Source organism: Pseudomonas syringae group sp. 247E2, from assembly GCF_032587795.1.
Lineage (GTDB): Bacteria > Pseudomonadota > Gammaproteobacteria > Pseudomonadales > Pseudomonadaceae > Aquipseudomonas > Aquipseudomonas amygdali.
The window spans coordinates 115344-346029 of the sequence record NZ_JAWHPK010000015.1; the positions used below are offsets into that span (position 1 = coordinate 115344).

Annotated in this window: 206 protein-coding genes, 1 tRNA gene and 2 pseudogenes (2 of these 209 only partly in view); 144 read left to right on the plus strand and 65 right to left on the minus strand. The window is 57.8% G+C overall.

Annotation, left to right across the window (positions count from 1 at the left end):
* The 3 genes from atzF to RYC18_RS15715 all read right to left on the minus strand — a co-directional run.
* Window positions 1-625, minus strand: the 5' portion of a protein-coding gene (gene atzF / locus RYC18_RS15705) for an allophanate hydrolase (protein ID WP_005778213.1). The gene continues 1181 nt to the left of window position 1, outside the view; only the first 625 of its 1806 coding nucleotides appear in the window; the start codon lies at window positions 623-625; the stop codon falls past the left edge of the window.
* A 249-nt stretch (window positions 626-874) separates the two neighbouring features.
* Window positions 875-1255, minus strand: a complete 381-nt coding sequence (locus tag RYC18_RS15710; protein WP_005778215.1) for a glyoxalase superfamily protein — start codon at window positions 1253-1255, stop codon at window positions 875-877.
* A 98-nt stretch (window positions 1256-1353) separates the two neighbouring features.
* Window positions 1354-1833 carry an Lrp/AsnC family transcriptional regulator gene (locus tag RYC18_RS15715; protein ID WP_005745878.1) on the minus strand — a complete coding sequence of 160 codons (480 nt, stop codon included), beginning with the start codon at window positions 1831-1833 and terminating at the stop codon, window positions 1354-1356.
* A 233-nt stretch (window positions 1834-2066) separates the two neighbouring features.
* Here RYC18_RS15715 and RYC18_RS15720 point away from each other — a divergent pair, with 233 nt between their 5' ends.
* The 8 genes from RYC18_RS15720 to RYC18_RS15755 all read left to right on the plus strand — a co-directional run bounded on the left by RYC18_RS15720 (window position 2067) and on the right by RYC18_RS15755 (window position 8198).
* On the plus strand, window positions 2067-2447 hold the full coding sequence (locus tag RYC18_RS15720; protein ID WP_005743264.1) for a Dabb family protein: 381 nt from the start codon (window positions 2067-2069) through the stop codon (window positions 2445-2447).
* Between the two features lie 14 nt (window positions 2448-2461).
* Window positions 2462-2884, plus strand: a complete 423-nt coding sequence (locus RYC18_RS15725; protein WP_005743265.1) for a DUF2000 domain-containing protein — start codon at window positions 2462-2464, stop codon at window positions 2882-2884.
* Between the two features lie 25 nt (window positions 2885-2909).
* Window positions 2910-4307, plus strand: coding sequence for a phenylacetate--CoA ligase family protein (locus tag RYC18_RS15730; protein WP_316886462.1), 1398 nt, complete (start codon window positions 2910-2912; stop codon window positions 4305-4307).
* 2 nt (window positions 4308-4309) lie between these two features.
* On the plus strand, window positions 4310-5293 hold the full coding sequence (locus RYC18_RS15735) for a branched-chain amino acid transaminase (RefSeq protein ID WP_005743267.1): 984 nt from the start codon (window positions 4310-4312) through the stop codon (window positions 5291-5293).
* A gap of 2 nt (window positions 5294-5295) precedes the next feature.
* Complete coding sequence (locus RYC18_RS15740) at window positions 5296-5916, plus strand: bacilysin biosynthesis protein BacA (RefSeq protein WP_046835320.1); 621 nt, start codon at window positions 5296-5298, stop codon at window positions 5914-5916.
* A gap of 51 nt (window positions 5917-5967) precedes the next feature.
* Window positions 5968-6552: a carboxymuconolactone decarboxylase family protein gene (locus tag RYC18_RS15745; protein WP_227024861.1), complete on the plus strand. Its 585-nt coding sequence runs from the start codon at window positions 5968-5970 to the stop codon at window positions 6550-6552.
* A gap of 3 nt (window positions 6553-6555) precedes the next feature.
* Complete coding sequence (locus tag RYC18_RS15750) at window positions 6556-7515, plus strand: ornithine cyclodeaminase family protein (protein WP_005743271.1); 960 nt, start codon at window positions 6556-6558, stop codon at window positions 7513-7515.
* Window positions 7516-7577: 62 nt separating this feature from the next.
* Window positions 7578-8198 carry a LysE family translocator gene (locus tag RYC18_RS15755; protein WP_005743272.1) on the plus strand — a complete coding sequence of 207 codons (621 nt, stop codon included), beginning with the start codon at window positions 7578-7580 and terminating at the stop codon, window positions 8196-8198.
* Between the two features lie 49 nt (window positions 8199-8247).
* Here RYC18_RS15755 and RYC18_RS15760 read toward each other — a convergent pair whose 3' ends face one another.
* Window positions 8248-9669, minus strand: a complete 1422-nt coding sequence (locus RYC18_RS15760; RefSeq protein ID WP_002552378.1) for a sugar porter family MFS transporter — start codon at window positions 9667-9669, stop codon at window positions 8248-8250.
* Between the two features lie 309 nt (window positions 9670-9978).
* Between RYC18_RS15760 and hmpA the strand changes: the two genes are divergently transcribed.
* The 3 genes from hmpA to RYC18_RS15775 all read left to right on the plus strand — a co-directional run bounded on the left by hmpA (window position 9979) and on the right by RYC18_RS15775 (window position 12425).
* Complete coding sequence (gene hmpA, locus RYC18_RS15765) at window positions 9979-11166, plus strand: NO-inducible flavohemoprotein (RefSeq protein WP_316886463.1); 1188 nt, start codon at window positions 9979-9981, stop codon at window positions 11164-11166.
* An 88-nt stretch (window positions 11167-11254) separates the two neighbouring features.
* On the plus strand, window positions 11255-11671 hold the full coding sequence (locus RYC18_RS15770) for an ester cyclase (RefSeq protein WP_005743275.1): 417 nt from the start codon (window positions 11255-11257) through the stop codon (window positions 11669-11671).
* Between the two features lie 127 nt (window positions 11672-11798).
* Window positions 11799-12425 carry a glutathione S-transferase family protein gene (locus RYC18_RS15775; protein WP_005743276.1) on the plus strand — a complete coding sequence of 209 codons (627 nt, stop codon included), beginning with the start codon at window positions 11799-11801 and terminating at the stop codon, window positions 12423-12425.
* Between the two features lie 216 nt (window positions 12426-12641).
* On the opposite strand, the gene RYC18_RS15780 is transcribed toward RYC18_RS15775, so the two are convergent.
* The 8 genes from RYC18_RS15780 to RYC18_RS15815 form a co-directional block, all read right to left on the minus strand.
* Window positions 12642-12818: a DUF2986 domain-containing protein gene (locus tag RYC18_RS15780; protein WP_316886464.1), complete on the minus strand. Its 177-nt coding sequence runs from the start codon at window positions 12816-12818 to the stop codon at window positions 12642-12644.
* 66 nt (window positions 12819-12884) lie between these two features.
* Entirely contained in the window at window positions 12885-14630 is a 1746-nt protein-coding gene (locus RYC18_RS15785) for an OPT family oligopeptide transporter (protein ID WP_057405395.1), read from the minus strand.
* Window positions 14631-14834: 204 nt separating this feature from the next.
* On the minus strand, window positions 14835-15320 hold the full coding sequence (locus tag RYC18_RS15790; protein WP_316886465.1) for an ATP-binding protein: 486 nt from the start codon (window positions 15318-15320) through the stop codon (window positions 14835-14837).
* A 143-nt stretch (window positions 15321-15463) separates the two neighbouring features.
* Window positions 15464-16417, minus strand: coding sequence for an alpha/beta hydrolase (locus RYC18_RS15795; RefSeq protein WP_117140298.1), 954 nt, complete (start codon window positions 16415-16417; stop codon window positions 15464-15466).
* A 48-nt stretch (window positions 16418-16465) separates the two neighbouring features.
* Complete coding sequence (locus RYC18_RS15800; protein ID WP_011167980.1) at window positions 16466-17485, minus strand: transketolase family protein; 1020 nt, start codon at window positions 17483-17485, stop codon at window positions 16466-16468.
* Window positions 17482-18330, minus strand: coding sequence for a transketolase (locus tag RYC18_RS15805; protein ID WP_005743283.1), 849 nt, complete (start codon window positions 18328-18330; stop codon window positions 17482-17484). Before RYC18_RS15805 ends, RYC18_RS15800 begins: the two co-directional genes overlap by 4 nt.
* An 18-nt stretch (window positions 18331-18348) precedes the next feature.
* A complete protein-coding gene (locus tag RYC18_RS15810) occupies window positions 18349-19650 on the minus strand; it encodes an MFS transporter (RefSeq protein ID WP_054076863.1) in 1302 nt (433 codons plus the stop codon).
* A 100-nt stretch (window positions 19651-19750) separates the two neighbouring features.
* Entirely contained in the window at window positions 19751-20500 is a 750-nt protein-coding gene (locus RYC18_RS15815) for an SDR family NAD(P)-dependent oxidoreductase (RefSeq protein WP_004656170.1), read from the minus strand.
* Window positions 20501-20688: 188 nt separating this feature from the next.
* Between RYC18_RS15815 and RYC18_RS15820 the strand changes: the two genes are divergently transcribed.
* From RYC18_RS15820 to RYC18_RS15830, 3 genes are all read left to right on the plus strand, one after another.
* A complete protein-coding gene (locus RYC18_RS15820) occupies window positions 20689-21606 on the plus strand; it encodes a LysR substrate-binding domain-containing protein (RefSeq protein WP_316886466.1) in 918 nt (305 codons plus the stop codon).
* 108 nt (window positions 21607-21714) lie between these two features.
* Window positions 21715-21876 carry a hypothetical protein gene (locus tag RYC18_RS15825; protein WP_316886467.1) on the plus strand — a complete coding sequence of 54 codons (162 nt, stop codon included), beginning with the start codon at window positions 21715-21717 and terminating at the stop codon, window positions 21874-21876.
* A gap of 336 nt (window positions 21877-22212) precedes the next feature.
* Entirely contained in the window at window positions 22213-24732 is a 2520-nt protein-coding gene (locus RYC18_RS15830) for an ATP-binding protein (protein WP_410478376.1), read from the plus strand.
* 186 nt (window positions 24733-24918) lie between these two features.
* On the opposite strand, the gene RYC18_RS15835 is transcribed toward RYC18_RS15830, so the two are convergent.
* The gene (locus tag RYC18_RS15835) at window positions 24919-25863 is read right to left on the minus strand and encodes a bestrophin family protein (RefSeq protein ID WP_316886468.1); all 945 of its coding nucleotides are present in this window, start codon (window positions 25861-25863) and stop codon (window positions 24919-24921) included.
* 460 nt (window positions 25864-26323) lie between these two features.
* Between RYC18_RS15835 and RYC18_RS15840 the strand changes: the two genes are divergently transcribed.
* Window positions 26324-27694, plus strand: a complete 1371-nt coding sequence (locus tag RYC18_RS15840) for a type III effector (RefSeq protein WP_316886469.1) — start codon at window positions 26324-26326, stop codon at window positions 27692-27694.
* Window positions 27695-27780: 86 nt separating this feature from the next.
* Here the strand turns inward: RYC18_RS15840 and RYC18_RS15845 are convergent, their stop codons facing one another.
* A complete protein-coding gene (locus RYC18_RS15845; protein ID WP_117140305.1) occupies window positions 27781-29061 on the minus strand; it encodes a pectate lyase in 1281 nt (426 codons plus the stop codon).
* Window positions 29062-29364: 303 nt separating this feature from the next.
* On the opposite strand from RYC18_RS15845, the gene RYC18_RS15850 reads away from it, so the two are divergent.
* From RYC18_RS15850 to RYC18_RS15860, 3 genes are all read left to right on the plus strand, one after another.
* A complete protein-coding gene (locus RYC18_RS15850; RefSeq protein WP_117140306.1) occupies window positions 29365-29859 on the plus strand; it encodes a CesT family type III secretion system chaperone in 495 nt (164 codons plus the stop codon).
* A complete protein-coding gene (locus RYC18_RS15855; RefSeq protein ID WP_316886470.1) occupies window positions 29856-32090 on the plus strand; it encodes a restriction endonuclease in 2235 nt (744 codons plus the stop codon). Before RYC18_RS15850 ends, RYC18_RS15855 begins: the two co-directional genes overlap by 4 nt.
* A 77-nt stretch (window positions 32091-32167) precedes the next feature.
* A complete protein-coding gene (locus tag RYC18_RS15860; RefSeq protein WP_016980449.1) occupies window positions 32168-32557 on the plus strand; it encodes a type III secretion system chaperone in 390 nt (129 codons plus the stop codon).
* 49 nt (window positions 32558-32606) lie between these two features.
* Here RYC18_RS15860 and RYC18_RS15865 read toward each other — a convergent pair whose 3' ends face one another.
* The gene (locus RYC18_RS15865; RefSeq protein WP_046832680.1) at window positions 32607-37751 is read right to left on the minus strand and encodes an AvrE-family type 3 secretion system effector; all 5145 of its coding nucleotides are present in this window, start codon (window positions 37749-37751) and stop codon (window positions 32607-32609) included.
* Window positions 37752-37970: 219 nt separating this feature from the next.
* Here RYC18_RS15865 and RYC18_RS15870 point away from each other — a divergent pair, with 219 nt between their 5' ends.
* The 14 genes from RYC18_RS15870 to RYC18_RS15935 all read left to right on the plus strand — a co-directional run bounded on the left by RYC18_RS15870 (window position 37971) and on the right by RYC18_RS15935 (window position 49622).
* Window positions 37971-39434: a transglycosylase SLT domain-containing protein gene (locus RYC18_RS15870; RefSeq protein WP_016980448.1), complete on the plus strand. Its 1464-nt coding sequence runs from the start codon at window positions 37971-37973 to the stop codon at window positions 39432-39434.
* Between the two features lie 1082 nt (window positions 39435-40516).
* On the plus strand, window positions 40517-41437 hold the full coding sequence (locus RYC18_RS15875) for a sigma-54-dependent Fis family transcriptional regulator (RefSeq protein WP_046832674.1): 921 nt from the start codon (window positions 40517-40519) through the stop codon (window positions 41435-41437).
* A 50-nt stretch (window positions 41438-41487) separates the two neighbouring features.
* On the plus strand, window positions 41488-42396 hold the full coding sequence (locus tag RYC18_RS15880) for a sigma 54-interacting transcriptional regulator (RefSeq protein ID WP_005743301.1): 909 nt from the start codon (window positions 41488-41490) through the stop codon (window positions 42394-42396).
* 93 nt (window positions 42397-42489) lie between these two features.
* Window positions 42490-42804 carry an ATP-dependent helicase HrpA gene (locus RYC18_RS15885; RefSeq protein WP_057405401.1) on the plus strand — a complete coding sequence of 105 codons (315 nt, stop codon included), beginning with the start codon at window positions 42490-42492 and terminating at the stop codon, window positions 42802-42804.
* A 53-nt stretch (window positions 42805-42857) separates the two neighbouring features.
* Window positions 42858-43868, plus strand: a complete 1011-nt coding sequence (gene hrpZ, locus RYC18_RS15890) for a type III secretion system effector HrpZ (RefSeq protein ID WP_057405402.1) — start codon at window positions 42858-42860, stop codon at window positions 43866-43868.
* A gap of 27 nt (window positions 43869-43895) precedes the next feature.
* Window positions 43896-44270, plus strand: coding sequence for a type III secretion system inner rod subunit SctI (gene sctI, locus RYC18_RS15895; protein ID WP_005743305.1), 375 nt, complete (start codon window positions 43896-43898; stop codon window positions 44268-44270).
* Between the two features lie 8 nt (window positions 44271-44278).
* Complete coding sequence (sctJ, locus tag RYC18_RS15900; RefSeq protein WP_057405403.1) at window positions 44279-45088, plus strand: type III secretion system inner membrane ring lipoprotein SctJ; 810 nt, start codon at window positions 44279-44281, stop codon at window positions 45086-45088.
* Window positions 45088-45615, plus strand: coding sequence for a hypothetical protein (locus RYC18_RS15905; RefSeq protein WP_057405404.1), 528 nt, complete (start codon window positions 45088-45090; stop codon window positions 45613-45615). The genes sctJ and RYC18_RS15905 overlap by 1 nt, the downstream gene beginning before the upstream one ends.
* Before the next feature lie 36 nt (window positions 45616-45651).
* Window positions 45652-46233 carry a type III secretion system stator protein SctL gene (sctL, locus tag RYC18_RS15910; protein WP_316886471.1) on the plus strand — a complete coding sequence of 194 codons (582 nt, stop codon included), beginning with the start codon at window positions 45652-45654 and terminating at the stop codon, window positions 46231-46233.
* An 83-nt stretch (window positions 46234-46316) separates the two neighbouring features.
* Window positions 46317-46541 (plus strand): type III secretion protein, encoded by a 225-nt coding sequence (locus tag RYC18_RS15915; protein WP_005743309.1) that lies wholly within the window; start codon window positions 46317-46319, stop codon window positions 46539-46541.
* Entirely contained in the window at window positions 46528-46959 is a 432-nt protein-coding gene (locus RYC18_RS15920) for a type III secretion system protein HrpG (RefSeq protein ID WP_057405406.1), read from the plus strand. Before RYC18_RS15915 ends, RYC18_RS15920 begins: the two co-directional genes overlap by 14 nt.
* Before the next feature lies 1 nt (window position 46960).
* Window positions 46961-49072, plus strand: coding sequence for a type III secretion system outer membrane ring subunit SctC (sctC, locus tag RYC18_RS15925; protein ID WP_057403512.1), 2112 nt, complete (start codon window positions 46961-46963; stop codon window positions 49070-49072).
* Window positions 49069-49272, plus strand: a complete 204-nt coding sequence (gene hrpT, locus RYC18_RS15930; RefSeq protein ID WP_002552409.1) for an HrpT family type III secretion system protein — start codon at window positions 49069-49071, stop codon at window positions 49270-49272. The genes sctC and hrpT overlap by 4 nt, the downstream gene beginning before the upstream one ends.
* Before the next feature lie 2 nt (window positions 49273-49274).
* Window positions 49275-49622 carry a hypothetical protein gene (locus RYC18_RS15935; RefSeq protein ID WP_002552410.1) on the plus strand — a complete coding sequence of 116 codons (348 nt, stop codon included), beginning with the start codon at window positions 49275-49277 and terminating at the stop codon, window positions 49620-49622.
* Window positions 49623-49841: 219 nt separating this feature from the next.
* On the opposite strand, the gene sctU is transcribed toward RYC18_RS15935, so the two are convergent.
* Genes sctU through sctW form a run of 12 tightly spaced genes read right to left on the minus strand, consistent with a single transcriptional unit; the run spans window position 49842 to window position 60301 of the window.
* Window positions 49842-50921, minus strand: a complete 1080-nt coding sequence (gene sctU, locus RYC18_RS15940; protein WP_004666089.1) for a type III secretion system export apparatus subunit SctU — start codon at window positions 50919-50921, stop codon at window positions 49842-49844.
* Window positions 50918-51712 carry a type III secretion system export apparatus subunit SctT gene (sctT, locus tag RYC18_RS15945; protein WP_316886472.1) on the minus strand — a complete coding sequence of 265 codons (795 nt, stop codon included), beginning with the start codon at window positions 51710-51712 and terminating at the stop codon, window positions 50918-50920. Before sctT ends, sctU begins: the two co-directional genes overlap by 4 nt.
* On the minus strand, window positions 51713-51979 hold the full coding sequence (gene sctS, locus RYC18_RS15950; RefSeq protein WP_002552413.1) for a type III secretion system export apparatus subunit SctS: 267 nt from the start codon (window positions 51977-51979) through the stop codon (window positions 51713-51715).
* Window positions 51980-51986: 7 nt separating this feature from the next.
* Entirely contained in the window at window positions 51987-52640 is a 654-nt protein-coding gene (gene sctR / locus RYC18_RS15955) for a type III secretion system export apparatus subunit SctR (protein WP_005743314.1), read from the minus strand.
* Entirely contained in the window at window positions 52637-53026 is a 390-nt protein-coding gene (locus tag RYC18_RS15960; RefSeq protein ID WP_117139817.1) for a FliM/FliN family flagellar motor switch protein, read from the minus strand. The genes sctR and RYC18_RS15960 overlap by 4 nt, the downstream gene beginning before the upstream one ends.
* Entirely contained in the window at window positions 53016-53732 is a 717-nt protein-coding gene (locus RYC18_RS15965) for a type III secretion system protein (RefSeq protein ID WP_117139816.1), read from the minus strand. Before RYC18_RS15965 ends, RYC18_RS15960 begins: the two co-directional genes overlap by 11 nt.
* On the minus strand, window positions 53729-54301 hold the full coding sequence (locus tag RYC18_RS15970; protein ID WP_054076886.1) for a type III secretion system HrpP C-terminal domain-containing protein: 573 nt from the start codon (window positions 54299-54301) through the stop codon (window positions 53729-53731). The genes RYC18_RS15965 and RYC18_RS15970 overlap by 4 nt, the downstream gene beginning before the upstream one ends.
* A 6-nt stretch (window positions 54302-54307) precedes the next feature.
* Entirely contained in the window at window positions 54308-54754 is a 447-nt protein-coding gene (locus tag RYC18_RS15975) for a YscO family type III secretion system apparatus protein (RefSeq protein ID WP_117139814.1), read from the minus strand.
* A 2-nt stretch (window positions 54755-54756) separates the two neighbouring features.
* Window positions 54757-56106: a FliI/YscN family ATPase gene (locus RYC18_RS15980; RefSeq protein WP_005778282.1), complete on the minus strand. Its 1350-nt coding sequence runs from the start codon at window positions 56104-56106 to the stop codon at window positions 54757-54759.
* Window positions 56103-57077, minus strand: coding sequence for a type III secretion system inner membrane ring subunit SctD (gene sctD / locus RYC18_RS15985; RefSeq protein WP_057405413.1), 975 nt, complete (start codon window positions 57075-57077; stop codon window positions 56103-56105). The genes RYC18_RS15980 and sctD overlap by 4 nt, the downstream gene beginning before the upstream one ends.
* A 33-nt stretch (window positions 57078-57110) precedes the next feature.
* Entirely contained in the window at window positions 57111-59198 is a 2088-nt protein-coding gene (gene sctV / locus RYC18_RS15990; protein ID WP_005778286.1) for a type III secretion system export apparatus subunit SctV, read from the minus strand.
* A complete protein-coding gene (gene sctW / locus RYC18_RS15995; RefSeq protein WP_004666084.1) occupies window positions 59195-60301 on the minus strand; it encodes a type III secretion system gatekeeper subunit SctW in 1107 nt (368 codons plus the stop codon). Before sctW ends, sctV begins: the two co-directional genes overlap by 4 nt.
* Before the next feature lie 243 nt (window positions 60302-60544).
* Here sctW and RYC18_RS16000 point away from each other — a divergent pair, with 243 nt between their 5' ends.
* The 4 genes from RYC18_RS16000 (at window position 60545) to RYC18_RS16015 (ending at window position 65266) form a co-directional block, all read left to right on the plus strand.
* Window positions 60545-61099 (plus strand): RNA polymerase sigma factor, encoded by a 555-nt coding sequence (locus RYC18_RS16000; RefSeq protein WP_005735147.1) that lies wholly within the window; start codon window positions 60545-60547, stop codon window positions 61097-61099.
* Window positions 61100-61172: 73 nt separating this feature from the next.
* Window positions 61173-63482 carry a type III effector HrpK domain-containing protein gene (locus RYC18_RS16005; RefSeq protein ID WP_005778291.1) on the plus strand — a complete coding sequence of 770 codons (2310 nt, stop codon included), beginning with the start codon at window positions 61173-61175 and terminating at the stop codon, window positions 63480-63482.
* Between the two features lie 143 nt (window positions 63483-63625).
* On the plus strand, window positions 63626-64720 hold the full coding sequence (locus RYC18_RS16010) for a type III effector (RefSeq protein WP_316886473.1): 1095 nt from the start codon (window positions 63626-63628) through the stop codon (window positions 64718-64720).
* Window positions 64721-65050: 330 nt separating this feature from the next.
* The gene (locus RYC18_RS16015) at window positions 65051-65266 is read left to right on the plus strand and encodes a hypothetical protein (protein WP_410478373.1); all 216 of its coding nucleotides are present in this window, start codon (window positions 65051-65053) and stop codon (window positions 65264-65266) included.
* Window positions 65267-65398: 132 nt separating this feature from the next.
* Here the strand turns inward: RYC18_RS16015 and RYC18_RS16020 are convergent.
* Window positions 65399-65483 (minus strand) — tRNA-Leu (locus RYC18_RS16020).
* Window positions 65484-65600: 117 nt separating this feature from the next.
* On the opposite strand from RYC18_RS16020, the gene queA reads away from it, so the two are divergent.
* The 6 genes from queA to RYC18_RS16050 all read left to right on the plus strand — a co-directional run bounded on the left by queA (window position 65601) and on the right by RYC18_RS16050 (window position 71686).
* Window positions 65601-66665, plus strand: a complete 1065-nt coding sequence (queA, locus tag RYC18_RS16025; RefSeq protein ID WP_004418793.1) for a tRNA preQ1(34) S-adenosylmethionine ribosyltransferase-isomerase QueA — start codon at window positions 65601-65603, stop codon at window positions 66663-66665.
* 14 nt (window positions 66666-66679) lie between these two features.
* Window positions 66680-67795 (plus strand): tRNA guanosine(34) transglycosylase Tgt, encoded by a 1116-nt coding sequence (gene tgt / locus RYC18_RS16030; RefSeq protein WP_316886548.1) that lies wholly within the window; start codon window positions 66680-66682, stop codon window positions 67793-67795.
* Between the two features lie 54 nt (window positions 67796-67849).
* On the plus strand, window positions 67850-68185 hold the full coding sequence (gene yajC, locus RYC18_RS16035) for a preprotein translocase subunit YajC (RefSeq protein ID WP_002552468.1): 336 nt from the start codon (window positions 67850-67852) through the stop codon (window positions 68183-68185).
* A gap of 63 nt (window positions 68186-68248) precedes the next feature.
* Window positions 68249-70117, plus strand: coding sequence for a protein translocase subunit SecD (gene secD / locus RYC18_RS16040; protein WP_004666080.1), 1869 nt, complete (start codon window positions 68249-68251; stop codon window positions 70115-70117).
* A gap of 9 nt (window positions 70118-70126) precedes the next feature.
* Window positions 70127-71038 carry a protein translocase subunit SecF gene (gene secF, locus RYC18_RS16045; protein ID WP_004666079.1) on the plus strand — a complete coding sequence of 304 codons (912 nt, stop codon included), beginning with the start codon at window positions 70127-70129 and terminating at the stop codon, window positions 71036-71038.
* Between the two features lie 108 nt (window positions 71039-71146).
* The gene (locus RYC18_RS16050; RefSeq protein WP_002552471.1) at window positions 71147-71686 is read left to right on the plus strand and encodes a glycine zipper 2TM domain-containing protein; all 540 of its coding nucleotides are present in this window, start codon (window positions 71147-71149) and stop codon (window positions 71684-71686) included.
* Between the two features lie 66 nt (window positions 71687-71752).
* Here RYC18_RS16050 and suhB read toward each other — a convergent pair whose 3' ends face one another.
* On the minus strand, window positions 71753-72568 hold the full coding sequence (gene suhB, locus RYC18_RS16055) for an inositol-phosphate phosphatase (protein ID WP_316886475.1): 816 nt from the start codon (window positions 72566-72568) through the stop codon (window positions 71753-71755).
* Window positions 72569-72783: 215 nt separating this feature from the next.
* On the opposite strand from suhB, the gene trmJ reads away from it, so the two are divergent.
* The 22 genes from trmJ (at window position 72784) to RYC18_RS16165 (ending at window position 91980) form a co-directional block, all read left to right on the plus strand.
* Window positions 72784-73548: a tRNA (cytosine(32)/uridine(32)-2'-O)-methyltransferase TrmJ gene (gene trmJ, locus RYC18_RS16060; protein WP_099266915.1), complete on the plus strand. Its 765-nt coding sequence runs from the start codon at window positions 72784-72786 to the stop codon at window positions 73546-73548.
* Complete coding sequence (cysE, locus tag RYC18_RS16065; protein WP_003365098.1) at window positions 73548-74324, plus strand: serine O-acetyltransferase; 777 nt, start codon at window positions 73548-73550, stop codon at window positions 74322-74324. The genes trmJ and cysE overlap by 1 nt, the downstream gene beginning before the upstream one ends.
* Before the next feature lie 159 nt (window positions 74325-74483).
* Entirely contained in the window at window positions 74484-74975 is a 492-nt protein-coding gene (iscR, locus tag RYC18_RS16070) for a Fe-S cluster assembly transcriptional regulator IscR (RefSeq protein ID WP_002552474.1), read from the plus strand.
* Window positions 74976-75019: 44 nt separating this feature from the next.
* Entirely contained in the window at window positions 75020-76234 is a 1215-nt protein-coding gene (locus RYC18_RS16075) for an IscS subfamily cysteine desulfurase (protein ID WP_003365095.1), read from the plus strand.
* 82 nt (window positions 76235-76316) lie between these two features.
* On the plus strand, window positions 76317-76703 hold the full coding sequence (gene iscU, locus RYC18_RS16080; protein ID WP_002552476.1) for a Fe-S cluster assembly scaffold IscU: 387 nt from the start codon (window positions 76317-76319) through the stop codon (window positions 76701-76703).
* Between the two features lie 71 nt (window positions 76704-76774).
* A complete protein-coding gene (iscA, locus tag RYC18_RS16085) occupies window positions 76775-77098 on the plus strand; it encodes an iron-sulfur cluster assembly protein IscA (protein ID WP_003365093.1) in 324 nt (107 codons plus the stop codon).
* An 11-nt stretch (window positions 77099-77109) separates the two neighbouring features.
* The gene (hscB, locus tag RYC18_RS16090; protein ID WP_002552478.1) at window positions 77110-77631 is read left to right on the plus strand and encodes a co-chaperone HscB; all 522 of its coding nucleotides are present in this window, start codon (window positions 77110-77112) and stop codon (window positions 77629-77631) included.
* A 44-nt stretch (window positions 77632-77675) separates the two neighbouring features.
* The gene (gene hscA / locus RYC18_RS16095) at window positions 77676-79538 is read left to right on the plus strand and encodes a Fe-S protein assembly chaperone HscA (RefSeq protein ID WP_316886476.1); all 1863 of its coding nucleotides are present in this window, start codon (window positions 77676-77678) and stop codon (window positions 79536-79538) included.
* Between the two features lie 3 nt (window positions 79539-79541).
* The gene (gene fdx, locus RYC18_RS16100; protein WP_003433456.1) at window positions 79542-79883 is read left to right on the plus strand and encodes an ISC system 2Fe-2S type ferredoxin; all 342 of its coding nucleotides are present in this window, start codon (window positions 79542-79544) and stop codon (window positions 79881-79883) included.
* Between the two features lie 14 nt (window positions 79884-79897).
* Complete coding sequence (gene iscX / locus RYC18_RS16105) at window positions 79898-80098, plus strand: Fe-S cluster assembly protein IscX (RefSeq protein WP_002552481.1); 201 nt, start codon at window positions 79898-79900, stop codon at window positions 80096-80098.
* Between the two features lie 96 nt (window positions 80099-80194).
* On the plus strand, window positions 80195-80620 hold the full coding sequence (ndk, locus tag RYC18_RS16110) for a nucleoside-diphosphate kinase (RefSeq protein WP_002552482.1): 426 nt from the start codon (window positions 80195-80197) through the stop codon (window positions 80618-80620).
* Window positions 80621-80653: 33 nt separating this feature from the next.
* A complete protein-coding gene (gene rlmN, locus RYC18_RS16115) occupies window positions 80654-81802 on the plus strand; it encodes a 23S rRNA (adenine(2503)-C(2))-methyltransferase RlmN (RefSeq protein WP_002552483.1) in 1149 nt (382 codons plus the stop codon).
* A gap of 26 nt (window positions 81803-81828) precedes the next feature.
* On the plus strand, window positions 81829-82587 hold the full coding sequence (gene pilW, locus RYC18_RS16120; protein ID WP_005743357.1) for a type IV pilus biogenesis/stability protein PilW: 759 nt from the start codon (window positions 81829-81831) through the stop codon (window positions 82585-82587).
* Window positions 82587-83585, plus strand: a complete 999-nt coding sequence (locus RYC18_RS16125; RefSeq protein WP_316886477.1) for a RodZ family helix-turn-helix domain-containing protein — start codon at window positions 82587-82589, stop codon at window positions 83583-83585. The genes pilW and RYC18_RS16125 overlap by 1 nt, the downstream gene beginning before the upstream one ends.
* A 3-nt stretch (window positions 83586-83588) precedes the next feature.
* The gene (gene ispG / locus RYC18_RS16130) at window positions 83589-84698 is read left to right on the plus strand and encodes a flavodoxin-dependent (E)-4-hydroxy-3-methylbut-2-enyl-diphosphate synthase (RefSeq protein ID WP_004656273.1); all 1110 of its coding nucleotides are present in this window, start codon (window positions 83589-83591) and stop codon (window positions 84696-84698) included.
* A gap of 22 nt (window positions 84699-84720) precedes the next feature.
* Complete coding sequence (gene hisS / locus RYC18_RS16135; RefSeq protein WP_002552487.1) at window positions 84721-86010, plus strand: histidine--tRNA ligase; 1290 nt, start codon at window positions 84721-84723, stop codon at window positions 86008-86010.
* A 39-nt stretch (window positions 86011-86049) separates the two neighbouring features.
* Window positions 86050-86691: a YfgM family protein gene (locus RYC18_RS16140; RefSeq protein ID WP_002552488.1), complete on the plus strand. Its 642-nt coding sequence runs from the start codon at window positions 86050-86052 to the stop codon at window positions 86689-86691.
* Complete coding sequence (gene bamB / locus RYC18_RS16145; protein WP_316886478.1) at window positions 86684-87838, plus strand: outer membrane protein assembly factor BamB; 1155 nt, start codon at window positions 86684-86686, stop codon at window positions 87836-87838. Before RYC18_RS16140 ends, bamB begins: the two co-directional genes overlap by 8 nt.
* A gap of 138 nt (window positions 87839-87976) precedes the next feature.
* Window positions 87977-89449: a ribosome biogenesis GTPase Der gene (gene der / locus RYC18_RS16150; RefSeq protein WP_004666071.1), complete on the plus strand. Its 1473-nt coding sequence runs from the start codon at window positions 87977-87979 to the stop codon at window positions 89447-89449.
* Between the two features lie 109 nt (window positions 89450-89558).
* Window positions 89559-90707, plus strand: a complete 1149-nt coding sequence (locus tag RYC18_RS16155; protein ID WP_316886479.1) for a pyridoxal phosphate-dependent aminotransferase — start codon at window positions 89559-89561, stop codon at window positions 90705-90707.
* Window positions 90695-91486, plus strand: coding sequence for an amidohydrolase (locus RYC18_RS16160; protein ID WP_316886480.1), 792 nt, complete (start codon window positions 90695-90697; stop codon window positions 91484-91486). The genes RYC18_RS16155 and RYC18_RS16160 overlap by 13 nt, the downstream gene beginning before the upstream one ends.
* 59 nt (window positions 91487-91545) lie before the next feature.
* Window positions 91546-91980, plus strand: coding sequence for a hypothetical protein (locus RYC18_RS16165; RefSeq protein ID WP_002552493.1), 435 nt, complete (start codon window positions 91546-91548; stop codon window positions 91978-91980).
* A gap of 239 nt (window positions 91981-92219) precedes the next feature.
* Here RYC18_RS16165 and RYC18_RS16170 read toward each other — a convergent pair whose 3' ends face one another.
* The 4 genes from RYC18_RS16170 to xseA form a co-directional block, all read right to left on the minus strand.
* A complete protein-coding gene (locus RYC18_RS16170) occupies window positions 92220-93089 on the minus strand; it encodes an oxaloacetate decarboxylase (protein WP_002552494.1) in 870 nt (289 codons plus the stop codon).
* A gap of 356 nt (window positions 93090-93445) precedes the next feature.
* Window positions 93446-95116: a 2-isopropylmalate synthase gene (gene leuA, locus RYC18_RS16175; RefSeq protein ID WP_004667426.1), complete on the minus strand. Its 1671-nt coding sequence runs from the start codon at window positions 95114-95116 to the stop codon at window positions 93446-93448.
* Between the two features lie 369 nt (window positions 95117-95485).
* Window positions 95486-96310, minus strand: coding sequence for a M23 family metallopeptidase (locus RYC18_RS16180; RefSeq protein WP_122259234.1), 825 nt, complete (start codon window positions 96308-96310; stop codon window positions 95486-95488).
* Between the two features lie 7 nt (window positions 96311-96317).
* Entirely contained in the window at window positions 96318-97697 is a 1380-nt protein-coding gene (gene xseA, locus RYC18_RS16185; protein ID WP_005743365.1) for an exodeoxyribonuclease VII large subunit, read from the minus strand.
* A 131-nt stretch (window positions 97698-97828) separates the two neighbouring features.
* On the opposite strand from xseA, the gene RYC18_RS16190 reads away from it, so the two are divergent.
* From RYC18_RS16190 to RYC18_RS16205, 4 genes and pseudogenes are all read left to right on the plus strand, one after another.
* The gene (locus RYC18_RS16190) at window positions 97829-98377 is read left to right on the plus strand and encodes a hypothetical protein (protein WP_005778322.1); all 549 of its coding nucleotides are present in this window, start codon (window positions 97829-97831) and stop codon (window positions 98375-98377) included.
* Window positions 98378-98471: 94 nt separating this feature from the next.
* A complete protein-coding gene (gene guaB / locus RYC18_RS16195) occupies window positions 98472-99941 on the plus strand; it encodes an IMP dehydrogenase (protein WP_004666065.1) in 1470 nt (489 codons plus the stop codon).
* Between the two features lie 105 nt (window positions 99942-100046).
* Complete coding sequence (guaA, locus tag RYC18_RS16200; RefSeq protein WP_004656303.1) at window positions 100047-101624, plus strand: glutamine-hydrolyzing GMP synthase; 1578 nt, start codon at window positions 100047-100049, stop codon at window positions 101622-101624.
* Between the two features lie 309 nt (window positions 101625-101933).
* Window positions 101934-102266 (plus strand): annotated as a pseudogene (locus RYC18_RS16205) (Arm DNA-binding domain-containing protein); the annotation flags it as partial.
* Window positions 102267-102771: 505 nt separating this feature from the next.
* Here the strand turns inward: RYC18_RS16205 and RYC18_RS16210 are convergent.
* Genes RYC18_RS16210 through RYC18_RS16220 form a run of 3 tightly spaced genes read right to left on the minus strand, consistent with a single transcriptional unit; the run spans window position 102772 to window position 107929 of the window.
* On the minus strand, window positions 102772-103989 hold the full coding sequence (locus RYC18_RS16210) for a hypothetical protein (RefSeq protein ID WP_316886481.1): 1218 nt from the start codon (window positions 103987-103989) through the stop codon (window positions 102772-102774).
* Window positions 103989-104450, minus strand: a complete 462-nt coding sequence (locus RYC18_RS16215; RefSeq protein WP_316886482.1) for a hypothetical protein — start codon at window positions 104448-104450, stop codon at window positions 103989-103991. Before RYC18_RS16215 ends, RYC18_RS16210 begins: the two co-directional genes overlap by 1 nt.
* Before the next feature lie 2 nt (window positions 104451-104452).
* Window positions 104453-107929, minus strand: a complete 3477-nt coding sequence (locus RYC18_RS16220) for a hypothetical protein (RefSeq protein ID WP_316886483.1) — start codon at window positions 107927-107929, stop codon at window positions 104453-104455.
* A gap of 388 nt (window positions 107930-108317) precedes the next feature.
* Here RYC18_RS16220 and RYC18_RS16225 point away from each other — a divergent pair, with 388 nt between their 5' ends.
* The gene (locus RYC18_RS16225) at window positions 108318-108518 is read left to right on the plus strand and encodes a transcriptional regulator (RefSeq protein ID WP_316886484.1); all 201 of its coding nucleotides are present in this window, start codon (window positions 108318-108320) and stop codon (window positions 108516-108518) included.
* 260 nt (window positions 108519-108778) lie between these two features.
* Here the strand turns inward: RYC18_RS16225 and RYC18_RS16230 are convergent, their stop codons facing one another.
* A complete protein-coding gene (locus RYC18_RS16230; protein ID WP_316886485.1) occupies window positions 108779-109009 on the minus strand; it encodes a hypothetical protein in 231 nt (76 codons plus the stop codon).
* Window positions 109010-109597: 588 nt separating this feature from the next.
* On the opposite strand from RYC18_RS16230, the gene RYC18_RS16235 reads away from it, so the two are divergent.
* The 4 genes from RYC18_RS16235 to tadA all read left to right on the plus strand — a co-directional run bounded on the left by RYC18_RS16235 (window position 109598) and on the right by tadA (window position 114565).
* On the plus strand, window positions 109598-110083 hold the full coding sequence (locus RYC18_RS16235) for a hypothetical protein (protein WP_316886486.1): 486 nt from the start codon (window positions 109598-109600) through the stop codon (window positions 110081-110083).
* Between the two features lie 444 nt (window positions 110084-110527).
* Window positions 110528-112504 carry a tetratricopeptide repeat protein gene (locus tag RYC18_RS16240; RefSeq protein WP_316886487.1) on the plus strand — a complete coding sequence of 659 codons (1977 nt, stop codon included), beginning with the start codon at window positions 110528-110530 and terminating at the stop codon, window positions 112502-112504.
* 178 nt (window positions 112505-112682) lie between these two features.
* Window positions 112683-114056: a multicopper oxidase family protein gene (locus RYC18_RS16245; RefSeq protein WP_316886488.1), complete on the plus strand. Its 1374-nt coding sequence runs from the start codon at window positions 112683-112685 to the stop codon at window positions 114054-114056.
* Window positions 114056-114565: a tRNA adenosine(34) deaminase TadA gene (tadA, locus tag RYC18_RS16250; RefSeq protein WP_316886489.1), complete on the plus strand. Its 510-nt coding sequence runs from the start codon at window positions 114056-114058 to the stop codon at window positions 114563-114565. Before RYC18_RS16245 ends, tadA begins: the two co-directional genes overlap by 1 nt.
* On the opposite strand, the gene mltF is transcribed toward tadA, so the two are convergent.
* Window positions 114562-116052, minus strand: coding sequence for a membrane-bound lytic murein transglycosylase MltF (gene mltF / locus RYC18_RS16255; protein WP_002552508.1), 1491 nt, complete (start codon window positions 116050-116052; stop codon window positions 114562-114564). The two genes, tadA and mltF, sit on opposite strands and share 4 nt — an antisense overlap.
* 213 nt (window positions 116053-116265) lie before the next feature.
* Between mltF and purL the strand changes: the two genes are divergently transcribed.
* Both purL and RYC18_RS16265 read left to right on the plus strand, forming a co-directional pair.
* Window positions 116266-120162: a phosphoribosylformylglycinamidine synthase gene (gene purL, locus RYC18_RS16260; protein ID WP_316886490.1), complete on the plus strand. Its 3897-nt coding sequence runs from the start codon at window positions 116266-116268 to the stop codon at window positions 120160-120162.
* 5 nt (window positions 120163-120167) lie between these two features.
* Entirely contained in the window at window positions 120168-120479 is a 312-nt protein-coding gene (locus RYC18_RS16265; protein WP_004656323.1) for a YqfO family protein, read from the plus strand.
* Between the two features lie 148 nt (window positions 120480-120627).
* Here the strand turns inward: RYC18_RS16265 and RYC18_RS16270 are convergent.
* Window positions 120628-121050, minus strand: a pseudogene (locus tag RYC18_RS16270) (L,D-transpeptidase family protein); the annotation flags it as partial.
* Window positions 121051-121254: 204 nt separating this feature from the next.
* Window positions 121255-121806: an NUDIX hydrolase gene (locus RYC18_RS16275; RefSeq protein ID WP_002552512.1), complete on the minus strand. Its 552-nt coding sequence runs from the start codon at window positions 121804-121806 to the stop codon at window positions 121255-121257.
* Window positions 121807-121956: 150 nt separating this feature from the next.
* Between RYC18_RS16275 and RYC18_RS16280 the strand changes: the two genes are divergently transcribed.
* The 5 genes from RYC18_RS16280 to purT all read left to right on the plus strand — a co-directional run bounded on the left by RYC18_RS16280 (window position 121957) and on the right by purT (window position 125405).
* Window positions 121957-122553: a CoA pyrophosphatase gene (locus tag RYC18_RS16280; protein ID WP_005732461.1), complete on the plus strand. Its 597-nt coding sequence runs from the start codon at window positions 121957-121959 to the stop codon at window positions 122551-122553.
* Between the two features lie 91 nt (window positions 122554-122644).
* Window positions 122645-123169, plus strand: a complete 525-nt coding sequence (locus RYC18_RS16285) for a gamma carbonic anhydrase family protein (RefSeq protein WP_004656329.1) — start codon at window positions 122645-122647, stop codon at window positions 123167-123169.
* A complete protein-coding gene (locus RYC18_RS16290) occupies window positions 123169-123387 on the plus strand; it encodes a DUF1289 domain-containing protein (RefSeq protein WP_004656331.1) in 219 nt (72 codons plus the stop codon). Before RYC18_RS16285 ends, RYC18_RS16290 begins: the two co-directional genes overlap by 1 nt.
* Window positions 123388-123652: 265 nt before the next feature.
* Entirely contained in the window at window positions 123653-124120 is a 468-nt protein-coding gene (locus RYC18_RS16295) for a preQ0 transporter (protein WP_316886491.1), read from the plus strand.
* A 103-nt stretch (window positions 124121-124223) separates the two neighbouring features.
* Window positions 124224-125405: a formate-dependent phosphoribosylglycinamide formyltransferase gene (gene purT / locus RYC18_RS16300; protein WP_002552516.1), complete on the plus strand. Its 1182-nt coding sequence runs from the start codon at window positions 124224-124226 to the stop codon at window positions 125403-125405.
* A gap of 56 nt (window positions 125406-125461) precedes the next feature.
* Here the strand turns inward: purT and RYC18_RS16305 are convergent, their stop codons facing one another.
* The 3 genes from RYC18_RS16305 to RYC18_RS16315 form a co-directional block, all read right to left on the minus strand.
* On the minus strand, window positions 125462-126772 hold the full coding sequence (locus RYC18_RS16305) for an MFS transporter (RefSeq protein ID WP_316886492.1): 1311 nt from the start codon (window positions 126770-126772) through the stop codon (window positions 125462-125464).
* A 149-nt stretch (window positions 126773-126921) separates the two neighbouring features.
* A complete protein-coding gene (locus RYC18_RS16310) occupies window positions 126922-128169 on the minus strand; it encodes a CNNM domain-containing protein (protein WP_316886493.1) in 1248 nt (415 codons plus the stop codon).
* Window positions 128170-128181: 12 nt separating this feature from the next.
* The gene (locus tag RYC18_RS16315; protein WP_002552519.1) at window positions 128182-128994 is read right to left on the minus strand and encodes an inner membrane protein YpjD; all 813 of its coding nucleotides are present in this window, start codon (window positions 128992-128994) and stop codon (window positions 128182-128184) included.
* 213 nt (window positions 128995-129207) lie between these two features.
* On the opposite strand from RYC18_RS16315, the gene ffh reads away from it, so the two are divergent.
* The 12 genes from ffh to RYC18_RS16375 all read left to right on the plus strand — a co-directional run bounded on the left by ffh (window position 129208) and on the right by RYC18_RS16375 (window position 143684).
* Window positions 129208-130584, plus strand: a complete 1377-nt coding sequence (ffh, locus tag RYC18_RS16320) for a signal recognition particle protein (RefSeq protein WP_005732467.1) — start codon at window positions 129208-129210, stop codon at window positions 130582-130584.
* A gap of 247 nt (window positions 130585-130831) precedes the next feature.
* The gene (rpsP, locus tag RYC18_RS16325; protein ID WP_002552521.1) at window positions 130832-131089 is read left to right on the plus strand and encodes a 30S ribosomal protein S16; all 258 of its coding nucleotides are present in this window, start codon (window positions 130832-130834) and stop codon (window positions 131087-131089) included.
* A 5-nt stretch (window positions 131090-131094) separates the two neighbouring features.
* Complete coding sequence (gene rimM / locus RYC18_RS16330; protein WP_002552522.1) at window positions 131095-131634, plus strand: ribosome maturation factor RimM; 540 nt, start codon at window positions 131095-131097, stop codon at window positions 131632-131634.
* A gap of 5 nt (window positions 131635-131639) precedes the next feature.
* Window positions 131640-132392, plus strand: a complete 753-nt coding sequence (trmD, locus tag RYC18_RS16335; protein ID WP_002552523.1) for a tRNA (guanosine(37)-N1)-methyltransferase TrmD — start codon at window positions 131640-131642, stop codon at window positions 132390-132392.
* Window positions 132393-132436: 44 nt separating this feature from the next.
* The gene (gene rplS, locus RYC18_RS16340) at window positions 132437-132787 is read left to right on the plus strand and encodes a 50S ribosomal protein L19 (protein WP_002552524.1); all 351 of its coding nucleotides are present in this window, start codon (window positions 132437-132439) and stop codon (window positions 132785-132787) included.
* A gap of 103 nt (window positions 132788-132890) precedes the next feature.
* A complete protein-coding gene (xerD, locus tag RYC18_RS16345; RefSeq protein WP_316886494.1) occupies window positions 132891-133787 on the plus strand; it encodes a site-specific tyrosine recombinase XerD in 897 nt (298 codons plus the stop codon).
* A gap of 147 nt (window positions 133788-133934) precedes the next feature.
* Entirely contained in the window at window positions 133935-134621 is a 687-nt protein-coding gene (locus tag RYC18_RS16350) for a hypothetical protein (protein ID WP_316886495.1), read from the plus strand.
* 215 nt (window positions 134622-134836) lie between these two features.
* The gene (dsbC, locus tag RYC18_RS16355) at window positions 134837-135577 is read left to right on the plus strand and encodes a bifunctional protein-disulfide isomerase/oxidoreductase DsbC (RefSeq protein ID WP_002552526.1); all 741 of its coding nucleotides are present in this window, start codon (window positions 134837-134839) and stop codon (window positions 135575-135577) included.
* Window positions 135578-135722: 145 nt separating this feature from the next.
* Complete coding sequence (locus tag RYC18_RS16360; protein ID WP_002552527.1) at window positions 135723-137027, plus strand: homoserine dehydrogenase; 1305 nt, start codon at window positions 135723-135725, stop codon at window positions 137025-137027.
* 105 nt (window positions 137028-137132) lie between these two features.
* On the plus strand, window positions 137133-138542 hold the full coding sequence (thrC, locus tag RYC18_RS16365; protein ID WP_316886496.1) for a threonine synthase: 1410 nt from the start codon (window positions 137133-137135) through the stop codon (window positions 138540-138542).
* Window positions 138543-138724: 182 nt separating this feature from the next.
* Window positions 138725-142282 (plus strand): ATP-binding protein, encoded by a 3558-nt coding sequence (locus RYC18_RS16370; protein WP_316886549.1) that lies wholly within the window; start codon window positions 138725-138727, stop codon window positions 142280-142282.
* A 172-nt stretch (window positions 142283-142454) separates the two neighbouring features.
* Complete coding sequence (locus tag RYC18_RS16375; protein WP_230848561.1) at window positions 142455-143684, plus strand: EAL domain-containing protein; 1230 nt, start codon at window positions 142455-142457, stop codon at window positions 143682-143684.
* Here RYC18_RS16375 and RYC18_RS16380 read toward each other — a convergent pair.
* Complete coding sequence (locus tag RYC18_RS16380; RefSeq protein ID WP_005743385.1) at window positions 143657-144319, minus strand: response regulator transcription factor; 663 nt, start codon at window positions 144317-144319, stop codon at window positions 143657-143659. The genes RYC18_RS16375 and RYC18_RS16380 overlap by 28 nt on opposite strands.
* Before the next feature lie 287 nt (window positions 144320-144606).
* On the opposite strand from RYC18_RS16380, the gene RYC18_RS16385 reads away from it, so the two are divergent.
* A complete protein-coding gene (locus RYC18_RS16385; RefSeq protein ID WP_004656356.1) occupies window positions 144607-144903 on the plus strand; it encodes a DUF3509 domain-containing protein in 297 nt (98 codons plus the stop codon).
* Window positions 144904-145085: 182 nt separating this feature from the next.
* Here RYC18_RS16385 and RYC18_RS16390 read toward each other — a convergent pair whose 3' ends face one another.
* Window positions 145086-145925 (minus strand): TIGR02285 family protein, encoded by an 840-nt coding sequence (locus RYC18_RS16390; RefSeq protein WP_316886550.1) that lies wholly within the window; start codon window positions 145923-145925, stop codon window positions 145086-145088.
* A gap of 333 nt (window positions 145926-146258) precedes the next feature.
* Between RYC18_RS16390 and RYC18_RS16395 the strand changes: the two genes are divergently transcribed.
* From RYC18_RS16395 to RYC18_RS16405, 3 genes are all read left to right on the plus strand, one after another.
* Window positions 146259-146801: a YaeQ family protein gene (locus RYC18_RS16395; protein ID WP_002554774.1), complete on the plus strand. Its 543-nt coding sequence runs from the start codon at window positions 146259-146261 to the stop codon at window positions 146799-146801.
* 62 nt (window positions 146802-146863) lie between these two features.
* Window positions 146864-148579, plus strand: a complete 1716-nt coding sequence (gene recJ / locus RYC18_RS16400; RefSeq protein WP_316886497.1) for a single-stranded-DNA-specific exonuclease RecJ — start codon at window positions 146864-146866, stop codon at window positions 148577-148579.
* Window positions 148580-148692: 113 nt separating this feature from the next.
* Entirely contained in the window at window positions 148693-149799 is a 1107-nt protein-coding gene (locus RYC18_RS16405) for an NADH:flavin oxidoreductase/NADH oxidase (RefSeq protein ID WP_004656368.1), read from the plus strand.
* A gap of 59 nt (window positions 149800-149858) precedes the next feature.
* On the opposite strand, the gene RYC18_RS16410 is transcribed toward RYC18_RS16405, so the two are convergent.
* A complete protein-coding gene (locus tag RYC18_RS16410) occupies window positions 149859-151946 on the minus strand; it encodes a PAS domain-containing sensor histidine kinase (RefSeq protein WP_316886498.1) in 2088 nt (695 codons plus the stop codon).
* A 288-nt stretch (window positions 151947-152234) separates the two neighbouring features.
* Between RYC18_RS16410 and RYC18_RS16415 the strand changes: the two genes are divergently transcribed.
* Entirely contained in the window at window positions 152235-152981 is a 747-nt protein-coding gene (locus RYC18_RS16415) for a tellurite resistance TerB family protein (RefSeq protein ID WP_005743394.1), read from the plus strand.
* 57 nt (window positions 152982-153038) lie between these two features.
* Here RYC18_RS16415 and RYC18_RS16420 read toward each other — a convergent pair whose 3' ends face one another.
* Window positions 153039-159008 (minus strand): NEL-type E3 ubiquitin ligase domain-containing protein, encoded by a 5970-nt coding sequence (locus RYC18_RS16420; RefSeq protein WP_316886499.1) that lies wholly within the window; start codon window positions 159006-159008, stop codon window positions 153039-153041.
* Window positions 159009-159298: 290 nt separating this feature from the next.
* On the opposite strand from RYC18_RS16420, the gene RYC18_RS16425 reads away from it, so the two are divergent.
* The 13 genes from RYC18_RS16425 (at window position 159299) to RYC18_RS16485 (ending at window position 174305) form a co-directional block, all read left to right on the plus strand.
* A complete protein-coding gene (locus RYC18_RS16425) occupies window positions 159299-160921 on the plus strand; it encodes a methyl-accepting chemotaxis protein (protein WP_004657990.1) in 1623 nt (540 codons plus the stop codon).
* Between the two features lie 8 nt (window positions 160922-160929).
* Window positions 160930-161466 carry a chemotaxis protein CheW gene (locus RYC18_RS16430; RefSeq protein ID WP_005743398.1) on the plus strand — a complete coding sequence of 179 codons (537 nt, stop codon included), beginning with the start codon at window positions 160930-160932 and terminating at the stop codon, window positions 161464-161466.
* On the plus strand, window positions 161463-162749 hold the full coding sequence (locus RYC18_RS16435; RefSeq protein WP_004666044.1) for a CheR family methyltransferase: 1287 nt from the start codon (window positions 161463-161465) through the stop codon (window positions 162747-162749). The genes RYC18_RS16430 and RYC18_RS16435 overlap by 4 nt, the downstream gene beginning before the upstream one ends.
* On the plus strand, window positions 162749-163438 hold the full coding sequence (locus RYC18_RS16440) for a chemotaxis protein CheW (protein ID WP_005743400.1): 690 nt from the start codon (window positions 162749-162751) through the stop codon (window positions 163436-163438). Before RYC18_RS16435 ends, RYC18_RS16440 begins: the two co-directional genes overlap by 1 nt.
* Entirely contained in the window at window positions 163435-165816 is a 2382-nt protein-coding gene (locus RYC18_RS16445; RefSeq protein ID WP_316886500.1) for a hybrid sensor histidine kinase/response regulator, read from the plus strand. The genes RYC18_RS16440 and RYC18_RS16445 overlap by 4 nt, the downstream gene beginning before the upstream one ends.
* Window positions 165813-166823, plus strand: coding sequence for a chemotaxis response regulator protein-glutamate methylesterase (locus RYC18_RS16450; RefSeq protein WP_004666042.1), 1011 nt, complete (start codon window positions 165813-165815; stop codon window positions 166821-166823). Before RYC18_RS16445 ends, RYC18_RS16450 begins: the two co-directional genes overlap by 4 nt.
* Before the next feature lie 45 nt (window positions 166824-166868).
* Complete coding sequence (locus RYC18_RS16455; RefSeq protein WP_002554762.1) at window positions 166869-167873, plus strand: PleD family two-component system response regulator; 1005 nt, start codon at window positions 166869-166871, stop codon at window positions 167871-167873.
* Between the two features lie 117 nt (window positions 167874-167990).
* Window positions 167991-169086, plus strand: a protein-coding gene (gene prfB, locus RYC18_RS16460) for a peptide chain release factor 2 (RefSeq protein ID WP_099259081.1) whose coding sequence is annotated in 2 segments (ribosomal slippage) — window positions 167991-168062 and window positions 168064-169086 — 1095 coding nt in all. Because the reading frame shifts where the segments join, the coding sequence is not laid out codon by codon here.
* A gap of 69 nt (window positions 169087-169155) precedes the next feature.
* On the plus strand, window positions 169156-170658 hold the full coding sequence (lysS, locus tag RYC18_RS16465; RefSeq protein ID WP_005732488.1) for a lysine--tRNA ligase: 1503 nt from the start codon (window positions 169156-169158) through the stop codon (window positions 170656-170658).
* A gap of 77 nt (window positions 170659-170735) precedes the next feature.
* On the plus strand, window positions 170736-171461 hold the full coding sequence (locus RYC18_RS16470; protein WP_054077580.1) for a TetR/AcrR family transcriptional regulator: 726 nt from the start codon (window positions 170736-170738) through the stop codon (window positions 171459-171461).
* 90 nt (window positions 171462-171551) lie between these two features.
* Window positions 171552-172871 carry a flavohemoglobin expression-modulating QEGLA motif protein gene (locus RYC18_RS16475; protein ID WP_316886501.1) on the plus strand — a complete coding sequence of 440 codons (1320 nt, stop codon included), beginning with the start codon at window positions 171552-171554 and terminating at the stop codon, window positions 172869-172871.
* 220 nt (window positions 172872-173091) lie between these two features.
* Complete coding sequence (locus RYC18_RS16480) at window positions 173092-173988, plus strand: alpha/beta hydrolase (protein WP_316886502.1); 897 nt, start codon at window positions 173092-173094, stop codon at window positions 173986-173988.
* Window positions 173985-174305, plus strand: coding sequence for a hypothetical protein (locus tag RYC18_RS16485; RefSeq protein WP_002554756.1), 321 nt, complete (start codon window positions 173985-173987; stop codon window positions 174303-174305). Before RYC18_RS16480 ends, RYC18_RS16485 begins: the two co-directional genes overlap by 4 nt.
* Before the next feature lie 77 nt (window positions 174306-174382).
* On the opposite strand, the gene RYC18_RS16490 is transcribed toward RYC18_RS16485, so the two are convergent.
* Together RYC18_RS16490 and RYC18_RS16495 are read right to left on the minus strand one after the other, a co-directional pair.
* Window positions 174383-175165, minus strand: coding sequence for an OmpA family protein (locus RYC18_RS16490; protein ID WP_002554755.1), 783 nt, complete (start codon window positions 175163-175165; stop codon window positions 174383-174385).
* Between the two features lie 58 nt (window positions 175166-175223).
* Window positions 175224-175637 (minus strand): DUF4398 domain-containing protein, encoded by a 414-nt coding sequence (locus RYC18_RS16495; protein ID WP_004657980.1) that lies wholly within the window; start codon window positions 175635-175637, stop codon window positions 175224-175226.
* Between the two features lie 380 nt (window positions 175638-176017).
* On the opposite strand from RYC18_RS16495, the gene ppc reads away from it, so the two are divergent.
* The 6 genes from ppc (at window position 176018) to RYC18_RS16525 (ending at window position 182600) form a co-directional block, all read left to right on the plus strand.
* A complete protein-coding gene (gene ppc / locus RYC18_RS16500) occupies window positions 176018-178654 on the plus strand; it encodes a phosphoenolpyruvate carboxylase (protein WP_316886503.1) in 2637 nt (878 codons plus the stop codon).
* A 279-nt stretch (window positions 178655-178933) separates the two neighbouring features.
* Window positions 178934-179596 (plus strand): adenylate kinase, encoded by a 663-nt coding sequence (gene adk, locus RYC18_RS16505; RefSeq protein ID WP_316886504.1) that lies wholly within the window; start codon window positions 178934-178936, stop codon window positions 179594-179596.
* A 92-nt stretch (window positions 179597-179688) separates the two neighbouring features.
* Entirely contained in the window at window positions 179689-180363 is a 675-nt protein-coding gene (gene tsaB, locus RYC18_RS16510; RefSeq protein WP_005778403.1) for a tRNA (adenosine(37)-N6)-threonylcarbamoyltransferase complex dimerization subunit type 1 TsaB, read from the plus strand.
* A 237-nt stretch (window positions 180364-180600) separates the two neighbouring features.
* A complete protein-coding gene (locus RYC18_RS16515; protein ID WP_002554750.1) occupies window positions 180601-180912 on the plus strand; it encodes a hypothetical protein in 312 nt (103 codons plus the stop codon).
* A gap of 2 nt (window positions 180913-180914) precedes the next feature.
* The gene (locus tag RYC18_RS16520; protein WP_004657977.1) at window positions 180915-181778 is read left to right on the plus strand and encodes a DUF72 domain-containing protein; all 864 of its coding nucleotides are present in this window, start codon (window positions 180915-180917) and stop codon (window positions 181776-181778) included.
* 132 nt (window positions 181779-181910) lie between these two features.
* On the plus strand, window positions 181911-182600 hold the full coding sequence (locus RYC18_RS16525) for an extensin family protein (RefSeq protein WP_057405435.1): 690 nt from the start codon (window positions 181911-181913) through the stop codon (window positions 182598-182600).
* A gap of 34 nt (window positions 182601-182634) precedes the next feature.
* Here RYC18_RS16525 and RYC18_RS16530 read toward each other — a convergent pair whose 3' ends face one another.
* Window positions 182635-183258 carry a hypothetical protein gene (locus RYC18_RS16530; protein WP_002554747.1) on the minus strand — a complete coding sequence of 208 codons (624 nt, stop codon included), beginning with the start codon at window positions 183256-183258 and terminating at the stop codon, window positions 182635-182637.
* Between the two features lie 96 nt (window positions 183259-183354).
* Here RYC18_RS16530 and RYC18_RS16535 point away from each other — a divergent pair, with 96 nt between their 5' ends.
* Window positions 183355-184164: a class I SAM-dependent methyltransferase gene (locus RYC18_RS16535; RefSeq protein WP_057405436.1), complete on the plus strand. Its 810-nt coding sequence runs from the start codon at window positions 183355-183357 to the stop codon at window positions 184162-184164.
* A 73-nt stretch (window positions 184165-184237) separates the two neighbouring features.
* Here the strand turns inward: RYC18_RS16535 and RYC18_RS16540 are convergent, their stop codons facing one another.
* The 6 genes from RYC18_RS16540 to dapE form a co-directional block, all read right to left on the minus strand.
* Window positions 184238-184927, minus strand: coding sequence for a DUF4197 domain-containing protein (locus RYC18_RS16540; protein ID WP_002554745.1), 690 nt, complete (start codon window positions 184925-184927; stop codon window positions 184238-184240).
* Between the two features lie 40 nt (window positions 184928-184967).
* Complete coding sequence (locus tag RYC18_RS16545; RefSeq protein ID WP_057405437.1) at window positions 184968-185351, minus strand: YbaY family lipoprotein; 384 nt, start codon at window positions 185349-185351, stop codon at window positions 184968-184970.
* Window positions 185352-185467: 116 nt separating this feature from the next.
* Window positions 185468-187969 (minus strand): glycerol-3-phosphate 1-O-acyltransferase PlsB, encoded by a 2502-nt coding sequence (gene plsB / locus RYC18_RS16550; protein ID WP_057405438.1) that lies wholly within the window; start codon window positions 187967-187969, stop codon window positions 185468-185470.
* Window positions 187970-188133: 164 nt separating this feature from the next.
* Window positions 188134-188511: a hypothetical protein gene (locus RYC18_RS16555; RefSeq protein WP_005743422.1), complete on the minus strand. Its 378-nt coding sequence runs from the start codon at window positions 188509-188511 to the stop codon at window positions 188134-188136.
* A 19-nt stretch (window positions 188512-188530) separates the two neighbouring features.
* Complete coding sequence (locus RYC18_RS16560; RefSeq protein WP_002554741.1) at window positions 188531-189340, minus strand: putative RNA methyltransferase; 810 nt, start codon at window positions 189338-189340, stop codon at window positions 188531-188533.
* Window positions 189340-190491 carry a succinyl-diaminopimelate desuccinylase gene (gene dapE / locus RYC18_RS16565; RefSeq protein ID WP_002554740.1) on the minus strand — a complete coding sequence of 384 codons (1152 nt, stop codon included), beginning with the start codon at window positions 190489-190491 and terminating at the stop codon, window positions 189340-189342. The genes RYC18_RS16560 and dapE overlap by 1 nt, the downstream gene beginning before the upstream one ends.
* A gap of 413 nt (window positions 190492-190904) precedes the next feature.
* On the opposite strand from dapE, the gene tcdA reads away from it, so the two are divergent.
* Window positions 190905-191735 (plus strand): tRNA cyclic N6-threonylcarbamoyladenosine(37) synthase TcdA, encoded by an 831-nt coding sequence (gene tcdA / locus RYC18_RS16570; RefSeq protein WP_005743424.1) that lies wholly within the window; start codon window positions 190905-190907, stop codon window positions 191733-191735.
* Here tcdA and RYC18_RS16575 read toward each other — a convergent pair.
* Genes RYC18_RS16575 through RYC18_RS16590 form a run of 4 tightly spaced genes read right to left on the minus strand, consistent with a single transcriptional unit; the run spans window position 191726 to window position 194823 of the window.
* Window positions 191726-192133 carry a SufE family protein gene (locus tag RYC18_RS16575; protein ID WP_005743425.1) on the minus strand — a complete coding sequence of 136 codons (408 nt, stop codon included), beginning with the start codon at window positions 192131-192133 and terminating at the stop codon, window positions 191726-191728. The genes tcdA and RYC18_RS16575 overlap by 10 nt on opposite strands.
* Window positions 192130-193335: an aminotransferase class V-fold PLP-dependent enzyme gene (locus tag RYC18_RS16580; protein WP_005743426.1), complete on the minus strand. Its 1206-nt coding sequence runs from the start codon at window positions 193333-193335 to the stop codon at window positions 192130-192132. The genes RYC18_RS16575 and RYC18_RS16580 overlap by 4 nt, the downstream gene beginning before the upstream one ends.
* Before the next feature lie 58 nt (window positions 193336-193393).
* Entirely contained in the window at window positions 193394-194428 is a 1035-nt protein-coding gene (dapD, locus tag RYC18_RS16585) for a 2,3,4,5-tetrahydropyridine-2,6-dicarboxylate N-succinyltransferase (protein WP_002554736.1), read from the minus strand.
* 47 nt (window positions 194429-194475) lie between these two features.
* Window positions 194476-194823: an ArsC family reductase gene (locus tag RYC18_RS16590; RefSeq protein WP_002554735.1), complete on the minus strand. Its 348-nt coding sequence runs from the start codon at window positions 194821-194823 to the stop codon at window positions 194476-194478.
* Window positions 194824-195056: 233 nt separating this feature from the next.
* Between RYC18_RS16590 and RYC18_RS16595 the strand changes: the two genes are divergently transcribed.
* Window positions 195057-195287: a hypothetical protein gene (locus RYC18_RS16595; protein ID WP_004657963.1), complete on the plus strand. Its 231-nt coding sequence runs from the start codon at window positions 195057-195059 to the stop codon at window positions 195285-195287.
* Window positions 195288-195445: 158 nt separating this feature from the next.
* Here RYC18_RS16595 and RYC18_RS16600 read toward each other — a convergent pair whose 3' ends face one another.
* From RYC18_RS16600 to map, 4 genes are all read right to left on the minus strand, one after another.
* Window positions 195446-196291, minus strand: coding sequence for a matrixin family metalloprotease (locus RYC18_RS16600; protein WP_005778413.1), 846 nt, complete (start codon window positions 196289-196291; stop codon window positions 195446-195448).
* 134 nt (window positions 196292-196425) lie between these two features.
* Window positions 196426-197619: a succinyldiaminopimelate transaminase gene (dapC, locus tag RYC18_RS16605; protein WP_004666029.1), complete on the minus strand. Its 1194-nt coding sequence runs from the start codon at window positions 197617-197619 to the stop codon at window positions 196426-196428.
* 51 nt (window positions 197620-197670) lie between these two features.
* On the minus strand, window positions 197671-200367 hold the full coding sequence (locus tag RYC18_RS16610) for a [protein-PII] uridylyltransferase (protein ID WP_002554732.1): 2697 nt from the start codon (window positions 200365-200367) through the stop codon (window positions 197671-197673).
* Window positions 200368-200417: 50 nt separating this feature from the next.
* Window positions 200418-201200 (minus strand): type I methionyl aminopeptidase, encoded by a 783-nt coding sequence (gene map, locus RYC18_RS16615; RefSeq protein WP_002554731.1) that lies wholly within the window; start codon window positions 201198-201200, stop codon window positions 200418-200420.
* Between the two features lie 312 nt (window positions 201201-201512).
* On the opposite strand from map, the gene rpsB reads away from it, so the two are divergent.
* The 23 genes from rpsB (at window position 201513) to ispD (ending at window position 227778) form a co-directional block, all read left to right on the plus strand.
* Window positions 201513-202256 (plus strand): 30S ribosomal protein S2, encoded by a 744-nt coding sequence (rpsB, locus tag RYC18_RS16620; protein ID WP_002554730.1) that lies wholly within the window; start codon window positions 201513-201515, stop codon window positions 202254-202256.
* Window positions 202257-202446: 190 nt separating this feature from the next.
* On the plus strand, window positions 202447-203310 hold the full coding sequence (gene tsf, locus RYC18_RS16625; RefSeq protein ID WP_005743432.1) for a translation elongation factor Ts: 864 nt from the start codon (window positions 202447-202449) through the stop codon (window positions 203308-203310).
* 205 nt (window positions 203311-203515) lie between these two features.
* Window positions 203516-204259 carry a UMP kinase gene (gene pyrH, locus RYC18_RS16630; RefSeq protein WP_002554728.1) on the plus strand — a complete coding sequence of 248 codons (744 nt, stop codon included), beginning with the start codon at window positions 203516-203518 and terminating at the stop codon, window positions 204257-204259.
* Complete coding sequence (frr, locus tag RYC18_RS16635; RefSeq protein ID WP_004657953.1) at window positions 204256-204813, plus strand: ribosome recycling factor; 558 nt, start codon at window positions 204256-204258, stop codon at window positions 204811-204813. Before pyrH ends, frr begins: the two co-directional genes overlap by 4 nt.
* Before the next feature lie 16 nt (window positions 204814-204829).
* Window positions 204830-205585, plus strand: a complete 756-nt coding sequence (uppS, locus tag RYC18_RS16640) for a polyprenyl diphosphate synthase (protein ID WP_057405442.1) — start codon at window positions 204830-204832, stop codon at window positions 205583-205585.
* Window positions 205585-206400, plus strand: a complete 816-nt coding sequence (locus RYC18_RS16645; protein ID WP_004657951.1) for a phosphatidate cytidylyltransferase — start codon at window positions 205585-205587, stop codon at window positions 206398-206400. Before uppS ends, RYC18_RS16645 begins: the two co-directional genes overlap by 1 nt.
* The gene (ispC, locus tag RYC18_RS16650) at window positions 206397-207587 is read left to right on the plus strand and encodes a 1-deoxy-D-xylulose-5-phosphate reductoisomerase (RefSeq protein WP_004666026.1); all 1191 of its coding nucleotides are present in this window, start codon (window positions 206397-206399) and stop codon (window positions 207585-207587) included. The genes RYC18_RS16645 and ispC overlap by 4 nt, the downstream gene beginning before the upstream one ends.
* Before the next feature lie 117 nt (window positions 207588-207704).
* Window positions 207705-209057, plus strand: coding sequence for a sigma E protease regulator RseP (gene rseP / locus RYC18_RS16655; protein ID WP_316886505.1), 1353 nt, complete (start codon window positions 207705-207707; stop codon window positions 209055-209057).
* A gap of 74 nt (window positions 209058-209131) precedes the next feature.
* The gene (gene bamA / locus RYC18_RS16660) at window positions 209132-211507 is read left to right on the plus strand and encodes an outer membrane protein assembly factor BamA (RefSeq protein WP_002554722.1); all 2376 of its coding nucleotides are present in this window, start codon (window positions 209132-209134) and stop codon (window positions 211505-211507) included.
* A gap of 45 nt (window positions 211508-211552) precedes the next feature.
* Window positions 211553-212056 carry an OmpH family outer membrane protein gene (locus tag RYC18_RS16665; protein WP_002554721.1) on the plus strand — a complete coding sequence of 168 codons (504 nt, stop codon included), beginning with the start codon at window positions 211553-211555 and terminating at the stop codon, window positions 212054-212056.
* Between the two features lie 2 nt (window positions 212057-212058).
* Entirely contained in the window at window positions 212059-213114 is a 1056-nt protein-coding gene (gene lpxD / locus RYC18_RS16670) for a UDP-3-O-(3-hydroxymyristoyl)glucosamine N-acyltransferase (RefSeq protein ID WP_005778425.1), read from the plus strand.
* A gap of 109 nt (window positions 213115-213223) precedes the next feature.
* A complete protein-coding gene (gene fabZ, locus RYC18_RS16675) occupies window positions 213224-213664 on the plus strand; it encodes a 3-hydroxyacyl-ACP dehydratase FabZ (RefSeq protein ID WP_002554719.1) in 441 nt (146 codons plus the stop codon).
* Entirely contained in the window at window positions 213661-214437 is a 777-nt protein-coding gene (gene lpxA / locus RYC18_RS16680; RefSeq protein ID WP_002554718.1) for an acyl-ACP--UDP-N-acetylglucosamine O-acyltransferase, read from the plus strand. Before fabZ ends, lpxA begins: the two co-directional genes overlap by 4 nt.
* Window positions 214438-214439: 2 nt before the next feature.
* On the plus strand, window positions 214440-215582 hold the full coding sequence (lpxB, locus tag RYC18_RS16685; protein ID WP_219171096.1) for a lipid-A-disaccharide synthase: 1143 nt from the start codon (window positions 214440-214442) through the stop codon (window positions 215580-215582).
* Between the two features lie 11 nt (window positions 215583-215593).
* Window positions 215594-216247: a ribonuclease HII gene (gene rnhB, locus RYC18_RS16690; RefSeq protein ID WP_002554716.1), complete on the plus strand. Its 654-nt coding sequence runs from the start codon at window positions 215594-215596 to the stop codon at window positions 216245-216247.
* 69 nt (window positions 216248-216316) lie between these two features.
* On the plus strand, window positions 216317-219838 hold the full coding sequence (dnaE, locus tag RYC18_RS16695) for a DNA polymerase III subunit alpha (RefSeq protein ID WP_004666023.1): 3522 nt from the start codon (window positions 216317-216319) through the stop codon (window positions 219836-219838).
* Window positions 219839-219966: 128 nt separating this feature from the next.
* Window positions 219967-220914, plus strand: coding sequence for an acetyl-CoA carboxylase carboxyl transferase subunit alpha (gene accA, locus RYC18_RS16700; protein WP_002554714.1), 948 nt, complete (start codon window positions 219967-219969; stop codon window positions 220912-220914).
* Between the two features lie 152 nt (window positions 220915-221066).
* Window positions 221067-222404 carry a tRNA lysidine(34) synthetase TilS gene (gene tilS, locus RYC18_RS16705; RefSeq protein ID WP_316886506.1) on the plus strand — a complete coding sequence of 446 codons (1338 nt, stop codon included), beginning with the start codon at window positions 221067-221069 and terminating at the stop codon, window positions 222402-222404.
* A 263-nt stretch (window positions 222405-222667) separates the two neighbouring features.
* The gene (locus RYC18_RS16710) at window positions 222668-224299 is read left to right on the plus strand and encodes a CTP synthase (RefSeq protein ID WP_002554712.1); all 1632 of its coding nucleotides are present in this window, start codon (window positions 222668-222670) and stop codon (window positions 224297-224299) included.
* A gap of 14 nt (window positions 224300-224313) precedes the next feature.
* Window positions 224314-225159, plus strand: coding sequence for a 3-deoxy-8-phosphooctulonate synthase (gene kdsA / locus RYC18_RS16715; RefSeq protein ID WP_316886507.1), 846 nt, complete (start codon window positions 224314-224316; stop codon window positions 225157-225159).
* A 139-nt stretch (window positions 225160-225298) separates the two neighbouring features.
* Window positions 225299-226585: a phosphopyruvate hydratase gene (eno, locus tag RYC18_RS16720; protein WP_316886508.1), complete on the plus strand. Its 1287-nt coding sequence runs from the start codon at window positions 225299-225301 to the stop codon at window positions 226583-226585.
* A 190-nt stretch (window positions 226586-226775) separates the two neighbouring features.
* A complete protein-coding gene (gene ftsB / locus RYC18_RS16725) occupies window positions 226776-227054 on the plus strand; it encodes a cell division protein FtsB (RefSeq protein ID WP_002554710.1) in 279 nt (92 codons plus the stop codon).
* A gap of 13 nt (window positions 227055-227067) precedes the next feature.
* Window positions 227068-227778 carry a 2-C-methyl-D-erythritol 4-phosphate cytidylyltransferase gene (ispD, locus tag RYC18_RS16730; RefSeq protein WP_004657939.1) on the plus strand — a complete coding sequence of 237 codons (711 nt, stop codon included), beginning with the start codon at window positions 227068-227070 and terminating at the stop codon, window positions 227776-227778.
* Here the strand turns inward: ispD and RYC18_RS16735 are convergent, their stop codons facing one another.
* A complete protein-coding gene (locus tag RYC18_RS16735) occupies window positions 227779-228669 on the minus strand; it encodes a LysR family transcriptional regulator (protein WP_183132721.1) in 891 nt (296 codons plus the stop codon).
* A gap of 110 nt (window positions 228670-228779) precedes the next feature.
* Between RYC18_RS16735 and RYC18_RS16740 the strand changes: the two genes are divergently transcribed.
* Complete coding sequence (locus tag RYC18_RS16740) at window positions 228780-229892, plus strand: S-(hydroxymethyl)glutathione dehydrogenase/class III alcohol dehydrogenase (RefSeq protein ID WP_004666019.1); 1113 nt, start codon at window positions 228780-228782, stop codon at window positions 229890-229892.
* Window positions 229893-229967: 75 nt separating this feature from the next.
* A protein-coding gene (fghA, locus tag RYC18_RS16745; RefSeq protein ID WP_005733317.1) for an S-formylglutathione hydrolase crosses the window boundary here: on the plus strand, window positions 229968-230686 show its 5' portion. Its footprint extends 127 nt past the window's final position; the window shows 719 of its 846 coding nt (coding positions 1-719); the start codon lies at window positions 229968-229970; the stop codon falls past the right edge of the window.

The following is a 230686-nucleotide window of genomic DNA, read 5'->3' on the forward strand; positions in this document are numbered from 1 at the left end:
GGCAGGCAGGCACGACGCCTCGGCTGCTGAACAGGCCAAGGCTGGGCTTGAGCCCCACGATACCGTTGAAACCGGCGGGTACTCTGCCTGATCCTGCCGTGTCCGTGCCCAGTGCAAAACTCACGTAGCCACGCGCGACGGCCACCGCCGAGCCGGAGCTTGAACCGCCGCTGACGTAGGCCGGGTCGTGGGCATTGCGCACGGCCCCATAGGGCGAGCGGACACCCACCAGACCGGTGGCGAATTGATCGAGATTGGTCTTGCCCATCAGTATCGCGCCACTGTCGAGCAGTAGCTGGACGACGTGAGCATTTTCCTTGGGCGTGTAGGCGAAAGCCGGGCACGCAGCCGTGGTCGGCATTCCGGCCACGTCAAAATTGTCCTTGACCGCAAACGGCACGCCGAACAGCGGCAGTTGCTCATACACCGAATCGCCCGCTTCTGCGGCAATGCTTTCCAGCGTCTTCGCCCTTTCAAGAAGCTGCGTCACGGGCACGCGATGAATCCAGACTTCCGCCCGGTCATCCGCATCAATGTGCGCCGTCAGGGTTTGCACAAGTGCCGTCAGGGTTGTTTGACCTGAACGTAACGCCGACTGAAGTTGGAAAATATCGAGTGCGGTCATAGTGGTGTTCATTCATGTATACAAGATGAACTGGCACGTTTGCACGTTATGGGCCAAGGTTGACCGAAGGCGGATTGGCAGGGGATTAAAGGCTGTTAGCGAAGTTTTTTGACGCAGTCATGCGTCATCTTTGCGCTTGAACGCGGCAATGTGCACAACGATGGATCACGGCATATCCATTGTGCAGGCAGTGGTGGCGTCAGCCGGACAACCGGTTTATCGGTCTCCGCTGACGTTAATGCGTTTGCCTCAACTCTGGCAGAACCTGATGCGGTTGCCGAACGGATCGCAGACTTCAAGTACCTGGCCCCAGCCCTGCTGAACAATGCCGGGTCGTGCATAACCGTACTGCTTGCCAAGCAGCTCATCGCGCAATTGCTCGATGTTTTGAGTGGGAATAAACACCGCAGCCCCCGGACAGGCGTCGCCGTGATGTTCAGAAAGGTGCAAATGCAGCCCGTTGCGGCTGATCCCCAGATACAACGGCAGATCGGCCTCGAAACGATGCTCGAATTCGACGCTGAAACCGAGAAAGTCGAGGTAGAACTCACGCGCTTTGCGTTCGTCGAACATCCGCAGGATCGGGATGGCACTGTCGAAAGTCACAGTGGCTTGCTCGGTCGTGGACATGACTATTCCTTTATTGAAAACGATCGATTGTTTGATGTTTGCAGGCGATGCATGTTTGCTGACCCGGACTTGCCATCCAGAGCCTCAGCCTGATGCGGTCAGGCCGCAGGTTTGACCGGGAATGAGACGAAAGGCTTTATCTCCTTCAAGACGAACATGCTCTGCATCTCTTTAATCCCAGGGAGCCTTCTGACCACCGTCATGGCGAAGTCGGCAAACGAATCCAGGTCGCGTGCCACCACCTGAAGCAGAAAGTCGGCATCTCCGCCGATGCTGTAGCACGCCACGACGTTCTCCAGTTGCATGACTTCCTGCTCGAATTTTCTTGCCTCGGCTTCACTGTGAGAGTCGATGCTGACCCGAATGAACACCATGACACCCAGCCCGATCTTGCGACGGTCCAGCACCGCTCTGTAACCCAGCACATAGCGATGTTCTTCAAGTTGTTTGACCCGTCGCCAGCAGGGCGAGGCAGACATGCCGATCTGATCGGCCAGGGTCTGATTGGTGATCCGGCCGTCCTGTTGCAGGGCCGTGAGGATCCTTACATCAGTAGGGTTCAACGTCTGATAGGTCATAAATTCCGCAACTCCCTGTGGATGGGGGGAATTCTACCTAATTCGGTGATGCTGACAATCAGAATAGATCATTTCTTCCTGTTTAAAGCGTGTAGTATTTTTTCAGGCAAGGCTTGGTAAACGTCTCATCCATACACTGTTTGCATACAGCTGGGTTGTTTAAAAATTGCATAGGGGCAGGCCCGCTTATCAATAACTCTGTAAACGTTGTGGGCTATAAACAAGGACGATGCATGATTCTCCACTTGGTTTTTTTCAAGTTTCACGAGCCTTTTCAGTGGTGTGACAATGAAGTCATTGAGGCAGAGGCTGCCACCCGTCGACACCCGCACCATATTAACGAGATTGCAGGCTGGGCCTGTGGAAGAAATATAAGCGTTCGTAAAAGAGCCATGGATTTTGTGGCTATGGGCTTATTTGAAAGTCAGGAAGAACTTTCAAGTTTTCTTATTCATCCTGATCATCAGGACGGTGTGCTCAAGTGGCAAAAGATCGCCAGTTGGCAGGTCGTGGACATTGATATTACTAGTGAAACAACGCATTGGTCAGGGCTGCTCGAGGGCTGGGCTGACGTTGTCAGGTCACCGCTCGATGCCTTGAGCGTTTCTCGATAGTTTGAGGGGGGACCATGAATTTTGATGCGACACTTCATAAGTGTGTAATCGTTGTTGATAAGTCGCTGGGTCTGGGGCATGCCGCGAACGCAGTTAGCGTCATCGGCGTCAGCATGGGGCGTTCCGTAGACGGGCTGGTAGGCCCGGACATGCAGAGCCGCGACAGTGTCAACTATCCCGGCGTTATCTACGCGCCTTTGCCGATCCTGTTGTCTAGCAATGAAAGCCTGCGCGAGCTTCAGGAAAAAGCCTTGGCCGACGATGAAATTTTCAGCATTCCTTTCAGCGCACTGGCGCAGTCCTGCAAAACCTATCAGGAGTATGAGTCACGAATCTCCGAGGCGGACAGTTCGTCCATCGAGTTGGTCGCGATCGGGCTGATAGGGCCGAAGAAAAAGATAAGCAAACTGTCAGGAAACTTTCCGCTGTTCAAGTAAATATCTTAATGACAAGGAGGTTGGCGTGTACGCTTTATTCAAACCGGATCTTCTAGAGTTGGCGCGTGCCACGTACCAGCAGCATGCGTTGTTTGAAAACGATGGTATCTCCCTTGAGGAGTTAAGGTCTATCCAACTCGACCGCCTCAGGCAAACACTTCGTTACGTCAAAGCCCATTCTCCGTTTTATCGCGACCTGTTGTCCCCTTCGGACGCTGCATTGGGCACTCTGGACTGGCACGCTTTCCGTCAACTGCCATTTACGACGAAAGATGACTTGCGCACGGCAGGTCACTTCATGCTCTCTGCTCCGCTGCCCGATGCCTGGATCTATTACGAAACCACCGGTACAACAGGAGCGGCCACGCCCTGTCCGCGTAACGAGCGGGATTCGATATTCAACAACACCCCATTGATACTTCGTTACGAGGCGCTTTTCAAGGCTCACGGCGAACGACACATAGTCGGTGTCATGGGGCCTACGGAGCTTCACTCCACCGGAGATACATTCGAGGACGTCTGTCGAAGTCTGGGGCACACGGTAGTGAAAATGTGGCCGCGATCACCTGTCGTCGGGATGGAACGTGCCATTACGTTGATCAGGGAACTGAAAATCTCCGCACTGGTGTGTACTCCCGCAGTTGCAATCAGCCTGGCAAGGCATTTGATCAACAAAGGGCAGACCCCCTCATCGCTGGGTGTGAAGTTGATATTCACGTTGGGTGAACTCACCACCCCTGGCTTGTTGCGCAACATTGGCGATGTATGGAACAGCGCGGTTTACAACTGTATGTACGCATCCCAGGAGTCTTCCATTCTCGCCGCGTGTGACAAGCAGGGGCATTTGTGCACCGTGCCCTTGAATGTTGTCTATGAAGTGGTCAATCCGATCACCGGCGAAGTCCTGGAACCGAAAGACGGCCAGATGACCGGTGAACTGGTTATCACGCACCTCTATCAGGGCCAAAAGCCCCTTATTCGGTATCGCACCGGAGACACGGTCAGAGCCCGGGTTCTGAATCAGGGCAAGTGGCAGATCATCCCGATCGGACGGCTCAGAGACACGCTGGTTATAAACGGACGCAACCATTGCGCCTACGACGTCGAAGCAGCGCTGTTCGAGCATCTCACAGGCTGTCTGGATTATCACATCCAGGTCGAGACCGTGTCGGGTGTCGATAAATTAAGCGTTACTATCGAGTTGCAGCCCAATAGCGAAGCCCGAAATGACCTGAACGCTGTAGCCGGCTTTATGGAGACTGCACTCGGTGTTCCCGTAAGTATTACTGTCGGCCCTACCGACGCTGTGACTGGCACGGCAGCGATGGTCAGCTGGAAAGCTGCCCGACTCCATGACAAACGTACGGGCGGCGATAATCTGGAGCGTGATACCGCCTTGAAGATCGCTGCACGGAGGGCCTGACCATGGTCGACGTGCCGCTCAACACTAAAAGTAGTCCGCGCAAACCTCACCCATGGGTGTACCTGGATGATCGTTTTGTCGCCGCTGCAGAAGCTCTGGTTCCAATCACGACCCAGGCATTTAATTACGGCACTGCGGTGTTCGAGGGTATACGCGCTTACGTTGCTGATAACGGCGAGCTGAATGTCTTCAGGCTCGACGATCACCTTAAACGTATGGAGAACTCAGCCAGGTTGCTGCAGTTGGACAGCCTGCCTGGCCGCACTGAACTGAAGGAAATAATTCTTGATTTACTGCGTCGCAATGAGGCGCTGACCGACTGCTATATCAGGCCCATGGCCTATAAAAAAGCGCTGCTGCCCGGCGTTGGTTTTGGTGTAAAGCTGACCGGCGTCAGCTCAGGGCTGGTGATCAATACTCTGGCAATGGGCGCCTACATGCCCGCTGCCGGCATCCGCTGCGCCGTTTCGAGCTGGCGACGCATCCCGGATGTATCTCTTCCTTCGCGAGCGAAAATCACCGGTAGCTATGCCAATTCGGCGTTGGCCATGGAGTCGGCGCAACGCAACGGTTTTGACGATGCGTTGATGTTGAATATTCACGGCAATCTGGCCGAGTCAACCACCTCCAATGTGTTCGTGGTCAAGGATGGATGCCTTATCACACCGCCTCTCAGTGCACACATTCTAGAGGGCATTACCCGTGATTCGATCATGACCCTGGCCAGAGAAACATTAGGATTAAGCGTGGTGGAACGAGACATTTCGTTTTCCGAATTGTATTCGGTCGACGAGTGCTTTCTTGCTGGCACAGGGGTCGAGATCGTACCCGTGACACAGATTGATCACTACGTATTGCAGGACCACAAAGTGGGCAAAGTAACCGGCGCGCTGAGAAGCCTCTACCTGCAAACGGTAAAAGGTTCGCATAGCCGATATGCCCACTGGCTGAGCCCCTTGCACAATCGAACATCCGGAGATTTATGACAATGGACAGTAAATTCCTGAATTTGAGTGTAGGCGACTGGCGCGAGGTGATGATTCATACATTGGGGCCGAGTGGAACCAGTAGTGAAGCAGCTGCTGGTTTTTTTACCGAATGGCTTGGCCAGCGCTTTCCTGAATCACAGGTGCAGATCAACCTCAGTGACTCTTATGAGCATGCCTGCTCAGCGATGGACGAGCGCATCCCCGGGGTACTGATCGTGGCCAACGCCTATCCGCAGATTCATAACTTTTATATGAACCCGCGGTTAAGCCTTGTAGCCACTTTCGTCTTCGATACCCCAGAGTATGGCCTGGTGAGCAAGGGGCAGTTGAATACCAGAAAACTGACGATAGCGACTCATCCCGCTCCGCTGATGCTGATTCAGGAGTTGCTGCCTGACGGTTTTGAAGTCGACTCGGTGATCTTTTCGCTGTCTACCAGCGCCGCTGCGGCTGCGGTAGCCAGGGGTGAAGTTGACGTTGCGTTGACCACCGAGGTGGCAGCCCATATCCATGGGCTTCAGTTCATATCGAAGACTCGCCCCATCCGCATGCTCTGGTCCGTCTTCGCGCCGATCCGGTGGAGCACTCAACCCGTTGAAGTCAGCGCACGCTACCGCTGATTCCCCAAACATAAGGCCACCTGGTCAAGCCGGGTAGCCCCCGAATCACTTTTGATCGAGGTCATCATGACTGTCTTGAAGCTCCACACGATCGATTCTGCCCCCCTGAAAAGTAAAGCGTTGCTTCAGAGTTCAATCGACAACTTTGGCTGGATCCCCAATCAAAGTGCCTATATGGCCGAGTCGCCTTCATTATTGGGCGCTTACCAGCGGGCGCATGACCTAGTTATCGAAAGCTCGTTGAGCGAAGAGGAAAAGGCTGTGGTCTGGATAACCACAGGGGTGGAAAACACGTGTTCCTATACCATTCAGGCGCATGCCTTCATTGCCTTGTCCAAGGGCGTCGATCAGTCCGTGGTCGATGCATTGGCTCATCAGCCTGCGCACCTGAATGTCCGTTTGCGGGCATTGCGCGAGTTTACCCAGCAAGTGATCAACTGCCGTGGCCGCTTGAGCGGGGCAGCCGTAGAGGCCTTACTCAAAGCGGGCTTCAGTAAACAAAACATGCTGGACGTTATTCTCGCTGTCGCACAGAAAAACATGTCAACGATCCTGAACAGTATTGCCGGTACTGAAATCGATGAGCGGTTCAAATGGGAAGCCTTTCAAGGGCTCAACACAGTGTCCGAGGCTTGAACGATGCTTCATTTGGACGGTAATACGGTCAAGTCGCTCATGAATATTCAGCTCAGCCTCCAACTTAGCGAGGCCGCGTTCCTGCTGCATTCTTCAGGGCAGGTAGAGCAGCCGTTGCGTACCGTTATCAAGGGCGGTGATAACGCACTGATGGGCGTCATGCCTGCCTACATCAAGAGCGGTCCTTACCAGGGGTTCGGTCTGAAGTCAGTGGTCGTCAGGTTCGGAGACGCTGCCAGCGGTCCTTCTCACATGGGCACGATACTGATTTATGACGAGGCGCAGGTTGCCCCTGTCGTAGGGGTGGACGCAGGTGCAGTTACGGAAATCCGTACAGCGGCTGCATCTGCTCATGCAACACGGTTGCTGGCCGTCCCCGACGCCAGTCGCCTTGCCATCCTGGGCACGGGCTTGCAGGCGAGAGCTCATCTGCAGGCAATGCAAGCGGTAAGGCCGATCAGATACGTTTCAGTATGGGGGCGTAGCAACGAGGCCTGTCGCGAATTTGCGGCCTGGAGCGCGCAGCACTGCGATCTGCCCATTTCGATTTGCAATACCGCTGCCGAGGCTGTTAGCGAAGCCGATATCATCTGTACCACCACTGCTGCACGTTCGCCTATCTTGTTTCATGCGGATCTTCCGGTGCGCTGTCACATCAACGCAATCGGCGCTTCAGCCCCCGGTTTTCAGGAACTGCACGAGGATATCTATCAGGACGTTACGTTATTCACTGACTGCAACCGTTCGGTGCTGGCCGCATCCGACTGCGTGATCAAGGCCGTTGAGAAAGGTCTGCTTGCGCAGCCGGGTGGCGGAACAGAGATCGGCACACTGTGCAAAGATGAAACGCCGCAAACAACTCGAGGCATAACAGTTTTCAAGTCGGTTGGGCTGGCTGTGCAGGATCTGGTGTTCTCTCGGGAAATAATCCGCCAGTGGATAGCGTCCCGTTTAAACGGTTAGCGGTCTTACTTGGTTTACGGCGCTGCTCGCCGGGCACTTATAATTATTTCAAGGAGTGCAACATGCTTGATCTTACTCAGGTTCTTACATATTCGGCTGCGCTGGGCATTGCCGCAGCCATTCCCGGCCCCGGTATGGCTGCGCTGGTAGCACGGAGCGTCAGTGGCGGCGCGGTGTCAGGTTTCTGCCTGCTGTCCGGGCTGATTCTCGGTGACTTGACCTATCTTTCATTTGCAGTATTTGGCCTTGCCATGATTGCCGAACACTTCAATGCGTTGTTTCAGGTCGTGCGTTGGGGGGCCGCGATTTATCTGTGCTACCTGGCCTGGCAGTTCTGGTTCGCAGACCATCAAGCCATAGAAATCGGAAAATCAGCAAAGAAAAAAGAGTTGCTGTCTGCGGCCGCTTCAGGATTGACCATCACCTTGGGCAACCCCAAGACCATTGCCTTTTATCTGGCGCTTTTACCGTTGGTCATCAATCTCGAAACGGTTTCTTTGCAGACGTGGGGGCTGGTTCTGGTGCCGTTGACCGTGCTGGTGTTGCTTGGCGTCGGTGCAGTATTCATATTTGCCGCATTGCGCATTCGACATTTATTGTCGAGCGAGCGCGCCCAGAGAAAACTGTTTCGCGGTGCGGCAGCAATCATGGTAGCGGCGGCAGCGTCGATGCTGGTGCGCTGATCTGCCTGGAGGGTAGATGAGGCCGTTGATGGCCTCATCCGGTCAGCCGTTACAGCTCCTTCTTCAGATGCTTCTCGATCTGCTCAAGCGATTTGCCTTTGGTTTCCGGAAGGCACAGGAAGACAAATATCAACGAGCCGACGTTGATGGCCGCAAAGATGAAGAACGTCGGGTTGCCGATGGTATCGACTGCAATCGGGAAGGTGAATGCCACCGATGCGTTGAACAGCCATTGCATCGATACCGCTGTGCCGGTCAGCAATCCGCGCACCTGCATCGGGAACAATTCCGACATCAGCAGCCAGTAGACCGGCGAGATGCACATCTGCATGAACAGCAGGAACACCAGAATGCAGGCGAGGGCGGTGTAGCTCTGGGTCAGGTTCTGCGGCATGAATTGCAACACGCAACCCAGCGCTGCCTGCATCAGGATGACCATCACCAGTCCGGTCATCAACAAGTGCCGACGGCCATAACGGCCAATCGCCCAAATGCCGAGCAGGGTCGCGATAACCGATACCACGCCGTTGCCGATGGTGGCGGTCAGCGCGGCGTTGGTGCCCATGCCGGTATTCTTGAGAATGATCGGGGTGTAGTACATAAAGGCGTTAACGCCTGTGAGCTGCGCGGTAAAGCCCAGGCCAATGCCGATCAGCAACAACTTGATGACCCAGCCCTGACGCAGCAACTCCCTGGCTTTCGGGCGATGACGAGCCTCCTCGTCCTGCGCTTTCATCTCGTCCACTTCGCGCTGCGCATCCTGCTTGTTGGTGCGCAGTTGCTCCAGCACATCCTGCGCTTCATCGAAGCGGCCTTTGGACGCCAGCCAGCGCGGCGACGGCGGTACGAAGAATGTACCGACCAGCAGCAACACTCCCGGCACCATGGCGATGGCCAGCATGTAGCGCCAGATGCCAGGTGTGTGCAGCAGAGCGGCCATGACCGCGCTTAGAACGTAGGCGAGCAACTGGCCGCTGACGATCATCAGTTCGTTACGGCTGACCAGTCGCGCACGCCGCGACGGTCCGGCGATTTCGGCAATGAACACCGGCACCGTAGCCGAGCCGCCACCCACCGCGATACCCAGCAGGAAGCGCGCAGCGACCATGAACGGAATGGAAGGCGCAATGGCCGTGCCCAGTGCGCCAGCAATGAACAGCACCGACAACAGGCGCAAGGTCAGACGGCGTCCGAAACGGTCGGAGATGTAGCCGCTGGCAAGCGAGCCAAACGCAGCGCCGACGATCAGTGAGGCGGTGATCATTCCTTCGCTGTAGGCATCCAGGCCCAGCCCGCCCTGATCGGTGGGTAGCGTCATGAAAGGCAATGCACCGGCGATGATGCCGGTGTCATAGCCGAACGCCAGCGCACCCATGGTGGCCACGAGCACGGATATAAAAATGAGTCGATTCGGTGAAGCGCTTTGCCGACCTTGCGGATCGGCCGCTGCTGAGGTGCTACTTGAAGACATGAATCTGAAGTCCTTCGTTTGAAACCAGCGTCGCGCCAGTACGTAGATGTCAGGCTTAGGGCGATGTGTTGCGCGCTAGTTCCCTACAAACCCGGTCGGGATTGAATTCTTAAAGGCGTTCTGCGTGCGAGGATGGCTGAAACGATTAACTTGATCTGGTCATAATGACCAAAATTTTCTTGATATTGGTTAATAAGACTAGGTCTTTTTGACTTAAAAATCTGCTATTCATTGATTCCAAAGCAGTTTTTATCTGGCACGCGCGTTGCTCTGACTCCAGTAACGAAACTGCTCACTCTGGAATTGATTATGCTCAGCACTGCCCATAGCGACATCATTAAAGCCACCGTACCGATCCTTGAAACAGGCGGGGAGGCACTGACCACTCATTTCTATCGCATCATGCTCAATGACTATCCTCAGGTTCGTCCGCTGTTCAATCAGGCCAACCAGGCAAATGGCGCACAGCCACGGGCGCTGGCCAATGCGGTGTTGATGTACGCGCGCAATATTGATCGCCTCGAAAACCTCGGGCCGCTGGCGGCGCAGATCGTCAATAAACATGTCGCGCTACAGATACTGCCGGAGCATTATCCGATTGTCGGTGCCTGCCTGCTGCGCGCCATTCGCGAGGTGCTGGGCGCAGAGATCGCAACGGATGCAGTGATCGATGCATGGGCTGCGGCGTATCAGCAACTGGCTGACATGCTGATCAATGCCGAGCGCGATGTGTATGAAAGCATCGCCGCAGCACCGGGTGGCTGGCGTGGCGGACGGCTGTTCAAGGTTGTTCGCAAGGTGCCGGAAAGCAGCGAGATCATGTCGTTCTACCTGCAGCCTGTTGATGGTAAACCGGTCATCGCGCACAAGCCCGGTCAGTACATCGGTATCTGGTTGAACACCGAAGGCGGAGAAATTCGTAGAAATTACTCGCTCTCTGCGCCTGCCAACGGTGTGAGCTATCGCATCAGCGTCAAGCGAGAGCAGGGCGGCGTTGCGTCCGGCTACCTGCACGATCAGGTCGCAGTGGACGACACCGTAGAATTGTTCCCGCCCTCTGGCGAGTTCGTGCTTATCGAAGGCAGCAAACCGCTGGTACTGATCAGCGGCGGTGTCGGCATCACCCCGACGCTGGCCATGGCGGAAGCGGCGTTGCAGGCAGGTGGCCGACACGTCGTGTTTATCCACTACGCGCGTAATGCCAGCGTGCAGGCGTTCCAGGCGGTCATTGATGATTGGCGCGAGCGATATGCGCAGTTTGCGGCGCACGTGGTTTACAGCGAAGCTACGGCCGGTGACGCACCGGCAAATACCGTGACGGGGCTTGCTTCGACGGAGCATCTGCAGCAATGGTTGCCGGAGGACACGGATGTCGAGGCCTACTTTCTTGGTCCGAAGCCGTTCATGGTGTTCATCAAGCGCGCGCTGCACGAGCTGGGTGTTCCGGACCGGCAGAGCCATTATGAGTTTTTTGGTCCGGCCGAGGCGTTGGCCTGAGCGCATTCAGATGCGCAGAAGCGCATATCTTTTGAAGCATCCCCTTAAAAAGGCTGCTTCAAGTATTTTTTGAACAGGAGGGCGCACCATGAATCTGGCCGAGCAATATCGAGCTTACATCGCCTGTCTTAACGAACGCCGCTGGCAGGATCTCGGCGATTTCGTCGACGACGATGTGCAATACAACGGCGAGCGGATCAGCGTGGCCGGCTACCGGGCGATGCTGGAAAACGACGTCAGGATTATCCCTGACCTGCGTTTCAACATTGACTTGCTGGTGGTTGAGGCGTCACAGGTTGCTGCCCGCCTGATATTCAACTGCTCGCCGCAGGGGCGATTTCTGGGGCTGGATGCGCATGGCCAGCGCATTACCTTTTCTGAAAACGTGTTCTACACATTCAGCGACGGCAAGATTGTCAGCGTCTGGTCGGTCATTGATAAAGCCGCAGTGGAGCGAGAACTTCGTGGCGAGCCAGCGGCCGGCTCCAGTGACAGAGGCGCCTGAGATTTTCATCGGTGTGCAGCTCATCAACGCAGCTTTTCCGGCACGCTCGTCGAAGTAACAGCATTTCAGGGCACTCCCCGGTGGCAGCGCAGTCTTTTCTAGACACTTTCACCCCGCGGAGCCCGACATGATCACTGTCCACCACCTGAACAACTCACGTTCGCAGCGCATTTTGTGGCTGCTTGAAGAGCTCGACCTGCCCTACGAGATCAAGCGTTATCAGCGCGACCCGAAAAGCAATCTTGCGCCGCCTGAACTCAAGGCTGTCCATCCGCTGGGCAAATCACCGGTTATTGAAGATGGCCCTCATGTTGTCATCGAGTCAGGTGCCATTGTCGACTACCTGATTCGCCGTCATGGCGATGGCCGACTACAACCGGACCCTGCCAGCGCTACCTACGATGAGTACGTGCAATGGCTGCATTTCGCGGAAGGCTCGGCCATTCTCCCGCTGATGCTCAACCTGTACGTAGGACGTCTGGGTGACGCTGGCGCACCGCTGCATCCGCGAATTCAGTCAGAGCTGGCCAATTATCTGGGTTACCTGAACGACTCTCTGGGGTTGACGCCTTATCTGTTGGGAGAAGATCTGAGTGGCGCGGATATTCAGATGAGCTTCATTGGCGAGTTCGCCAAGGCTCAGGGAATGCTGCAGCCGTACCCGAATGTGACGGTGTGGGTTGAAAGACTGCAGGGCAGGCCTGCGTACCGCAAGGCTTTGGAGCAGGGTGGGGAATATTCTTTCGCCAAGTAACCGCCGTGCCTGAGGCGCTTGCGCCGCGCATAGTCACGAGAAGTGTTCTCCCGGACACCTCTCGTTCCCATGCTCCAGCGTGGTAACGCAGTTCTCGACGCTCTGCGTCGCAAGAGGACGCAGAGCGTCCAGAAAGGCATGCGACGCAGAGCGCCGCACGATAGTTGCGGTTATCGTTCCGCACGCTCTGCGTCGCCAAGGCGCGTACGTTGCTGGTCAGCCTTCGGACAGGCTTACCGAATCCTGATCCGCTTCGGCCGCCAGCTTCAAGCGGTCGGCCTTGCTGATGTATTTGGCCTTGCTCTGCGGGGCCAGTTTTGCGCTGGCCTTTTTTGCGCTGGCCTTTTTTGCGTGGGCTTTCAGTAGCTGCTGTATTTTTTTACGACGATTCATGCTCTTCAACTCGCTTGCAGATGCGTGGATGATACCAGCTGGAATATCTGCTCATACACGCGTCGATTACCCTACGTTTCCAACCATCTGCCACAGCGACGCCCCGACACCGGTGATGCTCTCTCCGGCAATCAGGCCTGCCGCTGCGGTAATGGCGAAGCGTTCTGTAAGGGACGGCCAGCGACAGTTCACCAGCCAGGTAAGCACCGCGCCAAGGGCCATCATCAGAGATACTGAGGCTGGCAGGACAAAAGCCAGGCCCAGGGCGGCGGCGCTCGGCATGTACCGGGTGCGATGGGCGGGTAACGTGCTGTCGAGGATGCCCAGCAACAACCCCGCCAGCCCGCCGATGAAAATTGCCCAGCGGATACTCGCTGACAATGAATCCAGGCCGTGGGTCAGCGTTTGCGCGACGGCTTTCCAGGTGGCCACCGCCGGGGCGGGCCATTCCTCGGTAAGCAGCATCGATTGCGGGTCCGGGATCAGCGCCATGTAAGCCAGGACGCCGACGATGCTGCCGACGAAAATCCCCAGTGTCTGGGCGATCAACTGTTTACGCGGCGTGGCACCAATCGCCCGGCCGACCTTGAAGTCGTTCATCAGGTCCGTGCATTGCCCGGCAGAACCTCCGGCCGTGTTGGCGCTCATCAAGTTGATCGGCACCTGCCCGGGCGCGACGATGCCGAAGCTCAGTTGGGATAACTGCCCGATTGCCCCAATGGGAGGAATGCCGGTGGCACCGACCACTCGAGCCGCCACGGCCGCCAGGCAGATTGCCAGGGGAATGGTCAGCAACGCCATCCACAGGTTAATGCCGAACAACAGCGCCTGCAGGCTAACGACCAATATGATCGCCAGTACGAAACCGGCGGCAGGCCCTGCCTTTGGCATTGACCACGTCGTCCCGCCACTGGCTCTGGTGGATTTGTGCAGTGCCCACAAACGAATCGCCAGTGAAGCCAGGGTCGAGCAGACCATCAGGCTTACACCCGGCCACAGCAACCATTCCACCAGTGCTGCGAACTGCGGGCCGCTGCTGTCGGCCGGTAATATCACCAGCCCCTGTTCCAGCAGCCACGGCCCCACGCCGCCCCAGGCCAGCAGAGCACCGAGCAGCAGGGTAATGCCGACGCGAATGCCGATAATTGCGCCAAACCCCACCAGCAGCAGCGAAGGGTCGGCGGTAAAGGTCAGACGCTCCAGGTGAGCGCTCGGCGACCAGCGCGGGAAGGCCCATATGAACGTGTCGACCCACTTGGCCAGCGCAGACAGCAACGCGGTGCTGAGCAGCACCTTCAAGCGTATTGCGGCTTCGCGCCCATGGTTGTAGATGTGTAGCAGGGTTTCCAGAGTGGCCATGCCTTCGGGAAACTTCAGCGACTTGTCGTTGAGCAGTGATGGGCGCAAGTACCAGGCAATCCAGATCCCCAGAAAGCTCACCGAAAAGACCCAAGCGATCATCGGGATGGCGTCCAATTGCTGGCCTGTCAGCAAGGTATAAGCCGGAATCGGCGCGACCAGCCCGCCGGAAATGATCGACGCAGCGGCCGAGGCGACCGTCTGATTGATGTTGCTCTCATGCAGCGTCCACGGCAGCTGCCCGGAGGCGCGCTTCGACAGCCCTTGCCAGATCGCATAACCGATCAACAGCGCAATGATCGACATGTTGAACGACCAGCCGATCTTCAACCCGGCGTACACATTGGAAGGTGTCAACAGGATACCGAGCACGACCCCGGTAATGACCGCGCGCAGACTAAGTTCACGCTCGACAGGACTGGCAAGAGGGATCGATGGCGAGGTTGAAAGCATGCGAGTTCCTTTCGGCAATGAGACAAGGCAACCTATAAAGTGAGCGTCATATCGGCCGAAGGTTCATATGGCAGGCTTCGTTGTGGAGTGGCGTTAAGGCATCCGTTTGTCCCGATCTTTGCCGACCGGCTACGCAGGGTGCCTGTTGCGGGAGCATCAGAAATCAGACTCTTGGAAGGACATCGCCACGCGCCCTCTGATGAATTACAGGCGGTGAACCAGAATATCCAGCCCCTCGTCAGTGTGTGGAGTCTGGAAGTAGCGCGTGATCAGCCTGAACTCCGCATCTGTAGCCGCAAATTCATGCTCTGCTGTTTCGTTACGAGCATGCAGTCTGGCAAGGCAAATATCATCTTCCACATCGAGATAGTGCAGTCGATGCTTAACCTGAGCGTCTTCAGCCAGGCTGAGAAGCCACTCACGGTCTGCAAGCGTGTTTGCAGGAAAATCCAGAACCAAGCAAATGTCTGACTTCAGCATGTCTATGACCAGAGGGCCGATGATGTCGCGAATTCGATGGGCCAGACGCACGTAGTCCGCCACTGATTTGATCTCGTCAGGGTAGAGCCGAGAGAGCCATTGATCTTCACTGAGCAGGATCGCTGAATGCTCGGTCGCGATTGATTTTGCCAGTGTCGATTTACCGGATGCGATCTTGCCGCACAGCAGGTGAAGTTTCGTGGCGAGCATCAAGGCGTGTCCCTTTTCCAGTCGTAAGGTGTGCATTCCTGAGCAGAGGCGAGGCCGTGACCCTGCGGGAGCCTCTCAGCCAAGCACATTCAGCGCATCATTGAAATGGCACTCGCGATCATCACCGCAACGTGTGCGTCATTCTAGTCGCATAACCCTGCGGCGATCATCCTGCGCACGGCGCGGGCAATATCTTGCGTCGCCTGCCCGGTCTGCTCGCCTGGCAACTGATCGAACATATGCGGCACGCCTGGGTAGACATGCAATTCCATCGGCACCCCCGAGCGCGACAGGGTCAGCGCGAATGCCAGGTCCTCTTCCAGAAACAGGTCCAGTGCGCCAACGCAGATGAAGGTGGGCGGCAGATCGCTCAGGTCGGTGGCCAGTGCGGGGGAGAACAGGGTCTTGCGATCATCGTCCAGTGCGTAGGCACCGCGCAGGCTTTCCCAGCAAAAATGATTGGCCTGGCGCGACCAGCTGAAAGTGCCGGTAGTCGGGTTGGCTGGCGGAGCGTCAGGCGCGCCAGTGCGGTGATCGAGCATGGGGTAGATCAGCACCAGACCGGCGAGTGTCCGCAGCCCTTTGTTTCTTGCCAGCAGAGCGAGCGCGGCAGCAAGCCCGCCGCCGGCGCTGTGGCCCATGATCACCAGGTTACCGGTGTTCATGCTCAGCGTCGGCCCGTGGCTGAATATCCACTCCAGCGCTGCGTAACAGTCTTCCAGCGGGATCGGGAATGGATGCTCGGGGGCGAGCCGATAATCGACAGCGACGATGATTGCCTTGAGCTCGACGGCTAGCTCTGCGAGGTAATCATCGGCCATCTCCGGGCTGCCCAGAACAAAGCCGCCACCGTGGATATACAGGATGACGGGGAGTCCAGAGTGAGAGAGCGAAAGGTCCGGACGATAAAGACATAACCTGACGCCGTTGTCCGAATCGGAGGAGGTCCAGTGTTGCTCGCCGCGCTTGGTGGCGGCGGTTGCCCATGAGGCGCTGACGCGAGCCCTGATGTCGGCAAGGGTGTGCAGCGTCCAGTTGCTCGACGGCTCGTCCATGAACCAACGATAGGCCGGGTCCAGTAATTCATCGGCGTTCAATACGTGCTCCCGAGGCGCAGGGAAATAAGCCCCTGCGCCTGTCAGTGCTTAAAGCCACGCCTTGATTTGCGTACAGACGGCGGGCGTGGAAATGCCATAACGATCATGCAGTGTAGGCAGCGCTCCAGCGTCGAGAAAAGCGTCCGGCAGGGCGATCTGCCTGAAGGTCGGTGTAACGCCATTGCGCAGCAACACCGTCGCCACTGCTTCGCCCAGCCCGCCGATAATCGAGTGGTTTTCGGCGGTCACCACCAGACGGCCTGGTTTTCTGGCTTCCGCCAGAATGGTCTGCTCGTCCAGCGGCTTGATGGTCGGCACGTGCAGCACCGCAACATCGACACCGTCGGCCTGGAGTGCCTTGGCCGCTTCCAGGGCACGCATGGTCATCAGGCCGGTGGAGATGATCAGCACGTCGTTGCCGGTGCGCAGGGTCTTGGCTTTGCCGATCTCGAATGTGTAACCGTATTCGTCCAGCACCAAGGGCACGTTACCGCGCAGCAGGCGCATGTACACCGGGCCCTGATGCGCTGCGATCGCAGGGACCGCCTGTTCTATTTCCAGTGCATCACAGGGGTCGACGATCATCAGGTTGGGCATGGCGCGAAAGATCGCCAGGTCATCGGTGGCCTGATGGCTGGGGCCGTAGCCGGTGGTCAGGCCCGGCAGGCCGCAGACGATTTTGACGTTGAGGTTGTCCTCGGCAATCGCCATACAGATGAAGTCGTAGGCGCGACGTGAGGCGAACACCGCATAAGTGGTCGCAAACGGTACGAAGCCTTCCCGAGCCATGCCCGCAGCCGCGCTCATCAGCAACTGTTCGGCCATGCCCATTTGGTAGAAACGTTCAGGGTGCGCTTTGGCGAAGATATGCAGGTCGGTGTATTTCGACAGGTCAGCCGACAGCCCGACGATATCCTGACGTTGCTCCGCGAGCGCCGCCAATGCATGACCGAACGGAGCCGGGCGGGTGGCCTGACCCTCGGAGGCGATGGACGCGATCATCGCCGAGGTAGTGAGTTTTTTCTTCGGGGCAACGGACGGAGCCGAGGTGTTATTGGCAGAGCTCATACGGTTTTCCCCTCGTCGAGGTTGTTCAGTGCGACGTCCCATTCGTGCTCATCCACGCGGATGAAGTGGGTCTTTTCACGGGTTTCCAGAAACGCCACGCCCTTGCCCATTTTCGTGTCGCAGATGATGACCCTGGGCTGAGCGCCGACGTGTTGGCGGGCCGCGTCGAAGGCTGCGACCAGTGCGTTCAAGTCGTTGCCGTCGACGCGCTGGGTAAACCAGCCAAACGCCTGCCAGCGATCCACGATGGGTTCGAAAGCCAGCACTTCACTGGAGTGGCCATCGGCCTGCTGGTTATTCACATCGACGATCGCGATCAGGTTGTCCAGTTTCCAGTGCGAGGCGGACATGGCCGCTTCCCAGGTCGAGCCTTCGTTCAGCTCGCCGTCCGACAGCAGGTTGTAAACGAAAGATCTTGAGGCCTTGCGCTTCAGCCCCAGGCAGGCACCTACCGCAATGCCCAGACCATGACCTAGCGAACCGCCGGTTATTTCCATTCCGGGGGTGTAAGTCGCCATCCCGGACATGGGCAAACGGCTGTCATCCGAGCCGTAGGTTTCCAGTTCATCGAGCGGGACGATTTCCGCCTCTATCAATGCCGCGTACAGCGCAATGGCATAGTGGCCGATCGACAGATAAAAGCGGTCGCGCTGCTCCCATTCAGGGTCTTCAGGCCGATAGTTCAGCGCGTGAAAATAGGACACGGCGAGCAGGTCCGCAGCGCCCAGTGCCTGTCCGACATAACCCTGGCCCTGAACCTGGCCCATGCGTAATGCGTGCCGGCGAATGTTATGAGCACGCTGCGCCAGCGAGGTTGAAGGCGCAGATAAAGTAGTGGCTGTCATGGTGATTACTCCGTTGACTCAACGATTGACCGAGGCGGCGGGGATGCGCAGCACCAGATAGGCGCCGATGAACAGCACGCCGGTAATCAGGTACATGCCGATGGCGCTTGAGCCGGTCGTGGTGGTGATCCAGCCGATCAGGTAGGGCGAACAGAAGCCCGCGAGATTGGCGAAACTGTTGATTCCGGCGATCCCGGCGGCCGCCGATACCCCGCCCAGCAGCGTGGTAGGCAGCATCCAGAACATGGAGGACGCCGAAAGAATGCCCGCAGCGGCGAGGCACAGGCTGAGCACCGACAGCAGCAGATTGCCGCCGAACAGCGCTGCCAGGCTTAACCCCAGAGCGCCTGCGATCATCGGACCTACCAGGTGCCAGCGGCGTTCTCGATGCTTGTCGCCGCTGCGCCCCATCAGCAGCATCACGACGATTGCGCACAGGTAGGGAAGGCTGGTCATCAGGCCGATGTGCAGCGGGTCGGAAACGCCTGCGTTGCGAATCAGCGTCGGCAGCCAGAAGGTGATCGCGTACTGGCCCATCACCACGCAAAAGTAGATGCACGCCAGCAGCCACAGACGCTTGTCGCGAATGAAGGCGCCTACCGACGCGTGTACCACTTTCTGGCTGTTGTCCTCTTGCAGTTCCTTGTTGACCAATTCCTTTTCTTCAGCGGACAGCCATGTCGCCTGGTGCACGCCATCCTTCAGATAGCTCAGTACCAACAAGCCGACGATCACCGTCGGGATCGCTTCAAGGACGAACATCCATTGCCAGCCGGCCCAGCCATGAACGCCTGCGAAGCGGGTCATGATGTAGCCCGACAGCGGACCGCCGATCATGCCGGACAGCGGGATGGCGATGAACCAGAGCACGGTCATGCGCGCGCGGCGATAAGAGGGGAACCAGTACGTCAGGTACAGCAGCAGGCCCGGCGCCAGACCGGCTTCCGCCACGCCGAGCAGAAAGCGCAGGGCATAGAACTGCCAGGCGGTTTCGACAAAGGCGAAGAGGGCGGAAATGATGCCCCAGGAGATCATGATGCGGGCGATCCAGCGTCTTGCCCCGACGCGATGAAGGATCAGGTTGCTGGGCACTTCGCAGAGGAAATAGCCGATGAAGAACATGCCGGCACCGAGGCCGTAGACGGTCTCGCTGAACGACAGGTCGTTCATCATCTGCAGCTTGGCGAAGCCGACATTGACACGGTCCAGGTACGCGCACAGGTAGCACAGCATCAGGAACGGCATCAGTCGCCAGGCGGTCTTGCGGTAGGCATTGGCGCGCGTGGTCGACACCGCGTCGAGGGTCATGGTGGTTATCATGATGGTCTGATCTCTTGTTTTTATAGACCGCCAGGCATTCGCCCGGCGTATCGTCGATCCAGAACAAACACGGGCTGTTTGCCAGCCCGTCCACACGCGGTCAGTGAATCAGCATGCCGCCGTTCACATCCAGCGTGATACCGGTGAGATAGGACGACAGGTCGCTGGCCAGAAACAGCGCGGCATTGGCCACGTCCTGCGCTGCGCCCAGGCGGCCTAGCGGAATGCCGTCGATGATCGCGTGGCGTCGCTCATCCTGCATCAGACCGCCGGTGATATCGGTATGAATCAGACCGGGGGCGATGGAATTGACACGCACCTGATCAGGCCCGAATTCACGTGCCATCGCCTTGCCCAGCCCCAGCACGCCGGCTTTCGCTGCGCTGTAGTGAGGGCCACCGAAAATGCCTCCGCCACGCTGGGCGGAAACCGAAGACATGCAGACGATGCTGCCCGAGGATTGGGCGCGCATGGTCGGGATCACCGCTTGCGACATGAGCAGAGTGCCGCGCAGGCTGACGTCGAGCACCTTGTCGTAATCGCCAGGGCGGATGTCCAGAGTCTTGATGGGCTGTGTGATACCCGCGTTATTCACCAGAATGTCAATGCGACCGTAGTGCGCGATGATTTTGCTGACGGCTTCGTGAACCTGTTTTTCATCGGCGACGTTGGCTGCCAGGCCCAAGTGGCCTTCACCCAACGCGGCAGCGGCATCGCGTGCAGCGGATTCGTCCAGATCGATAATGACCACGCGTGCACCATGGCGGGCGAACGTGACCGCGGTTGCGCGACCGATACCGCGCTCCGACGCCGCGCCGGTGATGACTGCGATTTTGCCTTGAAGAAGCATGAGGGATACCTCTGATTATTGTTGTTGGGTTCGATTCGGGTGATCGATGACTTCAGAGTGTTCCCGGTGCCGGTTCTGAGCAATGCCGCAAAAATCACTGGGTGCTGAAAAAAATTCACCTCTCGTCAATCCGCAATACCAGTGGTTGAATGCATGAAACTCGAATAATCGGACACATCGGAGTGTTCATGCAGCCTGATGACGATGCACCTCTGAGCCTGCCACCGCTGAAAGCGCTTCAGGCCTTCGAACAGACTGCCCGCTTCGGCAATCTGGCCAGAGCAGCCGAGGTCCTGGACCTGACACCCTCGGCAGTTAGTCACCAACTGGCCAGACTGGAGGCTTTGATCGGACGGCAATTGTTCGTCCGGGCCGCGCGCGGTGTCACGCTCACGCCGGTCGGCGAGCAGTATCTGAAAGATGTCTCGGGGGTGTTGCACAGCCTTGCCGTCGCGACCGAACGTGCGGCAAGCGATGTCAGTCTCGATTGCTTGCGCCTGCATTCAGCGCCCAGTTTCGGGCTGCTCTGGCTAATGCCGAGGCTGGAGGCGTTTCGGGTAAGCCACCCGCATATCCAGATCAACCTGTCGTGCTCTTATGAGTCACTGCATTTCAGCCGGGACAAGATCGATGTCGATATCCGTCATGGCAGGCCAAACTGGCCGAGCTACGAAGTGCGCACCCTGCGTGACGAGAAATTCGCTGTGCTGGCGTCTCCGCAACTGCTGGCGCGTCGCCCGGTGCACAGCGCAGCGGATTTGCTCGACCGCGAATTGATTCTCTCCGAAGCCACGTTGCTCAAATGGCCCGAATGGTTTGCCCGGCATGGACTGGCTCGCCCGGAAAAGCCTTATGCGCTGAGTTTCGACCGCTCGTACATGACGCTGGAAGCCGCCAGTCACGGCTTGGGTTTTTCGCTGGAAAGCACCTTGCTGGCGCAAAAGTATCTGGGCACTGGCGAACTGATCGAAGTTGCGCCTCAAGAATTGACTGCACCGGTTGCAGCGCATCATCTGGTCTTTCCCAAGGCCCATTCCGGCTTCCCCAGAGTCAGAAGATTTCTTGAATGGATGGAGAATGAGTTAGGGCAGGGGTTTGTGTTTTGAGCCGCCCCGCTTATGTTTTAGCCTCTTTGCCAAGCGTGAGCATGGCATAGGGCATGGCCTCATTCTCATGCGGTCTGAATAAGCCTCACCATGGAGATGTCATCATTTATGGAAAATAAACTGGTTTCCAGGACCGCAGTCGTTACCGGCGCGGCTCAAGGCATCGGTGCCGCCATTGCAAGACTCTTTGTGCAACAAGATCGCGCCTGCGAAAGACAGTTTTTACCGATTCTGTTGAATAAGTCGTCGACCAATGATCAGCCCGTTTGAGAAAACCAGTTTTTTCAACACAGCCGGCCCAAAGCTGCCCTTCGCGGGGAAAAAAATCATGGCTAAGTGCTACCGGTCGCAAAATACCGCAGCGGTGATGCTTGATAATCGTTTTTCTGAGAGACTGAAATTCGACAATTGTGAAAAGAGAGGCGCGCTTCAGTCTCTCTTTTACTCCTTCAATTTGAACCACGCCGCGGAACAGGATTCTGCGGCCGTTGGGAGATCCGTTTGCTTAATGTCCCCAAGGATCTGATCGGTGATGACCGCCTGTCTCATATGCTGAGTGCCAGCGAGAGACTGACCTGTGCGGCCTCGGTGGAGGAGGTCGTCGCTGTGTTGAGGGACACGGCGCGCGCTGCGGTAGGCGCGGAGGGCATTGCGGTCGTCATTGAAAATGAAGGCCGCTGTTCTTATGTAGCCGAAGATGCGGTCTCTCCCCTTTGGCAAGGACAGAGCTTCCTGATTGACCATTGTGTATCTGGTTGGACGATGCGTCATGGTGAGACGGTTGCGATCCGTGACGTTTGGCTCGATCCACGCATCCCGCAGGACGCTTACGCGCCGACCTTTGTCCGAAGCCTCGTGATGGTGCCCATCGGTAGACCTGTTCCGTTCTCGGCGCTTGGCGCTTACTGGTCCGATGTTCGCGATCATGATCCCGATACGATCAAACTGTTGGAAAGTCTGGCGCGACTGGCAACCATCGCAATCGAGAATGCGCGCCTGACCCAGGCACGCAATCGCGGGGCGGCACTAAGGACCACTCAGAATCGAATCCTGGAGCTGGCTGTAGAAGTAACAACCCTGAACGTTACCCTGGATGCAATCGTCCGCGAAGTGGAAGCGCTGTCAACGTCGGGATTCGTGGGGAGCATCGTGCTCCTGGATGAAGACATGGAGCACGTGGAGCATTGTGCCGGCCCGAGTCTGCCTGACGCTTACACTGACGCTCTCAAAGCCATTGCTGTCGCCCCGTTCCTGTGCTATCAGAGCGCATTAATGGCAGTGGCCGACATCATGATCGACCCACGCTGGAGCGAGTTTCGTGATCTGGCCGTCGGACATGGGCTGCTCGTCTGCTGGTCGGTTCCTATCCGTTCGGCGCAGGGCGCACTGCTCGGTGCGTTCGTCCTGTACCACCGTGAGCTGCGTGAGCCATTGCCAGCGGATATTGAGATCATCAACTTCGTGGCTCATACGGTCGGACTGATTGTTCACCGTGCACGAACGGATTCCGCGATCCGTATCAGCGAGTCGAGATTGCGTCTTGCCGTCGACCACGCCGATGTGGGTTTCTGGGACGTGGATTTGGTTCATGACACGCTGGTTTGGCCTTCACAAACCAAGGCGATGTTCGGCATCTCGGCTAACGTGAAAGTCACGTTGCAAGATTTTTATGATGGTTTGCACCCTGAGGATCGTGATGCGACGATCGACGCCTTCCTGGCGGCCGCAGATCCAGAGCGTCGCGCGCTCTACGAGGTCGACTACCGCACGGTTGGCCGAGAGGACGGCGTCGTTCGCTGGATCGCGGCAAAGGGGCGCGGGGTGTTCAATGCAGCCGGTGTCTGTTTGCGCGTCACCGGCACCGCAATCGAAATCACTGCTCGCAAGGCCGCCGAGGAGGAGTTGAGGGAGCTTAACGACACCCTTGAAAGGCGAATTGTCCAGGCCATCGCCGAGCGCGAGGAGGTCCAGCAGACGCTGCGCCAGAGCCAGAAGATGGAAGCGATGGGGCAGCTTACCGGCGGCGTTGCGCATGACTTCAATAACCTGCTCACGCCCATTGTGGGCACGCTCGATCTGCTTCTGCGACGTGGCGTGGGTGGCGATCGAGAGCAACGTCTCATCTCGGGCGCAATGCAATCGGCGGAGCGTGCCAAGACGCTGGTACAGAGACTGCTGGCCTTCGCGCGCCGTCAGCCGTTGCAGACGGTTCCGGTCGATGTGGCCAAATTGCTGAGCGATATGGGCGATCTGGTGGCCAGAACGGCCGGGCCGAAGATCAAAGTGGTCGTCGACGCTCCAGAGAATCTGCCCGCTGCCATTGCCGATCAAAACCAGCTGGAGATGGCTGTTCTCAACCTTTCCGTGAACGCGCGTGACGCGATGATCGGGGGCGGCACGCTGTGCATATCTGCCGGCACGGTGCTGGTCGGCGATGGGCATCGTTCGAAGCTGCCGAAAGGCGAATACCTCTGTTTAACCGTCGCAGATACGGGCACTGGCATGGACGCTGCCACGCTTGGCCGAGCGGTGGAGCCATTCTTCTCCACAAAGGGTGTCGGCAAAGGGACTGGTCTGGGTCTTTCGATGGTGCATGGGCTGGCATCACAATTGAACGGTGCTCTCACGATTCAGAGTTCGCCAGGTTTCGGGACGAAAGTGGAGCTGTGGTTGCCGCGCAGCATGGCCGTGCCAGCAGCGGCTTTGCACATTGTCGAGGCGTCAGAGCCGCTATTGACGCGCGGGATCGCGCTGCTGGTCGACGATGAGGAACTGGTACGGGCAAGCACCTGTTACATGCTGGCCGAGCTGGGTTACCGCGTGATCGAGGCCGGGTCAGGTGAAGAGGCCATGCAACTGATAGCCAACGGGCAGGCATTTGATCTGCTGATCACTGACCACCTCATGCCGGGTATCAACGGGACCGATCTGGCCCGGGTGGTCCGCTCCTCAAGGCCTGGAACCGCGGTCCTTCTGGTCTCCGGGTATGCCGAACGTGAGGGCCTTGATCCGGATCTTCCGCGGCTCACAAAGCCGTTTCGCAAAAGCGAACTTGCAGCATGCCTTGCCCCGCTTCACGGCAAGGGCGGCGGCCCCGCGTCAGAAGCTTATGGCTTGGCACCCTGACCTTCGCCAGAGTACGGGGTGAAGGCCGTCGTTCCTGTCAGCTCGGCTTTGGCAGTCAATGATGTGCCGCTCATCCCAGGCTACGGCCTCACACCTGCCGACGGGATGATCATCGACGCTATGCCTCTAAACCTCCTTGGGCTGTGAAAATTTGCAGGGTTGGCCGCTAGCGCTTATATCCGCCCCTCAAACGGCCAGCCGATGCGCTTTCCAAGCATCACCGTCCTCGCTTTGCGAGCCTGTCCACAGCAGCTGCTTTTCCGGCGCACTAAACATCGAACGCAGGTTTTTTTCGATGGTGTTGCACAAGTCTTCCATGCGAATCCGGTGCTGACTGCTGCCGAAGGGCGCTTGCAGGTCGGTGCCGATACGGTCCATTGCCAGTAGGAGGCAGCCGACTACTGTGGATATCGCCGGGGTGAACCAGCCCAGGGTGGTTACCATGCTCAGTGGCATGATGACGCAGAACAAGGTGCTGAACAGCCTCGGAAAATAGACGTACGGGTAGGGCAGAGGTGTGTTGGCGATGCGTTCCATGCCGCCCTGGCAGTTGGACAGTTCGACCATGGTCGACTCCAGTCGCGCCAGACGAATGCTGTCGATGCGTCCCGCTGCAAACTCTTCGGAGATGATGGCCGCCGAGCCGTTCAGAATGTCATTGGGAAAGTTATTGCTATCAGAGGCCCGACGAATTTCGGCGTCCGACAACAGTCCGTCGAGTTTTGCGGTGCCGACATCGCCTTTGAGATGGGCCCGCAGTGCCCGCAGGTAGGCCACGTGGCGATGAAACAGCACTTCTTTCACCGGGTTGTTGCGATCATCGGTATTACCTTCAATCAAGGTAATCACCTGGCGGCCATAGCTGCGTGAGCTATTGACCATCGCGCCCCACAACGTACGCGCTTCCCACCAGCGGTTGTAGGCACTTGTGTTGCGAAAGCTGATCAGCACGATCAATGCCGAGCAAAGCAGAGTGAGAGGCATCAGCGGGAAATCGATGCCCTTGCCTTCGATCAGCATGACATCCATGGTCACGGCCAGGTCCCAGAGCAGAAGCCAGAACAGCGACCAGCCAACATAGGTCACTGTTCTGCTGATGCACCGCCATTTTTTTTCGAAAAGACCCGTCATTACGGCACTCCCTTGCTGGGTTGGAAAAAGGCTGTGCATGTTCATTGAACACGCTATGCCGCGAACTTACGCCGCTTGCCTTAAAGCCCGCTTAATTTCCAGGTGCGTAATCTTCAACACGGTTTGCTGTGCTGTTTCGGCTGGAGCCTTTGAGTTCGGCATGCACAGGTCATGCACTGGAACCGTCAACGGATCCGGGACCACACAGCCTTTGTCGATCCTGTTCAATTGGCGGGTAGCCGGACGTTTCGCTGTTTCTGGCGTTGTTTGATCGACACTTCGCTGCATTGCTTTCGCGCAACTACTCGTTCCGGACAAGCCCGCCTCAGCGTTTTGCTGTTCAAACTCCGTAGACCGAGAGGGAATTTCCATGCACATCAACCGATCCGCCCCACAACCGCCTGGTATTGAGATGGAGAGCTTTCGAACCGCGTCTGACGCGTCTCTTGCTTCCAGTTCTGTGCGGTCCGTCAGCTCCGGTGCGCAGGACAATCTGCATGCGATTACTGATTACCTGAAGGATCATGTGTTCGCTGCACACAAATTGCCGTTGACCGACTCATTGGAGGACCACGCTGCCATTCATGCTCATAACGAGCAGATCGATGCGCTGATCGATGCACGCGCCAGGCGTTTGAGCGAGCAGGGCGAAACCCGTGCAAGCATCGGAGAAACATTTGCCAAGGCGGAAAAGTTCGACCGATTGGCGACTACCGCATCAAGCGCGTTACGGGCCACGCCATTTGCCGCGGCTTCGGTGCTTCAGTACATGCAACCGGCGATTAACAAGGGCGATTGGCTACCTGCTCCACTCAAGCCGCTAACCCCGTTTATTTCCGGGGCGCTGTCGGGAGCGATGGACCAGGTGGGCACCAAGATGATGGATCGCGCGACGGGTGATCTGCATTATCTGAGCACCTCGCCGGACAGGCTCCATGATGCGATGGCTACTTCCGTGAAACGCCACTCGCCAGGGCTTGGCAGGCAGGTTGTGGACATGGGGATTGCGGTGCAAACGTACTCGGCGCGCAACGCAGTACGCACGGTATTGGCGCCGGCACTGGCGTCCAGACCGGCAGTCCAGAGTGCTGTTGACATCAGCGTGTCGACGGCGGGTGGTCTGGCTGCCAACGCAGGCTTTGGCAACCGCATGCTCAGTGTGCAGTCGCGCGATCACCTGCGTGGTGGTGCATTCGTGCTCGGCCTGAAGGATAAAGAGCCCAAGGCTGATCTGAATGAAGAAACCGACTGGCTCGATGCTTACAACGCGATCAAGTCGGCCAGCTACTCAGGTGCGGCGCTTAACGCTGGCAAGCGGATGGCCGGCCTGCCACTGGACATCGCGACTGACGGGCTCAAGGCGGTGAGAAGTCTGGTCTCGGCAACCAGTCTGGTACAAAACGGTGTTGCCTTGGCGGGCGGTTTCGCAGGGGTAGGCAAGTTGCAGGAGATGGCGACGAAAAACATTACCCATCCGGCGACCAGTGCTGCGGTCAGTCAGTTGACCAACCTGGCGGGTTCGGCAGGCGTTTTCGCAGGCTGGACCACCGCTGCACTGGCGACTGACCCTGCGGTTAAAAAAGCCGAGTCGTTCATACAGGACACGGTGAAGTCGACTGCGTCCAGTACGACAGGCTATGTCGCCGACCAGAGCGTAAAACTGGCGAAAACCGTCAAAGACAAAGGCGGGGAAGCGCTCGTCAATACCGGTGCCAGCTTGCGCAACACGGTCAATAACCTGCGTCATCGTCCCGCTCGTGAAGCGGATATCGAAGAGGGTGGTATTGCGGCGTCTCCAAGTGAAACACCGTTTCAGCCTGGGCGGTCGTAAGCAAACTGTAAGTTGCAATTAGACGGTAAAAAGGGGTGGGTTCAACGAGTGAGGCCACCCCTTTTTTCCAGCTGTCCGGTTGGGATTCAAAGCTCTGTGTGTTGGGTCGAGGCCTTGGTTTTATCATAGGCATGTTTGACATCGGTCATGGCGATGTTGCTGGTCTCCAGCTGCAGGTCTTCGCTGTCGCTTTTTACCAGTGCGAACTTGCCGTGATTAGCGTCTACACCGTCCAGCTTGATATTCATGTCATCAAACTGCTTTTCACCATTGGTGCGAACCAGCGTTCCGAAATTGTTGGCTTCGAAACCAGCGATGTTCAAATGAGTGTTCGCGTTAAGTTGGACAACCTTATCGTCTGCGTTTTCAGCACTGCTGTTTTTGATTTGCAGATTGGTCACCTTTGCGCCTCCCTCGCCCTTGACGGTGATCATGTCCTCCCCGACGTTTTCGGCGTGCACGTTATCGATGGTGACTTGCTGGGCGTCCTTGGCTTTCACGTGTATGCCATCCACTTCGTTCTCACCCAGGTTAGCGTTTTTCAAGGTGGCGCCTTCTGCCAGTTCGAACAAAGGCTTCTGGTTTTCGCTCTGGTCTCCGTTACCCATCGACTTGTCGGCGGTGAAGGTTGCGCCGTGTGCGTCATAGACTGTGTTGGCAGCGACTTTGATGGTGTCTTTCACCACAATGACCTTGCCTGCCTGGTCGTTGGCGCCCGCTGTATCCGAAACCGGACCCGTGCCTGAGGTATGGTTGGGGTTGGCCAGTTGCGGTGTGATTTGCGGTGTTACGCCATCATCGTTCTCGCTGCTGCCTTCGACAGAAGGCGTGTTGCCACCTGTTGCAGTGGGTGCAGGGCTGTCGCCGCCGTCACCGCCTGTTGCAGTCGGCGTATCGCCACCGCCATCACCTGTTGCAGTGGGTGTATCGCCGCCGCCATCGCCCGTTGCGGCTAGCGTACTGCCGTCACCGCTGTCCCCGCTATCGGTTGAAGGCGTACCGAGCCCGCCATTGTTCTGAAAAGGGTCCTGCCACTCGCTCGAGTCCTGATCTGTGTCCTGTTTTTTATTAAGGTTCATGAGCATCTGCAGCAGTGAAACAATCAATGCACTGAACAGCTTGATGAGGTTGGACTCGGGGTTTGCTGTGTTGTTGGCATCCTGCGGGCTCTGCACGCTGTTGTCAGGTTGCCCGAAACTGACGTTTTTCGGTGCGGCGCTGTTGAACAGCATGGCACCAGCGTCTACGGCCTGTGGGGCGTTCTCATCGTGGAAGGTGTTTGTCTGCGGGCTTTTTTCACTCAGCGCCGAGAAGTCCAGCGCGGCTGACGTGGGTTGGTAGGGTGTGGGGGTGATACCGATGCTCATGATGTTTTACCTCGATGGGGTGGACATATGAACCAGCGTCGTCTTCCGGATTTACCAGCGTCGGTCGCCGCGTCCCTGTCAGTTCTATAGGTCGACGAGGAATTCGCCAGATGTTGCTCGAAGTGAGTGGCAAAGCGAGGTGAGCGGTTCCCGTTTCGCCGCTATTGATGGCGATGTTTTCAATACGCCATCCCTGGTGCGCTTGACGAGCACACGGAACCAAAACGCCTTTACCTTCGACTCAGTGCGGAACACACCGACAGAAAAACGGTGTGGTCTCATATCGCACTCAGAGGCCGTGAAATGACCAATAATGACCCGTACCACACCCTGATAAATGAAATCTGCGCGCTCAGCCTTATTTCCACGCCTGAACGTTTTTACGAGTCTGCCAATTTCAAAATCAGCGAAGTGGACTTCACACTTCAGTATCAGGATCGCGATGAGGGCCGTGCTGTTTTGATTTACGGCGACATGGGAGCGTTGCCGACACGCAATCGTGACGCTGCATTGCTGGCGTTGATGGACATTAATTTTCATATGTTCTCGGGTGCCCATAGCCCGGTTTTCTCCTGGAATGCTCAGACCAGTCGGGTATTGCTCATGGGTTCCGTGAGCCTGGAGCGAGCCTCTGCCGAAGGCGTGCTGCTGTTGATGAAGTCGTTCGCTGATTTGGCGAACGAGTGGCGCGAGCATGGGTTCATCGGGCAGGTCAAAACAGCAGGTGCCCCGGTTGAGCAGCCTGTTGCCACGGCAGCCAAACGCGAGAGCCTATCGGCCTCAGGGAGGTTTCAATGAACACTCCGCGAATCGGTGGATCGGGCGGCATCGAGCTCGCCCGGATAAACCAGCAGCCCGATGCGATTCCCGCCCAGACCGCTCACCCGAATGCAGTGACGCCAGGCATGAATCCGCCGCTGACTCCCAATCAGGCAGGGCCGCACGCAGCCGAAAGCTCGGCTACCGGTGCCGCGCGGCTGAATGTTGCGGCGCGACACACGCAGCTTTTGCAGGCCTTCAAGGCTGAGCAGGCGACAGCTCCGGTCAGCGGCGCGCCGATGATCAGCTCGCGTGCCGCGTTATTGATTGGCAGCTTGCTACAAGCTGAAAAGCTGCCTTTTGAAGTCATGGCCGAGCGTCTCTCCCCTGAGCGCTATCAACTGAAGCAGTTTCATGGTTCGGACTTGCAACAACTGCTGGACAAGTTTACCCAGCCGGGTCAGGCCCCCGACAAAGCCGAAGTCGGTCAACTGATCAAGGGCTTCGCGCAATCGGTCGCCGATCAACTGGAGCACTTTCAGTTGATGCATGACGCTACGCCCACCAAGACAGGCCCGCATGCCAACGAGGATCGGGCGACTCTTGCCGTCAGTCAGACAGCCCTTGGCGAGTACGCCGGTCGTGCGAGCAAGGCAATCGGCGAAGGGCTCAGCAAAGGCATCGTGTCGCTGGATGATCACATCGCTGCACTGGATGTGAGCCTGCAAAGTGCCGAAGAGGGCGCCAAGGACGCTTTGCACGCTAACAGACAGGCGCTGGTTGATGCGAAAACCACTCTGGTCGGCCTGCACGCCGATTTCGTCAAATCGCCAGAGGCCAAACGCCTTGCTTCGGTCGCCGCACACACACAACTGGACACCGTCGTCAGTGATCTTGTCACTGCCCGCAACTCGGTTGGCGGCTGGAAAGGTGCCGGGCCGATTGTCGCGGCTGCGGTTCCACAGTTCCTGTCGTCAATGACGCACCTGGGTTATGTGCGTTTGTCCACCAGTGACAAGCTGCGAGAGGAGGTGCCTGAGACCAGCAGCGACGCCAGCATGCTCAAGGCGGCGATAACCGGAATGGTCGCGGGCATTGCCCACGAGACAGTCAACAGCGTAGTGAAACCGGTGTTTCAGGCTACTTTGCAGAAGACTGGCCTGAACGAACGGCTGAACATGGTGCCACTCAAGGCTATCGATACCAATTCGGTGATTCCTGACCCCTTCGAACTGAAAAGCGAGCACGGTGAGCTGATCAGAAAAACGCCCGAGGAAATCGCTCAGGACAAGGCGTTCGTCAAGGGCGAACGCGCAGTGCTGAATCAGAAGAAGGTCCAGGGTTCGTCCACCCATCCAGTGGGTGAAATGATGGCTTACAGTGCCTTTGGTGGTTCACAGGCCGTGCGCCAGATGCTCAACGATTTACACCAGATCAATGGTCAGACGCTGAGTGCAAGAGCCTTGGCATCCGGCTTTGGCGGGGCGGTGTCTGCCAGTTCGCAAACGCTTTTGCAGTTGAAGTCGACGTATGTCGATCCCGCAGGGCGCAAAATTCCGGTATTCACGCCAGACCGAGCCGAGACAGAGCTGAAAAAGGATCTGGCCAAAGGTATGGACCTGCGCGAAGCCTCGGTACGTACCACGTTCTATAGCAAGGCAATATCGGGTATTCAGAGCTCGGCGCTGACCTCGGCACTGCCGCCTGTGACAGCCCAGCCGGAAGGCGCGCGCGGTACGCTCAGTGCGGGGAATATCCTGCGCAATATGGCTCTGGCCGCAACGGGCTCGATTTCCTACCTGTCCACGCTGTACGCCAACCAGTCTGTCACCGCCGAAGCCAAGGCGTTGAAGGATGCGGGGATGGGGGGCGCAACGCCGATGCTGGATCGTACCGAAACAGCCTTGAACAACATCCGCCATCCGAACAGGGCATCGCTGCCACATACCTTCCAGCCGAGCACGTTGAGCGGTATTCCAAGGGCTATGGAAAGCGCTTATCACATGGGACGAGGCGCGTTGCAGCTGCCAACCCAGATGGCCGTGGACACGGTTCGAGTGTTGGCAGACGGTGCGCTGAACGGCGTGTCGTCAGCACGCGCTGCGCTTACGCCAGCAAAACCGCCTGAAGCTCGCGGGTCCGCCGACGAGCTCCGGAACACGGCCCCAACGCCGCCATCCAGCCCCACAGTGCAGAGGCCGGCACCCTCCGTTCCGCTTGACGACGAGCAGTTGCGGGCGCTCGAAGAAGGCTTGCTCGCTCCGCGTTGATTCCAACGCCGGGCACAGTCCGTACCTGTCTGCTGTCCGGCTGATTCATACTGCTTTAACGTTAAAGGACTATAACGATGAGAAACCCGACACCCGATTTTGCACGCTTCATCAACGCTCTGGGCGTCCAACTCGGTACATCACTGGCCTTGCAGAATGGCGTATGCGCCCTTTACGACGGCCAGAACAACGAAGCGGCGGTCATCGAATTGCCCGAGCACAGCGAAATGGTCGTCTTTCATTGCCGAGTAGGCCGTTGTCCGGAGCGTTCCACTGATCTACAGCGCCTGTTGAGCCTGAACTTCGACGTCGCCCGTTTGCACGGTTGCTGGTTTGCTGTCGATCAGGGCGATGTACGTCTATGCGCCCAGCGTGAACTGGCATTGCTCGATGAGCCGGCGTTCTGCGACGTGACTCGCGGCTTCATTTCCCAGGCTCGTGAGGCACGCGCATTTCTACAGGCTTGAATAAAAAAGCGCCGCGTAAAAGCGGCGCTTTTTTCCACTGTTTGCGTTTTCAGCTTTTCAGTTCAAACCCTTCTTGCTTCAACTTGCTCGCCGCTTCCTTGAGCGACGCCGATGGCCGCGACAACTCGCCGTCAAAGGTGTAACCAATCGGTTTGTCCTGGTCTGCGCCATAAATGAAGTTGACGCGCCCCAGCGTTTTAGTGACGCTCATATTCGCTCCGCTGTTATAGCTGACCAAGGGGGTGGGTGAGGTGAAGTTTTCAGCCTGAGTCGCGGTGTGGAATACCACCAGGCGCTTGATGCGCATCTGGTTGCGGTCTCCCAGAAGGGCGGAGAGGTCGCTTTGGGTCATGGTGCCGTCCAGGCTACCTTCGTCGATTTTATCGACCAGCGAGTCCTTCGGTTCCAGCCTTACGCGCGCCAGCGTCCCGATGCTGCCCTCCATATCCTTGAGCATGGCGCGGAGCTTCGGATCCTGGCGCATGAACTCGGCAACCCTGGCCGCATTGCCGGGGGCGCTCGCTTCACGCACTGAGCCCATGATTTTGGTGAGTATGCTTTCACTGCTCAGGCCGGAGAGGTTGGTTTTGCTGGTCTCAAAACGTGCGTTATCCATCACGCTGTGCTTATTGACTGATGCCCGATGCTCGACCGCCCCGCGTTTCAGACCACGAAGCGCTTTGTACTGCTTGTCGTTCTGCCATTGAGTGTCGGCAAACAGTTCTTCAAGGCCGTCGAGGTGCGCCTGAATAACCTCATCCGGTTTCTTGCCTGCGTAACGCGCATTCAGCGGGTCGGCCAGTTCGGCCAGTTTTGCTTTGGTCGTGCTGTCCTTGAATGCCTCGCCGAGGCTTTTAGACAGCTTGCCCAAACCTTCGGTGGTTATCGGCTTGGCGACGTTATAGCGAAACTTGACCCGTTTGACAGTCCTGTCCTCTACGCTGAAATTGACCGCTACTCCCAGATTGTTGGCGGCTGTCTGTGACGCGGGCGTCGGTCCCGGGGCGGAGGCCGGTGTGCCTGTGGGGGCCGTGTGGGTGCCGCCGATCTGACCTCGAAGCTGCCCGCCAAGCGTTGCGTTGTTGAGAAAACGCGGGCGGTTCTTGCCGCCTTCGCGCAACTCGGTCTTGTCGTTTTTCTGGGTCAACGAGTAATCGGTGTAGGTCATCAGGTTAACGGTGATGTTCGCCGCAAATCCGCCGCGTACCACCGCAGAGAACGAATCGCTATTGGGATCGGCATCCGGGTCTCTGTTTTCGGTCAGATTTATCCCTGCGCGTAGATCGGCAGTTCCGCCCGCCGTGAGGTCGAAGTTGAATCGCCGAGCCTCGTAGGTCTCATGGTCTACTGCCTTCTTAAGCACCTGCAATGGATTCAGCTTGCCTTCAAACAGGTCGTCGACGAATGCGTCGATGTCTTCATCCGGAACGTTGAAGACCACGCCGGCACGTTGGCTGGCGGCGACGGTGGCTGTCACGTCCACGCCCAGGCGAAAGTTGGGGGTCAACGTGCGGTTGTTACCGACGTCGACACTACGAGCAGGATGGTTTTCGTCAAAAAAGCCCGGCCAGTAGTCTTTGCCGGCACCGAAGCCACCGCTTACGTTTCCCGCACCTTCGCTGATCAGATACAGGGTAACGCCGCCCTCGCAACGCTCGGCATTGAGTATGTAGTTACGGTTGCCGGTGGTGCCTGCCGTTGGCCATAGTCCTGTGGACTTGTCGGCAAGAATGATGAACGGGGTGGTAAGGTTCAGTCCGTAACTGCGTTGCAGCCCGATTTCGTCGTCGCCATGCTCCAGTTGCTTGAGCATGCTTTTGAATTTCCCGGCCAGCTCCGCCTGGTCCTTGCTGCCTGTGGCTGCGCGCATGTTGACGCTCACGGCATGGTCAGCTTTTTTGAACGATTTGAGGAATGTCTTGACCGCTTCATAACCGCTTTCCAGCGCTTTGTTATCGGTAAAGCCCATGTCTGTAACCACCTTGACCGGGTTTTCGCCGTAAGTCACATCACGTAGCGTCGCCAGTTTGTTTTGTAACGGATCTATGTCGGCTTGCGGCGGTAGCTGTTCGACCTCGTCGAGCAGCGCGCCGAGGCTTTTCAGCGTGACCAGATCCAGCGCCAGACGCGCTTTACTCAGGCCATGCTCCTCACTGGCATCGCGGCGCTGCCCCAAGGGTACATCGGCTTTCTGGTGGCTGAGTTTCAGCCCTTGATACTTCAGCGTGCCGAGTAACTTTTTGGTGGGGTTTTCAGCAGACGGAGCAACTTGAGTCAAGGCGTCCTGAAGCTCCTTGACCAGGTCATGTCCAGAGCTTTTGAAGTTGAGCTTTGTGCCCAGCTCAGCGAGTTTCTTGCCGAACTGAGTGCGCACCGACGGCTTGGCCAACTCACCGTGCTGGTTGAGAATGCCATCTTGTTGCCTGAGGTTTTTCACCTTGCCATAGCTTTGGCCGATAGACATCAGCGCCGTATAGCTGTGATTTTCCAGCTCTTCGCGCAGGGTTTCCAGTTCCTTGACCAGCGTAGCGCCTTGAGGCCCCAGTTTTGATTCCAGTGCGGCAATGCGCGCTTTCAAATCCTTGCCCGGGGCTGGTGGCCTGCCGCCGGACTCATTGATCAGCTCCAACTGCTTGAACAGCATGGACTCGGTTTCATAAACCTCATTCAGACCCAGACGACCGTGGTGGCGATGTTGAATACTGTTGCCAACGTTCTTCATCCAGCGGGGCACTTCTGCGGTGTTTTTGTAGACGTTGGCGCGTATGAATTCGCGGGTGCTGGCTTTTTTGGATTTCTCCACACCGCTGCGCCCGAATGCATTGATGTCCATTCTGAGCGTCAGCCCGGTTTTTGGAATTCGCCAGGTCTTGTTCGATCCCGTGATTCGCGAGTGCACGTCATTCAAACCGTTTTCTTCTACCGGGCGCTGCTCGAAAGCTTGCCATTTGCCTGCACTGAGCCGCATCAGACCCTGGCCCTCGGCGTCTTCGATCTGGGCGCTGAGCACGTTGTCGTCATTGGCGAAAAGTGCCTTGACCGGCTGACCCCCAGGTAGGGCAACCGGCGTCCAGCGGGCGCGCATCTGATCCCCCAGCTTTGTCGATTGCCAAGCTTCCTTGGGCAGGCAATAAAGCCCGCCGGTACTGGTGAGCGCATGAAGGTTCTGTTTTTCATCCAGAGCAAGGCTCTTGATATCGCCCTCCAGGCCGGGGATATCGAGAGTGAAGGGTTTGTGATCCTTGCTGTGGGCGGTCAGCTTGTTCTGGTCATCAAGGGCGACGAAGCATTTGTTGCTGACCATTGCAAAGGCTGTGATCACTCGGTCGTCGAGGCCTTCGATTTCCTTGCCCATCTCGACTGTTGTCGAGCGCGCGGTCTGGGCCAGCGCTGTGTTGTGGTCAAAGGCCATGTTGGGGTGTTCAGGAGTCACCTTGAGCGCGTGCAGTTTGCCGCCCTTGAGCACATAGGCGTTGCTGTCGGCACCGCGTTGCAGGCGCTCAATATCTTTTATACCGGCGTCTTTCCAGCATTCGGGCGTCGCGTCCCAGCGCTGAATGCGTCCTTCGCTCAGGCCAACCAGACCCGCACGATCAAGGTTGAGCCGGTCAGCGGCGGTGGGTGCCGGGGGCATGCTCAGCCCGCGATTGTTGCTCAGTACCAGAGCATTGGTCAGGTTCCAGCCGCTTTCCAGTTTTGAATCCTGCTCATTGAGCGCGTGGGAGTGAATCTCGCCCTGGCGGTTTTTGATCAATGCATGCACACGGCCGTCATCCCCATTGATGAATCCGGTGACGCTGTCGTGGCCACCCAGCGGCAGGCCTGCCAGTTGAAAGTTTGCCTGATCGGGCGTCAGCTTCAATTGCGGGTCATTGCTTTCAAATGCACTACGGTCCGCGCTGTAAAGTCTGCCTTGGGTGTCTGCTATGAACAGCTTGTTGTCGCTCAGGCCGACCGCAGCTGCTTGCGCCTTGCCGCCATCGAGTTCAAGCGCTTTTGTTTTCTTCTCGGTCAGATCGCCAATCACCGGGCTCATGTCTGTGAGCAGGATCGCCTGAGTCTCCTTGCCGCTGAGCAATGCCGCTCTGTTGTCCGGTGCCACCGAAAATGACTGCAGATCCTTGACTTCGATGTGCGGCATGAAAGGGCTCGTGAGGTCGACTACCACATCGTCGCTTTTCGCATAGACCGAGCCGTTGCCGCCTGTGGCCAGACTATTGAAAGCAATGTCCTCCGTGCCTTCAGGCGCTTTCCAGCGAGCACTGAGCGGGTCGAACTGATAGAGCCGGTCTTCATGCACACGCATACGCTCGCCGTCGTGCCTGAGAAGCACGCCGGTGATGTGAGCGATGTGCGCCTTGCCGGGTAACTCTTGAGTCTTGCGTCCGCTGGCGGTGTCGATGTGAATGTTGCCGTCTTCACGCTCCAGTTTCACCGCTGGCGGTTTCTTTCCTTCTATATGCAGTGCTTCTTTGCTGCTGCGGATCAAGGCTAGCGAACTGTCGTCCTGCGCCAGGTGCAGCAGGTGCCCGTTGGCCTGTAGCAACTGATGGCCGTGAACGCCGTCTTTGCTTTGATGGGCCAGGTAGGTTTGCCTGGGGGTGGCGAGAATGGAATCCAGCAATGGAGCCAGGCCGGGAGTATTGAACGTGGAGAAATCAGGCTTTCCCTTGGCGTCCAGTTGAATGCTGCCTTGTGGCTCTGAGTTGCGAACCAGTTTTTCGTCTTTCAGCTCGAAACGGCCTCCGTTGCTGCGCGTCATCATCGATTGCCGAGAACTCTGGATAGTAGCCGGCTCGTCCGGGTCTTGGGCTTTGGTGCCGGAAGTGCTGGCGCCGCTATGCCCCGCACGCGTCACTGGCTGGCGCGTATCGTCCAGGTCATCAAGACTATTGCTCGATAACTGAGATACAGGCGCTTTATTTTTGGCTGTCTTCGCATTTGAAGTGGGCTGTGAAGGCTTGACGTTTTTTACGGTGGGAGGCGTGGCCGCTTTCTGCTGCGGTGCCTTGGATTTCTGGAACAGTTTGCTGACGTTCTTCAGCGCTCGCTTGCCGACACTGCTCAGTGAGTGCGAGGAGCGTTGTTTGGGTTGTTCGGTTTTTTGCTGTAGATCAGTTGCAGCGTTCGTGTTTGCCGGGACTGTCGGCTGAATGATGCCTCCGGTGTTGCGGTGGATCGATGATGAATGCACGGTGAATCTCCCTGTCCATGTGCCACTGATGGCAGCCTGATGCAAAGCTTGAAAATTCCTTCATTGGCTGAGTGGCACCTGATAACGGCGGGTTCCATCGCAAATACTTATGGCTGAAATGATTCAGCAAGATGCATTGCGCGGCTGATATCGGTTTCAAAAGGGAACCGTAACGGTGAACGTGCCACGTAGGATGGACACGTTCAGGACATTCTCCCCATGCCCGCCGTTGCCTCCATCGTATCGAGCCCCCGCTTGCTGGCTCGCGCTATTCAAATTGCTGTGCTCGCACTGGGCTCGCTGTGTGTGGGTTGTCAGTCTGTGGACTATTCAGCACCCCGGCAGGAACGCAATCCGCGTCTGGTTACGGGCCTGGTCTACTGGGGGGGAGATGATCAGGAAGGTGCGCGGGCGGCAGAGAAAATTTCCGATTTGCCCGTCTATAACGGCGAGGACGTGTGGCAGCGCGTTGCGCAACGCAGCAGGCTGGCCGATGGCCAGGGTATGAATGAGCGTATCGCTCGCCAGCGCGATTGGCTGCTGAGCAATCGTGGGTTTATCAGTGGGGCAAGTGTCCGGGCCAGCCCCTATCTGCATTTTATTGTCGAGCGCCTGGACGAGCGCAACATGCCGTTGGAGCTGGCGCTGTTGCCAATGATCGAAAGCTCCTACAACCCGATGGCCAATTCACCGGCTGCGGCGGCTGGCCTGTGGCAATTCATGCCTTCTACCGGGCGCAGCTTCAATCTTTATCAAAGCGCTACGTACGACGCTCGCCGTGACGTGGTGGCCTCCAGCAAGGCAGCGATGGATTACCTGACCCGCCTGCATGATCAGTTCAATAATGACTGGCTGCTGGCACTGGCGGCCTACAACTCGGGCGAAGGCACTGTCGGCCGGGCGATCGAGGCCAATCGGCGGCGCGGACTGCCTGTTGATTACTGGCACCTGAATTTGCCCAAGGAAACCCAGGATTACGTGCCCAGGCTGCTGGCGCTCTCGCTGATCGTGCGCAACGCCGCTACCTATGGTGTAAAACTCACCCCTGTCGCCAATACGCCATATTTCGACGTGGTCGAACTCAACCATGCAGTAGACCTGACCCAGCTTGCAGCCACTGCGGGTGTGGATGAGGGCCAGTTGCTGAGACTCAACTCGGCGTTTCTGCGCAAAAAAACGCCAGATGGACCAGGGCGGTTGCTGTTGCCCAAGACTCAGAAGCAAGTGCTGACAGCCGGTATCGCGCGAATAACCGGGGAATCTCCTGTGACTATGGGCACCCCTCAGCGCATTGATAAGCCTGTGGTCGAACACTTGGCATTACCCCAGACGGCACAGCCGGTGAGGGTGGTCGAGCGAACGCCGGTGCCCAGGCCAGCGCAGCCGGTTGAGGTAGCTGAACGGGCACCTGTGCCCAACCCAGTGGAACCCATGCGGGTAGCAGAGCAGTCTTCTGCGCCGCAAACACCACCCTTGGTACCGGCTGTCGAGCATAAAGAGCCGCCGATGACCCCGCGGACACCGGCAAGGGAGGCATTATCGGTACCTAGCGTGGTACACGCCGGACGCTACGTAGATGACCGCTCGTCGCCTCGCAGACGTGATGATATCGAGGATCGTACGGGTCCGCGCGAGCTGCCAAGCGGCCCGCGTATCGTGGTCTATGCCAGCGGTTCACGCTAATAACCTGCGGTTTTAAAGCCGGATGTCTAGCAAAATCACCTGAAAAATGCCCTTATTTGGTGCTTTTTCTTGTTGGCGTTTCGGTGTGACTCGCCGTTAAGACGCAATATTTCAACGCTGATACGTCCTTGTTTTTGTTCTCGTTCGCGGCAGGTAGCCATGAACTTTTTACGCTCGCCGACTATTTTTGCTGAACTTTTGTAAAGTTTTGTAAGCAAGTGCTTACACACATTTAGAAACATTCTTCCGTGATGACGAGGTATCACCGTTCGTTATGGTCATCGCCTTTGGCGTGGCGACAGCTTGCGATTGACGGATTGTCCTACACTGAATCCTTTCAGTTAACTATCTCTTCGATCAGATTTTGAGCCCGCATGCTATGAAACCCACCCGTTCGGATAGCCGAATGGGTGGGTGGCAAAAAGCTATCTCGTTTCGAGCCCAAAAACCGGGAGGATTTTGTAACCCTCCATGCCAAGGGTGAGCGGCGTTCGGAAAACCGAATGTATGAAAACCCATGAGTCACCCTGTCGAGCGTTACGTGTAACATCTTCCGTTCCCCATCAGTAAGTTAAGTTTCACTGTCGAACTTTTCATTTTGGTCGGGTAGTTTGTTACGTTTACTTTCCTTGAAAGGGGACGGCTTGAGTATGTGTTTCCCGTTTTAATTTCTTTCAGCCCGTTATTAAATGAGCGCTTGTAAAACGGCCTATAACGTTAAATTTATTTTTATGAGTTGAGTGACTTTTCTGTGAAATTTTTTTAATAATAAACCGTGTGCTTACATGGTTTTTTGCCAGGGTCCAAGACGGGGCAGTGCGGTTGACTCCCCGGAAGCCGGGGGTTTTAACGTTTTTTTGAGCAGTAAGCGCTTGATCGGATTACAGTATCGATAGATTAAGCTAATCATCCCAACAGTCTGGCTCTATGCTGGGGTTGTGCTTCATATGACGATATTACTATGATAATAATTCTCAACTTTGTGAGGTTTTTCTCATTTCATGGGGAACTAAATTACTATATGTATGCCTTGTAAGACGTGGTATTAATAATCCGCTTGCCACCCACAGTGAGAGTGATCGATGAGCACAGACATTGATAAGGACGTCCGAGCGTGTTGGGACGTAACTGCATTATCCGCTGGTCATCAAATTGCAATGAACAGCGCGTTTCTGGATATGGACTTACTGCTGTGCGGGGAAACCGGGACGGGTAAAGACACCCTGGCCAATCGCATTCATGAGCTGTCCAGCAGGTCCGGGCCCTTTGTCGGCATGAACTGCGCCGCCATCCCCGAATCGTTGGCAGAAAGCCAATTATTCGGTGTCGTCAATGGCGCATTTACCGGTGTCTGCCGCGCTCGCGAGGGCTACATCGAAGCGTCCAGCGGCGGCACGCTTTACCTCGATGAAATCGACAGTATGCCGCTTAGCCTCCAGGCCAAGTTACTTCGCGTGCTGGAGAGCCGGGGGGTCGAGCGGCTGGGCTCAACCGAATTCATTCCACTGGATCTGCGCGTGATTGCTTCCGCCCAGCGCCCTCTGGATGAACTGGTGGAACAAGGACTTTTTCGTCGCGACCTGTTTTTTCGGCTCAACGTGCTGACGCTTCACTTGCCAGCCTTGCGCAAACGTCGCGAACAGATCCTGCCATTGTTCGACCAGTTCACCCAGGAGATTGCCGCTGAGTTCCAACGTCCCGTTCCTGTACTGGACAACGGTCGTGTGCAGATCCTGCTCAGCCATGACTGGCCGGGCAACGTGCGCGAACTGAAATCCGCAGCCAAGCGGTTTGTATTGGGGTTCCCGCTGCTGGGGGCCGAGCCAATGGATGCGCGCGATCCGGTGACAGGTCTGCGCATGCAGATGCGCGTGATCGAAAAGATGCTTATTCAGGATGCGTTGAAACGGCATCGACACAATGTCGACGCCGTGCTTCAGGAGCTCGAACTGCCTAGACGTACGCTTTACCACCGCATGAAGGAGTTGGGAGTTGCTGCATAGATCGCAGCAACGGCTGGAGTCCAAAAAGCTGATGTCTCGGGAGTCATGTGATGGATCTTGATGAGGGGTTTGATGACGACCTGGACGAGGAGCGTGTTCCAAATCTGGGGATCGTCGCTGAAAGCATTTCGCAACTCGGTATCGATGTGTTGCTGTCAGGCGAGACCGGGACTGGCAAAGACACGATTGCCCAGCGCATTCACACAATGTCTGGCCGTAAAGGTCGCCTGGTTGCGATGAATTGCGCTGCGATTCCGGAGTCGCTGGCAGAGAGTGAGCTGTTTGGAGTGGTCAGTGGTGCGTACACCGGTGCTGACCGCTCCAGAGTCGGCTACATCGAAGCGGCACAAGGCGGAACGCTGTATCTGGATGAGATCGATAGCATGCCGCTCAGCCTGCAGGCCAAGCTGCTGAGGGTGCTGGAAACCCGAGCACTGGAACGACTGGGTTCGACATCCACGATCAAGCTGGATGTCTGCGTGATCGCTTCGGCCCAGTCGTCTCTGGATGATGCCGTCGAGCAGGGGAAATTTCGTCGCGATCTGTACTTTCGCCTTAACGTGTTGACGCTCCAACTGCCACCCTTGCGCACACAGCCTGAGCGCATTCTGCCCTTGTTCAAGCGCTTTATGGCCGCGGCTGCCAAAGAACTGGACGTCGCCTCGGCCGATGTCTGTCCGCTGCTTCAGCAGGTGCTGTTGGGGCATGACTGGCCCGGCAATATCCGTGAGCTCAAGGCTGCTGCAAAGCGCCATGTATTGGGTTTCCCGGTGTTGGGTGTCGACCCGCAGAGTGAAGAACACTTGGCCTGTGGGCTCAAATCCCAGCTGAGGGCGATTGAAAAGGCCCTGATTCAACAGTCACTCAAGCGTCACCGTAACTGCATCGATGCGGCAAGCCTGGAGCTGGACATGCCACGCCGCACGCTCTATCGACGTATCAAGGAGTTGCAGATCTGATTTTTTTGTGTGAACGCTGGAACCCATTCACCGCCTGTCACCACCTAGTTGTACCAAGCAATTACGCTGGTACTGACTAAAGGGTATCAAACGATGAGCTTATCCAGCATTGGCACCAAGTTGATCAACGGCGGCGGTAGCGCCATGCAAGGTCTGAGCGACATGAACAGCGCCAAAGACCGTCAGACGTCGATGTACAAAAACACCGGTTCCAACGATTCCGCAAATTCTGTGTATGACAACCTCAGAAAGGGTGACAAAGAGAACGATAAATTGCAGGACATCTCCACCGAAGAGGGCGCCAAGCGTCGCGAAGAAAGCATGATGGCGGGCTTCGAGGCTGCTGATGAAAAACTGGCTAACCAGATCGTGGCAAAGAAAATCGAGAACGCGGTCGTCCAGTTCTGATGTCTTGAGCGCCCCTTCACACCTGAAGGGGCGGTTTCTTTGAGGAGGTTGTGATGCAGAGTCTCAGTCTTAACAGCTCATTGCAGACCCCGGCGATGGCGCTTGTTCTTGTTCGTCCTGAAACCGAGGTTACGGGTGCGAACACATCCAGCAAGGCGCTTCAGGATGTCATCGTGCAGTTGGCTCAAGAGTTGACCCGTAATGGTCAACTGGACGAGAGCTCGCCATTGGGCAAGCTGCTGGCGAAGTCGATGGCGGCCGATGGCATGGCTGGCGGCGGCATTGAGGATGTCATCGCCGCGCTGGACAAGCTGATCCATGAAAAACTGGGTGACAATTTTGGCGCCGCTGCCGACAGTCTGGGCGGTGTCGGACAGCCTGACCTGATGACGCAAGTGTTGAACGGTCTGGCCAAATCGATGCTAGATGATCTTCTGACCCAGCAAGGTAACGGGACTAACTTTTCCAATGACGACATGCCGATGCTGGAAAAGATCGCGCAGTTCATGGATGACAACCCTGCACAGTTTCCTGCGCCGAACTCGGGCTCGTGGGTGAGCGAACTCAAAGAAGACAATTTCCTCGATGGCGACGAGACCGCTCAGTTCCGTGCTGCGCTCGATATCATCGGTCAACAGCTTGGCAACCAGCAGAATGATACTGGCGATTTCGCAGCAGGCGATGGCGGCTTGGGCAGCTTTTCAGCCGGTTCATCCGGCCCGGTAGGTGACCCGCTGATCGAAGCCAACACCGGCCCCGGGAACGGTACAAATTCCACGGGTGACGTGGGGCAGTTGATCGGTGAGCTGATCGACCTTGGCCTGCAGTCGGTATTGTCCGGCGGCGGACTGGGAACCCCCCCGGTCAGTCTGCAGGCAAACGCTTCGCTGGGTGTCGAACAGAACCTGGATCAGTTGCTCGGCGGCCTGGTGCGTAAAGGGCTGGAGGCGACGCTCATGGGGACTGGTCAGATCGGCAATGACCTGAACAGCAGTGCAGCGCAGGTTGCCAACTTGCTGGTCGACGCTCTGCTGCAAAGTAACCGCAACCAGGCGGCTGCCTGACGGACACCCGCCTGACGGAGAACTCACGTGACCATTTCCCATATTGGTAATGTTAAAAGCATCCCGTCCGAACTTGGGCAGGATGTGCCACAGGGGCTTGTTCTGGAACCGGACCAGGCTGATGTCGATCTGTTCACCGCCGCCGCGCAACCGGACAAGGTTTCGAGTGGTGCGCCGCTTTCCGAGCATATCGCCAGTGCGATTTCCGGTGGTCTGGGCGAAACCGAAAAGATCTCCCAGCAAGCCATGCGCTCCATGAAAAAAGCCTCTGGTACCGGTGATGCGCTGGATATTGCGGCGATGACCAGAACCTTGTCGCAATGCTCGTTGCAGACTGCGCTCACGACCAAAGTCGTGAGCAAGACTGCGCAGGCGATCGATAAGCTGACTAACTTGCAGTAGAGGTTGCCGTGAAATTTCTGAGCGCAGGGCTGCTGCTGTTTTGCATGCTGCTGCTCGGTGGGTGCAGTGATGAAACCGATCTGTTCACTGGCCTGTCCGAGCAGGACTCCAACGAGGTGGTTGCACGCCTTGCGGATCAGCATATCGATGCGCGCAAGCGCCTGGAAAAAACCGGCGTCGTCGTCACGGTCGCGACCCGTGACATGAACCGCGCCGTGCGGGTGCTCAACGCTGCGGGCCTGCCGCGCCAGTCACGTACCAGCCTGGGGGAAATCTTCAAGAAAGAAGGGGTCATCTCGACCCCGCTCGAAGAGCGTGCCCGCTACATTTATGCGTTGTCCCAGGAGCTTGAGGCGACGCTGTCGCAGATTGATGGCGTTATCGTCGCCAGGGTTCATGTCGTGTTGCCAGAACGTATAGCGCCAGGCGAGCCGGTGCAACCGGCGTCTGCTGCGGTGTTCATCAAACATTCGGCGGCGCTCGATCCTGACAGCGTACGTGGGCGTATTCAACAAATGGTCGCCAGCAGTATCCCCGGTATGTCGACGCAGTCGGCAGAATCAAAAAAGTTTTCCATTGTTTTCGTACCGGCTACCGAGTTTCAGGAAACCACCCAGTGGGCCAGTTTCGGACCGTTCAAGCTGGATAGCGCCAATCTGCCATTCTGGAATCTGATGCTGTGGCTGGTGCCGATCGGCCTGGTGCTGTTGTTGCTGATTGCCGCGCTGCTGTTGCGCAGTGACTGGCGTAACGCGGTGCTTCAGCGAGTTGGATTTGGCGGCAAGCAGAGCCGTTCGATCGTACCGGCGCGCGCATGATGGAGCGGGCTGCCGAGGACCATTGGGTGCACTGGTGGTGCAACCCCTGGCAGTGGGCACATCCTGACTGGCAAAGCCGGTTCGCCGCTGAGTGCGGATTGACGGTGGAGGAGTGTGACGCGCTCATGGTCAGCCGTCACAGTGTATTTCTGCAGCGCATGGGCATCGCCCCCAGTCAGCCGCCGACGCCTGCCGAGCCGCTGTTGAACTGGCTGGCACTGACACCCGCTCAACGTGATCAGGCACTGGATCTGGCGCAGCGAATCTGTTTCTCCCGCAACGAAAGCGATGGCGCTGATGGGGCGTGGTGCTGGGCGCTGACTAAAGCGCTGCGCCCCGGTGTCTGGCTCGATCAGGAGTCTGAAGATGCTCGCTTGCTGCTGGGTGCCTGGCTGGGGCCTGAATACTGGCCGCGCCTGCGTCTGGCCTGGGCGCCCGATGCGGTCGCCGACAGGCCCTGCGAGGCACCCGAGAATAAACTTCGGACGTTGTGGCAGGCTGTTTTATGGCGTGTCACAGCGGGTTGAATCCCGATTCGGATCCCTCTGTACCAGGACATTCTCATGCTTGCCAAACGCAGTATTACCTTGACCGGCAAAGCGGTTCTGCCTGAGCCAGTGTTGCGCCGTGAAGATATCGCCAACAGTCTGCTGGCGCGCAACATTCTGGCTGATGCACGCCAGCAGGCAGAGCAGATAATGGTGCTGGGGCAGGAGAAAGCCGAGCGCCAGCATCAGCAGGCTCTTGCACAGTTCTGGGAAACCGCCAATGCCTTTCTTGGCGAACTGCAGATGCAGCGCGCCGCCTTGCAGCAGCAGGCAATGGTCGCCGTGGAGGAGCTGTTGAGTGTGGCGTTGCGGCAGTTGCTCGATGAAACAACATTGGCCGAGCGTGCCCGGGCGCTGGTCAGAAACCTGGCTGCCAGTCAGCTCAATGAGGCTGTGGCAACTCTCAGCGTTCACCCCGACATGGCCGAGCCGGTCGCCGAATGGCTGGCTGAAAGCCGCTTTGCCGAACACTGGCAGCTCAAGCGCGATGCCACGCTGGCGCCCGAATGCCTGCGCCTGAGCGATGCCAACGGCGCTTTCGACATCGACTGGACGACGCTGTGCAATGGCCTGGCAGGCAACGAACCGTCTGCCTGAAACAGACTCTCACAGCAAAAATGGAACCGCCCCACCTGTTTGCTCCACTCAAGGTTTGAACCTTTCTGCTGGAGTATCAGGACATGATAAATTTCAAATCCCTGCAAACTAACCTCGACAGCACGATGACGCGCGCCTTGTCCGACGTGGATGACGTACTGGACAGCGGTAACGGCCAGTTCACTGCCGACGATATCGATGCCTTCAGCGAAGCGAGCCAGCAAGCTGCGGTGAGCTCCAGCATCGCTAATCAATGCCAGCAGGCTGGTTACAAATTGACCAAAAATGTCATCGATGGATTTCAGTGAGTTCGCTGAGGTCGTCGGCCAGTGGTGTGATCAGCGTCCATCGACTGCGCTGGACTGCTGGGTCGACGACGCCAACGTCCGCCTGGAAGTGGTTGGTCATGGGATACGTTGCAGCATTGAGCTGCTCGATCCCTACGATGCCAATGACTCCCAACGCATCGAGGCGTTGCTCAGCCACGGGGGTGCCAGCCTTGCGTGTGCCTGTGATGGCGCCTTCGCCATTGATCCGCAGACCCGCTGCATGGTCCTGGTCACCTGGATACCCCACCCCTGCAACCTCGCCGATCTACTCGATCGCCTTGAAAGCCTGGCCAATCAGCGTGCGGCCTTGCTCAGCCTGATGCAGACCACCATTGGCGACATGACGCCCGCGATATCCGGGCGCACGACCCTCAATCACCGGCAACCGGGAGTTTGAAATGCGCAAGGCCTTGATGTGGTTGCCTTTATTGTTGATCGGGTTGACCCCTGTTACATGGGCGGTCACCCCCGAAGCCTGGAAACACACGGCTTACGCCTACGACGCCCGGCAGACTGAACTGACCACGGCGCTGGCTGACTTTGCCAAAGAGTTCGGCATGGCGCTGGACATGCCGTCCATTCCGGGAACGCTCGATGGCCGGATTCGTGCCCAGAGCCCGGAAGAGTTTCTCGACCGGCTTGGTCAGGAATACCACTTCCAGTGGTTTGTCTATAACGACACGCTCTACGTCAGCCCGTCCAGCGAACACACCTCGGCGCGCGTCGAAGTATCAGCCGACGCGGTAGACGACTTGCAAACGGCCTTGACCGACGTGGGATTGCTGGATAAACGCTTCGGTTGGGGGGTGCTACCGAACGAGGGCGTGGTGCTGGTGCGCGGTCCGGCAAAATACGTGGAGCTGGTGCGCGATTACAGCAAGAAAGTCGATACGCCGGAAAAGGGCGACAAGCAAGACATCATCGTATTTCCGCTCAAATATGCCAGCGCGGCGGACCGTACCATTCGCTATCGTGATCAAGAGCTGGTAGTCGCAGGGGTCGCCAGCATTCTGCAGGATCTGCTCGATGTCCGTTCTCGCGGTCAGTCTATAAAAGGTACGGACCTGATAGGGCGAGGTGGTCGCGGTACCGGCGGCTTGTCGGGCGGTGACGGTCAGGACACCCCGAGTCTGCCGCTGAACGCCAGCGGCATCAATACCGGCGCATTGGAGCAAGGCCTGGATCAAGTGCTGCACTATGGCAGCGGTGGCGGTGGCAAGAGCAGCGGAAAAAGTCGCTCGGGTGGCCGTGCGACCATTCGTGTAACAGCCGATGTGCGTAATAACGCTGTGCTGATTTACGACTTGCCGTCGCGCAAGCCGATGTACGAAAAGCTCATCAAGGAACTGGACGTTTCGCGCAATCTGATCGAAATCGATGCGGTGATTCTCGATATTGATCGCAACGAACTGGCAGAACTGTCCAGCCGCTGGAACTTCAATGCGGGCAGTGTGGGTGGCGGTGTCAATATGTTCGACGCAGGCACCACTTCCACTATGTTCATTCAGAACGCAGGCAAGTTCACGGCGGAGCTGCATACTCTGGAAGGTAACGGTTCAGCGTCGGTGATCGGCAACCCGTCCATCCTGACGCTGGAAAACCAACCGGCGGTGATTGATTTCAGTCGCACCGAATACCTCACTGCAACCTCAGAGCGCGTCGCCAATATCGAGCCCATCACCGCCGGCACCAGCCTGCAAGTGACTCCGCGCTCACTGGATAACGACGGCAAGCCGCAGGTGCAGCTGATCGTCGACATTGAAGACGGCCAGATCGATATCTCCGATATCAACGATACGCAACCCAGTGTGCGCAAAGGCAACGTCAGCACCCAGGCCGTCATCGCTGAGCATGGCTCGCTGGTGATCGGTGGCTTCCATGGCCTGGAGGCCAATGACAAGGTCCACAAGGTTCCGTTGCTGGGCGATATTCCTTACATTGGCAAGCTGCTGTTCCAGTCCCGCAGCCGTGAATTGAGCAATCGCGAGCGCCTGTTCATTCTGACCCCGCGCCTGATCGGTGATCAGGTCAACCCGGCTCGCTATGTGCAAAACGGCAACCCGCATGACGTCGATGATCAGATGAAAAGGATCAAGGAGCGACGCGACGGTGGAGAGTTGCCGACCCGTGGCGATGTCCAGAAGGTCTTCACCCAGATGGTCGATGGAACTGCCCCCGTGGGTATGCGTACCGGCGAAACGCTGCCATTTGAAACCGATAGCCTTTGTGATCCGGGCGCGGGACTGACGCTCGACGGTCAACGTTCGCAGTGGTACGCCAGAAAGGATTGGGGTGTTGCGGTTGTCGTGGCGCACAACAATACCGACAAACCGGTACGTATCGACGAGAGCCGCTGCGGCGGTCGCTGGGTCATCGGCGTTGCCGCCTGGCCTCACGCCTGGCTGCAACCGGGCGAAGAGAGCGAGGTGTATATCGCTGTGCGCCAGCCACAGATATCGAAAATGGCGAAAGAGAGTCGGCCATCACTGCTCAAGGGAGCGAAACCATGAAGATCAGTAGCATTGCAGTTGTGCTGGTGCTGTTCGCTACCCTGTCGGGGTGTGCCACCCATGGCTGTACGGGAGTTGCCTGCAAACGTCCGGACTCCACAAACCGCGAACTGGTCATCTGGTGGCCGCCGGACATGCGCGACGGTCTGGACGACCAGGACCACGAGCGGGATTACACAGTCGTGAAGTTAAAGGATTAGAAATGATTGAGGTAAAGGAAAAAGCGGCGTTCTACTACAACGTCGCTGCCCAGAGCCCTGCTGTCTGGCCGGTGGCAAACGGAGTGTCCTTCGTCAGTCGGCGTGAGCATCATGACTGGGGCATCGCGCTGCACATCGAAGGGCGTGCGCTGCGTCCCGAGCAACTGAGAGAGGCGCTGCAAATGAGGTTCTCAGAGGCCGAGCGGTTCCGTAACTACTTTCTGTTTCTGGATGTACAGCGTGATTTTGTAGTGTGGCATGCCGTAAGCGACGCGCCGGATGCCGTCACCAACCTGGATGACATCCGGCGGCATGAGTTGATGCTGGCAGGCCTGGAACACCTGGCTTAGGCAATTCGGCCAGCATGAAAGAAGACCGCCCCTGCAGAGGAGGCGGTCTTTTTTTGGGGCAGCTGAAAGCTGCAGGCACGAGCTGCAGGCACGAGCTACAGTCAAGGTAATGTTGAGGATTGTTTCAGGACGCGGTCTTCTAGACGCTAGAGATTGAAACAGGGCGTGGGGGAGGGCTGGTGCATAAGCACCTGTTACGCTTGGCTTGTAGCTCCCAGCCTACAGCTCCACCTCAACCTGAATCACTTCATCGGTGATTTCATCCAGCTGGCGAACCACTTTGTAGATGTGCCCGACAGCTTGCAGCGTGGGGCGAGGGATGTATTTGCCCACCTTGGCGCGGTACAGCGTTCTTGTCAGCCAGATGCTCTGCACCACCGGGATACCGGCCTTTTTGGCCCGAGCAATCAGCGCCAGGGCTTCTTCATCCTCACCCTTGCAATGAATCAGCGGCAGAGGCGTCTCGCCTGGCCGGTAATACAGCGCCACCGCGTAGTGCGTCGGGTTGACCAGCAGCATGTCTGCTTCCTCCACCGGATTGGGGGCGGCGCTGGGCTCCTGGTTGAGGATTTCATGGGACAGTTGTCGACGATGGCCTTTGACATGAGGATCGCCTTCGGACTGTTTGTATTCTTTTTTGATGTCCTCGTGGCTCATGCGCAGCTTCTTGGCGTGAAAGTATTTCTGCATGGCGAAGTCGACCATGGCGACGACCAGCAGCAACCCCAGAATCACGCGCAAAATATGACGAAAGAGTTCGACCAATGCGTGCCAGTACGTCGTCAGATCGCTGTTGGCCAGCAGGATAAGAGCGCCCAGCGCGGGCTTGACCTGCATGTACAAGGTCGCGCCAATGGCAACAGCCTTGAGGATACTGAGCAGCAGGTTGAGGATGTTCTGCCCGGAAAACATCTGCTTGGCATGCGAGAAGGGGTTGATCTTGTTGATGTCCAGCTTCAAGGCCTTGGGGGCGAACAGAAAGCCGATCTGCATCCAGCTGCTGACCAGGCGCATCAACATGGCCATGCCGACGCTGCATAACGTGAAGCTGAGCAACACGGAAAGGCCTTCGCTGGCGATCAGCTCGACGGATGCAGCGAAGCTCCGGTCAATACCTTTGAAAGACAGTGCGAGCAAGGCCTGCAACCGGTCGACGCTGTCATCGGCCAGGCCCAGGGTGATTTCACTGACGACCATCAGTACCAGCAGTTTGCCAAGGTCCTGACTCTGCCCCACCTGACCTTTTTCGCGAGCGTCACGTATCTGTTTGGGGGTAGCCTTTTCGGTTTTTTCACTCACGGCACTTGCACCAGAAGCGCCAGCAGCGACTTCAGATCAACCAGCTTCAACAGTTGACCGGTGCCCAGCTCCAGCAGCGTTGGCAGGTAGATCAACAGAAAGGCCAGGCCGGCCATGCTTTTGGCTGGCATGGCCAGAATCGATACGTTCAGTTGCTGTGCATACAGGCCGATGATCGCAAACGCGGCTTCGATCAACAGTAGCAGGGCAATGAAGGGCGCGGCATACAACAGCATGTGTTGCATGGTCTGGTTGAGCTGTTCCAGAAAGACGTCCAGACCGCCTGCGGTCATGCCCGGCAGCCAGGCAGTCGGTGGCCAGACGCTGTAGCTGTCCCAGATGACCTGAGTGATGAGTGAAAGACCGCCAGTGAGAATCACCAGCATGATCAGGGTTTCCTGAAACAACTCGCCCAGCGGTGTGGCGTCCGGACCGAGGGCCGGGTTCAACTGGCCACCGCTGAGCGCCCCGCGCTGACTGTCGAGCAGGGCGCCGACCGAGGCAAACATCCAGAACGGCGCATACAGCAACAGCCCCAATAGCGTGCCCAGTACCGCCTCTTTGATCATCAGGCCGCCGATGGCAAACCAGTTATCGTCAAGGGAACCCAGCGCGCGGCTGATTGCGGGGGCCGGGACCATCGCCAGCACGGCCACTACCGCATAGCGCAGCGCGCCTTTCAGGTATTTGAAACAGAAGGCTGGCACCAGAAGCATGCACGGCAGCAGGCGCGCCATCGCCAGACCCATGCCCAGCATGAATTGGAACGCTTCGTGGGCGTCGAAGGGCATTTAGTGATTGACCCCGGACCGTGCAATCAGGTCGAAGGCCATATTGATGAACTGAATCAGCTCGACGCCGATCCAGCGGCCGGTCATGGCCAGGGTCAGCCCGACCGCCCCGAGCTTGATGCCGAAGGGCAGCGTCTGATCCTGAATCTGCATGAGTGCCTGCAGCAGCGAGGTGAGCACCCCGACCAGCACAGCGACACCCAGCGGCGGAGCGGTCAGGATGACGACCAGAAACATGCCTTGCTTGAACAACGCCAACGCTTCCATGGCCGCCTCACATATAGGAATAGAAGAGACTGTCGAGCAGGCGGGACCAGCCCGACACCAGCACGAACAGCAGCAGCTTGAGCGGCAACGACAGGGTCATCGGCGAGACCATCTGCATGCCCAGTGCGAGCAACAGGTTGGAAACAATCAGGTCGATGACGATGAAGGGGATGTAGATCAGAAAGCCGATCTCGAAACCGGCCTGCAACTCCGATAACACAAAGGCCGGAATCGCCAGCAACAGGTCGTTTTTGTTGGCCTGATCGGCCATTTCCTTGGGCCACATGCGCTGGGTGTTCTCCAGCAGATGGGCGACGACATCCGGGTCGGTGTTGCGGGTCATGAAGCGTTGCAGCGGCTCGATTACCAACTTGAGGCTGCTCTGCAACTTGTCGGCGCTGCTCATTTCCAGCGGGTGATCATGCACGCGCTGCTGGATATCGTGGGCCACCGGGGCCATGACGAACATCGTGGCGGCCAGGGCAATGCCGTACAACGCCATGTTCGGCGGCACCTGCTGAACGCCAATTGCGTTGCGGGTGATCAGCAGGGTCATGGCGATTTTCAGAAAGGCGGTGCAGACAATCAACAGAAAGGGGATCAGTGACAGCGAGCCAAGAAACAGCGCCAGCATGATCGGGTTTACGCCCTCCATGATCATGAGCGTGTCACCAGGCGGGTAATCTGCAGACCGAGCCGGCCCTCGACATCCACCAGCTCGCCCTCGGCCACCACCTGTTCGCCATGGCACAGTGTCGCGTGCCCCGGCGAAATGCCGATGACTTCAAGGATGGTCCCGGCATCCAGCCGGCGCAGTTCGGCGAGGGTCAGCCTGAGCTCGCCGCAACGCAGGGTCAGGTCCAGTGCCAGCGAATCGAGTGCCGGGGGCTCGTCCTGTTCTTCCTGCGCTGCGTGATCGTCCGGTTCGGCCGTCGCATACCCGGATGGCTCGCCGTCTTCTTCTTCGGACCAGTGCTGTTCAGTCGACGGGTCTTCATAGTCGTCGAGCATCTCGACATCTTCCTGATACAGATCTTCAGTACTCATGGTGGCGGTGCTCCTCATGACTGAGCCGCAAAAAAAGACGCTGCGCGTGCTGGTCGGTCTGCGCCGCCCATTGCCGCCCTGCCAGGCTCAGGAACCCTTGTCCGGCGCTGTCGAACTGGCAGCGGGCGGGCAGCACCACGTCACCGGGGCGCAGCGAGGCGATTTGTTCCAGGGTCAGCGACATTTCACCGATGATCAGGGGGCTGGCCACTGACCAGGATTCATCCACAGTGCGCGTGCGGGCTTGCCAGGACGCTGATCGCAGCAGCCTGAGCAGTGTGTCGGGCGTGGCATGCAAGTGCGCGTGAAGCTGCTCATCACCACGCCGTATCTGAACCCGGCAGCCCAGGGTGGGTGCTTGCGGTTTGTTGTGCAGGGGTTCGATCGGTGCCAGCAGTCGGGCAACAGTCGGGCTCAGGCGTTGATTGAACAGCTGCCAGTACCAAGCTTGTTGCTCGCCCCCGAGCGTAAGGGGGATGTCGCCCAGCAGGCTGAGCAGCGCTTCGGCGTCGCTCAGCAACAGGGGCCCGATGGCTGTGCTCAGCCAGACAGCACCTGCCGGTTCGCCTGTGTCGGCAAGCAGTGGCAACAGGGTCAGTTCGGCGTCCTGACCTGCAGCGCTGAAGCCCAGGCTCTGACCGGCACCCAGCTCACGCGTGGCCTGAGCCAGCAGGGCATCGACCTTGCGCAGACGCAGCGCGCTCATGCTGCAAGATCTTCATGCATGTCCAGCTCAACGTCATGGCCGAGTGCCCGCGACAGTGAATCACGGCATGCGCCGGTATGACCCTGCAAACGTTTCAGAACGTCGCGACGGGCGAAGCCCAGCTGGATGCTCCAACGGTGTTCGGTTTTTTCGGCATTGACGCGTACTGTCCCCAGGCTGGGCATCAGCAGGGTAAACGCCAGCGGGCCGGCGGGCTGTTCGGGCAAGCGCTGCGCCAGCTCGTCGATCAATGGGGTGGGTACATTTTCGGCGTGCACGGGCAGGGCGATGCTGCTGCCGCCGAAGCCTTGCTGATCAGGCTCTTCGCCGACCTGAGGTATCAGCAGTTGGGAAAAGAACAGGCCGTCGGCGCTCTCCGGTGTCTCTGTCGCCGAACGGTTTTGTGCGAAGCGGACCTTCGGCACGTCGGTACGCGTTGTGCTGCCAAAAGCCGGTGGCTTGTCATCAGCCTTGTCCGGTGCGCGCTGCGCGGGCGCAGAAGGCGGTGTGGCATGCACTACGGGTGGTGCCGTTGGCGCTTTGGCCGGGTGTTTGATCGGTGCGGTCATCGTCACTTAACCTTCTTCGTTGAGCGTCTCCTCCATGCAGGCGAGTTTCTCGACCGCGCGCTGAGACGCTTTGGCTTGCAGGCGCTTCTGCTCAAGCAACGCCTGCTGTTCGGCTACCCGCAATTGCTGTTGCTGCACGTCCTGCCGAATACAGGCCAGGCGGTCGAGCATGTGTTTTTCTTTCTCATGCCATCGGTCGATATCGTTCAGGCTGATGGCCTTTTCCAGGTATTCCTGAGACAGGCCCTCGCGACGCCGCTTGTGGTTGTCACGTTCCTGATCCAGCGATGCCCGTGTTTTTGATAAGTGGTCGAGCATCGATTTCAGTTCCACCTGCGCGTGGCGATGAGCCCGTTCAGCGCTCGCCTGACGATGCTGGCGCAGCGGCGTCAGCAAGCCGATCACCTGTTCCAGTGCCGCGCGCTGTGGGTCGTCTTCCAGTGTGTCGTCCATGGTCACTCCGGCAGTCTGGAAGTGAGCCGCAACAACCCGTCCAGGGTTTCCTGCAAGGGCACCGGCTCACGCAGGTCCTGGCGCAGAAAGGCGTTGATGTCGTCATTCAGTTGCACCGCGCAATCGGTCACCGGGTCTGCACCGGCCTGGTATTCGCCCAGCCGCAGGAGCATTTCCACTTGCTTGTAGGCAGCCAGTAGCTGGCGCAGACGATTGTTCGCTCGCTGGTGTTCGCGGCCGGTAACATTGCTGAGGATCCGGCTGATGCTGGCGGATACGTCAATTGCGGGGTAATGCCCGCGCTCGGCCAGCTTGCGGGACAGCACGATGTGCCCGTCGAGCAGTGAACGCACTTCATCCGCCACCGGATCGTTCATCGAGTCCTGCTCGATCAGCACGGTATAGAGGGCGGTGATCGAGCCGTTCTCACTCATGCCGGCGCGCTCGACCAGGCGTGGCAGCAAGGTGTAAACCGAGGGTGGCAGGCCGCCACGCCCCAACGGTTCGCCCGAGGCAATCCCTATCTCCCGCTGCGCACGGGCAAACCGGGTCAGGGAGTCGAGCAGCAACAGCACTTTCTGGCCTCGTGCGCGGAATGCCTCGGCGATAGCGGTCGCGGTGAACGCTGCGCGTGCGCGCTCCATGCTTGAACGATCGGAGGTGGCACAGACCAGCACCGAGCGGGCGCGTAGGGTTTCGTCCAGTTCATGGTCGAGAAACTCGCGCAGCTCGCGGCCCCGTTCGCCGATCAGCCCGAAGACGATGACATCGCAGCCCATGTTGCGGGCCAGTTCGGCCATCAGTGTGGTCTTGCCACAGCCAGCACCGGCGAACAGCCCCACACGTTGACCCTCGCCCAGAAGGATGGCGCTGTCGATGGCGCGTACCCCGGTGGGCAGGGCGTTGGTGATGCGCGGGCGCTGGGTGGGCGGCAAGGCGTCAGCGATCACCGGCAGTGTTTCGCGACGATCATCCTGTCCGGCAAAAGCACCGAGGCAATCACCGAGCAGCGGACGTCCGAAGCCATCCAGAACACAGCCCAGCAAACTGTCGTCAACGCCAATCCGGTGGGCAATGCCCAGCGGGCGGATCGGAGCACCGACCTGAATTCCGTCGGGTGCGCCCAGGGCACTGAGCAGCGTACATTCCTGAGTGAAACCGACGATTTCAGCCAGCAGAAAACTGCCGTCGGCTTTGCTCACCTCGCAAAGATCGCCCACCTTGGCCGCAGGAATCTTGCATTCCAGCAGAATCCCGCGCACTGCACTCACCCGGCCACTGACGCGCACGGCGCTGTAGTCACGCAAGCGCGCTGCGTGGGCGTCTTTCCACTGGCTCAGTGCAGCATTCACCAGTTCACCTCAATGTGCCGATTGCCGTCGAATTGCAGGCGCTGATTGTCGATTCGCGTCAGGCGCAGGCCATCCACTTCGTCACCCACATAGATACGGCGGCCGTCTGCAGTCACCAGGTGCGCATGCGGGCCGGTCATGATCTGAACCACCACGAAGGGCAGGGCGCTGCGTGTACTGGCGACGTTGTCGAACACCGTCACCGGCGACTCATAGCGGTCCTTGAAACGCTGCAGCATGCGTTGATAGACCAGCAGGGATTCCTCTTTGAGATCGCCGTTGAGCACCAGCCCCTCGGCTGTTTCTTCCACGCTGACATCGGTCAGCAGCCGGTCGCTGAGCATGGTGCCCAACTGATGGCGTACCGCATCCGCGCTGGTCAGGCGTATGCGTTTATCGGCCGCGGGTTTGATGATCTTTGCCGGTGTAGGAGATGCCTCTACCGGTGCCTCTGCTGTGACCGAGGCCATGTGGCCGGGGCTTTGGTCCATTGCAATGGCGGGCGGGCGGGTCAGGCTCCAGGCGCTGCCGATGACACCCACCAGCAAGCCGGCGATGATCCCTGTGGTACGGTTGAGCAATTGCGAGCGCGACTTGACCTTTTTCAGCGGCACATCATTGCGCGCGGGCTCGGGGTCGGCCTGTGGCTGTTTCGGGATGACCGCAGGCACTGAAGGCCACTCATCGCCTGCGGGCGAAACGCACAGCCACACTGAGCCCAGCAAGAATGCAGTGTTGAGTGTCAGGTCAATACCGGGCCGGGCGTTACCTTCTTCGTCGCACACCGCGCCTTCTTCAGCGTTCAGTGTCCAGCTGTCGTCCAAGCGTTGCAGGCGGCAGTGCAGGCTTTCCACACCCGCGTCGTCCAGTGCCAGATCGTGTTGCGCGGCAGAGCCAATCGACCATTGCTCGCCCACCAGTGGCAAGGCTGCGCCTTGGTGCTGACCGTTCAGTACGCGTAATTCAAACATCTGAAAGTCTCCCTTTGCTCAAGCCTGAAAGGCTCAAGCTGCGTGCTCGTTGTCCATTGGCTCAAGATCGTCTTCAAGGTCGAAGCGACCCATTACCTTGACCTTGGCCGCGTTGCTGATTTCTGCGAAAGACAGTACGGGAACGTGATAGAACTCCTCCCTCAACAAGGTCCGCAGCGGGCTGCGCAGGTCCTGCGCTACCAGCAGTACCGCCTGTTCGGGCGCGCGCACCGGGAATGCGATATTCATTTGTTGCACGAGCATCTGGCTGATCTCGTTACTCAGTGCGAAGAACGTTTCGGTCTGTGTCTGGCGCAGACCGTCGCGCAGCAAGCCCTCGCTTTCCGGCGTGAGCAGCCACACTTGCAGGCCTTCGGCACCGCAATACTGGTGGTAGATCTGCGATTTGAGCGCGATGCGCACGTAGTCGGTCAGCACGTTGGTATCGCGTTCATGCTGGCAATGCTCGATCAGGGTCTCGGCGATCAGCCGTATGGCTCTGAGCGGTACGCGCTCCGACGCGAGACGTTGCAGAACCGCCGAGAAGCGCGTCAGCGTGAGCACTCGCTGTATCTCTTGTGCAAGCTCCGGCTGCTCGGATTCCAGCCAGCTGAGGATGGCTTTGGTCTCCTGCAAGCCGATGAACTGCGGCGCGCAGGACTGCAATGCGCGTTCCATGCGTTCGACGATCAGGGTCATGGCGCTGACCGGGTTCAGCTCACCGCATTGCTCGGCAGGCAACCATACCCATTGATCTTCCTGGCGGTCGGTATTGCCCGGAATCGCCGCCGGGAGGTTTTCACCGCCCAGTTGGCGAGCGTCCACGGCGACATGGGACTGGGTAAATGTCGCCTTGAGCATGGGGACGTCGTAGACGGTGAAACGAAACTCGTCCGGAGGAAGATGATCGGCATGTTCAATGATGAACGACGGCAGGGTCAGACCGTACTGCACCACCAGACGGTTGCGTCGCCGACGTATTTCGCTGATCAGTGCCTCTATCTGTGCGCTGTCTTGGCCAGGGTGAAATTGCAGGACGAACTGCCGGCTGGGTGAGAAGGTACGCAGGTCTTCCTTGCCGTTCATTTCCGGGGCGACGGTAGTGGCGCGTTGTTCGTCGGGCTTGGGTTTTGCCCGTTGCAACTGCAGCATGCCACCGGCACCGCAGATGATCGCGATGGTGATGAACACCCCCGTGGGCATACCCGGCAGAGCCGCGAAGCCGAGCATGGCCACTGCGGCGATGATCCACGCCTTGGGCTGGCTGGTGATCTGTTCGGCGATTTCACGGCCAATGTTGGCCTCCGCGCCAGCCTCGGTATTGGGTACACGGGTGATGATCATGCCGCAGGTCACGGAGATCAGCAGCGCCGGGATCTGTGCAATCAGGCCGTCACCGATGGTCAGCACGGTGTACAGCTGCAACGCATCGCCCGCACTCATATTGTGCTGCAACACGCCGATGGAAATACCGCCGATCATGTTGATGGCAACGATGATCAGGCTGGCAATGGCATCACCGTTGACGAACTTCATCGCGCCGTCCATAGCACCGAACAACTGACTTTCCTTGTTCAGCTCAGCGCGGCGCTTGCGCGCCTCCTGAACGGTTATCAGGTTGGCACGCAGGTCACTGTCGATGGACATCTGCTTGCCGGGCATAGCGTCCAGCGTGAACCGCGCGCCGACCTCGGCGACCCGTTCCGAACCTTTGGTGATAACCAGAAAGTTGACCACTGTCAGGATCAGAAAGATCACCAGGCCCACCGCCAGGTTACCACCCACCACGAACTGGCCGAAGGCTTCGACAATGTGCCCGGCGTCCTGATTGAGCAGGATCAATCGTGTGGTGGAAATCGACAGCGCCAGACGAAACATGGTGGTCAGCAACAGCACGGCCGGAAAGGTCGAGAATGCCAGCGGTCTTGGCAAATGCATCGCCAGCATGATCAGCAGGCACGAGATACAGATGTTCACCGCGATCAACACATCAACCAGCCCGGTGGGCAGGGGGGTGATCATCATGAAGACAATGGCGATGACGAAGAATGCGCCGACCAGCTCTGACCGGCGCATGGCCGACAGGGCAATCATGTTCAGAAAGTTGATGACTTGATTCATCCGGCAAGTCCCTCAAAAAGCTGCTTCTGTTCCTGTTGAGTCAGTTCTGCCATTAGGGTGAGCAGGTTATTCAGCGCAGCCTGGCGGCTTTTCATGTCCTTCCAGAGCAGGATGGGCAATTGCATCAGCATCGGCCGCAAGCCATTGAGAAATGCCAGCTGGTTCTTGAGCCTGGCACCGCCGATGTGCTGAGTCAGTTGCAGGGTCTGGTTCACGTTCATTCCATTGGCCGTCAGGGTCAGCAAGTGTTTGAGAAAGGCTGGCGGATCCACCTTCAGGTCAGGGTTCTTGTTGCGCATGCGCCCAAGCAGGTGTTCACAACCGCGCAACAACGTCGTCACGTGCCGTGCTGTGGTCAGCCCGTGCATCAACGTGCGCAGCTGTTCATGAGATGCCGAAGGGGTAATCGCCGAGAGATCGTCAGCAATTGCTCTGCGCATGTCGCGCAGGTTGAGGTCGAAGTCTCCGGTCTCTTCCTGCTCGTTGATCAAGGCTTCAATCAGGCCGGTCACGTTTGGCTGTCCGGAAACCGCTACGCCATAAAGGTTGCGCAACGCGGTACGGCGTTTGTTGTCGACGTTCTGCCGCCCGAACGCCCTGGCAGTATTAATGCCTGCCCGGGCGTGTGGTCCGAACTTGCGTCGCAACTGTTTCAGCGTTTGGGTGAGCGCCACGTACTCGCCTTCAGCGCCATCTTCCTCAGCCTGTTTGCGTGCCGCTTGCAGCACCACGTGGGCCTTGGCCGCATCGCCATCGGCAAATTCCAGAACCTGTTCCAGTTCTGTGTCGTTCTCTTGCAGCAGTTTTTTGCGCAGCAGCCTCGCGGCATTATCCAGACCGGTATCGTTGGCGCTCATCAACAACTGATAGAGCTCACCCAGTTTGACGGCCCGTGATTGCAGTGCATTTCTGCTTGCGATCAGTTCGCGCTGGCGCAGTATCCGGCTGTTTCGCACCAGTGCTGCGGCGAAGCGCGAGACCTGTTGCGATGACGTGCCTTTTTCCGACGACAGGGTCCCGGGAATCGCTCGCGCAGCGGGCGTGACGGCGCGAATCGGCGTGACCGTGTGGGTTGGCAATATAGGCGGGGCGACGATTTTCATAGGACGGTTCTGAGCCTGGTCATGACCGCTGAGTGGGGCCTGGCCAGGATTCGGTTCCCTTGTAAAAGGGGCTGACGCGTTTGTGCCAAAAGCTGTAGTGATAAAAACGGCGTTGCGCAAAAAAATGTATTACAAAGAATTACAAGTTTTAAAATAATTATATAAATCAGTAACTTAAGTAATTATTTTGGCTGGCACGGTTATCGCTATAGGGCTTGCACACCATTAAATTAAGGTAAGCCCATGTTTCCGAACCTAGTGATCCTTGATGCAACCCAGCCACGCCAGGACTCTTCGTCTGCCGGTATCCGTCAACTGACGGCTGATCAGATACAGATGCTCAGAGCGTTCATTCAGAAGCGCGTAATGAACCCGGATGATGTCGATGACATCTTGCAATGCGTATTTCTGGAGGCCCTGCGCAACGAGCACAAGTTTCAACATGCCAGCAAGCCGCAGACCTGGTTGTGTGGTATTGCGTTGAACCTGATCCGTAATCACTTCCGCAAAATGTATCGCCAGCCCTATCAGGAAAGCTGGGAAGACGACGTTCATTCAGAGCTGGAATGGAATGGCGATATCACTCATCAGGTAGACGGGCACAGGCAATTGGCACGCGTCATCGCAGCCATTGATTGCTTGCCGTCGAACATGCAAAAGGTCCTGGAAGTGTCGCTGGAGATGGATGGCAATTATCAGGATACGGCGAACACGCTCGGCGTTCCGATTGGCACTGTGCGCTCGCGACTGTCCCGGGCACGGGTGCAATTGAAGCAGCAGATTGACCCGTTCGCCTGAGTGGATATCTGTCTGGAACCAACTCGCACGCAAAACCACACAGTTGCCATCCCTCACCACTTGGATGGCAACCATGCGTATATCCAGTTCTCCCAGTCCTGCCCTCGGCAGCATCGTGAATCAACCCACCTCTGGCGAACTGGCTGCTGAGACGCCATTAGCCAAAGCCTCGCTCACGCAGAGCAGCGCAGGTGGTGATCAGGCCTTTGTGCAGTTCGGCCAGGCCAACGACAATACATCTTTCTTTTCTGATGCCGAGCAAAGCGGCTCATCGCTGATGAGTCTGCTGACTCGCAGCAGTAATAGCGAAAGCACCTCCAGCGTTGATCAGGACAGTGATCAGGTGTCCCCAATGACATCGGTCTTGTCAACAGCCAGCGCGTCACCTGCGGCGTCTGCCTCCGGCCCGGCAAATGCTCCCAGCGCTACCGATGCCGCGTTTCTCGACAACTCCGAATACTCTTCGCCCGAGGCCCTCAAGCGCTGGGATCCGATGGTCGCCCATCTGCCGCCCGAAGAACGCGAGCAGGCGGCCAAAGAACTCAACCGGCCGATTGCGGCCGCCTGGATGGCCAGAGAGCACGGCCCCAACGCTGACAAGGCGATGGCGTTCATCAACGCCAACCCTGCGTTGAAGACGGCGGTGGACGTCGGCAAGGATGGCGGTAATGCGGATGGCAAAATCACCAACAAAGACCTCAAGGCGTTCGCCAAAAATATGGAGAAGGCGGCCGACAATGCCGACAAGGACTTGGCAAAGTACATGGAAGATAACCCCGGCGCTGATCCTCAATCCCTTGAAATGGTGCGCAGCGCAGCGGTGATGCGCGCCAATATGCCGTTGGCGACGGCAGCCGACCCTCATCATGCCGTTGGGGCGCCGGACAAAACCGATGTCGATGGTAATGTCAGCGCCGAGGGTCTGAAAGCGCTGATTAAAAGTAACCCAGGGTTGTCAGGTACGCTCAAACAGTCGTCCAACATGTGGTCACAGGCGGGCTTCCTCAGCCAGGTGGATGAAGCCGGTCTGACCGGGCGCAAGAAGGCTGCACATAGCCCCGACCAGGTGTTCGATGCGTCCAATATGAGCGAGTGGATCAGGAAGAGCGCCCCCAAAAATGGTGGCCAGTTCGCCAGCATGCTCAGCGACGCCGCGACGTTGAATTCGGTATCCGGTATCGATATCAGCAAACTCAATGCTCAGGTTTTCGAGAAGCCCAAGGCTTACACCGGCGCGCAGAAGGCCGCTGTGATGATCAAGTTGCAGCAGACCCAGCAGAGCGTGATAGCCGGGCGGGATTTGCGCAATACCGAGAAGACCGAGGCGGGCCTTAACGAGCGAATCGCTCAGTTGCAAGCCGATCCCGATGTTCAGGAGTACCTCAACAAAAGCATTCCCGAACAGGAGCGCAGCCTGGTTCGCAGCGATTCGGCACTGCAGAAGGCCGTGACTGAGCAGGCTCAAAACGTCAACAGCGGAAAAGCCTTGCAAACCGACCTGGCAACCGCGGACAAGGCCGTCGACAAACACAACCCCAACCCCGATTACAGCGGCGCCATTACCGGCCTGTCGGCTCAACTGCAACTGCAAAAAGACCTGTTTCCCGATGCCCAGGTGCCCACTGCCCAGCAAGTATTCAACAACCAGCCTGATGAAGTGCAAACGAAGATTGCCGATTCCTACGTTCGCAACTTCAGCGAGGGGGGCGCTCTGAAACAACTGCTTGGTCAGAAAAAGTCTGACGCTGGTGAGTCTCTGCAAACCGCAGATAACCAGAAAGCGGCGTATGAAAGCGTGCTGCCCGCTGATTTCGTTAATGGTGAGCGTGAGAGTTACACGGCCAGCACCTTGTCCGAGCTGCAGAACTCCAAAAAAGGCCGCAAGTTGCTGGAGGGCAAGACCGATGAAGAGGGCGGTCCTTCGCTGGCCGCGCAGCTCGCCGAGCAAGGTATCGGAGGCAAGGCATTCAACTCGGTCATGGGCTTTGCGTCAGTGTCTGACAGGCTCGCCAGCGGTGACAAGCTGGGCGCGGCTCAGAGCATCATCGACAGCTCCAGGTTGGGCGCGGAGGCAATCAAGGGCGGCATAGACACCGGCGCGAAAATGATGGGTCGCGAGGCGTCCGCCGGCCTTGGTCGTCTGGGCGGACAGATGATCGGCCGCGCTGTCGGTCTGGTTGCCGGTGAAGCCACAGGGCTTGCCGCAGGCGCAGCGCTGGGTGCTGCAATCCCGGTTATCGGCTGGGCCATCGACGGCGCCATGGCCCTGGGCTTTGGTATCTCCGCGATCATTGATGCGGTCAAGAAGCATAAGGCGCAGAAGGCGTTCGATCATAACGTTGACCCGGTGCTGGACCAGTTCGGGATTGCCAAGGCGCATTGATTGACAGTGACGAGAGCGTTGAGATCGGTCGTTCCTGTGTTGGCCGTAATGAGCTTTTTCGGGTGCGATGAGCGCCCGCAATCAGTGAGGAACATATGAGAATTCACAGTGCTGGTCACAGCCTGCCCGCGCCAGGCCCTAGCGTGGAAACCACTGAAAAGGCTGTTCAATCATCATCGGCCCAGAACCCCGCTTCTTGCAGTTCACAAACAGAACGTCCTGAAGCCGGTTCGACTCAAGTGCGACCGAACTACCCTTACTCATCAGTCAAGACACGCTTGCCACCCGTTTCTTCTACAGGGCAGGCCATTTCTGACACGCCATCTTCATTGCCCGGTTACCTGCTGTTACGTCGGCTCGACCGACGTCCACTGGATGAAGACAGTATCAAGGCTCTGGTTCCGGCAGACGAAGCGGTGCGTGAAGCACGCCGCGCGTTGCCCTTCGGCAGGGGCAACATTGATGTGGATGCACAACGTACCCACCTGCAAAGCGGCGCTCGCGCAGTCGCTGCAAAGCGCTTGAGAAAAGATGCCGAGCGCGCTGGCCATGAGCCGATGCCCGGGAATGATGAGATGAACTGGCATGTTCTTGTCGCCATGTCAGGGCAGGTGTTTGGCGCTGGCAACTGTGGCGAACATGCTCGTATAGCAAGCTTCGCTTACGGGGCCCTGGCTCAGGAAAGCGGGCGTAGTCCCCGCGAAAAGATTCATTTGGCCGAGCAGCCCGGAAAAGATCACGTCTGGGCTGAAACGGATAATTCCAGCGCTGGCTCTTCGCCCATCGTCATGGACCCGTGGTCTAACGGCGCAGCCATTTTGGCGGAGGACAGCCGGTTTGCCAAAGATCGCAGTGCGGTAGAGCGAACATATTCATTCACCCTTGCAATGGCAGCTGAAGCCGGCAAGGTTACGCGTGAAACCGCCGAGAACGTTCTGACCCACACGACAAGCCGTCTGCAGAAACGTCTTGCTGATCAGTTGCCGAACGTCTCACCGCTTGAAGGAGGCCGCTATCAGCAGGAAAAGTCGGTGCTTGATGAGGCGTTCGCCCGACGAGTGAGCGACAAGTTGAATAGTGACGATCCACGGCGTGCGTTGCAGATGGAAATTGAAGCTGTTGGTGTTGCAATGTCGCTGGGTGCCGAAGGCGTCAAGACGGTCGCCCGACAGGCGCCAAAGGTGGTCAGGCAAGCCAGAAGCGCCGCGTCGTCTAAAGGCATGCCTCCACGAAGATAATGTATCGATTCGTACGTTAAGCAATAAAAAACTCATCGCTCTGCCAATGATTAATTTTCAAGAAAACAGGTCATAGAGTTCGGTACTGTAAAACTGCACTGCGCAAACGTTCGGGATTAGACGGTGTCAGAGCGTCTCGTAAACGAAGTATGGCCAGACGGTCTGACTGACGGATCACAGTATTCAATCACCCTCGTTCTTTTCCTCTACCTTTAGAGATCAACCTTGATGCGTGTGTATAACGCTCTGACTGCAAAGATCGGCGGCCTTCTGCTTGTGTTGACCATGGTAGGTACTTCGTTACTTGCGTACGCTGTAAACGATTGTGATATGGACAACGACAACATTACCGATGCCAGGTGTGGTGGTAACGACAAGGACCTGGATAACGACAACGTCACTGACGCTGCTTTTGGTGGCACTGACAAGGATATGGACAACGACCATCACACCGATGCGGCCTTCGGCGGAACTGATCGCGATCTTGATAACGACAACAACACTGACAAATACCACGGCAGCGTGCCCTCTGCCGCTAAAAAGTAGCAACGCGGCCGAACGTGTTATTTCGTGCTTCGAGCCTGATTCTCAGTTAATAGGGGGAGATCGCGGATTATGTCAGACCACTTTCCACCAGACGAAAAAAAAGACCTTGAATTTCAAGGTCTTTTTTAAAGGTGGTGCCCCGAGGGAGAATCGAACTCCCACTTCTTTCGAAAACGGATTTTGAATCCGCCGCGTCTACCAATTCCGCCATCAGGGCTCAATGGCGGCGAAGTATAAGGATGAGTTTTCCGTTGGTCAACAGGGATTTACGCAGGTTTTTTACTAATGCCGCCAAACCGGATAAACTTCCCGGCCCTGCTAAACGAACCCGATCATGCGCGTCGCTGACTTTACCTTCGAACTCCCCGATTCCCTGATTGCTCGCCATCCACTGGCCGAGCGTCGTAGTAGTCGTCTGTTGACCCTCGACGGGCCGACTGGCGCGCTGGCACATCGTCAATTCACTGATTTGCTTGAGCATTTGCGCCCGGGCGATTTGATGGTGTTCAACAATACCCGTGTGATTCCCGCGCGGCTGTTCGGGCAGAAGGCGTCCGGCGGCAAGCTGGAGATTCTGGTCGAGCGCGTGCTGGACAGCCATCGTGTGCTGGCGCATGTGCGTTCCAGCAAGTCGCCCAAGCCTGGCTCGTCGATTCTGATCGATGGCGGTGGCGAGGCCGAGATGGTTGCGCGGCATGACGCGCTGTTCGAGCTGCGCTTTGCCGAAGAGGTTCTGCCGTTGCTGGAGCGTGTCGGCCATATGCCGTTGCCTCCTTATATAGACCGCCCGGATGAGGGCGCGGACCGTGAGCGCTATCAGACTGTTTACGCGCAGCGTGCAGGCGCTGTGGCTGCACCAACTGCCGGCCTGCATTTCGATCAGCCGCTGCTGGAGGCGATCGCCGCCAAGGGCGTCGAGACTGCGTTCGTCACGCTGCACGTCGGCGCGGGTACGTTCCAGCCGGTGCGCGTCGAGCAGATCGAAGATCACCACATGCACAGCGAGTGGCTGGAAGTTGGCCAGGACGTGGTCGACGCCGTGGCCGCATGCCGTGCGCGAGGCGGGCGGGTGATTGCCGTCGGGACCACCAGCGTGCGCTCGCTGGAGAGTGCCGCGCGTGATGGCGAACTGAAACCGTTCAGCGGCGACACCGACATCTTCATCTATCCGGGGCGGCCATTTCATGTGGTCGATGCCTTGGTGACCAATTTCCATTTGCCTGAATCCACGCTGTTGATGCTGGTTTCGGCGTTCGCCGGTTATCCCGAGACGATGGCGGCTTACGCTGCGGCCATCGAGCACGGCTACCGCTTCTTCAGTTACGGTGATGCGATGTTCATCACCCGCAATCCCGCGCCGACGGCCCCACAGGAATCGGCACCAGAGGATCACGCATGAGTCGCACCTGTCGTATGTCTTTCGAGTTGTTGACCACCGACGGCAAGGCCCGTCGCGGTCGCCTGACCTTTCCGCGTGGCGTAGTCGAGACTCCGGCGTTCATGCCGGTGGGCACCTATGGCACGGTCAAGGGCATGCTGCCGCGTGATATCGAGGCCACTGGTGCGCAGATGATTCTGGGCAACACGTTTCACCTGTGGCTGCGTCCGGGCACTGAAGTCATCAAGGGCCACGGTGACCTGCACGATTTCATGCAGTGGCAGGGACCGATTCTGACCGACTCCGGCGGTTTTCAGGTGTTCAGCCTGGGCGCGATGCGCAAGATCAAGGAGGAGGGCGTGACCTTCGCCTCGCCGGTTGATGGTGCCAAGGTGTTCATGGGCCCTGAAGAGTCGATGCAGGTTCAGCGTGATCTGGGCTCGGACGTCGTGATGATCTTCGACGAATGCACGCCGTACCCGGCCGACGAAGATGTGGCGCGTGTCTCCATGGAGCTGTCGTTGCGTTGGGCCAAGCGCTCCAAGGTTGCGCATGGCGAAAACACTGCTGCGCTGTTCGGCATCGTTCAGGGTGGCATGCACGAGAACCTGCGCAAGCGTTCGCTGGAAGGTCTGGATGAGATCGGCTTTGACGGTCTGGCGATTGGCGGCCTGTCGGTAGGCGAGCCCAAGCACGAGATGATCAAGGTGCTGGACTATCTGCCGGGCCTTATGCCAGCAGACAAACCTCGTTACTTGATGGGAGTAGGCAAGCCGGAAGATCTGGTCGAAGGTGTGCGCCGCGGCGTTGACATGTTCGACTGTGTGATGCCGACCCGCAACGCTCGCAACGGCCACTTGTTTACCGATACCGGTGTGCTGAAAATTCGTAACGCGTTCCATCGCCACGACAATTCGCCGCTTGATCCGACCTGCGATTGCTACACCTGCAAGAACTTCTCGCGCGCTTATCTGCATCACCTGGACAAGTGCGGAGAAATGCTGGGGAGCATGCTGAATACGATCCACAATTTGCGCCACTACCAGCTCCTTATGGCTGGTTTGCGCGAGGCTATTCAACAGGGTACATTGGCCGCCTTCGTCGATGCCTTCTATGCCAAACGCGGCCTTCCAACGCCGCCTCTGGGTTGAAACAGAACGAGTTTTTCCTGCTTTTTTATACTAATTATGTAACTGGAGCGACAAATGAGCTTTTTCATCTCTCCCGCTTTTGCGGATGCTGCTGCACCGGCTGCCGGTCCTGCGGGCAGTGGTTTCGAGTGGATTTTCCTGGTCGGCTTCCTGGTCATCTTCTACCTGATGATCTGGCGTCCACAGGCCAAGCGCGCCAAAGAGCAGAAAAACCTGCTGGGCAACCTGCAGAAAGGCGATGAAGTTGTGACCAGCGGCGGCATCGCGGGCAAGATCAACAAAGTGACCGACGACTTCGTAGTGATCGAGGTGTCGGACACCGTTGAGCTGAAAATCCAGAAGGGCGCCATCGCGGCCACTCTGCCAAAAGGCACCCTGAAAGCGATCTGAGCAGTAACTTTTTACCCATCGACGGGGCGCGCAAGGCGCCCCGCGTTTTAAGCGGGCGGCGTGATGCTGAACAAATACCCTCTGTGGAAATACATACTGATCCTGGCGGTGCTGGTGGTCGGTTTTATTTATTCCGCACCCAATCTCTACCCTGATGATTCTGCCATCCAGATCAGCGGTGCAAGCACTGCACTGCAAGTCAATCAGGCAGACGTGGATCGTGCAGCCAAGGCGCTTGCCGATGCAGGCATCTCGGTCAAGGCTTCTTCTCTGGCCGAGAATGGCAAGGGCGGTTTGTTGCGTCTGAGCAAGCAGGAAGACCAGTTGCCAGCCAAGGATGTCGTGCGCAAGGCGCTGGGTGACGACTATGTCGTTGCGCTGAACCTGGCGCGTACCACGCCGACCTGGTTGCGTAACCTGGGTGCAAGCCCGATGAAGCTCGGTCTCGACCTGTCCGGTGGTGTGCACTTCCTGCTGGAAGTCGACATGGACAAGGCGATCGATGCACGTCTGAAAGTCTACGAAGGCGAAGTCAAATCCCTGTTGCGCAAGGAAAAAGTGCGTTATCGCAGCCTGCCGCAGTTGGGCAATGTGATTCAGCTGGGCTTTAGCGATGACGCAGAGCGCGAGCAGGCTCGTGCACTGGTGCGCAAGACCTTCACCGATTTCGAAATCACGCCTGCCGAGCTGAACGGCATTCCCGTGCTGCGTATGGCGCTGACCCCGGCCAAACTGGCCGAGATTCGCGAATACTCGATCAAGCAGAACCTGACTACCGTGCGTAATCGGGTCAACGAGCTGGGTGTTGCCGAGCCGCTGGTTCAGCGCCAGGGTGCCAACCGCATCGTGGTCGAGCTGCCGGGTGTGCAGGACACGGCCGAAGCCAAGCGTATTCTGGGCAAGACCGCCAACCTCGAATTCCGTCTGGGTGCAGGCCCGGATGATTCGAAAGGCACCACCGAAATGTTCGAATTCCGCGAAGGCGGTCGTCCGGCAGCGGCGGTGGAGCGTGGTCTGATCATCACTGGCGATCAGGTAACTGACGCCAAGGCCAGCTTCGACGAACATGGCCGTCCACAGGTGAACATCAATCTTGATGGCCACGGTGGCGAGCTGATGAGCCGCGCAACCCGCAGTAATGTGGGTCGCAGCATGGCGGTGATCTTCATCGAGCAGCGTCCGACCACCACTTACACCAAGCAGATGGTCAACGGCGTCGAGAAAGACGTGCCGGTGCAGACCTTCAAGGAAGAAAAGAAAATCATCAGTCTGGCGACCATTCAGTCGCCGCTGGGCAGTCAGTTCCGGATTACCGGTCTGAACGGTCAGGGTGAATCTTCCGAACTGGCGCTGCTGTTGCGTGCTGGTGGTCTGGCGGCACCGATGTACTTCGCTGAAGAGCGCACCATTGGCCCGAGCCTGGGTGCCGACAACATCACCAAGGGTATCGATGCTTCCCTGTGGGGCATGCTGTTCGTCTCGCTGTTCATCATGGCGATCTACCGCTTCTTCGGTCTGATCGCGACCGTCGCACTGGCCTTGAACATGGTCATGCTGCTGGCACTGATGTCCTTGCTGGGTGCAACGCTGACCCTGCCAGGTATCGCCGGTATCGTGTTGACCATGGGTATGGCGGTGGATGCCAACGTGCTGATCTTCTCGCGTATTCGTGAAGAGATCGCCAATGGCATGACGGTCCAGCGCGCTATCAACGAAGGTTTCGATCGTGCCTACACGGCGATCCTCGACGCCAACCTGACGACGCTGCTGGTCGGCGGCATTCTCTTTGCGATGGGCACCGGCCCGGTCAAAGGGTTTGCGGTGACCATGTCGCTCGGGATCTTTACCTCGATGTTCACGGCCATCATGGTGACCCGCGCTATGGTCAACCTGATCTACGGCGGTCGTGACTTCAAGAAGTTGTGGATTTAAGGGGCTGCCATGTTACGTACCATCAACTTCATGGGCGTTCGCAATGTTGCGTTCGCCATCACGATGCTCCTTACCGCACTGGCGCTGTTCAGCTGGTTCCATAAAGGGCTCAACTTTGGTCTGGACTTCACCGGCGGTACGCTCATCGAGCTGACCTACGAGCGTCCAGCCGATCTGGGCAAGGTGCGCCAGGAGCTGGTTTCGGCGGGCTATCATGAAGCCGTTGTTCAGAGCTTTGGTGCCACCACTGACTTGCTGGTGCGCATGCCGGGTGAAGACCCGCAACTGGGTACTCAGGTGGCCGAAGCGCTGCGCAAGGCAGGTGCCGATAACCCGGCAGTGGTCAAGCGTGTCGAGTTCGTCGGTCCGCAGGTGGGTGAAGAGCTGCGCGATCAGGGTGGCCTCGGCATGCTGATGGCGCTGGGCGGTGTTCTGATCTACCTGGCGTTCCGCTTCCAGTGGAAATTTGCCGTCGGGGCGATCATCTCGCTGATCCACGACGTGGTGGTGACGATGGGTATCCTGTCGTTCTTCCAGATCACCTTCGACCTGACGGTGCTGGCGGCGGTGCTGGCGATCATCGGTTACTCGCTGAACGACACCATTGTGGTCTTCGACCGGGTACGCGAAAACTTCCGCCTGCTGCGCAAGGCTTCGCTGATCGAGAATATCAACATCTCCACTACGCAGACACTGCTGCGCACCATTGCCACTTCGGTCTCGACCCTGTTGGCGATTGTTGCACTGTGGGCGTTTGGCGGCGACAGCCTGGAAGGCTTCTCCATCGCGTTGTTCATCGGTGTTCTGGCGGGTACTTACTCGTCCATCTACATCGCCAACGTGGTGCTGATCTGGCTGAACCTGACCACTGAGGACCTGATTCCTCCAGTGGTCGTCGAGAAGGCTGACGACCTCCCGTAGGTCCGGCCATCATAAAAAAGGCGCGAGTGCTGAACTCGCGCCTTTTTTTATGCTCCAAGGCTAGGCATTGCGCAGTCATGCTGCGTTTCGATTGGTCAGGAGGTTCAAGTGAACAAGTCTATGCTTGTTGGTGCTGTGTTAGGTGCTGCTGTCGTGACTGCTGGCGGCGCCGTTGCCACCTATAGCTTGGTCAAGGGTGGTCCTGAGTATGCGGATGTATTGGCGGTAGAGCCGATCAACCAGCAGATCAAAACCCCCCGTGAAGTTTGCAAGGACGTAACCGTTACCCGTCAGGCGCCGGTCAAGGACCAGCATCAGATCGTCGGTAGCGTTATTGGCGCGGTTGCCGGTGGCTTGCTGGGTAACCAGATCGGTGGCGGTAACGGCAAGAAGATCGCTACAGTCGCGGGCGCGGTAGGTGGTGGTTATGCGGGTAACAAGGTTCAGGAAGGCATGCAGGAGCGTGATACCTACACCACTACGCAGAACCGCTGCACGACGGTCAATGATGTGAGCGACAAGGTTGTGGGCTACAACGTCAAGTACAAGCTGAACGAGAAGGTGGGTCAGGTTCGTATGGAGCGTGATCCGGGTAGCCAGATTCCGGTCGACAAGAACGGTCAGCTGATATTGGGTCAGGCGCAGTAACGCCAGCCGCTGAGCTTCACAAGACATAAAAAAACCGGCTTGCGCCGGTTTTTTTATGCCTGCCGCTTAACGCTTGAGCGAAGCTGGCAGGTGCGGTGCGATCGCGGTCAGTACCGCCTTGAAGCACTTGGTGTTGCCGGCAACGATGTGGCCTTTCTCGAGGAAGTCGTGACCACCGGTGAAATCGCTGACCAGACCGCCTGCTTCCTGAATCAGCAGGGCGCCTGCAGCCATGTCCCACTCGGACAGGCCCGACTCCCAGAACGCATCGAAGCGACCGGCAGCGACATAAGCCAGGTCGAGGCTGGCAGCACCTGCGCGGCGGATGCCGGCGGTCTGGCCTACCAGGCTGCGGAACATGCCCAGGTAGTTCTCGATGTTGTCCATCTGGTTGTCACGAAACGGGAAGCCGGTGCCGAGCAGGGCGCCTTCCAGGCTCTTGCGCTGGCTGACGCGCAGACGGCGACCATTCAGGGCTGCGCCACGACCACGGCTTGCGGTGAATTCTTCCTGGCGGACCGGGTCGAGAACCACGGCGTGCTCAAGGCGGCCGCGGTATTTGCAGGCGATGCTGACGGCAAAGTGCGGGATGCCGCGAACGAAGTTGGTGGTGCCGTCCAGTGGGTCGATGATCCACAGGTAGTCGGTGCCTTCGCCGCTGCCTTCGCGCAGGCCGCTTTCTTCGCCGAGAATACCGTGAGTCGGATAGGCCTTGCGCAGAGCGGTGATGATGCTTTGCTCGGCAGCGCGGTCGATCTCTGTGACGTAGTCTTTGGCTTCTTTTTCGTCAACCTTGATGGTATCCAGGCGCTCGATGGAGCGGAAAATCAATTCGCTGGCGCTGCGGGCGGCGCGCAGCGCGATATTCAGCATGGGCTGCATGGATAATTCACCTAAGGTTGTTAAAGAGAGCCGGGCATTCTATGGGCTGATTCGAATTATTTCCAGCCTTGCGTTGTTACGGTTGTCGGGTTCGTGTGTGTTTTTTTGCGTCCGGCGCGGTCGCTCATGCTGTTGCAGCTCTCACAGCTTCATGGCGTTAGTCGAGCCGTTTCTGTAAGATTTGCCCCCCTAATTCGTATCAGTGAGCGTTCGCTTTGTTGCAGAACATTCGTGTTGTCCTGGTCGGCACTACCCATCCCGGAAATATCGGCGGGGCTGCTCGCGCCATGAAAAACATGGGGCTTTCGCGTCTGGTGCTGGTCGATCCGCGCATTTTTCCTTCGCCCGATGCCGATGCGCGTGCGTCCGGCGCTACCGACATTCTCGAGGGCGCGCAGGTGGTGGCGACCCTTGAAGAAGCGCTGGTCGGCTGCCGTCTGGTGCTGGGCACCAGCGCGCGGGATCGAAGCCTGCCTTGGCCTATGCTGGATCCGCGTGCCTCGGGTGAAAAAGTCATCGAACAGGCCGGCGACGGTGCCGAGGTGGCGCTGGTGTTCGGTCGCGAACATGCGGGCCTGACCAACGAAGAGCTGCAGCGTTGCCACTTCCATGTGCACATCCCGTCTGACCCCGCGTTCAGTTCTCTCAATCTGGCGGCTGCCGTACAGGTGCTCAGTTATGAGGTGCGCGTGGCCTGGCTGGCTGCCGCGGAGCGGGGCGAGGCTTCAAGGCCGGCTTCGGCGCACAGTGCCGAACTGGCGACCATGGACGAAATGGAAGGTTTCTACACCCACCTCGAGGCCACGCTGGTGGCCATCGGCTTTCTTGATCCGGAGAAGCCACGGCATCTGATGGCTCGGTTGCGCAGGCTGTACGGGCGTAGCGAAGTCGAGCGATCCGAGCTGAGTATCCTGCGCGGTGTGCTCACTGAAACCCAGAAAGCCGCGCGCGGTGAACCCTACAAGCGAAAGGATCAGTGATGTTCGAGCGTCTGCGAGAAGACATTCAAAGCGTGTTCCACCGCGATCCCGCAGCGCGCAACGCCTTTGAAGTCCTGACCTGCTATCCGGGGATGCACGCGATCTGGCTGCACCGCTTCGCCCATATTCTGTGGCGCAACGGCTGGAAATGGCCGGCACGGGTGGTCTCGAACTTTGGCCGCTGGATGACCGGGATCGAGATCCATCCGGGCGCGCGCATCGGCCGCCGTTTTTTCATCGATCACGGCATGGGCATCGTGATCGGCGAAACCGCCGAGATCGGCAATGACGTCACCCTCTACCAGGGCGTGACCCTGGGTGGCACCAGCTGGAATGCCGGCAAGCGCCATCCGACGCTGGAAGATGGTGTGGTGGTCGGGGCGGGTGCCAAGGTACTCGGGCCGTTTACGGTGGGCGCCGGCGCCAAGATCGGCTCCAACGCAGTGGTCACCAAGGCTGTGCCTGCGGGCGCAACCGCAGTGGGCATCCCGGGGCGCATCATCGTCAAGTCGGACGATGAGGTTGAGGCCAGGCGCAAGGCCATGGCCGAGAAGCTCGGCTTCGATGCCTACGGTGTCAGTGCAGATATGCCCGATCCGGTCGCGCGCGCCATTGGCCAGTTGCTTGACCATTTGCAGGCTGTCGATGGGCGCCTGGAAGGCATGTGCGATGCACTCGGCAGGCTTGGCAGCGATTACCGCGCCAAGGAGCTGCCCGAGCTGCGTGACGAGGTTTTCGACTGCGTCAAGGACTGCCAGGAAGGCAAGGTCGGCTAGCGCTCACGGTGGGCAGGGTGCGTGCCATTACGCCGCACCTTTGCTATGATGAAGCCCGCGCTTTTCGCTAATCCCGACTGTTTTACTTGGTCTAATAGTTGACTCTTTTACTCGGGAATAGCATACTCGCTCTCATTCCGAACCTCTGCGGTATACGCCATGCGACTGACTACTAAAGGCCGATACGCTGTAACAGCCATGCTTGACCTGGCGTTGCACGCGCAGAACGGGCCAGTGTCTCTGGCCGACATCTCCGAGCGGCAGGGTATTTCCCTGTCCTACCTCGAGCAGCTGTTCGCCAAGCTGCGTCGCGGCAATCTGGTTTCCAGTGTTCGTGGTCCGGGTGGTGGTTACCAGCTGTCGCGCGACATGAAAGGCATCCAGGTTGCTCAGGTTGTCGATGCAGTCAATGAATCTGTCGATGCCACGCGGTGTCAGGGGCTGGGCGATTGCCATGCTGGCGATACCTGCCTGACCCACCACCTGTGGTGCGACCTGAGCCAGCAGATTCACGAATTTCTAAGCGGTATCAGCTTGGCGGATCTTGTCACTCGCCGTGAGGTACAAGAAGTCGCTCAGCGCCAGGATATGCGCCGTGGTCATAACCACATGTCGCAACTGGGTAAGATCGAAACGTCCGCCGTCGAATGAACGCAGATGAATGAGCGGTGCGCCTGCCTGATAGGAGAGCTTCAATGAAATTGCCAATTTACCTCGACTACTCCGCGACGACCCCGGTCGATCCGCGTGTCGCGCAGAAAATGATCGATTGCCTGACCGTCGAAGGAAACTTCGGCAACCCGGCCTCGCGCTCCCACGTCTTTGGCTGGAAAGCCGAAGAAGCGGTCGAGAACGCTCGTCGTCAGGTCGCTGATCTGGTCAACGCCGATCCGCGCGAAATCGTCTGGACTTCGGGTGCCACTGAATCCAACAACCTGGCTATTAAAGGTGTTGCGCATTTCTACGCCAGCAAAGGCAAGCATCTGATCACGTCAAAGGTTGAGCACAAGGCTGTCCTCGACACCACTCGCCAGCTGGAACGCGAAGGTTTCGAAGTGACCTACATCGAGCCAGGCGAAGACGGTCTGATCACGCCTGCCATGATTGAAGCGGCACTGCGCGACGACACCATCCTGGTTTCGATCATGCATGTGAACAACGAGATCGGCACCATCAACGATATCGCCGCGATCGGTGAGCTGACCCGTTCACGTGGTGTGCTGTTCCACGTCGATGGCGCGCAGTCGACCGGCAAGGTTGAAATCGATCTGGCCAGCCTCAAGGTTGACCTGATGTCCTTCTCTGCACACAAAACCTACGGCCCCAAAGGCATCGGTGCACTCTACGTCAGCCGCAAGCCACGTGTTCGCCTTGAAGCGACCATGCACGGCGGCGGTCACGAGCGTGGCATGCGTTCCGGCACCCTGGCGACTCACCAGATCGTCGGCATGGGCGAAGCATTCCGTATCGCCAAGGAAGAAATGGCTGCTGAAAACGTGCGCATCAAGGCACTCAGCGATCGTTTCTTCAAGCAGGTCGAAAACCTGGAAGAGCTGTACGTCAACGGCAGTCTGACCGCACGCGTACCGCACAACCTGAACCTGAGCTTCAACTATGTCGAAGGCGAGTCGCTGATCATGGCGCTCAAGGACCTGGCGGTATCGTCCGGTTCGGCCTGTACCTCGGCCTCGCTTGAGCCTTCGTACGTGCTGCGTGCCCTGGGTCGCAACGACGAACTGGCGCACAGCTCGATTCGTTTCACCTTCGGCCGTTTCAGCACCGAAGAAGAAATCGATTACGCCGCGCAGAAAGTTTGCGAGGCTGTCACCCGGCTGCGCACGCTTTCGCCGCTGTGGGACATGTTCAAAGACGGCGTCGACATCTCCAAGATCGAGTGGGCGGCGCACTAATTTAAAGTCGCCTCCAAGGCAGGTCATGGGCAATTGCGACGTGACCTGCAGAGCGGCTCCCTGATGTGAGAGGAATAGAATCATGGCTTACAGCGAAAAGGTCATCGACCACTACGAGAACCCACGTAACGTCGGCAAGATGAACGCGGAAGATCCTGATGTTGGCACCGGCATGGTCGGCGCTCCTGCGTGCGGCGACGTGATGCGCCTGCAGATCAAGGTCAACGAGCAAGGCGTTATCGAAGACGCCAAGTTCAAGACCTACGGCTGTGGTTCGGCCATTGCGTCCAGCTCCCTGGCGACCGAGTGGATGAAAGGCAAGACTCTGGATGAAGCAGAGACCATCAAGAACACTCAGTTGGCTGAAGAGCTGGCACTGCCGCCAGTGAAGATTCACTGCTCGGTACTCGCTGAAGACGCCATCAAGGCGGCCGTTCGCGATTACAAGCAAAAGAAAGGTCTGCTGTAAGCAGGCTTTTCAAGAGAAACTTGCGACAGAGTCAACTGCAACAGGCTAATGCAACAGGCTAAGGAGTTCCGATGGCTATCAGCATGACAGAAGCTGCCGCTAACCACGTACGACGTTCCCTCGAGGGGCGCGGCAAGGGTGACGGCGTTCGTCTGGGTGTTCGCACCACAGGCTGTTCAGGTCTTGCCTATGTGCTCGAGTTCGTCGATGAGGCGGCCAGCGAAGACACCGTGTTTGAAATGCACGGCGTCAAGGTGATCATTGACCCGAAGAGTCTGGTCTATCTGGATGGCACCGAGCTCGATTTCGTGCGTGAAGGGTTGAACGAAGGCTTCAAGTTCAATAATCCCAATTCGCGCGGTGAGTGCGGCTGTGGCGAAAGCTTCAACGTCTGAGGCTTTTTATTGTGGGTACTCCCTGTCACTTCGCCCTGTTCGACCTCAAGCCCGAGTTTCAGCTTGATCTTGACCAGCTGGCCACGCGCTACCGTGAGCTTGCGCGTAACGTGCATCCGGATCGCTTTGCGGATGCCCCCGAGCGTGAGCAGCGTGTGGCGCTGGAGCGCTCGGCCAGTCTCAACGAGGCCTATCAGACCCTGAAAAGCCCGCCGAAAAGGGCGCGCTACCTGCTGGCAATGAACGGCAACGAAGTGCCGCTCGAAGTCACGGTGCATGATCCCGAGTTTCTTCTGCAGCAGATGCAATTGCGCGAAGACCTCGAGGACTTGCAGGAAGAGGCTGATCTCGCCGGCGTTGCGACCTTCAAGCGTCAGCTCAAGGTCGCTCAGGACGAACTGAACCAGAGCTTCGCGGCCTGTTGGAATGATGCTGCACAGCGCGAGCACGCTGAAAAGCTGATGCGGCGTATGCAGTTTCTCGACAAGCTCTCTCACGAAGTGCGCCAGTTAGAAGAGCGCCTCGACGATTAACCCCGCGCGGCTTCGGCCGCGCGCCAGTGATTATTCTGAACAGCATGGCTTTACTGCAGATCGCCGAACCCGGCCTGAGTCCTCAACCGCACCAGCGTCGTCTGGCTGTGGGTATCGACCTGGGCACCACCAATTCTCTGGTTGCTGCAGTACGCAGCGGCCTGTCCGAACCGCTGGCCGATGCAGAGGGGCAGGTCATTCTGCCGTCTGCCGTGCGCTATCACGCTGATCGTGTCGAAGTAGGGCAGTCAGCGAAGATCGCCGCCTCCCAGGACCCGTTCAATACCGTTCTGTCGGTCAAGCGTCTCATGGGGCGTGGCCTGACCGACGTCAAGCAACTGGGCGAGCAGCTGCCGTACCGGTTCGTCGGCGGTGAGTCGCACATGCCGTTCATCGACACCGTACAGGGGCCGAAAAGCCCGGTCGAAGTGTCTGCCGACATCCTCAAGGTCCTGCGCCAGCGCGCAGAAGCCTCGTTGGGTGGCGAGCTGGTAGGCGCGGTGATCACCGTTCCTGCCTACTTCGATGACGCTCAGCGTCAGGCGACCAAGGACGCTGCCAGACTGGCGGGCCTCAACGTACTGCGCCTGCTCAATGAGCCCACGGCGGCGGCTGTCGCCTATGGCCTGGATCAGAAAGCCGAAGGTGTGGTTGCCATCTATGATCTGGGTGGCGGGACTTTCGATATCTCGATCCTGCGCCTGACCGGCGGTGTGTTTGAAGTACTGGCCACTGGCGGCGATACCGCTCTGGGTGGCGATGACTTCGATCATGCGATAGCCAACTGGATTGTCACTGATGCCGGTCTGTCTGCCGATATCGACCCTTCCGCGCAACGCAGCCTGCTGCAGGCTGCCTGCTCGGCCAAGGAAGCGCTGACTGACGCCGAGTCTGTCGAGGTCGCCTACGGTGACTGGCGTGGCACGCTGACCCGCGAGGCGCTCAATGCGCTGATCGAGCCTATGGTCGCGCGCAGTCTCAAGGCCTGTCGTCGTGCGGTGCGTGATACCGGTATCGAGCTTGAAGAAGTTGAAGCGGTGGTCATGGTCGGCGGTTCGACCCGAGTTCCACGCGTACGCGAAGCGGTGGCCGAGCTGTTCGGTCGTCAGCCATTGACCCAGATTGACCCGGATCAAGTGGTGGCCATCGGGGCTGCGATCCAGGCCGATACGCTGGCAGGCAACAAGCGTGACGGTGGCGAACTGCTATTGCTCGATGTGATTCCGCTCTCGCTGGGGCTGGAAACCATGGGCGGGCTGATGGAAAAGGTCATTCCGCGCAACACCACCATCCCTGTAGCGCGTGGTCAGGAATTCACCACGTACAAGGATGGCCAGACGGCCATGAAGATTCATGTTCTGCAGGGCGAGCGCGAGTTGATCAGTGACTGCCGTTCCCTTGCACGTTTCGAATTGCGCGGCATTCCGCCGATGGTCGCGGGTGCGGCAAAGATTCGTGTCACCTTCCAGGTTGATGCTGACGGTCTGCTCAGCGTTTCGGCGCGTGAAATGGGCTCGGGTATCGAGTCGAGCATTCAGGTCAAGCCTTCCTACGGGCTGACCGATGACGAAGTCACCCGCATGCTCAAGGACTCCTTCGAGTATGCCGGCGACGACAAGGTCGCTCGTGTGCTGCGCGAGCACCAGGTTGACGCCGAGCGCTTGCTCGAAGCGGTTCAAGGTGCCCTTGAGGCTGATGGTGAGCGTCTTCTCGACGAAGAAGAGCGCCTGGTCATCAACCTGCAGATGGACGAATTACGTGAATTGATGCAAGGCACCGATGGTTATGCCATCGAGCAGCAGACCAAGCGTCTGTCGCAGGTGACCGACGCATTTGCTGCCCGACGCCTCGATTCGACGGTAAAAGCCGCACTGGCCGGGCGCAACTTGAATGAGATTGAGGAATAACTGATGCCGCAGGTGATTTTTCTGCCCCACGCCGAGCATTGTCCGGACGGGCTGGTTGTAGAAGTGGAGCCGGGCACGTCTATTCTCGATATTGCCCACGAGCACCACATCGAGATTGAAAGCGCCTGTGGTGGCGTGTGTGCCTGTACCACCTGCCATTGCATCATCCGCGAAGGTTTCGGTTCGCTGAATGAAGCCGATGAGCTGGAAGAAGACATGCTCGACAAAGCCTGGGGCCTGGAAGCGCAATCGCGTCTGTCCTGTCAGGCCATTGTCGGCAACGAAGACCTCACGGTCGAAATACCCAAGTATTCGCTCAACCACGCCGCTGAAGCGCCACACTGATTCAAGGATTGCTCATGAGTCTCAAATGGGTTGATGTGCAGGAAATCGCCATCCAGCTGGCTGAAAGCCACCCGGATGTCGATCCGCTGACTGTGAGTTTTCCCAGGCTGCGTAATCTGGTCATGGCCTTGCCTGAGTTCGATGACCACCCGGACCGTAGTGGGGAAAAGGTTCTCGAGGCGATCCAAGGGTTATGGATCGAAGAGGCCGATTGACGTTCAGTAACGTACGCAGTTAGGCAATACACCAGAACCCGCGTATAATTCGCGGGTTTAATTTTTCGCTTCAATCACTGCTTCTGGAGTTTCACCATGGCTGTTCAACGTACTTTCTCCATCATCAAGCCTGACGCCGTTGCCAAGAACGTAATCGGCGAGATCACCACTCGTTTCGAAAAAGCCGGTCTGCGCGTTGTCGCTTCCAAGCTGAAGCAACTGTCCAAGGCCGAAGCTGAAGGTTTCTACGCTGAGCACAGCGCTCGCGGTTTCTTCGGCGACCTGGTTGCTTTCATGATCTCCGGTCCGGTTGTCGTTCAGGTTCTGGAAGGCGAAAACGCTATCGCTCTGAACCGCGAGCTGATGGGCGCTACCAACCCTAAAGAAGCTGCTGCCGGCACCATCCGTGCTGATTTCGCTGATTCCATCGACGCCAACGCTGTTCACGGCTCCGATTCCGAAGCAGCCGCCGCTCGCGAAATCTCGTACTTCTTCGCAGCTACCGAAGTAACCGCTCGCTAAGTCATTTTTGACTGACGAGTGAAGGGTGAATTCATGATTGCATCGACTGGTAAAACCAACCTGCTGGGGCTGACTCAACAGGAAATGGAGAAATTCTTCGACTCTATCGGGGAGAAGCGCTTCCGTGCCGGTCAGGTCATGAAGTGGATTCACCACTTCGGCGTCGACGATTTCGACGCGATGACGAACGTCAGCAAGGCCCTGCGCGAAAAGCTCAAGGCCTGTGCCGAAGTTCGCGGTCCCGAAGTGGTCAGCGAGGACATCTCCAGCGACGGCACCCGTAAATGGGTGGTGCGCGTAGAGTCCGGCAGCTGTGTCGAGACCGTCTACATTCCGCAGGGCAAGCGTGGCACCTTGTGTGTTTCGTCCCAAGCGGGCTGTGCCCTGGATTGCAGCTTCTGTTCCACGGGCAAGCAAGGCTTCAACAGCAACCTCACCGCCGCCGAAGTCATCGGTCAGGTGTGGATTGCCAACAAATCCTTTGGCAGCGTACCGGCGACCGTCGACCGTGCCATCACCAACGTGGTGATGATGGGCATGGGTGAGCCGCTGCTGAACTTCGACAATGTCATTGCTGCCATGCATCTGATGATGGATGACCTGGGGTATGGCATCTCCAAGCGCCGGGTGACGTTGTCCACCTCCGGTGTGGTACCGATGATCGATGAGCTTTCCAAGCATATCGACGTTTCCCTGGCCTTGTCGCTGCACGCGCCGAACGATGCGCTGCGTAACCAGCTGGTGCCGATCAACAAGAAATACCCGCTGCAAATGCTCCTTGATTCCTGCCGCCGTTACATGTCCAGTCTGGGCGAAAAGCGTGTGCTCACCATCGAATACACCATGCTCAAGGACATCAACGACAAGGTTGAACACGCCGTCGAGATGATCGAGCTGCTCAAGGACACGCCTTGCAAGATCAACCTGATCCCGTTCAATCCGTTTCCGCACTCCGGTTACGAGCGTCCCAGCAATAACGCGATCCGTCGTTTTCAAGACCTGTTGCATCAGGCTGGTTATAACGTCACTGTGCGCACCACGCGTGGTGAAGACATTGATGCAGCATGCGGCCAGCTGGTCGGGCAGGTGATGGACCGTACACGCCGTAGTGAACGCTACATTGCTGTGCGTGAGTTGAGCGCCGAGGCCGAGACGGCCCCGGTTGCGGCGACTCGAACCTGACTGCCAACCTGATCGAGAGAGACTCCATGTCTGTGCGTGCCTCGCTGTTGCTATGTGTTGTCATGTTGCTGACGGCGTGCGTATCCACCGGCAACGTCAACCCGATGACAACGGCGCAGGGGCGCGAGGAAGCGCGCAGAGCGTACGTGCAGCTTGGGCTGGGTTACTTTCAGCAGGGGCAGACCGAGCGTGCCAAGGTTCCGCTGAAAAAGGCGCTCGAGCTGGACAGTTCCGACGCGCAGGCCAATGCCGCACTGGCGCTGGTGTTCCAGACCGAGATGGAGCCGGAGCTTGCAGAGCAGTACTTCCGCAAGGCGCTGGCTTCCAGTAACAACGAAACACGCATCGTCAATAATTACGGCAGTTTTCTGTTCGAACAAAAGCGTTACAAGGAAGCCTACGAGCGTTTTGAACAGGCCGCTGCCGACAACCTGTATCCTGAGCGGTCGCGGGTCTTTGAGAGCCTGGGCATGACTTCGCTGAAGCTGGGTAACCGCGATCAGGCCCGTGAGCATTTTACCAAGGCGTTGCGCCTGGACCGTCAGTTGCCAAGGTCGCTGCTGGAAATGGCGCAGATGTCCTACGAAGACAAGCAATATGTGCCGGCGCGTGATTATTACGACCGTTTTAGCCAACTCAGCGAGCAAAATGCACGTAGTCTATTGCTCGGTACACGCCTGGCGAAGATCTATGATGATCGTAACAAGGCGGCCAGTTTTGGTCTGCTGTTGAAAAGACTCTATCCCGGTACGCCGGAATATCAGCAATACCTGTCGGAGCAATGATGAAAGCGGCGCATCCCGAAGTTGTAGCAACCACCCGCGTGAACCCTGGAGAAACCCTGCGCCAGGTCCGCGAGAGCAGGAGCTGGTCGCTGCCAGATGTGGCTTTGAGACTGAACCTCACCGTGACCTCCCTGAGCAATCTGGAGAACGGACATTTTGAAAAGCTGCCTGGGCATACGTTTGCCCGGGGGTATGTACGCGCCTACGCCAAGCTGCTTGACCTCGATCAGGCGGCGCTGGTCGAACAGTTCGACCAGTTCACCGGCACCGATGGCAAGGGCAGTTCGGTCCACGCATTGGGCCGTATCGAAGAGCCGGTCAGGCTGTCACACAACATCCTGCGTATCGTCAGCCTGTTGTTGCTGGTGCTTCTGGTCGGTGGCGGTTTCTTCTGGTGGCAGGATCAGGCTTCTCTGCGTGGCAGGGACCAGTCCGGGCTGAACATGGAGCACGTCGAGGTCGAAAGCGCCGACGGCACCACTCAGATTCACCCGCTGGACGAGCCGGAAGAGCCCGCAGTGGCTGAAACGCCTGCTGCCGGACAGACTTCGCTGCCGTTGAACACCGGTGCGCCTGCCAGTGAATCTCCGAGCGCGACGCCTGCTGCTCCTACTGCAGGTGTTACGAGTCATGCGCCTGCGCAGACACCGGCCACCGCTACGCCGCCAGCAAATGCTCCACAAGCGCCTGTCGCTGCGCCGACCGTACCGTCGATGCCGGCCGCACCAGCCGAGCAGCCAGCGCCAGTCATGGCCGGGGCCGGTCAGGTTACTGTGCAGTTCGTCGCCGATTGCTGGACCCAGGTCACTGACGGAAACGGCAAGGTGCTGGTCAGCGGCCTTAAGCGCAAGGGCGACAGCCTGGATGTCAGCGGCAAGCCGCCATTGACGCTGCGCCTGGGCTACGCACGCGGCGCGCAGGTCAGCTACAACGGTCAGCCTGTAGACGTGGCACCTTTTACCAGCGGCGAAACTGCTCGCCTGAAGCTAGGGCAATAAGTCATGCACGGCGAATCTCCAATCAAGCGTCGCGAATCCCGAAAAATATGGGTCGGTTCCGTACCGGTCGGCGGTGATGCGCCGATTGCCGTGCAGAGCATGACCAACAGCGATACCAACGATGTTGCGGCCACCGTCGCTCAGATCAACCGTCTGGAAGCTGCCGGTGTCGACATCGTGCGTGTTTCTGTACCGGACATGGACGCTGCCGAAGCCTTTGGTCGCATCAAGCAACTGGTCAAAGTGCCATTGGTCGCCGACATCCACTTCGACTATCGCATCGCATTGCGTGTGGCTGAACTGGGTGTCGACTGCCTGCGTATCAATCCGGGCAATATCGGTCGTGAAGACCGGGTGCGGGCCGTGGTCGATGCTGCGCGTGATCGCGGTATTCCGATCCGCATCGGCGTCAACGCCGGGTCGCTGGAAAAAGACCTGCAGAAGAAGTACGGCGAGCCCACGCCAGAGGCGTTGGTGGAGTCTGCGTTGCGCCACGTCGAGCACCTGGAGCGCCTGAACTTTCAGGACTTCAAGGTCAGCGTCAAGGCGTCCGATGTGTTCATGGCCGTCGCAGCCTACCGCCTGCTGGCCAAACAGATCGTCCAGCCCCTGCACCTGGGTATTACCGAAGCTGGCGGCTTGCGTTCAGGCACGGTGAAATCGGCTGTCGGTCTTGGAATGCTGCTTGCCGAAGGAATTGGCGATACTATCCGCATCTCGCTGGCTGCTGATCCGGTCGAGGAAGTGAAAGTCGGGTACGACATCCTCAAATCATTGCGCCTTCGTTCCCGTGGTATCAACTTCATCGCCTGCCCGAGCTGCTCGCGGCAGAACTTCGATGTGGTCAAGACCATGAACGAGCTTGAAGGTCGCCTTGAAGATTTGCTGGTGCCGCTTGATGTCGCAGTGATCGGTTGTGTAGTCAACGGTCCGGGCGAGGCCAAGGAAGCGCATATCGGCCTGACTGGTGGTACGCCGAACCTGATTTACATCGACGGCAAGCCTGCGCAGAAACTGACCAACGACAATCTCGTGGACGAGCTTGAACGCTTGATTCGCGAGAAAGCGGCTGAAAAGGCCGAAGCCGACGCATCTGTCATCGTGCGCGGCTAACCAGGATTGCTAAGGATTTTCTGTGAGTAAGTCTCTACAAGCCATTCGTGGCATGAACGACATCCTGCCCGAGCAGACGCCGCTGTGGCGCCACTTCGAAGGCACCGTTTCACGTCTGCTGGATAACTACGGTTACCGGCAGATTCGTATGCCTATCGTCGAATTCACCGAGCTGTTCAAGCGCTCCATCGGTGAAGTGACCGATATCGTCGAGAAGGAAATGTACACCTTCGCCGATCGCAACGGCGACTCCCTGACCCTGCGTCCGGAAGGCACTGCGGCCTGTGTGCGTGCGGTCCTGGAGCACGGCATCACCGGTGGCGGTCAGGTTCAGAAACTGTGGTACATCGGGCCGATGTTTCGTCACGAGCGTCCCCAGAAAGGCCGTTATCGCCAGTTTCACCAGATTGGTGTCGAGGTCTTCAATCTTGACGGTCCGGACATCGATGCCGAACTGATCGTCATGACCTGGCGCCTGTGGGGCATGCTGGGCATTCGCAATGCGGTCAAGCTTGAACTGAACAGCCTGGGCACCAGCGAAGCGCGTGCGCGTTATCGTGATGCGCTGGTCGAGTTTCTGTCGGCACGTCTTGATCAACTCGACGAAGACAGCCAGCGTCGTCTGAAAACCAATCCGCTGCGCGTGCTGGACACCAAACATCCTGAAACCCAGGCTGTGCTGGTCGATGCGCCAAAGCTGGCAGATTATCTGGATGACGAATCTCGCGTTCACTTCGAAGGCCTGAAGGCCCGTCTGGACGCAGCCGGCATTCCTTATGTCATCAACCCGAAGCTGGTTCGCGGGCTGGATTATTACAGCAAGACCGTTTTCGAGTGGGTTACCGACCAATTGGGTGCTCAGGGTACGGTCTGTGCAGGCGGTCGTTATGACGGTCTAGTCGAGCAGATGGGCGGCAAGCCGACGACCGGCGTTGGTTTCGCGATGGGTATCGAGCGTCTGGTTCTGTTGCTTGAAACCCTCGGGCAGGTCCCGGAAGAAATTGCCCGTCAGGTCGATGTTTACCTGTGCGCCTTTGGCGAAGCAGCTGAGCTGGCTGCGCTGGCTCTCACCGAAAAGGTGCGCGATCAGTTGCCGAGCCTACGTTTGCAGGTCAACGCCGGTGCCGGCAGCTTCAAAAGCCAGTTCAAGAAAGCCGACAAGAGCGGTGCGCTGTATGCGCTGATTCTCGGTGAAGAAGAACTGGCGGCAAAGGTCATTGGCGTCAAACCCCTGCGCGGTCAGGGTGAACAACAAAATATTGCCTGGGACGCTCTGTCAGAGCACCTGGCCTCCTGCGTTGTGCAGGGTTGAAGCTGATTTAACAGCCGTTTAGCGAATAGGAGTATTGGGGTGTCGGGTACCGAAGATGAAGAGCTGGCGGTAATGAAGGACTGGTGGCAGCGTAACGGCAAACCCCTGTTGACCGGTGGTCTGCTTGCGTTGGTCGTGGTCTTGGGTTGGCAGTTCTGGCACAGGTATCAGGCCAGCCAGTCTCAAGGCGCCTCGATGCTTTATCAGCAATTGCTGGAAACCGCACTGACGCCCAGTGGCCAGGCAGACACCGCACGTGTCGCCGAGATATCCGGCAAACTGAAAAGCGAATTCGGTGGCACTACCTATGCACAGTTCGGTAGCCTGTTCGTCGCCAAGGTGGCGGTCGATGCCGGTAAGCTGGACGATGCTGCAGCCGAGCTGAAAACCGTGGCCGACAAGCCTGCCAATGACACGCTGGGCGAGATTGCCCGTCAGCGTCTGGCACGCGTGCTGGCTGCGCAGAACAAGACCGATGACGCGCTGAAGCTGCTCGACGGCGATGCCGACAAGGCTTTCCTCGCCAGTCGTGAAGAACTCAAGGGTGACCTGCTGGTACAGCTGGGTCGTACCGACGAGGCATACGCTGCATACCAAAAGGCCAAATCCGCTCTGTCCGAAGACGCAGCAGTGGGTGGCCTGCAAATGAAGCTCGACGATCTGGCGAAAGGGGATGCGTGACGTGATTCGTTGGAAACATGCAGCATTGCTGGCTCTGGCCATTCTGGCCGCGGGTTGCAGCAGCAACAGCAAAAAGGAATTGCCTCCGGCCGAGCTGACCGACTTCAAAGAAGAAGTGGTTCTGCATAAGCAGTGGAGCCGTTCCATTGGCGACGGTCAGGGCAAGACTTACAACATGCTCGTGCCGGCCATTGATGGCGACCGCATCTATGCGGCTGACGTCACTGGCGAAGTTGTATCGCTGGATCGTCTGACCGGTGATGTGATCTGGAAGAAAGATCTCGATCTGCCGGTTTCCGGTGCAGTCGGCGTGGGCTATGGCCTGGTAATGATTGGCACCCTCAAGGGTGAAGTCATTGCCATGGACGCCACCTCCGGTGAGGAAAAGTGGCGTGCCCGCGTGACCAGCGAAGTGCTGGCCCCGCCTGCCACCAACGGTTCTGTGGTAGTGGTTCAGACTCAGGATGACCGTATTGTCGGTTTCGATGCCTCCACCGGTTCCCAGCTCTGGATTTACGAAAGCACTCCAGCGGTGCTGACCCTGCGTGGTACCGGTGCTCCACTTGCAACCAATCGTCTCGCCGTGGCAGGTCTGTCGACCGGCAAGGTCGTCGCTCTGGATATCAACAACGGCGTGCCGATCTGGGAGCAGCGTGTTGCCATCCCGCAAGGTCGCTCGGAACTGGATCGTGTCGTGGATATCGACGGCGGCCTGCTGCTGTCCGGCGGTACACTGTACGTCGCTACCTATCAGGGTCGCGTCGCCGGTCTGGACCTGGAAAGCGGTCGTGTGCTCTGGCAGCGTGACGCCTCGAGCTACTCGGGCGTAGCCCAAGGCTTTGGCAGCGTTTACGCAACCCTCGCCTCCGGCACTGTTGAAGGTATCGACGAGCGTTCGTCCTCTGCACTGTGGAGCAACGAATCACTGGCTCGCCGCCAGCTCGGCGCGCCGGAAGTGTATTCCAGCTATGTAGCGGTCGGTGACATGGAAGGCTACCTGCACCTGTTGAGCCAGGTGGACGGTCGTTTTGTCGGTCGCGAACGTATCGACAGCGACGGCCTGCGTGCTCGTCCGCTGGTGGTTGGGGACATGATTTACGTGTATGGCAACAGCGGCAAACTGGAAGCCCTGACCATCAAGCAATAAGTGTCCATGCCCGGGGCCAATGGCCCCGGGTGCCCTTGCTTCGGCAAGGCTGCGGTGCCTTTGTGGCATCGCCCCGAACTCCGGCCGCTGCCCTGCAGCGGCTTTTGTATTTTCTGAAATAACGAAGTGGAGAGCCGCATGGTTCCCGTAATCGCCCTGGTGGGTCGACCGAACGTCGGCAAGTCCACCATGTTCAACCGCCTGACCAGGACTCGCGACGCCATTGTCGGTGATCTGTCCGGTCTTACCCGTGATCGCCAATACGGAGAGGCGAAGTGGCAAGGGCGCTCCTATATTCTGATCGACACCGGAGGTATCTCCGGTGACGAGCATGGCATGGACGAAAAGATGGCCGAGCAGTCGCTGCTGGCCATTGAAGAAGCCGATGTGGTGCTGTTTCTGGTGGACGCCCGTGCGGGCTACACCGCTGCTGATCAGATGATTGGTGAGCACCTGCGCAAGCGCAACAAGCGTTCCTACGTGGTTGCCAACAAGATCGACAACATCGACGAAAACCTGGCACGTGCCGAGTTCAGCCCGATGGGTCTGGGCGACGCCATTCCGGTGGCTGGTGCCCATGGTCGTGGCATCTCGCAGATGCTCGAAATCGCCCTTCGGGAGTTCCCCAAGGACGAAGACGAGCTGGAAGAGGGCGAGGAGGTCGAGGAAGTTGCCGAAGGTCAGGAAGCCAAGCGCATTCCTGGTCCGAGCGAAAAAGACGGCATCAAGATCGCAATCATCGGGCGTCCCAACGTCGGCAAATCGACGCTGGTCAACCGAATGCTGGGTGAAGACCGGGTTATCGTCTATGACGAGCCAGGCACCACGCGCGACAGTATCTACATTCCCTTCGAGCGTAATGAAGAGAAGTACACGCTGATCGACACTGCCGGTGTGCGCAAGCGCGGCAAGATCCACGAGGAAGTTGAAAAGTTCTCGGTGGTCAAGACGCTGCAGGCCATCAAGGACGCCAACGTGGTGATCTTTGTCATGGACGCCCGCGAAGGTGTGGTCGACCACGACCTGAACCTGCTGGGCTTCGCACTTGAAGCGGGTCGTGCTCTGGTTATCGCGCTGAACAAGTGGGATGGCATGACGCCGGGCGAACGTGATTTCGTGAAGATCGAACTGGAACGCCGGTTGTTCTTCGTCGACTTCGCAGACATCCACTTCATCTCTGCGATGCACGGCACGGGCGTGGGTAACCTGTATCAGTCGGTACAGAACTCATTCAAGTCTGCCGTAACGCGCTGGCCAACCAGCCGTCTGACCCAGATTCTGGAAGATGCGGTCAGTGAGCACGCGCCACCTATGGTCGGCAGCCGCCGTATCAAGTTGCGTTACGCTCACCTGGGCGGCGCCAATCCGCCGCTGATCGTGATCCACGGCAACCAGGTCGAAAAAGTACCGAAGTCCTATGTCCGGTATCTGGAAAACACCTATCGCCGCGTGCTCAAGCTGGTCGGTACGCCGATCCGCATCGAGTTCAAGGGCGGCGAGAACCCGTATGAAGGCAATAAGAACACGCTGACTGACCGTCAGGTCAACAAGAAGCGTCGAATGATGTCGCACCACAAGAAGGCCGACAAGAAGCGCCGAGACAAGCGCTGAGTCAGCATTGGGAAAAAGGCGCTTCGGCGCCTTTTTTTGTGTCCGTTTAATGGGCTATCCTGCCTGACCCGTGCCGCCCGGTGCCGGGAGATTGCAGGGAAAGGGTTCCATGATCGACAGCAAGTTGCCCAACGTGGGCACCACTATCTTTACCGTCATGTCACAGCTGGCCGCCGAAACCGGCGCTATCAACCTGTCCCAGGGGTTTCCCGATTTTGATGGGCCGCAGGCGCTGCGCGATGCGGTCTGTCGGCATGTCACTCAAGGCCATAACCAATACTCACCGATGACCGGGCTGCCTGCGCTTCGTCAGCAGGTCGCGGCAAAGATCGCGCGCAGTTACGGGCGTGAGGTTAACCCCGACAGCGAAATCACCATTACGCCCGGTGCCACCCAAGCGATTTTCTGCGCGATTCATAGCGTTATTCGCGCTGGCGACGAAGTGATTATTTTCGACCCTTGCTATGACAGCTACGAGCCCGCTGTCGAGCTGGCCGGTGGGCGCTGCGTCCATGTGCAACTGGGGCTGGATGACTTCTCCATCGACTGGCAAAAGCTCAGCGATGCGTTAAGCCCGCGTACACGCATGATTGTCATCAATAGCCCGCACAACCCGAGCGGTGCCCTGATCAGTCGTGCAGAGCTTGATCGACTGGCTGCGCTGATCGCCGATCGTGATATCTACCTGCTCAGCGATGAAGTTTATGAACACCTGGTCTTCGATGGCGCGCGCCATGTCAGCGTGCTCGATCACGAGGCACTGTATCAGCGCGCCTTCGTCGTCAGCTCGTTCGGCAAGACATATCACGTCACCGGCTGGAAAACCGGTTACGTGGTCGCGCCGCCCGCGCTGACTTCCGAACTGCGCAAGGTGCATCAGTACGTCAGTTTCTGTGGTGTCACGCCATTGCAGTATGCGCTGGCCGATTTCATGGCCGAGCACCCTGAGCATGTCGATGAGCTGCCAGGCTTCTATCAGGCCAAGCGCGATTTTTTCTGTGGTCATCTGGCTGAATCGCGTTTCAGCTTCCGGCCTGTTGGCGGTACTTATTTCCAGTTGGTCGATTATTCGAAGATACGGCCTGACCTGAATGACGTGGACATGGCGCTGTGGATGACCCGTGAACACGGTGTGGCGAGCATTCCGATTTCTGTGTTCTACCAGAGCCCTCCAGCAGGCCAGCGTCTGATTCGCCTGTGCTTCGCCAAGCAAGAGGACACATTGCGTCAGGCGGCGGAGAAACTATGCGCGATATAAGCGAACTGCCAAACCTGAACCTTGCGCTGATTCAGACGACTCTGGCATGGCATGATCGGGAGGCCAACCTGGAGCATTTTGAGCACTTGCTGCGCCAGGCGCATGGCGCTGATCTGGTGATCCTGCCTGAAATGTTCACCACCGGGTTCTCGATGGAGTCCGAGGCCCTGGCTGAGCCTGAGGCAGGTCCTACATCGACCTGGCTGTTGGCGCAGGCTAAGCGGATCAATGCGGTGGTGACCGGCAGCGTCATCATTCGCGCTGCCGATGGCACTTATCGCAACCGTCTGCTGTGGGCGCGACCGGATGGTGAGTTGCTGCATTATGACAAGCGTCACTTGTTTCGTATGGCGGGTGAACACGAACACTACACGCCGGGCGAGCGTCAGGTGATGTTTGAGCTCAATGGGTGGCGTATTCGCCCGCTGATCTGTTACGACCTGCGCTTTCCGGTCTGGAGCCGTGACGCCGAAAGTACCGACCTGTTGCTGTACACCGCCAACTGGCCAGGCGCGCGACGTCTGCACTGGAACCGCCTGCTGCCCGCTAGGGCCATCGAAAACCTGTGCTACGTTGCCGCGGTCAATCGGGTAGGGTCGGACGGGAAGGGCTTTGCGTACACCGGTGACAGTCAGGTTCTGGATTTTCAAGGCGAGAGCCTGTTGGGCGCAGGCGAAGCGGATGGAGTGTTCAGGGCGACGTTAAGCGCGGCAGACTTACAAGCCTATCGCACACGCTTTCCAGCCGGGTTGGACGCTGACTCTTTTAATATTCAATAAAATTACTTCAGAATGTTACGAGTCGGCCGATAGTGTGTGCAGACAACCTGGAGACCGCCATGATTACCATCAATACGTCCACATTGAACAGCTATTCAAGCCCGTTGACCTTAGCGGTTAAATCTACCGACGCAGAGGCAATCAAGTCTGCAACTACCACGACTGAAACCGAGAAGACCTCTGATCAGGCCTCGACCGAAGGCGGTAAGGCCGGAGCGGCCGGTGGTGGGGGCAGCGTTGGTGGCTCCAGCAAATCGGCTCTTAATCAGACGATCGAACAGATAAAGCAGCAGATCAAGGACGCCCAGAAGCAACTGGCTCAACAGCAGGCGCAATTGGCTGCCGCTCAAAGCGGTAATGGCACAGCGGAAGAAAAGGCCCAGAAAGCCATGGCAATTCAGGGCCAGATTGCGTCCACCAGCGCTAACCTGCAGACCTTGCAGGCATCGTTGTTGCAGCTGGAGACTGAAGGTGGCGTGAATACCACTGCCTGATGTCCTGACACGGATGATGGTCGTGCCGACGCGCTGCGTCGGCATGCGGTGCTGACGTTACGGGTCTGCTCCCGGCTATGTGGTGCGCGCAGATCTGTGACGCAGAGCGTCACGACAGGCGTTCCCACGCTGGAGCGTGCGGAACGATAACCTGACTATCGTGCGACGCTCTGCGTCCGATCTTGAGTGTGCAGCTTGGCGCAGATCTGTGACGCAAAGCGTCACAGCATCCAGAGCCCTTACTCGTTCACATTCATGAACTTGCGTGCCCACTCTACGTAGTCTTCAGGCTGCGTATAGGTGTGGGTCAATTCGGTAGCGCTCATGTTCGACTCGCTGCCCAGAATCTGGCGTTGCTCGCGCAAGCAGTCGTAGGTGGCTTTGATTGCGGCAAAGTACGCAGCGTGGCCATGCACGCAGACTCTCACGCCCATCTCGGCAAGACGCGCATTGTCGTGCAGCTCAGGGTTGCCGTAAGTCACCAGCATCAGCGGTACGGTCACGCCTTCGGATATCTGCGCCAGGTGATCAAAGTCACGAATGCCGACGATGGTAATGCCGTCAGCCCCGGCAGCCTGATACTGCTGAACCCGGCTGATGGCTTCCTGAACCGGGATGATCGCCGCGTTGGTGCGAGCGAAAATCGACATCTCCGGGTCGACACGTGCCTCAAGTGCTGCGCGGATCTTGCCAACACCTTCGGCCGTGGAAATCAGGTCAGTGGATTTGCGTCCGAACTGCGCAGGCAGCAGGGTATCTTCAATCGTCAACGCCGAGATGCCGGCGCGTTCCAGTTCAACAACGGTACGCATGACGTTAAGGGCATTGCCATAACCATGGTCTGCGTCCGCGATAACCGGCAGTTGCGCAACGCGGCCGATGCGCGTGGCCTGTTCAACGAACTCGCTCAGGGTGATCAGTGCGAAGTCAGGTGCTGCCAGTACTTGCAGCGATGCGACAGAACCGCCGAGGATGCCTACTTCAAAGCCCAGATCCGCTGCGATTCGCGCTGACATGGGGTCGAATACCGAGGCGGTGTGAAAGCACGAGTTCGACGAGGTAAGCGCACGGAAACTGCGGCGCAAATCTTGATGGGAAGCCTTGGGCATAATCGCTCCAAATGTGATTGGATCAGCTCAGCGTACCGAGGCCGATAGTAATTTCAATGCACGGTGGGTCTGCCCGAGCATTCTTTTCGTCCGGAAATCAATGCAATAGTCGTCTTGGTTTTATAGGAAAGATGTAGCTGGCAGGTAAGTCCGGATGGGCATCGTCAGCATATGAATTGCTGTTGGATGTTGGCCCGTCCTGGAATAAAGGCAGCATGCTACCACAGCATAAATGAAAAAGATTATGCCGAAACAGGCAGGGTCATGCGTGGAATGCAAGAGGCTGGCGAGGAGGGGAGTCGCGCGGTCGTTTGGGTGAGGATGGCGACCTGGCGTCCGCCATCCTGCTTGTAGACTCAGGCGGCCTTGGCTTGTGTCTGGCTCAACGAGCGGTTCAGTGCGCTGAACAGTGCCCGGAAGCTGGCGGTGGTAATGTTTTCATCAATACCCACGCCATGCACGGCACGCTCGCCATTCACGCGCAGTTCGATGTAGGCAGCGGCCTTGGCCGTGGTGCCCGAGCCAATGGCGTGCTCGTTGTAGTCCATGATCTCCACGGCAACTGGCAGACCGGCGACCAGCGCTTCCAGAGCGCCTTTGCCCTTGCCGCGCCAATGCTGGGTTTCACCGTCCACATGCACTTCGGCATCGACCGCACTGTTGCCGTTCTCCTCCTGCAACTTGTGGCTGATCAGCGCGTAAGGTGTGTTGGCTTGCAGGTATTCACGGCGCAACAGCGAATGAATCTGCTGAGCGGACATCTCCAGGCCCAGACGATCGGTTTCACCCTGAACTACCTGGCTGAACTCGATCTGCATACGGCGCGGCAGGGAAATGCCATATTCCTGCTCCAGCAGGTAAGTGATGCCGCCTTTGCCTGACTGGCTGTTGACGCGAATCACCGCCTCGTAGCTACGGCCAATGTCGGCGGGGTCAATCGGCAGGTAAGGCACTTCCCACAACTCGCCGTCCTTCTGCTGGGTGAAGCCCTTGCGGATGGCGTCCTGGTGCGAACCGGAGAACGCGGTGTGTACCAGATCGCCAACGTATGGGTGACGTGGATGAACCGGAATCTGGTTGCACTCTTCGACGACCTTGCGCACACCGTCGATATCCGAGAAGTCCAGCTCCGGGTCGATGCCCTGGGTGTAGAGGTTCAATGCAACGGTGACCAGATCGACGTTGCCGGTCCGCTCGCCGTTACCGAACAGGCAGCCTTCGACGCGATCCGCACCGGCCATCAGGCCAAGCTCGGTAGCAGCGACGCCTGTACCACGGTCGTTATGGGTGTGCAGGCTGATCAGCACGCTGTCGCGGCGGGTGATGTTGCGGCCGAACCATTCGATCTGGTCAGCGTAAATGTTGGGTGTCGCCACTTCCACGGTAGCCGGGAGGTTGAGGATCACCTTGTTCTCGGGCGTCGGGTTCCACACCTCGATCACGGCATCGCAGACTTCCTTGGCAAATTCCAGCTCGGTCGCGCTGAAGGTTTCCGGCGAGTACTCGAAAGTCCACTGGGTTTCAGGCTGTTGTGCAGCGTATTTGACGAACAGCTTGGCCGCATTGACCGCGATTTCTTTCACGCCAGCCTTGTCCTGATTGAAGACAATGCGGCGGAACGACGGGCTGGTCGCGTTATACAGGTGGACGATGGCTTTCTTCGCGCCACGCAGCGATTCGAACGTGCGAGCGATCAGGTCTTCGCGAGCCTGGGTCAGCACCTGAATGGTGGTGTCATCCGGGATATGGCCGTCTTCGATCAGGGTACGCACGAAATCGAAGTCAGTCTGCGAAGCTGATGGAAAGGATGCCTCGATTTCCTTGACGCCAACGCTGACCAGGGTTTTCCAGAAGCGCAGTTTCTTGGCCGCGTCCATTGGTTCGATCAACGACTGGTTGCCGTCGCGCAGGTCGGAGCTGCACCAGATCGGTGCTGCATCGATGGTCTTCGAAGGCCAGGTGCGGTCAGGCAGATCGATGGTCGGGAATGCGCGGTACTTCTTCGATGGGTCTTTGAGCATGGTCATCAGGAAATCCTTTTGTATTCACGGGGCCGGGTTAGGGTCGGCCTTCCGTTCTAAAAAGCACAGGGGTTGCGAACACAGGGGTGAGGCACAGCAATCTAGCCTGGCAGTCGGGCACTGACCAGGCTGAGGCACCGATGTTGGCGCAACAGAATAAGGGTTTGAGAGGTTTTCATGAGGCCAACCGTAACCATTGGAATGAATGATGGCAAGCACTTGAAAAAGATTGGGATAAATTCTCGAAAATACGCCGTTATCGATTTTTTATAGCGGGTTATGAGCGTTTATTTGCTGGTTATTGTTGGTCGAAAGCGATGTGCGCAAAGAACGACTGTCGTTGGCAAGCGCCTTAGCGCTTGCTGACGAACAGTGTTACGGCTGAAACGCGCCGATGAAGATTGCCGGGTCCACGCGCGCATCGTTGAGGCTGACGTTCCAGTGCATGTGCGGGCCGGTTGCGCGACCGGTAGCACCGACCTTGCCGACCACGCCGCCACGAGGGACCAGATCACCGACTTTCACATCGATTTTCGACATGTGGCAAAACATGCTGATGAAGCCTTGGCCGTGGTCAACGAATACAGTGTTGCCATTGAAAAAGTAATTACCGGTCAGGATGACCTTGCCCGCAGCCGGAGATTTGATCGGCGTGCCGGCCGGTACAGCGAAATCCAGCCCTGAGTGCGGGTTGCGCTCTTCGCCGTTGAAGAACCGGCGCACGCCGAACCTGCTCGATAGCGGTCCGTTGACTGGCTTGTCCAGAATCAGGTTGCTCGGCGTTCCGGGGCTGAAGCTGCGGTAGGCGCGTAGCTGTTCAGCCAGTTCGCCCTCGATACGCTTGTTGTCTTCAGGGTTTGGGTTCACCTGACGTTTGTTCTTGAGCGTGATGTGCTGTTCCGGGTATTTCTTGCTGCCGACAGTGAAGTTCAGCGTGCGCCCGCCCGAGGTCACTTGTTGAGTGCCAGGTTTGACCGTCAACGGGATGCCGACGATGGCCAGCCATCGCGTGCCCTGTTCCTTGACCACCAGCACCGGTTTGCCTTGATAGGTGGCAGTCGGCGCCTGAGCGCCAGTGCCCAGATCAATTACGGCAACGCCACCGGGCACCGGTTTGTCGAGTGCGCGGGTGATGAAGCTGTCGGCGTGGGCGGGCAAACACAGGAGCAGGGCGAACAGCGGGGCAATAAAACGTAGCATCAGGCAGTCAGTCCAGAAGGGAAAGGGTCACAGGCGTGAGGTGATTGTCTTCGACGCGTACTTGCAGTTCGCCTTCGCCGAGCCTGGCGGTGAGTCGCTGGCCCGTTCGGGTTTGTGCGGCATTACGGATCGCATGGCCCCGCTCGTCAAGCAGAATGCTGTAGCCGCGTCCCAGTGTGGCGAGCGGGCTGACCACGTTGAGGGTCTGCACCTGACTTTGCAGTTGCAGCTTGCGCGCCTTGATCTGTTCACGAATGGCTCGCGGCAGACGCTCGGCCAAGGCATCCAGACGCTGACGCAGAAAACCCAGAGTTCGGCCCGGATGCTGTGCAGCGAGACGGCTCTGCATGTGGGCGAGACGCACCTGACGTTGGTGCATGTTCTGTTCGAAAGCGCGGCGCAGGCGCATGTCCAGGTCGTCCAGCCGTTGCGACTGCTGACGCAAGCGCTCGCCAGGATGACGCAGACGCCGCGAAATGCCCTCAAGACGCAAGCGCTCGCGCATCAGTCGATCCTGCATACGGCTCACCAGTCGGCGGTGCAGGCTGTCGACGCGTCGATGCAGGTCACTGGAGTCCGGGGCGAGCAGTTCGGCGGCAGCGGAGGGCGTCGGCGCTCGTACGTCGGCCACGAAATCGCTGATGGAAACATCGGTTTCATGGCCAACAGCACTGACAATCGGCGTCACGCAGGCGTCGATGGCGCGGGCGACGGCTTCTTCGTTGAAGCACCACAGGTCTTCCAGCGATCCACCGCCACGGGCGAGTATCAGTGCATCGAAGCCTCTGCTGTCGGCCAGTTTCAGCGCGCGGACAATCTGGTTGATCGCCTCACGCCCCTGAACGGCGGTGGGGATCAATGTCAGTTCGACCCTCGGTGCGCGGCGGCGGAACACACTAATGATGTCGCGGATTACCGCGCCGGTCGGTGAGCTGATGATGCCGATACGTTGCGGATGCAACGGCAAGGCAACCTTGCGCTCGGCGCTGAACAGGCCTTCGTCGCTGAGCTTGGCTTTCAGCGCATCGAATGCCAAGCGCAAAGCGCCATCACCGGCGGGTTCGACGGTGTCGAGAATCAGCTGGTAGTCGCCACGGCCTTCAAACAGCGACACCTTGCCGCGCACCTTGACCTGCAAACCGTCCTTGAGCGCCTGACGCACACGCGCCGCGCTCTGCCGGAACAGTGCGCAACGCACTTGCGCGCCAGAGTCCTTCAGCGTGAAGTACACGTGCCCCGAAGCCGGACGCGAGAGATTGGATATCTCGCCTTCGACCCAGATACTGCTGAACACGTCCTCCAGCAACACCCGCGCACGGCCGTTGAGCTGGCTGACAGTAAGGACTTCCCGGTCGAGGCCGAGTCTTGCGAAAGGGTCTTTGATCATGTCGGGCATCATAATGGCAATGCCGGTCTGGCGCACAGGTCCGTATCGCCACTTCGACCATGATTTCACCTTGACCAGAATCATCAGCCTATTAAGCTGCGGCCTCGAACAGCTTTAAGCGACGCTCCGTTATGAACACCCAAAGCATCATCGTCCCGCAAATTTCCACCTTTCCCGGGCACGAGGCCAGGGCGCGGCTGATTCTGCGCTGGCTGGTCAAGCTCGATGTGGTCGAGCCGGAGCTGACGACATGCGGGCGCACCTATAACAAGATGGCCTACGCCGTGGCACCCGGAGCGAGAAGGGTAGTAAAGCACCCCGATGCCTTGCCTTTCGGGCAAACAGTCAATGGTCTGGAAATCGTCACCAAGCGCTGCATCTATACCCCGCTGAACGACTTTGCCGAAGAGGCCGGTTGCCCGGAGTGTCGTCGCGAAGTGGGGGAGGCGCTGTTCGACAGCCTGGAAGACTGGATGCCCGGTCACACCGATAATTTCACCTGCCCCGAATGCCGCCATGAAGATGACATCAACGGCTTTCTTTTTCTCGACGCCTGCGGGTTTTCCAACCTCGGTTTCATCTTCAACAACTGGCTGGATGCGTCGTTCACGCAGACCTTTCTGGATGACTTCGCCGAACGTCTGGATCGCCCGGTCTCCTGCGTTAATGTGCGTCTATAAACAGCTTTGATAATAGGCTGAGGTTTACATTGAGCCGGGCGGGGTCTGTGGGTATAATGGCGCGCTTCCAATTTCCCGCCCGGGAGCCCCCGCGATGCTGCGTATCAGTCAAGAAGCCCTTACATTCGACGACATTCTCCTTGTGCCCGGTTATTCCGAGGTACTTCCCAACGAAGTCAGTCTGAAAACCCGTTTGACCCGTGGCATCGAGCTGAATATACCTTTGGTCTCTGCTGCAATGGATACAGTCACCGAGGCCCGTCTGGCAATTGCCATGGCCCAGGAAGGCGGTATCGGTATCATTCACAAGAACATGACCATCGAGCAGCAAGCTGCCGAAGTGCGCAAGGTCAAGAAGTTCGAGGCCGGTGTGGTTAAAGACCCGATCACGATCGAAGCCGACGCCACTGTTCGCGATCTGTTCGAACTCACCCGCATGCACAACATTTCCGGCGTACCGGTTCTGCACAATGGCGACCTGGTCGGCATCGTGACGTCCCGCGACGTACGCTTCGAAAACCGTCTTGATGTCCCTGTCCGCGAAGTGATGACGCCTAAAGAACGTCTGGTCACCGTGCGTGAAGGCGCCGACAAGAACGAAGTGCGTGAGCTGCTGCACAAGCACCGTCTGGAAAAAGTCCTGATCGTGGATGCCAATTTCGCGCTCAAGGGCATGATGACCGTCAAGGACATCGAAAAAGCCAAGGCGTACCCGCTGGCCAGTAAGGACGATCAGGCTCGCCTGCGCGTCGGCGCTGCAGTCGGTACCGGCAAGGACACTGGCGAGCGCGTCACTGCGCTGGTCGCTGCCGGCGTTGACGTTGTTGTGGTCGACACCGCTCACGGTCACTCCAAAGGTGTGATCGACCGCGTTCGCTGGGTGAAGGAAAACTTCCCTCAGGTGCAGGTCATCGGCGGCAACATCGCCACTGGCGAAGCAGCCAAGGCACTGGTTGCCGCAGGCGCCGATGCAGTCAAGGTCGGTATCGGCCCTGGCTCCATCTGCACCACGCGTATCGTTGCCGGTGTCGGCGTGCCGCAGATCAGCGCCATCGCCAACGTCTCCGCTGCCCTTGAAGGCACTGGCGTGCCGATGATCGCCGACGGCGGTATCCGCTTCTCCGGTGACCTGTCCAAAGCTATCGTGGCTGGCGCCTCCTGCGTGATGATGGGCTCGATGTTCGCCGGTACTGAAGAAGCGCCAGGCGAGATCGAACTGTTCCAGGGTCGTTCCTACAAGGCCTATCGCGGCATGGGTTCGCTGGGTGCGATGTCCCAGGCGCAAGGCTCGTCCGATCGCTATTTCCAGGACTCGTCCGCAGGTGCCGAGAAACTGGTGCCGGAAGGCATCGAAGGTCGTGTGGCTTATAAAGGTCCGTTGTCGGCCATCATCCATCAGTTGATGGGCGGCCTGCGTTCCTCCATGGGTTACACCGGCAGTGCCGACATCGAGCAGATGCGCACCAAGCCCGAGTTTGTGCGCATTACCGGCGCAGGCATGGCTGAGTCCCACGTCCATGACGTGCAGATCACCAAGGAAGCGCCGAACTATCGCGTTGGTTGATCCGGACTGCATCGTGGTGTGTGCCGCGATGCAGGCCAACACTTTTTATAGCCGGGGCTGTTGACGCAGCCCCGTGTCGTTTCTGTTTTTTGACGAGAATGAGTCATGGCCCTCGACATTCACGCCCACCGTATCCTGATCCTCGACTTCGGTTCCCAGTACACCCAGCTGATCGCCCGCCGCGTGCGTGAAATCGGCGTGTATTGCGAGCTGCATCCGTTTGACATGGACGACGAAGCGATTCGCGAATTCGCTCCAAAAGGCGTGATCCTCGCCGGCGGCCCCGAGTCCGTACACGAAGCCAACAGCCCGCGCTGCCCGCAAGCGGTATTTGACCTGGGTGTTCCGGTGTTCGGTATCTGCTACGGCATGCAGACCATGGCCGAGCAGTTGGGCGGCAAGGTTGCCGGTTCCGAGCTGCGCGAGTTCGGCTACGCTCGCGTTGACGTAGTCGGCAAAAGCCGTCTGCTCGATGGTATCGAAGACCATATCGACGCCGACGGCCTGTTTGGCCTCGACGTATGGATGAGTCACGGTGACAAGGTCACCAAACTGCCGGAAGACTTCCACATTCTGGCCAGTACCCCGAGCTGCCCGATTGCCGGTATGGCTGACGACGCTCGCGGTTACTACGGCGTGCAGTTCCACCCGGAAGTGACCCACACCAAGCAGGGCGGTCGCATCCTGTCGCGCTTCATCCTCGACATCTGTGGCTGTGAAGCACTGTGGACCCCTTCGAAGATTGCTGAAGACGCTATCGCTCAGGTTCGCGCCCAGGTCGGTACTGACAACGTCCTGCTGGGCCTGTCTGGCGGCGTTGACTCGTCTGTCGTTGCCGCGTTGCTGCACAAGGCCATCGGCGATCAACTGACCTGCGTATTCGTCGACAACGGCCTGCTGCGTCTGCATGAAGGCGAGCAAGTGATGGCCATGTTCGCCGAGAACATGGGCGTCAAGGTGATCCGCGCCAACGCCGAAGAGCAGTTCCTGAACAACCTGGAAGGCGAGAGCGACCCAGAGAAGAAGCGCAAGATCATCGGCCGTACCTTCATCGACGTGTTCGATGCCGAGTCCTGCAAGCTGGACAACATCAAATACCTGGCGCAAGGCACCATCTACCCCGACGTGATCGAGTCGGCTGGTGCGAAAAGCGGCAAGGCCCACGTCATCAAGTCGCACCACAACGTGGGCGGCCTGCCGGAAGAAATGAACCTCAAGCTGGTCGAGCCACTGCGCGAGCTGTTCAAGGACGAAGTCCGCCGCCTGGGCCTCGAACTCGGCCTGCCGTACGACATGGTCTACCGCCACCCATTCCCAGGCCCAGGCCTGGGCGTGCGCATCCTCGGCGAAGTGAAGAAGGAATACGCCGACCTACTGCGTCGTGCCGACCACATCTTCATCGAAGAACTGCGCAAGGCCGACTGGTATCACAAGGTCAGCCAAGCGTTCGTGGTATTCCAGCCGGTCAAATCGGTTGGCGTCGTCGGCGACGGCCGCCGCTACGCCTGGGTCGTCGCCCTGCGCGCTGTCGAAACCATCGACTTCATGACCGCTCGTTGGGCGCACCTGCCTTATGAGCTGCTGGAGACGGTGAGTGGCCGGATCATCAACGAAATCGAAGGGATTTCGCGGGTGACGTATGACGTGTCGAGCAAGCCGCCGGCTACTATTGAGTGGGAATGATTGGACGTCCGGCATTGTCCGGCACCAACTAGCAAGAAATGCCCTGGAGCCCGCGTAATTGCGGGCTTTTGGCTTTTTGGGTCTGGCAAATTCTGGCAGCTTTGTGCATCGCCAAGCACCGTGTTTATGTGGCATGGGATGTGGCATTGACTGAGCTAAATGCCATGTTCGGTGCTCGATACCATGTCACTTTATTAGAAAGGGGCATGATATCAAGCCTAATAATCTAACCCCGCCTCATTGGGTTGAGTCGGGATGCGCGAGTGCTTTTCTGAGAATGGTATTTTTTCCATGGAATCCGTAACTGCCATGCTGACCGATACCAAGCTGCGTAACCTCAAACCGCAAGAAAAACTCTACAAGGTGAACGACCGTGACGGGCTGTACGTGGCCGTCACTGCTGCCGGTTCGATCTCCTTTCGTTACAACTACTCAATCAATGGCCGTCAGGAGACCATCACGTTCGGTCGTTATGGCGTGGGTGGTATCACACTTGCGGAAGCCAGAGAGCGCTTGGGCGAGGCTAAAAAGATGGTTTCGGCGGGTAAGTCACCTGCCAAAGAGAAAGCCCGCACCAAAGGGGCAGAGACGTTTGATGCGTGGGCTGAGAAATGGCTGCGTGGGTATCAGATGGCTGACTCTGACTAATTCGAGGTCGAGTTGCGCTATAGATCGTTTCGCCTTTTTGTACGCGGGATTCCATGTTTTATCCGGCAGCTTGGGTCGATGTGCCTCGCAGCAAAGATTGCTCATACGTAACTCTTCATCTACCCTGCGTTTGCCCTCTGCAGATGCGGATTCGGCGAATGAAGTCAGCTCCGCAAGGGGGCCGTAAAATCTACAAAAACCCTTTGTGCGTTGACCATTCACGCCGCCGCCACGAACTTTCCTATTTGCAGGTTGCTTGCGTTGGCATGAACTCGCCGATACGGTCCGTTACTGACCTGGCCGCCGTGGGTGATTCGGAAGGTTAATGGCGATCTTGGACGTGTTGCCTGATTGCTGAACCGCTTGCCAACGGAAATCATTAGCTAAGGTGAAAAATCTGGAGATGTGCTGTTTACCGCGTTCCAATTTAGATTTTTGGGGGTGGGAATCGCTGATGTTTAAGTGGATTGGGGCTTACGCATGTAAGTCCCAATCAGAACTATGCCATCTCTAACGATGGAGACCTCACTAGTAAATCTGCAAAAGCTGCGCTTGTATAAGCAGCATAAGATTGCCAGTCATCGTTTTTATCAGCGTCTGCATAGTCGCAGACAGATTTGATAACTATAGCTAAAGGCTTTGGTGTTGCAGCCGACTCAACTGCGGCCATTACTGCATAACCTTCCATCTCTATAGCCGCTAACTCTCGGTGTTGTAATGTAACATTTCTAGCTTCAGCATCATCCGCAATTACACTAGCGCCTGATGCCATGGGCGCAAGTTTGATGTTAAGCACCCCTTGGGGAAAATTACCCTGCCAACCAGACCTTATTGATTGAGTGGTCGCTGGATTTCTCGACAGTTCACTGATGGCTTGACGAATATTTGGATCTATAGACATTTGGTAGGCGGCGGCTTGGAATACCGGAGATCGATTGGAGTCTAGTGCTCTCTTACCGCTACCATAATCCCATGCAGGGTCAGCAACAATGACATCCCCGAAGTTGGTTCGGGATGCGATTCCTGCGCATATGCCCGTCATGATAAGGAGCTTAGGCTTGAATAAAGAAACTATCTTGGCAGACAGCGATGCTGCGGAAGGCATGCCTTTACGTGGGGCGCATACCGCAACTACTTGGATTGTATCTTCTCCTTTCAAGAAACTTCCAAAATGGTATGTGGAAGGGTCGCCTGAAAATATTTTAGTTTTCCAGCTGTAATCTAAGGCTAGTATTGCATCCAGCTCAGGGGATTGCAGAGCGGTGACAAAGGCGATGTCCACAGGGTACCCGTCTAATATTCTGCTTAAACGGGTCACTAAATAGGTAAGACGCCCCTTTAAATAGGTCTTCCATTTGTCGCGTTGACCAAATTGCCATAAAACAGCGCCTTTCTCCGCAGACCTTTTTCGGGCTGCTTCAATATCGTCTTCTCGTGCAGTGATAAACAAAATATCAGGTGGCAGGCGACAGTTTACGTCTGTTATTAGTAAGTCTAATAAGTCTAGGCCCCCTTCTATTTGCGGCTTGTCGCGTAAACCATCGGGAAGATTGAGATCTATTACCAACATATCGTACTTATCCGAACGTACGGCTTTACGCGCCGCTACCGCAGTGGCTACGTGCGTAATAGAGATATTTTGAGAGGTATCATCGCAGATTGCAGCGATTTCTTGAAGCTTGCTGATTTCATCGTCAATTACTAAAATTTTGATCATTATAGTTTCGTTCCCTGAATTATTTGTTTGAGCTCAGATTGCCATCCCTCTTGGCGAGAGTCGTAGTAAACAAGCCCTACAAAAGGTGGCGCATATTCAGATTTGAGCTCTTTTGTTAATTGGCTCAAAGATTTTTCACTACCTTTTTCACCAAAGGAATCAAACATCGTGACTATGACAGTCGGTACGTTGATTTTCCTCAATTTCATCTGAGCAAGTAAATCTCTTCCTGCAAAATGCTCTGGACTTCCCCCTCCCGGCTCATGCTCTGCGATATCGTAGCTTGGCATGCTCATATCCATCAGAATAATGTCTGTGGTGCTTTTAAGATTGATTATTTTTCTTAGTCCTGAAGCATAGGATCGAGCTGCGCTAACTTTGGAGTTGGAAAAGTTTTCTTCAACAAAATAAGTGATTTTCATCAGCTTTTCGTCATCATCCTCTATGAGCAAAATATTCAATTTCAACTCCTCTCGATAACGAAACCTAAGTTAACAATGAATGCTGAGTCCGTATGGAAAAACTCAAGCGTTGCGTCTTTATGAACAGGGCCGTTTGCCGCGAGCCATATCTTATGTAAGCCGCTTTCACCTTCGCCTTGCGCGCGTCTGCTAGATTCTTTTAATTTAATAGACTCCCTAATTTGTGCAACCTTATTCAACTCTCTATCCGGTATTGCTTCCGAGCTAATATTGTTCGTGAATTTCATGGTATATCGTCCATCTAAATAACTTAGATCGACGTCTACTCGAAGCTCACTAATTTCTAGCTTTGAGTGCTTTATAGCATTTTCAATGAGTCCATAAAATACATAAACCATTGCGTCTAGTGTTCGACCCGGCATCGCTTTGGAGTCGGGATTTGTTGTAATCGTAGCTCCCTCCCATTCGGCTGCGATTGATATAGTGTTTTTAATCATGTTAACCGCAATATGAAATGGGAAATCTACTGAGTAATCTTGTCGATCATATACCTCGCTCCTTTTGAACCATGAAGTTACTACATCTAACCGCATTCGGGTATTAGTTCTTGCTCGAACTATCGCGTTGACTAGATCGCCATATGCGACATTGCCTGCTAGGGGTTCAAGTCTCTGCGTTAAAGTGTCGAAAGTATCATGGAAAAGGTCTTTTACCTCAGTACTAAAAACCCGCTGTACAAGCTCAAGATTTTGGTCGGTTTTCTCCCATAGGCGATCGACACATTTATCGATAAATTTATCTATGTTCTCGATCTCCTGATCTTCTAGTTGAGCTAGTCTTTTTTCCAGTCTTGAAGAGTTGTAGATGAACAGCCCATAATTTGATCTATCACCTGTGGTGGTTTCGTTTACAATTCTAATTTGAAGTAGCTTGTCTCGGAGAATGTCAAGTATTGCATCGAACTCTTTCGAAAAGTTACTTAATGCGTCACGTAGGATGTTTTGATGTTCGGCCGAAGAATGTTCTGAGAAAGCATCCATCCAGTGAGTATTAGGGGTATAAATTTCTCGGTCTTTCTCTTTGCTGGTTACAAGTTTTTCATCTTCTACAGGTTTGCGTAGAGTGTTGCTTAAAGTTCCATGTCTGACCCTGGTGCTGAGATATGCATTTAATCCGTGCCCACCTCTCAAAAATTCATTTGTGACTTCCGAGTAAAGAGCGTCAAACTGCACGTCTGCTTCGCTAACAGCTTCACGGCGGATGATTGCGATATCCGCTAACAATCTCGCTATAGAGTTAGAATCGGAGTCTGACTCACTGTAAAACTCTGATAGACTACCTTTTGATTGTTCCGCTTGATTTTGTGGCGCAAAAGATGCTGCCTTGTACATGGCATACGAGTTGCCCAATTTGCTCCGCAGCGCTTTTCTGATTGCGTCGACGTCAACGTAGACTTTGCTCTGTTGAACCAGCGTCATGCCTTTTGCGATCGCTAACTGTTTTACCCTGTCTTTGATCTCTTCCGTATAAATTTTTTCGTTTGCTGGGTCTATTTCAGATAGCTTTTGACATACCTTTATTCTCGCTTCCTCTATGACTCTCGTGCCGTCATAAATTAACGTTTTTCGCATAATCTCTGGATGCCATATCTTTTGCAAATATGCAATAAGTAAACCTCTTTGTGACTCATCAAATATTTTCAATAGATCGTCAGGGTGTTCGACATCATTTTCTAGCTGGAACTTCTCAAACGCATAGCGGAGTTCTGATATTTTACTACCATCAAAGAACTCTAAGAAAAAACCTAGTAACAATGGGTAGCTTACGCAATTCGGCCATTCGTCGGCGGCAGGCAATGCATCGGCGACCTCTTTTATAGGAACAACTGATGGGATTTGTGGGTTCGCCAACATGCTATCTACAACTGCCATTGCAGCTTTTGGTATATCTTTTTGAAGTAAATGACACACTGCCATGCCACCACCAAACCTGCTAACATTGGCGGAAGATACATTTTCATATAGCCATCGGTAAGTTTCTTGGGCTAGGACAGGTTGCTTTGTGCGCAGGTAGAATCTCGCAAGATTTTTTTTAATCCGGATTTGCGGCAAGTGACTAACGTTCGTTAAAGTTCCGGAGTTGAGAATTTGATATAAAGCAAGTGCTATTGGGTAATGGCTTTTTAATGGGATCGATTTTAGAGTCTCTGTTTTGGCCTCATTAGTAGACATTAGACATACAAATGGACTCAACGGATGATCTCTCATCAACATGTCTCTCATCCAATAAGAAGGGTATTCTACGTCTTCTTCTTTTAAGGTGTGCATTACCAGCGATCTAAAATAATTAATCCATGAATGACAGTAGAATCTGCCTGTCAAGGATAATATCGTATGGCCGGAAATATAGGTTTCATCGTTTAGAAGTAGCACGTCTCTCAAGTGTTTTGCTACATTGCCAAGAATACCTTTCTCTTCCTCGTGCGGTATATTCAACGCGATTAGAGATTTTATTTTTAGGGTAAATAGATGTACGTCGAAAGGGTTCTCTTTCAACGGTTCTGCTGCTGCGTCGAGGAAATCCTTGTGCTTGTCTTGGAGGTAGAGTTCTACAGCTCTGGCCCGCTTTGCGCAAACGGATGGATAGTTTTTATGATGTATTCCTAGACCTCTTAGGATGCCTACTAGATTCGGATCATCAGTTTTTGAGAACAGCACCGTAACTGGCTTCAATATTTCTTTTGGTATATGGCCTTTGAGGCCGTCATTAAGAACCGCTGTATGGAGGCCTGATATTAAAGCTTCATAGAGATCTATAATACTGCTATGACCCTCCATAAGAAGCATTTCAGGCATCGCTGTTGATAACATGTCCATTTGGCCAAGTATCTTACATTGCAGGTATAGCTTTAGCTTTTCATCTACATTCGAGATATATTCGTCGAGTTCTTCTTCTAGATTTGTTTTAAGCGTTGCCGCTTCGATACGTTTCTTGGCAAACCATAAAATGGTACTGAGTATGCCGTTGTTCTCAATGGTTGAAGTATACTCGTTTTCTATTTTTCTCGTACCTTCAAAGCCGTCCCAGTGTTGCGCGATAGACAGTTTAGATTGAATTAGCCATGTCGAAAATCCAAATTCCTTTTCTATGGTGGCTAAGTGGGACCAGCTTTCGTCCCTGTTGTTGGTTAGTATTGCTTTCTCAAAACCTTGTCGTAATTTTACATATCGCTGGAGTTCATTTCCATACTGTACGCATCTCGATATCGCCCATACTAGTTCCTTCAATTGTGACAAGGCGATGCCAACTACAGAGGTGCTGTGTAAACTATTTATATTTTTCGGAAATGGTTCCCCATAAGCCTTGGCGAGGTGATCGCGGATGTCGGGGATCTTTGAGAAAGTATAAAATAGGTAATTCGGTTTACCTTTACTTTTCAGTTGAAAAAGGGGTAAATCAGATCTTTTATAAGATTTTACCGAAGTTTGGAAATGACCAATCAATCGGTTAGCGGCCATTTGGTCCGCCTTCGTGATTTTGCTTTGCGTAGCTCTTAATCCGCCCATGAAGCTCTTATCCTTGAGTGATCATCTATTCCTCTCGCTGTCTGCCTTCGCGAGATCTCCCTACTACACCGTCCAGAATAAAGAGGCGACGGAGATGTTCCTTACGTTCAGCCCTCCCGTAGGAAACGAAAGGACGTGATCTAGCCTTAAAACTACTTCTGGCCTGATTTTCATCATAGAAACTCCGCGCGTCCAGCCTAGCATCACCAGGCAATATCCAGCATGGTATAGTGGCGCTTTGACGTTGCCAACTGGCGTAAGGTGAGGTATTGCTTGAGCTTCTTTGGCATTTGTGGCTTAACCTTCTCACCGCCAGCAAAACGATAGAGGATGGCACCATATGAAAAGCGTATCGCGCGACCAAGCGATGGCCGAACAATTTCACGCGGATCCTGGCTATGCAGAGGAACTGCTTGGAGCGGCGGGCCAAGAGGACGAATCAGCTGAGATGGCTATCCTATTGAGACAGAAGGCTAACGCGTTCTGGCAGAATGAGGTGTCAAACCTTGCCGATACCGACAACAAGCCTTCACATAGATAACGTCACATGGCATAAATCATGGCTCTATACTTTTCATTTGATACAAGCTATTGATTTTCATGGGTTTATTTCTAATATTTATAATAGAGTGGGAGCGATGGCGCGTCCGGCACAATTTAGCAAGAAGTGCCCTGGAACCCGCGTAATTTCAGGCTTTTAGCTTTTTGGGTCTGGCAAGTTCTGGCATTTTTTTGCATCGCTAAGCATCATGTTTGTGCAGCGTGATTATCAGGCGGGCCGGGCCCGCAAAAAAATCAGCGCTACTTCACCTGCTTCTCTTTCATTTTTTCGAGAGCATCAGGCAGGCTCTGAATAAACTTCACGCCTAGATAAATCGACCCTTTGCCGAATAGCTTTGCCGTCGAAGCAGCGCGGGCTTTACCCGTGCCATAAGAAAAGTCCCCCTTAACTTCATTCCACGCATCCCCTATCATTTTATCCAACGACTCATTGAAAGAGGGTCTGCTTTTTTTCTGAGTCTCATCGTCCATAAATTCACTCCTTGCCCAAGCACGCTCACGGCGGCGAATTGGGCCTGTTTTACACGTAGTATGATTTGTGATCAGTTCTCAACTGCGGAAATTATCTTCGCCTGACCACGCTCTCTCTCTTTGATTTTTTCCTTAGCCTGACTCGCACTGCTGGCCCGCACGGTTGTTGTGATTACTGAGGAGCTCGTGCCGCGAGTAAACGTTACTCGGAAATTCTTGTCGGACATCCCTGTTTCTCCAATTGATATCAAATTGCCTTACCTACAGACATTTATCATTTGTTTCTTGAAAGCACAACCTGTGCAACCGCGAAATTTCGCTCTGGTTGTTCGTGCTTATCCCCCCTTTTGTCTGCGCGAGCTGCCCAAGGATGAAGTCCGTCGTCTGGGATTTGAGTTCGTTCTGCCGTACGACATCTCCTATCGCCACCAATTGACCCCAAAGCAGCTCATTTGAAACTGATCTGAAGTTCAAGGAAAATCGTTACGGAAAATCCGCTCAAAGGCACCCCAAGCCCCTAACTTCAACGCCGGGGCATCCAGCAAAAAGAATCGATATCCGCATCCGCAAAAACCAAGGATCCCATTCATGAAATCCCGATTTCCTTACAGTTCATCCTTTCTGATCATATTGTCGCTGACAGGATGCGCAGCGAATATGGATGCTGCAAAGCACGATCAGCCTAGAGAAAGCGTGCTTTACGGTAGTTGGCATGTTGCAGGTGTAGCGGTATCAGACTCGGGCGTGCAGGCACTGGTGGATGATGATCCGAGCTTTATGGGGCGACGTCTCAGCTTCAATCACGACCAGCTTGCATGGAAAGCGTCCACAGACTCGACGGAAGATGTGTGCAAGGGGCCCGGTTTTCATAAGCTTCCGGCGATGAGTGGAGCTGAACTGGAGCCGCAACTCCATAAGCTTGGCATCGAAAAAGCTGTGCGCTATAGCGTTGAATGCAAATCTGGGAGCTGGGGTCCTTTTGATAAAGAAACTCCGGCATTTTTCCTGGCACAGGACGGGTCGTTAGCTCTTTCCTGGTATGACGGCGGACTGCTGAAGCTCGTGCGAGACTGATCACGCACAGACCCTTCGCATAGCGCTGTGAAGGGTCTACTAGAAAAGAAACCCGCGCTGTAACCAGATGCAGCCGTAAATCCACCAGCCACCTGAAAAGCTCACTGGACCCATGACGCCAAAGGTCCCGGTGAGCAAGAATATCGCTGTCGATACTTGCCTGACCGTTCGTGCGTCGGGATCGTAAATAGTGCTCATCTCGGCCGGTAATCCTTTCTTGTGTCATCCAGTGTTTAGTCTTGGCCTACTCTGGACATGGTGTGTTGCGTGAGCAGGCCGGCCGCTGTAAATGTCCTAGGCTATGGCGGCTGCTCCCCGGGGTACCAGCCTGACCAAGTTCAAACGCCACAATATCACCAGTGGCGAATGTACACGCTGGCCCTCCGCACACGTTATGACCTGAAGCCACTTGCCCATTAACCCCAAACCGCGGCGACTCCACTCATGTTCAAACGCATTCTGTCCGCTCTCAGCGGCAAGAAACCTCAAGCTTCAACAGATAACGCGCCTGCTGATACGACGTCGCCAGAAGCCCACGACGGCGAGTTGATCACTGCCTACGACAGTTACGGACGCGAGATAAAGATCACTCGGGCCGAGTGGCGCGAGCAGGTGTTCCTGCCCAATCTGAAGCAGCACTGGGGTGATGCTGACGAGCTCTACAACCTCATTGTTTCGGGCCTGAACGATGGATTTGCGACTGACCTCATGCCAGCAGCCGAACGACTGGTCGAGATCGACGCTAATCCCGAGCGCAGTCATGTGGTGAACGGCATCGTGCTGATGCACAACGCTCAGCTTGATGCTGCTGAAGCCACTCTGCGGGCCGGGATGGCTAAAGTCGGTGTGTCGGGAATCATTCTGACCAATCTGGCCAAGGTGTTTGCCGAGCGTGGCGATCAATCAGTTGCAGAGGCAACGCTATGGCAGGCGGTTGAAGCCGACCCGAATCAAGAGAATGGTGTGATGTGGTGGCTGAGCATTCAGCAGGAGCGGGGCGGCGAGGCGGCCTATCTCGCTGCTCTTCACACAGTAGCGGCGTTGCCGGGCAGTTGGCGTGCGCAGTTGTGGATGGCGCGGCATTACCTGCAACAGCGCAACGTCGCGCAGGCGCGCGTGCTGTATGAAGAAGTGTTGGCAGGTGGCCAGTTCGACCGAAGCGCGCTGCAGATGATCTCGGGGGATCTGGGCAACAATGGCCACATCCCGCTGATCGTCGAGCTTGTCGGGCCTGCTTACGATGAGCACAAACATGATTCGACGGCAGGTCTCAACTTGCTGCGTGCCTATCAGGAGCTGGGCAGGGTGGATGAAGGCGAGGCCTTGCTTACGCGCTTGTATGCCCTCGGCTTTGCGCCAATCAAAAGTCACCTTGACCAGTTTGCGCACGCTTTCGAGGACGTGCGCAGGCAGGAAGACAAAGGCGTTCCGATTGATCCTGCCAGCGTGACGATCAATACCGTGGCGCTTACCAAGCCGGTCTGGCACTACGGTTTGCGCAATGCTGACTGGCTCTTCGCGCAAAAACCGGAAGGTGCGCCAGAAATCGGTTTCTTCGCCTTGTCCAAAATCATGGAGAAAGCAGAACCTGCCGAATCGCAGCGCGAGGATGATATCGGGCGCTATACGCGTGCCATCCCTCTTTACATGGCTGAGTCGGTTCACTACTGGAATGACTATGCAGCCAATTGTTATGTCCAGGTCGCGGAGGGTGCGGGGCCGGTTGTATCGGGGGTTGAGGTCGACGGCAACACATTGTTCGATATCGTCCCGCCAACGACGAAGTATTTCGTGACGGGCGAGGTGGGGTGTTCGGGTGAGGGCGATCAGGCCCAGTGGCGGATTTCACTGAGCCTATGGAATTGCACGACCCGCACCCGGCAAACCGTTGAAAACGGCAGTGCAGGCAAGGCGGAACTTGGCGCGCTGGTACTTGATCTTCAACAGCGCTTGCTGGCCGGCATCGGACTCAAGCGTGAGCAGCCACTGGATGTGTTTTACCGGCAGCCTGACGCTGAAGTCCTGCCGGTGTATCTGACCCAGTTGGGCCAATCATTCATGCTGACGTTGCTTGCGAACGACCATTTACCCAAGTCGTCGATGTGGGGCGAACGCGCGATGCTCGAATGGCCCCTGAATATGGCGCTCCAGTGGCCTGAGATAGAAACCGCAAAACTGATGTACCTCTCCGGGTTGGGAAAGGCTTTCGATTACAAGTCGGATACAGTGGCCGAGCACAAGCAACGAAGCCTGCAAGTGCTGAGCGAACTGGAACGGGCGAACAGCCCGGCATCGCGCCTCGCACCGCTGATATGGAAAGGGTTTGGCATGCAGGCAGAGTTGCAGGGTCACCGCGCCAATGTACCGCCTGATGCAGAGCCGGCATATATCGAATGGCTGGAGCGGGTTAGTCAGTCGTAGCGCGGTTAATTGATGCAAAAAGCCGGAGCGGGCGTCACTGCCTTGCCCGGCTTTTTTACGCCTCAACTTCAGTTCGTGGTATCCACCCTTATCTTTACGCAAATGCAGGTGTATCGTATTCGCCCCTCGCATTTGCTCGCAGATGCGCTCAGTCGTCGTTTTCGAGGTCCCGCCGTTCATGTCCTTTACCCGTCGTCAGATCCTCACAGGCATCGCCGGTCTTGCTGTAGTCGGCCTTGGCGCGGGTGGTGCTTCGCGTTACTGGATGGGGCGTCGTGAGTCGCAAGCGGGTTCGGACTTCGTGCTGATCGCCGCGCCACTGGATATAGAGTTGGTCCCTGGCCACAAGACACCTGCCTGGGCGTTTGGCGGTTCTGCGCCGGGCACCGAATTGCGGGTGCGGCAGGGTGAGTGGCTGCGGTTGCGCTTCATCAATCAGTTACCGGTCGAGACGACCATTCACTGGCATGGCATCCGCTTGCCGCTGGAGATGGACGGCGTGCCATACGTTTCTCAGTTGCCAGTGAAGCCGGGCGAATATTTCGATTACAAATTCCGTGTGCCGGATGCCGGTAGCTATTGGTATCACCCGCACGTCAGCAGCAGTGAAGAGCTGGGCCGCGGGTTGGTCGGGCCGCTGATCGTTGAAGAGCGCGAGCCCACCGGTTTCGCCCATGAGCGCACGGTCAGCCTGAAAAGCTGGCATGTGGATGAAGTTGGCGCGTTTACCGAGTTCAGCGTGCTGCGTGAGGCGGCGCGTGAAGGTACGGCGGGTCGGCTTTCGACATTGAATGGTGTTCCGCAGGCGGTCATTGAATTGCCTGCTGGGCAGATTACCCGCGTGCGCTTGCTCAACCTCGATAATACCGTCACCTATCGCCTCAACCTGCCGGACGCCGAGGCGCAGATTTATGCACTGGATGGCAACCCGGTCACGCCGCGGCCGTTTGGCGACGAGTACTGGCTGGGGCCGGGCATGCGCATCTGTCTGGCAATCAAGGCACCGCCTGCGGGTGAGGAAATTTCATTGCGTAACGGCCCGGTGCGTCTGGGGACATTTCGGTCAGTCGCCAATAACGAAGCGCCCGGCCAATGGCCACCTGAGCTGCCGGCCAATCCGGTGGCCGAGCCGGATATGGATAACGCCGAGAAGATCAATTTCAACTTCGAATGGGTGGGCTCAATGTCGGTCAACACCGACAACGGCAAGCCGCCCAGCTTGTGGCAGATCAACGGCGAAGCGTGGGACATTACCGACAAGACTTGCGCCGACCGGCCTATCGCCAAATTGAAGTTGGGCAAGAGCTACATCTTTGAATTGAAGAACATGACTCAGTATCAACACCCGATTCACTTGCACGGCATGAGTTTCAAGGTGATCGCGTCCAATCGGCGCAAGATCATCCCGTACTTTACCGACACGTTCTTACTGGGCCGCAACGAGCGGGCGCGGGTCGCGCTGGTGGCGGATAACCCCGGTGTGTGGATGTTCCACTGCCATGTGATCGATCACATGGAAACTGGTCTCATGGCCGCCATCGAGGTGTCGTGATGCGTCAGCCGCAAATCATCGACCGCAGCAAGGATCAGGACTTCATGCGCGAGGCACTGGCGCTCGCCGCGGAAGGCGCATTGCTGGGCGAAGTGCCCGTCGGTGCAGTCGTGGTGCAGAACGGCGAGATCATTGGTCGTGGTTACAATTGCCCGATCAGCGCAAGCGACCCCAGTGCGCATGCCGAAATGGTCGCTATTCGTGATGCCGCCAGGGCGCTGGACAATTATCGGCTGCCAGGCAGTACGCTTTACGTGACGCTGGAACCATGCAGCATGTGCGCCGGGTTGATCGTGCATTCGCGGGTGGCGCGCGTGGTTTACGGCGCGCTTGAGCCCAAGGCAGGCATCGTTCAAAGCCAAGGGCAATTCTTCAGTCAGGGCTTTCTCAATCACCGCGTGCTGTTTGAGGGCGGGGTATTGAGCGAGGAATGCGGGGCAATGCTGAGTGAGTTTTTCAGAATGCGCCGGGCTGCCAAGGATGCAGATAAAAACCAGGGCGGCGTCTAGAGCGCAGGCTTGTCGGGGCTACTGCCTGAAGCAGGTGCAGGCGGCGCAGGTGGTTGGGTCTTGTCGACACCTGGAACATGCAGGTTGCCATCGGCGACCTGGCTGCCCTCGAGCTGAGGCTGCGTGACCCAGGTCAGAATGTCGTAATAACGACGAATGTTGGCAACGAAATGCACCGGCTCGCCGCCTCGGGCGTAGCCGTAACGCGTTTTGCTGTACCACTTCTTCTGTGCCAGACGCGGCAGCATTTTTTTCACGTCCAGCCATTTATCAGGATTCAGCCCCTCGTTCTGGGCCAATTTGCGCGCATCTTCGAGGTGACCGCTGCCAATGTTGTAGGACGCGAGAGCTAGCCAAGTGCGATCTGGCTCTTTAATCGAGTCGTCCAGCTGATCCTTTACATAGGCAAAATACTTTGCCCCGCCCTGAATGCTCTGTCTCGCGTCGAGCCTGTTGGTCACGCCCATCGCCTGAGCGGTGTTCTGGGTCAGCATCATCAGGCCGCGCACACCGGTTTTCGAGGTAACGGCCGGTTGCCACATTGATTCCTGATAGCCGATGGCGGCCAGCAATCTCCAGTCGACCTGTTCTTTCTTGGCCGATGTCTGAAAGTGTTTCTCGTATTTGGGCAGGCGTTCCTGCAAATGCTGGGCAAAGGTATAGGCGCCAACGTAGCCAAGTACATCGACGTGGCCGTAGTAACGGTCCTTCAGACGTTGCAGCGTGCCATTCTTCTCGACCTTATCGAGGTACGCGTTGATTTCGTTGAGCAGGCTGTTGTCTTCGCCCGGTGCAACCACCCAGCGTTGTTCGCGGGCTTCGCCCAGGTCGAAGGCTACACGCACGTTGGGAAAGTACACCTGGTTCATCGCCAGCTCGTTGGAGTCGACCAGCGTCAGGTCAATCTGGCCTTCATCGACCATACGCAGGAGATCGACGACCTCGACCGCGTCCGACTCTTCATATTCAAGGCCGGGATTCTGCGCCTTGAGTGCCGCAAGCTGCTCGGCATGCGCGCTACCTTTCAGGACCACGATACGTTTACCCACCAGGTCGCCCGGGTCGGTGGGACGCGACTGGCCGTTGCGGTAGACAACCTGAGGGGTCACTTCCAGATAAGAGTGCGAGAAACGCGCCTGTTGCTTGCGCTTTGGCGTCTCGATCAGACCCGCAGCACCCAGGACCGGGCCGCCCGGTTTGTTCATCTGGTCGAACAGATCGTCCAGATTGTCGGCCGTTTCGATCTTCAGTTCGACGCCCAGATCATCGGCGAAACGCTTGACCAGCTCGTATTCGAAGCCGGTTTCGCCGTTGCGATCCTGAAAATAAGTCGCCGGGCTGTTACGGGTGATCACCCGCAGCACGCCGTCCTCCTTGACTCGCTCCAGTGTGGTGGGTTTCTCCACACAGGCGCCGAGCATCAGGAAGAGTCCGGTTGCGATGAGCCACTTGGCGCAACGTGGGCGGAAATCTGGTCTGAAGAACATCGGTGCAGTATACGCAAAGCGCACCGGGCGCCATATCTCGACAGTGACGCCTGCGTCTGATAGGCGAGGGGGTTTTACAGGCATTTTCAGACTTTTTTTGCCTGGAGCGACATTCGGGCGCACCCGATGCCGCCGTTTTGGGTGATCAAAGGCCCGCTTTAGGCTAGAATGTGCGGCCTCAAAGCACACCCCCTTCTCGAGGCTGTCCCGAAGATGTTGATCCTGCGCGGTGCTCCTGCCCTTTCTGCCTTCCGCCACAGCAAATTACTAGAACAACTGAAACAAAAAGTTTCAGCTGTCAGTGGCTTGTACGCCGAATTCGCCCACTTCGCGGACGTCAACGACGTTCTTACCAGCGAAGAACAGCAGGTTCTCGACCGTCTCCTGAAATACGGCCCCAGCGTGCCGGTTCAAGAGCCGAGCGGCCGTCTGTTTCTGGTGTTGCCGCGTTTTGGCACCATTTCACCTTGGTCGAGCAAGGCCAGCGACATCGCCCGCAATTGCGGCCTGACGAAAATCCAGCGCATCGAGCGCGGGATTGCCTTCTATGTAGAAGGTCAGTTCAGTGAGGCCCAGGCTCAGGCAATCGCCGACAGCCTGCACGACCGCATGACGCAACTGGTGTTGGGCGATCACGAGCAGGCCGCTAACCTGTTCAGCCACGCCCAGCCCAAACCGCTGACCGCGGTGGACATTCTGGGTGGCGGTCGCGCGGCGCTGGAAAAAGCCAACGTCGAACTGGGCCTGGCCCTCGCTGAAGATGAAATCGATTACCTGATCACCAGCTTCAACGGTCTCGGGCGCAACCCGCACGACATCGAGCTGATGATGTTTGCCCAGGCAAACTCCGAGCACTGCCGTCACAAGATTTTCAACGCCAGTTGGGATATCGACGGCCAGAGCCAGGAAAAAAGCCTGTTCGGCATGATCAAGAACACCTATCAGATGCACAGCGAAGGCGTGCTGTCCGCCTACAAGGACAACGCTTCGGTGATCGTCGGCAACGTTGCCGGCCGCTTCTTCCCGGACCCGGAAACCCGCCAGTACGGCGCGGTGCAGGAGCCGGTGCATATTCTGATGAAGGTCGAAACTCACAACCACCCGACTGCCATTGCGCCGTTTCCTGGCGCAGCGACCGGTTCCGGCGGCGAGATTCGCGACGAAGGTGCAACCGGTCGCGGTGCCAAGCCCAAGGCAGGTCTGACCGGTTTCACCGTGTCCAACCTGCAGATTCCCGGTTTCGTGCAACCTTGGGAAGTGCCATACGGCAAGCCCGAGCGCATCGTCACCGCGCTGGACATCATGATCGAAGGCCCGCTGGGTGGCGCGGCGTTCAACAACGAGTTCGGCCGTCCGGCGCTGACCGGCTACTTCCGTACCTTTGAGCAGTCCATTACCACGCCGCACGGCGATGAGGTTCGTGGTTATCACAAGCCGATCATGCTGGCTGGCGGTATGGGCAACATCCGCGAAGATCACGTCCAGAAGGGCGAGATCACCGTGGGTTCCAAGCTGATCGTACTGGGTGGCCCGGCAATGCTGATCGGCCTGGGCGGCGGCGCGGCGTCTTCGATGGCGACCGGTACAAGTTCTGCCGACCTGGATTTCGCTTCGGTTCAGCGTGAAAACCCTGAGATGGAGCGTCGCTGTCAGGAAGTGATCGACCGCTGCTGGCAGCTGGGCGACCGTAACCCGATCAGCTTCATCCATGACGTCGGCGCCGGTGGCCTGTCCAACGCCTTCCCCGAACTGGTCAACGATGGCGATCGTGGTGGGCGTTTCGAACTGCGTAACGTGCCCAACGACGAGCCGGGCATGGCCCCGCTGGAAATCTGGAGCAACGAATCCCAGGAGCGTTACGTGCTGGCCGTCGGCGTCGAAGATTTCGACCGTTTCAAGGCCATCTGCGAGCGCGAGCGCTGCCCGTTTGCGGTTGTCGGCGAGGCCACTGCCGAGCCGCAACTGACCGTGACTGACAGCCATTTCGGCAACAGCCCGGTGGACATGCCGCTGGAAGTGTTGCTGGGCAAGGCGCCGCGCATGCACCGTTCGGTCGAGCGCGAAGCCGAGATCGGCGATGATTTCGACCCGAGCACGCTGGATATCGAAGAAAGCGTGCAACGCGTACTGCGTCACCCGGCAGTTGCCAGCAAAAGCTTCCTGATCACCATTGGTGACCGCAGCATTACCGGTCTGGTCGCTCGCGATCAGATGGTCGGCCCGTGGCAGGTGCCTGTGGCTGACTGCGCAGTGACCGCGACCAGCTTCGACGTCAACACGGGCGAAGCCATGGCAATGGGCGAGCGCACGCCGCTGGCTCTTCTGGATGCTCCGGCGTCGGGCCGCATGGCGATCGGCGAAACGCTGACCAACATTGCGGCCTCACGTATTGAAAAGCTGTCTGACATCAAGCTGTCGGCCAACTGGATGTCGGCTGCCGGTCATCCCGGAGAAGACGCGCGTCTTTATGACACCGTGAAAGCGGTGGGCATGGAGCTGTGTCCGGAGCTGGGTATTACCATTCCGGTGGGCAAGGACTCGATGTCCATGAAAACCCGCTGGAGCGATGAGGGCACTGAGAAGAGCGTGACTTCGCCGCTGTCGTTGATCGTGACCGGCTTTGCGCCAGTGGTCGACATTCGTCAGACCCTGACGCCTGAATTGCGCATGGATAAAGGCATCACTGACCTGATCCTGATCGATCTGGGCCGTGGCCAGAACCGCATGGGCGCTTCTATTCTCGCCCAGACTCACGGCAAATTGGGTCGTGTGGCACCAGACGTCGATGACGCTGAAGACCTCAAAGCCTTCTTCGCCGTGATTCAGGGCCTCAATTCAGACGGTCATATCCTCTCCTATCACGACCGTTCCGACGGTGGTCTGCTGGTCAGTACGCTGGAAATGGCCTTTGCCGGTCACTGCGGCCTGAACCTGCACCTCGACGGTGTGGCCGACAACGTTTCCGAGCTAAGCGCGATCCTCTTCAACGAAGAGCTCGGCGCGGTCATCCAGGTGCGTCAGGACGCGACTCCGCTGGTGCTGGCGCAATTCAGCGCTGCCGGTCTGGAAGATTGCGTTGCGGTGATCGGTCAGCCGATCAACAACGACGAAGTCTCGATCAGTTTCCATGGCGAGCCGGTCTTCAGCGGCCAGCGCCGTCTGCTGCAACGTCAGTGGGCCGAGACCAGCTACCAGATCCAGCGCCTTCGCGATAACGCTGAATGCGCTGATCAGGAATTCGATGCGCTGCTGGAAGAAGACAATCCGGGCCTGACCGTCAAACTGGGCTTCGACGTTAACGAAGACATCGCTGCGCCGTACATCAAGACGGGCGTCCGCCCTCAGGTTGCCGTGCTGCGCGAGCAGGGTGTCAACGGTCAGGTCGAGATGGCGGCAGCCTTTGATCGCGCAGGCTTCAATGCGATTGACGTGCACATGAGCGACATCCTTGCCGGTCGTGTCGACTTGAACGACTTCAAGGGCATGGTTGCCTGTGGCGGCTTCTCCTATGGCGATGTGCTGGGTGCCGGTGAAGGCTGGGCCAAGTCGGCACTGTTCAATAGCCGCGCCCGCGATGCGTTCCAGGGCTTCTTCGAGCGTGCCGACAGCTTCACGCTGGGTGTGTGCAACGGTTGCCAGATGCTGTCCAACCTGCACGAGCTGATTCCGGGCAGCGAGTTCTGGCCCCATTTCGTGCGTAACCGCTCCGAGCAGTTCGAAGCGCGCGTGGCAATGGTTCAGGTTCAGGAGTCGGCATCGATCTTCCTGCAAGGCATGGCCGGTTCGCGCATGCCAATCGCCATCGCTCACGGTGAAGGTCACGCAGAGTTCCGCAATGACGACGCGCTGCTTGAGGCGGACGTGTCCGGTACTGTGGCACTGCGCTTCGTCGATAACCACGGCAAGGTCACTGAAACCTACCCGGCCAACCCGAACGGTTCGCCGCGCGGCATCGGCGGCATGACCACCCTGGACGGTCGCGTGACGATCATGATGCCGCACCCGGAACGCGTGTTCCGCGCGGTGCAGAACTCGTGGCGTCCCGAGGACTGGAACGAGGACGCTGCCTGGATGCGCATGTTCCGCAACGCACGGGCCTGGGTTAACTAAGGCGCATGTACAAGCTCGCCTTCTTTGTTCCTCCGAGTCATGTGGACGAGGTCAAGAGCGCTGTATTCGCTGCTGGTGCAGGGCGAATCGGCGCTTACGATCACTGTTCATGGCAAGTGCTCGGCCAGGGCCAGTTCCGCCCGCTGAATGGCAGTCAGCCATTTGTCGGGCAGAGCGGAGTGGTCGAATCGGTGGAGGAATGGAAGGTCGAGCTGGTCGTGGCTGATGATCTGATTCAGCAAGCTGTGTTGGCGCTTAAGCAGAGCCATCCCTACGAAACGCCTGCTTACGAAGTATGGCGGCTGGAAGAGTTCTGAGGGGCTGTACTGGCCTCTTCACGAGCAAGCTAGGCGCGTCGCCCGGACGCTCCCACGATGTAAACGATTGACAGCTATCGTGCGACGCTCCGCGTCGGCATGCCGTTCTGGACGTTCTGCGTCTGATCCTGACTGCTCGCTGCAATGATCAAGGCCGAATCTCGATCATCGTCCCGTCTTTCACCAGATCCCATATCTCCCGCATGTCGTTGTTCTTCAGCGCGATGCATCCGTTGGTCCAGTCCAGCGTGTGGAAGTACCATTCCGGGTACTCTTCATCCACCGGCGTGCCGTGAATCATGATCATGCTGCCCGGTTTCACGCCTTCGCGACGTGCCCGTGCCGAGTCCGAAATGTTCGGGTAGGAAATGTGCATCGACAGGTTGTAGTTATTGCTGGGCTTGCGCCAGTCGAGCCAGTAGAAACCTTCTGGCGTGCGTTGGTCGCCTTCCTGCAATTTGGTGCCCTTGGGGTTCTTGCCCAGAGAAATTCGATAGGTCTTCAGCGCCTCGCCACCGCTGATCAGTTGCAACTGGCGAACCGATTTGAGCACCAGCACCTTGTCGATCGGCTTGCTGGCAATACTCTCGGTATTGATGACTTTATTGTTGATGATTTTCTGTTCGCTGCCCTTGGGCACGATGGTCTGGGTAAACGCAGCCTGCGAAAGCGGTACGAATGACATGCAAAAGAAGGCGAACAACCAGCGCATTACGATTTCCCTGAAGGTGCTTCTTTCTATAAAAAGCGCCGATATTGTGTGCGACCCTGACTTTCAGGTGTCCAGCAACGGACGTGACGGGGGAAGGGCGCTGGTATGAACCGGGTAGACCTGCCGACGCCGATCCGCGAAGAAGTATTCTAGGGTACGTCCGACTGTCATGAAAGCCAGGTCCGACCACGGAATGTCGGCTTCGTCGAATAACTGCACTTCAAGACTCTCGATTCCTGCCGCAAACGCCTCAGTCGCCATTTCTGCCCGATAGAACACATGCACCTGATTGATATGCGGAACGTCGATCAACGTGTACAGATGCAGCTCGGTCAGAGTGGCGCAGGCTTCCTCGATGGTTTCGCGCCGCGCGGCCTGTTCGATGGTTTCGCCGTTTTCCATAAAACCTGCCGGCAGTGTCCAGAAGCCCAGGCGCGGTTCTATGGCCCTGCGGCACAGCAGGACCTTGTCGCCCAGCGTCACCAGACAGCCCGCCACGATGTTCGGATTCTGGTAATGAATGGTGTGACAATGCTCGCAGACATACCGCAATCGGCTGTCGCCTTCGGGAATACGCTGGATAACGGGGTTGCCGCACTGGCTGCAAAATTTCATGGGGTCAGTCGATAGTGAACGCAGTCGCTATCTTGGCCTGTCGTGCTGCGGCTCGGCAACCCTCTGTGTGACAGGAGTTGCCTTGCGAGGGGTTGGGCGCAACCTCGCTTTGGTGCATGATGCCAGACAGGCAACAGATCGAGATTTCCCATGCTGGATGAGCTACTTCGCCGTGTAGTCAGTCATACGCCCGAAACCCTCGACTCGGATCGACGATTCCCCGAGGCGGCTGTTCTGGTGCCTGTCACCCGCAGTGAGCAACCCGAGCTGATTTTGACCTTGCGTGCCAGTGGTCTGTCGACACATGGTGGCGAAGTGGCTTTTCCGGGGGGACGACGCGATCCAGGCGACCCGGACCTGATTTTTACTGCCCTGCGCGAGGCCGAGGAAGAAATCGGACTGCCTCCCGGGCTGGTCGAAGTAGTCGGCCCGTTAAGCCCGCTCATCTCCAAACATGGCATCAAAGTCACGCCGTATGTCGGTGTCATACCTGACTTTGTCGAATATCAGCCCAATGACGGCGAGATCGCGGCGGTGTTCAGCGTACCGCTGGAGTTCTTCCGTCAGGACACCCGTGAACATACGCACCGCATCGATTACGAAGGCCGCAGTTGGTACGTGCCCAGTTACCGTTACGGCGGTTACAAGATCTGGGGGCTTACCGCGATCATGATCGTCGAGCTGGTCAATGTGCTGTACGACACCAAAATCAGTCTGCATCATCCGCCCGAACGCTCGACCACCTGAACCTGAGTGGCTTGCTGCAGAAGTGCTGTCGACAGGAAGTGCTGTTCATAACAATCCGTACCCATGAGTACGACCCGCCTGAGGAAGCTGCATGAAATATCGCCTGGGGGAATCCCGTGTCCAGACCGACCCGCAGAGCTGGGTTGCTCCTAATGCGGTGCTGATCGGTAATGTCAGGCTGGAAGCCGGAGCAAGTGTATGGTTCAACGTGGTGTTGCGTGGCGACAACGAGCTGATCCATATCGGCGAAAACAGTAACGTGCAGGATGGCACAGTAATGCACACCGACATGGGCTCGCCCCTGAGCATCGGCAAGAGTGTGACCATTGGGCATAACGCGATGTTGCATGGCTGCAGCGTTGACGATTACAGCCTGATCGGCATCAACGCGGTCATCCTCAACGGGGCGAAAATTGGTAAATACTGCATCATCGGCGCCAATTCGCTGATCGGAGAAAACAAGGTTATTCCCGACGGGTCGCTGGTCATGGGGTCACCGGGTAAAGTGGTGCGCGAACTCACCGACGTGCAGAAGAAAATGCTGGAAGCCAGCGCCGCCCATTACGTACACAATGCCCAGCGTTACGCCCGTGACCTGGTTGTGCAGGAAGAGTGATGAGCACTGATACCCCGATTGAAAAGCCGGTCCGTTCTCCCTGCGTGAGCATTTGTGCGCTCGATGAGCAGGACATATGCACCGGTTGCCAGCGAACCGTGAACGAGATCACCCGGTGGAGCCGGATGAGCAACGACGAGCGCCGTGTCGTGCTGGGGCTGTGCGACGAGCGCGCCAGGGCCAGCGGGTTGATGTGGACGGTGGGCGGGGCACGCTGACGTTCCCATGGCCTTACAGGAGCGAACTTGCTCGTAAAGAGGCCGGTGCAGTAGAAGAATTTGCTGCGTTTGGAATATAGCCTTCGCGAACAAGTTCGCTCCCACAGGTTATCCGTGGGCGTTGTGGGAGCGAACTTGTTCGCGAAGAGGCCGGTGCAGTCGATGCATTATCTTCGTCAGAAATAGCGCTTTCGCCTACGCCTGGGCACGGTCCTTGCCCGCGTTTGCTATCATTGCCGCTCGCTTGCACAGGCCCAAACCCTCCATGCTTTTCCTGATCGCTTACATCGGCAGTGTCGTGCTGATCAACTTCGCCTTCTCCAGTGCGCCGCATCTGGACATCATCTGGTCTGCCTGGGGCGGTCTGGTGTTTGTGTTGCGCGATATGGTGCAGATTCGCTTTGGTCATGGCGCGATCATCGCCATGCTGGTGGCGCTGGTGCTTTCTTATGTCACCAGCGACCCGACCATTGCCCTGGCCAGCGCCACTGCGTTCGCGGTCTCCGAGTGCATTGACTGGCTGGTGTTCAGCATCACCAGACGCCCGTTGCGTGAGCGGTTATGGATCAGCTCGGCACTCAGCATCCCGCTGGATACCTTTATCTTCTTCGGCATGATCGACGCGCTGACTGCACCGGTCGTGCTCACTGCGCTGGCATCGAAGTTCGCCGGCGTGACCCTGGTCTGGATGATCATGGCCTGGCGAGCGCGGAACAACGCTTGTCCGGGCTGAGCGCCCATTTACCGGGGCTTCGTGGTAAATTGCGCGCCTTTCTCCACAGCGGTTGCTTGCATAAGGCAGGCAGCCCTCGATATCTGCTTCACGAGGACCTGAGATGACTCAAATCGGAACTCCACTGTCGCCCACCGCGACTCGCGTACTGTTCTGCGGCAGCGGCGAACTGGGCAAGGAAGTCGTGATCGAGCTGCAGCGCCTTGGCGTTGAAGTGATCGCTGTTGACCGTTATGAGAACGCGCCCGCGATGCAGGTTGCTCATCGCAGTCATGTGATCAACATGCTCGACGGTGCTGCGTTGCGTGCAGTCATCGAGGCCGAGAAGCCGGATTTCATCGTTCCGGAAATCGAAGCCATCGCCACCGCAACCCTGGTTGAGCTTGAGGCCGAAGGCTTTACCGTGATTCCGACCGCGCGCGCCGCGCAACTGACCATGAACCGCGAAGGCATTCGTCGTCTGGCGGCCGAAGAGCTGAAACTGCCGACCTCGCCTTACCACTTTGCCGACACCTTCGAGGCGTACAGCAAGGCTGTCGAAGACCTCGGTTTCCCTTGCGTGGTCAAGCCGGTCATGAGTTCGTCGGGCAAAGGGCAGAGCCTGCTCAAGAGCGCTGATGACGTGCAGAAAGCCTGGGATTACGCGCAGGAAGGCGGTCGCGCTGGCAAGGGCCGCGTCATTGTCGAAGGTTTCATCGACTTCGATTACGAAATCACCCTGCTGACCGTGCGTCACATCGGTGGCACCACGTTCTGCGCGCCGGTTGGCCATCGCCAGGAGAAGGGCGACTATCAGGAATCCTGGCAGCCGCAGGCCATGAGCCCGGTAGCGTTGGCGGAGTCCGAGCGTGTTGCAAGGGCAGTGACCGAGGCATTGGGTGGTCGTGGCATGTTTGGCGTCGAGCTGTTCATCAAGGGCGATCAGGTGTGGTTCAGCGAAGTCTCGCCACGCCCGCACGACACCGGTCTGGTCACTCTGATTTCTCAGGACCTGTCGCAATTTGCCCTGCACGCTCGCGCAATTCTCGGCCTGCCGATTCCGTTGATCCGCCAGTTCGGGCCATCTGCTTCCGCAGTGATTCTGGTCGAAGGCCAGTCCACTCAGACCGCTTTCGCCAACCTCGGTGCAGCGCTGGCCGAGCCTGACACCGCGTTGCGTCTGTTCGGCAAACCGGAAGTCAACGGTCAACGCCGCATGGGCGTCGCCCTGGCTCGCGACGAGTCCATCGAAGCCGCGCGGGCCAAAGCGACCCGAGCGTCGCAAGCGGTAGACGTAAAGTTGTAAGGGCGCAGCTGCAAGCTACAAGCAGGAGTGTGGTGCTCTTGCTTGCAGCTTGAGGCTTATAGATCCCTATCCCGAGTTTCCTTCAAGCTCAACACCGCCAGCACGCTGATCAGCGCAGCTGCAGATACATACCCGCCCACCCAGCTCAAGCCGCCCATCGCCACCAGTTTCTGGGCGAAGAAGGGGGCAACCGACGCGCCGACGATTCCGCCCAGGTTGTACGCCGCCGATGCGCCTGTGTAGCGAACCTGTGTCGGGAACAGCTCTGGCAGCAGCGCGCCCATGGGGGCAAACGTAATGCCCATCAGAAACAGCTCGATGCATAGAAACAACGCCACAGCCCAAGTGCTGCCGTGGGTTAACAGTGGTTCCATGGTGAAACCTGACAGAATCGCCAGCACACCGCCAACAATCAGTACCGGCTTGCGCCCGAAGCGGTCGCTTGCCAGTGCAGCCAATGGCGTGGCAGCCGCCATGAACAGCACCGCAAAGCACAACAGCCCCAGAAACGTTTCACGGGTATAGCCCAACGTGGCCACGCCGTAACTCAATGAAAACACCGTCGAGATATAAAACAGCGCATAACAGACGACCATCGACGCTGCACCAAGCAGCATTGGCCTCCAGTGCTGGCTGAAGGTTTCCACGATCGGCAGGCTGACGCGTTGGTGACGGGCCATAGCCTTGGCGAAGACGTGAGTTTCTTCCAGCTTCAGGCGCACATACAGCCCGACCATGACCAGCACGGCGCTGAGCAGAAACGGGATTCGCCAGCCCCACGCGCGAAACTGCTCGTCGCTCAGGGTCATGGCCAGTGCCAGAAACAGGCCATTGGCGGCCAGAAAACCGATTGAAGGTCCCAACTGTGGAAACATGCCGAACCAGGCGCGTTTGCCTTTCGGGGCGTTCTCGGTCGCCAGAAGCGCAGCGCCACCCCATTCCCCGCCCAGGCCAAGCCCCTGACCGAAGCGCAGTACACATAGCAGAATCGGTGCCCACGCGCCGATAGTCGCGTAACCGGGCAATACGCCGATCAGCGTGGTGCAGATACCCATCAGCAGCAGCGACGCCACCAGGGTCGATTTACGCCCGATCCGGTCGCCAAAATGACCGAACAGCGCCGACCCGAGCGGGCGTGCGAGAAAGGCGATACCGAAGGTCAGAAATGACGACAGCATCTGCGCCGTACCTGAGGTCTGCGGGAAAAACACCGGACCTATCACCAGCGCGGCGGCAGTGGCGTAAACGTAAAAGTCGTAGAACTCGATAGCTGTGCCGATAAAACTGGCTGTGGCGACGCGGGTTGCCGAATTCACCGGTTTTACGGACTCGGTATTATTTTCGCGAGAGAGCGGGGTGCTGGTCATGCGGATTCCCTGGCTGTCGACTCGCCGGGCGGCAAGGACCGTGCTCCGGCTAGCATTCATTATTGTGATTGTGGGTAAAGCGTCGAGCAGAGTAACCCGAATGGGTCGAGAGACAAGGGTGTCGCCGGGATCTATTTGAAGGCAGAAATCTATTTGAAGGTGCGAACGAGGGTGTTCTGCCACATGGCCACGCGCTTGACGCGATTGTCTTCGGTCTCAAGGATTTCCAGCCGGTAAGGCCCTATTTTCAGGCAGACCGGAGCCTCTGGAATGGTTTCCAATGCTTCGGTAACCAACCCGTTAACGGTTTTCGGACCATCCGAAGGCAGGTGCCAGCCAAGGCTTTTATTGAGTTCGCGAATGGATGCAGCACCTTCTACCTCAAGGCGTCCGTCTTCCTGTTGCTTGACGTGGGGGTTGTCCAGCCGCTGCTCGCTTTCGAATTCGCCGACGATTTCTTCAAGAATGTCTTCAAGGGTGACGATACCCAGCACTTCCCCGTACTCATCAACCACCACGCCGAGGCGGCGCTGCTGTTTGTGGAAATTCAGCAACTGCAACTGCAACGGAGTGCTTTCCGGAACGAAATAAGGCTCGTAGCAGACTGCCAGCAACTGCTCTTTGGTCAGTGTGCCTTTGGGCAGCAGGTGGCTGATGTCGCGTGTATTGATGACGCCCTGAACCTGATTTATGTCGTTGTGATAAACCGGCAGGCGTGTGTGACGTGAAATGATCAGGCGCTCGATGATCAGCTCCATCGGATCATCAAGGTTGACGCCATCCACCTCGTTGCGCGGTATCAGGATGTCATTGACCGTTATGCTGTCCAGTGCGCGGATGCCCGACAGCACGCTGGCGCGCGGATAATGCTCGTGAACAATGTCGTGGCGGTTGGTTTTCTGCACATCGTCTTCAAAGTTCTGCTCCTGTTGCTGCACTTGGCGTGACAAAAACGGGCGCAGCAGCGTCTTGGCGAGCACGTTGAACACGTAGGCCAGCGGCCAGACGATCTTCATTGGAATGCGCAGTACGCCATTGCCCAGTAGCAGTGTCGAGACAGGGTGACGGTTCGCCAAGCGGCGCGGTATGTATTCGGCGAACACCAGCATGACGCTCACGGTACCCAGCCATGCCACGGTCGGGCCGTTGTAGAGCCAGTAATTGGCAGCAATCAGTGTTGCGATTACGGTGATCAGTACCCTTATCAGCGTATTGCCCAGGATCAGGCTGTTCAGGTTGAACGCCAGCTCGGGAAGCGGCGCGGCCTTGTCCGAACGGCTGGCGGCGCGCATTGCCTTGAGTTGGTGGTGCGCGGCTTCGACTGACGTCAGCAGACCAGCCCAGAGCATAAGGAGGGCGAGGACGCCAAGCAGTGGGCCAAGGGGCAGATTATCCATGATCAGGGCCCGTCAGATGTGCAGGATGAATTCGCGTACCAGCTTGCTGCCGAAGTAGGCGAGCATCAGCAGGCAGAAGCCGCCCAGGGTCCAGCGAATGGCTTTGTGACCTCGCCATCCAAGGCGGTTGCGCCCCCACAGCAGTACGCTGAATACGACCCAGGCCAGGCAAGCCAGCAGGGTCTTGTGCACCAGATGCTGGGCAAACAGGTTTTCAACGAACAGCCAGCCGGAAATCAGCGACAGCGAAAGCAGCGTCCAGCCAGCCCAGAGGAAGCCGAACAAAAGGCTTTCCATGGTTTGCAGCGGCGGGAAGTTCTTGATCAGTCCGGAAGGGTGCTTGTGCTTGAGTCGGTAGTCCTGCAACAGCAACAGCAACGCCTGGAATACGGCAATGGTGAACATTCCGTAAGCCAGCAGCGACAGCAGTATATGGCTCAGGATGCCGGGTTCTTCCATGATCGGCTGTACGGTGCCGCTGGGGGCGAACTGAGCGAGCAGCACGGTCACCATTCCCAATGGGAACAGCAGCACCAGCAGGTTTTCCACCGGAATGCGTGACGTGGCGATCAAGGTCACAACGATCACTGACGCGGCGATCAGGCTGGCCGAGTTGAAAAAGTCCAGACCCAGGCCGACGGAATGCGTCAGTTGGGAAAACAGACCGATGGCGTGTGCGATCACCGCCAGCGTACCGAGCAGGCAAAGCAGCCGCTTGTCGGGCTTGACGGCCTGGCTCAGGCGCAGGCTCTGATAGACGGTCGCAGCGGCGTACAGAACGGCGGCGGCGAGGCTGGGAAGCAGGCTGGGTGGCAAAGGGGACATAGATCCTGATGGACGGGCCTGAAAAGACGTTGAGTTTGGCATATAACCGGCAAATCACGAAAGACCACAGAAGCAGACTGCGTGGTGTCCGTGCGGCGGAGTCTTCGCTATAATCCGCGACCTGCTCAAGCCGCAGGCTCGCCGAGCGCCATTTCTGCATTACGGGCCGGGCCGCATCAACCGGGGTTCGACGAGAGCCTGAAAGGATCGCGCATGTTTGAAAACCTGACTGACCGCCTCTCGCAGACGCTGCGCCATGTTACTGGCAAGGCCAAGCTGAACGAGGACAACATCAAAGATACCTTGCGCGAAGTGCGTATGGCGTTGCTTGAAGCCGACGTCGCCTTGCCGGTGGTCAAAGACTTCGTCAACAACGTCAAGGAACGCGCCGTCGGCACCGAGGTGTCGCGCAGCCTGACGCCAGGCCAGGCGTTCGTGAAGATCGTCCAGGCCGAACTCGAAAGCCTGATGGGCGCTGCCAACGAAGATCTGGTGCTCAATGTCACGCCGCCTGCGGTCATCCTCATGGCGGGCCTGCAGGGTGCGGGTAAAACCACCACCGCTGGCAAGCTGGCGCGCTTCCTTAAAGAGCGCAAGAAGAAGACCGTGATGGTTGTGTCGGTCGACGTCTACCGTCCTGCCGCCATCAAGCAGCTTGAAACCCTGGCCAACGACATCGGTGTGACGTTCTTCGCCTCCGATATCAGCCAGAAGCCGGTCGACATCGCCCTGGCGGCCATTAAAGAAGCCAGGCTCAAGTTCATTGACGTGGTCATCGTCGATACCGCCGGTCGTCTGCACGTCGACGTCGAGATGATGGGCGAGATTCAGGCGCTGCATGCTGCGACCAAGCCAGCTGAAACGCTGTTCGTGGTCGATGCCATGACCGGTCAGGATGCGGCCAACACCGCCAAGGCCTTCGGTGATGCACTGCCGCTGACCGGTGTGATCCTCACCAAGGTCGACGGTGATGCTCGCGGTGGTGCGGCCCTGTCGGTGCGTGCAATTACCGGCAAGCCGATCAAGTTCATCGGTATGGGTGAGAAGAGCGAGGCGCTGGAGCCGTTCCACCCAGATCGTATCGCTTCGCGAATCCTTGGCATGGGCGATGTGCTCAGCCTTATCGAGCAGGCTGAACAGACCCTCGACAAGGATAAAGCCGACAAACTGGCGAAAAAGCTCAAGAAAGGCAAAGGCTTCGATCTCGAAGACTTCCGCGATCAACTGCAACAGATGAAAAACATGGGTGGCCTTGGCGGTCTCATGGACAAGCTGCCAAGTATCGGCGGCGTCAATCTTGCGCAGATGGGCAATGCCCAGGGCGCGGCCGAGAAGCAGTTCAAGCAGATGGAAGCCATCATCAACTCGATGACGCCTGGCGAACGCCGTGACCCGGACCTGATCAGCGGCTCGCGCAAGCGCCGTATTGCAATGGGCTCGGGTACCCAGGTGCAGGACATCGGGCGTCTGATCAAGCAGCATAAACAGATGCAGAAGATGATGAAGAAGTTCTCCGCCAAGGGCGGAATGGCAAAAATGATGCGCGGCATGGGCGGAATGCTCCCCGGCGGCGGCATGCCAAAAATGTAATTGCGTCGCGTGCAAGCTTCTTTGCACGCGTCCCACACGGGGGGCGACCCCCGGTCAGCCCGCGTTATGCGGGCTTTTACCTGCTGTCATACCGACAGCTCCCTCGCAAATCTGGAAGGCATGCCGATAGGCGCCGGAAAAAGACATTTGCAAAAGTCGGGATATTCCTTAGAATATGCGGCCTTTCGGGCACCTATGCCCGCTGTGCATCTTAGATTTGCAGCACCGACTACAGGAACGATGTTCAATGCTAACCATCCGTCTTGCCCTTGGCGGCTCCAAAAAGCGCCCGTTTTACCACTTGACCGTAACCGACAGCCGCAACGCTCGTGACGGTTCCCACAAGGAACAGGTTGGTTTCTTCAACCCGGTTGCCCGTGGTCAGGAAATCCGTCTGTCCGTTAACGAAGAACGCGTCAACTACTGGTTGAGCGTTGGTGCACAAACTTCCGAGCGCGTTGCCCAGCTGCTCAAAGAGCACAACAAGACCAAGGCCGCGGCCTGAGTCTTATGAACGCGACGCCTGCATCTGCCGACGATCTGATCGTCATTGGCAAGATTTACTCGGTTCATGGCGTTCGCGGCGAAGTGAAGGTCTTTTCCTTTACTGATCCGATTGGAAACCTGTTGGACTACAAAACCTGGACGCTTCGGCGCGAAGGCAGCGTTGAGAAACAGGTGGAGCTGGTCAGCGGACGCTTGCAAAGCAAGTTTCTGGTAGCAAAGCTCAAAGGTCTCGATGATCGTGAAGAAGCTCGTCTTCTCTCCGGTTACGAAATCTGCGTGCCGCGTAACCTGTTCCCTGATCTGGACGATGGCGAGTACTACTGGTACCAGCTTGAAGGCCTCAAGGTCATCGACCAACTCGGGCAACTGCTCGGGAAAATCGATCACCTGCTCGAAACCGGTTCGAACGATGTAATGGTTGTAAAGCCCTGCGCGGGTAGCCTGGATGATCGTGAACGCCTGTTGCCCTATACGGAGCAATGTGTGTTGGCAATCGATATGGCTGCTGGCGAGATGAAGGTGGATTGGGACGCGGACTTCTGAATGCCATGGCCAGCCTGCGCATAGAAGTCATCAGTCTGTTTCCCGAGATGTTTTCCGCCATCAGCGAATACGGCATTACCAGCCGTGCGGTGAAACAAGGGCTGTTGCAGCTGACTTGTTGGAATCCGCGGGATTACACCACTGATCGCCATCACACTGTGGATGATCGCCCATTTGGCGGTGGTCCTGGCATGGTGATGAAGATCAAGCCCCTCGAAGATGCTCTGGTTCAGGCCAGGCAAGCGGCAGGGGATGCGGCGAAGGTTATTTACCTGTCGCCACAAGGCCGCCAGCTGAATCAGTCTGCGGTACGCGAACTGGCGCAGGAGGAAGCGATTATCCTCATCGCCGGTCGTTATGAAGGCATTGACGAGCGTTTTATTGATGCTCATGTCGATGAAGAGTGGTCGATTGGTGACTATGTTCTTTCCGGTGGCGAGCTGCCGGCTATGGTCCTGATTGACGCGGTTACGCGGCTGCTGCCTGGAGCTTTAGGGCATGTGGACTCCGCGGAGGAAGATTCCTTCACGGACGGTCTGCTGGATTGCCCGCACTACACCCGACCTGAGGTGTATGCGGATCAGCGTGTTCCCGACGTGTTGCTAAGTGGCAATCACGCGCACATCCGGCGTTGGCGTTTACAGCAGTCCCTTGGGCGGACCTATGAACGACGCGCTGATCTTCTGGAAAGCCGCTCGCTTTCTGGAGAAGAGAAGAAGCTGCTGGCGGAATACATCCGCGAGCGGGACGATAGTTAACGTATCGATGGTCGATCCATACGGATTACCTTAGGAGCACCAGCATGACTAACAAAATCATTCTTGCCCTCGAAGCAGAGCAGATGACCAAAGAGATCCCTACCTTTGCACCAGGCGACACCATCGTCGTTCAGGTTAAAGTGAAGGAAGGCGACCGCGCTCGTCTGCAAGCATTCGAAGGCGTTGTAATTGCCAAGCGTAACCGTGGCGTGAACAGTGCTTTCACTGTTCGTAAAATCTCCAACGGTGTTGGCGTTGAGCGTACTTTCCAGACTTACAGCCCGCAAATCGACAGCATGGCTGTGAAACGTCGCGGTGACGTTCGCAAGGCCAAACTGTACTACCTGCGTGACCTGTCCGGTAAAGCAGCGCGCATCAAGGAAAAACTGTCCTGATACAGTTTTTCGATGCATAAAAAAGGCAGCCTTCGGGCTGCCTTTTTGCTATCTGATGTTTGAAAATTCGTTTTTGGCGTACACGCACACATACTGAGTTGAAATGGCTGCCATCGACCACCCGCTGATTGACCGGTTTCTGGATGCGCTCTGGCTTGAAAAGGGGCTGTCCGATAACACCCGCGATTCCTACCGCAGTGACCTGGCGTTGTTCAATGGCTGGCTGCAGGAGCGCAACGTTGATCTGCCCAGTGCCGGACGCGAGGTCATCCTCGATCATCTTGCGTGGCGCGTTGAAAATGCCTACAAACCGCGCTCTACAGCACGTTTTTTATCCGGTGCCCGAGGCTTCTATCGGTACTTGCTGCGTGAAAAACTCATCACGCTCGATCCAACTCTGCAGATTGATATGCCTCAGCTGGGCAAGCCATTGCCCAAGTCACTCTCCGAAGCCGACGTCGAAGCGCTGCTGGCAGCACCCGACCTGAGTGAGCCCATCGGCGAGCGTGACCGTGCCATGCTTGAAGTGCTGTATGCCTGCGGTCTGCGCGTGACCGAACTGATCAGCCTGACACTGGAACAGGTCAACCTGCGCCAGGGCGTACTGCGGGTGATGGGCAAAGGCAGCAAGGAACGGCTGGTGCCCATGGGCGAAGAGGCCATCGTCTGGGTCGAGCGCTACCTGCGCGGTGCCCGCGACGAGTTACTGGGCGGGAAACCCAGCGACGTACTGTTCCCCAGCACCCGAGGCGACCAGATGACCCGGCAGACCTTCTGGCACCGCATAAAGTATCAGGCAACGGTTGCGGGCATCGGCAAATCCCTGTCACCGCATACCCTGCGCCACGCATTCGCCACCCATCTGCTTAATCACGGCGCTGACTTGCGTGTGGTGCAGATGTTGCTGGGGCACAGCGATCTTTCGACGACCCAGATTTATACCCATGTGGCACGTGCGCGGTTGCAGGAGATGCATGCGAAGCATCACCCGCGGGGTTAGTTACTTTGCGGTATCAGACTATAGGCCAGATGATGCGCTTTTCATCGGCGATTATTACCAATAATTCTTGCGGTAAATAGATGGTTTTTATTTGTTTGGCTATCCTTTGCATGAGGTTTTTAAAATTAGCTATCAAGGATGATTGATATGAATTACGATAAGAAAGAGCATTCGTTTTTGGCGATGCTTGATTTAGATGATGGTGCCGTGCTGGCCTTTTCCAAAATTGCTAACAACGGGGCCAGCGTTGAAGCGCACAATGAGCTTTGTGCAAATACAATGGAGAAAGACTCGTTAAAAGTCTTTTTTTCAGCAGGGGATAACGGTTCTTATCTTTTGCTATTTAAAGGTGATTTTCATCATCAGGATCCCAGTTCGGAGGGGCGCCTCGACAGTGACGGTCATGAGTTTAATTTTGAAATTGGCGATGATTTTTTTTATTTTGAAGATCTTCTTCCTCGGGACACCAAGGAAAATGAGCGGGCTACTGAGTCCTCAGAGAAAGTTGTGCCTGCGCCTGATTCACTTGAGAAGCCTGCGCCTGTTTACATAGGCGTAAATGCTCAGGGTTGGGTTACAGGAACAAAAAATCGAGGTATGGCCTATATTGCTCAGATATCTGGCAGGCAAGGTGAAGCTTTTTCTATCGATAAGGATGAGCAGCGTGTCTATTTGAGATCTGACAGAAGTAAGAATTTTATGCAGACTTATAAGCGCGAGGATTTTCCCGGTGGTAAGTGGTTTGCATATATGACCGATTGTGATGGCAAGGATGCGCTGTTAAAGTTGACGATCATTGAGCGCTATAACGCAGACGGTTCGGTCAAAAGGTAGAGCGTGAGTGAAGCGTTCGCTGACAATGGGGGCTGCAAAGGTCCCCATTCCGATCTGCGCAGGAAAAATCTCTAATCCATCCTGGAAACATCCCGAGTGACGACGGCCTGTCGGCCCCGCGAGCCTTATGTGGTAGGCTTTGCCGGTTTCGCATATCAAGGCTGGCGCCCCTTTTTTCGACTGCCGCCAGTCTGCCCGTCGTCATAGGAGTTTCCATGCGTTTGCCCCAGATTTTCGCTGCCGCCGCTTTACTGCTGGCCGGCACATTCAGTATGTCTGCCCTGGCTGATGCAGCCCCCGATCAGGCCATCCGCAAGACCCTTGATTCGCTGGAATTGCAGTTGCCGGTCGAGAGTATTTCGCCGAGCCCGCTCAACGGTCTTTATGAAGTGAAGCTCAAGGGCGGTCGTGTGCTGTATGCCAGTGCCGACGGCCAGTTTGTGGTTCAGGGTTACCTGTTTCAGGTGCAGAACGGCAAGCCGGTCAACTTGACCGAGAAGACCGAACGTCTGGCCATTGCCAAGACCATCAACGCCATTCCGCTTTCTGAAATGGTGATCTACCCGGCGGTGGGCGAGACCAAATCGCACATCACGGTATTCACCGACACTACCTGCCCGTATTGCCACAAACTGCACGAAGAAGTCGGGCAGTTGAACAAAATGGGCGTTGAAGTCCGTTACATGGCATTCCCGCGCCAAGGCCTGGGTTCTCCGGGTGACGAGCAATTGCAGGCCGTGTGGTGTTCCAAGGACCGCAAAAGCGCCATGGACCGCATGGTAGACGGCAAGGACATCAAGGCCGCCAAGTGCGATAATCCGGTGAGCAAGCAATATGAGCTGGGCCAGTCGATCGGCGTCAACGGCACCCCTGCGATTGTCCTCGCCGACGGTCAGGTGATTCCGGGCTATCAGCCTGCTGCTCAGGTTGCCAAACTGGCAATGGGCGCCAAATAACGCTTTGTCACATCAGCATGCTTCATATGAGCATGCGCTACACGAGGCCGTGTTTTTGGTGCCTCTTCACATTTGTAGCCGTATGGCAACGTGCGGCGGATTTCACGGCTGATCAAGCATCAGCTGTTTTTCGGGGAGTTCATCAGTGAAACCGGTCAAAGTAGGCATATGTGGGCTGGGTACTGTCGGTGGCGGTACTTTCAACGTACTTCAGCGTAACGCCGAGGAGATCGCCCGCCGTGCCGGGCGAGGAATCGAAGTTGCGCAAATTGCGGTTCGTACACCAAACCCCAACTGCCAGATTGCCGGTACGCCTACTACCAGTGATGTGTTTGCCGTTGCGACCAACCCTGAAATCGACATCGTCGTTGAATTGATCGGTGGCTACACCATCGCCCGTGATCTGGTGCTCAAGGCCATCGAGCATGGCAAGCACGTGGTGACTGCCAACAAGGCGCTGATTGCGGTTCACGGCAACGAAATTTTCGCCAAAGCGCGTGAAAAGGGCGTAATCGTTGCTTTTGAAGCAGCTGTCGCTGGCGGCATCCCGGTCATCAAAGCCATTCGCGAAGGGCTGTCGGCAAACCGTATCAATTGGGTTGCAGGCATTATCAACGGCACTGGAAACTTCATCCTCACCGAAATGCGCGAGAAGGGCCGTACCTTCCCGGATGTTCTGGCCGAAGCCCAGGCGCTGGGGTATGCAGAGGCTGATCCGACCTTCGACGTTGAGGGTATCGATGCAGCGCACAAGCTGACCATTCTGGCCTCCATTGCCTTCGGCATCCCATTGCAGTTCGACAAGGCCTACACCGAAGGCATCACCAAACTGACCACCGCCGACGTGAACTACGCTGAAGCGCTGGGCTATCGCATCAAGCACCTGGGCGTTGCACGCAGCACGGCCCAGGGCATCGAGCTACGCGTACACCCGACGCTGATCCCGGCCGATCGCCTGATTGCCAACGTCAACGGCGTGATGAACGCGGTGATGGTCAATGGCGATGCGTCCGGCTCGACGCTGTTCTACGGTGCCGGTGCCGGTATGGAGCCTACGGCGTCCTCCGTGGTGGCCGATCTGGTGGACGTGGTGCGGGCGATGACATCCGATCCGGAAAACCGTGTGCCGCATCTGGCCTTCCAGCCCGATTCGCTGTCCGCGCACCCGATTCTGCCGATCGAAGCCTGTGAAAGTGCCTACTACCTGCGCATCCAGGCCAAGGATCACCCGGGCGTGCTGGCCCAGGTGGCGAGCATCCTGTCCGAGCGCGGCATCAATATAGAGTCGATCATGCAAAAGGAAGTCGAGGAGCACGATGGTCTGGTGCCGATGATCCTGTTGACGCACCGTGTTGTGGAGCAGCGCATCAATGACGCCATTCAGGCCCTGGAAGCTCTTCAGGACGTGGTTGGCCCGGTGGTTCGTATTCGCGTAGAACATCTTAATTAACACCAGCTGCGAACCGTCAGCTTCAAGCTACAAGTCAGACGCCAGTCGTTTTGAGCTTGAGGCTTGAAGCTTGAGGCTTTCAGCTCAAACCAAAGGTTTGATCCCATGCGCTATATCAGTACTCGCGGCCAGGCGCCGGCCCTGAACTTCGAAGACGTGCTGTTGACTGGTCTGGCCAGCGACGGCGGCCTGTATGTGCCGGAAAACCTGCCACGCTTCACTCAGGAAGAGATCGCCTCCTGGGCCGGTCTGCCGTATCACGAACTTGCCTTCCGGGTGATGCGCCCCTTTGTAGCTGGCAGCATCCCGGATGCCGATTTCAAAAAAATTCTTGAAGAGACCTACGGTGTCTTCGCCCACAGTGCGGTAGCACCGTTGCGTCAGTTGAATGGCAACGAGTGGGTACTTGAGCTGTTCCACGGTCCTACCCTGGCGTTCAAGGACTTTGCGCTGCAATTGCTCGGCCGCTTGCTGGACTACGTGCTGGCCAAGCGTGGCGAGCGTGTGGTGATCATCGGCGCTACCTCGGGTGACACCGGCTCTGCAGCCATCGAAGGCTGCCGTCGCTGTGACAACGTCGACATTTTCATTCTGCACCCGAACAATCGGGTATCGGATGTCCAGCGCCGGCAGATGACCACCATCTTTGGCGACAACATCCACAACATTGCAGTAGAAGGCAACTTCGACGACTGCCAGGAAATGGTCAAGGCCAGCTTCGCCGATCAGGGCTTCCTGAAGGGCACGCGTCTGGTCGCCGTCAACTCGATCAACTGGGCGCGAATCATGGCCCAGATCGTCTACTACTTCCATGCATCGCTGCAGTTGGGCGGTCCCGCGCGCTCGGTATCGTTCTCGGTTCCGACCGGCAACTTCGGCGATATCTTTGCCGGTTACCTGGCACGCAACATGGGGCTGCCGGTCAATCAACTGATCGTCGCCACCAACCGCAACGACATTCTGCACCGTTTCATGAGCGGCAATCAGTACGTCAAGGAAACCCTGCACGCTACGTTGTCGCCTTCCATGGACATCATGGTGTCGTCGAACTTCGAACGCCTGTTGTTCGATATGCACGGTCGCAACGGTTCTGCCATTGCCGAGTTGATGAGCACGTTCAGGCAGGGCGGCGGTTTCAGTGTCGAAGAAGAGCGCTGGACCGAAACCCGCAAACTGTTCGATTCGCTGGCAGTCAGCGATGAGGACACCTGCACGACCATTGCTGAAGTGTTTGCCAGCACCGGCGAACTGCTTGATCCGCATACCGCTATCGGGGTGAAGGCTGCTCGCGAATGCCGTCGCAGCCTGGACACGCCGATGGTGATTCTGGGTACGGCGCATCCGGTCAAGTTTCCGGAGGCAGTGGAGAAGGCCGGTGTAGGAAAAGCGCTTGAGCTACCTGCACATTTGTCTGATTTGTTCGAGCGTGACGAGCGCTGCACTGTGCTGCCAAATGACCTGAAAGCCATACAGGCATTTGTCAGCCAGCATGGCAGTCGCGGCAAACCGCTCTGACAGAAGCGTCGTGTAACAACTTTAGGCCCGCCACTTGGCGGGCCTTTCTGTTTCTACGTGCCAAACTTCGCTGGTTTTCGAACCATAGAGTTGGGTCATTTGTAGTGAAGCAGGCAAGCATGCAAAGCGTAGTCAGGGAGGCAGACAGCACATTGAGAGGCCGCGCATGGCGCATGGCATGCATGTTGTTGGCGCTGGTTTTTGTCGGGCCAGCCGATGCGGCGCAAAGCTTGCCGTTTACCCTGACAGCCCCTTTCGTGGCTTCAGCGGATCTGGCCCTCACAGATCAGGATCGTGCATGGCTAGATCAGCGCAAGGTACTTCGGGTCGGCATTGCGATTGCCGACTACGAGCCGATTGATATCACCAGTGACCGCAACCGTTATCAGGGCATCAGTGCCGACTATCTGGGGTTGGTCAGCGACCAGTTGAACATTCCGGTGCAGGTGACCGGGTTTGCCAGGCGTGACGAGGCCATCGAGGCATTGCACGACGGCAAGATAGACCTGCTGACCAGCGCCAATGGCTTTGAGCGGGGCGTGAAAGGGCTGTCGTTCTCAACCGAATACATGCCTGACCGATCTGTTGTCGTCGGTCGTGGCAACGATCTGAGCCCGCCGCCAAGCCTGGCCGGCAAGAAGGTTGTGCTGCTTGATGGCTATGCCGACTCGGACGTCGCTCACCGCGTTTATCCTGACAGCGAGCTGATTATCGCGCCTAACCTCTACAGTGCTCTGGAGGCCTTGAGCCAAGGCGAGGTCGACGCTTTTATCGGCAACGAAGTCATTGTCCGGGCCTACACCGCCCTGCGTCCTTATCTCGGATTGCAGATCAAGTTCGAAAGCCGGTTGCCTCCGGTAGGGTTTTCTTTTGCAGTGCGTGACGATGAGCAGCGCTTGCTGACCTTCATCAATCGTGCGCTGGACAGTATTGAACCGTCGATCGATCGTGAAGTGCTCGGCCGCTGGACGATGGGGCTGGGCGCTGACGTGGAGGGACAACGCATTCGCCTTACCGGTGCCGAGCGGCGCTGGCTGCTCAAGCACCCGAGCGTGACCATCGCCACCACACAGCATCCGCCGTACATCTACAAAGACAAGAATGGCCAATGGGTGGGGCTGAACGCAGATGTGCTGTCCCGTATCTCACGCATGACCGGGTTGCAGTTTGTCCATCAGGAAGTGCCTTCCACGCAGCAGAGCATTGAAGTGCTGCGTGCCGGTCTTGCCGAGATGAACACCTCGCTTGCAGAAAATGCCGAGCGTCGGCGGTTTCTGGACTTTACCTATTCGTTCGGAGGCAACAGCTGGATGTTCGTGGTGCGCTCCGAGCGCTCATCCCGAGTATCGCTCGACAGTCTGGCCGGTAAAGTGCTGGCACTGCCTGCCCGGCATGCGCTCGAGGACCTGATCAGGCGCGAGCACCCCTTGATCCAGCTGCGTCTGGTGGACACCTACGACCAGGCACGAGCCCTGGTGGAAAGCGGTGTTGCCGACGCGACCATTCAGAATGAAGTAGGTGCCTACCTGTTCCCGGCCGGGCAACTGAAGGTCGCCCGCAGTGTCGATGGCCAATGGTCACCCGACAGGTTTTCGGTGATCAAGACCCAGCCCGAACTGCTGGGCATTCTGAATAAGGCGCTGGAAGAGTTCCCGGTGGCCGAGTTGCGCTCGATCCGCTTGAAGTGGCTGGGCTCGGCACTGCCTCAGCCTTCGCTCTGGGGGCGGATACCGCAGTGGGTATTCTGGGTACTGGCCCTGGCCTTACTGACCGGGCTGGTGTCACTGGTCTGGAGCAGTCGCCTCAAGGTACAGATTCGCCAGCGCCTCAAGGCTGAAAGGCAGCTCAATGACCAACTGGCCTTCAAACACGCCTTGTTCGATGGTATCCCCAATCCGATTTATGTTCGCGATCTCAAGGGACGACTGATTTCCTGCAACCGTAGCTACGAGCAGAGCCTTGGCATCAGTTTCGAGCAGATGAATGGTCGACGCCTTACGGATGTCAATCTGATATCGCGTGCATTGGCTGAGCAGATGCATACCGACTACCTCAATTTGCTGGAAAATCACCAGCCAGTCTTTTCCGACCGCACCATTGAACTGTCCGGAAAACGCATGGACGTCTGGCAATGGACGGTCCCTTTCTTCGCCGCCGACGGACAGCTGCAGGGGTTGCTGGGCGGCTGGGTCGATATCACCGAGCGCAAGCGGCTTGAGCAGCAGCTCCAGGAAGCAATGCGTCTGGCCGCTCAGGCCAACGAGGCGAAGAGTGTCTTTCTGGCCAGCATGAGTCATGAAATCCGTACCCCAATGGGTGCAATCATCGGTTTGCTGGAGCTGGAATGCGCACACGCTTTACGCAAGGGGCATACACCGTCGCAAGGCTTGCAGGTCGCCCATCGCTCGGCTACGGAGCTGGTGGCACTGATTGGCGAAAGTCTTGATCTGGCCAGAATCGAAGCGGGCGGCATGCAGTTGTCATTGACAGTCACATCCTTGCAGGCTCTTTTCGAGGGCGTAATCGAGCTTTTTTCAGCGCAGGCCCGGGAAAAGGACGTGGAACTGCGGCTGGAATTTTCCGAACAGGCTCAGGGCGATTACTGGCTTGACCCGCTGAGGCTGCGTCAGGTGCTGCACAACGTCCTGGGCAACGCCCTGAAATTCACCCGGCAAGGGTCGGTCGTCTTGAGGGTGGTGGCGCTGGATGACTCATCTCGCGTACGCATCGCTATCCAGGACAGTGGCGAAGGTATCGAGCCAGAGCGTCAACAGCAGATATTCCAGCCCTTCATTCAGGCCAGCGATGACACTGCCGCCCATTACGGCGGGAGCGGGCTGGGACTGAGCATCACCCGGCAACTGGTGGAGTTGATGAAGGGCGACATCAGCCTGCACAGCTCGCCGGGCGAGGGTACGCTGGTCAACATCGATTTGCCGCTGGTCAGGGTAAGCGAGCCGGTTTCGCCCTCCAGCGATGTCCCGGATGCACCTGTGGATACGCGCAGCCTTCGCTTGTTGGTGGTCGATGACATGTCGGCCAACCGGCTGGTGTTGACCCGCCAGCTGGAGTTTCTTGGCCATCAGGTGGTGGCTGTCGAAGACGGCAAGGCTGCACTGTCGAGGTGGTGCGAAGAGCCGTTCGATGCGGTCATCACCGACTGCAACATGCCGGGTATCAGCGGTTATGCATTGACCGAAGCCATTCGACAGATCGAAGAGAAAGAGCAGCGCCGGCGCTGCCCGGTCATTGGCTGTACCGCTAACGCAATGAGCGACGAGGCTGCACGGTGTGAGCAGGCGGGGATGGACGGTCTGCTGATCAAACCGCTTTCCCTGGCGCGTCTGGCCCAGGAGCTGGCGGATCGGGTACGTGAGCCGACGTTCGACATCAGCACGCTGCAAAACATGACCCGGGCCAACCCGGAACAGATGCAACGGTTGTTGGGCGAGTTGTGGAAGAACCTCAGGCATGAACACGCCTTGCTGGAGCCTGCGGTGCTGGCAAATGACTGGAACGCCTTGAGCGCTTGCCTGCATCGGCTCAAGGGCGCGGCGAGTCTGGTTGACGCAGTACCGTTGGCCAAGGCGTGCGCGGCGCTCGATGAAAGTGTGCGGCTTGAGTGTGTGGCCAGTGTGCCTGAGCGCTGGCTGGCGCTGGAGGCTGCGATGACCGGCCTGCGCGCTGATATCGAGTTGCAATTGGTGGCAGTGCCCGACATTGCACCGGCTTGCGATTGATGCGTGCTGAAAAAAAACGTTAATCGCTACCGGGTTTAGGACATGTCCTATGGGGCATGCGTGCGGGAGGAGCTACAGTAAGTGTTCCCCTGAGCCGCTGGCTCTGACTCCCGTAGGCGTGACCGTGCACTCACTCAAGGTTCTGATTCTCGAAGACCATCCTTTCCAGCTGATGGCTCTGCACCAGATGCTCAACGCCAATCAGGTGTTCGATGTGCTGGCTGCCGAGAGCGTTGAGGTTGCCAGGCTTTCCCTGCAAAGCCGTGGTCCTGTCGACATTGCTATCTGTGACTTGCAGATGGACGGCCCCGACGGCCTTGAGCTGATCCGCTTTATGGCCGAAAACGGGTTGGCGAGGGCGCTGATCATCGTCAGCAGTTCAGCTGCCTGCGTGCTGGAAGGTGTTGCGCAGCTGGCGCTCAGCCAAGGTTTGGAAGTGTTGGGGTATGTGCAAAAACCTGCTTCGGCCGCTGTACTCCATGACCTGCTTGAGGCGTACGGGCCAGGCCGTGCCGGGAGTGCACCACAGTCACCGGTAAAGCGTGCGTTCGGGGCACTGTCTGCCGTGGAGTTGTTTGATCCGAAAGACAATATGCCCATAGACGTTGCGTCTGTTGCCGAACAGTGGATTGCCTATTTTCAACCCAAGGTGAATCTGCAGGGCAAGTTGCTGGGTGTCGAGGCGCTGGTCCGCTGGCAGCACCCCACACATGGCTTGCTGGCTCCCGGACGATTCATGGACGCCATCGAAGCTGAGGAACTGACCGTTGCGTTGACCTGGCGTATGCTGGATCAGGCCCTGCAGTTCTCTGCACAGTTCATGCGCGAGCAGGGCGAAGTACTCTCGGTTGCGGTCAATATCGACCCGCAAGTGCTGCAACAGGCGGATTTCGCCGGGCAGATCATGCAGGCGCTCACCCGTCACAGCGTGCCGGCAACTGCGCTGACCCTGGAGATTCTCGAACAGGATGCCGCCCGCCCGGAAACCTGGCAGATGGAGGGCCTGTTGAGGTTATGCATGCAGGGCTGCAAATTGTCTATTGATGACTTTGGGATGGGCGCTTCGAACATCGACAGGCTCCTGCAGTTGCCCTTCAGCGAGTTGAAGATACCGACCGAGTTTGTACGTGGCATGGCCGACGATGCGCGCAAGTCTGCAGTGGTGGCTGGAGCCATGCTCATGGCACAGCGGCTGTCCATGTCGGTAGTGGTGGAGGGGGTCGAAACGATTGACGACTTTCACAGCCTGCTGGCATTGGGCAACCCGGCCATTCAGGGTTATTTCATTGCGCGTCCGATGCCTTCATCAGAGTTGGTGCGCTGGGCCGCCGAGCGCGAGTCTCATCTGCAGGCCATGCTGACAGACGGCCGGCCTCAGGACATGCCGCTTTCCTGCAAATAAATGAACAGCGCGGCGTCGTTGGCCAGACCGAGCTTGCGCATGGCTGCGACTTTCTGTGCGCTGACAGTCTGTTTGCTGCGATTGAGCTGCGCAGCGATCTGGCCGACAGTATGACCCGCCGAGAGCAGGCGTAGCACCTCCAGCTCTCTTGGCGACAGCTTTTCTGCTGGCAACAGCGCGTCAGGGCCGTACTGACGGGCTTCCCTCAGCACCCTGCGCACGGAATCAGCGACAAAAAACTCACCGCGCTGAACGCCCCTGATGGCCGCAGGCAGTTCTCCGGCAAGGCTGGCCTTGCTCAACAGGCCGCGCACGTTAAGGTCCAGCATGGACTGGAAAAGTCCGGCATTGCTCAGTGTCGTTACAACGATCACCGGCAATGCCGGAAAATCCCGGTGTATGCGCTGCAAAAGACGCAAGCCATCGTTCTGCAGTTCGACCGGCATCATGAAATCAGTCACCAGCACATCGCAGGGATGGCGCGCGAGTACCTGTAGCAGTTCATCCGGATTACAGGCTTCGGCGACAACGGTAGCCAGATTGTCCTGTTCCAGTACGACACGCAGGCCGATGAGAAAAATAGGGTGGTCATCAGCCACGATGACGCGCAACGGGCGATCAGTGGAATCGCTCAAGGTGTGGCTCCATCAAAAAGGCTGACTGGTATTACAGACGACAGGGTTGTTTAACGCAGTGATCAATAGCATAGGCATCTTGTAGGAGGCGTAGCGTAATTATGTTGAGTTTTCCTACAAGCCCACTTCCTGTCGCCATTAGCCTCCGGTTTTTTCCTTGTCACATTCAACAGGCATGCTCGAAATGACAGACCGGTGCTGTGATCAGGCGATAGAAAGAACTTTCTGCTGTCGCCGGCGGTCATTGGTTAGCACCTTTGCATTCAAACTGTTGAGTGGTGATCCGGATGGAAAATATCAGCTTACTGCTAAGCGAAGCGCTGGCTCCTTATCAGGCCACTATTGGCCCGGCGGGTACTCGGGGCGAACGTCTGGTGACTCTTAAGGATAAAGCGGGCGTCTGTGTGATCGAGCGTACATTCGGCGCTGATCAACTGAGCGACAAGCGTCAGCTCACCGATGTAGTAGACGGCCTGCGCCGGGATTTGATGGTCGCCGAAGGTCGAATCGAACCCTGCGTCATTGCCGCGATGCGTAATGCTGCAATCAGCCGAACGTTTATCGGCACTCCGTCTTTTGCTTAACAGTTGCTAAACAGTCGTCTGGCTTGCGTCAACAAGGCCGGAACCTGAAGCGCTCGTTGCACTCCTATCCATTACGTCAGGTTTGATCATTGTGCTCCGGTGATCGAAGGTTGGCGTACAGACCATCATGGTCATGTTTACCCCGGGCAGGTCCCCCTCTGCCCGGGGTTTCTTTTAGGTGGTCAGTTCTTCTCGAACAGCGCTTTGACGTCTTCCAGGTAGCTTGCCCGTTGCTCGGGGTCCAGCCACTGCGCGTAAAAGCCCATCAGGCTGCTTTCGCGCAACGTACGCATCTCGCGGTTGATCTGTGCGAGGGCTTTTTTGCCTTCAGGTGAGTTGCTGCAACTGATATAGACGAATTGGTAGGCGGGGTTGCCCCTGATCGGCAAGAAGGCCAGTTCATCCGGCCTGATACCTTGTTGCATGGCCTGATAGCGTGCTTCCGGCCAGAAACTGATAAAGGCTTGCAGGCGCCCCAGGCGTTCCATTTGCAGAAGGCTGCCGGTGGCATCGTTACCGTAATGGAGCACCAGCGCATCTTCGTCGACGCCTTGCAGCGTATGGTCGATCAGTTCGCCATAGCTGCGTTCGGCGACTATGCCCAATTTGATCGCCCGGCTGGCCATAAGCGCCGCGAAGTCGATTTTTCCGTCCTCGACATACGGCTCGAACGTCGACATGTCTTCCTTGCGTACAATCAGGCCGCTGCTGAATATGGCGCCGATCGGTATGGAGAAGAGCAGGGTTCTGGCTCGCTCCTCAGTCCACAGCATGGTGGGATCACAACTCAGAGACGTGGCGTCGTTAAGCATCTGCAGGCCCCTGGCACGATTGACGCGCATCAGCATGTGATCGTATTCGGGCATTCGCGCAGTTAACAAAGGCATGAGCTGATCAATGGCACCTTGCCCGCGCATGACCCCGGAAAAAATCGTCGAAGGTGGTATGTCGCGCATCAGCCAGGTCAATGTCTCCCTTGCCTGGCTGGCGCATGACAGGGCAGCCAGCGACAGGGCGAGCATCAATCGAGCCGTTGTGCAGTACGAGGCAGGAAGGGACATTCGCTGGTTTCATCCTCGAAAAAGATTCAGCAAACTGGAGTAGAGTGGCAGCTCTTTGAGTGGCGCTGCGCCTGTGGCGTCACATTCAGGTGCTTCGGCAGTCCCTTGCCGGGATCCAGGTACTCGGAGCAGATCGTCTATAAAGCCAATCTGTATCAGAATTTTGTTTCAGGCTATCGATTTTTGTATAGCCCGCAAGCAGGAGCAATTGCATCCCCTGCGCGAGCAAGTTCGTTCACAGGCCCGGCATCGGTTAGACTTGCCGTCTTACCTCCAGACTCTAGAAGCCCGTTCATGGCCCAGCCGTCCACGACCTACAAATTCGAACTCAACCTCACCGACCTCGATCGCGGAGTGTATGAGAGCGTCAAACAGACCATTGCCCGCCATCCTTCGGAAACTGAAGAACGCATGACCGTGCGCCTGCTGGCCTATGCCTTCTGGTACAACGAACAATTGTCGTTCGGTCGCGGCCTGTCTGATGTGGACGAACCCGCACTGTGGGAAAAAAGCCTGGATGATCGGGTTCTGCACTGGATTGAAGTCGGACAGCCGGATGCCGACCGCCTGACCTGGTGCTCGCGTCGCACCGAACGCACCAGCCTGCTTGCCTACGGCAGCTTGCGCGTTTGGGAAGGCAAGGTCATCCCGGCGATCAAGAACCTGAAAAACGTCAATATTGCCGCCGTCCCGCAGGACGTGCTGGAAGTGCTGGCCAAGGATATGCCGCGGGTCATCAAGTGGGATGTGATGATCAGTGAAGGAACGGTGTTCGTCACCGACGACCGTGGCCAGCATGAAGTCCAGTTGCAATGGCTTGCGGGCGAACGCGGCTGACAGCCGCCGGTTCCGATCGAAAAAACATTCATCGACACTGCAAAGAGAATCAGCTGACCCGCATGCGCATCGAACCTCGTCTATTGCCCGATACCTTGCCGTTTCTCGGCGACCTGCCGCCCTTGCTCACTCGTCTTTATGCTGCAAGGGGCGTGGCCTGCGAGGCCGAGCTGGACAAAAGCCTGGCGCGGTTGATCCCTTATCAGCAACTCAAGGGAATCGATGCTGCGGTAGATCTGCTGGTAACGGCGCTGCGCGAAGGCCAGCGCATGCTGATTGTCGGTGATTTCGATGCCGACGGTGCGACTGCCAGCACCGTGGGTGTTCTGGGGCTGCGCCTGCTGGGCGCGGCGCACGTCGATTATCTGGTGCCTAACCGTTTTGAGTACGGTTATGGCCTGACGCCGGAAATCGTCGAAGTGGCGTTGCAGCGCGAGCCTCAGCTATTGATCACCGTGGATAACGGCATTTCGAGCGTCGAGGGTGTGGCCGCTGCCAAGGCGGCAGGCTTGCAGGTACTGGTCACCGACCACCATTTGCCGGGTCACGAGCTTCCGGCGGCAGACGCCATCGTCAACCCCAACCAGCCAGGCTGTACCTTTCCCAGCAAATCGCTGGCCGGTGTCGGGGTTATTTTCTATGTGTTGATGGCCTTGCGTGCGCGTTTGCGTGACACCGGCTGGTTCGAGAGCAACCAGCGTGCCCAGCCCAACCTGGGTGAGCTTCTGGACCTGGTCGCGTTGGGCAGCGTGGCCGATGTCGTGCCGCTCGACGCCAACAACCGCATTCTGGTGCACCAAGGCCTGATGCGTATTCGTGCTGGCCGTGCCCGGCCCGGGCTGCGCGCGATTCTTGAGGTTGCACGGCGTGAGTCTTCGCGCATCACCTCTACTGATCTGGGGTTTATTATCGGGCCACGCCTGAACGCGGCGGGGCGCCTGGACGATATGAGCCTGGGCATTGAATGCCTGCTCTGCGACGACTCGACACTGGCGCGAGAAATGGCCGTGCAACTGGACGAGTTGAACCAGGATCGCAAATCCATTGAGCAGGGCATGCAGCGTGAAGCGCTCGCGCAGCTCAAGGACCTGCCGCTGGAGTCCATGCCGTTCGGCCTGTGCCTGTTCGATGCCGAATGGCATCAGGGTGTCATCGGTATCCTGGCCTCGCGCCTCAAGGAGCGCTACCACCGACCTACCATCGCGTTCGCCAGTGCCGGGGAGGGCGTGCTCAAAGGCTCGGCTCGCTCGGTGCCGGGGTTTCACATTCGCGATGCGCTGGACGCTGTGGCGGCCAGTCATCCGCATCTGATCAGCAAGTTCGGCGGCCACGCCATGGCGGCAGGTCTCTCGCTGCCTGAAGAGAACTTCCCGGCGTTTGCCGAAGCGTTCGATCTTGAAGTGCGTCGTCAACTCGATGAGCAGGACCTGACCGGACGTCTGCTGTCTGACGGTTCGCTGGCCGTCGAGGAATTTCATCTGGAACTGGCCCGCGCACTGCGCAACGCCGGTCCCTGGGGACAGCGCTTCCCCGAGCCCTTGTTCCACGGCGTATTCCAGCTTGTTGAACAGCGGGTGGTGGGCGAGCGTCACTTGAAGATGGTGCTCAAGACCGAGTGCGGCAGCGTTAAGCTCGATGGCATTGCGTTCGGCGTCGACCGCGACATCTGGCCCAACCCCAACATTCGCTGGGTCGAACTGGCCTACAAACTGGACCTCAACGAGTTTCGTGGCAACGAAACCGTGCAGTTGATGGTGGTGCACATCGCGCCACGCTGACAATCAGCAGGAACCCCTCTCGCTACCGGGTTGTCGACAACAGACTGTCTGCAAAACCTGTTCATTGAATGAACGGAGCTTGGACACCTGAATTTTCATTACGAGAGGTTGCCATGAGCCTGCTGCTTGAACCCTACACCCTGCGCCAATTGACCCTTCGCAACCGTATCGCAGTCTCGCCGATGTGCCAGTATTCCAGTGTCGACGGCCTGGCCAACGACTGGCATCTGGTTCATCTGGGAAGCCGAGCAGTTGGCGGCGCCGGCCTGGTCATCACTGAAGCGATGGCTGTGACGCCGGACGGCCGCATAACCCCCGAAGACCTGGGGCTGTGGAATGATGAACAGATCGAGCCGCTGCAACGCATTACCCGCTTTATCAATGCTCAGGGTGCGGTGGCTGGCATCCAGCTGGCGCACGCCGGTCGCAAGGCCAGCACCTGGCGCCCGTGGCTTGGCAAGCACGGCAGCATTTCCCTCAATGAAGGCGGCTGGACTCCGGTCGGGCCTTCGGCAATTGCTTTTGATCCGCAGCACACGGCGCCTGTGCAACTGAGCGAAACGCAGATTCAGGAACTGATCAAGGCGTTTGTCGATTCCGCACGGCGCGCCCTGACCGCAGGCTTCAAGGTGGTAGAAATTCACGCGGCCCACGGTTATCTGCTGCATCAGTTCCTGTCGCCATTGAGCAACCAGCGTACTGACCAATACGGTGGTTCATTCGAGAACCGCATTCGCCTGACGCTGCAAGTCACCGAAGCGGTGCGCGCAGTGTGGCCTGAAGAGCTGCCGTTGTTCGTTCGCGTGTCCGCCACCGACTGGGTGGAAGACGGCTGGAACGCCGATGAAACGGTAGAGTTGGCGCGCCGTCTGAAGGCGCTGGGTACCGACCTGATCGATGTGTCGTCGGGCGGCACGTCAGCCAACGCAGAAATTCCGGTTGGCCCCGGCTACCAGACGCGTTTTGCCGAACGGGTTCGCAAAGAGTCCGAAATCGCTACAGGGACGGTAGGCATGATTACTGATCCGGCCCAGGCAGAGCATATTCTGCGTACCGGGCAGGCCGATATCATCCTGCTTGCGCGTGAGCTGCTGCGTGATCCGTACTGGCCGCTGCGTGCCGATGAAGACCTGGGCGGGCGTCTGGCGACCTGGCCTGCACAGTACCAACGCGCCACACACCGGGATCAGCCGATTCATGAGTCTGATCTGCGGGATTGATGCCCGTTCGGTTTACGAAAGGAAGCAGCCAATAAGTGAGCGCCGCAGGGCGCTCATTTTTATTCGCCTTCAAGCAGTTCGGTGACGCGTCCGATCAGTTCGGCAATGGCAAAAGGCTTGGGCAGTACATGCATGCCAGGTTCAAGCGTATCGTGGGCCAGCGCCGCGTTTTCAGCATAGCCGGTCACAAACAGTATTTTCAGGTCGGGCCGAACATCCCGGGCGGCGTCTGCGACCTGACGACCGTTCATGCCGCCGGGCAGACCGACGTCGGTAATCAACAGGTCGATAGCCGCTTTGGACTGCAGAATGGTCAGAGCATCGGCACCTCGCTCGGCCTGCAAAATGGTATAGCCAAGGTCTTCAAGCAACTCGGCAATCAGCTGGCGCACAGCGGGCTCGTCATCAACGACCAGAATGGTTTCATCGCTGATGCCAGGTGCGGGTACTTGTAGAGGGCTGTCCTCAAGTGCCAGCGCTTCAGGCTCACCTTCATGCATCGGCAGCAGGATGCAGACTTTCGAGCCCTCTCCAACGTTTGAGGTGATGTTGACGCCGCCTCCGGACTGCCGTGCGAAGCCGTAAATCATCGACAGCCCCAAGCCCGTCCCCATGCCTAACGGTTTGGTGGTGAAGAACGGATCGAAGGCCCGTGCCATGACATCTTTGTCCATGCCCGTGCCTGTATCGCTGACGCATAACTCCACGTAACGACCTGCGGGCAACTGATACCTCGCCGCTGCGGCTGCATTCAGATGACGGTTGCCGGTCTGAATCAGCAGCTGCCCGCCGTCGGGCATGGCGTCCTTGGCGTTGATACATAAATTGAGCAGCGAGTTTTCCAACTGATGCGGGTCCACCAGGGTCGACCACAGCCCTCGTGAAGCAATGACCTGCATATCGATGGCAGGGCCCACGGTACGCCGGATCAGTTCATCCATGCCCGCCACCAGAAGGTCGATATCCGTCGCCTTGGGGGCCAGTGTCTGACGGCGCGAGAATGCCAGCAGGCGGTGCGTCAGGGATGCTGCGCGTCTCGAGCCCTCCAGTGCTGCATTGATATAGCGATCCAGCTCCGTGAAGCGCTCCTGTCTGATCCTCGACAGGAGCAACTCCATGTTGCCGGTCACGCCCATCAGCAGGTTGTTGAAGTCATGTGCCAAACCGCCGGTCAACTGCCCGACCGCTTCCATTTTCTGCGCTTGAATCAGTGCTTCTTCGGCAATACGCAATGCTTCGATGCGATCTTTCTCGTGGGTCAGGTGCTTGCCCAGCGCAAAAATGATTCCATTGCCTGGCGCAGCGGTCCAGCCGAACCATTGATAGGTCCCGTCCACATGCCGGTAGCGATTCTCGAACAGCGGCAAAACATGATTGATGGTGTGTTTCAGGGCATCCTCGGTATTACGCACATCATCGGGATGCAGCAGGCTCATGATCGAACTGCCCAGCAGCTCTTGTTCAGTGTGGCCCAGCAGCACTGTCCAGGCCGGGTTCACCCGCAGGAAAATGCCGTTGAAATCGAGTATCGCCAGCGGATCCGGGGAAATCTCCCAGAATGTATCCAGCTCCAGGGTCCGCTGTGCCAGCCTTGCGGTCTGTCGTCGCTCCAGATTTACAAGATCCTCGATCAGTTTCAGGCGTTTGCGCTCACTGTCCTGCAACGCTTGCTGACTGAGGACATGCTCGGTGGTTTCGTTGGTGATGCAAAACACACCCACGATCATCCCTTGCTCGTCGATCACCGGCGAGAAGGAGAATGACCACCATGTCTGCTCGACCTCACCATAGCGCGCCATGCTCAGTGGCATGTCCTTGTAATGGCAGGGCTTGCCAGCGTATGCATCAATGACCAATGGCGCGACCTGATCCCACACGTCAGCCCAGAGGTCCGGAATAAGTGCGCCGATGGCGTTATCCTTACGCGGGCCGAGGATGGGGGTATAAGCATCATTATGGAAAAACACCAGCTCCGGTCCCCAGAGCAGATACATCGATTCCGGCGAATTCAGAATCAGATTCAGGGTGTTTTTCAGCGATACCGGCCAATGCTCGATGGGACCGAGTGGTGTCTGGCTCCAGTCCTTTGATCGGATAATCCCGGCAGCCGTGCCGTTAGCTGTCGGGAAACCAGTGGGCGATATCACTTCAGGCAAGCTCCTGACGGTATGCGTCTTGCGTTCATAGGGGTGTACTTAAGGTTGATCGATCTGGACGAGCAGTCTTTTTAACTGCTTTTCGTACCGGCTGCCCTGATATTGACCCTTTATCAGAGCCGCGCGTTGCACGTGTTTCGCTGATATCGGGAATGGTTGGATGAATGGGGCTGGCCGGGAATCGTAACATTCGGAAGCACACCGGTAATCTTGAGTCAGTGACTTCCTGTCAACTTGTTGGTCAATCACTCATCTGACAAACCTTGTAGGAGGCTTTCTGTGAATACGCGTGGCTTACTTGATCAGTTGCTCAAATCCGGACAAAGCATGTTGCAGGACAAGGCTAACGGCAAATCCGCCAAGCAGTCTTCGGGCAGCGACTCATTGATCAATGGTCTGGGCAGTTTGCTCGGCGGCGGTAAAGGCCAAGGGACCTCCCAGAGCGGTCTTGGCGGCCTGCTGTCCGGCGCCGGTGGCGGTGCGCTGGCTGCAGGTGCCATGAGCCTTCTGCGCGGCAAACGCTCGCGCGGTATGGGCGGTAAGGTGCTGACTTACGGAGGCTTGGCGGCATTGGGCGTACTGGCCTATAAGGCCTACAACAACTGGCAGTCCAGTCAGGGCCTCGTCGGTCAGCGTGAGCCGCAAACCATTGATCGCTTGCCCGAGGCTGAAGCCGAGCAGCACAGCCAGGCTATCCTGCGTGCATTGGTCGCCGCTGCAAAAGCCGATGGTCATGTAGATGAGCGTGAGCGAGAACTGATCGAGGGCGAGTTCAGCAAATTGAACAGCGATCAGGCGCTTCAGCAATGGCTTCAGGCCGAGCTGAACAAACCGCTGGACCCGGTAGAAGTGGCTCGCGCTGCGACCACGCCTGAAATGGCAGCAGAAATGTATATCGCCAGTGTCATGCTGGTGGATGAAGAGCATTTCATGGAGCGCGCCTATCTCGATGAGCTGGCGCGCCAGTTGAAACTGGAGCCTGGTCTCAAGGCCGAACTGGAAGCACAGGTGCGGGGCGCCGAGTAAGCTGCCACGTCCGCTGCCGGGCCGCCTGGCGCACTGTGCGTCAGGCGGCCCATGCCATCAATGATGCTCCAGCCCCTCGGCGTTGGTCAGCTCCCTTATCAGCACTGTTTGCTGTGCCTTGAAGCTGGCTTCGAATTCCCGAATGCGTCTTTCGTATTCTGGATTGTCCAGGCTGATGTTGCGCTGTTCGAATTCGTCGGTGAGTCGGGTCAGGTCAGTCCTGTAAATACGTTCGAGTGCATCGAACCGTCCAGCGTGGGTTTCGCGCAGATAGTTGATCCAGTAATCCTGCTGCTCGGCGAAGCGCAGGAATGGTTCGCCTTGTTCTCCGGACTGCACGCGAAGCAGGGCTGTCTCGAACTCACCCGGCCTGATGGCGGCGTGGGCCTGATACAACATGCCTTCCGGTGGTACGGGCAGGTCCAGCGCGCTTGCCCAGTGTATGCGATACGCCAGACGGACTTCAGCTTCATCGCGGCCCCCGGTCTGCTCTCGGGCAGCAGCATCCAGTTCGGACAGGCGATAAAGCCGGGTTGTCAGCCTGTACAGCAGTGCACCTCGCTGCTCCGGCACAACATCGTGCAGTGACTGACGAATGAACACCATCACCTCCATCTGGTTGAACTCCAGCAGGATGCCGTCCGGGCAAGTGTTGTTGTCACGGAACAGCCTGAGTGGTTCTTCGGCGATAGCACTCAGGGTCATTCCCAGTTGAGGGTCCTGACTCACCGCGCCGAGTACTCGCCAGACGCGTTCCTGCAGTGCTGCCCGGCTGGCGGTATTGCGATAGTCGGCACTGTGGCGCAGCGAACCGATCAGGTTCAATAGCCTTCGGTTGTGGTCGCTGATCTCCAGTTGCTCCCAGAGCGCACGCCGCGTGGCGCTGAGCGGGCTGCTGTCATCCAGCCAGGGTTCGGCAGTCACTGGCTCTGGAGTCGATGCCCGACTGTCTTCTGACTCGTAGTCTGATATCGATGAGTCCGAATCATGCTGCTCCGTCCAGTCCATCGCTGCGAGTTCGGGTGGCAGGTCCATGTCAAAGGTGAAAGAGCGTCCATAACGTTCTGAAAAATGTGCTCGACGCATGCTGTCTTCGGAAAGCGGGTTGTTCAGCAAGCTTATTTCCGTGTGCGCAGATTCGCTGCCGGGATTGGCCAGAATATGCTCCGGCAAGTCAGTAATCAGATTGCTCTCCAGCAGGAGCGTCCCCAGATGTGCTGGAATCATGTCATCCACCCAGGTCGGCCATTCGGTTAATCCGACGTTATTGAGTGATAGCCAGTTGAGCGCGGTATTGTTAAGGGCAGACAGATCGCTGATCACACCTATCCGGTTGCCATCCAGTTCCAGCCTTGCAAGCGTCGGAATACGGCTGAAGAAATCGATGTGCTTTTGCTCGATCACCATTCCCTGGTCAATCAGCAATAGCGAACGAAGTGATGGAAGCTCAAGCAGCGCCGGAGGCAGTTGCAGCAGCGGTGCGACATGCCCGTTCATTACCAGTGAGCTCAGATCAGTCATACGGCGCAGCAGCTGGTCCAGATCAGATCCCGTGGCCGTGACTCTGCTCAGGTGCAGATAGCGTATCTGACGATAGAAAAACTCCGGCAGCTGGCGGGGAAAGTCGGCCAGCGAAAGGTTTTCCAGGCGCAGTGGACGGTGGATTTGCCCCAGGCTGAACGCTCGCCAGTGATCGGTCAGTATCCTGCCGATCTCGCGGCGGGCTTCGATGGTCCGTTCACTCGTAATGGCCAGCGAATTTGAGGCATGTGTCCACTGATCAAGCGCGGCAGATAATTCGGCACCTTCGCGCAATTGCATGTTTATAGCGGCTTGCACAGCGAGCGGCGTGTCCATCAGGAAGCGAAACGAACAGTCGGGTACAGCCTCGTTGATGCGTGCGTGCATCACCGTATGCCTGGACAGGCTGTTGCCGCGCAAATCGATCAGGGTCTGATGCTCGGGGTTGAGGGGATTGTCGAGGATCCAGTCCGGCAGTTCGGTCAGGTTGTTATGAGCCACCGACAGCTCACGAATATTGTTCGGGATTATGTCCGTCAGCCAGGAAGGCCAGCGGTGCATGCCGACTCGTTCCAGTATCAACCGGTCAAGATGCAGCCAGCCAAGGTCCATAGGCAGCAAGCTGACCAGCCGGTTGCCGCTGAGGTTCAGCGACCTGAGATCAGGCATATCGCGCAAGTTGTCCATCTGCGCCTGATCCAGAAAAATGCTCTGGTTTATCAGTCCCAGTTCAGTAAGTTGCGGCAGCACACTGGACACTTGCTGGGGCAGGTTGAGGAAGGCCGATATCTGCGGATCCGCACCGGTGCCGGGTTCGCCGACCAGAATGAGTGAGCGCGTGTGGGGGAAGCGTTGCAGAAAGTGTCCAAGTTCGAAGCTGTTGGTCAACTGTCTGGGCAGATCCGTGGCTACCGGTGTTGAAAGCTCTGCGCCCGGGCGAACTCGAGGTTCGATCGAGATATTCTCCAGATAGAGTCCGCTCACCCGCGCGTATACAAAATCTGGCAGATGCCGTGGGAAGTCAGTCAGGGATACCTGCTGCAGATACAGTGGCTCAAGCGTTCGCCCGATTTCAGGCAGGTTATTGATGCGCCAGTGGTTCCAGATCGCCTCGCTAATACGCGCCCGGCTATCGATATGCGTCTGACTCATGGGGGGCATTGCCACGACTTCAAAGGTCCAGGCGTCAAGACTTTCCCGCAGCATCATTTGCTCGCCCAGCAGGCTGTTGAGTCGTTCATCGATAGCCCGATTATCCCTGCCTGTGTGGCGCAGGCGGCTGAGAATGTCTTCGGGGAACGCGTCTTCCAGTTCCAGCAAACGGATCTTGTCCAGCAGACTTTCATCGGTCATATGCCAGTCGGTTCTGCCGTTACCGCTCAAGGGATAACCAAGGCGGCCATCGGCCAGACGCATGGGGGACTTGGAGCCGGGTTTGAGCGCCTGCATTTTCAGCAGTGGCGCGAGAGTCTGGCGAGGCAGAGGGGTTTCCTGAATCAGAGCCTCCAGCGCCTGCCCCTGGCCGGTATGGGCAAAACCCAATTGGCTGCGCTCGGCATCGGGCAGGGCGTGAAGTACGGATGAATACAGATCGTCCAGCCCGTGCAGGTGCTGATCCTCAGCGTCACGTGTCTCATAACGATTGCCATCTTTGATCAGCACCTTGCGAACGGGAGCCTCCTGAGCCCCGATACTGTCGAGCAGTTGGCCGCCAAAGAAGCGATTGTGCACCTCCAGCCTGACCTGAGAAGGCCATTGCGCAAGGGCTTCAAGGCTGTGCAGGGCAAGGCAATCGGTATCTGCGCTGGATACCGAGGTCAGGTAAAGGCCCTCATAGGCTCGTGCCAGCCGTACTTGCTGCAAATAGGCACTGGCTTCTTCGGCCATGCGTAAGGGGACGCGGCGCTCTGTAGTGAGTTGTATCCGCTCGGCTGGCGAGGCGTGGCTGGCCAATTCCTCGACAACCAGCGGCGGCAGGCCGGAAAACGCCTGCTGGAGGGTTTGCGCGCCGTCCGTATCAGCGACTTTCAGGGCGCGGTAACGTGATTCGAACAACCAGGCTCTGGTTGTCCGGGCACGCGCCACCAATTGCGCGCGTAAAGCGATCAGCCGCGGTGCGGTGCCCGGCTGACCCGCACCGAACTCTTCGTTGAGCAGAGTCCGGATTTCGATGTTGTTCAGTTTTTCCAGGACCTGGCGCAGGGCATCTGGCTGATCGGCACGAATATGGATGTCGAGGGGGGCGGCAGCGCCAGACTGCTGCGCCGCGACGAATTTCTGGAGCGTATTGCCTTGGGCATCCACCAGCACCAGCGCGCGATTGTTCGGCCAGCCAGAGTCTTGGCTCAGCAGTTCAAGTTGAAGAGGCGCTGCTGCGTCTGCATCGTTGGCTTCCATCTGCTCTATGAAACGATCAATTTCCTGGTCCAGCCTGAAGCGACGCGCTGTGTCTTCGAGCAATGCGGGTGGGCGGCGCTGCTCGGCCAGTGCCTGGCGCATCACGGATTCAGGTGTGTTGCTGACTTTTATGATGCGTCTGGCTGCGCTGTCGGGGAACGCTTCGCTGGAATATCCCAGCCGTCGGAACAGCGTCAGGCCTTCCATCTCCAGCGGGCGATCAAGCTCATGCAACCAGGCCCCAGCACCGTTGTGGCGCAAGGCGGGCTGGTAGCTGTCCGGACGGCTCGGGTGCTCCATCAAATAACCATCGCCGGTCGGGGCAGGGCTCACCGAATAGGTGCGTCCTTCAAGTGGCAGCCACTGCTTGCCTTGCCATGTATACAGGCCTGTGGCGTTGGGCAGCAGACCCTTTGGCAGCACGATGTCATGGCTAAAGGGTGTCAGGTCCGGTTTCCAGAGACGAGTCATTCCACCCGGTAATTCCACGGGTTTGAGGCCGTTTACGAACTCGGGCACCTGTATCGCAGGTATGCCTGCTGAGCCCGTCGCCGCAGCGCCAAGGGCCGACATCAGGGCAATATTCTCCACCACGTCGAACAGGTAGGCGAGCGCCTGCTGTTTTTCGTCCTTGGCCCAGCTTTCTATGCCCTCATAGACTTCATGGGCCAACTGAATGGCTGTGACGGCCATCATCACTTCGCCCAATACCGGAACGACAAAAGCGGCGATGTTCAAGACGTCGAAGGCTTTGTCCTTAAAGTACTGCACACGCTCGTCGACAGTTTTCTGGTCCTGCGCCGCCGTTGGCACGCCATGAAACAGCGCATTGTCCTTCAACGCTGCACGTTTGCGATCGTACAGGGCCTCCGGCAAGGGGCCTTGCAGAGGAGTCTCTCTCAGGTCCAGCCGGGCGTTTCGGTCCGCTTCACGCTCCAGCCACTGGCGCTCGAAGAACCCCCCTTTCTTGACTTTGGGGTGCAGACGCTCGGACAGCTTTTCAAACAAGGCACTTCGATGGCGCGCCGGTATGAAACGCATGAAAAAATTCAGATATCCATCGATGAACATCCGGTCGCGCAACGAGTCTATAAACGCCTCGACCGAGTCGTATTCCTTCAATGGCGCAACCGGATCGTCTGGAATGTAGATGACAATTTTTTCTGCCTGAGTTGCCATGTCGCGGTCTTTGCCAATAACGAACGGGCCGTCAAGTTCGACATCCCCCAGGCACAGCACGCTGCAGTTGACCGGCCTGTTATCAAGTCGGACGTTTTGCTTGCTGTCGAGAATATCCAGTAACGCGCCCTGCAATGGCGGGCTGACAAGTTCCTGCAGGGAGGCAATCTGCAGTTGAAGCCGGATGGACGATGACTGAAGTTTCAGGAAGTCCTTGCGCAGCCTGGATGCCGCAGCGTCCGCCGTTTCTTCCGGTGTCGAAGGTGCATTGAAGACGGACTCCAGGTGGGTCTGGTATTTACCGCCCAGGTCCAGCTCGCGGCACATCGCTGCGAACCCGGTCGCAGATATCGGCAAGGACTGGCCGGCGATCTGTTGACCGATGATTTCAAAGGCGGAAAACACCTGAGCCTCTATGCCCGAGTCCGAATCCATCGCGCCAGGCGCGGTTTCCCACTTTTCGAAATTCTGCAGCGCAGCCTTGAGCAGGCTCTGACAGGCGGCCCTCAAGGCAATGTTGGCTTGAGTTATGGGGTCTCGGGATGCCGCCAGGAACGACTGGTCGACCTTGGCCCGGCTGGCGTGAAACAGCCAGGTCCGGGCGACGTCCACGTCCAGACCGAAGCGGTCCTTGATCGCCGCCGTCAGAAGAGGGGTCGCGAAGTCTTCCAGTGTCGAGAGGCGATCAAGCGTCGGACGAACCTTTTGTTCATTCTGGCGATGCTCGGCATAGAGCTGCTGAAGTTTATCGACTTGCTCCAGGCTGGACGTGCGCGCGCTCGTCAGCCATTGCAAGGGGCGTCCGGAGGTTTTGCGCAGAGTCGCATGGGTTGACGGTTCTGCGTCAAGCAGCCATCGGGGTGATTTATCTTTTATAAGTTGCACATGCGGGGCGGCAGGTGCCTTGCCCGGCGAAGTTTGGTCCAGCATTGAAGTGCCTTGTCGTGAGTGAGCAGGCGACAAAGCTTACGTTTGAGGTCAGGCCGGCAAGTGCTAACTATTTATCGGCTGCACAGGTTCCTGACGTGTTGTGTTCAAGTAGTGGTGACAAGTGCCGACAAGAAGGCAGGAAAGCGGGTTAATGAGCAGGTGCGATGATTTGGTTTTTCATTCCCCGTGTACCCGTTGACGGCTGGGCTATACTCACGCCGCTTGGACCGCTCGTCGGTCCGCTTCTTGAACACGGCCCGATGCCGTCGTTGAACTCTTGAGGGCTGACTGTGAAGAACTGGACTTTGCGCCAACGGATTCTGGCGAGTTTCGCCGTCATCATCGCAATCATGCTGCTGATGGTCGTTGTATCTTATTCACGGCTGTTGTCCATCGAGTCCAGTGAGGAAGAGGTCCGTCTCGATGCGCTGCCTGGCGTCTACTACAGCACTCTGGTGCGTAGCGCGTGGGGGGAAAGTTATATCCGTACGCTGGAGCTGATTGCCGAAGGCGAAGCGCGTGCGATGACCAAGCAGGAAAAAGACCAGTTTCAGGCTTTTGACGAGAACCTGCAGGCGCAGATGGACGGCTACAAAAAGTCCATTTTCGATAACGCAGACCGCGACAGTTTTGCGCTTTTTGAAAAACGCCGCGAGGCCTACTCGCGCATGCTTGCCGAGGTCCACGCCAAGTATGATCGCGGCGATTATGCCGGTGCGCGCGCCGAGTTCTATGGCGAGGTGAACCCGGTCTGGCTCACGGGCCGCAAGCAGCTCAACGACCTGATTGTCGCCAACAAGCAGTTGGCTGATCAGGCTACCGCCAATATCGTCAATGCCGTGCTGGCTGCCAAGATCAGCATGATCCTGTCGCTGCTGGTGGCAGTGCTGGCGGCTGCGGCCTGCGGGCTGCTGCTGATGCGTTCGATCATGGCTCCGATGCAACTGATCGTGCGGATTCTGGACATCATGCGTACCGGAGATCTAAGCACCCGCCTGAACCTGTCCCGCAAGGACGAGTTCAATGCGGTCGAAACCGGCTTCAACGACATGATGACCGAGCTGACTGCGCTGGTTGCGCAGGCCCAGCGTTCTTCGGTGCAGGTAACGACTTCTGTCACTGAAATCGCTGCGACTTCCCGTCAGCAGCAGGCCACCGCTACCGAGACCGCGGCAACCACCACCGAGATCGGCGCAACCTCGCGGGAAATTGCTGCCACCTCGCGCGACCTGGTGCGAACCATGACCGAAGTCACCTCGGCAGCAGATCAGGCGTCGATTCTCGCCGGTTCCGGCCAGCAGGGGCTGGCACGCATGGAAGACACCATGCATCAGGTAATGGGCGCTGCCAACCTGGTCAACGCCAAGCTGGCGATCCTCAACGAGAAGGCCGGCAACATCAATCAGGTCGTCGTTACTATCGTCAAGGTGGCCGACCAGACCAACCTGCTGTCGCTTAACGCAGCCATCGAGGCCGAGAAGGCGGGTGAGTACGGCCGTGGTTTCGCGGTGGTCGCCACCGAAGTGCGGCGCCTCGCCGACCAGACCGCTGTCGCCACCTATGACATTGAACAAATGGTGCGGGAAATCCAGTCGGCGGTTTCCGCAGGCGTTATGGGCATGGACAAGTTTTCCGAAGAAGTGCGCCGTGGCATGTTCGAGGTCACTCAGGTCGGCGAGCAGTTGTCGCAGATCATTCAGCAGGTACAGGCGTTGGCGCCACGTGTGCTGATGGTCAATGAAGGTATGCAGGCTCAGGCTACCGGTGCCGAACAGATCAATCAGGCGCTGGTGCAACTGGCGGATGCCAGCAGCCAGACCGTCGAGTCTCTGCGTCAAGCCAGTTTCGCCATCGACGAGTTGAGTCAGGTCGCGGTCGGGCTGCGCGGTGGCGTTTCGCGATTCAAGGTCTGAACACTCCAATGACGGATCAATCGCCGAGGCGCAACGGCACGCCACTGACCACCAGCAAACTCTTTCTGCTGTTTTGCATCGGCGAAGACCGCTATGCACTGGACGCGACAGAGATTGCCGAGATCCTGCCTCGCGTGAAACTCAAGGCAATTGCCCAGGCTCCGCACTGGGTGTCGGGGATCTTTGCCCATCGCGGCGAGATCGTGCCGGTGATTGACATCAGTGCGCTGAACTCCGGTCAGCCAGCGCGCTCGCGCACCAGCACCCGCATGGTTCTGGTGCATTATCGGCACGACGACGCGCATCCGGCGCAATTACTCGGGCTGATTCTGGAGCAGGCCACCGAAACGCTGCGTTGCCCGGTGTCACAGTTCAAGGCGTACGGGCTGGACAATCGCCTGTCACCTTACCTGGGGCCGGTTCGGGAGGATGAGCAGGGGCTGCTGCAATGGATTCACGTTCAGGAACTGTTGAGCGAGCCGGTTCGCGAGTTGTTGTACCCGGTGCCGCCAATCGACCTTGAACTGCTTGAGGACGCGCCATGAAGGTCGACGATTCACGCTTCTTCAGCTTTCTCAAGGAGCGTATCGGGCTGGATGTGACCTCGGTCGGCGAGGCGATCATCGAGCGTGCCTTGCGTCAGCGTGCGACGGCCGCCCATTGCCCCGACAGTGATGCGTACTGGCATCTTCTGGTGTCATCGCCTCAAGAACAGCAGGCGCTGATCGAGGCGGTGATCGTTCCCGAAACCTGGTTTTTTCGCTACCCGGAATCGTTCGTCACACTGGGCATGCTGGCCCGTGAACGTATAGCCAGCCTTGCCGGTGTGCGCCCGTTGCGTATTCTCAGCCTGCCGTGCTCGACCGGCGAGGAACCCTATTCGATTGCCATGGCGTTATTCGATGCGGGAGTCGATGCCAGGCAGTTCAAGGTTGATGCCATTGATATCAGCCCTGTTTCGATTGCCAAGGCCGAGCACGGCATCTATGGCAAGAACTCGTTCCGGGGCAGCGACACCGGTTTTCGCGAGCGGTATTTCAACCCGGTCGCTGACGGGTTTGAAATCGCCGACAGTGTGCGCGCCTGTGTGAGTTTTCAGGCTGGCAACCTGCTCGATCCGAAACTGGCTTCGCAGGTCGCCTATGACATCGTTTTCTGCCGCAATCTGGTGATCTATTTTGATCGGCAGACCCAGCAACATGTGTTCAAGGTCCTCAAGCAACTGACCCGGGAAGACGGCCTGCTGTTCATCGGGCCGGCGGAGGGCAACCTGCTGGCAGGTATTGGCATGCGCTCGATCGGTATTGCGCAATCATTTGCCTTCCGGCATGCGCCAATCGAACCGACAGCTCCGGCTCCGGCTTGGACCCCGGCTCCGGTAGCCGCCCCGGTTGCACCGCGCCCGGCCCCCGATGCACCTGCCAGAGCGCCTGCGCCGCGACCTGTCGCACGAACGTCCGCAGCGTTTGCGCCCATCGTCAAGCCGGTTGCTGTCACTGGCAATAGCGAGGTTTCGGCGCTGCTCGACAGGATTGCCGGCCTGGCCAACGAAGGCAAAAGTGCCGAGGCGCGGGCTGCCTGCGAGCGCTATCTGCAACAGCATGAGCCGGTTGCACAGGTGTTTTACTGGCTGGGCCTGCTCAGCGAAGTAGAAGGCAGCGTGGCGCAGGCTCAGGGTTTCTATCGCAAGGCGTTGTACCTGCAACCGCAGCACTCCGAATCGCTGGCCCAACTGGCTGCGTTGCTGGCCGCCCAGGGCGACAGTGCCGGGGCCCGGCGCTTGCAGGACCGCGCTGCACGTGGCGCGAATAAACAAGGAAACCATTGATGACGGGTGTGTCCGGTTTTTCCAGTCTTACCCATGACCAAGCCCTGGATATCGATGACTGCTGGAACCGTATCGGTATTCACGGTGATCGTTCCTGCCCGTTGCTTGGAGAGCACATCCACTGTCGCAACTGCGCGGTTTATTCTGCGGCGGCCACTCGTCTGCTGGACCGCTACGCACTGGCCCAGGAATCGCATGAGCAGTTTCAGGGCTCTGTATTGCTGCGGGACATACAGACCCGCTCCATCCTGGTATTTCGTCTTGGCGAAGAGTGGCTGGGGCTGGCTTCCCGCTGCCTCTCGGAGGTCGCCCCCAGCCAGACCATCCATTCGCTGCCGCACCAGCGCTCGCGTGCGATGCTGGGTGTCGCCAACGTACGGGGTGCTCTGGTAGCGTGCATATCGCTGGTCGAGCTGCTAGGGCTGGACAGCAATGCAGCGAGTGACCAGTCGGCGCGGGTGGTTCCACGCATGTTGATCGTTGCCGCTGAAGGCGGCCCGGTCGTGGTACCGGTGGACGAGGTAGACGGCATTCACGCCATTGACGAGCGTGAGCTGGAAGCTGCTTCTGCGTCCGGTACTCATGCCAACGCCCGTTTTACTCGCGGCGTTCTGCAATGGAAAGGCCGAAGCCTGCGTTGGCTGGACGAAGAAGAGTTGTTGTCGGCGGTGCACCGGAGCCTTACATGACGCCAGATCAAATGCGTGACGCCTCACTGTTTGAACTGTTCACGCTGGAAGCCGATGCGCAGACCCAGGTATTGAGTGCAGGCCTGCTGGCGCTTGAGCGTAACCCGACCCAGGCGGATCAGCTGGAAGCCTGCATGCGGGCGGCACATTCGCTCAAGGGCGCGGCGCGCATTGTCGGCGTCGATTTCGGTGTGAGCGTTGCGCATGTGATGGAAGACTGTCTGGTCAGCGCGCAAGAAGGCCGTCTATTGCTGCAGGCCGAGCACATTGATGCGCTGCTGTCCGGCACTGACCTGTTGATGCGTATCGCTACGCCAGGCGGTAACAGCGTCGGTCAGCCCGATATCGACAGTTATGTTGAAAGGCTCAACGCGCTGCTGGCCTCCGGTGCTGGCGCAGCGCGCACGGTCAATACGCCGTTGCCTGACCCGGCCTCGGACGCCTTGCTGGCCAGCGCGATGCAGCAGCTTGAGTCTTCAGCCCAAGGGGCTGAGCCAGTAATCAACCCGGCCCCTGATCCACTGACAGCAGAGCCGCGTCCGCCATCCAGGTCCGCCGCCAAGCCGGCTCCGGCTCCGGAACCGGAAGCACCTTTTACCCCCTTGCGTGAACGTCGAGTGGCCGAGGGCGGCGAGCGTGTATTGCGGGTCACTGCCGAGCGTTTGAACGGGCTGCTGGACATGTCCAGCAAATCGCTGGTCGAGACCCAGCGACTCAAGCCGCTGCTGGCCGGTATGCAGCGCCTAAAACGCTTGCAAAGCAGCAGCGACCGCGCGCTTGAAGTATTGGGTGCGAGCTTTGGCGAAGAAGGCCCCCCGGCTGATGTGCAAAAAGCCCTGGAAGATGCACGCAACCTGCTGTCCCAGGCGCAACAGGTGCTGGTCCAGCAAACCGCAGAGCTGGATGAGTTTGGCTGGCAGTCGGCGCAGCGCGCGCAGCTGCTGTATGACACCGCACTGGCCTGCCGCATGCGGCCCTTCGCCGATGTGCTGAACGGTCAGGCGCGCATGGTCCGCGATCTGGGGCGTGAGTTGGGTAAACAGGTACGTCTGCAGATCGAAGGGGAGAAGACCCAGGTCGACCGCGATGTACTGGAAAAGCTTGATGCGCCGCTGACCCATCTGTTGCGCAACGCGGTGGACCACGGCATCGAGTCGCCCGAAAAACGCGCGGCGTCGGGCAAGGACCCTGAAGGTCTGATTCGTCTGCAGGCATCGCATCAGGCTGGTTTGCTGGTCGTTGAGTTGAGTGACGACGGTGGCGGCGTAGACCTGGAGCGTTTGCGCCAGAGCATTGTTGAACGCAAGCTTTCGCCAGCAGAAACCGCCGCGCAGTTGAGCGAGGAGGAACTGCTGAGCTTTCTGTTTCTGCCGGGTTTCAGCATGCGCGACAAGGTCACGCAAATTTCCGGTCGTGGTGTCGGGCTTGATGCTGTGCAGCATATGGTTCGCCAGATGCACGGCAGTGTCGAGCTGCAGCAGTGGACGGGCGAGGGCAGTCGTTTCAGGATTGAAATGCCGCTGACGCTTTCAGTAGTGCGTAGCCTGGTGGTGGAAGTGGGCGGAGAAGCCTATGCCTTCCCTCTGGCCCATATCGAGCGCATGCGCGACTTGCAGCCGGATGATATTTTGCAACTGGAAGGGCGTCAGCACTTCTGGGATGAAGAGCGCCATGTCGGTCTGGTCTCGGCCAGTCAGTTATTGAATCGGCCGCCCGCCCAGAATGCCGGCGAAGCGCTCAAGGTTGTGGTTATTCGCGAGCGTGATGCAGTTTATGGCGTAGCCGTCGAACGCTTCATCGGTGAGCGTACGCTGGTGGTGATGCCGCTCGATGCGCGGCTGGGCAAGGTTCAGGACGTTTCGGCGGGGGCCTTGCTCGATGACGGTTCGGTGGTGTTGATCGTTGATGTAGAAGACATGCTGCGCTCGGTGGAAAAACTCCTGAATACCGGACGCCTGGAGCGTATTGACCGGCGCAACCGTCAGGTCGACCATGTATCGCGTAAACGGGTTCTCGTGGTCGATGACTCTTTGACTGTTCGCGAGCTGGAACGCAAGCTGCTGGTCGGTCGCGGTTACGAAGTGTCGGTTGCCGTGGACGGGATGGACGGCTGGAATGCCCTGCGTGCCGGGGACTTCGACCTGCTCATCACCGACATCGACATGCCGCGCATGGACGGTATAGAACTGGTGACGTTACTGCGCCGTGATACCCGTTTGCAGTCATTGCCGGTCATGGTTGTTTCCTACAAGGATCGTGAAGAAGACCGACGCCGCGGCCTGGACGCCGGAGCGGATTACTACCTGGCCAAAGCCAGTTTCCACGATGATGCCTTGCTCGACGCTGTTGTCGAATTGATAGGAGACGCGCAAGGATGAAGATTGCCATCGTCAACGACATGCCCATGGCCATCGAAGCCCTGCGTCGCGCGCTGGCCTTCGAGCCCGCGCACCAGATCATATGGGTGGCGTCCAATGGTGCCGATGCCGTGCAGCGCTGCGTCGAGCAGACCCCGGACCTGATCCTGATGGACCTGATCATGCCGGTGATGGATGGCGTAGAGGCCACCCGTCGGATCATGGCCGAAACACCCTGCGCTATTGTCATCGTAACCGTCGACCGCGAGCAGAACATGCGCCGCGTATTCGAAGCGATGGGGCATGGTGCGCTGGATGTGGTGGATACGCCTGCCATCGGCGGTCCTAACCCCAAAGAGGCGGCGGCGCCCCTGCTGCGCAAGATACTCAATATTGACTGGCTGATCGGTCAGCGTGTCGGCCGCGAGCATGTGGTGGCTGCGCCGAGATCGGAGCCGGCGAGGCGCGACAGGCTCGTTGCCATCGGCTCCTCGGCGGGCGGGCCCGCGGCGCTGGAGATCCTCCTGAAGGGGCTTCCGGTGAGCTTTCCGGCAGCGATCGTCCTTGTGCAGCATGTTGATCAGGTATTCGCGGCCGGTATGGCGGAGTGGTTGAGTTCCGCTTCCGGCCTGCCCGTGCGGTTGGCAAAGGAAGGCGAAACGCCGCAGCCAGGGGTGGTGCTGCTGGCCGGAACCAATCATCATATTCGTTTGCTCAAGGACGGTACGCTGGCGTATACCGCAGAGCCAGTGAATGAAGTCTACAGGCCCTCGATCGATGTGTTTTTCGAGAGCGTAACCCGTTATTGGAGTGGTGAGGCAGTCGGCGTTCTACTGACCGGCATGGGGCGCGATGGTGCGCAGGGACTCAAGGCAATGCGGGAGCGAGGTTTTCTGACCATCGCCCAGGATCAGGCCAGTTCTGCTGTGTATGGCATGCCCAAAGCGGCTGCAGCCATTGATGCTGCTGTTGAGATACGTCCGCTGCCCGCCATTGCCCCTCGCTTGGTCGAGGTATTTACTCAATGACTGCTCAGGTGCATTCACCTGTGGTCGGCGATCAGGAGAAACACTATGCATGACCTGCAGACGGATGAGATCAAGACCCCGGATGAGAACACCGCCATGGTGCTTCTGGTTGATGATCAGGCCATGATTGGCGAGGCTGTCCGGCGTGGGCTGGCTGGCCACGAATCGATCGACTTCCACTTTTGCGCCGACCCGCATCAGGCAATTGCCCAGGCCGTGCAGATCAAACCGACCGTGATTCTTCAGGATCTGGTCATGCCGGGCCTGGACGGTCTGACGCTGGTTCGCGAGTACCGCAGCAACCCGTTGACCCGCGATATCCCGATCATCGTGTTGTCCACCAAGGAAGACCCGCTGATCAAGAGCGCCGCGTTCTCGGCCGGGGCCAACGATTATCTGGTCAAACTGCCGGACAACATCGAACTGGTGGCGCGCATTCGCTACCACTCGCGCTCCTATATGACACTGTTGCAGCGTGACGAGGCCTATCGTGCCCTGCGGGTCAGCCAGCAACAGTTGCTTGACACCAACCTGGTGCTGCAACGCCTTATGAACTCCGATGGCCTGACGGGGCTGTCCAATCGCCGCCATTTCGATGAGTACCTCGAGCTGGAGTGGCGACGTGCCATTCGCGATCAGGCGCAGTTGTCGCTGCTGATGATCGATGTCGACTACTTCAAGGCTTACAACGACAACTTCGGGCACCTGGAGGGCGACGAGGCCCTGCGTCAAGTGGCGAAAGCCATCCGCAACAGTTGCAGTCGCCCGTCCGACTTGCCCGCGCGCTACGGCGGCGAGGAGTTTGCCATGGTCCTGCCCAATACCTCTCCGGGCGGGGCGCGTCTGCTGGCTGAAAAACTGCGCCAGAGCGTGTCAGGCATGAACATCCCGCATATCGCTCCAACGCCGGGTTCCAGCCTTACCGTAAGTATTGGCGTCGCTACCGTGACGCCGCAGGTCGGGATGCACAGCCGTCAGCTGATTCTGGATGCCGACAAGGGGCTTTATCTGGCCAAGAACAATGGACGCAATCAGGTTGCGGCAGGCTGACGCCGCCAGTGACCGGTAAAATAGGCCTCACAACGCCTGCTCGACGGGCTGCTTTCGTGGTCTTGCCTGGGGTATACTCGTCGGCTTTGAAAATTTCGCCTGCGAGTGCTGCCTACCATGGAAATCAACCCGATCCTAAACAGCATCAAGGATTTGTCCGAGCGCTCCGAAACCATTCGGGGGTATCTTTGACTACGATCACAAACATGATCGTCTGACCGAAGTCAACCGCGAGCTCGAAGATCCAAACGTCTGGAACAACCCGACCTACGCCCAGGAACTGGGGCGTGAGCGCTCCCTGCTGGCGCAGATCGTAGAAACCCTGGACGAAATGTCCTCGGGTCTGGCCGATGCCAAAGACCTGTTGCTGATGTCTGCCGAAGAAGAAGACCAGGCCGCCGTTGATGACGTCGCTGCCGAAGTCGAGCGCCTGCGCGAATCGCTGGAAAAGCTCGAATTCCGTCGCATGTTCAGTGGCGAGATGGACCCCAACAACGCCTACCTGGATATCCAGGCCGGTTCCGGCGGCACCGAAGCGCAGGACTGGGCCAACATTCTGCTGCGCATGTACCTGCGTTGGGCTGACAAGCGCGGTTTCGACGCCACCATCATGGAGCTGTCTGCCGGTGAAGTCGCTGGTATCAAGGGCGCTACCGTGCACATCAAGGGTGAATACGCCTTTGGCTGGCTGCGTACCGAGATCGGCGTTCACCGTCTGGTGCGCAAGAGCCCGTTCGACTCCGGCAACCGTCGCCACACCTCGTTCTCGGCCGTGTTCGTTTCGCCAGAAATCGATGACAACATCGAAATCGACATCAACCCGTCGGACCTGCGCATCGATACCTACCGCTCCTCCGGGGCCGGTGGTCAGCACGTAAACACCACAGACTCGGCGGTTCGTATCACCCACGTTCCGACCAACACCGTGGTCAGTTGCCAGAACGAACGTTCCCAGCATGCGAACAAGGACACCGCCATGAAAATGCTGCGGGCCCGTTTGTATGAGCAGGAAGTGCAGAAGCGCAATGCAGCGTCCCAGGCGCTCGAAGACACCAAGTCCGATATCGGTTGGGGTCATCAGATTCGTTCCTATGTACTGGACGCCTCGCGTATCAAGGACCTGCGGACCAACATCGAACGCAGCGACTGCGACAAGGTGCTTGATGGCGATATCGACGAATACCTGATCGCGAGCCTCAAGCAAGGGCTGTAAACCGTCAGCCGACACCTCAAGTCCCTCGTCGCAAGACGAGGGCGAACCTGTGATGGAATATTTAAAGACATGAGCGACCAACAACTCGACCCGCAAGCCCTGCAACAGGAAGAAAACACCCTGATCGCCCTGCGCAAGGAAAAGCTTGCTGCAGGCCGTGCCAAGGGTCAGGCCTTCCCCAACGACTTCCGCCGCGACAGCTACTGCAACGACTTGCAGAAACAGTACGTCGACAAGACCAAGGAAGAACTGGCAGAGGCAGCGATTCCGGTCAAGGTTGCCGGTCGCATCATGCTCAACCGTGGCTCGTTCATGGTGATCCAGGACATGACCGGGCGTATTCAGGTCTATGTCAACCGCAAGACCCTGCCTGAAGAAACCCTGGCCGAGGTGAAAACCTGGGACCTGGGCGACATCATTGCTGCCGAAGGCACCCTGGCACGCTCCGGCAAGGGCGACCTGTACGTCGAGATGACCACCGTTCGCCTGCTGACCAAGTCGCTGCGTCCGCTGCCCGACAAGCACCATGGCCTGACCGACACCGAGCAGCGCTATCGCCAGCGTTACGTCGACCTGATCGTCAACGAAGACGTGCGCGAAACCTTCCGTGTGCGCTCGCAGGTTATCGCTCACATTCGCAGCTTCCTGATGAAGCGCGACTTCCTTGAAGTCGAAACGCCGATGCTGCAGACCATTCCCGGCGGTGCGGCAGCCAAGCCGTTCGAAACCCATCACAACGCGCTGGACATGGAAATGTTCCTGCGCATTGCGCCGGAGCTGTACCTCAAGCGTCTGGTGGTCGGTGGTTTCGAGAAAGTTTTCGAGATCAACCGAAACTTCCGTAACGAGGGCGTTTCGACCCGGCACAACCCCGAGTTCACCATGCTCGAGTTCTACCAGGCCTACGCCGATTACGAAGACAACATGGACCTGACCGAGGAGCTGTTCCGCGAACTGGCTCAACTGGTTCTGGGAACCACCGACGTGCCTTACGGCGACAAGGTGTTCCACTTCGGCGAACCGTTTGTGCGCCTTTCGGTGTTCGACTCGATCCTCAAGTACAACCCGGATCTGACCGCTGCCGATCTGCAGGACGTCGACAAGGCTCGTGCCATTGCTAAAAAGGCCGGTGCCAAGGTGCTCGGCTTCGAAGGCCTGGGCAAATTGCAGGTGATGATTTTCGAAGAGCTGGTCGAGCACAAGCTGGAACAGCCGCACTTCATTACTCAGTACCCGTTCGAAGTGTCCCCGCTGGCTCGTCGCAATGACGAAAACCCGAGCGTAACCGACCGTTTCGAGTTGTTCATCGGCGGCCGTGAAATCGCCAACGCCTATTCCGAGCTCAACGACGCCGAAGATCAGGCCGAACGCTTCCAGGCTCAGGTGGCCGACAAGGATGCCGGTGACGACGAAGCCATGCACTACGACGCCGACTTTGTGCGTGCGCTGGAATACGGCATGCCGCCCACTGCGGGTGAAGGGATCGGCATCGATCGGTTGGTGATGCTGCTCACCGACTCGCCTTCGATCCGCGATGTCATTCTGTTCCCGCACATGCGCCCGCAAGCGTAATCAATGAAAAAATAGCCGCCTTCAATGAGCGGCTTTTTTTTAGGTGTTTTTCAGGACGATTCAAAAAGGAAGCTGTCGTGACGATTGCCAGAGAAGGGGCCGCCGGAGTAGCGAGCGCGGTGGCCAAAAGTGTCAAGTATCAAGGCCGCAAGGCGGCCCGCGAAGGCAGTGAACAACGCAGACAGGTCATTCTCGATGCGGCCATGCGCATCGTGGTGCGCGACGGCGTGCGCGCTGTACGTCATCGCGCAGTGGCCGCTGAGGCCAGCGTACCGTTGTCGGCAACCACCTATTACTTCAAGGACATCAATGACCTGCTCACCGATGCCTTTGCCCAGTATGTACAGCGCAGTGCCGATTACCTGGCGCGGCTTTGGCAGAACACCGAAGGTGTTCTGCGTGAGATGATGAGCCGCAGTTCGGGCAGCCCGACCGACCGTTTTCGGCTGGCCGACGATATTGCGCGTATGGTGATGGAGCATATCCGGCATCAATTGCTGACCCGACGCGACTACCTGATCGCCGAGCAGGCGTTCTACCACGAAGCGCTGATCAACCCGCGTCTGACCCCGCTGGTGATGGCCCATCAGGAAATTCTGCTGCAAGGCAGTTGTCAGTTCTTTCAGGTGATTGGCTCGTTGCAGCCCTATCAGGATGCTCAGGTGTTGACGGGGCTCATCCGGCGCATTGAGTATCAAGGCCTGCTGCATGGACCACAGCGTCAGGCGGACGAAGAAATGCTCTGTATTCTCACCCGGCAGATGCGTCTGGTTCTGGGGACGCCGCAGCCGGTTCGAGGGTGACTATACTTCGTTCGACGTGCTCTGGGTCGGCGGTTCAGACGGCTTGACGACCCTGCCAATTTCGATATTTTCCAGCGGTGGCGTGTTCTCATGCCGCCGAGCAGTAGCGAAACAGCCAGCCAAGGAGTACCGGTGGACGAGTATCAACAGACTATTCGTGCGTTATCGGATCGGATCGTCGTTGCACAGACGCCGATTCGCATTCTGGATGCAGTTAAATGGGATGAGACAGTTCGCAAGGACTTTCTGGCCGCCAAGGGCAAGGCACTTCCTGCCGTGGACCGTGCCTATTACGAAAACCGTCCGCTGGGCTTCGATTCGGTCGCCTTGAAACAAGAGTTTCAGAACATCGAGCGGGATGTCACGCGTCAACTCGGGCAGTTCAACCCGGTCGGGCAGATCATGCGCCGCATGTGCCGTGAGTACCGCATGGTGGTGCGTATGCTCGAAGCGCGTGGCACGCCTGACTTCGGGCTGATCTCGCAGGAGCTGTATGGCGCTGCGTCCGATGCCTTTCACGCCGGTGACCCGACGCTGGCCGATCTGGGCCTGATGCTCTCGGATTACCTGAACAACATCGCCGGGCGTGGTGACCTTAAGGACGAGCCGAAAACCCTCACGGCCAAGGACGCTGTTTCGTTGCTGCAATCGCGTTTGAACCGTGTGTTCGGTGAAGCCGAGGAGACCATTCGGGTTTTCGAATCTGACGGTATCGTCGCCGACGCGGCTGCCGGTGCCGACTACATCAAGATCCGCACCGATGCGATGTTCAACGAGCGGGATGTACGGGCACTGGAGGTTCACGAAGGGCTGGTGCATGTGGGCACCACGTTGAACGGGCAAAACCAGCCTATCTGTACGTTCCTTTCCAAAGGTCCGCCTTCATCGACGGTGACTCAGGAAGGCCTGGCGATTCTCATGGAAGTCATCGCCTTTGCCTCCTACCCCAGCCGTTTGCGCAAACTGACCAATCGCACCCGCGCCATTCACATGGCCGAGCAGGGCGCTGATTTTCTGCAGGTATTCGAGTTCTACCGCGAGCAGGGCTTCGGCATGTCGGAGAGCTATGGTAATGCCAGTCGCGTATTCCGCGGCTCGGTGCCCAACGGCTTGCCGTTCACTAAAGACCTGTCCTATCTGAAGGGTTTCATCATGGTCTACAACTACATTCAGCTGGCCGTGCGCAAGGGCAAGCTTGAACAGGTGCCGCTGCTGTTCTGCGGCAAGACCACGCTGGAAGACATGCGTACCTTGCGCCAACTGGTAGACGAAGGACTGGTAGTGGCACCCAAATACCTGCCTGAGCAGTTCCGTGACATGAACGCGCTGTCGGCCTGGATGTGCTTCTCCAACTTCCTCAACCACCTGAGCCTGGACCGTATCGAAGCGGACTACTCGAATATTTTGTAGGCCGAACTGACTATCGTGCCAATGCTCCGCGTTGGCACGCAGTGGGTGACGCTCGGCGTCACAAATCTGCGCCGCGCTGCACAGTCAGGATCGGACGCAGAGCGTCCAGAACGGCATTCCCACGCTGGAGCGTGAGGAACGATAATCTTGTAACTATCGTGCCATTGCTCTGCGCCAGCACGGCAGTGATGTGGCGATGAAAACAACAAGGAAACCTCATTTGAAACTGCTCGGCATCTTCACCCTGGTCCTCGCGCTCACAGGCTGCAGTTCGATGTTGTTCTATCCCGAGCAAGGTGTTCCGTTCACACCAGACAAGGCTCGTTTACAGTATCAGGACGTGAACCTCACCGCCTCCGACGGTACACGCCTGCATGGCTGGTGGCTGCCCGCGAAAGAGGGTGTGCCGGTCAAGGGTACGGTGCTGCATCTGCATGGCAACGGCGGCAATCTGTCCTGGCACCTTGGTGGCGTCTGGTGGTTGCCCGAGCAGGGTTATCAGGTGCTGATGCTGGATTACCGTGGCTATGGCGAGTCGCAGGGCGAACCGAGCCTGCCGGCGGTCTATCAGGATGTTCAGGCCGCTTTCGACTGGTTGAACACTGCACCGCAAGTGCAAGGCAAACCCCTTGTGGTTCTGGGGCAAAGCATTGGTGGAGCGCTGGCGGTGCACTACTTGTCAGAACACCCGCAGGAGCGTTCGCGGCTCAAGGCGTTGGTATTGGACAGCGTGCCGGCCAGCTATCGCAGTGTCGCGCGAAACTCGCTGAGCAAGTCGTGGCTGACCTGGCCATTGAAGACGCCCTTGTCCTGGCTGATCCCGGAGGCTGACAGTGCCGTCAACGGCCTGCCACGATTGGCCGGCACACCGATGCTGATCTTTCACAGCATGGACGACACACTGGTGCCGCTCGCCAACGGTATCGAACTGTACAAGGCTGCGCCTCCACCGCGCGTATTGCAATTGACCCGTGGTGAGCACGTACAGACGTTCGCAGACCCTCTCTGGCGTCAGGTGATGCTGCGCTATCTGGACGACCCGACGCATTTCAATGGCCTGCGTCGTCTTGCGCAAGTGCCCAACTATCCGATCCCCGATACACCGCCAGCGCCATGAGCCGCGACCGTAACGTCAACGGTATGATTCTCAGCGCCGTCGGTGCAGTCATCGGCACCGTCGGCTGTCTGTGGTTTTACGGCTACCTGCACTTCGCAAAGCCTGAGGATGCATTGCTGCTCGGCGAATTCACTCTGCTCAAGACCGTGCCAGGCGAGGACTACAAGATCGCCGCGACGCCAGCTGTCGAGGTGGCGCAATGCGTTGATGGCGTGCTGGTGCTGTTCGACACATCGCGAAAGGGCTTGTCAGGTGTGTTGATCGATGACCACAGGCAAGCGGTGCGGTGCATCGGCCAGCAGACGCCACAGCAATAAACACGGCGATAAATTTTCGGCATTAAAAAGCCCCGCCTGTATGCGCAGGCGGGGCTTCAGTGCAGCGGCTCAGTCGCTTATTTCATCGACGAGCGCGGTGCAACAGGCTGGTTGTCGTTGGAGATGGTGACTTCCACACGACGGTTCATGGCACGGCCCGAGTTGCTGGTGTTGTCAGCAACCGGATATTCCTTGCCGTAACCCATGGTCACAACGCGTGCTGGATCTACACCCATACGTACCAGTGCCATGCGAACCGAATTGGCGCGGCGCTCGGACAGCGACTGGTTGTAGGAAGCAGAACCTGTGCTGTCAGTGTAGCCTTCAACGATCACTTTGCGATCAGGGTTTTCCTGAAGGAAAGCAGCCAGCTTGCCGATGTCGCCTTGAGCGGTCGGCTTCAGATCGGCCTTGTTGTAGTCGAACAGCACGTCACCGAAAGTCACCAGCGTACCGCGTTCGGTCTGCTTGGCGTTCAGGCTGTTTTTCAGCGCAGCGATCTGAGCATCACGAGCTTCCAGGCGTGCCTTGGCGCGGTCGGCAGAAGCATTCTGCAGAGCAGCTTCGGAGGTGCGCAGGGCGATGGTCTGCTTGGCCAGCTCTACGCGCTGGTTGGTCAGATAAGACAGTTGGTCAACTTTCTTGACGTCATCATCGTTACGGAAAGCCTGTTCTGCCTTGGCCAGCCATTCGCTGGCGTCTTTGGTTTCAAGCGCCGCGACTTTGGTAGCTTCCGGGTTGGTCTGCAGCGCGGTGAAGTTGCTGCGGGCCTGTTCCAAATTAGGGTTAGGCTTGGTTGCACAGGCTGCCAGGGCAACACTCATGGCCAGCAGAGCAGGGATCATCAATTGTTTACGCATAATATGGTCGTCCTTTAATCAGTTACGAATTCATGAAAACAGAAAGGGTTCAGGGCAATCACTGCACCTGACGCAGGCCTTCTTCACGGAGTTCGTTGACGCCCTGACGAGCATCCTGCACAGCCTTGGCAGCTTTGGCGGCCTGAGATTTGCGCTCTGCTACACGAGCGTCCCACTCGGCTTGTTCAGCCAGGCGGCGAGCTTCGTCGTACTTGTGATCCTGCATGGCCAGATCAGCTTCTTTGAGCTTGTCCTGAGCCGACTTCATTTCCACCGCTGCGAATTCGGTGCCGCCAGCGCTTACGGCGCTGTTGACGGCCGATTGCGAGACTGCATATTGCTCGGATGGCGGGTTACCTGCGCAACCGGCGAGGATAAAGGTGCTACCGAGCGCCAGCGCAGCCAGCTTGAGACCGCGCAGGCCTTTGAACTTGGTTTTGGCAGTTAAGGTGTTCATGGTGATCAACTCCATTGTCTGACTCCGAACGTGGTTATCCATGACAGTTGTTGCATCAAGTCCGGGCATGAGGTCGTACAACCGCCTGCTGCCTTTCGGGCTTTCCTGTAATGGTTAAAGGCTCCGACCTGCGCTGTTTTTGAATAGTTCAGATAAATATCTACTGTGTGGTCAGGAATTTTCAGGGGGCTTCAGGAAGCGGTCAGCATGTTGATCGGCATGTGAGCGGACGTCGCTGCAGGATTAATCAGGCGTTGAGGCGCGGCTTTTTGTGGAACCATTTGTCCAATTGCAGGCTTTTGGTGCACTGTTGGCAATGCGGATTCGAATTCACGTACGCCCGCGCTGTTTTGCGGGTACGCAACTGAGCCCAGACAAAAAACGGGAGAGGAACGATGGCCGATATCGATGCGCGTCTGCGCGAAGACGTTCACCTGCTGGGTGAGCTGTTGGGTAACACGATTCGTGAGCAGCGAGGCGCTGAATTCCTCGACAAGATCGAACGTATTCGCAAAGGCGCCAAGGCGGGCAGGCGCGGTTCTGCAGAAGGTGCCGAGCAACTCAGCGCCAGTGTCGACGGGTTGGGTGATGACGAACTCCTGCCTGTGGCCCGTGCGTTCAACCAGTTTCTCAACCTGGCCAATATTGCCGAGCAGTATCAGCTCATGCATCGCCGTGACGATACCCAGCCTCTGCCCTTTGAGTCGCGGGTGTTGCCCGAGCTGCTTGACCGCCTGAAAACGGAAGGTCACACGCCTGATGCCTTGGCGCGCCAACTGAGCAAGCTGGAAATCGAGCTGGTGTTGACGGCTCACCCCACCGAAGTTGCGCGCCGTACGCTCATTCAGAAATACGACGCCATCGCTGCGCAGTTGGCCGCGCTCGATCATCGCGACCTCAACAGCACCGAGCGCGCACAGATTACCTCGCGCTTGCAGCGTCTGATCGCCGAGGCCTGGCATACCGAAGAGATACGGCGTATCCGTCCCACGCCGGTTGATGAGGCCAAATGGGGTTTTGCGGTTATCGAGCACTCCCTCTGGCACGCCATTCCGAACTACCTGCGCAAGGCTGACCATGCACTGCACGCAGCGACCGGCTTGCATTTGCCGCTGGAAGCCGCGCCGATCCGCTTTGCCTCCTGGATGGGCGGAGACCGTGACGGCAACCCGAACGTCACGGCCAAAGTTACCCGTGAAGTGTTGTTGCTGGCGCGCTGGATGGCGGCTGACCTGTATCTGCGTGATGTGGACAACCTGGCCGCAGAGCTGTCGATGCAACAGGCCAGCGACGCCTTGCGGGCCAGCGTCGGTGACAGTGCCGAGCCTTATCGGGCAGAACTCAAGCGTCTGCGTGAGCGCTTGCGCGCGACGCGCAATTGGGCCAATGCCTCATTGAGCGAGACCTTGCCTGCGCCTGAAGCGGTGCTGCGAGACAACCGCGAGCTGCTGGACCCGCTGCTGCTGTGCTTCCAGTCGCTGCATGAGTGCGGCATGGGCGTGATTGCCGACGGGCCGCTTCTGGATTGCCTGCGCCGTGCCGTCACGTTCGGCCTGTTTCTGGTGCGTCTGGATGTCCGCCAGGACTCCAGTCGCCACTGTGCGGCGATGACTGAAATTACCGATTATCTGGGGTTGGGTCGCTACGAAGAGTGGGACGAGCAGACCCGCATCGACTTTCTGTTGCGCGAACTGAACAACCGCAGGCCGTTGCTGCCAAGCTACTTCAAACCGGCAGCCCACACCGCAGAAGTGCTGGCAACCTGCAGGGTAGTGGCAGCAGCTCCGGCAGCGTCGCTGGGCTCTTACGTCATTTCGATGGCAGGTTCGGCATCCGACGTGCTGGCCGTGCAGTTGCTGCTCAAGGAATCCGGGCTGCAACGGCCGATGCGTGTGGTGCCGTTGTTCGAGACCCTCGCTGACCTCGACAACGCCGGGCCGGTGATCGAGACGCTGCTCGGCTTGCCTGGCTATCGTTCGCGTCTGCACGGCCCGCAGGAAGTCATGATCGGTTATTCCGACTCGGCCAAGGACGCGGGCACTACGGCGGCGGCCTGGGCCCAGTACCGCGCGCAGGAAAAGCTGGTGGAGATCTGTCGCGAACAGCAGGTCGAACTGCTGCTGTTTCATGGTCGCGGCGGTACGGTTGGTCGTGGTGGCGGCCCCGCGCATGCGGCGATTCTGTCGCAGCCGCCAGGTTCGGTAGCCGGGCGCTTCCGGACCACCGAGCAAGGGGAAATGATTCGTTTCAAATTCGGCCTGCCGGACATCGCCGAACAGAACCTCAATCTCTATCTGGCAGCGGTGCTGGAAGCGACCCTGCTGCCGCCACCACCTCCGCAACCGTCTTGGCGGACGATGATGGACCAGATGGCCGCTGACGGGGTCAGCGCCTATCGCGCGGTAGTGCGCGAGAACCCTGAGTTCGTCGAGTATTTCCGTCAGGCAACGCCCGAGCAGGAACTGGGGCGCCTGCCACTCGGCAGTCGCCCGGCCAAGCGCCGCGAAGGTGGCGTGGAAAGCCTGCGCGCCATTCCGTGGATCTTCGCTTGGACGCAGACGCGTTTGATGCTGCCCGCCTGGTTGGGTTGGGAAGCCGCACTGAGCAAGGCTCTGGAGCGCGGCGAGGGTGCGGTGCTGGCGCAAATGCGCGAACAGTGGCCGTTTTTCAGAACCCGCATCGACATGCTGGAAATGGTCCTCGCCAAAGCTGATTCGGACATTGCCCGACTCTATGACGAACGTCTGGTCAGTGCTGAGCTGCAACATTTGGGCGCACATTTACGCGACCTATTGTCGCAGGCGTGCAAGGTGGTTCTGGGGCTGACCGGGCAGAAGCAACTCCTGGCACACAGCCCTGAAACGCTGGAATTCATCAGTCTGCGCAACACCTATCTCGACCCGTTGCATTTGCTCCAGGCCGAGCTGCTGTCCCGCTCCCGCAGTCGCGAAGCCAGTCTGGACAGCCCTCTGGAACTGGCGCTGCTGGTGTCTGTAGCCGGGATCGCTGCTGGTCTGCGTAACACTGGTTGAGCACGCGCGTTACTTTAATTGCCGGGCCGTTTTGGCCCGGCATTGGCAAGACCGGGTTTGCAGGTTGGCCTGCCGGAAACGTTGATACAGGTCACGCCGCTCGACAATCGGGGCGCGCAAGCCGGTGCGCACGCGGTTAATGCGACTTTTGGCGGCTTGTGCGGCCTCGGTCGGCTGTGTATCTTGATCAGCCTTTCGGCCTGTTGGCCTGATTATTTTTAGATTGGCCCCCGAGGCGAATCCGTTGATTTCACTATAAAAATTTTGAGGAGCATGACGATGCGCGTGATTCTGCTAGGAGCTCCCGGGGCCGGTAAAGGTACTCAGGCAAAATTCATCACTGAAAATTTCGGCATCCCGCAGGTTTCGACAGGCGACATGCTGCGCGCTGCAGTCAAGGCTGAAACCGAGCTTGGCCTGAAGGCCAAGAGCGTCATGGACTCGGGTGGTCTGGTTTCCGATGACCTGATCATTGGTCTGATCAAGGATCGTCTGGCCCAGCCGGATTGTTCGAACGGCGTTCTGTTCGACGGCTTCCCGCGCACCATTCCTCAGGCCGAAGCCCTGTTGAAAGCAGGTCTGGAAATCGACCACGTGCTGGAAATCGCCGTTGATGACGAAGAAATCGTCAAGCGCATGTCGGGCCGCCGGGTTCACGAAGGCTCTGGTCGCATCTATCACACCATTTTCAACCCGCCGAAAGTCGAGGGTATCGATGATGTGACTGGTGAACCGCTGTTGCAGCGCAAGGACGACGTCGAAGAAACCGTGCGTCATCGCCTGTCGGTCTACCATGCCCAGACCAAGCCGCTGGTCGAGTTCTACAGCAAGCTGGAAGCAAAGAACGGCAAGCCCAAGTGCAGCCATATTCCAGGTGTTGGCTCGGTTGAAGAAATCACTGCAAAAGTACTGAAAGCACTGGAGCCTGAAGCACAGAAGTAAGACTCTCAGTCTGAACAATATATGGCCCGCTTGCGGGCCATTTGTCATTTATACTGCTGCACTTTTTCACCTTGACCATGATGGAAACACCGATGACCACCTTGCTGGCCCTGGATACCGCCACTGAAGCCTGCTCGGTCGCTTTGCTGCACGACGGCAAAGTGCTGAGCCACTACGAGGTGATCCCGCGCCTGCATGCCCAGCGGCTGCTGCCGATGATCAAGGACCTGCTGGCCGAGGCGGGTATCGCGATGTCGGCGTTGGATGCCATCGCGTTCGGGCGCGGCCCTGGCGCTTTCACCGGCGTGCGCATTGCCATTGGTGTCGTGCAAGGCATGGCGTTCGCGCTAGAGCGCCCGGTATTGCCTGTTTCCAATCTTGCCGTGCTGGCCCAGCGTGCCTTTCGTGAGCATGGCGTGTCTCAGGTGGCATCGGCCATTGATGCACGCATGGATGAGGTGTATTGGGGGTGCTATCACGAGACAGCCGGGGAGATGCGTCTGCTCGGCAACGAGGCGGTCATGGCGCCCGAGTTGGCGACGCTGCCTGCGCACACCAGTGGACAATGGTTTGGTGCCGGTACCGGCTGGGGCTATGCCGAGCGTATTCCGGTCAGTCTTGCCGGGCATGACGCACGCATGCTGCCCCATGCGCAGGACTTGCTGACGCTGGCGTCCTTCGCCTGGGCGCGTGGCGAAGCCCTGCCGGCAGACGACGCCCAGCCGGTCTACCTGCGCGACAAGGTTGCAACACCCAAAGCGCGTTGATGTGATTGGCTTCAAGGCACGCCACAGTGTTCTGCTGTCGTGCCTGTCCAAGTCATGCTATTCCGTCTATAGCTGGAAAAATATCAATTCGCCAGCTACCGTTTATCGTCTGAATGGTCTTTAATCTCATTTGGCGAAAACAATTTGCAATATGTGTGGTCTAGTTATCGTTAAGCAATTTGCGAACTACAAGGTAGTAACGCTAAATTGCCACTATCGACGCCGAGTATATAATCGATGCGCATAGACGGAACCTCATCACGCTCTTACCCCATCAAGCGCAAGCCGCAGAAAACGCCTTCGACCGTTGAAGGCTCTTTCGAGGAAGTCGTAGTTGATGCCGAGTTGCCGCCGCCTCCGGCGCAGGCTCGTCGCGATGCGGGTGATTCACCGATTGGCAGCACTGCGAATGTGCCTGCGCGTCCGCAAGACATCATTTTCCCGCGCTCCATGAGCTCTCGTGTCGCTCACGCACTGGCCAGCTACCTGACCACCGCCAGCTTTGTCGATTGGGACCTTGAAGTATCGGGGCTCGATCTTCACGTTTGACTGTGTCTCGCCTGCCTTACTACCTCGGTTGTCCGTCATGGAGTGAAAACGCCTGGCGAGACTCGTTGTACCCGGAAGACGCCCGCCCCAATGATTTCCTGAATCTCTACACTCAGGTATTCAACGCTGTCGAAGGCAACACCACATTCTATGCCCGTCCAGCTGCCACAACGGTGCAACGCTGGGCGGAAATAATGCCTGCCGATTTTCGTTTCACTGCGAAATTTCACAAAGACATCAGCCACAACGGCGACCTGCGTGATCAGGTGGGCGCCGCCGAGGAATTCATCCGTCTGCTCGCGCCGTTGGGTGAGCGGATTGCGCCATTCTGGCTTCAGTTGCCCGCCAGCTTCACACCGCAGCGCCTTGCCGAGTTGGTCGGGTTCCTCGATGAACTCAATGTGCCTTTGGCTGTGGAAGTGCGCAACATGGCCTTTTTCATGAAAGGTGACGAAGAACGCATGCTCAATCGCCTGCTGCTGGATCGAGGCGTCGAGCGCATCTGTCTCGACTCCCGGGCATTGTTCAGCTGTGTATCGAGCGATCCCGCAGTCCTGCACGCGCAATCGAAAAAGCCCAAGGTGCCACCGCGTCCGGCTGCGCTGACGCTGTTTCCCCAGGTCCGTTTCATCGGCGGTCCTGACCTGGAGGCCAATGATCAGTTTTTGGTGCAGTGGGTGGAAAAGGTCGCCGTGTGGATCGAAGAGGGGCGCACGCCTTATGTCTTCCTGCACACCCCGGACAACGTCAGGGCTGCCGAGCAGGCCATGCGCTTTCACCAGCAACTGATGGCGCGATTGCCTGGCTTGCCGGCATTGTTTGAGCTGGATCGTGGGCCTCAAGTGGAACAGTTGGGCTTGCTCTGAGGTCTTCCAGAGGGGGCTGACAGAGCCCGACCTTGTGGAGAGCCCGCTTATGGATTCGCAACTGCGCTATTTGCCACCCACTTACAAACCTTTCGTCAAATCCACCCCTGTTGTATGGAGCATGGGCTTAGCATGCGCGTGATGCTGGTATTCCTGCTGCTCTGTGCAATAGGGGCGTTTGCAGTCTGGCGAGGCTGGGTCGATGTGCCTGCGCGCTGGAACCCCTGGGCGCCTTTGGATGTGCGGGCCGAGCCCAATTTTCTGACGTCTTACAAGCTGTCACGACTGCAGAACGACCCTGCGCTGTGCGACCAGGTGCTGAGTACGTCCGGGCTGCGTTTCAGTCGTCAGGCCGACAGTGAACCTTCTGCTCGCTGCCCTCTGGAAAATACCCTGCGCATTCAGGGCGGCGACGTGGCGCTGAGCAGCAGTTTCCTGGCCAGTTGCCCATTGGCGGTGGCCTATGCGCTGTTCGATGTCCACACCTTGCAGCCCGCTGCCCAAGCGGTTTTCGGCCAGCGGGTAGCGCGAGTAGATCACTTGGGCAGCTTTGCCTGCCGCAACATCTACAACCGGGCCAACGGCCGCCTCAGTCAGCACGCGACCGCCAATGCACTGGATATGGCAGGTTTTCGCCTCGCAGACGGTCAGCGCATCGGGGTTCTCAAGGATTGGGACGACGAAGGGGACAAGGGGCGTTTTCTGAGGCTGTTACGTGACGGCGCCTGCAAAAACTTCAGTACGGTGCTCGGGCCTGAGTACAACGCGGCGCATCGCGATCATTTTCACGTTGATATGGGGCGCTGGTCGGTGTGTAGGTAGCGAGCCTGTAAGCTGCCGGCAAGAGCGTTGGGGCTTATGCCGCCATCCGCAGATTCTGCAGGATCAGCGGGCGAGCCCAGCCGTTCTCGTAGTCGAACTGGCGTTGTTGGGCAGCAATGGTCTGCTCATCCAGGGGCAGGGCAGGCTTGTCGGCCAGTTCCCATTCGAATTCGGCGATTGGCAGGTGCAATGGGCGCGGTTGAGGGCCGGGGCCCGGGTTGACGCTGTCGCTGTACGGGTTCAGAACGGTAGGGCGTACCCAGTGGCTCTCGAATTCCAGATGGCGTTGTTGTTCGATCAGCTCAGCCATGCTGAAGGGCTCGGCAGGCGGCGGCAGCAAGTCAAGGTCGAACTCGGCAATCGGCAGGAACAGCGGCTCAGGTGGTTTGACCTCGGTGTCGGTGACCGGGCAGGCACGTTGCTCGACAATCTTGCTCAGGGTTTTTGCGCCAGCGACCGGTTCGCCTGTTTCAACATCCACTTCAACGGCCGTCGGGTGCACCGGCACGGGAGTGCTTTCACTGACCTGATCCGCCATCGCTCGGGCAAATGCATCCGACCACAGCTGCGTCACACCACCCAGTGTGCGGCTGTTGCGAACGCTAAAGTCGCCTGAGTGCGACAAATAGCCGATGGATGATTGAACAATCTCTGACATAGCGATCAGTACTGGCCTTGGGTCTGGCAAAATGCCGGATACTTGGTTATCGGCAGACTTTGCCGATCATTAACAATTTTTGAGTGTGTGGGCGTAATGATTGAGCAGCAAACAGGCAGTCGTATCCGGGTCGAAGCGCTCGCGGTCGCAGGGCAGGAGCAGGCGGAGCATTGGGCGCAGCGTCTAGGCTTGCCGTTGCACGACGCGGAAGCTGATTTTGCGTTGCAATCGACCGACGATGGCCTGCAATTGCAGCAGTTGGGCGACGATGCGCCTGGCGCTGTGCGAGTTGATTTTGTCGAGGGTGCAGTGGCACATCGTCGTCTGTTTGGCGGTGGCACCGGGCAAATGATTGCCAAGGCCGTCGGTATTCAGCCAGGCGTTCGTCCCAGCGTGCTGGATGCCACGGCAGGTTTGGGCAAGGATGCGTTCGTGCTGGCAAGTCTTGGTTGCGAGCTGAGCCTGATCGAGCGTCAGCCGATTATTGCTGCACTGCTGGAAGACGGTCTGGCGCGCGGACGCGATGATCGTGATGTGGGTTCGATCGTTGCCCGGATGCATTTGTTGACCGGCAACTCCATTGAAATCATTCGTGGCTGGACAGCGGAGCCGCCGCAGGTCATTTACCTCGACCCGATGTTCCCGCATCGGGAAAAAACCGCTCTGGTCAAAAAGGAAATGCGCCTGTTCCGGCCTCTGGTCGGCGATGACATGGATGCGCCTGCATTGCTGGAAGCGGCTCTTGCGCTTGCCACCCACCGTGTGGTGGTCAAACGCCCGCGCAAGGCCCCCTGCATTGACGGGCCAACGCCAGGTTATGCGCTGGATGGAAAATCCAGCCGCTACGACATCTACCCGAAGAAGGCCTTGAAGCCTAAGGCAGTCACAGACGATAGCGGTGCATAGCGCCTGTAGCGTCGACGGCCTGAGCCCGAATCAAACGCAGATGCGCCCGTGAATACAGGCGCTAACCCTGCACTCAAAGCGCGCCAAATACCTTCTTCGCCAGGCCTGTAGCGGCCGCCGCCGGGTTGGCGCGAATACTTTCTTCCTGTTTTGCAATCATCTCGAACAGCCCGTTCAGCGCTTGTTCGGTCACGTAGCTTTCAAGGTTGGCATTTTTGCTGTCCAGCGCGCCAAATGCCGCCGCCTTGCCGGCGAATGCGTTGTATTTCTGTGCCAGACCGACTTGATCGGTAGATTTCTTGACGATAGGCAGGAATTTGGCGCGGATCTGTTCGCGGCTGGTGCTGTTGAGGTACTGGGTGGCCGAGTCCTTCCCGCCGCTTAAAATGGCCTTGGCGTCGGTCACGCTCATCTTTTTCACGGCGTCTACCAACAACGCCTGAGCCTGAGGCACTGCAGCTTCGGCGGCCTGGTTCATGCTGGTTTCCAGCTGATCGACCTGAGCACCCATGCCAAGCATTTTCATTTTTTTCGCGACCTGACCGAGTTTGCCTGGCAGCTCGATACGCACCGCTTCATTCTTGCTGAAACCGCCGGGAACACCGAGCTGTTTGACCGCGACCTGTGCGCCTTGGGTCAGCGCGTCTTTGAGACCACCGGTCGCATCCGATTGCGAGAGGTCGTTCAGCGACAGGGCGAAGACGTTGGCCGACAGCAGCAGCCCGGCGCATAGACCAGCGAAGGTGAACGAAAAGCGAGGCATGAGAGCGTCCTTGTGAGAAGTGGGTACGGGATCAAGCGTATCAGGAACTTGCGGTATCCACCCGAAGCCGGAAAGAAACAGTGCTGTTTAGTGCCGATGGAAATGATGCGGCGTGCAACAACAAAAACAACAACGGCGCGTTGAAAACGCGCCGTTGATGAAAGCCTTTGCAGCGAAGAACAATCAACCGTTCACTTGAATGACCTTGATCTTCAGACCGCTCTGATCCTGCGGCATAGCCCAGTTCAAACGGCAATGGCACTTGCTGGGTAATCTGTGTTTCGCGGGCGTCAATGACAGTGGCTGGCACATCAGCCAGGCTGCTGTCACTCAGGGTGACAATCAACTTGCAGCCAGTTGGCAGAGAGAGGCGTGGCAGGTAATAAACTTCACCCTGAAGACGTACCAGGGGTTCGCTGGACATTTCAATTTCCTTATTGAGTGTGATGAGTACCAGTCATGGGTACAAACCACACCTTGGCAGCGGCCGGGGAGCATAAAACACGTGCCTAAATATCCCCGGCTAATTGCGGAAAAGCCCTACGCTACCCCTTCACCATTTCCCGCATCCTGCTCTTCTTCATTGCTGTGTAACGCCACTTGCCGTATCGACAGACGGATTTCGGCCGGCAACACCCGCTTGGCCGCACCTTCTGCCAGTTCGCCCAGCATCGGGTGATAGCTCAGCTTGCCGGCGCTGTCCTTGCGCAGCACGCCCAGGTCCAGCAAGGTCTGGATGAAGTGCCTGAATAGACTCTTGTCGAAGAACTCTGGTGCATTAAGGCCATGCAGAATAGACAGGCGCTGGGCCATGACCGTACACAGGTCTTCCAGCTGCTCGGCGCTCAACGTGTTCTGTCCACTGTTGAGTAACAAGGCGATTGCCATGTAGAAGCGCTGCAGGGTCTGCGCGATGGCCCGTGACAACAGGGTCAGCAGCACGAACTCGCGGGAGCTGGGCTCCGGACGCACATAGACGTCCTTTTTAAAGCGCAGCAAGCCTTGCTCGACGAACGCAGCCAGCCATTGATCGACCACCTCATCCAGCTCGCTCAGCGGCCAGCGAATGAACAATTCAGATTGCAGGAACGGGTACAGCGCACGCGTGTAGCGCAGGATCTGTTCGCGGCTCATGCGCGACGAGCTCTGGAAAAAGCTGGCCAGCAATGCGGGCAGGGCAAAGATGTGCAAGACGTTGTTGCGGTAGTACGTCATCAGGACTGCATTCTGTTCGTTGAGGTACAGAATTTTGCCCAATGCATCTTTTTGTTCGGCGAGCAGGTCCATGCCTTTGACGTGCTCGATCAGCGAGCGCCCGTCGCCTTCCGGCAACGTGGTGTGCGGCGAGTAAGGTACGGCGCGCAGCAGCGTCAGGTAAAGGTCGAGAACACGCTCCATGGCCTGATCGTCCAGCGCCAGCCTTTGCGTTGACAGCAAGGCCACAGCAACCAGGTTCATCGGGTTGACGGCGGCGGCTTCATTCAGGTGCTGGGCCACACGTTCACCCAGCCGATGAGTGGTTTCGCTCAGCCATTCCGGGCGAAATTGCGGTGCCAGCGCCTGCTCGCGCCAGTCCGGTTGTTCGCCGTCAAGGAATTCGGCCAGCTTGATGGGGGCACCGAAGTTCACCGATACCTGGCCGAAACGCTGCTTCAGCGCACCGATGACTTTGAAGATGTCGAAGATCGACTCTTTCTTCTTGGTCGCTCCGCGCAATTCGCCCAGATAGGTACGGCCTTCCAGCACGCGCTCATAGCCGATGTACACCGGGACGAACACAATCGGCATCCGCGAGTTGCGCAGGAAGCTGCGCAGGGTGATGGCAAGCATGCCGGTTTTCGGTTGCAACATGCGCCCGGTCCGCGAGCGACCGCCTTCGACAAAGTATTCGACCGGGAATCCTTTGATGAACAGCGTGTGCAGGTACTCAGTGAAAACCGCTGTATACAGCGGGTTGCCCTTGAATGTGCGGCGCATGAAAAACGCCCCGCCACGGCGCAGCAGGCTGCCGACGACCGGCATGTTCAGGTTGATGCCGGCAGCGATGTGCGGCGGCGTGAGCCCGTTGCGAAACAACAGATAGGACAGCAGCAGGTAATCGATATGGCTGCGGTGGCAAGGGACGTAAATGACTTCATGCCCTGGCGCCACTTCCTGCACGCCTTCGATGTGGCTGACTTTGATGCCGTCGTAAATCTTGTTCCAGAACCAGCTGAGGACGACTTCCATGAAGCGGATGACGGAATAGGTGTAGTCCGAGGCGATCTCGTTGCCGTAGCTCAGCGCCCGGTCCCGTGCCTTGTCCTGGGTGATGTTCTCCCGTTCGGCTTCTTCGATGATCGCCTGCTTGACCAGCGGCTCGTCCAGCAGCCCTTTGACCACGGTGCGCCGGTGCGAAACGTCCGGGCCGATGACCGCGCTTTTCAGGTTGCGAAAGTGCACGCGCAGCAGACGCTGGGTCATGCGCAGGGTCAGTTCGTAACCTTTGTTTTCACCCACCAGCTCGCGCATGTGAATGGGCGCGGAAAACTGTACACGGGTCTTGCGACCCAGAATCAGAATGCTGACCAGACGACGCAAGCGACCGGTCACTGCCCAGCTGTCGGCGAACAGCAGTTTCCAGGCGCTGGACTCGCGGTCAGGTGACTGGCCCCAGAACACGCTGACCGGGATGATCTGCGCATCTTCGCCGGGGTTCTGGCTCACGGCTGCGACCAGACGCTCCAGTGTCGGCGGTGCGCCGCGCTTGTCCTGGCGGCCAAGCCAGTCAGGTGCCGGAGTCAGGTAAAAGAATGCAGCTGGCTCTATCAGGTTGCCGACCGCTACCGACAATACGGGGCGAGGCAGGCCAGCCTTGCGACATTCTGTGTCGATCACCGCCAGATCGCTGATCGACGGCGACTGCAGGGCATAGAACACCGGACGGCTACGGTCCAGGTTGAGCGTAAAAGACGACTGATTGATGGTTTCCGAGCGCACCCAGAGATACAACAATCGGCGCAGGGTGCCGAACACAAGACGACGGAACGGAGAACGGGTCATACGGCTTCTGCTGAGTCAGGGACGGGCGACTGCCCGAGATGGGCGTCAGTGTGACGTATCCCGAAGCGATCGGCAAAAAGCCTGGTGTTTGTAGAAGAGTAAATACTGAGCGGCCACCTTCGAGAGCCACGACGGCACATCTTGATGCCGTCGCTGCGAAAGGGTTAAGAGGTGCGCCAGGTGATTTCTTCCTCGCCATCGGCGCTGACGCGTATCCAGCGGTCGGCGGTTTCATCGCTTTCTTCTTCAACCCAGGTGCCGGGTGCGCAGCGCACTTCGACGTTCAAGGCTTTGAATGCCGCACGGGCGCAGGCGATGTCGTCTTCCCACGGGGTCTGATCGCTGTCCAGATGCAGACTGTTCCATTTACCGACTGCTTTGGGCAGCCAGGTTACGGTCACATTGCCGGCCTTGCACTTCCAGGTCTGGCCTTTCTGGTTCCAGTCACTGCACGGGCCCAGGGCGACGCTCAACCATTGAGCGATGGCCTTGTGGTCGACGTCTTCGTCTTTCAGGTAAATCTCGATATCGGGTTGGCGCATGGGTGCCTCTGTTGAATGCTTATTGCAGCACGAAATAATCGTAGCGCATGGAAACGGTGACCTTGAAAGGTCCTGATTGCTCAATGACGGCAGTCCGGCGCTCGGCGCTGGCGCGCCACCCGTGAGGCGTCATGGCCAGCAGATCGGCACGGGACTGGCCGTCGATCAGCTTCAGCGTATAGCGCAGGGTTTCGCTGTGTTGCAACTGCATGCCGGGTGGCACCAGGGACAGGTGCTTGTCGTCGGCATAATCGCGGACCTCATCATAAAGCTGCTGACGCAGTTCCATGAGATGTTCGCTGGTCGGGCCGACCCGCATCAGTCCGCCGCCAGGCGTCAGCAAGCGCTTGGCTTCAAGCCAGTCCAGCGGGCTGAACACACTGGCCAGAAACTGACAGCTGGCATCCGGCAAGGGAACACGGGCCATGCTGGCAACCATCCAGGTCAGCCTGGGGTCACGACGGCAGGCGCGTTTCACGGCTTCGCGGGAGATGTCTAGCGCATAGCCGTCGGCGTGGGGCAGGGCCTCGGCTATTTGCGCGGTGTAATAACCTTCGCCGCAGCCGATGTCCAGCCAGTGCGCGGGGGAGCGCTCGGCGGCCAGTTCAGCCAGCCGCCGGGCTACCGGGGCGTAATGCCCGGCGTTGAGGAAGTCCCGCCGTGCTTCAACCATGGCCTGATTGTCGCCGGGGTCGCGGCTGTTCTTGTGCTGCACCGGCAACAGGTTCAGATACCCCTGACGTGCACGGTCGAAGCGGTGGTTGGCCGGGCATACCACGCCGTTGTCGGCGGTACTGAGCGGCGCAGAGCAGATCGGGCAGGTCAGCATCAGGCGAGCAACTTGACCAGGGTCTGGTAGTAGATCTCGGTCAGCACGTCGAGATCGCTGGCCAGAATCCGCTCGTTGACCTGGTGAATCGTCGCGTTGACCGGCCCCAGTTCAACCACTTGCGTACCCAGGGTCGCGATGAAACGGCCGTCGGAGGTTCCGCCGCTGGTCGAGGCTTTGGTGTCACGGCCCGTGACGCTTTTGATGCTGGACGAGACGGCGTCCAGCAATGCGCCCGGCTCGGTCAGGAACGGCAGGCCGGACAACGCCCAGTTCACATGCCAGTCCAGCTCATGCTTGTCGAGGATGGCGGCGACACGCTGCTGCAAGCCTTCGACGGTCGACTCGGTCGAAAAACGGAAGTTGAACACTGCCACCAGATCACCCGGGATGACATTGGTTGCACCCGTGCCGGCGTTCAGGTTGGAGATCTGGAAGCTGGTTGGCGGGAAGAAATCGTTGCCATGGTCCCAGTGCTCTGCAGCCAGTTCGGCAAGTGCCGGAACTGCAAGGTGAATAGGGTTCTTCGCCAGATGCGGGTAAGCCACATGGCCCTGTTTGCCGCGCACGGTGAGGGTGGCGCCCAGCGAGCCACGACGCCCGTTCTTGACCACATCGCCCACCAGCGTGGTGCTCGAAGGTTCGCCGACGATGCACCAGTCCAGACGCTCCTTGCGCGCTGCCAGACGTTCGACGACAGCCTTGGTGCCGTGGTGCGCCGGGCCTTCTTCGTCACTGGTGATCAGGAATGCCACCGAACCCTTGTGATTCGGATGATCGGCTACAAAGCGCTCGGCGGCAACGAGCATGGCTGCCAGGCTGCCTTTCATGTCCGCTGCACCGCGTCCGCAGAGCATGCCGTGCTCGTCGATCAACGCATCGAACGGGTCGTTCTGCCAGTTCTCCACCGGGCCGGTAGGGACCACGTCCGTATGACCTGCGAAACACAGTACCGGGCCGTCGGTAGTGCCGTGTGTGGCCCAGAAGTTATCGACGTCTTCGATACGCATGGGCTCCAGCTTGAAGCCGGCATTGCCCAGGCGTTGCATCATCACTGCCTGACAGTCGGCATCGACCGGCGTCACTGACGGGCGGCGGATCAGATCGCAGGCAAGTTGAAGGGTGGGCGACAGGTCGGTAGGGGCAGTCATGTACAGAACTCCGGTAGCAAGACTTTGGGCGCGAAAAGGCGGATATCTTAAAGCAAAACGACGACCTGGGGCCGTCGTTTATTGTGTGCTGTGGATATGTCAAGCAGTCGACAGCGCAGGGCGGGTCGCGTGAGCAGACAGGACGGCCATAATGATGGCTGCCAGATAAGGGAGGGATTGTGCGAACAGTATGGCTATCCAGAATCTCGGGCCCGGACCGGAAGTCTCGTCTCTTATTTGCTCGCGGGTCGGACAAATATGTTTGTAGAGGCTTTGTGCGGAGCGAAAGGGGTTATATGAGAGGCCCGAGATAGCTTTTGCCCCTTCAGCCCTGATTTCGACGGGGCGACAAGCCGGGTGCCTTAACCTCCCACAAACCCCTATAATGCGCGCCGGTTTTTGAGGTATTGATCATGAGCGCAGAAGATCCACGTTTCGCTGGCATCGCCCGTTTGTACGGCATTGAAGGCCTGGCGCGCCTGCGCGCGGCTCATGTGGCAGTGGTCGGTATCGGCGGCGTGGGCTCGTGGGCGGCGGAAGCCATGGCACGCAGTGGCGTGGGCGAGATTTCGCTGTTTGACATGGACGACGTCTGTGTCAGCAACAGCAACCGCCAATTGCATGCACTGGACAGCACAGTCGGTCGGCCGAAGGTCGAAGTGATGGCCGAGCGGATTCGCGCGATCAATCCTGATTGCATCGTGCATGCGGTTTCTGATTTCGTGACCCGCGACACGATGGCTGAGTGCATCACCCCGGACATGGATTTCGTGATCGACTGTATCGACAGCGTCAACGCCAAGGCAGCACTGATTTCGTGGTGTAAGCGGCGCAAGATCCAGATGGTCACCACCGGTGGTGCCGGTGGGCAGATTGATCCGACCCTGATTCAGATCGCCGACTTGAACCGCACGTTCAACGACCCGCTGGCCTCCAAGGTACGTTCCACCCTGCGTCGCGACTATGGCTTTTCACGCACGCCTAACCGCCACTACAGCGTGCCTTGCGTGTTCTCCAGCGAACAGCTGCGCTATCCCAAGCCTGATGGCAGTATTTGCCTGGAAAAGAAGTTCGTCGGTGAGGGTGTAAAGCTCGACTGTGCAGGCGGCTTCGGCGCGGTGATGATGGTCACTGCCACGTTCGGCATGGTCGCCGCCACGCGTGCAGTGGACAAGCTGGTTGCAGGTGCGCGACGGCCTTCGGAGCGGGTCAAGCCAGCGGTTGCAACGCCCGATCAGGCTTGAGTCAGCTGGCGCATCTTCTGTAGCACGGCATTCAGGCCGTTGCTGCGTGACGGTGAGAGCTGGCGACCAAGGCCCAACTGACCGAACCAGTCAGACAAGTCCACGGCTTCCAGCTCCGGCGCCGACAGCCCGTTAACGCGGGCCAGCAGTAGCGCCACCAGACCTCGAATCAGCCGGGCGTCGCTGCTGGCTCTGAACAGCCAGGCTCCTGCGCTGACTTCGCCCGTCAGCCAGACCTTGCTTTCACAGCCGTGTACCAGATTGTCGTCCGTCTTTTCTTCGTCGCGCAACGAGGGGAGGCGATCCCCCCATTGCATGAGCAGGCGTGCGCGCTGTTCCCAGCTCTGTGGCTGGGAAAAGCTGTCGAGCGCGGTCTGCGCCAATGCGGGGAGGGTCATCGAAGCAGCTCCAGTGCCTGATCCAGTGCGCTGAAAAACCGCAGCAAGTCATCTGAATCATTGTAGAGCGCAAGTGAAACACGAATTGAGCTGGGCAGACCGAGTGTATCGAACAGTGGCATCGCGCAGTGACGACCAGCGCGCACGGCAATACCCTGTTCGGTCAGCAAATGAGCCAGATCGGCGTTGTGTATGCCGTCCACGACGAAACTGGCCAGTGCCAGGTCCGGTGAGCCCAATACCTGAATACCTTCACGCCTTTGCAGGCCTTCAAGCAGGCGACGGTGCAGATTTGCTTCGTGTTCCGCGACCGCCTGATGATCAAGGCTTTCCAGGTAAGCCAGCGTAGCGCCCAGACCGATCACGCTGGCGATGGGCGGGGTGCCCGCTTCAAAGCCCAGCGGTGCCGGGCGAAATTTCGCGTGTTGATAATCGGCGGTCAGCACCATCTCGCCGCCGAACTGCCAGTGCGTCAGGTTCGGTAGCGCGTCGTTGCGTCCGTACAGCACACCTAGCCCTTCCGGACCATAAAGCTTGTGGCTGGAAAACACATAAAAGTCGCAGCCCAGTGCCTGTACATCGTGGCGTCCATGCACCACACCTTGTGATCCGTCCACGACCGTGAGCGCACCTTGCGCTTTCGCCAGTGCGATAAGGCGGGCGAGCGGCTGCCAGGTGCCGAGCACGTTGGACAACTGACTGACTGCGAGCAGACGCGTGCGAGGGCCGATCAGACTGGCCGCAGCATGGCAGTCGATTACACCATCGGGATCGAGCGGCAGTATCACCAGTTTCAGGCCGCGGCGCTGAGCCAGTTGCTGCCACGGCAGCAGGTTGGCGTGATGTTCCAGTGCGCTAATGGCGATCTCGTCGCCCGCAGTGAAACTATGCTCCAACCCATAGGCCAGCAGGTTGAGCGCAGAAGTGGCCCCGTGGGTAAAGATGATTTGTCCGCTCTCGCCGGCATTCAGCCAGTGCGCGGCCTTGCCACGGCTGGCTTCAAACGCCTGGGTGGCGTGTGCGCCCGGCAGATGCTGGGCACGATGCACGTTGGCGGCACCGTTGACGTAGTAATGAGTCAGGGCATCGATCAGCGCCTGGGGTTTTTGCGTGGTGGCGGCGTTGTCCAGATAGGTCTGGCCTTGCCGTTGCAGGGCGGCGATAGCGGGGAAGTCGCCACGCCAGGGAGAAATGAGGGGCATTGTTCGTCCAGCGTGTGGAGGCGGGTTCAAGGCCGCAGCCTTGAACCCGCACACAGCATCAGTTATGAGCGTGCAGTGCTTCGTTCAGCTCGATGGCCGATTTGTGGGTTTTGCATTCCACTGCGCCGGTCTGCGAGTTGCGACGGAACAACAGGTCGTTCTGGCCTGCCAGCTCGCGTGCTTTGACGATCTTGACCAGTTCGTTGTTTTCATCGAGCAGCGCGACCTTGGTGCCGGCGGTCACATACAGACCCGATTCCACGGTATTGCGATCGCCCAGCGGGATACCGATGCCGGCGTTGGCACCGATCAGGCAGCCTTCGCCAACCTTGATGATGATGTTGCCGCCACCCGACAGCGTACCCATGGTCGAGCAGCCGCCACCCAGATCCGAGCCCTTGCCGACGAATACGCCTGCAGAAACGCGGCCTTCGATCATGCCCGGGCCTTCGGTGCCGCCATTGAAGTTGACGAAGCCTTCGTGCATGACGGTGGTGCCTTCGCCGATGTAAGCGCCCAGACGTACGCGAGCACTGTCAGCGATACGAACGCCACTCGGGACGACGTAGTCAGTCATTTTCGGGAATTTGTCGACCGAGAACACTTCCAGCAGTTCGCCTTTAAGGCGTGCTTCAAGCTGACGTTCGGCCAGTTCGGCGAGGTCGACCGCGCCCTGGCTGGTCCAGGCTACGTTTGGCAGCAACGGGAAGATACCTGCCAGGTTCAGGCCGTGTGGCTTGACCAGGCGATGCGACAGCAGGTGCAGCTTGAGGTAGGCCTCTGGAGTCGACGTCAGGGTTGCGTCTTCAGCCAGCAGGGTGGCAACCAGCGGCTTCTGACTTTCCGCCAGACGAGTCAGCAGCGCGGCCTGGGTCGCGTCCACGGATTTGACCGCCTCGGCCAGCTTGTATGCCAGGTCTACATTGAAGGTGATTGCCTGATTGCCGTTGGTGTAACCAAGAACAGGCGCGATGGCCGCGACCAGTTCTACGGAAGGATTGATCAGCGGCTGAGCGTAAAATACTTCGAGCCATGAGCCTTGACGATTTTGAGTGCCGACGCCGAAGGCCAGGCTGAACAGGGTAGTGGACATGTAAATACCTCTTGGCTTTATCAAGGGGCTTTCAGTAGCGCTCTGGCTTACTGTAAAGCCGCTGCATACAGGTCGGGCTTGAAGCCGATCAGGGTTTTATTGCCCAGATCAAGCACCGGACGCTTGATCATGGACGGCTGCGCGAGCATCAGTTCTATGGCTTTCGCCTGATCGAGATCGGCCTTTTGTCCGTCATCGAGCTTGCGAAAGGTGGTGCCTGCGCGGTTCAGCACGACCTGCCAGCCGTGTTCATTGCACCACTGCGCGAGGTGTTCCCGGTCGATGCCCTGTGTCTTGTAGTCATGAAAATCGTAGCTCACGGAATTATCGTCGAGCCAGGTGCGGGCCTTCTTCATGGTGTCGCAGGCTTTGATGCCAAATAGAGTGTAAGTCATCGTTTTGGGGTGGGGTGGCTGATCTTGCTCGATACTCCCCACTTTCTCTCCTCGCAATTTAGCCGGATATTATGCCACGTCAGACCGCATCGTGTTGTGACAGCGCTGGTACAAAGACTGAACAAAAACTAGATAATAACCCTAACTGCCATTAAGAAAACTTCACCCTTCCACGCTTGAGTGGCAAGCCCGGGCGGGCAATTATTGCTTTCCATTTAAAGGCTGGGTGCGTTATGTCTGAACAAGAGAAGAAGCGTCAAGAAGCGCTTGTCCGGCAACGTTATTACAGGGAACGTCAACGTGCCGAGGGATTCAAGCAAAGTACGATCTGGATTCATGGTGAGGCTGAGACGCAAGGCAGGCTGGCCGCACGTGAAGGAAAACCGTTGCTGCCCATGCAGTCCCATGACCCGGTAAGCTGGGCGGTCGGGTGGGTTGCGGAAAAACTGCGAACACGACAGTGACCGGTAGCGCTGTAAAGCCCTCGCGCCACACGGGGTGAAGTACGTGGCGCGATGTCTCATGCGGTTGCTGGCTAATTCGGCAGGGTAGCGGCCAGTGCATTGCAGGCACTGCTTACGCATTACTGCCTGACGATCAGTATTTTCTTTACGATGCCTTGTCAGTTCGCCTCGAACTTTGAGTTTTTCCGGTCCCCGTATATGGAACCCATCACTTTGATGTCGTTAGGGCTGAGCGTCTTGCCTGTGTTGATAATTTCAAAGTCGCCAAGGGTCAGGCCGTTGGGAATGTCGTAATGCATGACGGAATCACGGTCGTAAGCCGAATGGTAGAAATCAGCAGCTTCGTACTTGTCGAAAAAATTGGTATTGATTTCTTCGTCAGTCAATCCGGATTGTAAAAGCAGAGGGCGTAGAAGCGGTTCGTTCCAGGGGATGTTTGCCTGAGGATGCTGGTGCTCGTGAACTGCTCCCAAGGCGTGCCCGAATTCATGGAGCACGATGCGCGTCAAGTCCGGCATGGGTTTCAGGTCTGCCGTGAACAGCTCCTTGACGTTGAATTCCATGGTGGCTTCATTCTGCTCGGCCAACAGGGCATCAGTCCCTATGGCGCTCCAGTTCAGATGCTCGTTGAAACCGATTCGGATATCGCTGACCCCGCCTGTCACAAACTCGAATTTCAGATTTATGTGAGGCAGCCATTTCTTTGCAGCTTCGACAACGGGGGTTGTCAGAATGGCAGGAGGGTCTTTCTGAAAAAGCATTTTCAGGGTCCGCCCACGTGCCCAGTATTTGCTGAACGAAACCAGAAGACGCGCTATGTGCGTTGACTCTTCGCAGCCATGGCGTGCTCCTGATTCGTAGGCAGGAGTGATTGCTGCGTTGGCGGGGTTTTCGCGAATGGCGGTTTCGTACGAGGCCTGATGATTCGTTGCGCTTCGCATGGCGCAGGATGCAGGCAGCTTCAGGCTCTTTGTGGTGGGGGCGGACATGTGATCGACCTTCATCGTAGTTCGCTTCCTTTCAGGAAGGCTGGAAAATGAAGGTTGAAGGTACGTTTGTGCAAGGTGTAGCAGGTGGTAACTAATTACCCCCGCCACACATCAAAGGCGGCGGGGCTGTCTTCCTGAAGTTTCGCTGTTTATTTGCTCAGGAATGCGCGGATACGTTCGGCGGCTTCGACGCACTCGGCCAGAGGTGCAACGAGCGCCAGGCGAACCCGGCCGGCACCCGGGTTGACGCCATCCACCTCGCGGGAAAGGTACGAACCCGGTACTGCAGTCACATGCTGATCGATGAACAGGTCTCGGCAAAATGCAGCATCATCGGTGCCTACATTCGGCCACAGGTAAAACCCCCCGTCCGGGCGCTGGACGTCGAGCACTGGCGCGAGGATGTCGAGCACAGCATCGAATTTTTCACGGTACAAGTCACGGTTCGCGCGTACGTGCTCCTCGTCATTCCAGGCAGCAATGCTCGCCAGCTGAGTCTGTACCGGCATGGCGCAGCCGTGATACGTGCGATACAGCAGGAAGGCCTTGAGAATGTCGGCATCACCTGCCACAAAACCTGAACGCAGGCCCGGCAGGTTGGAGCGCTTGGACAGGCTGTGGAACACCACGCAACGCTTGAAATCCTGGCGACCCAGCTCGACACAGGCGCTGAGCAAGCCAGGCGGTGGAGCCTGCTCATCGAAGTACAGCTCGCTGTAGCATTCGTCCGCAGCAATGACAAAGTCATGTTCGTCGGCCAGGGCGATGAGTTTTTTCAGGGTTTCAACAGGAATCAGTGCTCCGGTCGGGTTACCCGGCGAGCACAGGAACAGGATCTGGCAGCGCTTCCAGGTGTCCGCGCTGACTGCGTCGAAATCGGGATTGAAACCGTTGTCGCTCAGGCATGGCAGGTAGTGAGGCTGGGCTCCGGCCAGAAAGGCGGCACCTTCATAGATCTGATAAAACGGGTTCGGGCTGATCACCAGGCCGTCATCGCTACGATTGACTACTGTCTGGGTGAAGGCGAACAGCGCTTCGCGTGTGCCATTGACCGGCAATACATTGCGCGCCGGATCAATCCAGCCCTGTGGTACGCCGAATCGACGGTTGCACCAGCCGGCAATGGCTTCGCGCAGCGCCGGGATACCCAGGGTGGTCGGGTAAACCGCCATCTGATCGAGGTTGTCTGCGAGTGTCTTGGCGACGAAATCAGGTGAGCGGTGCTTCGGCTCACCAATCGACAATGCAACAGGGCGCTTTTCCGGGTTGGGCGTTACGCCGGCCAGCAAGGCGCGCAGCTTCTCAAAAGGGTAAGGCTGAAGCAGTTGCATGGCGTTATTCATGGGGAGTGTTCCTCAATGGACTGCGTTGAGTCGATTCGTTTGGCCGAGTGCTCATATGCTGATTCGCAAATCATGGCCGGGCTCTGAGTTGACGCTCAGTTGCTTGACGATTGCGTCCTGCAGCTGGCTGCACAGCTGTGGGTCGGACAGCGGATGATTGTTCGCGTCGGTGATGAAGAACACGTCTTCCACGCGTTCGCCCAGGGTCGCAATCTTGGCATTCTGCAATGACAGATCGAACTCCAGGAATATCTTGCCAATGCGCGCCAGCAGGCCGGGGCGGTCAGGTGCCAGCAGTTCAAGTACCGTCACAGGGCGCTGGGCGTCGTTGTGAATGGTGACTTGCGGTGCGAACGCAAAGTGCTTGAGCTGACGAGGCACGCGGCGCTTGATGATCGTCGGGTAATCATCCGGGTTGCGCAGCGCTTCGGTCAGGCCGTTGCGGATTTCCTGAACGCGTTCCGGGTTGTCGCCGATCGAACCGCCTTCGTTATCGAGGACGATATAGGTGTCGAGTGTGAATTTGCTGCTGGACGTGATAATGCGCGCGTCATGAATGTTCAGGTTCAACTGGTCCATCGCCGCCACGGTCACAGCGAAGAAATCATGCTGGTCAGGGGCGTAAATGAATATTTGCGTGCCGCCCTCAAATTCCCGCTGAGTGGTTTCCTTGATCAGCACCAGCGGGCCGCCGTCGGCTGGCTGCTGCAGGATGGCATCGCTGTGCCAGGCAACATCGCCAGCGGTGTGACGCAGGAAATAATCGTCTCCCAGCGCTGACCAGAGTTGCTCGACATCGTCAGGGTCGGTGCCGTTGCGTACCAGGATGTCCAGCGCTGCAGTCTGGGTGCGACGAATCTGCTCCTCGCGATCAACCGGGTTTTCCAGGCCGCGGCGCAAGGCGCGTTTGGTTTCGGTGTACAACTGGCGCAGCAGGCTGGCGCGCCACGAATTCCAGAGGGTCGGGTTGGTTGCGTTGATGTCGGCAACGGTCAGCACATACAGATAGTCCAGGTGCACTTCGTCGCCGACGAACTGGGCGAAATCGTGGATGACCTGGGGATCTGAAAGGTCCTTGCGCTGTGCGGTGGTCGACATGACCAGATGGTTGCTCACCAGCCAGACAATAAGACGGGTGTCCCAGTCAGGCAGATGATGGCGCGTACCGAACGCCTGTGCATCTATTGCGCCCAGCTCCGAGTGATCGCCGCCACGGCCCTTGCCAATGTCGTGGTACAGCCCGGCCAGGTAGATCAGCTCCGGCTTTGGCAGTCGAGCCATTATTTTGCTTGCCAGCGGAAATTTTTCGGACACTTCTGTGTATTGCAGCTTGCGCAGGTGCTTGATCAGATTCAGCGTGTGCGCATCGACGGTATAGATGTGGAACAGGTCATGCTGCATCTGCCCGACGATGTGGCCGAATTCCGGCAGATACAGCCCGAGAATGCCATAGCGGTTCATCCGGCGCAGGTTGCGATGAATGCCTGTCTCGCACTTGAACAGCTCTATGAACAGGCTGGTGTTACGGATATCGTTACGGAAATCATCGTTGATCAGGTGCCGGTGTTCACGCAGCAAACGAATGGTGTCGGCGCGCACGCCCTTTATCTCGGGATGCTGGGCCATGAGCACGAAAATCTCGATCATGGCAAACGGGGTGCGCTTGAAAACGTTCGGGTTGGTGGCTTCTATATAGCCGTCGTGCAGCTGGAAGCGCGAATTGATCGGCTGCGCTGTGCCGCTGTCGTCGGAAAGAATCACTTCTTCGAAATGCTGGATGATCAGATCGCTGAGTTCGGCGATGCTCATGACCACGCGGTAATACTTCTGCATGAAGCGCTCGATGGCGAGCTTGGCGTCACTGTCTTCATAGCCCAGCAAGCCTGCGATGCGGACCTGATAATCGAACAGAAGCCGATCTTCTGATCGTCCGGCCAGCATGTGCAGCGCATAGCGCACTTTCCAGAGAAACTCCTGGGAGGAGGCCAGCAGGGCGTTTTCACTGCCCAGCAGGAAGCCTTCGCCTGCCAGTGCATGCAGATTCAACGTGCCGTACTGGCGTCGCGCAACCCACAGAATGGTCTGAATGTCGCGCAGGCCGCCGGGCGAGCCCTTGACGTTGGGTTCCAGGTTGTATTCGGTATCGTTGTACTTGTGATGACGCTTTTTCTGTTCGGCGTGCTTGGCAAGAAAGAACTCCTTGCTCGGCCACATATGCTGCGTACTGGTGACTTCCAGCATGCGTTGGCGCAGATGCTCGGGACCTGCGATGGTGCGGCTTTCCATCAGGTTGGTGATGACAGTCAGGTCGGCCAGGCCTTCCTGTGCACATTCATTGACAGAGCGCACGCTTTGCCCGACCTCCAGACCGATGTCCCAGAGCAGCGTCAGAAACCGCTCGATAGGTTCGCGAAAAATTTCGTGGTCATCACTGTCCAGCAGGATCAGCAGGTCAATGTCCGAGTACGGATGCAGCTCGCCGCGCCCGTAGCCGCCCACTGCAAGCAGGGCGATATCGGCATCTTCGCTCCATTCGAACTGATCCCAGGCCTTCTGCAGGATGTTATCTACAAACCATGCCCGGTCTTCTATCAGTCGCCGAATGTCGCGCCCTGACCTGAAGCGATCATCAAGGACGTCTTTCGCCCTGCGGATAGCCTTCTTGAACGCAGCGATGGGGCTGGCTTTCAAGGCCAGTTCGGCCTGGAACTGGCCACGATCGAACAAGTCTGGATCTACTTGCGGCATGGAGCAGTATTCCTCATGTCGGGTCGGGTGTTCAGTCGTGCAGCCTCCGGTCAGGGGGCTTTTTGTGCAATAGTGTCGTCGCTGCGTAAAGTGAAGATTTCGTAACCGTCAGCGGTTACCAGCAGCGTGTGCTCCCATTGCGCCGAGAGCTTGCGGTCCTTGGTGATCGCCGTCCAGCCATCGCCAAGGATCTTGGTTTCAGGGCGTCCCTGGTTGATCATCGGCTCAATGGTGAAGGTCATGCCTTCCTGCAGTTCGATACCGGTTCCAGCCTCGCCGAAGTGCATGACCTGCGGCTCTTCATGAAACACCTTGCCGATGCCGTGACCACAGAACTCCCGAACCACAGAGAAACCATTCTTTTCAGCGTGTTTCTGAATAACGGCGCCGATGTCGCCCAGGCGAGTGCCGGGTTTGACGATTTCGATAGCCTTATACAGACACTCTTGAGTTACTTTCGACAGACGCTCGGCCCATACCGGAACGGTGCCGACATGGAACATCCTGCTGGTGTCCCCGTGGTACCCGTCCTTTATGACGGTAACGTCAATGTTGAGCGAGTCGCCGTTCTTCAGCTTCTTGTCACTCGGGATGCCGTGGCAGACTACCTGATTGATCGAGGTGCAGATCGACTTGGGGAAGCCTTTGTAGTTCAGCGGGGCAGGGATCGCCTGTTGCTCGTTGACGATGTAATCGTGGCAGAGGCGGTCCAGCTCTTCCGTGGTTACACCGGGCTTTACGTGAGGCGCTATCATTTCCAGAACATCGGCGGCCAGGCGACCGGCGATGCGCATCTTTTCGATGTCTTCCGGGGTTTTGAGGGTGATGGTCATACAGAATCTCTCGGCGTGGCTGGCACGCGGTTGGTGCGCAAAGGCGCAATTCTATCAGACCGCCGGTGCCGGGTAATCATCGCTTCCTTCTATAGGCAGCGGATGCGGCTTTAAAAGCACCGCAAAACAAGAACTTGATGGGAGTTCCGTTCTCTTCCCTTTTGTGATATAAAATGCGCCGCTTTCCAAGGTCCGTCCTTGAAGCACAAACCCACACACGTGTCGACACGATGACCTGGGTGCCCTTGGCAGATGCCATTGGTTGGTCATTGGGATACGTGGAGGCCTAACCCGACTTATCAAGGAACTATCATGTCCCAAGTCAATATGCGCGATATGCTGAAGGCCGGTGTGCACTTCGGTCACCAAACCCGTTACTGGAACCCGAAAATGGGTAAGTACATTTTCGGCGCGCGTAACAAGATTCACATCATCAACCTTGAAAAAACCCTGCCTATGTTCAACGAAGCTCTGACTTTCGTTGAGCGCCTGGCTTCGGGCAAAAACAAGATTCTGTTCGTCGGCACCAAGCGTTCCGCTGGCAAAATCGTTGCTGAAGAAGCAGCACGTTGCGGTTCGCCGTACGTCGACCATCGCTGGTTGGGTGGCATGCTGACCAACTTCAAGACCATCCGTCAGTCGATCAAACGTCTGCGCGAGCTGGAAGTACAGTCCGAAGACGGTACTTTCGCCAAGCTGACCAAGAAAGAAGCCCTGATGCGCACCCGTGATCTGGAAAAACTGGATCGCAGCCTGGGTGGTATCAAGGACATGGGCGGTCTGCCAGACGCACTGTTCGTTATCGACGTTGATCACGAGCGCATCGCGATCACCGAAGCCAACAAGCTGGGCATCCCGGTTATCGGCGTTGTCGATACCAACAGCAGCCCGGAAGGCGTTGACTACATCATCCCGGGCAACGATGACGCCATTCGCGCCATCCAGCTGTACATGGGTTCGATGGCTGACGCTGTTATCCGTGGTCGTAACAATGTTGCTGGCGGCACCGACGTATTCGTCGAAGAAGCTCCAGCTGCAGCTGCTGTAGAAGGCTGAGTACAAACGCCTGGCGTTTACTCAGTACGCGAAAAGGGGGCTTAGCCCCCTTTTTGCCACCTAGGAAATGATTTGTCGGTCTGTAGCCATGACCTTGCTGTCATGTGTTGCTGCCACCCTGATTTTTCAAGAATTGCACGCCCGGCGAGCCGGGTGGAATGGTTGAAGACCTATCCAAGAGGATTTTGAAATGGCAGAGATTACTGCAGCGTTGGTCAAAGAACTGCGCGAGCGTACCGGCGAAGGCATGATGGACTGCAAAAAGGCCTTGACCAAGGCTGGCGGCGACATCGAAAAAGCAATCGACGATATGCGTGCTTCCGGCGCGATCAAGGCCGCCAAGAAAGCAGGCAACGTTGCTGCTGAAGGCGCTATCGCCATCAAGGACGACGGTAAAGCCGCTGTCATCATCGAAGTCAACTCGCAGACCGACTTCCTGGCCCTGCAAGACGACTTCAAGGCTTTCGTTGCTGCAAGCGTCGAAAAAGCCTTCGCTGAGAAGATGACTGATGCCGCTCCGTTGATCGAAGCTCAGGAAGCTGCACGTCTGGTACTGGTCGGCAAGGTTGGCGAAAACGTCAACATCCGTCGCCTGAAGCGTATCGAAGGTGATGTTGTAGGTACTTACCTGCACGGCAACAAGATCGGCGTAGTTGTTACCCTCAAGGGTGGCGACGTCGAGCTGGCCAAAGATATCGCCATGCACGTAGCCGCAAGCAACCCCGAGTTCCTGTTCCCTTCGGAAGTGTCTGCTGAAGCGATCGAGCGCGAGAAAAACGTCTTCCTGCAACTGAACGAAGACAAGATCAAAGGCAAGCCGGCTGACATCGTTGAGAAAATGGTTGGCGGTCGTATCACCAAGTTCCTGGCAGAAGCCAGCCTGGTCGAGCAAGCCTTCGTCAAGAACCCGGAAGTCAAGGTCGGTGATCTGGCCAAGAAAGCCGGCGCTGAAATCGTTTCCTTCACCTACTTCAAAGTAGGCGACGGCATCGAGAAGCCAGTTGATAACTTCGCTGACGAAGTGGCTGCACAGCTGGCTGCTGCCAAGCAGTAAGACGGTTTTTCAACTGTCGCCCCAAAGAGGCTGCCCGCTCACGCGTGCGGCCTCTTTGTCGAAAGAGAAAAGGAAATTTTCCTTGGAGATTGTGCTCACAAGGCTGCATTCTCCCGACGCTCGCAGAGCGTCAAGCTAAAGTAAGCGCAGGCTTGAAATAGCCGGCACAGATTTTTTTCAGAAAACGCCGCAGGAGAGATTCGCAATGGCTCAGCAGGGCAGTGGTTATCAGGCTCGCTATAAACGCATTCTACTCAAGCTCAGCGGTGAGGCCCTCATGGGCTCGGAAGAGTTCGGCATTGACCCCAAGGTGCTGGACCGTATGGCGCTGGAAGTCGGCCAGCTGGTCGGTATCGGTGTTCAGGTCGGTCTGGTGATCGGCGGCGGTAACCTTTTCCGTGGCGCAGCCTTGAGTGCTGCGGGTATGGATCGGGTAACAGGCGACCACATGGGCATGCTGGCCACTGTGATGAACGCCCTGGCAATGCGCGATGCGCTGGAGCGCGCTAATATCACGGCCATCGTGATGTCGGCAATTTCCATGCTGGGTGTGACCGATCATTATGATCGCCGCAAGGCCATGCGCCATCTCAGCGCCAAGGAAGTGGTGATTTTTGCTGCGGGTACGGGTAATCCGTTCTTTACGACCGATTCGGCTGCCTGCCTGCGCGCGATCGAGATCGACGCCGATGTAGTGCTCAAGGCCACCAAGGTGGATGGCGTGTATACCGCAGATCCGTTCAAGGACCCGAATGCCGAGAAGTTCGATCATCTGACTTACGATGAAGTGCTGGATCGCAAGTTGGGCGTGATGGATCTGACCGCAATCTGCCTGTGTCGCGATCACAAGATGCCATTGCGCGTCTTCAACATGAACAAGCCGGGTGCCCTTCTGAATATCGTCCATGGTGGCGCTGAAGGGACCCTGATCGAGGAAGCCCAACAATGATCAACGAAATCAAGAAAGACGCTCAGACCCGCATGCAGAAGAGTCTGGAGTCGCTGACCCACGCGTTCACCCGAATCCGCACCGGCAAGGCGCACCCGAGCATTCTGGGTGGTGTCATGGTCCCTTATTATGGTGCCGATACGCCGCTGAGTCAGGTTGCCAACGTGACCGTCAAGGACTCGCGCACTCTTCAGGTCGTGGCGTTCGAGCGTAATATGCTTGCTGCTGTCGACAAGGCTATCCAGAGCTCCGGTCTGGGCTTTAACCCGACCAACCTGGGTGAGCTGCTGCTGATCTCCATGCCTGCTCTGACCGAGGAAACCCGCAAGGGCTTCACCAAGCAGGCACGCGACGCCGCTGAAGACGCTCGTGTTGCTGTACGCAACATTCGTCGTGACGCTCTGAGCCAGTTGAAAGATCTGGTCAAGGAGAAGGAAATCAGCGAAGACGAAGAGCGTCGCGCGGCGGACGACGTGCAAAAGCTGACTGACAAATTCGTTGCTGAAATCGAAGTTGCGGTCAAGCAGAAAGAAGCTGATCTGATGGCTGTTTAAGGTTTCGGACGCTTTCATGGAAAAGACAAAACCGGCCGTGCCGTCTTCGGTACCGCGCCATGTCGCGATTATCATGGACGGTAATAATCGCTGGGCCAAGAAGCGCCTGCTGCCAGGCGTTGCTGGCCATAAGGCGGGCGTCGACGCTGTGCGGGCCGTTATCGAGGTGTGTGCCGAAGCCAAGGTCGAGGTGCTGACACTGTTCGCGTTCTCCAGTGAAAACTGGCAGCGCCCGGCCGAAGAGGTTGGTGCGCTGATGGAGCTTTTCTTCACGGCGCTACGCCGTGAAACCAAGCGCCTGAACGAGAACGACATCAGCCTGCGGATCATTGGCGACCGCTCGCGCTTTCATCCCGAGCTGCAGGCTGCAATGCGCGAGGCGGAAGTGCGTACGTCCGGCAATAGCCGTTTCGTGCTGCAGATCGCTGCCAACTACGGTGGGCAATGGGACATCGCACAGGCTGCCCAGCGGCTGGCGCGCGAGGTTCAGGCCGGGCATCTGCAACCGGAGGATATAACCCCCGAGCTGCTGCAGACCTGTCTGGCAACAGGCGATCTGCCGTTGCCGGACCTGTGCATCCGCACCGGTGGCGAGCACCGTATCAGTAACTTCCTGCTTTGGCAGCTGGCCTATGCCGAGCTGTACTTCTCCGACCTGTTCTGGCCGGACTTCAAACACGATGCCATGCGCGCCGCGCTGGCAGATTTCGCTTCTCGCCAACGTCGCTTCGGTAAAACCAGCGAACAGGTAGAAGCTGGAGCCCGGGCTTAATGCTGAAACAACGGATCATCACGGCACTCATTCTGTTGCCGATCGCCTTGTGTGGTTTTTTCCTGCTGACCGGCATGTATTTCGCCCTGTTCATCGGGGTTGTTGTCGTGCTGGGTGCCTGGGAATGGGCGCGGCTCGCAGGTTTTGCTGCGCAGTCGATGCGCATCGGTTATGCGGCTGTGGTCGCAATTCTGTTATTCCTCATGTACCTGCTGCCAGGGTTGGAGCCCTGGGTGCTCGTCGCTGCAGTCATCTGGTGGGGCGTGGCGACCTTTCTGGTTCTTACCTATCCGGACTCCAGTAGCCACTGGGCAAGCGCGGCCTGCAAGCTGGTGATCGGTCTTTTGATTTTGCTGCCTGCCTGGCAGGGGTTGGTGCTGATCAAGCAGTGGCCGCTGGGTAACTGGCTGATTCTGTCAGTGATGGTGCTGGTCTGGGCTGCCGACATTGGCGCCTATTTCTCCGGCAAGGCGTTCGGCAAGCGCAAACTGGCCCCCAAGGTAAGTCCGGGCAAGAGCTGGGAAGGCGTATACGGCGGTCTTGCGGTCAGTCTGGGCATCACGGCTGCTGTGGGCGTTTCTCGTGACTGGACGGTTGCTCAGTTCATCGCCGGGCTTCTTGGCGCTGCTGTGATTGTGTTCATCTCCGTAATTGGCGACCTGACTGAAAGCATGTTCAAGCGCCAGTCAGGGGTCAAGGACAGCAGCAACCTGCTGCCTGGGCACGGCGGTGTGCTGGACCGTATCGACAGCCTTACTGCGGCCATTCCGGTATTTGCCGTTCTGCTCTGGGCCGCCGACTGGGGTGTCATGTGAGTGGGCCGCAACACATCACCATTCTGGGTGCCACAGGCTCTATTGGTCTGAGCACTCTGGATGTCGTCGCACGTCATCCTTCGCTTTATCAGGTGTTCGCGCTTACGGGCTTCAGTCGTCTCGATGAGTTGCTGGCCCTGTGCGTCCGGCATACCCCGCAATACGCCGTGGTTCCCGATCAGTTCGTCGCCCGTAAATTGCAGGACGACCTTGCTGCGGCCGGGCTCGACACCCGGGTTCTGGTGGGCGAGGGCGGTCTGTGTGAAGTGGCTGCGCACCCGCGCGTGGACGCTGTCATGGCCGCCATTGTCGGCGCTGCCGGTCTGCGCCCAACACTGGCTGCGGTCGAGGCGGGCAAGAAGGTCTTGCTGGCCAACAAGGAAGCGCTGGTCATGTCCGGCGACCTGTTTATGCAGGCTGTTCGGCAGAGCGGCGCAGTGCTGCTGCCCATCGACAGTGAGCACAATGCGATTTTCCAGTGCCTGCCTGGCGATTTTGCTCGCGGGCTTGGTGCTGTGGGTGTCAGGCGGATCATGTTGACGGCCTCGGGCGGGCCTTTCCGCGAAACCCCGCTCGAACAGTTGCAGAATGTAACGCCCGAACAGGCCTGCGCGCATCCTGTCTGGTCGATGGGGCGCAAGATTTCCGTTGATTCGGCGACCATGATGAACAAGGGGCTCGAGCTGATCGAAGCCTGCTGGTTGTTCGATGCACGTCCGGATCAGGTCGAGGTGGTCATCCATCCACAGAGCGTGATCCACTCGCTGGTCGATTATGTTGATGGCTCTGTACTGGCTCAATTGGGCAATCCCGACATGCGCACGCCCATCGCCAATGCATTGGCCTGGCCTGCACGTGTAGACTCTGGCGTTGCGCCTCTGGATCTGTTCCGTATCGGCCAGCTTGATTTTCAAAAGCCGGACGAGGAGCGTTTCCCCTGCCTGCGGCTAGCGCGTCATGCGGCAGAGGCTGGAGGCAGTGCGCCTGCCATGCTTAACGCAGCCAATGAAGTGGCTGTCGCTGCATTCCTCGATGGGCGTATCCGTTACCTGGAAATCGCCGGTATTATCGAGGAGGTTCTGAATCATGAGCCTGTGACTGCGGTCGAAGGGCTCGACGCGGTGTTTGCCGCGGATGCAAAGGCGCGTTTGCTCGCGGGCCAATGGCTTGAAAGAAACGCGCGATAGCGATCTGATGACCCGTCAGGATTTGAATGAAAGGGTCGATGTGGTGCGTCAACGGCAGGCTTTGAAGTCTGCGATGATTAACACGCTGGCCGACCAGTCGGTACCCGGAGAAGGCTGATGAGCGCTTTATACATGATTCTCGGCACCCTGATTGCTTTGGGCGTGCTGGTGACCTTCCACGAATTCGGCCACTTCTGGGTGGCCAGGCGTTGTGGCGTCAAGGTGCTGCGTTTTTCGGTGGGCTTCGGCACGCCTCTTCTGCGTTGGAGTGATCGTCAGGGTACCGAGTACGTGGTCGCTGCAATTCCGCTGGGTGGCTATGTCAAAATGCTCGACGAGCGCGAAGGCAATGTCCCGCCCGAGCTTGCCGATCAGTCGTTCAACCGCAAGACCGTCGGGCAGCGTATCGCAATCGTGATCGCAGGCCCGACAGCCAATTTCCTGTTGGCCATCGCGTTTTTCTGGGTGTTGGCGATGATGGGCAGCGAGCAGGTTCGTCCGGTTATCGGTGCCGTGGAGTCCGGAAGCATCGCTCAGCAGGCGGGTCTGACTGCCGGGCAGGAAATCGTCGCAGTCGATGGCGAGCCGACGTCGGGCTGGGCGGGGGTCAATCTGCAACTGGTCCGCCGTCTGGGTGAAAGCGGCACCATCGCTTTGAAGCTCAGGGATCAGGGTTCGACGGTCGACACGTCTCGTGAGCTGGTGCTCAATGACTGGCTCCGGGGGGCTGAAGAGCCTGATCCGATCAAGTCGCTGGGTATTCGTCCGTGGCGCCCGGCCTTGTTGCCGGTGCTGGCAGAGATCGACCCGAAAGGTCCGGCGCAGAGTGCCGGGCTTAAAACCGGAGATCGCCTGATTTCGATGGACGGTCAGCCGCTCAATGAGTGGCAGCAGGTTGTTGCCCGGGTACGCGAGCGCCCTGAAGCAAAAGTATCGCTGCGCATCGAGCGTGACGGTGTACAAATGGACGTCCCTGTAACCCTCGCCGCGAAAGGCGAAGGCAAGGCGGCCGCAGGTTATCTGGGGGCTGGCGTTAAAGCTGTCGATTGGCCACCGGAAATGCTGCGCGAGGTCAGCTACGGTCCTTTCGCCGCGATGGGCGAGGGGATAAAGCGCACGTGGAACATGAGCGTGCTGACCCTGGACTCACTGAAGAAAATGTTGTTCGGCGAGCTCTCGGTAAAAAACTTGAGTGGACCGATAACCATTGCTAAAGTGGCGGGCGCTTCGGCCCAGTCGGGCATCGGAGATTTTCTGAACTTCCTCGCTTATCTGAGTATTAGCCTGGGTGTTCTGAATTTGCTGCCCATTCCCGTCCTGGACGGGGGGCATTTGCTGTTTTATCTGATTGAGTGGGCGCGTGGTCGTCCCCTTTCGGAAAAGGTTCAAGGTTGGGGGGCACAGATCGGTATCAGTCTGGTAGTGGGCGTAATGTTGCTCGCGCTGGTCAACGATCTGGGCCGACTGTAACGCTTTGCCGAGTTGCGAATCTGCCGCATTTTGCGGCAGTTTGTTTATTGCCAGTTGGAATAAGAAAGGACTTCATGAAACGTCTGCTGCTAACTGCGGTTCTTTCCGCACTGATGATCGCTGAAGTTCACGCCGAGTCCTTCACCATCTCCGATATTCGTGTCAATGGCCTCCAGCGGGTATCCGCCGGCAGTGTTTTTGGTGCGTTGCCGCTGAACGTAGGCGAGCAGGCGGACGATGGTCGTTTGGTCGATGCTACCCGTTCGCTGTTCAAAACCGGTTTTTTTCAAGATATCCAGCTGGGTCGCGATGGCAACGTACTCGTCATCAACGTCGTCGAGCGTCCTTCGGTTGCAAGTATCGAAATCGAAGGCAACAAGGCCATCTCCACCGAAGACCTGATGAAGGGGCTGAAACAGTCCGGTCTGGCCGAGGGTGAAATTTTCCAGCGTGCAACCCTTGAAGGTGTGCGTAACGAGCTGCAACGCCAATACGTTGCCCAAGGCCGTTACTCTGCCGAGGTTGACGCCGAGGTCGTTCCACAGCCGCGCAACCGCGTAGGCCTGAAAATCAACATCAATGAAGGCACCGTTGCCTCCATTCAGCATATCAACGTGGTGGGCAACACGGTCTTCTCCGACGAGGACCTGACCGACCTGTTCGAGCTCAAGACCAGCAACTGGCTGTCGTTCTTCAAGAATGATGACAAGTACGCCCGTGAAAAGCTGTCGGGTGACCTTGAGCGTCTGCGTTCGTACTACCTCGATCGCGGCTATATCAACATGGATATCGCCTCGACCCAGGTCTCGATCACGCCGGACAAGAAGAACGTGTACATCACGGTCAACATCAACGAAGGCGAAAAATACAGCGTCAAGTCGGTCAAACTCAGCGGTGACCTGAAGGTTCCTGAGGACCAGGTCAAGTCTCTGCTGCTGGTACAGCCGGGTCAGGTGTTCTCGCGTAAGGTCATGACTACCACGTCCGAATTGATCACCCGTCGTCTGGGTAACGAAGGCTACACCTTCGCCAACGTCAACGGCGTGCCGACCCCGAACAACGAAGACCACACGGTCGACATCACCTTTGTGGTCGATCCTGGCAAGCGTGCCTACGTCAACCGCATCAACTACCGCGGTAACACCAAGTCGGAAGACGAAGTGCTGCGTCGCGAAATGCGTCAGATGGAAGGCGGCTGGGCTTCGACCTACCTGATCGACCAGTCGAAAACCCGTCTGGACCGTCTGGGCTTCTTCAAGGAAGTCAACGTCGAGACTCCACCTGTTCCAGGCACCGACGATCAGGTCGATGTGAACTACGCCGTTGAAGAGCAGGCGTCCGGTTCGATCACCGCCAGCGTCGGCTTCGCGCAAAGCGCCGGTCTGATCCTCGGTGGTTCGATCAGCCAGAACAACTTCCTGGGTACTGGTAACAAGGTCAGCATCGGTCTGACCCGCAGCGAATACCAGAGCCGTTACAACTTCAGCTACGTCGATCCGTACTACACGCCGGATGGTGTCAGCCTGGGTTACAGCGCGTTCTACCGCACCACCAACTACGATGACCTCGACGTTGATGTTGCAAGCTACGCGGTAGACAGCCTGGGTGCCGGTATCAACCTTGGCTACCCGATCAGCGAAACCTCGCGCCTGACCTACGGCCTGACCGTGCAGCAGGATGAGATCAAGACCGGCAAGTACACCGTTGACGAGATCTTCGACTTTGTTGAAAAAGAAGGCGACAAGTACCTGAACTTCAAGGGCTCGGTCGGCTGGTCTGAATCGACTCTGAACAAAGGCGTACTGGCGACCCGTGGTCACTCGCAAAGCCTGGTGTTCGAATCTACCTTACCGGGCAGCGACCTGTCGTTCTTCAAGCTGGATTACCGTGCGCAGTACTTCCACCCGATCACCGATAACTACACTCTGCGTCTGCACACAGAGCTAGGTTATGGCGACGGCTACGGTTCGACCTCGGGTCTGCCGTTCTACGAGAACTACTATGCCGGTGGTTTCAACTCGGTCCGTGGCTTCAAGGACAGCACGCTTGGTCCGCGCAGCACGCCTAGTAACGGTTCCAAACCCGGTACGTTGGCCGATCCGGACCAGGATCCACTGCCGTTCGGTGGTAATGCCTTGGTGCAGGGTGGCGTAGAAGTCATGTTCCCGCTGCCATTCGTCAAGGACCAGCGTTCCCTGCGCACCTCCGTGTTCTGGGATGTCGGCAACGTATTTGATACAAACTGCGATTCCAGCAGGAAGACAGCCAGTGGCAAAAACGTCGAATGCAACAACATCGACCTTTCCGGCATGGCCAGCTCTGTGGGTATCGGTGTCACCTGGATCACTGCGCTCGGCCCTCTGAGCTTCGCCTTGGCGATGCCGATCAAGAAGCCGGACGACGAAGCAGAAACTCAGGTCTTCCAATTCTCCCTGGGTCAGACTTTCTAAGCGTCTGATCTTTGATAACGCAACGAATTTTGTAGGAGTTGTATTGTGCGTAAGTTGACTCAATTGGTACTGCTGGCAACCGTTCTGGTCGCAAGCCCTGCATTTGCCGACATGAAAATTGCGGTACTGAACTATCAGATGGCCTTGCTGGAATCTGATGCTGCCAAGAAATACGCTGTTGATGCCGAGAAAAAATTCGGTCCGCAACTGACCAAGCTGAAAAGCCTGGAAAGCAGCGCCAAGGGTATTCAGGACCGTCTGGTCAGCGGTGGCGACAAGATGGCTCAGCCTGAGCGCGAGCGTCTGGAGCTTGAATTCAAGCAAAAGGCTCGTGACTTCCAGTTCCAGTCCAAGGAACTGAACGAAGCCAAGGCCGTTGCTGACCGCGAAATGCTCAAGCAGTTGAAGCCAAAGCTGGATCAGGCTGTTGAAGAAGTCATCAAGAAAGGTGGTTTCGACCTGGTCTTCGAGCGCGGTGCAGTGATTGACGTCAAGCCTCAATACGACGTTACTCGCCAGGTCATCGAGCGCATGAACCAGCTGAAGTAACCATGAGCATAACCATCAAGCTCGGCCAATTGGCCGAGTTCCTTGGCGCTACGCTACGTGGCGACAAGGATATCGAAATCACCGGGCTGGCCACTTTGCAAGAGGCAGGCCCTGGTCAAGTCAGTTTCCTGGCAAATCCCAAGTATCGTAAATTGCTGGTCGATACCCAAGCCACTGCGGTGCTGCTCAAGCCTGCAGACGCCGACGGTTACAACGGTAATGCGCTGGTGGTTCCTGATACTTATCTGGCTTACGCGCGCATTTCGCATTTTTTCGATCCCAAGCCTAGAAGTAGTGCAGGCGTTCATCCGACGGCCGTGATTGCCGAGGATGCACTGATTGATCCTGCTGCCAGCATTGGCGCTTTTGCTGTGATCGAGAGCGGTGTGCGCATTGCAGCCGGTGTCGCCATCGGTGCTCACTGCTTCATCGGCGCTCGCTGCGAGATTGGTGAAGACGGCTGGCTGGCCCCGCGGGTAACGCTTTATCACGATGTGCGCATTGGCAAGCGCGTGGTCATCCAGTCGGGTGCCGTGCTGGGTGGCGAAGGCTTTGGCTTTGCCAAGGATAAAGGTATCTACCACAAGGTTGCACAGATCGGTGGCGTCACCCTGGGTGATGACGTCGAGGTTGGCGTCAATACGGCAATCGATCGTGGTGCGCTGGCTGATACGCGAATTGGCAACGGCGTGAAACTGGATAACCAGATTCAGATTGCCCACAACGTACAGGTAGGCGACCACACGGCGATGGCTGCGTGTGTCGGTATCTCTGGAAGTACCAAGATCGGCAAGCATTGCATGCTGGCTGGCGGTGTTGGTCTGGTGGGGCATATCGATATTTGCGATGGTGTTTACATCACGGGTATGACCATGGTCACGCATTCCATTACCGAGCCGGGTTCCTACTCCTCGGGTACGGCAATGCAGCCCGCTGCCGAGTGGCGCAAGAGTGCAGCTCGTCTGCGCAAGATCGATGATATGGCGCGACGTCTGCAAAAGCTTGAAAAGGCTGTAGAGACGGTGACCTGCGCCGATAATCGCTCATCTGATGGCTGATACCTTTTTAATATCAAGCGTGCACAGTCGATAAACTGCCTCCTTGATGTAGAGGGGTGCTGCGCAGTCGCGACGCACCCCTAATCTTTACTACAGGCTTCCCCTCGAAATGATGGACATCAAAGAAATTCGCGAATACCTGCCTCATCGTTACCCGTTCCTGCTGGTGGACCGCGTGACCGAGCTGGATATCGAGAACAAGAACATTCGCGCCTACAAGAATGTCAGCGTCAACGAGCCTTTTTTCAACGGCCACTTCCCCGAGCATCCCATCATGCCGGGTGTGCTGATCATCGAAGCTATGGCGCAGGCTGCCGGTATTCTTGCGTTCAAGATGCTCGACTCCAAGCCGTCAGACGGTACGCTCTATTATTTCGTGGGTTCTGACAAACTGCGTTTCCGTCAACCGGTTCTGCCGGGCGACCAGCTGGTTCTTGAAGCGAAGTTCCTGAGCAGCAAGCGTCAGATCTGGAAGTTCGAATGCAAGGCTACAGTTGATGGCAAGGCGGTATGCTCTGCCGAAATCATCTGTGCGGAACGTAAGCTATGAGTTTGATTGACCCTCGCGCAATCATCGATCCGACGGCCATTCTGGCCGACAACGTTGAGGTTGGCCCCTGGTCGATCATCGGAGCCGGTGTGGAAATTGGCGAGGGTACAGTCGTCGGTCCTCATGTTGTCCTTAAGGGACCCACCAGGATCGGCAAGCACAATCGCATCTACCAGTTCTCATCGGTGGGCGAAGACACGCCTGATCTGAAATACAAGGGCGAGGAAACCCGTCTTGTCATCGGTGATCACAACGTGATCCGTGAAGGTGTGACCATCCACCGCGGGACTGTTCAGGACCGTGCCGAAACCACGCTGGGCGATCACAACCTGATCATGGCTTATGCACACATCGGCCATGACAGTGTGATCGGTAACCACGTGATACTGGTCAACAACACCGCGCTGGCAGGCCACGTTCATGTCGATGACTGGGCCATCCTGTCCGGTTTTACTCTTGTGCATCAGTTCTGCCATATCGGTGCTCACAGCTTTTCCGGCATGGGTACGGCCATCGGCAAGGACGTTCCGGCGTTCGTGACGGTGTTTGGCAACCCGGCCGAAGCGCGCAGCATGAATTTCGAGGGCATGCGCCGTCGTGGTTTTTCCGAAGAAGCCATTCATGCGCTGCGCAGAGCCTACAAGACAGTCTATCGTCAGGGGCTGACCATCGCTCAGGCGGCGGCCGACCTTGCCGAGCCGGCGGCGCAGTTCCCTGAAGTGGCCGTATTCCTTCAGTCTATCCAGACGTCGACCCGCGGTATCATTCGCTAATCATGACCACGCCATTATGTATCGCTCTGGTCGCTGGTGAAGCATCCGGCGATATCCTCGGGTCCGGCCTGATGCGTGCCCTCAAGGTGCGCCATCCCGATATCCGTTTCATTGGCGTGGGTGGCCCGCTGATGGAGGCTGAGGGCATGCAGTCCTACTTCCCGATGGAGCGCCTGTCGGTGATGGGGCTGGTCGAGGTGCTTGGCAGGCTGCGTGAGCTGCTGGCCCGGCGCAAGCTGCTGGTACAGACCCTCATCAATGAAAAGCCGGACGTCTTCATCGGTATCGATGCCCCCGACTTCACACTCAATATCGAACTTCAGCTACGCCGCGCGGGCATCAAGACCGTGCACTATGTCAGCCCGTCAGTCTGGGCCTGGCGTCAGAAGCGTGTGCTGAAGATTCGTGAAGGCTGTGATCTGATGCTGACATTGTTGCCATTCGAAGCCCGTTTCTATGAAGAGAAGGGCGTACCGGTACGCTTTGTCGGTCACCCGCTGGCAGACACCATCCCTCTGGAGTCAGATCGGGCCGCAGCCCGCGCACGGCTTGGCCTTGCTCAGGAAGTGCCCGTTGTTGCGCTGATGCCGGGCAGCCGGGGTGGCGAAGTAGGGCGTCTGGGCGGTTTGTTTTTCGATGCTGCCGAGCTTCTTCTCGCCCAGCGTCCTGGCTTGCGCTTCGTACTGCCCTGCGCCAGTCCTCAGCGACGGGCTCAGGTAGAGCAGCTGTTACAAGGCCGCAATCTGCCAGTCACGCTGCTCGACGGGCAGTCGCATGTGGCGCTGGCAGCATGCGATGCGGTACTGATCGCCTCCGGCACCGCGACCCTGGAAGCCCTGCTTTACAAGCGACCTATGGTGGTGGCTTACCGTCTGGCACCGCTGACCTTCTGGATACTCAAGCGGATGGTCAAAAGCCCTTACGTATCGCTGCCTAACCTGCTCGCCCAGCGCCTGCTGGTGCCAGAACTGCTGCAGGATGACGCCACCCCCGAAGCGTTGGCGCGGACGCTGCTGCCGCTGATCGACGACGGTCAGGCGCAAACCGCAGGCTTTGATGCCATTCACCGTATTCTGCGCCGAGATGCGTCCAATCAGGCCGCCGACGCGGTGTTGAGCCTGCTCGGCCAGTCGTCTTCACAGTGAGGTCGCCCATCATGCAAACAGGTCTGGATTTCACACTCGTCGAGGATCTGGTAGCAGGTGTTGATGAAGTAGGCCGTGGCCCGCTGTGCGGCGCGGTTGTAACGGCGGCAGTCATTCTCGACCCTGCCCGACCTATTCTCGGGCTCAACGACTCAAAGAAGCTGACTGAAGCCCGGCGCGAAAAACTCTACGTCGAAATTCAGGAGAAGGCCCTGTGCTGGTTCATTGCCCGGGCTGAAGTTGAAGAAATCGACCAATTGAATATTTTGCACGCCACGATGCTGGCCATGAAACGTGCCGTCGAGGGGCTGAGTATCACGCCGAAGCTGGCGCTCATCGACGGTAACCGTTGCCCGCAGTTGTCAGTGCCTTCTGCGCCGGTTGTAAAGGGCGACTCCAGGGTGCCTGCCATCGCGGCCGCATCGATTCTCGCCAAGGTCAGCCGGGATCGGGAAATGGCAGCGTTCGAGCTCATCTATCCGGGTTATGGCATCGGTGGGCACAAGGGTTATCCTACGCCGGTGCACCTGGAGGCATTGGCCCGGCTCGGACCTACGCCCATTCACCGACGCTCCTTTGCACCTGTGCGTGCAGCCCATGAGGCGCGAGCATCCATAATGATCGGCGGGTCGATCCCGCTACCAGTCGGTTTATTGCAGGACTGACGTTTCATCCCGGGCCCGTTACAATCCTGCCCTTCGTTTTTTTGTATTTTCGCGTTTTATAGGATCACCATGCCGGCTTCTTTCGTTCATCTACGCCTGCACACCGAATACTCGCTGGTTGACGGTCTGGTCCGGGTCAAACCGTTGATCAAGGCGCTGACCGGCATGAACATGCCTGCCGTGGCGGTGACCGACCAGAACAACATGTGTTCGCTGGTCAAGTTCTACAAGGCCGCGCAAGGCTCGGGTATCAAGCCGATCTGTGGTGTCGACTTGTGGCTGGCGGGCAGGGATGAAGACGCTGCGCTCAGTCGCATCAGCCTGTTGGCCATGAATGCCCAGGGCTACCGGAACCTGACCGAACTGATTTCCCGTGGTTTTATCGAAGGCCAGCGCAACGGCCAGATCGTCATCCAGCGCCAGTGGGTCGCGCAGGCCAGTGAAGGCGTAATTGCGCTTTCCGCTGCAAAGGAAGGCGAGATCGGCATGGCGTTGCTCGGCGGCAACCCCGGCGAGGCGGACGAACTGCTGCGCGAATGGATGGCGGTATTTCCCGAGCGTTTCTATATCGAAGTACAGCGCACCAATCGCAACAATGACGAAGAGCATTTGCATGCCGCTGTTGCCTTGGCCGAACGCCATGGCGCGCCGCTGGTTGCGACCAATGATGTGCGTTTCATCAAGCAGACTGATTTCGAAGCCCACGAGACCCGCGTGTGTATTGGCGAAGGCCGTGCGCTGGACGATCCGCGTCGTTCGCATAACTACAGCGATCAGCAATACCTGAAAAGCCCGGAAGAAATGGCCGAGCTGTTCAGCGACCTGCCCGAGGCGCTGGAAAACACCGTCGAGATCGCCAAGCGCTGCAACATCGACGTCAAGCTGGGCACGCACTTCCTGCCCAACTTCCCGATTCCTGATGGCATGACCATCGATGAGTATTTCCGCAAGGTCTCGTTCGATGGTCTCGAAGAGCGTCTTGCCGTCCTGTTGCCCAAGGACACCACTGAAGATTACGAAGCCAAGCGTCAGGTGTATGTCGACCGGCTGAATTTCGAGCTGGATATCATCATCCAGATGGGCTTCCCTGGTTACTTCCTGATCGTGATGGACTTCATCCAGTGGGCCAAGAGCAACGGCGTACCGGTGGGGCCGGGTCGTGGTTCGGGTGCCGGATCGCTGGTTGCCTATGTGCAGAAGATCACCGACCTCGACCCGCTGGAATACGACCTGCTGTTCGAACGCTTCCTGAACCCGGAGCGGGTTTCCATGCCCGACTTCGATGTCGACTTCTGCATGGACGGCCGTGATCGGGTGATCGAATACGTGGCCGAGAAATACGGTCGCAACGCGGTCAGCCAGATCATCACCTTCGGTTCCATGGCCGCCAAGGCAGTGGTGCGTGACGTGGCGCGGGTGCAGGGCAAGTCTTACGGGCTGGCGGATCGCCTGTCGAAGATGATCCCGTTCGAAGTCGGCATGACCCTCGAAAAGGCATACGAGCAGGAAGAAATTCTTCGCGATTTCCTCAAGGTGGATGAGGAGGCTGCAGAAATCTGGGAGATGGCGCTCAAGCTTGAAGGCATTGTGCGTAACGTCGGTAAGCACGCCGGTGGTGTGGTTATTGCCCCGACCAAGCTGACCGACTTTTCGCCGATCTATTGCGACGAGGCCGGTGACGGCCTGGTAACCCAGTTCGACAAGGACGATGTCGAGGCGGCGGGGCTGGTGAAGTTCGACTTCCTCGGTCTGCGCACCCTGACCATCATCGACTGGGCGCTCAAGACCATCAATCGCGACCGCGCCAAGGTCAACGAAGAGCCGCTGGACATCGCGTTCATCCCGCTCGATGACATGCCGACCTATCAGTTGTTGCAGCGTGCCGAAACCACTGCGGTGTTCCAGCTCGAGTCGCGCGGCATGAAAGAGCTGATCAAAAAGCTCAAGCCCGACTGCCTGGAAGACCTTATCGCACTGGTAGCACTGTTCCGTCCCGGCCCGCTGCAATCGGGCATGGTGGACGACTTCATCAACCGCAAACACGGTCGCGCCGAGCTGTCCTACCCGCACGTCGATTATCAGTACGAAGGCCTGAAGCCGGTACTGGCACCGACCTATGGCATCATTCTGTATCAGGAACAGGTGATGCAGATCGCCCAGGTCATGGCCGGTTACACCCTCGGCGGTGCGGACATGCTGCGTCGCGCAATGGGCAAGAAAAAGCCCGAGGAAATGGCCAAGCAGCGCGGTGGTTTCATCGAGGGTTGCAAGACCAATAACATCGACCCGGACCTTGCCGGTAACATCTTCGACCTGGTGGAAAAATTCGCCGGTTACGGCTTCAACAAATCCCACTCGGCTGCCTACGGACTTGTGTCGTACCAGACCGCCTGGCTGAAGACCCACTACCCGGCGCCGTTCATGGCTGCCGTGTTGTCGGCGGATATGCACAACACCGACAAGGTCGTGACCTTGATCGAAGAAGTGCGCACGATGAAGCTGCGCCTCGACGCGCCGGATGTGAACACCTCGGAGTTCAAGTTCACGGTAAGCGACGATGGCCGCATTCTTTACGGGCTTGGCGCCATCAAAGGGGTGGGCGAGGGCCCCGTCGAAGCGATTACCGATGCGCGTCAGAACGGGCCGTTCAAGGACCTGTTCGATTTCTGCGCCCGCGTCGATCTCAAGCGGGTCAACAAGCGAACCTTGGACGGTCTGATTCGCAGCGGTGCGCTGGATCGTCTCGGGCCGTACTTCGAACTGGAACCCAAGGCCTATCAGGCCAACATTGATCGTAACCGCTCGGTGCTGCTTGCCGCGCTGGAAGAAGCGATTCAGGCGGCAGAGCAGACCGCGCGCAGCCACGACAGTGGTCACGCAGACCTGTTTGGCGGCCTGTTCGTTGAAGCGGATGCCGATGTTTACGCCAATCATCGCAAGACTCGCGAGCTGAGCCTCAAAGACCGTCTGCGCGGTGAAAAGGAAACCCTGGGGCTATACCTGACCGGGCACCCGATCGATGAGTATGAAGGCGAGATTCGTCGCTTCGCTCGTCAGCGGATCATCGATCTAAAGCCCGCCAGAGACACCCAGACGGTGGCCGGCCTGATCATTGCCTTGCGCGTGATGAAGAACAAGAAGGGCGACAAGATGGGATTCATTACCCTGGACGACCGCTCTGCACGCATTGAGGCGTCGCTGTTTGCCGAAGCGTTTCATTCGGCTCAATCACTGTTGCAGACCGATGCTATGGTGGTGGTCGAAGGCGAAGTCAGTAATGATGACTTCTCCGGGGGGCTGCGGTTGCGCGCCAAGCGGGTCATGAGTATCGAAGATGCGCGCACCAATCTGGCCGAGAGCCTGCGAGTGACGGTACGCGCCGAAGCACTCAAGGGCGACCGGCTGCGCTGGCTGGGTGATCTGTGCAAGCGCCATCGCGGTGCCTGCCCGATCACGGTGGACTACACGGGGCAGGACGCCCGTGCATTGCTGCAATTGGGAGAAGCATGGCGCATTGATCCCGCTGACAGCTTGATTCAAGCTCTGCGTGACCAGTTCGGACGTGAGAACGTCTTTCTCCAGTATCGTTGAACGTCGCAGGCTCGACTTGCGCTCAACCCTGAATTTTAATTTCGACCTGACCGCGCCTGTTCCGAACAGGAAAGGCGCAGACGGATCAACCGGCCGGCCTCTTGGCCGTCGACCCAAGACGGATGCCTATGAACCCGAATTTTCTTGATTTCGAACAGCCTATCGCTGACTTGCAGGCCAAAATCGAAGAACTGCGCTTGGTGGGTAACGACAACTCGCTGAACATCGGCGACGAGATCTCCCGGCTGCAAGACAAGAGCAAGACGCTTACCGAAAGCATCTTCGGCAACCTGACCAGCTGGCAGATCGCGCGCATGGCACGCCATCCGCGTCGTCCCTACACGCTGGACTACATCGAAAACATCTTTACCGAGTTCGATGAGCTGCACGGTGATCGTCATTTCTCCGATGACGCAGCAATCGTCGGCGGTATTGCCCGTCTCGACGGCCAGCCGGTCATGGTTATCGGTCACCAGAAAGGTCGTGAAGTGCGCGAGAAGGTTCGTCGCAACTTCGGCATGCCGCGTCCCGAGGGCTATCGCAAGGCTTGCCGCCTGATGGAAATGGCCGAGCGCTTCAAGATGCCGATCCTGACCTTTATCGATACGCCGGGCGCTTATCCTGGTATCGATGCGGAAGAGCGCAACCAGAGCGAGGCAATTGCCTGGAACCTGCGTGTGATGGCCCGTCTCAAGACCCCGATCATCGCTACTGTTATCGGTGAAGGCGGTTCCGGTGGTGCGCTGGCGATTGGCGTATGCGACCAGTTGAACATGCTGCAGTATTCGACCTACGCGGTAATCTCTCCGGAAGGCTGCGCGTCGATTCTGTGGAAAACCGCCGAGAAGGCACCGGATGCTGCCGAAGCCATGGGTATCACCGCTGACCGCCTGAAAGGCTTGGGTATCGTCGACAAGGTCATCGCCGAACCATTGGGTGGCGCGCATCGTGATCCGGTCGCCGCCGCTGCCTTGATTCGCGAAGAGTTGAGCAGTCAGCTGGCGATGCTCAAGGAGTTCGATAACGATGAGCTGCTGGCCCGCCGTTATGACCGCTTGATGAGCTACGGTCTGTAAGCTGCGTCGCCACGTTCGTTCCCACGTCTTGCGGGCTTTTGCCCGAAAGGCGTGGGAGCGAACCGCGCGACACTTCCTTTGTTCGCGAAAGGGCTGGCTTGAGCATTGAACCGTTCAGTGCGTGAATAAGCGAAGTTCGGTGAGAAACACCAATGACCACCTCCACACACAGCGGTCATGACCTTCCTGCCAGGCTCCTTCAGGCTTTGGCTCCCTGGCGCAACGCGCCAACCTGGCATATCGGCTTTTCCGGTGGCCTCGATTCCACGGTGCTGTTGCATCTTCTGGCTAAGCTCGCCAAGTGCGAAAGCCTGCCTGTCTTACACGCCATTCATGTTCATCACGGCCTGCAGGCCTCAGCCAATGCGTGGCCTGAACATTGTCGGCAGGTTTGTCAGGCGCTGGGTGTGGCATTTGAGCTGGTTCGGGTAAACGTCGATCCTGGTGCGAGCATCGAGCAGGCTGCCCGGCAGGCGCGTTACACCGCGTTCACTGACAGGCTGGCTGAGGGGGATGTGTTGCTCACCGGCCAGCACCGTGACGATCAGGCCGAGACCCTGCTGTTCCGTCTGCTGCGCGGCGCTGGTGTACGCGGTCTGGCTGCCATGCCCGGTCAGCGAATTCTGGGGCGTGGGCATTTGGTGCGACCGCTGTTGGCAGTGTCTCGTGTCGAACTTGAAGGCTACGCACATCAGCACGGTCTGCATTGGGTCGAAGACCCGAGCAACGACGACTCTCGGTTCTCGCGCAACTTCTTGCGCAGTGACGTGCTGCCATTGCTGACCTCCAGATGGCCTCAGGCATCGACCAGTCTGGCGCGCACGGCGTGCCACCTCGGCGAAGCACAGCAATTGCTGGACGAGCTTGCGGTGCAGGATCTGGCCGGTGCCCAGGCCACGACACCATTTGCCTGGCTTGGTTTGCCGGTGCTGAGCATTGGCCCGCTTGCCGTGCTGTCCGCAGCAAGGCAGCGCAATGCACTGCGCCACTGGCTTGCGCCGCTGACGCGTTTGCCGGATACCGATCACTGGGCTGGCTGGGAGGCATTGCGCGACGCAGCGCAGGATGCCCGTCCGCTGTGGCGGCTTGCCGATGGCGAGCTGCACAGGGCGCAGGGCTGCATCTGGTGGGTGCCCGCTGACTGGGAGCATGTCCGTCACCCGGTAACAGACTGGCCCGACTGCCGCACACCGTTGCACTTGCCGGGCAATGGCTGGGTAAGCCTTGAAGGTGATGTGCCGTGTGGCGCTCTGCAAATCCGCTACCGGCGGGGAGGTGAGGTGATGCACCTCGGCGGACGCGGCAGTCGTGATCTGAAACGGTTGCTCAACGAACAGGCTGTACCGGTTTTTCTGCGCGGCAGATTGCCGCTGCTCTACTGCGATAATGACTTGCTGGCCGTCGCCAACCTGCCTGGACTGGACGGTTCGCCCAATGAAAGCTGGCGTTTGCACTGGGTTGTACCGACCAGCGACCAAAGTTTGAGCTGAAAGGCCCTTTCAGGTAGACTACGCTCCCTTCTTGATACAACTTCTGTTGGTTCTTTTGAAACAACGCAAGTTGCCGGTTACCAACCAGTGTTTGCTGGGTAATTCTTAAAATGTAGCGCACACCACACTGGCTTCGGCCGGTCGGTTTCAACGCAGCAGTTTCGGGAGTGCACCGTGAATTTTGTCGGTAATCGGGGGCTTCGGCCTTCCTTCGCTATCCCCGGCGGCTCTGACCGCTTTAACGCAGACTTCTAGGGTTTTTCATGACGCGCTACATCTTCGTCACGGGCGGTGTTGTTTCTTCATTGGGGAAAGGCATTGCCTCGGCTTCATTGGCGGCCATCCTGGAGGCGCGGGGACTCAAGGTCACCATGCTCAAACTGGATCCCTATATCAACGTGGACCCAGGCACCATGAGCCCGTTCCAGCACGGTGAGGTGTTCGTCACTCACGACGGCGCCGAGACCGACCTGGACCTTGGTCACTACGAGCGGTTCATCCGCACCACCATGACCCAGAACAACAACTTCACCACCGGCCGTGTGTACGAACACGTCCTGCGCAAAGAGCGCCGTGGTGATTATCTGGGGGCGACCATTCAGGTCATTCCGCATATCACCGACGAAATCAAGCGCCGCATCATCAAGGGTGCAGGCGATGCCGACGTGGCGCTGGTCGAAATCGGCGGCACGGTGGGTGACATCGAGTCGCAGCCGTTCCTCGAGGCCATCCGCCAGTTGCGTTTCGAAGTGGGCGCACGCCGCGCGATGCTGATGCACCTGACGCTGGTGCCGTACATCGCTACTGCCGGCGAGACCAAGACCAAGCCGACTCAGCATTCGGTGAAGGAATTACGCTCTATCGGTCTGCAGCCTGATGTGCTGGTCTGCCGCTCCGACCACCCGATCGACGTGTCGTCGCGTCGCAAGATCGCTCAGTTCACCAACGTTGAAGAGCGCGCGGTTATCGCCCTTGAAGACGCGGACACCATCTACAAGATCCCGGGCATTCTGCATTCGCAAGGCCTGGACGATTTTGTGGTCGAGCGCTTCGGCCTGCAATGTGAGGGTGCCGATCTGTCCGAGTGGGACAAGGTCGTCGACGCCAAGCTCAACCCCGAGCACGAAGTCACCATCGCGATGGTCGGCAAATACATGGAACTGCTCGACGCCTACAAGTCGTTGATCGAAGCCATGAGCCACGCCGGCATCACCAACCGTACCAAGGTGAACCTGCGTTATATCGATTCCGAAGACATCGAAAACCAGGGCACCGGCCTGCTGGAAGGCGTGGATGCGATTCTGGTTCCAGGCGGCTTTGGCCTGCGTGGGGTCGAGGGCAAGATCACTGCCGTCCAGTTTGCACGGGAAAACAAGGTTCCGTATCTGGGCATCTGCCTGGGCATGCAAGTGGCGGTCATCGAGTTCGCACGTAACGTGCTGGGCTGGAAAGACGCCAACTCCACCGAGTTCAACCGTACCAGCGCGCACGCCGTGGTGGGTCTCATCACCGAGTGGGAAGATGCCACTGGTGCAGTCGAAACCCGTACCGAAAGTTCCGATCTGGGCGGCACCATGCGTCTTGGGGCGCAGGATTGCCAGCTTGAAGCCGGTTCGCTGGTACACGACTGCTACCGCAAGGACGTAATTGTCGAGCGTCATCGTCATCGCTATGAAGTGAACAACAATCTGCTGCCACAACTGATCGAGGCTGGCCTGAAGATCTCCGGTCGCTCCGGCGACGGTGCGCTGGTTGAAGTGGTCGAAGCACCGGATCATCCATGGTTCGTCGCTTGCCAGTTCCACCCGGAATTCACTTCCACGCCCCGTGACGGTCATCCGCTGTTCAGCGGTTTCGTCAAGGCGGCACTGGCTCAACATCAGAAAAACTCCTGACAGGGACTTCACACATGGCTCAGAAAACAATTCGCGTAGGTTCGATCGAGATCGCCAACGATAAGCCAATGGTGCTGTTCGGCGGCATGAACGTACTCGAATCCCGGGATATGGCCATTCAGGTCTGTGAAGAGTACGTAAGGGTGACCGAAAAGCTCGGTATCCCTTATGTGTTCAAGGCCAGCTTCGACAAGGCCAACCGCTCTTCGGTGAATTCCTACCGCGGGCCGGGCCTTGAAGAGGGCATGCGCATTTTCGAAGAGATCAAGCGCACCTTCAACGTGCCGTTGATCACCGACGTGCACGAGCCTCATCAGGCTGCCGTGGCTGCCGAAGTGTGCGACATCATCCAGTTGCCGGCCTTCCTGTCGCGTCAGACCGATCTGGTCGTTGCGATGGCGAAGACCGGCGCAGTCATCAACATCAAGAAAGCCCAGTTTCTCGCACCTCAGGAAATGAAACACATCCTGACCAAGTGCGAAGAGGCGGGTAATGATCAGTTGATTCTCTGCGAGCGGGGTTCCAGCTTCGGTTACAACAATCTGGTGGTGGACATGCTCGGCTTCGGCGTCATGAAACAGTTCGAATACCCGATCCTGTTCGATGTGACACACGCCCTGCAAATGCCGGGTGGTCGCTCCGATTCTGCCGGTGGCCGCCGCGCTCAGGTCCTGGATCTGGCCAAGGCAGGCATCAGCCAGAATCTGGCCGGCCTGTTCCTTGAAGCGCATCCGGACCCTGACAACGCCAAATGCGACGGCCCGTGTGCCCTGCGTCTGGACAAGCTGGAGCCGTTCCTGGCCCAGCTCAAGTCACTGGATGAACTTGTCAAAAGTTTTCCGATCGTAGAGACCGCTTGAACAGGGTTCTCCGGTAAAGTGCCGTTCCCCGTCATTCGTGACGGGGTTGTCGCATTCAGACCTGCCTTTTTTTGCGTCTGACTGCGAGCATTGTTTTCCCAGCTGCGTCGTTTTCGTCAATCTTGGAGTGTTTACAACAATGGCAAAAATCGTCGACATCAAAGGTCGTGAAGTTCTCGACTCCCGTGGCAATCCCACTGTAGAAGCAGATGTGGTCCTCGATAACGGCATCGTTGGCAACGCCTGCGCGCCGTCTGGTGCCTCAACCGGCTCGCGCGAAGCGCTGGAGCTGCGTGATGGCGACAAGAGCCGTTACATGGGCAAGGGCGTTCTGAAGGCTGTAGCCAACATCAACGGCCCTATCCGTGACCTGCTTCTGGGCAAGGACCCGGTTGACCAGAAGGCTCTGGATCACGCGATGATCAAGCTGGACGGCACCGAGAACAAGGCAAGCCTGGGCGCAAACGCCATCCTCGCGGTCTCCCTGGCAGCTGCCAAGGCGGCGGCTCAGGATCAGGATCTGCCGTTGTACGCGCACATCGCCAACCTCAATGGCACACCGGGCGTGTACTCCATGCCGGTGCCGATGATGAACATCATCAACGGTGGCGAGCATGCTGATAACAACATCGACATCCAGGAATTCATGATCCAGCCTGTCGGCGCCAAAACCTTCGCTGAAGGCCTGCGCTGGGGCACCGAGATTTTCCATCACCTCAAGGCAGTGCTCAAGGCGCGTGGCCTGAACACCGCTGTCGGTGACGAAGGCGGTTTCGCCCCTAACCTGGCGTCCAACAAGGAAGCGCTCGACGCTATTGCCGAAGCCGTCGCCAATGCGGGTTACACGCTGGGCACCGACGTGACCCTGGCGCTGGACTGCGCGGCGAGCGAGTTCTACAAGAACGGCAAGTACAAACTCAGCGAAGAGGGCGAGTACAGCTCCGCCGAGTTTGCCGAATACCTTGCCGAGCTGACGCGCAAGCACCCGATCATTTCCATTGAAGACGGTCTGGACGAGTCCGACTGGGATGGCTGGAAAGTTCTCACCGACAAGATCGGCGAGAAAGTCCAACTGGTCGGTGACGACCTGTTCGTAACCAACACCAAGATCCTGAAAGAAGGCATCGACAAGAAGATCGCCAACTCGATTCTGATCAAGTTCAATCAGATCGGCTCCCTGACCGAAACGCTGGAAGCCATTCAGATGGCCAAGGCTGCCGGTTACACTGCGATCATCTCTCACCGTTCCGGCGAAACCGAAGACTCGACCATTGCCGACCTGGCTGTGGGCACGTCTGCCGGTCAGATCAAAACCGGTTCGCTGTGCCGCTCCGACCGCGTTTCCAAGTACAACCAACTGCTGCGCATCGAGGAGCAATTGGGCTCCAAGGCCGCGTATCGTGGTCGTGCCGAGTTTCGCGGTTGAGCCATAGATGGTAAAAAGACGCAGAGTGCTGCACAGACTCGAGTCACCTGACTTGCCTGCGCAGCTTCGATGCTGACGCTCCGCGGTAATCTGGAGTGATTGAGCCTGGCTTATGTCAGGCTCAATGCCCTCAGTCGTTTGTTGTTCACGTTGGCTCTGCTGTCTTTTTTACTGGGTACCTGATATTTCAATGCGCAGTCCTAACTGGTTGTTCCTCGTCCTGCTCCTGTTGCTGGCTGGCTTGCAGTACCGCCTTTGGGTCGGTAACGGAAGCCTTGCGCAAGTGGCCAGCCTGACTCAGCAGATTGCCGACCAGCACGCTGAGAATGAGGTGCTGCTGGAGCGCAACCGCGTGCTTGATGCCGAGGTCATGGAGTTGAAAAAGGGTCTGGAAACCGTCGAAGAACGTGCCCGACATGAACTCGGCATGGTCAAGGACGGCGAAACCCTTTACCAGCTCGCGCAATAATCAAGTTGGTGCCATGAAAGACTTTCTTCCTGCCTTCTGGGCAGTGATACCTGCAGCGGGCATTGGTGCTCGCATGGCAGCTGACCGTCCCAAGCAATATTTGCAACTGGGCGGCCTGACAATTCTTGAACACAGCCTGCTTTGCTTTCTCGATCACCCTCGGCTCAAGGGCCTGGTGATCAGTCTGGCTGTGGACGACCCTTACTGGGCTGCATTGCCCTGCGCTAAAGATGCCCGCATTCAGCGAGTGGATGGCGGCAGCGAGCGTTCAGGCTCGGTGCTCAATGCGCTTCTGCATCTGCATGCTCAGGGCGCGAGCGACAATGACTGGGTGCTTGTGCATGACGCTGCGCGCCCTAATCTGGCGCGTAGTGATCTGGATAATCTGCTCGGCGAGCTGGCTGACGACCCGGTTGGCGGCCTGCTGGCCGTACCGGCCCGGGATACCCTCAAACGTGCCGACAGCAGTGGTCGCGTGCTTGAAACCGTGGACCGGAGCCTGATCTGGCAAGCATTCACGCCGCAGATGTTTCGTCTTGGGGCCCTGCATCGCGCCTTGGCGGACAGTCTGGTGTCGAATGTGAGCATCACCGATGAAGCATCGGCGATCGAGTGGGCAGGGCAGTCGCCGCGACTGGTCGAAGGGCGGTCCGATAACATCAAGGTCACTCGCCCCGAGGATCTTGAATGGTTGCGTCAACGCCGCACTGAGTTCGGTCGCTGACTACTGGCGGTACTCATCGCGCATCGCCAAGCCTTCTTTAAGATAGTCCACCAGCTTGCGCACCTTGGGCGACAGGTGCCTTTGCTGAGGATAAAGCGCCCAGACGGCAGTATTGGGCGGTTGATGGGCTTCCAGCAATGAAACCAGCGTTCCATCGTTGAGGTGTTTCTGCACGTAATAGTCCGGCAACTGACACAGGCCGACCCCATGCAACGCGGCATCCAGCACCGCCTGGCCGCTGTTGCAGCGCCAGTTGCCTTGCACTCTCTGAGAGAACTCGCGGCCATTCTGCTGAAGCTGCCAGGTATCGCTGCCCCCGACCAGACAGTTGTGGCGATTCAGCTCCGACAGGCTGTGAGGTCGTCCATAGCGTTCAATGTAGGAAGGCGAAGCACACAGATACATTTGCCGTGGCGCGAGGCGAGTTGCAACCATGCGCGAATCCTGTAGCCGGCCAAGGCGAATCGCCAGATCCATCCCTTCATGCACCAGATCGAGCGTCTCATTGCTCAGCTCGATGTCGACCCGCAAGTGCGGATACAGGTCCATGAAGCGTGTCACCAGGGGCGTGATGAAGCGCTCGCCATAAGCCACAGCGCAGGTCATGCGCAGCAACCCTTTCGGCTCGCTGGCCAGATCGCCTACAGCGCGCAGTGCTTCTTCGCGGCCGTCCTGCAAACGTTGGCAGTGATGCAAAAAAGTTTGACCAGCCTCGGTCAGCGCGACCTTGCGCGTGCTGCGATAAAGCAAACGGGTTTGCAGTCGTTCTTCAAGGCGCACGATCTGACGGCTGATATGTGACGAGGAAACCCCAAGCCTTTGTGCAGCCGCTGTGAACTGGCCGCATTCAGCGACCGCAACGAATTCGTCCAGACCTTCCCAGCGATTGATGTGCATGGATTATCCCTGTACAGCATTAATGTTTTGCTTTTGGCCGTATTACTCGCCAATTGGCACTGTACTACACTGCATACCTTGTTTTTACCCGTCGGAGAAGTTTGATGATCAAGTCGCGCGCTGCTGTCGCTTTTGAAGCCAAAAAGCCATTGGAGATCGTTGAAGTCGATGTCGCCATGCCCAAGGCGGGAGAAGTGCTGCTCAGAGTAGTGGCCTCCGGCGTCTGCCATACCGATGCCTACACACTTTCAGGTGCCGATCCCGAGGGGATTTTCCCGTCGATTCTCGGTCATGAAGGCGGTGCGATTGTCGAAGCCATTGGCGAAGGTGTCACCTCTGTCGCGGTCGGTGATCACGTTATTCCGCTGTACACCCCGGAATGCCGCCAGTGCAAATTCTGCCGTTCGGGCAAGACCAACCTGTGTCAGGCGATTCGTGCCACGCAGGGTAAAGGCCTGATGCCGGATGGCACCACGCGTTTTTCCTACAAGGGCGAGCCGATTTTCCACTACATGGGCACTTCGACCTTCTCCGAATACACCGTACTGCCGGAAATCTCGGTGGCCAAAATCGACAAGCAGGCACCGCTGGAAAAAGTCTGCCTGCTGGGTTGTGGTGTCACCACCGGTATCGGTGCGGTGCTCAACACTGCCAAGGTCAAGCCTGGCGATACAGTAGCGATCTTCGGTCTGGGCGGTATCGGTCTCTCAGCGTTGATCGGCGCGGTCAAAGCCAAAGCGTCTCGAATCATCGCCATCGATATCAACCCGGCCAAGTTCGAGATCGCCAAACAGTTGGGCGCGACTGACTGCGTCAATCCGAAAGATTTCGACCGTCCTATTCAGGAAGTCATTGTTGACATGACCGATGGCGGCGTCGACTTCTCGTTTGAGTGCATCGGTAATGTGCAACTGATGCGTGCAGCACTGGAATCCTGCCACAAGGGCTGGGGCGAGTCGGTCATCATCGGCGTGGCCGGTGCCGGTCAGGAAATCTCTACCCGTCCGTTCCAGCTGGTGACAGGACGCGTATGGCGCGGTTCGGCATTTGGTGGCGTGCGTGGCCGCACCGAACTGCCAAGCTATGTCGACATGGCGCAGACCGGTGAAATCCCCCTGGACACGTTCATCACCCATACCATGGGCCTGGAAGACATCAACAAGGCGTTCGACCTGATGCATGAAGGCAAAAGCATCCGCACCGTCATTCATTTTTGAGGAGCAGCGGCAAGCGGCAAGCACGAAGATTTGTTACATGCTTGTAGCTTGCCGCTTGCAACTGGAGGAAGCGACATGCCTTTGGAAAATATTTCCTGCCAGAAAAGCTTCGGCGGCTGGCACAAGCGTTACAAACACCACTCTCAAGTACTGGGTTGTGACATGGTGTTTGCGGTCTATCTGCCGCCCCAGGCAGAGCAGGGCAGCAAGCTCCCGGTGCTGTACTGGTTGTCCGGTCTGACCTGCACCGACGAGAACTTCATGCAGAAAGCCGCAGCTCACCGGCTTGCGGCCGAGCTGGGCATTATTATCGTGGCACCTGACACCAGCCCGCGCGGTGCCGACGTAGCAGACGACCCTGAAGGTGCCTGGGACTTCGGTCAAGGGGCGGGCTTCTATCTCAATGCCACCGAACAGCCATATGCGCGACATTACCAGATGCATGATTACGTCGTCAGGGAGCTGCCAGCCCTTATCGAAGAGCACTTCCCGGCGTCAGAGGCGCGCAGTATCAGCGGGCACTCGATGGGCGGGCATGGGGCGCTGGTCTGCGCACTGCGCAATCCCGGTCGCTACAGGTCGGTATCGGCGTTCTCGCCGATCAGCAATCCGATTGACTGCCCGTGGGGGCAAAAGGCGTTCTCCCGTTATCTGGGTGAAGACCGTTCGCGTTGGCGCGAGTGGGATGCCAGTGTGTTGATTGGGCAAGCGTCGGAAAAACTGCCGACGCTGGTGGATCAGGGTGATCGTGATGACTTTCTGGTCAATCAGCTCAAGCCTGAAGTTCTGGTTCA

Excerpts from the sequence above, each read along its gene's own strand:
- rpsB (WP_002554730.1), top strand. The coding sequence starts at position 201,513 with ATGTCCCAAGTCAATATGCGCGATATGCTGAAGGCCGGTGTGCACTTC.
- RYC18_RS16555 (WP_005743422.1), bottom strand. The coding sequence starts at position 188,511 with ATGCGCCAACCCGATATCGAGATTTACCTGAAAGACGAAGACGTCGAC.
- RYC18_RS16180 (WP_122259234.1), bottom strand. The coding sequence starts at position 96,310 with ATGCTACGTTTTATTGCCCCGCTGTTCGCCCTGCTCCTGTGTTTGCCC.
- RYC18_RS16485 (WP_002554756.1), top strand. The coding sequence starts at position 173,985 with ATGAGCCGCGACCGTAACGTCAACGGTATGATTCTCAGCGCCGTCGGT.
- pyrH (WP_002554728.1), top strand. The coding sequence starts at position 203,516 with ATGGCTCAGCAGGGCAGTGGTTATCAGGCTCGCTATAAACGCATTCTA.
- fdx (WP_003433456.1), top strand. The coding sequence starts at position 79,542 with ATGCCGCAGGTGATTTTTCTGCCCCACGCCGAGCATTGTCCGGACGGG.
- rlmN (WP_002552483.1), top strand. The coding sequence starts at position 80,654 with ATGATTGCATCGACTGGTAAAACCAACCTGCTGGGGCTGACTCAACAG.
- RYC18_RS15805 (WP_005743283.1), bottom strand. The coding sequence starts at position 18,330 with ATGACAGCCACTACTTTATCTGCGCCTTCAACCTCGCTGGCGCAGCGT.
- tcdA (WP_005743424.1), top strand. The coding sequence starts at position 190,905 with ATGAGCGCAGAAGATCCACGTTTCGCTGGCATCGCCCGTTTGTACGGC.
- RYC18_RS16600 (WP_005778413.1), bottom strand. The coding sequence starts at position 196,291 with ATGAAGGTCGATCACATGTCCGCCCCCACCACAAAGAGCCTGAAGCTG.
- eno (WP_316886508.1), top strand. The coding sequence starts at position 225,299 with ATGGCAAAAATCGTCGACATCAAAGGTCGTGAAGTTCTCGACTCCCGT.
- RYC18_RS16285 (WP_004656329.1), top strand. The coding sequence starts at position 122,645 with ATGAAATATCGCCTGGGGGAATCCCGTGTCCAGACCGACCCGCAGAGC.
- tsaB (WP_005778403.1), top strand. The coding sequence starts at position 179,689 with ATGACCACCTTGCTGGCCCTGGATACCGCCACTGAAGCCTGCTCGGTC.
- dnaE (WP_004666023.1), top strand. The coding sequence starts at position 216,317 with ATGCCGGCTTCTTTCGTTCATCTACGCCTGCACACCGAATACTCGCTG.
- RYC18_RS16290 (WP_004656331.1), top strand. The coding sequence starts at position 123,169 with ATGAGCACTGATACCCCGATTGAAAAGCCGGTCCGTTCTCCCTGCGTG.
- RYC18_RS16165 (WP_002552493.1), top strand. The coding sequence starts at position 91,546 with ATGATTACCATCAATACGTCCACATTGAACAGCTATTCAAGCCCGTTG.
- RYC18_RS15850 (WP_117140306.1), top strand. The coding sequence starts at position 29,365 with ATGACCAATAATGACCCGTACCACACCCTGATAAATGAAATCTGCGCG.
- kdsA (WP_316886507.1), top strand. The coding sequence starts at position 224,314 with ATGGCTCAGAAAACAATTCGCGTAGGTTCGATCGAGATCGCCAACGAT.
- der (WP_004666071.1), top strand. The coding sequence starts at position 87,977 with ATGGTTCCCGTAATCGCCCTGGTGGGTCGACCGAACGTCGGCAAGTCC.
- RYC18_RS15970 (WP_054076886.1), bottom strand. The coding sequence starts at position 54,301 with ATGACCGCACCGATCAAACACCCGGCCAAAGCGCCAACGGCACCACCC.
- RYC18_RS16235 (WP_316886486.1), top strand. The coding sequence starts at position 109,598 with ATGAAATCCCGATTTCCTTACAGTTCATCCTTTCTGATCATATTGTCG.
- RYC18_RS16015 (WP_410478373.1), top strand. The coding sequence starts at position 65,051 with ATGGACAACGACAACATTACCGATGCCAGGTGTGGTGGTAACGACAAG.
- ndk (WP_002552482.1), top strand. The coding sequence starts at position 80,195 with ATGGCTGTTCAACGTACTTTCTCCATCATCAAGCCTGACGCCGTTGCC.
- RYC18_RS15715 (WP_005745878.1), bottom strand. The coding sequence starts at position 1,833 with ATGACCTATCAGACGTTGAACCCTACTGATGTAAGGATCCTCACGGCC.
- RYC18_RS15820 (WP_316886466.1), top strand. The coding sequence starts at position 20,689 with ATGCAGCCTGATGACGATGCACCTCTGAGCCTGCCACCGCTGAAAGCG.
- RYC18_RS16530 (WP_002554747.1), bottom strand. The coding sequence starts at position 183,258 with ATGTCAGAGATTGTTCAATCATCCATCGGCTATTTGTCGCACTCAGGC.
- RYC18_RS15960 (WP_117139817.1), bottom strand. The coding sequence starts at position 53,026 with ATGAGTACTGAAGATCTGTATCAGGAAGATGTCGAGATGCTCGACGAC.
- hscA (WP_316886476.1), top strand. The coding sequence starts at position 77,676 with ATGGCTTTACTGCAGATCGCCGAACCCGGCCTGAGTCCTCAACCGCAC.
- bamA (WP_002554722.1), top strand. The coding sequence starts at position 209,132 with ATGAAACGTCTGCTGCTAACTGCGGTTCTTTCCGCACTGATGATCGCT.
- hmpA (WP_316886463.1), top strand. The coding sequence starts at position 9,979 with ATGCTCAGCACTGCCCATAGCGACATCATTAAAGCCACCGTACCGATC.
- RYC18_RS15710 (WP_005778215.1), bottom strand. The coding sequence starts at position 1,255 with ATGTCCACGACCGAGCAAGCCACTGTGACTTTCGACAGTGCCATCCCG.
- purT (WP_002552516.1), top strand. The coding sequence starts at position 124,224 with ATGACTCAAATCGGAACTCCACTGTCGCCCACCGCGACTCGCGTACTG.
- xerD (WP_316886494.1), top strand. The coding sequence starts at position 132,891 with ATGGCTGCCATCGACCACCCGCTGATTGACCGGTTTCTGGATGCGCTC.
- sctS (WP_002552413.1), bottom strand. The coding sequence starts at position 51,979 with ATGGAAGCGTTGGCGTTGTTCAAGCAAGGCATGTTTCTGGTCGTCATC.
- secF (WP_004666079.1), top strand. The coding sequence starts at position 70,127 with ATGTTACGTACCATCAACTTCATGGGCGTTCGCAATGTTGCGTTCGCC.
- RYC18_RS16455 (WP_002554762.1), top strand. The coding sequence starts at position 166,869 with ATGCATGACCTGCAGACGGATGAGATCAAGACCCCGGATGAGAACACC.
- RYC18_RS16225 (WP_316886484.1), top strand. The coding sequence starts at position 108,318 with ATGAAAAGCGTATCGCGCGACCAAGCGATGGCCGAACAATTTCACGCG.
- RYC18_RS16445 (WP_316886500.1), top strand. The coding sequence starts at position 163,435 with ATGACGCCAGATCAAATGCGTGACGCCTCACTGTTTGAACTGTTCACG.
- RYC18_RS16210 (WP_316886481.1), bottom strand. The coding sequence starts at position 103,989 with ATGATCAAAATTTTAGTAATTGACGATGAAATCAGCAAGCTTCAAGAA.
- RYC18_RS15760 (WP_002552378.1), bottom strand. The coding sequence starts at position 9,669 with ATGTCTTCAAGTAGCACCTCAGCAGCGGCCGATCCGCAAGGTCGGCAA.
- RYC18_RS16390 (WP_316886550.1), bottom strand. The coding sequence starts at position 145,925 with ATGCTCGCCCTGTCGCTGGCTGCCCTGTCATGCGCCAGCCAGGCAAGG.
- lpxB (WP_219171096.1), top strand. The coding sequence starts at position 214,440 with ATGACCACGCCATTATGTATCGCTCTGGTCGCTGGTGAAGCATCCGGC.
- rnhB (WP_002554716.1), top strand. The coding sequence starts at position 215,594 with ATGCAAACAGGTCTGGATTTCACACTCGTCGAGGATCTGGTAGCAGGT.
- RYC18_RS16740 (WP_004666019.1), top strand. The coding sequence starts at position 228,780 with ATGATCAAGTCGCGCGCTGCTGTCGCTTTTGAAGCCAAAAAGCCATTG.
- RYC18_RS15800 (WP_011167980.1), bottom strand. The coding sequence starts at position 17,485 with ATGAGCTCTGCCAATAACACCTCGGCTCCGTCCGTTGCCCCGAAGAAA.
- dsbC (WP_002552526.1), top strand. The coding sequence starts at position 134,837 with ATGCGTTTGCCCCAGATTTTCGCTGCCGCCGCTTTACTGCTGGCCGGC.
- trmD (WP_002552523.1), top strand. The coding sequence starts at position 131,640 with ATGGCCAGCCTGCGCATAGAAGTCATCAGTCTGTTTCCCGAGATGTTT.
- cysE (WP_003365098.1), top strand. The coding sequence starts at position 73,548 with ATGTTCGAGCGTCTGCGAGAAGACATTCAAAGCGTGTTCCACCGCGAT.
- RYC18_RS16075 (WP_003365095.1), top strand. The coding sequence starts at position 75,020 with ATGAAATTGCCAATTTACCTCGACTACTCCGCGACGACCCCGGTCGAT.
- RYC18_RS16440 (WP_005743400.1), top strand. The coding sequence starts at position 162,749 with ATGACGGGTGTGTCCGGTTTTTCCAGTCTTACCCATGACCAAGCCCTG.
- sctT (WP_316886472.1), bottom strand. The coding sequence starts at position 51,712 with ATGCCCTTCGACGCCCACGAAGCGTTCCAATTCATGCTGGGCATGGGT.
- RYC18_RS15770 (WP_005743275.1), top strand. The coding sequence starts at position 11,255 with ATGAATCTGGCCGAGCAATATCGAGCTTACATCGCCTGTCTTAACGAA.
- RYC18_RS16245 (WP_316886488.1), top strand. The coding sequence starts at position 112,683 with ATGTCCTTTACCCGTCGTCAGATCCTCACAGGCATCGCCGGTCTTGCT.
- suhB (WP_316886475.1), bottom strand. The coding sequence starts at position 72,568 with ATGCAGCCCATGCTGAATATCGCGCTGCGCGCCGCCCGCAGCGCCAGC.
- plsB (WP_057405438.1), bottom strand. The coding sequence starts at position 187,969 with ATGACCCGTTCTCCGTTCCGTCGTCTTGTGTTCGGCACCCTGCGCCGA.
- RYC18_RS16495 (WP_004657980.1), bottom strand. The coding sequence starts at position 175,637 with ATGGAGTTGATCACCATGAACACCTTAACTGCCAAAACCAAGTTCAAA.
- pilW (WP_005743357.1), top strand. The coding sequence starts at position 81,829 with ATGTCTGTGCGTGCCTCGCTGTTGCTATGTGTTGTCATGTTGCTGACG.
- RYC18_RS15880 (WP_005743301.1), top strand. The coding sequence starts at position 41,488 with ATGGATCTTGATGAGGGGTTTGATGACGACCTGGACGAGGAGCGTGTT.
- RYC18_RS16240 (WP_316886487.1), top strand. The coding sequence starts at position 110,528 with ATGTTCAAACGCATTCTGTCCGCTCTCAGCGGCAAGAAACCTCAAGCT.
- tilS (WP_316886506.1), top strand. The coding sequence starts at position 221,067 with ATGACCACCTCCACACACAGCGGTCATGACCTTCCTGCCAGGCTCCTT.
- RYC18_RS15885 (WP_057405401.1), top strand. The coding sequence starts at position 42,490 with ATGAGCTTATCCAGCATTGGCACCAAGTTGATCAACGGCGGCGGTAGC.
- RYC18_RS16515 (WP_002554750.1), top strand. The coding sequence starts at position 180,601 with ATGCGCATAGACGGAACCTCATCACGCTCTTACCCCATCAAGCGCAAG.
- RYC18_RS16490 (WP_002554755.1), bottom strand. The coding sequence starts at position 175,165 with ATGCGTAAACAATTGATGATCCCTGCTCTGCTGGCCATGAGTGTTGCC.
- sctW (WP_004666084.1), bottom strand. The coding sequence starts at position 60,301 with ATGAAAATCGTCGCCCCGCCTATATTGCCAACCCACACGGTCACGCCG.
- adk (WP_316886504.1), top strand. The coding sequence starts at position 178,934 with ATGCGCGTGATTCTGCTAGGAGCTCCCGGGGCCGGTAAAGGTACTCAG.
- RYC18_RS15935 (WP_002552410.1), top strand. The coding sequence starts at position 49,275 with ATGATTGAGGTAAAGGAAAAAGCGGCGTTCTACTACAACGTCGCTGCC.
- ftsB (WP_002554710.1), top strand. The coding sequence starts at position 226,776 with ATGCGCAGTCCTAACTGGTTGTTCCTCGTCCTGCTCCTGTTGCTGGCT.
- hrpT (WP_002552409.1), top strand. The coding sequence starts at position 49,069 with ATGAAGATCAGTAGCATTGCAGTTGTGCTGGTGCTGTTCGCTACCCTG.
- RYC18_RS16000 (WP_005735147.1), top strand. The coding sequence starts at position 60,545 with ATGTTTCCGAACCTAGTGATCCTTGATGCAACCCAGCCACGCCAGGAC.
- RYC18_RS15775 (WP_005743276.1), top strand. The coding sequence starts at position 11,799 with ATGATCACTGTCCACCACCTGAACAACTCACGTTCGCAGCGCATTTTG.
- frr (WP_004657953.1), top strand. The coding sequence starts at position 204,256 with ATGATCAACGAAATCAAGAAAGACGCTCAGACCCGCATGCAGAAGAGT.
- RYC18_RS16430 (WP_005743398.1), top strand. The coding sequence starts at position 160,930 with ATGACGGATCAATCGCCGAGGCGCAACGGCACGCCACTGACCACCAGC.
- sctL (WP_316886471.1), top strand. The coding sequence starts at position 45,652 with ATGCTTGCCAAACGCAGTATTACCTTGACCGGCAAAGCGGTTCTGCCT.
- bamB (WP_316886478.1), top strand. The coding sequence starts at position 86,684 with ATGCGTGACGTGATTCGTTGGAAACATGCAGCATTGCTGGCTCTGGCC.
- iscU (WP_002552476.1), top strand. The coding sequence starts at position 76,317 with ATGGCTTACAGCGAAAAGGTCATCGACCACTACGAGAACCCACGTAAC.
- guaA (WP_004656303.1), top strand. The coding sequence starts at position 100,047 with ATGGCCCTCGACATTCACGCCCACCGTATCCTGATCCTCGACTTCGGT.
- RYC18_RS16560 (WP_002554741.1), bottom strand. The coding sequence starts at position 189,340 with ATGCTGACCTGCCCGATCTGCTCTGCGCCGCTCAGTACCGCCGACAAC.
- RYC18_RS16265 (WP_004656323.1), top strand. The coding sequence starts at position 120,168 with ATGTACAAGCTCGCCTTCTTTGTTCCTCCGAGTCATGTGGACGAGGTC.
- RYC18_RS16450 (WP_004666042.1), top strand. The coding sequence starts at position 165,813 with ATGAAGATTGCCATCGTCAACGACATGCCCATGGCCATCGAAGCCCTG.
- RYC18_RS16005 (WP_005778291.1), top strand. The coding sequence starts at position 61,173 with ATGCGTATATCCAGTTCTCCCAGTCCTGCCCTCGGCAGCATCGTGAAT.
- RYC18_RS16375 (WP_230848561.1), top strand. The coding sequence starts at position 142,455 with ATGGCTCTGCACCAGATGCTCAACGCCAATCAGGTGTTCGATGTGCTG.
- RYC18_RS16350 (WP_316886495.1), top strand. The coding sequence starts at position 133,935 with ATGAATTACGATAAGAAAGAGCATTCGTTTTTGGCGATGCTTGATTTA.
- lysS (WP_005732488.1), top strand. The coding sequence starts at position 169,156 with ATGAGCGACCAACAACTCGACCCGCAAGCCCTGCAACAGGAAGAAAAC.
- dapD (WP_002554736.1), bottom strand. The coding sequence starts at position 194,428 with ATGTCCACTACCCTGTTCAGCCTGGCCTTCGGCGTCGGCACTCAAAAT.
- guaB (WP_004666065.1), top strand. The coding sequence starts at position 98,472 with ATGCTGCGTATCAGTCAAGAAGCCCTTACATTCGACGACATTCTCCTT.
- accA (WP_002554714.1), top strand. The coding sequence starts at position 219,967 with ATGAACCCGAATTTTCTTGATTTCGAACAGCCTATCGCTGACTTGCAG.
- RYC18_RS15815 (WP_004656170.1), bottom strand. The coding sequence starts at position 20,500 with ATGCTTCTTCAAGGCAAAATCGCAGTCATCACCGGCGCGGCGTCGGAG.
- RYC18_RS16220 (WP_316886483.1), bottom strand. The coding sequence starts at position 107,929 with ATGGCCGCTAACCGATTGATTGGTCATTTCCAAACTTCGGTAAAATCT.
- RYC18_RS16125 (WP_316886477.1), top strand. The coding sequence starts at position 82,587 with ATGAAAGCGGCGCATCCCGAAGTTGTAGCAACCACCCGCGTGAACCCT.
- RYC18_RS16170 (WP_002552494.1), bottom strand. The coding sequence starts at position 93,089 with ATGCCCAAGGCTTCCCATCAAGATTTGCGCCGCAGTTTCCGTGCGCTT.
- RYC18_RS16275 (WP_002552512.1), bottom strand. The coding sequence starts at position 121,806 with ATGAAATTTTGCAGCCAGTGCGGCAACCCCGTTATCCAGCGTATTCCC.
- lpxD (WP_005778425.1), top strand. The coding sequence starts at position 212,059 with ATGAGCATAACCATCAAGCTCGGCCAATTGGCCGAGTTCCTTGGCGCT.
- ppc (WP_316886503.1), top strand. The coding sequence starts at position 176,018 with ATGGCCGATATCGATGCGCGTCTGCGCGAAGACGTTCACCTGCTGGGT.
- RYC18_RS16580 (WP_005743426.1), bottom strand. The coding sequence starts at position 193,335 with ATGCCCCTCATTTCTCCCTGGCGTGGCGACTTCCCCGCTATCGCCGCC.
- ispD (WP_004657939.1), top strand. The coding sequence starts at position 227,068 with ATGAAAGACTTTCTTCCTGCCTTCTGGGCAGTGATACCTGCAGCGGGC.
- tadA (WP_316886489.1), top strand. The coding sequence starts at position 114,056 with ATGCGTCAGCCGCAAATCATCGACCGCAGCAAGGATCAGGACTTCATG.
- RYC18_RS15785 (WP_057405395.1), bottom strand. The coding sequence starts at position 14,630 with ATGCTTTCAACCTCGCCATCGATCCCTCTTGCCAGTCCTGTCGAGCGT.
- RYC18_RS16385 (WP_004656356.1), top strand. The coding sequence starts at position 144,607 with ATGGAAAATATCAGCTTACTGCTAAGCGAAGCGCTGGCTCCTTATCAG.
- yajC (WP_002552468.1), top strand. The coding sequence starts at position 67,850 with ATGAGCTTTTTCATCTCTCCCGCTTTTGCGGATGCTGCTGCACCGGCT.
- RYC18_RS16295 (WP_316886491.1), top strand. The coding sequence starts at position 123,653 with ATGCTTTTCCTGATCGCTTACATCGGCAGTGTCGTGCTGATCAACTTC.
- uppS (WP_057405442.1), top strand. The coding sequence starts at position 204,830 with ATGGAAAAGACAAAACCGGCCGTGCCGTCTTCGGTACCGCGCCATGTC.
- mltF (WP_002552508.1), bottom strand. The coding sequence starts at position 116,052 with ATGTTCTTCAGACCAGATTTCCGCCCACGTTGCGCCAAGTGGCTCATC.
- RYC18_RS16590 (WP_002554735.1), bottom strand. The coding sequence starts at position 194,823 with ATGACTTACACTCTATTTGGCATCAAAGCCTGCGACACCATGAAGAAG.
- rpsP (WP_002552521.1), top strand. The coding sequence starts at position 130,832 with ATGCTAACCATCCGTCTTGCCCTTGGCGGCTCCAAAAAGCGCCCGTTT.
- ispG (WP_004656273.1), top strand. The coding sequence starts at position 83,589 with ATGCACGGCGAATCTCCAATCAAGCGTCGCGAATCCCGAAAAATATGG.
- fabZ (WP_002554719.1), top strand. The coding sequence starts at position 213,224 with ATGATGGACATCAAAGAAATTCGCGAATACCTGCCTCATCGTTACCCG.
- RYC18_RS16155 (WP_316886479.1), top strand. The coding sequence starts at position 89,559 with ATGATCGACAGCAAGTTGCCCAACGTGGGCACCACTATCTTTACCGTC.
- sctV (WP_005778286.1), bottom strand. The coding sequence starts at position 59,198 with ATGAATCAAGTCATCAACTTTCTGAACATGATTGCCCTGTCGGCCATG.
- iscX (WP_002552481.1), top strand. The coding sequence starts at position 79,898 with ATGAGTCTCAAATGGGTTGATGTGCAGGAAATCGCCATCCAGCTGGCT.
- RYC18_RS15845 (WP_117140305.1), bottom strand. The coding sequence starts at position 29,061 with ATGAGCATCGGTATCACCCCCACACCCTACCAACCCACGTCAGCCGCG.
- RYC18_RS15975 (WP_117139814.1), bottom strand. The coding sequence starts at position 54,754 with ATGGACGACACACTGGAAGACGACCCACAGCGCGCGGCACTGGAACAG.
- RYC18_RS16545 (WP_057405437.1), bottom strand. The coding sequence starts at position 185,351 with ATGTCCAGCGAACCCCTGGTACGTCTTCAGGGTGAAGTTTATTACCTG.
- RYC18_RS15905 (WP_057405404.1), top strand. The coding sequence starts at position 45,088 with ATGGAGCGGGCTGCCGAGGACCATTGGGTGCACTGGTGGTGCAACCCC.
- RYC18_RS15750 (WP_005743271.1), top strand. The coding sequence starts at position 6,556 with ATGCTTCATTTGGACGGTAATACGGTCAAGTCGCTCATGAATATTCAG.
- RYC18_RS16160 (WP_316886480.1), top strand. The coding sequence starts at position 90,695 with ATGCGCGATATAAGCGAACTGCCAAACCTGAACCTTGCGCTGATTCAG.
- tgt (WP_316886548.1), top strand. The coding sequence starts at position 66,680 with ATGTCTTTCGAGTTGTTGACCACCGACGGCAAGGCCCGTCGCGGTCGC.
- RYC18_RS15835 (WP_316886468.1), bottom strand. The coding sequence starts at position 25,863 with ATGACGGGTCTTTTCGAAAAAAAATGGCGGTGCATCAGCAGAACAGTG.
- RYC18_RS16370 (WP_316886549.1), top strand. The coding sequence starts at position 138,725 with ATGTTGTTGGCGCTGGTTTTTGTCGGGCCAGCCGATGCGGCGCAAAGC.
- iscA (WP_003365093.1), top strand. The coding sequence starts at position 76,775 with ATGGCTATCAGCATGACAGAAGCTGCCGCTAACCACGTACGACGTTCC.
- RYC18_RS15725 (WP_005743265.1), top strand. The coding sequence starts at position 2,462 with ATGAATTTTGATGCGACACTTCATAAGTGTGTAATCGTTGTTGATAAG.
- RYC18_RS16595 (WP_004657963.1), top strand. The coding sequence starts at position 195,057 with ATGTCTGAACAAGAGAAGAAGCGTCAAGAAGCGCTTGTCCGGCAACGT.
- map (WP_002554731.1), bottom strand. The coding sequence starts at position 201,200 with ATGACCATCACCCTCAAAACCCCGGAAGACATCGAAAAGATGCGCATC.
- RYC18_RS15720 (WP_005743264.1), top strand. The coding sequence starts at position 2,067 with ATGATTCTCCACTTGGTTTTTTTCAAGTTTCACGAGCCTTTTCAGTGG.
- RYC18_RS16645 (WP_004657951.1), top strand. The coding sequence starts at position 205,585 with ATGCTGAAACAACGGATCATCACGGCACTCATTCTGTTGCCGATCGCC.
- RYC18_RS16535 (WP_057405436.1), top strand. The coding sequence starts at position 183,355 with ATGATTGAGCAGCAAACAGGCAGTCGTATCCGGGTCGAAGCGCTCGCG.
- RYC18_RS15790 (WP_316886465.1), bottom strand. The coding sequence starts at position 15,320 with ATGCTCGCCACGAAACTTCACCTGCTGTGCGGCAAGATCGCATCCGGT.
- iscR (WP_002552474.1), top strand. The coding sequence starts at position 74,484 with ATGCGACTGACTACTAAAGGCCGATACGCTGTAACAGCCATGCTTGAC.
- RYC18_RS16230 (WP_316886485.1), bottom strand. The coding sequence starts at position 109,009 with ATGGACGATGAGACTCAGAAAAAAAGCAGACCCTCTTTCAATGAGTCG.
- RYC18_RS15870 (WP_016980448.1), top strand. The coding sequence starts at position 37,971 with ATGCCCGCCGTTGCCTCCATCGTATCGAGCCCCCGCTTGCTGGCTCGC.
- RYC18_RS16405 (WP_004656368.1), top strand. The coding sequence starts at position 148,693 with ATGAGCCTGCTGCTTGAACCCTACACCCTGCGCCAATTGACCCTTCGC.
- sctC (WP_057403512.1), top strand. The coding sequence starts at position 46,961 with ATGCGCAAGGCCTTGATGTGGTTGCCTTTATTGTTGATCGGGTTGACC.
- dapC (WP_004666029.1), bottom strand. The coding sequence starts at position 197,619 with ATGAATAACGCCATGCAACTGCTTCAGCCTTACCCTTTTGAGAAGCTG.
- sctR (WP_005743314.1), bottom strand. The coding sequence starts at position 52,640 with ATGATCATGGAGGGCGTAAACCCGATCATGCTGGCGCTGTTTCTTGGC.
- dapE (WP_002554740.1), bottom strand. The coding sequence starts at position 190,491 with ATGACTGCCCCTACCGACCTGTCGCCCACCCTTCAACTTGCCTGCGAT.
- RYC18_RS15915 (WP_005743309.1), top strand. The coding sequence starts at position 46,317 with ATGATAAATTTCAAATCCCTGCAAACTAACCTCGACAGCACGATGACG.
- RYC18_RS16575 (WP_005743425.1), bottom strand. The coding sequence starts at position 192,133 with ATGACCCTCCCCGCATTGGCGCAGACCGCGCTCGACAGCTTTTCCCAG.
- RYC18_RS15920 (WP_057405406.1), top strand. The coding sequence starts at position 46,528 with ATGGATTTCAGTGAGTTCGCTGAGGTCGTCGGCCAGTGGTGTGATCAG.
- RYC18_RS16475 (WP_316886501.1), top strand. The coding sequence starts at position 171,552 with ATGCCGCCGAGCAGTAGCGAAACAGCCAGCCAAGGAGTACCGGTGGAC.
- xseA (WP_005743365.1), bottom strand. The coding sequence starts at position 97,697 with ATGATCAAAGACCCTTTCGCAAGACTCGGCCTCGACCGGGAAGTCCTT.
- RYC18_RS16420 (WP_316886499.1), bottom strand. The coding sequence starts at position 159,008 with ATGCTGGACCAAACTTCGCCGGGCAAGGCACCTGCCGCCCCGCATGTG.
- RYC18_RS16280 (WP_005732461.1), top strand. The coding sequence starts at position 121,957 with ATGCTGGATGAGCTACTTCGCCGTGTAGTCAGTCATACGCCCGAAACC.
- RYC18_RS15860 (WP_016980449.1), top strand. The coding sequence starts at position 32,168 with ATGAGAAACCCGACACCCGATTTTGCACGCTTCATCAACGCTCTGGGC.
- RYC18_RS16395 (WP_002554774.1), top strand. The coding sequence starts at position 146,259 with ATGGCCCAGCCGTCCACGACCTACAAATTCGAACTCAACCTCACCGAC.
- tsf (WP_005743432.1), top strand. The coding sequence starts at position 202,447 with ATGGCAGAGATTACTGCAGCGTTGGTCAAAGAACTGCGCGAGCGTACC.
- RYC18_RS15855 (WP_316886470.1), top strand. The coding sequence starts at position 29,856 with ATGAACACTCCGCGAATCGGTGGATCGGGCGGCATCGAGCTCGCCCGG.
- hrpZ (WP_057405402.1), top strand. The coding sequence starts at position 42,858 with ATGCAGAGTCTCAGTCTTAACAGCTCATTGCAGACCCCGGCGATGGCG.
- recJ (WP_316886497.1), top strand. The coding sequence starts at position 146,864 with ATGCGCATCGAACCTCGTCTATTGCCCGATACCTTGCCGTTTCTCGGC.
- purL (WP_316886490.1), top strand. The coding sequence starts at position 116,266 with ATGTTGATCCTGCGCGGTGCTCCTGCCCTTTCTGCCTTCCGCCACAGC.
- RYC18_RS16435 (WP_004666044.1), top strand. The coding sequence starts at position 161,463 with ATGAAGGTCGACGATTCACGCTTCTTCAGCTTTCTCAAGGAGCGTATC.
- ffh (WP_005732467.1), top strand. The coding sequence starts at position 129,208 with ATGTTTGAAAACCTGACTGACCGCCTCTCGCAGACGCTGCGCCATGTT.
- RYC18_RS16540 (WP_002554745.1), bottom strand. The coding sequence starts at position 184,927 with ATGCCTCGCTTTTCGTTCACCTTCGCTGGTCTATGCGCCGGGCTGCTG.
- RYC18_RS15825 (WP_316886467.1), top strand. The coding sequence starts at position 21,715 with ATGGAAAATAAACTGGTTTCCAGGACCGCAGTCGTTACCGGCGCGGCT.
- RYC18_RS15735 (WP_005743267.1), top strand. The coding sequence starts at position 4,310 with ATGGTCGACGTGCCGCTCAACACTAAAAGTAGTCCGCGCAAACCTCAC.
- sctD (WP_057405413.1), bottom strand. The coding sequence starts at position 57,077 with ATGTTTGAATTACGCGTACTGAACGGTCAGCACCAAGGCGCAGCCTTG.
- RYC18_RS15755 (WP_005743272.1), top strand. The coding sequence starts at position 7,578 with ATGCTTGATCTTACTCAGGTTCTTACATATTCGGCTGCGCTGGGCATT.
- lpxA (WP_002554718.1), top strand. The coding sequence starts at position 213,661 with ATGAGTTTGATTGACCCTCGCGCAATCATCGATCCGACGGCCATTCTG.
- RYC18_RS15875 (WP_046832674.1), top strand. The coding sequence starts at position 40,517 with ATGAGCACAGACATTGATAAGGACGTCCGAGCGTGTTGGGACGTAACT.
- RYC18_RS15965 (WP_117139816.1), bottom strand. The coding sequence starts at position 53,732 with ATGAGCGCGCTGCGTCTGCGCAAGGTCGATGCCCTGCTGGCTCAGGCC.
- RYC18_RS16525 (WP_057405435.1), top strand. The coding sequence starts at position 181,911 with ATGCGCGTGATGCTGGTATTCCTGCTGCTCTGTGCAATAGGGGCGTTT.
- RYC18_RS15780 (WP_316886464.1), bottom strand. The coding sequence starts at position 12,818 with ATGAATCGTCGTAAAAAAATACAGCAGCTACTGAAAGCCCACGCAAAA.
- secD (WP_004666080.1), top strand. The coding sequence starts at position 68,249 with ATGCTGAACAAATACCCTCTGTGGAAATACATACTGATCCTGGCGGTG.
- rseP (WP_316886505.1), top strand. The coding sequence starts at position 207,705 with ATGAGCGCTTTATACATGATTCTCGGCACCCTGATTGCTTTGGGCGTG.
- RYC18_RS16710 (WP_002554712.1), top strand. The coding sequence starts at position 222,668 with ATGACGCGCTACATCTTCGTCACGGGCGGTGTTGTTTCTTCATTGGGG.
- RYC18_RS16190 (WP_005778322.1), top strand. The coding sequence starts at position 97,829 with ATGAACACCCAAAGCATCATCGTCCCGCAAATTTCCACCTTTCCCGGG.
- RYC18_RS15810 (WP_054076863.1), bottom strand. The coding sequence starts at position 19,650 with ATGATAACCACCATGACCCTCGACGCGGTGTCGACCACGCGCGCCAAT.
- RYC18_RS15740 (WP_046835320.1), top strand. The coding sequence starts at position 5,296 with ATGGACAGTAAATTCCTGAATTTGAGTGTAGGCGACTGGCGCGAGGTG.
- RYC18_RS16310 (WP_316886493.1), bottom strand. The coding sequence starts at position 128,169 with ATGGATAATCTGCCCCTTGGCCCACTGCTTGGCGTCCTCGCCCTCCTT.
- RYC18_RS16305 (WP_316886492.1), bottom strand. The coding sequence starts at position 126,772 with ATGACCAGCACCCCGCTCTCTCGCGAAAATAATACCGAGTCCGTAAAA.
- leuA (WP_004667426.1), bottom strand. The coding sequence starts at position 95,116 with ATGACCATGCTCAAAGACCCATCGAAGAAGTACCGCGCATTCCCGACC.
- rimM (WP_002552522.1), top strand. The coding sequence starts at position 131,095 with ATGAACGCGACGCCTGCATCTGCCGACGATCTGATCGTCATTGGCAAG.
- RYC18_RS16610 (WP_002554732.1), bottom strand. The coding sequence starts at position 200,367 with ATGCCGCAAGTAGATCCAGACTTGTTCGATCGTGGCCAGTTCCAGGCC.
- thrC (WP_316886496.1), top strand. The coding sequence starts at position 137,133 with ATGCGCTATATCAGTACTCGCGGCCAGGCGCCGGCCCTGAACTTCGAA.
- RYC18_RS16315 (WP_002552519.1), bottom strand. The coding sequence starts at position 128,994 with ATGTCCCCTTTGCCACCCAGCCTGCTTCCCAGCCTCGCCGCCGCCGTT.
- rplS (WP_002552524.1), top strand. The coding sequence starts at position 132,437 with ATGACTAACAAAATCATTCTTGCCCTCGAAGCAGAGCAGATGACCAAA.
- queA (WP_004418793.1), top strand. The coding sequence starts at position 65,601 with ATGCGCGTCGCTGACTTTACCTTCGAACTCCCCGATTCCCTGATTGCT.